This is a genomic window from Gordonia sp. YC-XJ4 (assembly GCF_059511865.1).
Window position 1 is genome coordinate 4771014 of record NZ_CM183447.1, and the last position, 230686, is coordinate 5001699.

208 protein-coding genes, 5 tRNA genes, 1 pseudogene and 1 riboswitch (2 of these 215 only partly in view) are annotated in these 230686 nt (G+C 67.0%); of the genes and pseudogenes, 94 read left to right on the forward strand and 120 right to left on the reverse strand.

Features of this window, described 5'->3' with window-relative positions; genetic code table 11:
- Window positions 1–423: the 5' portion of a TrmH family RNA methyltransferase gene (locus tag AC5ZH6_RS21135; RefSeq protein WP_265078064.1), read on the reverse strand. 429 nt of this gene lie to the left of the window's left edge; the window shows 423 of its 852 coding nt (coding positions 1–423); its start codon is at window positions 421–423; its stop codon lies beyond the left edge, outside the window.
- A gap of 182 nt (window positions 424–605) precedes the next feature.
- On the opposite strand from AC5ZH6_RS21135, the gene AC5ZH6_RS21140 reads away from it, so the two are divergent.
- A complete protein-coding gene (locus AC5ZH6_RS21140) occupies window positions 606–1847 on the forward strand; it encodes a GNAT family N-acetyltransferase (protein ID WP_006368210.1) in 1242 nt (413 codons plus the stop codon).
- Window positions 1848–1898: 51 nt separating this feature from the next.
- Here the strand turns inward: AC5ZH6_RS21140 and AC5ZH6_RS21145 are convergent, their stop codons facing one another.
- Both AC5ZH6_RS21145 and AC5ZH6_RS21150 read right to left on the reverse strand, forming a co-directional pair.
- Window positions 1899–2339 (reverse strand): MarR family winged helix-turn-helix transcriptional regulator, encoded by a 441-nt coding sequence (locus AC5ZH6_RS21145; protein WP_006368209.1) that lies wholly within the window; start codon window positions 2337–2339, stop codon window positions 1899–1901.
- Between the two features lie 263 nt (window positions 2340–2602).
- Window positions 2603–4150: an NCS2 family permease gene (locus tag AC5ZH6_RS21150; protein ID WP_006368208.1), complete on the reverse strand. Its 1548-nt coding sequence runs from the start codon at window positions 4148–4150 to the stop codon at window positions 2603–2605.
- A 23-nt stretch (window positions 4151–4173) separates the two neighbouring features.
- Between AC5ZH6_RS21150 and AC5ZH6_RS21155 the strand changes: the two genes are divergently transcribed.
- The 7 genes from AC5ZH6_RS21155 (at window position 4174) to AC5ZH6_RS21185 (ending at window position 11010) form a co-directional block, all read left to right on the forward strand.
- On the forward strand, window positions 4174–4422 hold the full coding sequence (locus AC5ZH6_RS21155) for a DUF2530 domain-containing protein (RefSeq protein ID WP_006368207.1): 249 nt from the start codon (window positions 4174–4176) through the stop codon (window positions 4420–4422).
- A 128-nt stretch (window positions 4423–4550) separates the two neighbouring features.
- Window positions 4551–5345, forward strand: a complete 795-nt coding sequence (locus AC5ZH6_RS21160) for an enoyl-CoA hydratase-related protein (protein WP_288337182.1) — start codon at window positions 4551–4553, stop codon at window positions 5343–5345.
- A gap of 62 nt (window positions 5346–5407) precedes the next feature.
- Entirely contained in the window at window positions 5408–6157 is a 750-nt protein-coding gene (locus tag AC5ZH6_RS21165; protein WP_288337183.1) for an SDR family NAD(P)-dependent oxidoreductase, read from the forward strand.
- A 29-nt stretch (window positions 6158–6186) separates the two neighbouring features.
- On the forward strand, window positions 6187–7902 hold the full coding sequence (locus AC5ZH6_RS21170; RefSeq protein ID WP_288337184.1) for a class I adenylate-forming enzyme family protein: 1716 nt from the start codon (window positions 6187–6189) through the stop codon (window positions 7900–7902).
- Window positions 7899–9107 (forward strand): acyl-CoA dehydrogenase family protein, encoded by a 1209-nt coding sequence (locus tag AC5ZH6_RS21175; protein ID WP_276114361.1) that lies wholly within the window; start codon window positions 7899–7901, stop codon window positions 9105–9107. Before AC5ZH6_RS21170 ends, AC5ZH6_RS21175 begins: the two co-directional genes overlap by 4 nt.
- 11 nt (window positions 9108–9118) lie before the next feature.
- Window positions 9119–10264 carry an acyl-CoA dehydrogenase family protein gene (locus AC5ZH6_RS21180; protein WP_288337185.1) on the forward strand — a complete coding sequence of 382 codons (1146 nt, stop codon included), beginning with the start codon at window positions 9119–9121 and terminating at the stop codon, window positions 10262–10264.
- Window positions 10265–10332: 68 nt separating this feature from the next.
- Window positions 10333–11010, forward strand: a complete 678-nt coding sequence (locus AC5ZH6_RS21185) for a TetR/AcrR family transcriptional regulator (protein ID WP_288337186.1) — start codon at window positions 10333–10335, stop codon at window positions 11008–11010.
- A 25-nt stretch (window positions 11011–11035) separates the two neighbouring features.
- Here the strand turns inward: AC5ZH6_RS21185 and AC5ZH6_RS21190 are convergent, their stop codons facing one another.
- From AC5ZH6_RS21190 to AC5ZH6_RS21215, 6 genes are all read right to left on the reverse strand, one after another.
- Window positions 11036–12109 (reverse strand): phosphotransferase family protein, encoded by a 1074-nt coding sequence (locus tag AC5ZH6_RS21190; protein WP_288337187.1) that lies wholly within the window; start codon window positions 12107–12109, stop codon window positions 11036–11038.
- 74 nt (window positions 12110–12183) lie between these two features.
- Complete coding sequence (locus AC5ZH6_RS21195; protein WP_288337188.1) at window positions 12184–12531, reverse strand: hypothetical protein; 348 nt, start codon at window positions 12529–12531, stop codon at window positions 12184–12186.
- A gap of 90 nt (window positions 12532–12621) precedes the next feature.
- Window positions 12622–12876, reverse strand: coding sequence for a hypothetical protein (locus tag AC5ZH6_RS21200; protein ID WP_288337189.1), 255 nt, complete (start codon window positions 12874–12876; stop codon window positions 12622–12624).
- An 81-nt stretch (window positions 12877–12957) separates the two neighbouring features.
- Complete coding sequence (locus tag AC5ZH6_RS21205; protein ID WP_288337190.1) at window positions 12958–14088, reverse strand: FAD-dependent monooxygenase; 1131 nt, start codon at window positions 14086–14088, stop codon at window positions 12958–12960.
- Between the two features lie 3 nt (window positions 14089–14091).
- Entirely contained in the window at window positions 14092–16611 is a 2520-nt protein-coding gene (locus AC5ZH6_RS21210; protein WP_288337191.1) for an outer membrane protein assembly factor BamB family protein, read from the reverse strand.
- Window positions 16612–16657: 46 nt separating this feature from the next.
- The gene (locus tag AC5ZH6_RS21215; protein ID WP_288337192.1) at window positions 16658–17236 is read right to left on the reverse strand and encodes a phosphatase PAP2 family protein; all 579 of its coding nucleotides are present in this window, start codon (window positions 17234–17236) and stop codon (window positions 16658–16660) included.
- A gap of 369 nt (window positions 17237–17605) precedes the next feature.
- Here AC5ZH6_RS21215 and AC5ZH6_RS21220 point away from each other — a divergent pair, with 369 nt between their 5' ends.
- A complete protein-coding gene (locus tag AC5ZH6_RS21220) occupies window positions 17606–18895 on the forward strand; it encodes an HNH endonuclease signature motif containing protein (RefSeq protein WP_288337193.1) in 1290 nt (429 codons plus the stop codon).
- 357 nt (window positions 18896–19252) lie between these two features.
- Here the strand turns inward: AC5ZH6_RS21220 and AC5ZH6_RS21225 are convergent, their stop codons facing one another.
- A complete protein-coding gene (locus tag AC5ZH6_RS21225; RefSeq protein WP_288337194.1) occupies window positions 19253–20395 on the reverse strand; it encodes an acyl-CoA dehydrogenase family protein in 1143 nt (380 codons plus the stop codon).
- A gap of 107 nt (window positions 20396–20502) precedes the next feature.
- Here AC5ZH6_RS21225 and AC5ZH6_RS21230 point away from each other — a divergent pair, with 107 nt between their 5' ends.
- Entirely contained in the window at window positions 20503–21111 is a 609-nt protein-coding gene (locus AC5ZH6_RS21230; protein WP_208792454.1) for a TetR/AcrR family transcriptional regulator, read from the forward strand.
- Between the two features lie 21 nt (window positions 21112–21132).
- On the opposite strand, the gene AC5ZH6_RS21235 is transcribed toward AC5ZH6_RS21230, so the two are convergent.
- A complete protein-coding gene (locus tag AC5ZH6_RS21235; RefSeq protein ID WP_288337195.1) occupies window positions 21133–23946 on the reverse strand; it encodes a sacsin N-terminal ATP-binding-like domain-containing protein in 2814 nt (937 codons plus the stop codon).
- Between the two features lie 26 nt (window positions 23947–23972).
- Window positions 23973–24821 carry a DUF3027 domain-containing protein gene (locus AC5ZH6_RS21240; RefSeq protein ID WP_288337200.1) on the reverse strand — a complete coding sequence of 283 codons (849 nt, stop codon included), beginning with the start codon at window positions 24819–24821 and terminating at the stop codon, window positions 23973–23975.
- Window positions 24822–24940: 119 nt separating this feature from the next.
- Here AC5ZH6_RS21240 and AC5ZH6_RS21245 point away from each other — a divergent pair, with 119 nt between their 5' ends.
- Together AC5ZH6_RS21245 and AC5ZH6_RS21250 are read left to right on the forward strand one after the other, a co-directional pair.
- The gene (locus AC5ZH6_RS21245; RefSeq protein WP_288438752.1) at window positions 24941–26935 is read left to right on the forward strand and encodes an MFS transporter; all 1995 of its coding nucleotides are present in this window, start codon (window positions 24941–24943) and stop codon (window positions 26933–26935) included.
- Window positions 26936–26938: 3 nt separating this feature from the next.
- Window positions 26939–27466 (forward strand): DUF2771 family protein, encoded by a 528-nt coding sequence (locus AC5ZH6_RS21250; RefSeq protein ID WP_288337197.1) that lies wholly within the window; start codon window positions 26939–26941, stop codon window positions 27464–27466.
- A gap of 12 nt (window positions 27467–27478) precedes the next feature.
- On the opposite strand, the gene AC5ZH6_RS21255 is transcribed toward AC5ZH6_RS21250, so the two are convergent.
- The gene (locus tag AC5ZH6_RS21255; RefSeq protein ID WP_006367768.1) at window positions 27479–27892 is read right to left on the reverse strand and encodes a cold-shock protein; all 414 of its coding nucleotides are present in this window, start codon (window positions 27890–27892) and stop codon (window positions 27479–27481) included.
- 349 nt (window positions 27893–28241) lie between these two features.
- On the opposite strand from AC5ZH6_RS21255, the gene AC5ZH6_RS21260 reads away from it, so the two are divergent.
- The 5 genes from AC5ZH6_RS21260 to AC5ZH6_RS21280 all read left to right on the forward strand — a co-directional run bounded on the left by AC5ZH6_RS21260 (window position 28242) and on the right by AC5ZH6_RS21280 (window position 31493).
- The gene (locus AC5ZH6_RS21260; RefSeq protein ID WP_035726884.1) at window positions 28242–28463 is read left to right on the forward strand and encodes a hypothetical protein; all 222 of its coding nucleotides are present in this window, start codon (window positions 28242–28244) and stop codon (window positions 28461–28463) included.
- 31 nt (window positions 28464–28494) lie between these two features.
- Window positions 28495–29073: a flavin reductase family protein gene (locus tag AC5ZH6_RS21265; RefSeq protein ID WP_288337198.1), complete on the forward strand. Its 579-nt coding sequence runs from the start codon at window positions 28495–28497 to the stop codon at window positions 29071–29073.
- Entirely contained in the window at window positions 29070–30185 is a 1116-nt protein-coding gene (gene moaA, locus AC5ZH6_RS21270; RefSeq protein ID WP_288337199.1) for a GTP 3',8-cyclase MoaA, read from the forward strand. The genes AC5ZH6_RS21265 and moaA overlap by 4 nt, the downstream gene beginning before the upstream one ends.
- A gap of 4 nt (window positions 30186–30189) precedes the next feature.
- Window positions 30190–30438 (forward strand): MoaD/ThiS family protein, encoded by a 249-nt coding sequence (locus tag AC5ZH6_RS21275; protein ID WP_020170210.1) that lies wholly within the window; start codon window positions 30190–30192, stop codon window positions 30436–30438.
- Window positions 30439–30699: 261 nt separating this feature from the next.
- Window positions 30700–30874: riboswitch (cyclic di-AMP (ydaO/yuaA leader) on the forward strand.
- Window positions 30875–30881: 7 nt separating this feature from the next.
- Window positions 30882–31493 (forward strand): transglycosylase family protein, encoded by a 612-nt coding sequence (locus AC5ZH6_RS21280; RefSeq protein ID WP_020170209.1) that lies wholly within the window; start codon window positions 30882–30884, stop codon window positions 31491–31493.
- A gap of 134 nt (window positions 31494–31627) precedes the next feature.
- Here the strand turns inward: AC5ZH6_RS21280 and AC5ZH6_RS21285 are convergent, their stop codons facing one another.
- From AC5ZH6_RS21285 to AC5ZH6_RS21300, 4 genes are read right to left on the reverse strand one after another with little or no spacing between them, the layout of a single operon-like run.
- Window positions 31628–32077, reverse strand: a complete 450-nt coding sequence (locus tag AC5ZH6_RS21285) for a molybdenum cofactor biosynthesis protein MoaE (RefSeq protein ID WP_020170208.1) — start codon at window positions 32075–32077, stop codon at window positions 31628–31630.
- A 51-nt stretch (window positions 32078–32128) separates the two neighbouring features.
- A complete protein-coding gene (locus tag AC5ZH6_RS21290; protein WP_014361280.1) occupies window positions 32129–32608 on the reverse strand; it encodes a MogA/MoaB family molybdenum cofactor biosynthesis protein in 480 nt (159 codons plus the stop codon).
- On the reverse strand, window positions 32605–33141 hold the full coding sequence (gene moaC, locus AC5ZH6_RS21295) for a cyclic pyranopterin monophosphate synthase MoaC (RefSeq protein ID WP_014361281.1): 537 nt from the start codon (window positions 33139–33141) through the stop codon (window positions 32605–32607). Before moaC ends, AC5ZH6_RS21290 begins: the two co-directional genes overlap by 4 nt.
- Window positions 33142–33154: 13 nt before the next feature.
- The gene (locus AC5ZH6_RS21300; RefSeq protein WP_014361282.1) at window positions 33155–33358 is read right to left on the reverse strand and encodes a hypothetical protein; all 204 of its coding nucleotides are present in this window, start codon (window positions 33356–33358) and stop codon (window positions 33155–33157) included.
- 181 nt (window positions 33359–33539) lie between these two features.
- Between AC5ZH6_RS21300 and AC5ZH6_RS21305 the strand changes: the two genes are divergently transcribed.
- A complete protein-coding gene (locus tag AC5ZH6_RS21305; protein WP_014361283.1) occupies window positions 33540–36038 on the forward strand; it encodes a protein kinase domain-containing protein in 2499 nt (832 codons plus the stop codon).
- Between the two features lie 37 nt (window positions 36039–36075).
- Window positions 36076–38403: a helicase-associated domain-containing protein gene (locus tag AC5ZH6_RS21310; protein ID WP_014361284.1), complete on the forward strand. Its 2328-nt coding sequence runs from the start codon at window positions 36076–36078 to the stop codon at window positions 38401–38403.
- A 22-nt stretch (window positions 38404–38425) separates the two neighbouring features.
- On the opposite strand, the gene AC5ZH6_RS21315 is transcribed toward AC5ZH6_RS21310, so the two are convergent.
- Entirely contained in the window at window positions 38426–39934 is a 1509-nt protein-coding gene (locus tag AC5ZH6_RS21315; RefSeq protein WP_014361285.1) for an MFS transporter, read from the reverse strand.
- 365 nt (window positions 39935–40299) lie between these two features.
- On the opposite strand from AC5ZH6_RS21315, the gene AC5ZH6_RS21320 reads away from it, so the two are divergent.
- The gene (locus AC5ZH6_RS21320; RefSeq protein ID WP_496167791.1) at window positions 40300–41967 is read left to right on the forward strand and encodes a DNA repair helicase XPB; all 1668 of its coding nucleotides are present in this window, start codon (window positions 40300–40302) and stop codon (window positions 41965–41967) included.
- A 3-nt stretch (window positions 41968–41970) separates the two neighbouring features.
- On the opposite strand, the gene AC5ZH6_RS21325 is transcribed toward AC5ZH6_RS21320, so the two are convergent.
- Both AC5ZH6_RS21325 and AC5ZH6_RS21330 read right to left on the reverse strand, forming a co-directional pair.
- The gene (locus AC5ZH6_RS21325) at window positions 41971–43767 is read right to left on the reverse strand and encodes a serine/threonine-protein kinase (RefSeq protein WP_014361287.1); all 1797 of its coding nucleotides are present in this window, start codon (window positions 43765–43767) and stop codon (window positions 41971–41973) included.
- Window positions 43768–43927: 160 nt separating this feature from the next.
- A complete protein-coding gene (locus AC5ZH6_RS21330) occupies window positions 43928–44497 on the reverse strand; it encodes a pyridine nucleotide-disulfide oxidoreductase (protein ID WP_094600983.1) in 570 nt (189 codons plus the stop codon).
- A 144-nt stretch (window positions 44498–44641) separates the two neighbouring features.
- On the opposite strand from AC5ZH6_RS21330, the gene AC5ZH6_RS21335 reads away from it, so the two are divergent.
- The gene (locus tag AC5ZH6_RS21335) at window positions 44642–45796 is read left to right on the forward strand and encodes a pyridoxal phosphate-dependent aminotransferase (protein ID WP_265076939.1); all 1155 of its coding nucleotides are present in this window, start codon (window positions 44642–44644) and stop codon (window positions 45794–45796) included.
- 13 nt (window positions 45797–45809) lie between these two features.
- Here the strand turns inward: AC5ZH6_RS21335 and AC5ZH6_RS21340 are convergent, their stop codons facing one another.
- On the reverse strand, window positions 45810–46838 hold the full coding sequence (locus AC5ZH6_RS21340) for a LacI family DNA-binding transcriptional regulator (protein WP_020170203.1): 1029 nt from the start codon (window positions 46836–46838) through the stop codon (window positions 45810–45812).
- Between the two features lie 245 nt (window positions 46839–47083).
- Between AC5ZH6_RS21340 and AC5ZH6_RS21345 the strand changes: the two genes are divergently transcribed.
- From AC5ZH6_RS21345 to AC5ZH6_RS21355, 3 genes are read left to right on the forward strand one after another with little or no spacing between them, the layout of a single operon-like run.
- Window positions 47084–48145, forward strand: a complete 1062-nt coding sequence (locus AC5ZH6_RS21345; RefSeq protein WP_265076940.1) for a substrate-binding domain-containing protein — start codon at window positions 47084–47086, stop codon at window positions 48143–48145.
- Window positions 48146–48198: 53 nt separating this feature from the next.
- The gene (locus tag AC5ZH6_RS21350) at window positions 48199–49245 is read left to right on the forward strand and encodes an ABC transporter permease (protein WP_265076941.1); all 1047 of its coding nucleotides are present in this window, start codon (window positions 48199–48201) and stop codon (window positions 49243–49245) included.
- Window positions 49242–50069, forward strand: coding sequence for an ATP-binding cassette domain-containing protein (locus tag AC5ZH6_RS21355; RefSeq protein WP_265076942.1), 828 nt, complete (start codon window positions 49242–49244; stop codon window positions 50067–50069). Before AC5ZH6_RS21350 ends, AC5ZH6_RS21355 begins: the two co-directional genes overlap by 4 nt.
- Window positions 50070–50163: 94 nt before the next feature.
- Here the strand turns inward: AC5ZH6_RS21355 and AC5ZH6_RS21360 are convergent, their stop codons facing one another.
- Together AC5ZH6_RS21360 and AC5ZH6_RS21365 are read right to left on the reverse strand one after the other, a co-directional pair.
- Complete coding sequence (locus tag AC5ZH6_RS21360) at window positions 50164–51177, reverse strand: NADP-dependent oxidoreductase (RefSeq protein ID WP_265076943.1); 1014 nt, start codon at window positions 51175–51177, stop codon at window positions 50164–50166.
- A 50-nt stretch (window positions 51178–51227) separates the two neighbouring features.
- On the reverse strand, window positions 51228–51611 hold the full coding sequence (locus AC5ZH6_RS21365) for a DUF1304 domain-containing protein (protein ID WP_079929043.1): 384 nt from the start codon (window positions 51609–51611) through the stop codon (window positions 51228–51230).
- Between the two features lie 93 nt (window positions 51612–51704).
- Here AC5ZH6_RS21365 and AC5ZH6_RS21370 point away from each other — a divergent pair, with 93 nt between their 5' ends.
- The gene (locus AC5ZH6_RS21370) at window positions 51705–52313 is read left to right on the forward strand and encodes a TetR/AcrR family transcriptional regulator (RefSeq protein ID WP_265076944.1); all 609 of its coding nucleotides are present in this window, start codon (window positions 51705–51707) and stop codon (window positions 52311–52313) included.
- Here the strand turns inward: AC5ZH6_RS21370 and AC5ZH6_RS21375 are convergent.
- From AC5ZH6_RS21375 to AC5ZH6_RS21385, 3 genes are read right to left on the reverse strand one after another with little or no spacing between them, the layout of a single operon-like run.
- Complete coding sequence (locus AC5ZH6_RS21375; RefSeq protein ID WP_014361292.1) at window positions 52307–53119, reverse strand: mycofactocin-coupled SDR family oxidoreductase; 813 nt, start codon at window positions 53117–53119, stop codon at window positions 52307–52309. The two genes, AC5ZH6_RS21370 and AC5ZH6_RS21375, sit on opposite strands and share 7 nt — an antisense overlap.
- Before the next feature lie 25 nt (window positions 53120–53144).
- On the reverse strand, window positions 53145–53744 hold the full coding sequence (locus AC5ZH6_RS21380) for a TetR family transcriptional regulator (protein WP_006367745.1): 600 nt from the start codon (window positions 53742–53744) through the stop codon (window positions 53145–53147).
- A gap of 28 nt (window positions 53745–53772) precedes the next feature.
- Window positions 53773–56001, reverse strand: a complete 2229-nt coding sequence (locus AC5ZH6_RS21385; protein WP_288336871.1) for an MMPL family transporter — start codon at window positions 55999–56001, stop codon at window positions 53773–53775.
- A 173-nt stretch (window positions 56002–56174) separates the two neighbouring features.
- Between AC5ZH6_RS21385 and AC5ZH6_RS21390 the strand changes: the two genes are divergently transcribed.
- Entirely contained in the window at window positions 56175–56813 is a 639-nt protein-coding gene (locus AC5ZH6_RS21390; RefSeq protein ID WP_014361295.1) for an alpha-ketoglutarate-dependent dioxygenase AlkB, read from the forward strand.
- 12 nt (window positions 56814–56825) lie between these two features.
- Here AC5ZH6_RS21390 and AC5ZH6_RS21395 read toward each other — a convergent pair whose 3' ends face one another.
- From AC5ZH6_RS21395 to AC5ZH6_RS21415, 5 genes are all read right to left on the reverse strand, one after another.
- Window positions 56826–57701 (reverse strand): oxidoreductase, encoded by an 876-nt coding sequence (locus AC5ZH6_RS21395; RefSeq protein ID WP_014361296.1) that lies wholly within the window; start codon window positions 57699–57701, stop codon window positions 56826–56828.
- A gap of 119 nt (window positions 57702–57820) precedes the next feature.
- Window positions 57821–59461 (reverse strand): adenylate/guanylate cyclase domain-containing protein, encoded by a 1641-nt coding sequence (locus AC5ZH6_RS21400; RefSeq protein ID WP_265078065.1) that lies wholly within the window; start codon window positions 59459–59461, stop codon window positions 57821–57823.
- 205 nt (window positions 59462–59666) lie between these two features.
- Window positions 59667–60995, reverse strand: coding sequence for a hypothetical protein (locus tag AC5ZH6_RS21405; protein ID WP_265076946.1), 1329 nt, complete (start codon window positions 60993–60995; stop codon window positions 59667–59669).
- Window positions 60992–62386: a lipase family protein gene (locus AC5ZH6_RS21410; RefSeq protein ID WP_288336869.1), complete on the reverse strand. Its 1395-nt coding sequence runs from the start codon at window positions 62384–62386 to the stop codon at window positions 60992–60994. Before AC5ZH6_RS21410 ends, AC5ZH6_RS21405 begins: the two co-directional genes overlap by 4 nt.
- Window positions 62387–62627: 241 nt before the next feature.
- Complete coding sequence (locus AC5ZH6_RS21415; RefSeq protein WP_288336867.1) at window positions 62628–63044, reverse strand: MerR family transcriptional regulator; 417 nt, start codon at window positions 63042–63044, stop codon at window positions 62628–62630.
- A gap of 51 nt (window positions 63045–63095) precedes the next feature.
- Here AC5ZH6_RS21415 and AC5ZH6_RS21420 point away from each other — a divergent pair, with 51 nt between their 5' ends.
- Complete coding sequence (locus AC5ZH6_RS21420) at window positions 63096–64088, forward strand: oxidoreductase (RefSeq protein WP_014361301.1); 993 nt, start codon at window positions 63096–63098, stop codon at window positions 64086–64088.
- 15 nt (window positions 64089–64103) lie between these two features.
- Here the strand turns inward: AC5ZH6_RS21420 and AC5ZH6_RS21425 are convergent.
- Window positions 64104–64176 (reverse strand) — tRNA-Lys (locus tag AC5ZH6_RS21425).
- 180 nt (window positions 64177–64356) lie between these two features.
- On the opposite strand from AC5ZH6_RS21425, the gene AC5ZH6_RS21430 reads away from it, so the two are divergent.
- From AC5ZH6_RS21430 to AC5ZH6_RS21440, 3 genes are all read left to right on the forward strand, one after another.
- A tRNA-Glu gene (locus AC5ZH6_RS21430) sits at window positions 64357–64429 on the forward strand.
- Window positions 64430–64463: 34 nt separating this feature from the next.
- Window positions 64464–64540: transfer RNA gene (locus AC5ZH6_RS21435), tRNA-Asp, on the forward strand.
- 29 nt (window positions 64541–64569) lie between these two features.
- Window positions 64570–64646: transfer RNA gene (locus AC5ZH6_RS21440), tRNA-Phe, on the forward strand.
- Between the two features lie 29 nt (window positions 64647–64675).
- On the opposite strand, the gene AC5ZH6_RS21445 is transcribed toward AC5ZH6_RS21440, so the two are convergent.
- The 9 genes from AC5ZH6_RS21445 to AC5ZH6_RS21485 all read right to left on the reverse strand — a co-directional run bounded on the left by AC5ZH6_RS21445 (window position 64676) and on the right by AC5ZH6_RS21485 (window position 73112).
- Window positions 64676–65830, reverse strand: a complete 1155-nt coding sequence (locus tag AC5ZH6_RS21445) for a tyrosine-type recombinase/integrase (protein ID WP_043456700.1) — start codon at window positions 65828–65830, stop codon at window positions 64676–64678.
- Window positions 65831–65843: 13 nt separating this feature from the next.
- The gene (locus tag AC5ZH6_RS21450; RefSeq protein WP_014361302.1) at window positions 65844–66086 is read right to left on the reverse strand and encodes a helix-turn-helix transcriptional regulator; all 243 of its coding nucleotides are present in this window, start codon (window positions 66084–66086) and stop codon (window positions 65844–65846) included.
- A 159-nt stretch (window positions 66087–66245) separates the two neighbouring features.
- Window positions 66246–67556 carry a hypothetical protein gene (locus AC5ZH6_RS21455; RefSeq protein ID WP_496167798.1) on the reverse strand — a complete coding sequence of 437 codons (1311 nt, stop codon included), beginning with the start codon at window positions 67554–67556 and terminating at the stop codon, window positions 66246–66248.
- On the reverse strand, window positions 67540–67857 hold the full coding sequence (locus tag AC5ZH6_RS21460; protein ID WP_148275507.1) for a hypothetical protein: 318 nt from the start codon (window positions 67855–67857) through the stop codon (window positions 67540–67542). Before AC5ZH6_RS21460 ends, AC5ZH6_RS21455 begins: the two co-directional genes overlap by 17 nt.
- A 756-nt stretch (window positions 67858–68613) precedes the next feature.
- Window positions 68614–69648, reverse strand: a complete 1035-nt coding sequence (locus tag AC5ZH6_RS21465) for a ThiF family adenylyltransferase (protein ID WP_043456707.1) — start codon at window positions 69646–69648, stop codon at window positions 68614–68616.
- Between the two features lie 115 nt (window positions 69649–69763).
- On the reverse strand, window positions 69764–70144 hold the full coding sequence (locus tag AC5ZH6_RS21470; protein ID WP_158512643.1) for a hypothetical protein: 381 nt from the start codon (window positions 70142–70144) through the stop codon (window positions 69764–69766).
- A gap of 416 nt (window positions 70145–70560) precedes the next feature.
- Window positions 70561–70842, reverse strand: coding sequence for a helix-turn-helix domain-containing protein (locus AC5ZH6_RS21475; RefSeq protein WP_014361305.1), 282 nt, complete (start codon window positions 70840–70842; stop codon window positions 70561–70563).
- Window positions 70843–71053: 211 nt separating this feature from the next.
- Window positions 71054–72316 (reverse strand): zinc ribbon domain-containing protein, encoded by a 1263-nt coding sequence (locus AC5ZH6_RS21480; protein ID WP_148275508.1) that lies wholly within the window; start codon window positions 72314–72316, stop codon window positions 71054–71056.
- A gap of 121 nt (window positions 72317–72437) precedes the next feature.
- Complete coding sequence (locus AC5ZH6_RS21485; RefSeq protein ID WP_014361307.1) at window positions 72438–73112, reverse strand: hypothetical protein; 675 nt, start codon at window positions 73110–73112, stop codon at window positions 72438–72440.
- A 200-nt stretch (window positions 73113–73312) separates the two neighbouring features.
- Here AC5ZH6_RS21485 and AC5ZH6_RS21490 point away from each other — a divergent pair, with 200 nt between their 5' ends.
- Entirely contained in the window at window positions 73313–73960 is a 648-nt protein-coding gene (locus AC5ZH6_RS21490; RefSeq protein WP_014361308.1) for an XRE family transcriptional regulator, read from the forward strand.
- Between the two features lie 132 nt (window positions 73961–74092).
- Here the strand turns inward: AC5ZH6_RS21490 and AC5ZH6_RS21495 are convergent, their stop codons facing one another.
- Window positions 74093–75361 carry a protein rep gene (locus tag AC5ZH6_RS21495; protein WP_238534755.1) on the reverse strand — a complete coding sequence of 423 codons (1269 nt, stop codon included), beginning with the start codon at window positions 75359–75361 and terminating at the stop codon, window positions 74093–74095.
- 87 nt (window positions 75362–75448) lie between these two features.
- Here AC5ZH6_RS21495 and AC5ZH6_RS21500 point away from each other — a divergent pair, with 87 nt between their 5' ends.
- The 4 genes from AC5ZH6_RS21500 (at window position 75449) to AC5ZH6_RS21515 (ending at window position 78667) form a co-directional block, all read left to right on the forward strand.
- Window positions 75449–75655 carry a hypothetical protein gene (locus AC5ZH6_RS21500; protein WP_148275510.1) on the forward strand — a complete coding sequence of 69 codons (207 nt, stop codon included), beginning with the start codon at window positions 75449–75451 and terminating at the stop codon, window positions 75653–75655.
- 163 nt (window positions 75656–75818) lie between these two features.
- Window positions 75819–75885: transfer RNA gene (locus tag AC5ZH6_RS21505), tRNA-Phe, on the forward strand.
- A 201-nt stretch (window positions 75886–76086) separates the two neighbouring features.
- Complete coding sequence (locus AC5ZH6_RS21510) at window positions 76087–76893, forward strand: chymotrypsin family serine protease (RefSeq protein ID WP_043456715.1); 807 nt, start codon at window positions 76087–76089, stop codon at window positions 76891–76893.
- Window positions 76894–77005: 112 nt separating this feature from the next.
- Window positions 77006–78667 carry an HNH endonuclease signature motif containing protein gene (locus tag AC5ZH6_RS21515; protein ID WP_026919894.1) on the forward strand — a complete coding sequence of 554 codons (1662 nt, stop codon included), beginning with the start codon at window positions 77006–77008 and terminating at the stop codon, window positions 78665–78667.
- Window positions 78668–78923: 256 nt separating this feature from the next.
- Here AC5ZH6_RS21515 and AC5ZH6_RS21520 read toward each other — a convergent pair whose 3' ends face one another.
- Window positions 78924–79859 (reverse strand): cytochrome c oxidase assembly protein, encoded by a 936-nt coding sequence (locus tag AC5ZH6_RS21520; protein WP_006368183.1) that lies wholly within the window; start codon window positions 79857–79859, stop codon window positions 78924–78926.
- Window positions 79860–79981: 122 nt separating this feature from the next.
- Here AC5ZH6_RS21520 and ppk2 point away from each other — a divergent pair, with 122 nt between their 5' ends.
- The 3 genes from ppk2 (at window position 79982) to AC5ZH6_RS21535 (ending at window position 82265) form a co-directional block, all read left to right on the forward strand.
- Window positions 79982–80833, forward strand: coding sequence for a polyphosphate kinase 2 (gene ppk2 / locus AC5ZH6_RS21525; RefSeq protein ID WP_006368182.1), 852 nt, complete (start codon window positions 79982–79984; stop codon window positions 80831–80833).
- Between the two features lie 57 nt (window positions 80834–80890).
- The gene (locus tag AC5ZH6_RS21530) at window positions 80891–81565 is read left to right on the forward strand and encodes an NUDIX hydrolase (protein ID WP_014361312.1); all 675 of its coding nucleotides are present in this window, start codon (window positions 80891–80893) and stop codon (window positions 81563–81565) included.
- 148 nt (window positions 81566–81713) lie between these two features.
- A complete protein-coding gene (locus AC5ZH6_RS21535) occupies window positions 81714–82265 on the forward strand; it encodes a YceI family protein (protein WP_006368180.1) in 552 nt (183 codons plus the stop codon).
- 507 nt (window positions 82266–82772) lie between these two features.
- Here AC5ZH6_RS21535 and AC5ZH6_RS21540 read toward each other — a convergent pair.
- Window positions 82773–83681 carry an alpha/beta fold hydrolase gene (locus AC5ZH6_RS21540; RefSeq protein ID WP_006368178.1) on the reverse strand — a complete coding sequence of 303 codons (909 nt, stop codon included), beginning with the start codon at window positions 83679–83681 and terminating at the stop codon, window positions 82773–82775.
- 73 nt (window positions 83682–83754) lie between these two features.
- A complete protein-coding gene (locus AC5ZH6_RS21545; RefSeq protein WP_006368177.1) occupies window positions 83755–85323 on the reverse strand; it encodes an MFS transporter in 1569 nt (522 codons plus the stop codon).
- Window positions 85324–85388: 65 nt separating this feature from the next.
- Here AC5ZH6_RS21545 and AC5ZH6_RS21550 point away from each other — a divergent pair, with 65 nt between their 5' ends.
- A complete protein-coding gene (locus tag AC5ZH6_RS21550) occupies window positions 85389–86336 on the forward strand; it encodes an alpha/beta fold hydrolase (protein WP_006368176.1) in 948 nt (315 codons plus the stop codon).
- Between the two features lie 9 nt (window positions 86337–86345).
- On the opposite strand, the gene AC5ZH6_RS21555 is transcribed toward AC5ZH6_RS21550, so the two are convergent.
- Window positions 86346–87557, reverse strand: a complete 1212-nt coding sequence (locus AC5ZH6_RS21555; protein ID WP_006368175.1) for a CaiB/BaiF CoA transferase family protein — start codon at window positions 87555–87557, stop codon at window positions 86346–86348.
- A 122-nt stretch (window positions 87558–87679) separates the two neighbouring features.
- On the opposite strand from AC5ZH6_RS21555, the gene AC5ZH6_RS21560 reads away from it, so the two are divergent.
- From AC5ZH6_RS21560 to AC5ZH6_RS21580, 5 genes are read left to right on the forward strand one after another with little or no spacing between them, the layout of a single operon-like run.
- Complete coding sequence (locus AC5ZH6_RS21560) at window positions 87680–88846, forward strand: MBL fold metallo-hydrolase (protein ID WP_006368174.1); 1167 nt, start codon at window positions 87680–87682, stop codon at window positions 88844–88846.
- Window positions 88843–89604 carry a crotonase/enoyl-CoA hydratase family protein gene (locus AC5ZH6_RS21565; RefSeq protein WP_006368173.1) on the forward strand — a complete coding sequence of 254 codons (762 nt, stop codon included), beginning with the start codon at window positions 88843–88845 and terminating at the stop codon, window positions 89602–89604. Before AC5ZH6_RS21560 ends, AC5ZH6_RS21565 begins: the two co-directional genes overlap by 4 nt.
- 8 nt (window positions 89605–89612) lie before the next feature.
- Window positions 89613–91031 (forward strand): family 1 glycosylhydrolase, encoded by a 1419-nt coding sequence (locus AC5ZH6_RS21570; RefSeq protein ID WP_006368172.1) that lies wholly within the window; start codon window positions 89613–89615, stop codon window positions 91029–91031.
- Window positions 91032–91053: 22 nt separating this feature from the next.
- Entirely contained in the window at window positions 91054–91998 is a 945-nt protein-coding gene (locus AC5ZH6_RS21575; RefSeq protein ID WP_006368171.1) for a LysR family transcriptional regulator, read from the forward strand.
- Window positions 91999–92003: 5 nt separating this feature from the next.
- Complete coding sequence (locus AC5ZH6_RS21580) at window positions 92004–92894, forward strand: LysR family transcriptional regulator (protein ID WP_288438820.1); 891 nt, start codon at window positions 92004–92006, stop codon at window positions 92892–92894.
- 21 nt (window positions 92895–92915) lie between these two features.
- Here the strand turns inward: AC5ZH6_RS21580 and AC5ZH6_RS21585 are convergent, their stop codons facing one another.
- From AC5ZH6_RS21585 to AC5ZH6_RS21615, 7 genes are all read right to left on the reverse strand, one after another.
- Window positions 92916–93413, reverse strand: coding sequence for a hypothetical protein (locus AC5ZH6_RS21585; protein WP_006368169.1), 498 nt, complete (start codon window positions 93411–93413; stop codon window positions 92916–92918).
- 17 nt (window positions 93414–93430) lie between these two features.
- Window positions 93431–93649 (reverse strand): helix-turn-helix transcriptional regulator, encoded by a 219-nt coding sequence (locus tag AC5ZH6_RS21590; RefSeq protein WP_006368168.1) that lies wholly within the window; start codon window positions 93647–93649, stop codon window positions 93431–93433.
- Window positions 93650–93706: 57 nt separating this feature from the next.
- On the reverse strand, window positions 93707–94936 hold the full coding sequence (locus AC5ZH6_RS21595) for an acetyl-CoA C-acetyltransferase (RefSeq protein ID WP_288336355.1): 1230 nt from the start codon (window positions 94934–94936) through the stop codon (window positions 93707–93709).
- A complete protein-coding gene (locus AC5ZH6_RS21600) occupies window positions 94929–96611 on the reverse strand; it encodes a class I adenylate-forming enzyme family protein (protein ID WP_006368166.1) in 1683 nt (560 codons plus the stop codon). The genes AC5ZH6_RS21595 and AC5ZH6_RS21600 overlap by 8 nt, the downstream gene beginning before the upstream one ends.
- Complete coding sequence (locus tag AC5ZH6_RS21605) at window positions 96608–97372, reverse strand: SDR family NAD(P)-dependent oxidoreductase (RefSeq protein WP_006368165.1); 765 nt, start codon at window positions 97370–97372, stop codon at window positions 96608–96610. The genes AC5ZH6_RS21600 and AC5ZH6_RS21605 overlap by 4 nt, the downstream gene beginning before the upstream one ends.
- A 19-nt stretch (window positions 97373–97391) precedes the next feature.
- A complete protein-coding gene (locus AC5ZH6_RS21610; RefSeq protein ID WP_006368164.1) occupies window positions 97392–98528 on the reverse strand; it encodes a thiolase family protein in 1137 nt (378 codons plus the stop codon).
- Between the two features lie 130 nt (window positions 98529–98658).
- A complete protein-coding gene (locus AC5ZH6_RS21615) occupies window positions 98659–99969 on the reverse strand; it encodes an MFS transporter (RefSeq protein ID WP_496169257.1) in 1311 nt (436 codons plus the stop codon).
- 308 nt (window positions 99970–100277) lie between these two features.
- Between AC5ZH6_RS21615 and AC5ZH6_RS21620 the strand changes: the two genes are divergently transcribed.
- The 3 genes from AC5ZH6_RS21620 to AC5ZH6_RS21630 all read left to right on the forward strand — a co-directional run bounded on the left by AC5ZH6_RS21620 (window position 100278) and on the right by AC5ZH6_RS21630 (window position 104215).
- Window positions 100278–101474 carry an acyl-CoA dehydrogenase family protein gene (locus tag AC5ZH6_RS21620; protein ID WP_496169259.1) on the forward strand — a complete coding sequence of 399 codons (1197 nt, stop codon included), beginning with the start codon at window positions 100278–100280 and terminating at the stop codon, window positions 101472–101474.
- A gap of 14 nt (window positions 101475–101488) precedes the next feature.
- A complete protein-coding gene (locus tag AC5ZH6_RS21625) occupies window positions 101489–102646 on the forward strand; it encodes an acyl-CoA dehydrogenase family protein (protein ID WP_496167806.1) in 1158 nt (385 codons plus the stop codon).
- A gap of 294 nt (window positions 102647–102940) precedes the next feature.
- Window positions 102941–104215 carry an HNH endonuclease gene (locus AC5ZH6_RS21630; RefSeq protein WP_020170189.1) on the forward strand — a complete coding sequence of 425 codons (1275 nt, stop codon included), beginning with the start codon at window positions 102941–102943 and terminating at the stop codon, window positions 104213–104215.
- 139 nt (window positions 104216–104354) lie between these two features.
- Here the strand turns inward: AC5ZH6_RS21630 and AC5ZH6_RS21635 are convergent, their stop codons facing one another.
- A complete protein-coding gene (locus tag AC5ZH6_RS21635; RefSeq protein ID WP_006368159.1) occupies window positions 104355–106382 on the reverse strand; it encodes an NAD(+) synthase in 2028 nt (675 codons plus the stop codon).
- A 40-nt stretch (window positions 106383–106422) separates the two neighbouring features.
- Window positions 106423–107826 carry a WS/DGAT/MGAT family O-acyltransferase gene (locus AC5ZH6_RS21640; protein WP_020170188.1) on the reverse strand — a complete coding sequence of 468 codons (1404 nt, stop codon included), beginning with the start codon at window positions 107824–107826 and terminating at the stop codon, window positions 106423–106425.
- A gap of 165 nt (window positions 107827–107991) precedes the next feature.
- On the opposite strand from AC5ZH6_RS21640, the gene AC5ZH6_RS21645 reads away from it, so the two are divergent.
- From AC5ZH6_RS21645 to AC5ZH6_RS21670, 6 genes are all read left to right on the forward strand, one after another.
- Window positions 107992–108522 carry a nuclear transport factor 2 family protein gene (locus AC5ZH6_RS21645; protein WP_020170187.1) on the forward strand — a complete coding sequence of 177 codons (531 nt, stop codon included), beginning with the start codon at window positions 107992–107994 and terminating at the stop codon, window positions 108520–108522.
- A gap of 286 nt (window positions 108523–108808) precedes the next feature.
- Window positions 108809–109801 carry an acyl-ACP desaturase gene (locus AC5ZH6_RS21650; RefSeq protein WP_020170186.1) on the forward strand — a complete coding sequence of 331 codons (993 nt, stop codon included), beginning with the start codon at window positions 108809–108811 and terminating at the stop codon, window positions 109799–109801.
- Window positions 109802–109905: 104 nt separating this feature from the next.
- On the forward strand, window positions 109906–111039 hold the full coding sequence (gene dusB, locus AC5ZH6_RS21655) for a tRNA dihydrouridine synthase DusB (RefSeq protein ID WP_269210512.1): 1134 nt from the start codon (window positions 109906–109908) through the stop codon (window positions 111037–111039).
- 185 nt (window positions 111040–111224) lie between these two features.
- Window positions 111225–113480, forward strand: coding sequence for an LCP family protein (locus AC5ZH6_RS21660; protein WP_020170184.1), 2256 nt, complete (start codon window positions 111225–111227; stop codon window positions 113478–113480).
- A gap of 117 nt (window positions 113481–113597) precedes the next feature.
- The gene (gene phoU, locus AC5ZH6_RS21665) at window positions 113598–114254 is read left to right on the forward strand and encodes a phosphate signaling complex protein PhoU (RefSeq protein ID WP_006368153.1); all 657 of its coding nucleotides are present in this window, start codon (window positions 113598–113600) and stop codon (window positions 114252–114254) included.
- A 133-nt stretch (window positions 114255–114387) separates the two neighbouring features.
- Window positions 114388–114540 carry a hypothetical protein gene (locus AC5ZH6_RS21670; protein WP_006368152.1) on the forward strand — a complete coding sequence of 51 codons (153 nt, stop codon included), beginning with the start codon at window positions 114388–114390 and terminating at the stop codon, window positions 114538–114540.
- 110 nt (window positions 114541–114650) lie between these two features.
- Here AC5ZH6_RS21670 and pstB read toward each other — a convergent pair whose 3' ends face one another.
- From pstB to pstS, 4 genes are all read right to left on the reverse strand, one after another.
- Window positions 114651–115427, reverse strand: coding sequence for a phosphate ABC transporter ATP-binding protein PstB (gene pstB, locus AC5ZH6_RS21675; protein ID WP_014361332.1), 777 nt, complete (start codon window positions 115425–115427; stop codon window positions 114651–114653).
- A gap of 71 nt (window positions 115428–115498) precedes the next feature.
- Window positions 115499–116428, reverse strand: coding sequence for a phosphate ABC transporter permease PstA (pstA, locus tag AC5ZH6_RS21680; RefSeq protein WP_006368150.1), 930 nt, complete (start codon window positions 116426–116428; stop codon window positions 115499–115501).
- Complete coding sequence (pstC, locus tag AC5ZH6_RS21685; RefSeq protein ID WP_006368149.1) at window positions 116425–117513, reverse strand: phosphate ABC transporter permease subunit PstC; 1089 nt, start codon at window positions 117511–117513, stop codon at window positions 116425–116427. Before pstC ends, pstA begins: the two co-directional genes overlap by 4 nt.
- A 57-nt stretch (window positions 117514–117570) precedes the next feature.
- Window positions 117571–118695, reverse strand: coding sequence for a phosphate ABC transporter substrate-binding protein PstS (gene pstS / locus AC5ZH6_RS21690; protein WP_014361334.1), 1125 nt, complete (start codon window positions 118693–118695; stop codon window positions 117571–117573).
- Window positions 118696–119268: 573 nt separating this feature from the next.
- On the opposite strand from pstS, the gene AC5ZH6_RS21695 reads away from it, so the two are divergent.
- Window positions 119269–120447, forward strand: a complete 1179-nt coding sequence (locus AC5ZH6_RS21695; RefSeq protein WP_238534756.1) for a hypothetical protein — start codon at window positions 119269–119271, stop codon at window positions 120445–120447.
- A gap of 58 nt (window positions 120448–120505) precedes the next feature.
- Complete coding sequence (locus AC5ZH6_RS21700) at window positions 120506–121690, forward strand: 4-hydroxybenzoate 3-monooxygenase (RefSeq protein WP_014361336.1); 1185 nt, start codon at window positions 120506–120508, stop codon at window positions 121688–121690.
- On the opposite strand, the gene AC5ZH6_RS21705 is transcribed toward AC5ZH6_RS21700, so the two are convergent.
- Window positions 121648–122472, reverse strand: a complete 825-nt coding sequence (locus AC5ZH6_RS21705) for an arylamine N-acetyltransferase family protein (RefSeq protein ID WP_014361337.1) — start codon at window positions 122470–122472, stop codon at window positions 121648–121650. The genes AC5ZH6_RS21700 and AC5ZH6_RS21705 overlap by 43 nt on opposite strands.
- A 29-nt stretch (window positions 122473–122501) precedes the next feature.
- Here AC5ZH6_RS21705 and AC5ZH6_RS21710 point away from each other — a divergent pair, with 29 nt between their 5' ends.
- A complete protein-coding gene (locus tag AC5ZH6_RS21710; RefSeq protein ID WP_211543879.1) occupies window positions 122502–123632 on the forward strand; it encodes an LLM class flavin-dependent oxidoreductase in 1131 nt (376 codons plus the stop codon).
- A gap of 7 nt (window positions 123633–123639) precedes the next feature.
- Here the strand turns inward: AC5ZH6_RS21710 and AC5ZH6_RS21715 are convergent, their stop codons facing one another.
- The 3 genes from AC5ZH6_RS21715 to AC5ZH6_RS21725 form a co-directional block, all read right to left on the reverse strand.
- On the reverse strand, window positions 123640–124587 hold the full coding sequence (locus AC5ZH6_RS21715) for an endonuclease/exonuclease/phosphatase family protein (protein WP_249154910.1): 948 nt from the start codon (window positions 124585–124587) through the stop codon (window positions 123640–123642).
- 100 nt (window positions 124588–124687) lie between these two features.
- Window positions 124688–125623: a mycothiol synthase gene (gene mshD / locus AC5ZH6_RS21720; protein ID WP_014361340.1), complete on the reverse strand. Its 936-nt coding sequence runs from the start codon at window positions 125621–125623 to the stop codon at window positions 124688–124690.
- Window positions 125613–126413, reverse strand: a complete 801-nt coding sequence (locus AC5ZH6_RS21725; RefSeq protein WP_014361341.1) for a winged helix-turn-helix transcriptional regulator — start codon at window positions 126411–126413, stop codon at window positions 125613–125615. The genes mshD and AC5ZH6_RS21725 overlap by 11 nt, the downstream gene beginning before the upstream one ends.
- 183 nt (window positions 126414–126596) lie before the next feature.
- On the opposite strand from AC5ZH6_RS21725, the gene AC5ZH6_RS21730 reads away from it, so the two are divergent.
- The 4 genes from AC5ZH6_RS21730 (at window position 126597) to AC5ZH6_RS21745 (ending at window position 130037) form a co-directional block, all read left to right on the forward strand.
- Window positions 126597–127565: an LmeA family phospholipid-binding protein gene (locus AC5ZH6_RS21730; protein WP_026919889.1), complete on the forward strand. Its 969-nt coding sequence runs from the start codon at window positions 126597–126599 to the stop codon at window positions 127563–127565.
- A gap of 396 nt (window positions 127566–127961) precedes the next feature.
- A complete protein-coding gene (locus AC5ZH6_RS21735; RefSeq protein WP_006368138.1) occupies window positions 127962–128801 on the forward strand; it encodes a sulfurtransferase in 840 nt (279 codons plus the stop codon).
- 2 nt (window positions 128802–128803) lie between these two features.
- Window positions 128804–129109, forward strand: a complete 306-nt coding sequence (locus AC5ZH6_RS21740) for a DUF1416 domain-containing protein (protein ID WP_006368137.1) — start codon at window positions 128804–128806, stop codon at window positions 129107–129109.
- Between the two features lie 256 nt (window positions 129110–129365).
- Window positions 129366–130037: a heme-binding beta-barrel domain-containing protein gene (locus AC5ZH6_RS21745; RefSeq protein WP_020170172.1), complete on the forward strand. Its 672-nt coding sequence runs from the start codon at window positions 129366–129368 to the stop codon at window positions 130035–130037.
- A 43-nt stretch (window positions 130038–130080) separates the two neighbouring features.
- Here the strand turns inward: AC5ZH6_RS21745 and AC5ZH6_RS21750 are convergent, their stop codons facing one another.
- The 7 genes from AC5ZH6_RS21750 to AC5ZH6_RS21780 form a co-directional block, all read right to left on the reverse strand.
- Window positions 130081–130788 carry a hypothetical protein gene (locus tag AC5ZH6_RS21750; protein WP_265076953.1) on the reverse strand — a complete coding sequence of 236 codons (708 nt, stop codon included), beginning with the start codon at window positions 130786–130788 and terminating at the stop codon, window positions 130081–130083.
- Window positions 130789–130910: 122 nt separating this feature from the next.
- Entirely contained in the window at window positions 130911–131732 is an 822-nt protein-coding gene (locus tag AC5ZH6_RS21755) for a hypothetical protein (protein WP_249154908.1), read from the reverse strand.
- Between the two features lie 387 nt (window positions 131733–132119).
- Window positions 132120–133844, reverse strand: a complete 1725-nt coding sequence (cydC, locus tag AC5ZH6_RS21760) for a thiol reductant ABC exporter subunit CydC (protein ID WP_288336268.1) — start codon at window positions 133842–133844, stop codon at window positions 132120–132122.
- A gap of 52 nt (window positions 133845–133896) precedes the next feature.
- Entirely contained in the window at window positions 133897–135609 is a 1713-nt protein-coding gene (gene cydD, locus AC5ZH6_RS21765; protein WP_006368132.1) for a thiol reductant ABC exporter subunit CydD, read from the reverse strand.
- Window positions 135600–136676, reverse strand: a complete 1077-nt coding sequence (cydB, locus tag AC5ZH6_RS21770) for a cytochrome d ubiquinol oxidase subunit II (RefSeq protein WP_288336247.1) — start codon at window positions 136674–136676, stop codon at window positions 135600–135602. Before cydB ends, cydD begins: the two co-directional genes overlap by 10 nt.
- A 12-nt stretch (window positions 136677–136688) precedes the next feature.
- The gene (locus AC5ZH6_RS21775) at window positions 136689–138254 is read right to left on the reverse strand and encodes a cytochrome ubiquinol oxidase subunit I (protein ID WP_026919887.1); all 1566 of its coding nucleotides are present in this window, start codon (window positions 138252–138254) and stop codon (window positions 136689–136691) included.
- 198 nt (window positions 138255–138452) lie between these two features.
- The gene (locus AC5ZH6_RS21780) at window positions 138453–139343 is read right to left on the reverse strand and encodes an aminodeoxychorismate lyase (RefSeq protein WP_026919886.1); all 891 of its coding nucleotides are present in this window, start codon (window positions 139341–139343) and stop codon (window positions 138453–138455) included.
- Window positions 139344–139410: 67 nt separating this feature from the next.
- Between AC5ZH6_RS21780 and ygfZ the strand changes: the two genes are divergently transcribed.
- From ygfZ to AC5ZH6_RS21795, 3 genes are all read left to right on the forward strand, one after another.
- Window positions 139411–140604, forward strand: coding sequence for a CAF17-like 4Fe-4S cluster assembly/insertion protein YgfZ (gene ygfZ / locus AC5ZH6_RS21785; RefSeq protein ID WP_288336244.1), 1194 nt, complete (start codon window positions 139411–139413; stop codon window positions 140602–140604).
- Entirely contained in the window at window positions 140601–141293 is a 693-nt protein-coding gene (locus tag AC5ZH6_RS21790) for an MOSC domain-containing protein (protein WP_288336242.1), read from the forward strand. Before ygfZ ends, AC5ZH6_RS21790 begins: the two co-directional genes overlap by 4 nt.
- A 192-nt stretch (window positions 141294–141485) precedes the next feature.
- Entirely contained in the window at window positions 141486–141662 is a 177-nt protein-coding gene (locus AC5ZH6_RS21795; protein WP_006368126.1) for a DUF3073 domain-containing protein, read from the forward strand.
- A 185-nt stretch (window positions 141663–141847) separates the two neighbouring features.
- Here AC5ZH6_RS21795 and purM read toward each other — a convergent pair whose 3' ends face one another.
- From purM to AC5ZH6_RS21810, 3 genes are all read right to left on the reverse strand, one after another.
- Window positions 141848–142969: a phosphoribosylformylglycinamidine cyclo-ligase gene (purM, locus tag AC5ZH6_RS21800; protein ID WP_496167814.1), complete on the reverse strand. Its 1122-nt coding sequence runs from the start codon at window positions 142967–142969 to the stop codon at window positions 141848–141850.
- Between the two features lie 23 nt (window positions 142970–142992).
- A complete protein-coding gene (gene purF, locus AC5ZH6_RS21805) occupies window positions 142993–144576 on the reverse strand; it encodes an amidophosphoribosyltransferase (RefSeq protein WP_006368124.1) in 1584 nt (527 codons plus the stop codon).
- Window positions 144577–144803: 227 nt separating this feature from the next.
- Complete coding sequence (locus tag AC5ZH6_RS21810) at window positions 144804–145214, reverse strand: sterol carrier family protein (protein WP_006368123.1); 411 nt, start codon at window positions 145212–145214, stop codon at window positions 144804–144806.
- A 169-nt stretch (window positions 145215–145383) separates the two neighbouring features.
- Here AC5ZH6_RS21810 and AC5ZH6_RS21815 point away from each other — a divergent pair, with 169 nt between their 5' ends.
- Both AC5ZH6_RS21815 and AC5ZH6_RS21820 read left to right on the forward strand, forming a co-directional pair.
- Window positions 145384–146277, forward strand: a complete 894-nt coding sequence (locus tag AC5ZH6_RS21815) for an SGNH/GDSL hydrolase family protein (protein WP_288336236.1) — start codon at window positions 145384–145386, stop codon at window positions 146275–146277.
- A gap of 53 nt (window positions 146278–146330) precedes the next feature.
- On the forward strand, window positions 146331–147839 hold the full coding sequence (locus AC5ZH6_RS21820) for a glutamate-cysteine ligase family protein (RefSeq protein WP_014361355.1): 1509 nt from the start codon (window positions 146331–146333) through the stop codon (window positions 147837–147839).
- Between the two features lie 291 nt (window positions 147840–148130).
- Here AC5ZH6_RS21820 and AC5ZH6_RS21825 read toward each other — a convergent pair.
- The 4 genes and pseudogenes from AC5ZH6_RS21825 to AC5ZH6_RS21840 form a co-directional block, all read right to left on the reverse strand.
- Window positions 148131–149791, reverse strand: a pseudogene (locus tag AC5ZH6_RS21825) (HNH endonuclease signature motif containing protein).
- Window positions 149792–149911: 120 nt separating this feature from the next.
- Window positions 149912–150289 (reverse strand): hypothetical protein, encoded by a 378-nt coding sequence (locus AC5ZH6_RS21830; protein ID WP_014361357.1) that lies wholly within the window; start codon window positions 150287–150289, stop codon window positions 149912–149914.
- Window positions 150286–151626 (reverse strand): PepSY-associated TM helix domain-containing protein, encoded by a 1341-nt coding sequence (locus tag AC5ZH6_RS21835; protein ID WP_238534759.1) that lies wholly within the window; start codon window positions 151624–151626, stop codon window positions 150286–150288. Before AC5ZH6_RS21835 ends, AC5ZH6_RS21830 begins: the two co-directional genes overlap by 4 nt.
- Before the next feature lie 122 nt (window positions 151627–151748).
- Window positions 151749–152825 carry an NAD(P)H-dependent amine dehydrogenase family protein gene (locus AC5ZH6_RS21840; protein ID WP_014361359.1) on the reverse strand — a complete coding sequence of 359 codons (1077 nt, stop codon included), beginning with the start codon at window positions 152823–152825 and terminating at the stop codon, window positions 151749–151751.
- Between the two features lie 73 nt (window positions 152826–152898).
- Here AC5ZH6_RS21840 and AC5ZH6_RS21845 point away from each other — a divergent pair, with 73 nt between their 5' ends.
- On the forward strand, window positions 152899–153771 hold the full coding sequence (locus tag AC5ZH6_RS21845) for a glycerophosphodiester phosphodiesterase (RefSeq protein WP_014361360.1): 873 nt from the start codon (window positions 152899–152901) through the stop codon (window positions 153769–153771).
- On the opposite strand, the gene AC5ZH6_RS21850 is transcribed toward AC5ZH6_RS21845, so the two are convergent.
- Both AC5ZH6_RS21850 and purL read right to left on the reverse strand, forming a co-directional pair.
- The gene (locus AC5ZH6_RS21850; protein WP_238534760.1) at window positions 153758–154585 is read right to left on the reverse strand and encodes a phage holin family protein; all 828 of its coding nucleotides are present in this window, start codon (window positions 154583–154585) and stop codon (window positions 153758–153760) included. The genes AC5ZH6_RS21845 and AC5ZH6_RS21850 overlap by 14 nt on opposite strands.
- A 57-nt stretch (window positions 154586–154642) precedes the next feature.
- Complete coding sequence (purL, locus tag AC5ZH6_RS21855; protein ID WP_014361362.1) at window positions 154643–156934, reverse strand: phosphoribosylformylglycinamidine synthase subunit PurL; 2292 nt, start codon at window positions 156932–156934, stop codon at window positions 154643–154645.
- A gap of 141 nt (window positions 156935–157075) precedes the next feature.
- Here purL and eccA point away from each other — a divergent pair, with 141 nt between their 5' ends.
- Both eccA and AC5ZH6_RS21865 read left to right on the forward strand, forming a co-directional pair.
- Entirely contained in the window at window positions 157076–158875 is a 1800-nt protein-coding gene (eccA, locus tag AC5ZH6_RS21860) for a type VII secretion AAA-ATPase EccA (protein ID WP_288337993.1), read from the forward strand.
- 14 nt (window positions 158876–158889) lie between these two features.
- A complete protein-coding gene (locus AC5ZH6_RS21865) occupies window positions 158890–159354 on the forward strand; it encodes a hypothetical protein (protein WP_288337994.1) in 465 nt (154 codons plus the stop codon).
- A gap of 25 nt (window positions 159355–159379) precedes the next feature.
- Here AC5ZH6_RS21865 and AC5ZH6_RS21870 read toward each other — a convergent pair whose 3' ends face one another.
- The 3 genes from AC5ZH6_RS21870 to cysD all read right to left on the reverse strand — a co-directional run bounded on the left by AC5ZH6_RS21870 (window position 159380) and on the right by cysD (window position 163068).
- On the reverse strand, window positions 159380–160141 hold the full coding sequence (locus tag AC5ZH6_RS21870) for a 3'(2'),5'-bisphosphate nucleotidase CysQ (RefSeq protein ID WP_006369834.1): 762 nt from the start codon (window positions 160139–160141) through the stop codon (window positions 159380–159382).
- A gap of 63 nt (window positions 160142–160204) precedes the next feature.
- Entirely contained in the window at window positions 160205–162067 is a 1863-nt protein-coding gene (gene cysC / locus AC5ZH6_RS21875) for an adenylyl-sulfate kinase (protein WP_288338014.1), read from the reverse strand.
- Window positions 162068–162111: 44 nt separating this feature from the next.
- Window positions 162112–163068 (reverse strand): sulfate adenylyltransferase subunit CysD, encoded by a 957-nt coding sequence (cysD, locus tag AC5ZH6_RS21880; protein ID WP_079928759.1) that lies wholly within the window; start codon window positions 163066–163068, stop codon window positions 162112–162114.
- Between the two features lie 30 nt (window positions 163069–163098).
- Here cysD and AC5ZH6_RS21885 point away from each other — a divergent pair, with 30 nt between their 5' ends.
- The 5 genes from AC5ZH6_RS21885 (at window position 163099) to AC5ZH6_RS21905 (ending at window position 168264) form a co-directional block, all read left to right on the forward strand.
- Window positions 163099–164034: an IclR family transcriptional regulator gene (locus AC5ZH6_RS21885; protein ID WP_240523992.1), complete on the forward strand. Its 936-nt coding sequence runs from the start codon at window positions 163099–163101 to the stop codon at window positions 164032–164034.
- Between the two features lie 77 nt (window positions 164035–164111).
- Window positions 164112–165023, forward strand: coding sequence for an enoyl-CoA hydratase (locus tag AC5ZH6_RS21890; protein WP_094601022.1), 912 nt, complete (start codon window positions 164112–164114; stop codon window positions 165021–165023).
- Between the two features lies 1 nt (window position 165024).
- Window positions 165025–166191 carry an acyl-CoA dehydrogenase family protein gene (locus tag AC5ZH6_RS21895; RefSeq protein WP_006369816.1) on the forward strand — a complete coding sequence of 389 codons (1167 nt, stop codon included), beginning with the start codon at window positions 165025–165027 and terminating at the stop codon, window positions 166189–166191.
- A 1-nt stretch (window position 166192) separates the two neighbouring features.
- Entirely contained in the window at window positions 166193–167164 is a 972-nt protein-coding gene (locus AC5ZH6_RS21900) for an acyl-CoA dehydrogenase family protein (RefSeq protein ID WP_288337995.1), read from the forward strand.
- Window positions 167161–168264, forward strand: a complete 1104-nt coding sequence (locus AC5ZH6_RS21905) for an acyl-CoA dehydrogenase family protein (protein ID WP_288337996.1) — start codon at window positions 167161–167163, stop codon at window positions 168262–168264. The genes AC5ZH6_RS21900 and AC5ZH6_RS21905 overlap by 4 nt, the downstream gene beginning before the upstream one ends.
- A 532-nt stretch (window positions 168265–168796) precedes the next feature.
- On the opposite strand, the gene AC5ZH6_RS21910 is transcribed toward AC5ZH6_RS21905, so the two are convergent.
- Window positions 168797–169603, reverse strand: coding sequence for a helix-turn-helix domain-containing protein (locus AC5ZH6_RS21910; protein WP_416361896.1), 807 nt, complete (start codon window positions 169601–169603; stop codon window positions 168797–168799).
- Window positions 169604–169670: 67 nt separating this feature from the next.
- Between AC5ZH6_RS21910 and AC5ZH6_RS21915 the strand changes: the two genes are divergently transcribed.
- Window positions 169671–169997, forward strand: a complete 327-nt coding sequence (locus tag AC5ZH6_RS21915) for a hypothetical protein (protein WP_014361374.1) — start codon at window positions 169671–169673, stop codon at window positions 169995–169997.
- A gap of 159 nt (window positions 169998–170156) precedes the next feature.
- Here the strand turns inward: AC5ZH6_RS21915 and AC5ZH6_RS21920 are convergent, their stop codons facing one another.
- Window positions 170157–170792: a TMEM175 family protein gene (locus tag AC5ZH6_RS21920; protein ID WP_006369809.1), complete on the reverse strand. Its 636-nt coding sequence runs from the start codon at window positions 170790–170792 to the stop codon at window positions 170157–170159.
- 91 nt (window positions 170793–170883) lie between these two features.
- Between AC5ZH6_RS21920 and AC5ZH6_RS21925 the strand changes: the two genes are divergently transcribed.
- Window positions 170884–172374, forward strand: coding sequence for a wax ester/triacylglycerol synthase domain-containing protein (locus tag AC5ZH6_RS21925; RefSeq protein ID WP_288337997.1), 1491 nt, complete (start codon window positions 170884–170886; stop codon window positions 172372–172374).
- On the opposite strand, the gene AC5ZH6_RS21930 is transcribed toward AC5ZH6_RS21925, so the two are convergent.
- From AC5ZH6_RS21930 to hsaA, 6 genes are all read right to left on the reverse strand, one after another.
- Entirely contained in the window at window positions 172329–173471 is a 1143-nt protein-coding gene (locus AC5ZH6_RS21930) for a sulfotransferase family protein (protein WP_288337998.1), read from the reverse strand. The genes AC5ZH6_RS21925 and AC5ZH6_RS21930 overlap by 46 nt on opposite strands.
- Window positions 173464–174240: an SDR family oxidoreductase gene (locus tag AC5ZH6_RS21935; protein ID WP_288337999.1), complete on the reverse strand. Its 777-nt coding sequence runs from the start codon at window positions 174238–174240 to the stop codon at window positions 173464–173466. The genes AC5ZH6_RS21930 and AC5ZH6_RS21935 overlap by 8 nt, the downstream gene beginning before the upstream one ends.
- Window positions 174237–175436: a hypothetical protein gene (locus AC5ZH6_RS21940; protein ID WP_288338000.1), complete on the reverse strand. Its 1200-nt coding sequence runs from the start codon at window positions 175434–175436 to the stop codon at window positions 174237–174239. The genes AC5ZH6_RS21935 and AC5ZH6_RS21940 overlap by 4 nt, the downstream gene beginning before the upstream one ends.
- A complete protein-coding gene (hsaB, locus tag AC5ZH6_RS21945) occupies window positions 175433–176008 on the reverse strand; it encodes a 3-hydroxy-9,10-secoandrosta-1,3,5(10)-triene-9,17-dione monooxygenase reductase subunit (RefSeq protein WP_288338001.1) in 576 nt (191 codons plus the stop codon). Before hsaB ends, AC5ZH6_RS21940 begins: the two co-directional genes overlap by 4 nt.
- A gap of 13 nt (window positions 176009–176021) precedes the next feature.
- A complete protein-coding gene (hsaC, locus tag AC5ZH6_RS21950) occupies window positions 176022–176933 on the reverse strand; it encodes an iron-dependent extradiol dioxygenase HsaC (protein ID WP_288338002.1) in 912 nt (303 codons plus the stop codon).
- 65 nt (window positions 176934–176998) lie between these two features.
- Window positions 176999–178210 (reverse strand): 3-hydroxy-9,10-secoandrosta-1,3,5(10)-triene-9,17-dione monooxygenase oxygenase subunit, encoded by a 1212-nt coding sequence (gene hsaA, locus AC5ZH6_RS21955; RefSeq protein WP_211543840.1) that lies wholly within the window; start codon window positions 178208–178210, stop codon window positions 176999–177001.
- Between the two features lie 235 nt (window positions 178211–178445).
- Between hsaA and AC5ZH6_RS21960 the strand changes: the two genes are divergently transcribed.
- Window positions 178446–179660 (forward strand): 3-ketosteroid-9-alpha-monooxygenase, oxygenase component, encoded by a 1215-nt coding sequence (locus AC5ZH6_RS21960; RefSeq protein ID WP_288338003.1) that lies wholly within the window; start codon window positions 178446–178448, stop codon window positions 179658–179660.
- Between the two features lie 4 nt (window positions 179661–179664).
- Window positions 179665–180027, forward strand: a complete 363-nt coding sequence (locus tag AC5ZH6_RS21965; RefSeq protein ID WP_288438270.1) for a hypothetical protein — start codon at window positions 179665–179667, stop codon at window positions 180025–180027.
- On the opposite strand, the gene AC5ZH6_RS21970 is transcribed toward AC5ZH6_RS21965, so the two are convergent.
- Both AC5ZH6_RS21970 and AC5ZH6_RS21975 read right to left on the reverse strand, forming a co-directional pair.
- A complete protein-coding gene (locus AC5ZH6_RS21970) occupies window positions 179981–180517 on the reverse strand; it encodes a hypothetical protein (protein WP_288338005.1) in 537 nt (178 codons plus the stop codon). The genes AC5ZH6_RS21965 and AC5ZH6_RS21970 overlap by 47 nt on opposite strands.
- Complete coding sequence (locus AC5ZH6_RS21975; RefSeq protein ID WP_288338006.1) at window positions 180514–181653, reverse strand: TDT family transporter; 1140 nt, start codon at window positions 181651–181653, stop codon at window positions 180514–180516. Before AC5ZH6_RS21975 ends, AC5ZH6_RS21970 begins: the two co-directional genes overlap by 4 nt.
- 99 nt (window positions 181654–181752) lie before the next feature.
- Here AC5ZH6_RS21975 and AC5ZH6_RS21980 point away from each other — a divergent pair, with 99 nt between their 5' ends.
- Together AC5ZH6_RS21980 and AC5ZH6_RS21985 are read left to right on the forward strand one after the other, a co-directional pair.
- Window positions 181753–182664 carry a LysR family transcriptional regulator gene (locus tag AC5ZH6_RS21980; protein WP_020170131.1) on the forward strand — a complete coding sequence of 304 codons (912 nt, stop codon included), beginning with the start codon at window positions 181753–181755 and terminating at the stop codon, window positions 182662–182664.
- A 71-nt stretch (window positions 182665–182735) separates the two neighbouring features.
- Window positions 182736–183539, forward strand: a complete 804-nt coding sequence (locus AC5ZH6_RS21985) for a VOC family protein (RefSeq protein WP_288338007.1) — start codon at window positions 182736–182738, stop codon at window positions 183537–183539.
- A gap of 6 nt (window positions 183540–183545) precedes the next feature.
- Here AC5ZH6_RS21985 and dmpG read toward each other — a convergent pair whose 3' ends face one another.
- The 3 genes from dmpG to AC5ZH6_RS22000 are packed head-to-tail and all read right to left on the reverse strand — an operon-like array spanning window position 183546 to window position 186353.
- Window positions 183546–184622 (reverse strand): 4-hydroxy-2-oxovalerate aldolase, encoded by a 1077-nt coding sequence (dmpG, locus tag AC5ZH6_RS21990; RefSeq protein WP_288338008.1) that lies wholly within the window; start codon window positions 184620–184622, stop codon window positions 183546–183548.
- Window positions 184619–185524: an acetaldehyde dehydrogenase (acetylating) gene (locus tag AC5ZH6_RS21995; protein ID WP_288338009.1), complete on the reverse strand. Its 906-nt coding sequence runs from the start codon at window positions 185522–185524 to the stop codon at window positions 184619–184621. Before AC5ZH6_RS21995 ends, dmpG begins: the two co-directional genes overlap by 4 nt.
- A 40-nt stretch (window positions 185525–185564) precedes the next feature.
- Window positions 185565–186353, reverse strand: coding sequence for a 2-keto-4-pentenoate hydratase (locus AC5ZH6_RS22000; protein WP_006369791.1), 789 nt, complete (start codon window positions 186351–186353; stop codon window positions 185565–185567).
- A gap of 98 nt (window positions 186354–186451) precedes the next feature.
- Here AC5ZH6_RS22000 and AC5ZH6_RS22005 point away from each other — a divergent pair, with 98 nt between their 5' ends.
- The 5 genes from AC5ZH6_RS22005 (at window position 186452) to AC5ZH6_RS22025 (ending at window position 192024) form a co-directional block, all read left to right on the forward strand.
- Window positions 186452–187588 (forward strand): acyl-CoA dehydrogenase family protein, encoded by a 1137-nt coding sequence (locus AC5ZH6_RS22005; protein WP_288338010.1) that lies wholly within the window; start codon window positions 186452–186454, stop codon window positions 187586–187588.
- Window positions 187585–188685, forward strand: a complete 1101-nt coding sequence (locus tag AC5ZH6_RS22010) for an acyl-CoA dehydrogenase family protein (RefSeq protein ID WP_288338011.1) — start codon at window positions 187585–187587, stop codon at window positions 188683–188685. The genes AC5ZH6_RS22005 and AC5ZH6_RS22010 overlap by 4 nt, the downstream gene beginning before the upstream one ends.
- A gap of 59 nt (window positions 188686–188744) precedes the next feature.
- Entirely contained in the window at window positions 188745–190526 is a 1782-nt protein-coding gene (gene kstD / locus AC5ZH6_RS22015; protein WP_288338012.1) for a 3-oxosteroid 1-dehydrogenase, read from the forward strand.
- Window positions 190527–190528: 2 nt separating this feature from the next.
- Entirely contained in the window at window positions 190529–191389 is an 861-nt protein-coding gene (gene chsH3 / locus AC5ZH6_RS22020; protein ID WP_288338013.1) for an enoyl-CoA hydratase ChsH3, read from the forward strand.
- Between the two features lie 206 nt (window positions 191390–191595).
- Window positions 191596–192024 (forward strand): DUF6918 family protein, encoded by a 429-nt coding sequence (locus AC5ZH6_RS22025; protein WP_020170109.1) that lies wholly within the window; start codon window positions 191596–191598, stop codon window positions 192022–192024.
- Between the two features lie 52 nt (window positions 192025–192076).
- On the opposite strand, the gene AC5ZH6_RS22030 is transcribed toward AC5ZH6_RS22025, so the two are convergent.
- Window positions 192077–192244 carry a hypothetical protein gene (locus AC5ZH6_RS22030; protein ID WP_231386592.1) on the reverse strand — a complete coding sequence of 56 codons (168 nt, stop codon included), beginning with the start codon at window positions 192242–192244 and terminating at the stop codon, window positions 192077–192079.
- Between the two features lie 150 nt (window positions 192245–192394).
- On the opposite strand from AC5ZH6_RS22030, the gene AC5ZH6_RS22035 reads away from it, so the two are divergent.
- Together AC5ZH6_RS22035 and AC5ZH6_RS22040 are read left to right on the forward strand one after the other, a co-directional pair.
- Entirely contained in the window at window positions 192395–193906 is a 1512-nt protein-coding gene (locus tag AC5ZH6_RS22035) for an MFS transporter (protein WP_020170107.1), read from the forward strand.
- A 9-nt stretch (window positions 193907–193915) separates the two neighbouring features.
- On the forward strand, window positions 193916–195193 hold the full coding sequence (locus AC5ZH6_RS22040; RefSeq protein WP_288337726.1) for an SLC13 family permease: 1278 nt from the start codon (window positions 193916–193918) through the stop codon (window positions 195191–195193).
- A 7-nt stretch (window positions 195194–195200) separates the two neighbouring features.
- On the opposite strand, the gene AC5ZH6_RS22045 is transcribed toward AC5ZH6_RS22040, so the two are convergent.
- Genes AC5ZH6_RS22045 through AC5ZH6_RS22075 form a run of 7 tightly spaced genes read right to left on the reverse strand, consistent with a single transcriptional unit; the run spans window position 195201 to window position 203987 of the window.
- Window positions 195201–196925, reverse strand: coding sequence for an AMP-binding protein (locus AC5ZH6_RS22045; RefSeq protein ID WP_288337727.1), 1725 nt, complete (start codon window positions 196923–196925; stop codon window positions 195201–195203).
- Between the two features lie 28 nt (window positions 196926–196953).
- Window positions 196954–198129: a lipid-transfer protein gene (locus tag AC5ZH6_RS22050; protein ID WP_020170104.1), complete on the reverse strand. Its 1176-nt coding sequence runs from the start codon at window positions 198127–198129 to the stop codon at window positions 196954–196956.
- Complete coding sequence (locus AC5ZH6_RS22055) at window positions 198126–198569, reverse strand: MaoC family dehydratase (RefSeq protein ID WP_014361409.1); 444 nt, start codon at window positions 198567–198569, stop codon at window positions 198126–198128. The genes AC5ZH6_RS22050 and AC5ZH6_RS22055 overlap by 4 nt, the downstream gene beginning before the upstream one ends.
- A complete protein-coding gene (locus tag AC5ZH6_RS22060) occupies window positions 198566–199576 on the reverse strand; it encodes a bifunctional MaoC family dehydratase N-terminal/OB-fold nucleic acid binding domain-containing protein (RefSeq protein ID WP_014361410.1) in 1011 nt (336 codons plus the stop codon). The genes AC5ZH6_RS22055 and AC5ZH6_RS22060 overlap by 4 nt, the downstream gene beginning before the upstream one ends.
- Window positions 199573–200736 carry an acyl-CoA dehydrogenase family protein gene (locus tag AC5ZH6_RS22065; RefSeq protein WP_014361411.1) on the reverse strand — a complete coding sequence of 388 codons (1164 nt, stop codon included), beginning with the start codon at window positions 200734–200736 and terminating at the stop codon, window positions 199573–199575. Before AC5ZH6_RS22065 ends, AC5ZH6_RS22060 begins: the two co-directional genes overlap by 4 nt.
- On the reverse strand, window positions 200726–201796 hold the full coding sequence (locus tag AC5ZH6_RS22070; RefSeq protein WP_014361412.1) for an acyl-CoA dehydrogenase family protein: 1071 nt from the start codon (window positions 201794–201796) through the stop codon (window positions 200726–200728). The genes AC5ZH6_RS22065 and AC5ZH6_RS22070 overlap by 11 nt, the downstream gene beginning before the upstream one ends.
- A 49-nt stretch (window positions 201797–201845) precedes the next feature.
- The gene (locus tag AC5ZH6_RS22075) at window positions 201846–203987 is read right to left on the reverse strand and encodes an acyl-CoA dehydrogenase family protein (protein ID WP_014361413.1); all 2142 of its coding nucleotides are present in this window, start codon (window positions 203985–203987) and stop codon (window positions 201846–201848) included.
- Between the two features lie 137 nt (window positions 203988–204124).
- On the opposite strand from AC5ZH6_RS22075, the gene kstR reads away from it, so the two are divergent.
- Together kstR and AC5ZH6_RS22085 are read left to right on the forward strand one after the other, a co-directional pair.
- The gene (kstR, locus tag AC5ZH6_RS22080) at window positions 204125–204769 is read left to right on the forward strand and encodes a cholesterol catabolism transcriptional regulator KstR (protein ID WP_014361414.1); all 645 of its coding nucleotides are present in this window, start codon (window positions 204125–204127) and stop codon (window positions 204767–204769) included.
- Complete coding sequence (locus AC5ZH6_RS22085) at window positions 204766–204912, forward strand: YuzB family protein (protein ID WP_006369769.1); 147 nt, start codon at window positions 204766–204768, stop codon at window positions 204910–204912. The genes kstR and AC5ZH6_RS22085 overlap by 4 nt, the downstream gene beginning before the upstream one ends.
- An 18-nt stretch (window positions 204913–204930) precedes the next feature.
- Here the strand turns inward: AC5ZH6_RS22085 and AC5ZH6_RS22090 are convergent, their stop codons facing one another.
- A complete protein-coding gene (locus tag AC5ZH6_RS22090) occupies window positions 204931–206046 on the reverse strand; it encodes an alpha/beta hydrolase (protein ID WP_043456731.1) in 1116 nt (371 codons plus the stop codon).
- A gap of 200 nt (window positions 206047–206246) precedes the next feature.
- Between AC5ZH6_RS22090 and styD the strand changes: the two genes are divergently transcribed.
- From styD to AC5ZH6_RS22105, 3 genes are all read left to right on the forward strand, one after another.
- Window positions 206247–207734: a phenylacetaldehyde dehydrogenase StyD gene (gene styD, locus AC5ZH6_RS22095; RefSeq protein WP_288337728.1), complete on the forward strand. Its 1488-nt coding sequence runs from the start codon at window positions 206247–206249 to the stop codon at window positions 207732–207734.
- A gap of 71 nt (window positions 207735–207805) precedes the next feature.
- Window positions 207806–208918: an NDMA-dependent alcohol dehydrogenase gene (locus AC5ZH6_RS22100; RefSeq protein ID WP_006369766.1), complete on the forward strand. Its 1113-nt coding sequence runs from the start codon at window positions 207806–207808 to the stop codon at window positions 208916–208918.
- A 380-nt stretch (window positions 208919–209298) separates the two neighbouring features.
- Window positions 209299–209763 (forward strand): hypothetical protein, encoded by a 465-nt coding sequence (locus tag AC5ZH6_RS22105; protein WP_496167826.1) that lies wholly within the window; start codon window positions 209299–209301, stop codon window positions 209761–209763.
- 1515 nt (window positions 209764–211278) lie between these two features.
- Here the strand turns inward: AC5ZH6_RS22105 and AC5ZH6_RS22110 are convergent.
- From AC5ZH6_RS22110 to AC5ZH6_RS22185, 16 genes are all read right to left on the reverse strand, one after another.
- A complete protein-coding gene (locus AC5ZH6_RS22110; protein WP_288337729.1) occupies window positions 211279–213015 on the reverse strand; it encodes a DUF222 domain-containing protein in 1737 nt (578 codons plus the stop codon).
- 153 nt (window positions 213016–213168) lie between these two features.
- Window positions 213169–214275 carry an IS110 family RNA-guided transposase gene (locus tag AC5ZH6_RS22115; RefSeq protein WP_211545477.1) on the reverse strand — a complete coding sequence of 369 codons (1107 nt, stop codon included), beginning with the start codon at window positions 214273–214275 and terminating at the stop codon, window positions 213169–213171.
- A 498-nt stretch (window positions 214276–214773) separates the two neighbouring features.
- Window positions 214774–215880 carry an IS110 family RNA-guided transposase gene (locus tag AC5ZH6_RS22120; protein WP_211545477.1) on the reverse strand — a complete coding sequence of 369 codons (1107 nt, stop codon included), beginning with the start codon at window positions 215878–215880 and terminating at the stop codon, window positions 214774–214776.
- A gap of 236 nt (window positions 215881–216116) precedes the next feature.
- Window positions 216117–217010, reverse strand: a complete 894-nt coding sequence (locus tag AC5ZH6_RS22125) for an IS3 family transposase (RefSeq protein WP_211542299.1) — start codon at window positions 217008–217010, stop codon at window positions 216117–216119.
- Complete coding sequence (locus tag AC5ZH6_RS22130; protein ID WP_211542297.1) at window positions 217007–217324, reverse strand: transposase; 318 nt, start codon at window positions 217322–217324, stop codon at window positions 217007–217009. Before AC5ZH6_RS22130 ends, AC5ZH6_RS22125 begins: the two co-directional genes overlap by 4 nt.
- A 254-nt stretch (window positions 217325–217578) precedes the next feature.
- Complete coding sequence (locus AC5ZH6_RS22135; RefSeq protein WP_211545477.1) at window positions 217579–218685, reverse strand: IS110 family RNA-guided transposase; 1107 nt, start codon at window positions 218683–218685, stop codon at window positions 217579–217581.
- Between the two features lie 415 nt (window positions 218686–219100).
- The gene (locus AC5ZH6_RS22140; RefSeq protein ID WP_288336405.1) at window positions 219101–220063 is read right to left on the reverse strand and encodes an AraC-like ligand-binding domain-containing protein; all 963 of its coding nucleotides are present in this window, start codon (window positions 220061–220063) and stop codon (window positions 219101–219103) included.
- 4 nt (window positions 220064–220067) lie between these two features.
- On the reverse strand, window positions 220068–221384 hold the full coding sequence (gene paaK / locus AC5ZH6_RS22145; RefSeq protein WP_288336403.1) for a phenylacetate--CoA ligase PaaK: 1317 nt from the start codon (window positions 221382–221384) through the stop codon (window positions 220068–220070).
- A 32-nt stretch (window positions 221385–221416) separates the two neighbouring features.
- Window positions 221417–222523 (reverse strand): 1,2-phenylacetyl-CoA epoxidase subunit PaaE, encoded by a 1107-nt coding sequence (gene paaE / locus AC5ZH6_RS22150; RefSeq protein WP_006369759.1) that lies wholly within the window; start codon window positions 222521–222523, stop codon window positions 221417–221419.
- A gap of 2 nt (window positions 222524–222525) precedes the next feature.
- The gene (paaD, locus tag AC5ZH6_RS22155) at window positions 222526–223035 is read right to left on the reverse strand and encodes a 1,2-phenylacetyl-CoA epoxidase subunit PaaD (protein WP_288336400.1); all 510 of its coding nucleotides are present in this window, start codon (window positions 223033–223035) and stop codon (window positions 222526–222528) included.
- 1 nt (window position 223036) lies between these two features.
- Window positions 223037–223954 (reverse strand): 1,2-phenylacetyl-CoA epoxidase subunit PaaC, encoded by a 918-nt coding sequence (gene paaC, locus AC5ZH6_RS22160; protein WP_288336398.1) that lies wholly within the window; start codon window positions 223952–223954, stop codon window positions 223037–223039.
- Window positions 223955–223966: 12 nt separating this feature from the next.
- Window positions 223967–224260: a 1,2-phenylacetyl-CoA epoxidase subunit PaaB gene (gene paaB, locus AC5ZH6_RS22165; RefSeq protein ID WP_006369755.1), complete on the reverse strand. Its 294-nt coding sequence runs from the start codon at window positions 224258–224260 to the stop codon at window positions 223967–223969.
- Window positions 224257–225207, reverse strand: coding sequence for a 1,2-phenylacetyl-CoA epoxidase subunit PaaA (gene paaA / locus AC5ZH6_RS22170; protein ID WP_288336395.1), 951 nt, complete (start codon window positions 225205–225207; stop codon window positions 224257–224259). Before paaA ends, paaB begins: the two co-directional genes overlap by 4 nt.
- Before the next feature lie 13 nt (window positions 225208–225220).
- The gene (locus tag AC5ZH6_RS22175; RefSeq protein WP_288336393.1) at window positions 225221–226000 is read right to left on the reverse strand and encodes an enoyl-CoA hydratase-related protein; all 780 of its coding nucleotides are present in this window, start codon (window positions 225998–226000) and stop codon (window positions 225221–225223) included.
- A complete protein-coding gene (locus AC5ZH6_RS22180; RefSeq protein WP_288336391.1) occupies window positions 225997–226875 on the reverse strand; it encodes a 3-hydroxyacyl-CoA dehydrogenase family protein in 879 nt (292 codons plus the stop codon). Before AC5ZH6_RS22180 ends, AC5ZH6_RS22175 begins: the two co-directional genes overlap by 4 nt.
- Complete coding sequence (locus AC5ZH6_RS22185; RefSeq protein WP_288336389.1) at window positions 226872–227633, reverse strand: enoyl-CoA hydratase/isomerase family protein; 762 nt, start codon at window positions 227631–227633, stop codon at window positions 226872–226874. Before AC5ZH6_RS22185 ends, AC5ZH6_RS22180 begins: the two co-directional genes overlap by 4 nt.
- A gap of 114 nt (window positions 227634–227747) precedes the next feature.
- On the opposite strand from AC5ZH6_RS22185, the gene AC5ZH6_RS22190 reads away from it, so the two are divergent.
- The 3 genes from AC5ZH6_RS22190 to AC5ZH6_RS22200 form a co-directional block, all read left to right on the forward strand.
- Window positions 227748–228362: a TetR/AcrR family transcriptional regulator gene (locus tag AC5ZH6_RS22190; protein WP_014361429.1), complete on the forward strand. Its 615-nt coding sequence runs from the start codon at window positions 227748–227750 to the stop codon at window positions 228360–228362.
- An 80-nt stretch (window positions 228363–228442) separates the two neighbouring features.
- Complete coding sequence (gene paaZ, locus AC5ZH6_RS22195) at window positions 228443–230482, forward strand: phenylacetic acid degradation bifunctional protein PaaZ (RefSeq protein WP_288336388.1); 2040 nt, start codon at window positions 228443–228445, stop codon at window positions 230480–230482.
- A gap of 5 nt (window positions 230483–230487) precedes the next feature.
- Window positions 230488–230686, forward strand: partial view of an EthD family reductase gene (locus AC5ZH6_RS22200; protein WP_288336387.1) — the 5' portion only. It continues 116 nt past the right edge of the window; the window shows 199 of its 315 coding nt (coding positions 1–199); its start codon is at window positions 230488–230490; its stop codon lies beyond the right edge, outside the window.

Sequence of the window (230686 nt, forward strand, 5' to 3'; positions counted from 1 at the left end):
GTCGTTGACGCCTTCGAGGATCGCCACCGTCCGCGCGCCGGCGAGCACCTCATCGACGTGGCGGACCGGTGGTCGGCGGGCCACCCCCAGGACCCCGCGATTGAGATGGAACCCGACGATCTCGGCCATCACCTCGGCAGTGGCCCGATAGAACGGGACGGCCGGGTCGGTGTTCTCCGGCCCGACCACCCGCACGTCGTCGGCGAGTTCGTCGAGTCGCCGCGAAACCCCGAGGAAGGCGTGCGGGGTGAAGCGGGAGGCGATCATCCGTTGGGCGACGAGGACGCCCTCGGCGATGACCAGACCCCGGCCACGCCGGCCGCCGGGCAGGGCGGGTAGATCCGGACGCCGGTCGACCGAATTGAGATCGCGGAAGTCGTCGACCCGCTCGTCGGCGGGATCGTCGATGTCGATCACCCGCACCGGCAGTCTCCCGGCCGGCACGGGACCCGAGTGGACCGGACTCGAGTGGACAGGGCTGGGGGGCACGGGAGGGGAAGGCGCGTCGGACACAACCAGTCAGTCTGCCAAAGCGGCGACCGGGGACACTCGCCGATCCGAACCCGACGGGCCCGGTGACGAGTCCGGTATGACAACGTGGAGTCGTGAACAGTGCCGATGCCACGATCGACCATCTGAGCCTGAACCGCGCCACCGACGACGACTGGGACGACATCATCGCCGCCGACGCCCGGGCGTTCGCGATGCGCAACCCGATCCCCGACGACGAACGAGATGACCTGCGCGCCAAGGTCTCCGATTCCGACGTCATCGTCGTCCGGGATACCGATGTGTCGTCGGTGCCGTTGGTCGGGGTGTCGATGTTCTACCGGATGTCGATGACCTTGCCCGGCGGAGCCGTCGCCGATGCAGCCGGACTGTCGTGGGTGTCGGTGGCCGCGACTCATCGTCGCCGCGGCATCCTGCGGCGGATGCTCACCGAGTTGACCCGCCAGTGGATCGACGAAGGGCAGACCTTTGCGATCCTCACCGCATCGGAGGGCACCATCTACGAGCGCTTCGGCTTCGGGCCGGCGTGCTTCGCGCATTCGATCCGCATCGGGTCATCGGCTCGGATGCGGGCCGAGCACCCGTCCCACGCGACGGTGCGCTTCGCCCACCCCGACGAGGTGGCGGCCGCCGTCGCCGACATCCATCACCGGTGGACCGCGACCCGACCGGGCGCCCTCGCCCGCACCGAGCAGTGGTGGGCGCCGATCCTGGCCGACCGCGACTCCGAACGCCCGCCGGCCGCGAGCGGGTTGCACTACCTGCTGCACGACGACGGGTACGCGAGCTACCGGGTGTTCAAGGGCGTCGCCGACGGCGAGGTACACGCCGAGATCGAGGAGGTCGTGGCGGTCACCGAGGACGCCCACACCGATCTGTGGCGGGTGTTGATCTCCCTCGACCTCATCCCGACCCTGCACGCGTCCATCCCGGTCGACGACCCCCTTCCGCGCAAGCTGCTGAACCTGCGCTCGGTCGAGGTGACCGGCCTGGTCGACAAGATGTGGTTACGCATCCTCGACGTGCCCGCCGCGCTCGGCGCGCGACGATACGACGCCGATCTCGACGTGGTCCTCGAGGTGGGCGATCGCTTCGCCGGGCGCGGCGGAACCTTTGCCCTCACCGTCCGCAACGGTGCCGCCGTCGTGGTGCACAGCGAGGCCCAACCGACCGTGCGACTGGACACCTCGGTGCTCTCCAGCCTCTACCTCGGCGGGATCTCCGCGCACGAGTTCGCCGCGGCGGGACGACTGTGGACCGATTCGCCGGCCACGCTCGACGCGCTGGACCGGGCGTTCGCGACGACCCGGGCACCGTTCGCCGGCACCTTCTTCTGACCCGACCTCCCGCGCCGACCCGACCCTCCTCTCGGCCCGACGGGTCGGAGGTCAGCTGTCGTCGGAGATGATCCGCTCGAGGATCGGCACGGCGGCGCTCAGCGTCGCGCGTTCCTCGTCGGAGAGCTCCTCGAGCCGGTCGTTGAGCCACGCCTTGCGGGCGGCCACCTCGTTCGCGATGACCCGCTCCCCGGCCGGCGCCAAGGTCACGATGGCCTGCCGACCGTCGGTGGGGTGCGCCTCACGCTTGATCATGCCGAGGTCGGCGAGCGAGGCGATGACCCGCGTCATCGACGGCGGTTTGACGCGTTCGGCCGCGGCGAGCGCACCCGGCGACATCGACCCCTCGTGATAGAGGGTGTTCAGCGCCGAGAGCTGCGTCAACGACACGAGTTCGTTGTCGCGACGCAGTCGCAGCCGCCGGGCCATACGTACGATCGCGAGCGACAGCGACCCGGCCAGCCGTTCGTCACCCTCAACAACAAGCTCCACGGCGCAAATATTATGTTCTTCTCAGGAATTCCGCAGCATCGCGGCGAGAATGTCGCTTCTACGGACCACAGATGTCCTCACATGTGCGCGAGTCCCGTCGCGACGGCCACGTGGTGCTTCCCCGACTCTTCCCCGAGCAATCCCTTCCTCCGCAAGAAATTTCGCGGGGAAGAACGAAGGAGTAGGGGAAGAACACTCTTCCCCTACTCTTCGTGGGTCGTACGAGCCGATCGGAGACGAGGCAGCGCGCACGAGTGCGGTCCTCAGCCGAGGAGATCGGAGATCGGCTGCCGCGCGAAGTAGGCGACGAAGACGATGGCCACCAGCCACATCAACGGATGCACCGTGCGCGCCTTGCCCGCCGCGGTCGCCATCACCACCCAGCTGATGAAACCGACGCCGATGCCGTTGGCGATCGAGTAGGTGAACGGCATGGTGACGATGGTCAGGAAGGTCGGCAGCGCGATCGCGAAGTTCGTGAAGTCGATGCTGCGCACCTGCGCGATCATCAGTCCGCCGACGATCACCAGTGCCGGCGCGACGGCCTCACTCGGGATGACCTCGTAGACCGGGGTGAAGAACATCGCCGCGAGGAACAGCACGCCGGTGACGATGTTGGCCAGACCGGTCCGCGCACCTTCGGCGATACCCGACGCCGATTCGACGAAGACGGTGTTCGACGACGACGACGCGACACCACCGGCGATCGCGCCGGTGCCCTCCACCACCAGTGCCCGTCCGATGCCCGGCAGATTGCCCTTGGCGTCGGTCAGCCCGGCCTCCTTGCCGAGGCCGGTCATCGTGCCCATCGCGTCGAAGAAGTTCGACAGCACCAGAGCGAACACGAGCACACATGCGGCGAGCACACCGACGCGGGTGAAGGCACCGAACAGGTCGACATCACCGACGAGGCTCAGATTCGGCAGTCCACCGAGTGAGTGCGGGATCTCGGGCACCGACAATCCCCACCCGCCGGGCTTGGTGGCACCCGATCCGAGGTGCAGCACCGACTCCAGGATGAGCGAGGCGACCGCGGTCACCGCAATACCGATGAGGAGTCCGCCGGGGACCCGTCGGACCACCAGCACGCCCATCAGCAGTACGCCGAGTACGAACACCAGCGTGGGGATGGTGGTGATCGAGTTGCCGCTGCCCAGTTGCACCGGCACCGTCGTCCCGGCGGCGTCGGGGATGCGCCGGACGAAGCCGGCGTCGACGAATCCGACGAACGCGATGAACGCGCCGATACCCGCGGCGATGGCCGCTTTCAGTTCGGCCGGAACGGCATTGAACACCGCGGTACGGAACCCGGTGACCGCGAGCAACACGATGATGATGCCGTCGATGACGACCAGACCCATCGCCTCGGGCCACGTCATCTGCGGCGCGATGGTCACCGCGAGCAGGCTGTTGATCCCGAGGCCGGTGGCGATCGCGAACGGATAGTTGGCGACGAGACCGAAGATGATCGACATGACGCCGGCGACGAGCGCGGTGACGGCGGCGACCTGGGCGATCGGCAACACGTGCCCGAGGACGTCGGCGTTGTGCGGCTCGCCGGGGATGCCGCCGATGATGATCGGATTGAGCACGACGATGTAGGCCATCGTGAAGAAGGTGACCAGGCCGCCGCGGAACTCCCGACCCAGCGTCGACCCGCGCTCGGAGATCTTGAAGAAACGGTCGAGCGCGCCCGTCGACCGGGCGCTCTCCTGCGTCGACTGGGCGCCCGATTCCGTCGACCGGGCGCTGGATTCCGTCGACTGGGCGGGAGTCGGTTTCGGGGGCTGACTCGAGGAATCGGTGGACACACCGGAAAGCTACCCTGAAGCCCATGTCCGACGCAGCAACCGTGCCCGAACTGCCCCGTGCCCTGCGCGCGCCCGAGCCGGTGATCATCGTCGGGATGCTGGCGTGGCTGATCGCCACGATCGTCGTCGGCGTGTCCGGATGGGGTGGGGGGCGAACGCTCGCGGTCTGCCTCACCGGCCTCGGCGTGGGCGTGCTGGGGACGCTGGTCTTCCTGATCCAGCGCAGGGCATCGCGACGCGGCGAGAAGACCGCACAGCGGGGACTCGACTGACCGCAAGACCCCTCCCGATCTCTTTTCGATGTGACCCTTGACACGTCCGTCTCGGTGAATGTACGTTCATTCACCATGAAGACGTGATCACCCGATCACCACCGACGATTCGACGAGGAGCAACCGACATGAGCTACGAGGACATCGAGTACACCGTCGAGGGGCCGGCCGCGATCATCACGATGAACCGACCCAAGCGCTACAACGCCTTTCGCGCCAAGACCGTGGAAGAGATGATCAACGCCTTCCGCCGCGCCTGGGCGGATTCCTCCGTGCAGGCCGTCATCCTCACCGGCGCGGGCGACAAGGCGTTCTGCACCGGTGGTGACGTCAAGCAGCGCGCCGAGACCGGCGACTACGGTCCGTCGGAGAGCGGGATGTTCGAGATCGGCAACCTGCACAAGACGATTCGTGACATCCCCAAGCCGGTCATCGCCGCCGTCAACGGCCTCGCCATCGGCGGCGGCCATGTGCTGCACGTGCTGTGCGACCTCACCATCGCCGCCGACACCGCCCGCTTCGGCCAGTCCGGCCCCAAGGTCGGGTCCTTCGACGCCGGCTTCGGCTCGGCCTTCCTCGCCCGGGTCGTCGGGGAGAAGCGCGCCCGCGAGATCTGGTACCTGTGCCGCCAGTACGACGCGCAGACCGCCGAACGCTGGGGACTGGTCAACTGGGTCGTCCCGGCCGCCGACCTCCTCGACGAGGCCAAGAAGATCGCCGGCGAGATCGCCGAGAAGTCACCCACCGCGATCCGGGTCCTCAAGCAGAGCTTCAACGCCGACACCGATCATCAGGCGGGACTGTCGAACATGGCGATGAGCGCCCTCGATCTGTTCACCCACCACACCGAAGAAGGCGCCGAGGGTGCCGCGGCATTCGCCGAGAAGCGCATGCCGCAATTCAACAAGTTCGCCGCCATCTGAGCTCACCACAGACCTCGCCCCGACATCCCCGCACTCGACTCCCCACGAAGGACCCACACCTCATGAGCAGCACCAACATCGCGGTCGTCACCGGCGCCGCCTCGGGTATCGGCAAGGCCATCGCACTGGCCTTCGCCGAACAGGGCACGACCGTCGTCGCCGCCGACCTCAATCTCGACGCCGCCAAACAGACCGCCGCGCAGAACCCCGCCATCGTGCCGATGAGTGTCGACGTCTCCGATCGCGCGCAGGTCGACGCTCTCCGTGAGGCAGTCAACGCCGAGGTCGGCGTCCCGGACATCCTCGTCAATGCCGCAGGGTGGGACCGCACCGATCAATTCCTCAATGCCACAACGGAATTCGCCGAGAAGGTGGTGGCCATCAACTATCTCGGACCGGTGCACATGGCCAGCGCCTTCCTCCCTGGCATGGTCGAGGCGTCGGCGTCGGACGACTGGGCGGGCGGGCGCGTGATCAATCTCGCGTCCGACGCCGGGCGCGTCGGCAGTTCCGGTGAATCCATCTACGCCGGCGCCAAGGGCGGCGTCATCGCGCTCAGCAAGTCACTCGCCCGCGAGATGGCCCGACATCGGATCACCGTCAACGCGGTCTGCCCCGGACCCACCGACACCCCACTGTTCCAGGCACAGGACGAGAAACTCAAAGCCGCACTGATCAAGGCGATTCCGTTCCGCAGGCTCGCGCGCCCCGACGAGGTCGCCGCACCCGTGCTGTTCTTCGCCTCCCCCGCAGCGTCGTTCATCACCGGTCAGGTGATCAGCGTCAGCGGCGGATTGACCATGGCCGGCTGAGGAATTCACCGAGCACCGAAAGATCTGACATGAGCACCAGCACCGCGCCCCGCGTCTACGACGCACATCAGTACCGTTCGTTCTTCGAGAACGAATTCACCTATCTGAACGGCTTCCGCCGCAACGTCTCCCGATATGCCGGCGCGGTCGCGATGATCGACCCCGTCACCGACTCGCAATGGACCTACGCACAACTCGGGGCGGCCGTCGACGCACTGGCCGCCGGGCTGGCGCACCGCGGCGTCGCCGACGGGGATGTGGTTGCCTACCAACTGTTCAACGGCCCGGAGTTCGCCCAGCTCTACCTCGCCACTCAAGCGGCAGGCGCCGTCGGCTCGCCGGTCAACTTCCGGCTCGCCGCCGGCGAGACCGCGGTCATCCTCGACGTCAGCACCCCGAAGGTGTATGTCTATGACACCGACCTGACGCCGATGGTCACCGAGGCGATCGCCCTGGCAGACCATACGCCGGAAATCCTGATCGGCGTGGGTACCGGCGCACTCGTCGACGGCCCGACGTCACTGCGCTTCGACGACCTCCCGCGCGAGTCGGCGCCACCACGGGTCACTCGCACCGTCTTCGACGAGACCACCCGGCTCTACACCTCGGGAACCACCGGCATGCCCAAGGCGGTGCCGATGAACAGCGCGATCGAGATCTTCTCCGCACATGACGTGATCATGCACTTCCCGCTGTCGCCGGAGGACCGCACGCTCAACATGTCACCGTGGTTCCATCGCGGCGGACTCTATTGCGCCGGCCCCAACCCGACGTTCTATCTGGGATCGTCGCTGGTACCGATGCGCGCATTCGACGCCGAGACGACCCTCGACTGGGTGGAACGGTACCGCCTGACCTTCCTCATCGGCGCTCCGACGAACCTCGCGATGCTGGCCACCGCGCAGCAGGCCCGCCCGCGTGACCTGTCGAGCCTGCGCGGGATCGTCACCATGGGAGCACCGCTGGAACGCGAAGCGGCCCTGCGGTATCAGGAGATCCTGACGCCGCGCGTGTTCAACGGATACGGCAGCACCGAGGGATTCTGGAACACCTTCCTGCGTCCCACCGATCTGCCCGCCCACGCCGGTACGGCCGGCCGCGCGTGCATCGACGACGACGTGCGCGTGGTCCGGGTCCACGACGACGGCCGACTCGCGAGCCCCGACGAGGTGGTCGCCCGCGACGGCGTCGAGGTCGGTGAGGTGATCATCCGCTCGCCCAAATGCGCTGCCGCCTACTTCGATTCCCCACAGCAGGAGAAGGCCAAGTACAACGGCAGCTGGCTGCACATCGGCGATCTGGCGACCTGGGATGCCGACGAGTTCGTCACGATCGTCGGCCGTAAGGACGACATGCTGATCTCCGGCGGCGAGAACGTGCACCCGGTGCAGGTCGAGGAGGCGCTCAACGGGCATCCGGCCGTTGCCGATTCGCTCGTCGTCGGAGTCCCCGACGATCGTTGGGGCCAACTCGTCGTCGCCTACGTCGTCCCCGCCGAGGGCGCCCACCCGACCGCCGACGAACTCGACGCCTACTGCCGTACCCACCCGATGCTCTCGCAGTTCAAACGGCCCCGCGCCTACCGGATCATCGACGCACTCCCGGTCTCGGCGACCGGGAAGAAGTTGCACTACAAGGCCACCACGTCGGCGGCATCGGAGATGGCCGCAGGAGAATTCGCCACCCCCGAACCCACACCCCACATCCGACAACCCCAGGCCCAAGAACAAGGAGCGACCCCGTGAGCGCCACCACCTCCACCCCGAAGTTCTCCGCGATCGACCCACTGAATCTCGACCTCGGCTACTCCGACGACGAACTGGCCGTGCGTGATTCGGTACGCGGGTTCCTCGCCGAGCACGTCACCCCGCATATCGCCGACTGGTTCGAGGCGGGCTCGATCCCGATCGCGCGGGATCTGTTCAAGCAGTTCGGTCAGCTCGGCGTGCTCGGCATGCACCTCGACGGATACGGTTGCGGCGGAGCATCATCGGTGCACTACGGCCTGGCCAGCCTCGAATTGGAGGCCTGCGACTCCGGCATCCGGTCGATGGTATCGGTGCAGGGCTCGCTGGCGATGTTCTCCATCTACAACAACGGCAGCGAGGAGCAGAAGAATCGGTGGCTGCCGTCGATGGCCGAGGGCACCACCGTCGGCTGCTTCGGGCTGACCGAACCCGACGCCGGCTCGGACCCGGCGTCGATGAAGACCAGGGCCCGACGCGACGGTGACGACTGGATTCTCGACGGCCGCAAGATGTGGATCACCAACTCCCCCATCGCCGATGTGGCGGTCGTGTGGGCCCGGACCGAGGAGGGCGTTCGCGGCTTCATCGTGCCCACCGACACCGCCGGGGTGTCCACCCCGGAGATCAAACACAAACTGTCACTACGGGCGTCGACGACCGGCGAGATCGTCCTGGACAACGTGCGTCTGCCGGCCGAGGCGCTGATGCCCGGCAACGACGATCTGCACAAGGGTCAGGGCATCAAGGCTCCGTTGTCGAGCCTCACCGAAGCGCGGTACGGCATCATCTGGGGGTCGATCGGCGCGGCCCGGACCGCGTGGCAGGCGGCCGTCGACTATGCCACGCAGCGAACGCAATTCGGCAAACCCATCGCGGGCTTCCAACTGACCCAGGCCAAGATCGCCGACATGGCCCTGGAACTGCAGAAGGGCCAACTGCTCGCGCAGCACCTGGGCCGGCTGAAGGACTCGGTGGGTCTGCGTCCCGACCAGGTCAGCTTCGGCAAGCTCAACAACACGCGCGAGGCCATCAAGATCTGCCGCACCGCGCGAACCATTCTGGGCGGCAACGGGATCTCACTGGAGTACCCGATCATCCGGCACATGGTGAACCTGGAGTCGGTGCTGACCTACGAGGGCACCCCCGAGATGCATCAGCTGGTCCTCGGTCAGGCCTTCACCGGCCAGAACGCCTTCCGCTGAGAGGAATCGACATGAGCGCACTGACCCACGACATCGAACACAGGCAATTCCGCGAGACCGTCACCAAGTTCGTCGCCGAGCAGATCACCCCACACCACGACGACTGGGAGCGTGCCGGGCTCTGGGATCGCACCCTGTTCACCGAGGCGGGCAAGAACGGACTACTCGGCTTCAGCGTGCCCGACGACTTCGGCGGCCCCGGCGTCGACGACTTCCGCTATCACGCCATCGTCATCGAGGAGACCGCCCGGACCGGCGCGGCGGCCGAGGCCATCGCCTTCTCCCTGCAGAACGACGTCGTGCTGCCGTACCTGACCGAGATGGCCGACGACGAGCAGAAGGCGCGCTGGCTGCCCGGCGTCGTCTCCGGGGAGACCGTCCTGGGCATCGCGATGACCGAACCCGGTGCGGGCAGCGACCTCACCGGCATCCGCACCACCGCGGTCCGCGACGGCGACCACTACGTCGTCAACGGGTCCAAGACCTTCATCTCCAACGGGCGCAACGGTGATCTGTTCGTCGTCGCGGTGCGCACCGGGCCCGAGAAGCACAAGGGACTCACCCTACTGGTGGTCGAGGCCGACACCGAAGGTTTCCAGCGGGGCCGCAAGCTCGACAAGATCGGCCTGCATGCGCAGGACACCAGCGAACTCTCGTTCGTCGACATGCGGGTTCCGGTGCGTAACCGCCTGGGTGCCGACGGCGCAGGCTTCTACCAGCTGGTGCACAACCTGCCGCAGGAGCGGCTCTCGCTCGCCGTCGGCGCGGTCGCCGCCGCGGAGGGGACCTTCGCGCGGACGATGGACTACGTCACCGACCGCACCGCGTTCGGCTCGCCGATCAGCTCCTTCCAGAACACGCAGTTCGTGCTCGCCGAGATCGCCACCGAACTCGACATCGCACGCACCTATCTCGACGACTGCCTTGCCGAACATGTCGCCGGTGAGCTGACGGCGGCCCGCGCGGCCAAGCTCAAGTGGTGGGCCACCGAGTTGCAGTTCCGCACGGCCAACCGGTGCCTGCAACTGCACGGCGGGTACGGCTACATGCGCGAATACTCGGTCTCGCAGGCCTTCCTCGACGCGCGCATCCAGTCGATCTACGGCGGCACCACCGAGATCATGAAGACGATCATCGCCAAGGACCTCGGCATCTGATCGACTACCCTACGGTGACGGCGTGGTGGTGAATTCCAGTTCACCACCTGTGAACGAGGAGGGTTGCGGTGGCCAAGACAGCGGCGGCACGGTCGGCGACCGACACCGCGGTGGAGGAGGCGGTCCGCGCGGTGCGGGTGTCCTCGCGTCGCCGGCAGCTGCTCGATGCCGCGGTGGCGGTGATGGAGCGCACCGGATTCCACCAGATGTCGATGCAGGCGCTCGCCGAGGAGGCCGGTGTCAGCGTCGGCCTGTTCTACAAGTACTTCGGCGGCAAGGAGGAGATCCTCCTCGCGGCCATCGTCGACATCCTCGAGAAGTTCCGCGATCAGCTCGCCCCCGCGATGGAACTCGCCGGCGACGACCCGGTCGAACAGTTGATGGCCGGCTTCCGGGAGTACGTCGCGATCGTCGACGCCAACCGCGACGCGGTGGTCCTGACCTACCGCGAGAGCCGCACCCTCGACGCCGACGGACGCGAGCGCATCAAACAGCTCGAGGTGCAGACCTCCGCGCCGATGCGCGGGGCCATCACCGCCGCGATCGCCGCCGGGTTGGTGTATGACGACGTCGACGCCGATCTCGTCGTGTTCGACCTGATGATGCTCGCGCACGGGTGGGCGCTCAAGCACTGGCATTTCGCACCCGCCTTCGACCTCGACGGATACGTCACCACCCAGCTGCGGATCACATTGCGCGCGTTGGTGACCCACGACCATCTCGATCGGTACCTGGCCGGACTGTGACCTCGGTGAGGCTCCGATCTCGCCGTCAGCCGCCGATCAGGGCATCGAGTCGCTTCTCGACCATTCCCACGGACTGACCGATCAGGGCGAACACCTCGTTGGTGGTCTGGCCGTGGTAGTAGCGGTAGTAGATCTGCTGGGCGATCGCCGCGAAGCGGAACAACCCGAACACCTCATACCACCGCCAGCGCTTCGGTGTCATCTCGAACCCCATTGCCGCGCAGTAGCGTTCGACGAACTCGGCGCGCGTGATCATCCCCGGCATCGTCGTCGGCACCCGACGCATCGCCTTGACCTGTTCGTCGTCGTCGGCCTGCACCCAGTAAGCCATCGACCCCGCGACGTCCATCAGCGGGTCCCCGAGGGTGGCCATCTCCCAGTCCAGGATGCCGATGACCCGGGTCGGGTCGTCGGTCGACAGCACGACGTTGTCGAGCTTGAAGTCGTTGTGGATCACGCAGTTCGCGACGTCGTCGGGCTGATTCTCCGCGAGCCACGCCATCGTCGACTCGTAGTCGGGAACGTCGGGCGTGCGGGCGTTGCGGAATCGTGCCGACCACCCATCGACCTGACGCTGCACATACCCGAATCCCTTGCCGAGATCGGTGAGTCCGGCAGCGCCCGGATCGACCGAATGCAGCTCGGCCAGTACGTCGATGAAGTTGTGGCACAACCGTCGTGCCGACTCCGGCGGCAGCGACACGTCCGACGGCCAGTCCCGGCCGGCGATGATCCCCTCCAGGCGGCCCATGACGTAGAACTCGGCGCCGATCAGGTCGGGGTCGTCGCAATGGGCCACCATCGGGGCGATATAGGGCAAGACCGGCGCGAGCCGCGACTGGATCCGGTACTCGCGGCCCATGTCGTGGGCACCCTTGGCCTTGGTGCCCGACGGCGCGCGACGCAGGATGAGGTCCCGGCCCGGATACGACAGTAGGTAGGTGAGATTGCTGGCACCGCCGGAGAACTGGCGGACCTGCGGCTCGGCGTCGAGCCCGGTCGTGTCCTGCGCGTGCCCCCGCAGCCATTGCGCAACCTTGCCGACGTCGAAGCTGTCCTCGGCACGCACCTCACCCGCACCCGCAACCTGCAGTCCCACTTGTTCGGCCCTCCTCGTCGTTCCCGTCTCGGTCGAGGGTAACCATCACAACCCGTCGGATGAGGGCGGTTCGATCAGCTCGGGACCGAGGCGCCGTCGGTGTGGCGCCCGTCCGGGCCCCCGGTGTCGCGCGGACGTCGAAACGGCTTGAGCCGCAGGATGTGCCGCAGTACGAACGCGAGCACCGGGCGGACCAGCGGTACGCCCCACCGCCACGGCAAGAAGGCCACCCATCGCGGCGATCCGGCGATCTCCCAGCGAACGGTCAGTGTGCGCGGTCGTGGGCCGTCCGAGATGGTGAATCGCTCCGCGAAGTCCTTGATGGCCAACGGAACCGAGACGCCGATGCCGGTCATGGTGATCCGCTCGCCGTCGATCACCTCCGTGGCGCGTTGGGCCACCGAGAGGAAGGTTCCCGACATCGTCCGCCCATCGCCGACCACCGGACCCGCCGGTGCGTTCCCCTCAGACGCACCGGCGTGGATCCAGATCGGCCCCCGAAGAAACGGGAGCTAGCTCAGATAGTGGGCATGGGCGAGCCGTTCCCACACCTCACGCCGCGACAACGGCGTCGTGTATTCGAGGCGGATGGCGAAGGCCGCCCGCGTCGCGATGTAGCGGTCGACGTCGCCGAGCGCCACCTCCCGCACCGCGAATCGGTCGGGTCGGGTGGCGAGACCGTAACCGACGATGAGCGCGATCGCACCGAGAAGGGTGGTGGCGAGAACCGCCCCGACCACGATTCCCGCCACCACGAGACCACTCACACCGACCCCCCGAACGGCTCACACGCAACATCAAATATGAAATATGAATCTAGACAAGTGACCTGCGTTACGTCAAGGGCGTCACGGTGTCGGCGGGGACCAGCTGGTGACCGCGCGGAGCCGGGAGTCCACCACACGGGCCGGAACCGACCGCATGGCCAGGTCACGCAGTGTCGCGGTGACCGGATGGCTCGCCTGCATCACCACCCCCAGTGCCTTGGCCTGGCGCGCGATGCGTTGTGTGCGCCGTCGGCGCAGGGCGTCGTAGCGGGCGAGGACGGCCGGCAACTCGTCGCCGTGCTTCGCGGCGACGAGCAGGGTGGCGAGGGTGGCCGCGTCCTCGATCGCCAGGTTCGCGCCCTGGCCCAGGTTGGGAGTCATCGCGTGCGCGGCATCCCCGATCAACACTCGCCGGCCCGACACGAACGAGGCCAGAGGCGCGGCCAGCTCCTCGATCGGCAGATATGACACCGACGCCGGGTCGGTGGCGTCGAGGATCTCCTCGATCGGCGGGTGCCAGTGACCGAAGCCGCGACGTACCTCCTCCATGCCTGCGTCGCCTGCCGGGTTCGACCCGGGGGGCGTCGACACGCACGCGAACCAGTACACGCGGCCGTCGGCGAGCGGGGCGATCCCGAACCGCGCACCGAGGCCGACAGTCTCTCCGGCATCGTCGAGCGCTACGGACCCGGTGGTCACGGCCCGCCATGCGCCGTACCCGCAGTCGCGGACTCCCGGGTCGTCGAACGCGTTGGTGCGCACCGCGCTCCGCAGGCCATCGGCGCCGACGATCACATCGGCACTGCGGCGCTCGCCGGTGTCGAGGACCACCGAGGTGTCACCGACCTCGACGACCCGCGCGCCCGTGCGTATCGATCCGGCCGGGACCGCGGCCAGCAGGATGCGATACAGGTCGGCGCGGTCGATCACCCGCACATCATGGGTCGACGCCATCCGCGTCAACCAGGAGCCGTCAGGCCTGCGTGTTCCGGATCGATGGACCACCACCGCCGGACCGGCGGCAGCGCGAACCTGGTCTCCGATCCCGAGCGCGTCGAGCGCCCGGAACCCGTTGCCGAACAACGACAATCCGGAACCGTGCGCACGCACCCGGTCGGCACGCTCCAGGAGTTGAACGTCGACGCCGGCCTGCCGAAGTCCCACCGCGATCGCGAGACCTCCGATGCCCGCACCCACCACGATGACCCGCATCGCTCAACGGTAGCGCGTGGACCCGTCCGGCGGCGCCGTGGTCGACACGAGTTTGGCGAAGCAGTGTTCGCCGTCGAATCCCTGTGCCGCACACCATGCGTTGGCCTGGTCCGGTCCGGGGAAGGTCGCCGCGGCCACCGTCACCCACCAGCCGGGCTGACTGAAGACGCTCCATTCGTCGGAGTACAGCAGCCGAACATCGTTGAACCGCAATCGCAGTGCCAGGAACTCGTCGAGGATGGCCTGGTTGTCCCAGGTCTTGCCGTCGGCGAACAGGCCGGGCCGTTTGGAGCTCAGCTGCGCCACCCACCGGTTGTTGAGAGTGGAGAGGATGAAGGTGCGATCCGAATTCGCCTGTCTACGAAGCGCATCACCGGTGGTCGAACCGAGGTCGACGCCCGGCGGCAGCGCCGGACCCGTGGAGACCTGGGGTGGCGCGGCCGAACCGCCTTCCGGTTTCGGCAACGAGGTGGTGGTTTGGGGGCCGGGGTCGCAGTCGACGGTGAACGTGCCCGCGACCGTACCGTTGGCCTGGCCGAGGGTGTCGGGTGTCCGATAGAAAGAGCCCGGCGGGTAGGTCAGTTCCATGGTGATGCCCTCACCGACGTCGCTCGGCGGGATGGCGGCGGGCGCCCGGGAGAAGTCGAACCGCCCGGAGGCAACGAGCGATCCCGAGTCCGCGATCGAGATGCGGGTTCCGGTGCCCGACATGACGTCTCCAGCGGCGCACGTGGCCACGACCTTCATCGTCGCGACCAGCCCGGCCGGGGTCGTGCGGAACTGCTGCGGCGTGAACGTCGGCGCCGTCGCACAATGGGTGACGGTGCCCTCGGCGGCTGTCCGCGTCTGGGCCGGCGCGATGCCCGGCGGACCCGCCGGGCCGCCGGTGGGTGCGAAGCCGGTGATCGTCGTGCCCGTCAAGGTCACCAGAGTCGATCCGACGGCGAAGGTTTGCACGGCCGGTGAGGAGTCCGTTGAGGCACCACCGAGGGTGGACACCGGCACCGACCAGGCGTTGCTGCCGTCGGCCAAGGACAGCGCCATGATCCCACCCGTGGCGTCGGCGGCGATCAACCGCTGTCCGTCGGTGACCGGGAAACCCGTTGACGCATAGGATGTTGCGGCTGGTTGCGTCCAGCGGGTCTGCCCGGTCGCGGTGTCGGCGACGGTGAGATTTCCACCCTGAGCGATGACCACCTCGCGATCGTCGGCGAGGACAGCGGTGGTGGACGGGGAGTCGGGTCCGCCGACCGCGGTCGTCCAGGTGCTGGACTTGTCGGCCACCGAGGTCCACTTGCCATCGACGAGAAGGTGACCTCGCTGACTCTGCGAGGCCACCGTGGGCACCGACACCGACGTGCCGGGGATCTCGACGGTGGTGCCGTCGGGTCGTACGACGACGACCGGACCCGGGGTGAACGCTCCCGCCGAACCCGAACCCGAACCCGAACCCGAGGCCGAGATGACGGCGATGGAACCATCGGCCAGCGGCTCGGTGGTGGCGTATCCGGCACGGTTGAGCAGTTCACGGCCGTCGGCGGCCGAGACGACGAGCACCGAGGTCTGACCGCTGGCCACCAGCGACTGCGTGGCGGTGAAGCTGGACGCATCCCCGCCGGGACCGCCGTCGGTGAGCGGGTAGGACTTGCTCCACACCGCGTGCACACTGTTGTCCACCTTCATGATGGACAGCCCATCGTCGGTGAACGATCGGAGGTACGCGCCGTCGGTGTTGAGTGCGATCTCGTAGGCCCCGGGCGAGGGGTTGTCGGCGGTGGCGACGACGGAGCCGGTCGAGGTGTCGAAGAAGGTGATGGTCGAGGTGTCATAGCAAGCGATCCGACCGTTGACGATCGTGTCCGAGCAGCCCTGCACGGTTCGCGATGAAGTCCAGTGCTTACCGGTCTCGGTGTCGATGCCGGCCAGCGTGCGGCCGGACGAGGACTGGCTGCTGACGAAGGTCACCAACGTGTGCTCGTCGTGGACCGCGCCGAGCGAGAGGTACTGGGCCTTGTTGGGGTCGGGCGAGACGAACTGCTCGCCACCGAGTTGCGAGGCACCGACCTGCCACTTCGCCGTCGGCGCGGTTGGGAACGTGCCGGTGAGTTGCCCGTCGAGCGGGGCGGCGTGGCTCGAGTCGTCGTGGCGGCTGGTCCACCAGACGAGTCCGCCGGCGACCAGCCCGGCGACGCAGACCAGCGCGACGGCGGTCAGAATCCACGGCAGCGCACGGCGTCGGCGAGGTGGCGTCGGGCCGGGCGGCTGGATCGGGAATCCTCCGCTCGGATATCCGGGCGGCATCCCGGAAGGCGGGCCCGGCGGGCCGAAGTATCCGGCGCCCGACGGCGGCATCGGTCGCGCCATGGTCGGCTGATACGCCGCCTGCGGCCCGGTGGTGGGCGGGGGTGGTGGTGGGGGTGGTGGTGGAGACTGAGGGCCCAGCGTCGTGGGCGGCGCAGGACGCGCGATGAACTCCGTCGCGTCCGAGGCGTTGTCACCGGCGAGTTCATCCGAGTCGGACATCGTTTCAGTTAAGCCGAGTTGGACCTCGGCGTTGCAGCGTCGACTGTCATCCGATCGGACCATTTCTGCGCGCCGTGACCCGCGTCGACGCCCATACGCACAGCAGTACCCACACGGCGCCGCACGCCCATCCGGCGAGCACATCGGTGGTCCAGTGCACGCCGAGGTACACCCGGGTCACGCCGATTGCGAACGACAGCGCAGGCGCGGCGAGCAACACCCACCGATGGCCCCGGACCCACGCGCTGAGCCGGTAGGCGACGACGGCGAGCAGACAGTAGACAACCATCGACATCATTGCGTGTCCACTCGGAAACGAGTAACTCTCGATGTGCAACAGCCGGTCGGTGACCGGCGGACGAGTCCGCGCGACAACGTGTTTGAACGTCACCATCACCGCCGCGCCCACCAATGACCCGACGGCCAGCAGCACCGCCTCGTCCACGTGGCGCCGAATCATCAGCCAGACAACGACCACCGTGCAGATGATCGTCATCGTCAGCGAGTTCCCGAAGAAGGTGACGACGTGCGCCAACCCGATCCACGGCTGCGACCGTCCCTCGACCATCCAGCTGGTGACATCGTCGTCGATCCGAAGCCGGTCGAAGGCAAGCGTGGCCGTCATGACGCCACCCTACTGATCGGCTGTCACATGACCAACGCGAGCCGAACTTGTAGACGCCCCCGCTGCACCAGCCGCGCCCGCACATTGGAGCCGCGTACGTATCACTCCCGATGGTCGAGAACCTTTCCCCGATGGTCGAGGTGCACGGCGCCCACGGCGCCGGGCCTCGAGACCCGGCGAGATAACAAGCTCCCCAACCACATCGGATACTCACGCAGCGAATTTGCACCGCTTACCACGTCCCACCGACAAAAATTAAGCGCCGAAACACGTTGTCCACAAGCAGAATTGATCGAAATACCACTTGCATCGAACACACTTTCCTGTAGACTGAACCCATCACACCGATCAGCCACCGGGGAGGGGCCCATGATCGAATCCACTGCAACTCTTGACGTCAAAGATGTTGACGCCGAAGCAGTCTTCGCCGACGTCGTCACCCAACTCAGCGACCTTCAATGGAATCCGGACATGACCGGACCCCAGGCCTTCGGTGCGATGAAACAAGTCTTGCTTCTTCGTAATCTGGTTGATCACCATGCCACCACCCTCACCGGTGAACTGGACCGACTGGGCGTCGCCGACCACAAGACCACCCGACTGCGAGAACTGTTGATCAGCATGGGTTTCGCACCCGCCGTCGCTTCACGGTATGTGCGGGTCGCCGCCACCACCGACATCGATCTGTTGTTGGCGCACGCTGCGGATGGGTCCATCTCGTCCGAACACACCGATGCCATCGTGCGTGGGTTGGCGCACATCGACACGCGTTGCCCCGAACCTTTGGACACCGTCGAACGCTGTGAGTTTCTGCGGAAACTGCTGTCGCACTACTTCTCCGGCTTCACTCCCGCCGAGATCAACACCTACGCGCGGCAACTCGGCAACGAGCTGGCGGCAGAGACTCCGGGCGGGTTACCGGCCTCAGAGGACAAGAACATCAACTCCTACACCGACCGCATCACCGACGACGGACGGCTGGAGATCTCGGCGAACCTCGACATCGTCGCCGGCGAGAAAACCCGCACCCTGATGGAAACCTTGTCGGCGCCCAAGCCTCAGCCGGATGGGTCACCCGATCCGCGGACACCCGAACAGATCTGTGCCGCCGCATTCGAAACGATCGTGGAGTTAGCGGCACAAGGACTAGCGGACACCACCTTCTCAGCCAAACCGACCAACGGCCTGTTGTGGACCTGGTCGGCGGACAACCCGGCGGTCGGCGGGGATTTGCAGAACATGGGCGCCATCACCGAAGCCACCGCCCGAATGCTGTCGTGCGACACCACCATCACCAAGATCATGCTCGATCCGAACGGTGTACCGCTGAGTGTTGGTGAAGCGAAACGCTTCTTCACCCCCGGCCAACGCAAAGCCTTACTGGTGCGTGATCGCGGGTGCATCAAATGCGGTGCACACGCCGGACGATGCCAAGGACACCACCTCGCGCATTGGGCCGACGGCGGTCCCACCGACCTCGACAACGGCTGCCTCCTCTGCACCGGTTGCCACGACGACGTCCACAATCACGGCTGGGACATCATCATGGGATTCGACCGGCACCCGTGGCTGGTCCCGCCCGCCAGCATCGACCCGCAACGACGACCGATACCGTCGTATCACCGACGCACCATGCGACTCGACGACACCGCAGCCTGACCTACCCTGCCCCACAATCTGATTCCCTGCACCCGGCCTGGCCGGGACCGCATCTGTTGTTTGACAACTCCATAGTGAAACCCCCATCCCGGTGGTCGAGGTATTCGAGTGCCCCGTGGCCCGGATACCCGTCGGCACAAGGGGTCTCGAGGCCCGGCGCCTGGGGCGCCGTGCACCTCGACCACCGGGCGGGAAGGACTGAAGCATTCCCGCGCGGGGTGGAACGGCAATCCAGGAGGGACCGGTCCTCCCCGCTGGTCGAGGTGCGAGCCGCGTGCGGCGAGCCTCGAGACCAACTGAGCCGGAGCTGAATTCGGACCACAGTGGCCGGATACCTCCCTGAGAAAGAGCGGGGCGTCAGCCCGCAGCGAGCGCGCGGCCGATCACGAGTCGCTGAATCTGGTTGGTACCCTCGAAGATCTGGGTGATCTTGGCTTCGCGCATGTAGCGCTCCACCCGGAAGTCGCGGGTGTAGCCGTTGCCACCGAGGACCTGTACCGCGTCGGTCGTGACCTTCATCGCAGCGTCGGTCGCGATGAGCTTGGCGGTGGCGGCAGCACGCGAATACGGTTGTTCGGCGTCTCGTCGGCGAGCGGCGTCGAGATAGGTCGCGCGTGCCGAGTCGACGGCGGCGGCCATGTCGGCGAGGAAGAAGCCCAAGCCCTGGTGGTCGATGATCTTGCGGCCGAAGGTGGTCCGTTCTTGTGCGTACTCGACCGCAGCGTCCAGGGCCGCCTGCGCCAATCCGGTGGCACAGGCCGCGATTCCCAATCGGCCCGAATCGAGTGCGGAGAAGGCAATCGGCAACCCTTGGCCCTCGGCGCCGATCAGGCGGTCCGTGCCGACGACAGCGTCGTCGTAGGTGGCGGCAGTCGTTGGGACGGCGTGCAGCCCCATCTTCTCCTCGGGCTTGCCGAAGGTGAGGCCGTCGGTCTCTCGCGCAACCAAGAAGCACGAGATCCCCTTCGACCCCTCGCCGGTGCGGGCGAACAAGTTGTAGACGTCGGCGATGCCGCCATGGGTGATCCACGCCTTGGTCCCGGTCACGTGATAACCGTCGTCGGCGGCCTTGGCGCGGCAGTTCAGTGCCGCCGCATCGGAGCCGGCCTGCGGCTCGGACAGGCTGTAGGCGCCGATGAGTTTGCCGTTCAACAAATCTGGGAGCCAACGCTGCTTCTGCTCGTCGGTCCCGAAATTGAAGAGCGGGTGACACGCCAGGCCGTGCACGCTGGTCGCCACAGCCACGGCCGCCCACCGCGCCGCGAGTTCCTCCAGCACCTGGAGGTAGACCTCGTACGGTTGGCCCCCGCCATCCCACTCCACCGGATACGGCAGCCCGAGGAGTCCCGCCTCACCGAGCTCGGCGAAGAGCCCGTCGGGATACGTCTCGGCCTTCTCGTGCGCGTCGGCGATCGGCGCCAGACGCTTGTCGGCGATATCGCGGGTCAGGGCGATCAGGTCGCGCGCCTCATCATTGGGGAGCAGACGATCAACAGCCATGTGGCGAGCCTTTCCGGGCTAGAGACAGTACTCAGGTACGCTTCACAGTACTATTCTCGACGTCGGAAGGCCATAGCGGTCCGGCAGCCCAGCAGTGAGGAGCGATCATGACCCGCGGGGTGAATGCGAGTGCGGGCGTCTCCGACTTCGGCACCCGGAGGCGCGCAGCGCTGTTCGACGACCTCCTTGCTCTGCTCCTCGACGAAGGTTTCGCACATCTTTCCGTCGCCGACCTCGCAGGCAGATTGCGCTGCTCCAAAACGACGATCTACACCCTCGCCGACAGCAAGGAGCAACTGGTCACCAAGACCGTGACGCATTTCTTCCGGGTCGCCACCGAGCATGTCGAGGCGCGGGTCGCGGCGGCGACGTCGGCACGCGAGGCGGTCATCGATTACCTCATCGCCGTCGGCGAGGAACTCTCCCCGGCCTCCGAGGTGTTCATGACCGACCTCCATGCGTTCGGCCCGACCCGCGACCTCTACGAACAGAACACTGCCGCAGCCGCCCGCCGGGTGCGGGAGCTGATCGACGCCGGAGTTCGCGACGGCGAGTTCCGAGATGTCAACGCCGCGTTCGCCGCCGACGTCGCCGCCACGATGATGAGCCGCATCCAGCGACGGGAGGTCTCGGCGACCACGGGCCTCGACGACGCCGCCGCCTATCGACAGCTCGCCGCGATCCTCACCACCGGCATCGACGCCCAACGACGCTGACGGTCGGCGTCGAGGCGGCCATCAACGCCGGCGGGACAGATGCGTGACGCCCCGGTCGTCGACCCACCACCGCACCCGAACCTCGTATGATGCGTCACTACCCTTGCGCAACAATGCAATCCGCAGATCATCGTGCACACGCCCCTCGCCGGTCACAGGCTTTCCGGTCTCGGCGGTGAACAACACCGCGGCAGTGCCATCGGTCGTGGTGTACTCCCCCTCGCCGACCGGTTCGGCGGTGAGTTCCTCCGACACCGGCGGGAGATCCAGGATATCGGCCAGAAGCGCTGCGCCCTCGGGGCTGTCGGGACCGATCACGAGTACCCCGGGATCGACGGCCTGCGCCCACCATCGGTCATCGAGGACGACCGGCGCGCGATGGTCATCGGTGGGCACGGCTGCACCCGAGGCGACCCGCACGGCGTCCGGTGCGTCGATCTCCGACCAGTCGATCCTCCCCGACCGGCAGACCTCGACCACCGCGGAGTAGATCCCGCGAGCGACACCGGGCGAGATCGATCTTGCCCGATCGCCCAGTCGGGCCAGCAACAACGATGCCTCCGTGGCGGATTCGGGCGGTAGCGCTGCGAGCGCAGGGGCCAGCGCGTCCGCGTGCGGATGCACCAGCGGATCGAGCACACCGAGGAGCGAGTGATCCGACGGCGCACGGTATTCACCGAGCAGTAAACCGTCGACCTCGGCGAAGTGGCGCAACCACCAGGCGGTGTAGCCCTCGCGATCGTCGAGCGCTCGTGCCGTCTCCTCGTCCCCGACGATCAGCGTCAGGGCCTGCGCCCACCGATCGGGGTCGACGAGGTCGAGATCGCGGACGGCGCATAGACATTCCGGGGCATCCGGCAAGGTCTCCCACCACTGCTCCTCGTCGGGAAGATCGTGATCCGGCCCCGTCGGCAGGTCGTCGGTGATCACTGCGAACGACCACCCCACCCCGAGCCGGCGAAGCACCTGCACACTGTGCCGCTCGGCGACGTCGGCGTCGAGCAGACCGAAGGGATGGTCCTCGATGAGCACCGCGGCCAACGGCGAATCGGCGAGCAGCAACTCGTCGGCAGTACGCAAGTCACCGTCGTCGGCGGGCAGCGGAAGCCGCGACAGCCATTCGGGCACATCGGCTTCGGTGCCAGCGCCGAGCAGCGTGAGTACCTCCTCGGCCAGACCGGTGGCGTCGACCTCCTCACCCGCACCGTCCTCGACAAGGTCGGCCGCCTCCTCGACGAGCATGCGCAATGCCGGATCGGCGAGTGCATCGGTGATCGAAAGCCGCTGCACGCCCAGTCGTTCCAGGAGGGGATGGTCAGCCTCGGCCGCGACGGTACGAATCCAGCGCAGGGGCGTCTGCACGGCGTGCGCGGTGAACAATCCGCGCGCACCGATGTTCATCCGACCATCCGAACGCGGGATGGGCAGCGCGGCAAGTTCTTCGGCATCGAGAGTCGTCGACACCAGCGGTGCGAGCGCCGCGTACAACCGCCCCCACCACGCAGGGTCGCGTTCCACACCGGTCAGCCGCTCCGCCAACGACGCCAAGCCGATTCGGGTCACACCGAGCGACTCGAGCACCGGGAGTTGATGTGCGAGAGACAGATCCGGATGGATGAGATCGGTGAGCAACTCGCCGAGCACCTCCGCGAGATCGGGATCGAGCCCGATCAGCACCGACGCGCGGTCAGGCACCAGCGGCGCCCCTGCGATGCCGGGGAGCCAGGCAGTACGACGCAGTTCGTGGAGCACCGCGTCGATCAACCGGGCATCGTCGCCGCCCCGCGCGCGATGCGCGCGGGGAACGAGCGCCACCCCGTCGACAGGCTCGGCAAGGCGCAGTACGTCCACGTAACCCGCTGCGGCTGCCGCGATGTCGGCATCGGGGTGCACATGGCGACGATCATGGGTCAGCGGGAGACGGGCGATGAGCCGACACGGCAACGACAGTTCGATGTCCGTCGGTGTCGGCGCCCAGAGCACATCGGCCGCCGACGCGTCCGCCCCGGCACTGACCGGCCGCCCATCGTCGGCGCGCAACCATCGTGACGGCCCGTGCTCGATCTCGGTGAATTCCCGACTCCGCCGATCACCCCGGCCCGCCACGGTCACCGTGAGCCGACGAGCTCGAGAACCGGAGGACAGTTCGTCGTCGGCGATTTCGGTCCGGTCGATCTCGAAAGCGTTGTCCTCCACGGTGATCAGCCGCAGCGCGGTCAGCGCCAGAAGCAGATCGGGGGCCTGCGCGGCGGCTGCGTCGAGGATCGCTTGCGGGTCGAGTCCCCCGACCAGGCCGAGTACGATCTCGGTCGTGAATCCGGCATGGGGGACGCCTTCGTCCGGCCAGGCCAGCCGCAGGAGCGGAACACGTGCTACGTCAACGATTCCCGCGGCGGCAACCGCGGCAGCGGCACGTGCACGATCGAAACGGATCGTTCCGGTCATCGAGCGGATCTCGACGGTGTGCGCGACGGCGGCGGTGGCACTGAATCCCACCCCGAACCGGCCGACGACGCCACCGGTGTCATCGGGCCGTTTGGCCGAGACGCGCAGCGCCAGCAGCGACCGCACTCCCGCTTCGGTCAGCGGCGCACCGGTATTGGCGATGTGCAGGCCCTCGGCATCCGACCAGATCGCGACCTCGCCGTCGACCCCTCCGAGCCGAGCGGCATCGGCAGCGTTGGTGACGAGTTCGACGAACAGGCGATCGCGGTAGCCGACACTGGCCAGATCATCTTCGGCGGCAACATCTTCGGCCAGACGTGTCGGTGAGTCCCGCCACGCCGACAGCGTCGCCGCAGCGAGGTCGGCGGTACCGAAGGGGTCAGTGTGCACCGGGAGGGGTCAGGCAACCTCGGGCGTCAAGCCCGAGCGTTCGACTCGCCGTCGGCGCCCGCAGCACCGGCACCTGCACCGACCGCAACGATTTCGAGAACGCCGTCGTCGAAGGCGTCGTACGCCGGTGATCCCTCACCGCTCGGGGCGACGACGTCGGAGTGCGCCCCGCATCCGTACTCGGCCGAAACCACCTGGCCGTCGGCGGAATACTCGTTGGCGCACGCGCCGAAAGCCACCCGCAACGCACCCGACAGCGGGATGTAGAAACCGCAGGTGCAGCACGGAAAAGGGGACGCCACCGCCATCTCTGCGCCGGGACCGTGCTCGCCGTCGTACCAGCGCTGCGCGGCCACGTCGCGGCCCTCCCGGCTGAGCAACCGCTTACGCCCGAGTCCGAGTACCCCGGCCACCTCGGCCAGGTCCTCGGGGTCGGGCGCCGAGGCCTCGACGTCATCGGCCGGATAGTCGTCGGCGACCTCCGGCACGGCAGTCGCGGAGAGCACGGCGCTCGTGGTGTCGACGTGGTTGGGAACGAGCCGCGGATCGTCGGAGTCGGCGGCGAGCATGTCGCCCGCCGTCAGATCGCCCGGCGCGACGCGCTCACTCCACGGCACCCATTCGGGCGCGAGCAGCGCACCTTCGCCCGGCAGGAGGACCACCTCACTGACGGTGACCGCGTCGGTCCCGGGCGCGCCGGCGACCACCACGCACCACTGCCAGCCGCGGTATCCGGTGAGATCGGCGTCGAAGTAGTGTGCTGCGGCCCACTCGCCTTCCGCGATCGCCTGACGGTGGGCACCCGGCTCATGCCCGTCCTCGACGAGCGCGGCACGGGCGACCTCGACGGCGTCGAGCAACCGCGGGCCGTCCATTACTCCAGTCACGCCCTCCAGTGTGCCTCACCCGGGGACCGCGGGTCACAGCGGCTGCGCGCGACACTTCCGAACGACACATACGGCGGCCCGGTCGGCCGATGAGGAACAATTGACGCGTGATCGGACGGAAGTCGAAGGACAGCGCCGCCGCGCCCGCGGGTACCACGGGCCCTGCGGCTGCCGCGCGTACCCGACGCGACCCTGTCGACCACCCCGGCGCCGCGAACTATCCGGCCGACGGCGCACGCCGCCGAGCCACCCCGACGCGGATCCCGTCGCACGGCAATCCGCCGGGCGGGAACCGTGGCGAGGCGTATCTGCCGCCGCGGACCCACAATCCGCACCTGCCGCCCCTCGACGACACGCCGACCGATCCCCATGACGCGACGGGACCGGGCGGCCATCGGACGCAGGCCCTGCCGACCGATCCGACGCCGGAGGCGCCGAAGAAGATCACAGTCGCGCGGGTGGCGGCGATGCGCAGCAGGCAGCTGACCGCGAAGGGGCTCGGCAAGATCCATCAGGCAGCCACCGCCGACGGCGCCGACCAGTCCGGGCTGACCGCGCTGACCTTGCCGGTGATCGTGAACTTCGCCGTCGACGCGGCGATGGCGGTCGCGTTGGCCAACACGTTGTTCTTCTCGGCTGCCACCGGACAGTCCAAGGTGTCGGTGGCGCTGTATCTCGCGCTCACCATCGCACCGTTCGCACTGATCGCACCGTTGATCGGGCCGTTGCTCGACCGACTGCAGCAGGGCCGTCGGATCGCGATGGCCACCACCTTCGGCGCTCGTGTGGTGCTCGCACTGCTGATCATGACCAACGTCAGCTGGGATCCGGTTGCCGATCAGCTCAACTACGACCCGTGGGTGCTCTATCCCTGCGCGCTGGGCCTGCTGGTGCTGTCCAAGTCGTTCGGTGTGCTCAAGTCGGCGGTCACCCCGCGGGTGGTCCCCCCGACGATCGACCTGCCGCGGGTGAACTCCCGGCTGACGATGTTCGGCCTGGTCGGCGGCACGATCATCGGTGGCGCGGTGGCCGGGCTCTTCGAGGTGTTGCTGGCCAAGGCGCTGCCGTGGCACCTGCCCGGCGCGATGCTCTGGCTGGCGGTCATCGCCGCATTCGGCGCGTACCTGTGCATGCGTATCCCGTCCTGGGTCGAGGTCACCGAGGGTGAGATCCCGGCGACGCTGACCTATCACGCCCCGCACGACGCAGCCGCGGCACCGGGACGGGCGGGCGTGCGCGGCGGGGCCAAGGCGCTGGCCGCGAAGATGCGTCAGCCCCTCGGACGCAAGGTGGTCGCTGCGCTCTGGGGTAACGGCACCATCCGCATCCTCACCGGCTTCCTGACGCTCTACATCGCCTTCTATGCCAAGTCCCAGCAGGGGGTGCACTCCGATTGGAAGCAGCTCGCGACCATCGGCGCGGTCGGCGCCGCGGCGGGTGTGGGCAACGCCATCGGCAACGGGGTCGGCACACGTCTGGAGCTGCGCAACCCGTCGAAGATCGTGCTGTATTCGACGGCCGCATGCTTCGTGATGGCCGTACTCGCGGCGGTATTCGGCAACATCGTGCTGGCGACGGCAACCGCACTGGTCGCCTCCGGCACCAGCGCGATCGGCAAGGTGTGCCTGGATTCATCGATCCAGGACGATCTGCCCGAGCAGTCTCGGGCATCGGCGTTCGGCCGATCGGAAACGGTCCTGCAGCTGTGCTGGGTCCTCGGTGCCGCTCTGGGTGTGCTGTTGCCGACGACGCTGTGGGTGGGGTTCACCGTCGTCTCGGTGTTGCTGGGGCTGGGACTCGCGCAGACGGTGCTGACCGATCGCGGACGCTCCCTGGTCCCCGGCCTCGGTGGTGAGCGTCCCGAGCATGCCGAGCCGACCATGTCGTTCGCCGATCTCGGTACGCCGGTCTACAGCCATCCGACGCAGCGACATGCGGCGGTCCGCCCGGATCGCCCGGACGGCCATCCGGCAGGCCACCCGGCGGATCCGTCGTCGGCGCCCACCCGACCGCACCGTCCGGCGGGCCCGGCGCGGGGTCCGTCGTCCCGCGACGCTTCCGGACCGGGTGCTCAGCCCACCAAGCGGATGGGATATCACTAGAGCGTGGTCAACCCCGGTGAGAAGAAGGCGATCGCGATCATCGCCGCAGTGGCCGTCGCGTTCGTGGTCGTCGTCGCGGCAGGTGTCGGCATCCTGGTGGCCGGCAACACCGGCGAGCACAAGGAGGACGCGTACATCCAGCTCGCCGTCGGCGGCGACCTCCACACGGTGCAGCCGGCCCGGTGGTGTGACGTGTTCGTGCGCGAGTGCACCCCGCCGCGGGATCAGCCTCAGCGCACGACGCCGCGGGTGCCGATCCCTCTGAACTCGACGGCGCTGCTGTCGGTCTCGGAGACGGTCGCCAAGGCTCCGTGGAATCTCACGACCCTCTACTGGACCCCACAGGGCCTGGTGGAGGAGGAATCACCACAGGCGTCGAACACCACCTACACCGTCGCCCTGCGGTCGCGCCCGGACCGTGTGCTGCTCGGCGTGACGATCACCGCGGCATCGGCGGTGGCGACCAACCCGGACGGGTCGACCGACATCGCGCGCGGACTGATCGCCGCCGACACGGCGCCGCCCAGATAGGGCCTGACCGGACTAGCTGTCGAGCTCGCGGGCGACGGCGCGCACGACCTCGGAAATGCGTTGTGCGGTCTTTCGATCCGGGTAACGGCCCTTGCGCAGATCCGGCTGCACCTTGCCCTCGAGAAGGGTGATGAGGTCGGCGACCATGCCGTGGAGTTCGTCGGGGCTGTGCCGCTTGACCTCTTTGCGCGCGGCTTCACGGGTGTTCTTGGTGACGCTGGGCGCGGGCTCGAGCACGGTGACCGTCAATGCCTGCGGGCCCCGACGCCCCGCGGCCATCCCGAACTCCACCCGCTGGCCGGGCTTGAGCGCCTCGACGCCGTCGGGCAACGCCGACGAACGCACGTACACGTCCTCGCCGCCCTCTTGTGCGAGAAAACCGAAGCCCTTCTCGGCGTCGTACCACTTCACCTTGCCGCTCGGCACTGTGCTCACCTTCACTCGAACGTCGTTGTCGTTGCATGCGGTCGCTCCACCACATGAAAGGGCGCCCTGACCCACGACAATGAGCAAGGCGCCTGGTGATGCCAGTCTAGCCAATGGGCAAAACGGTTTCTCGAGGCAGCGTGAGCCGCGCGCTGACCGGGCACGACACCGTCATCGTCACCCCGGGTGCTCTACCGTGGAAACCATGGAGAGGAAGCACGGCGCCGGCGCCGGGAGCGAAGCGAGCGGGCCGGGTGTGGCCGGTGCCGGGAGCGAAGCGAGCGGGCCGGGTGTGGTCGGCGCCGGGAGCGAAGCGAGCGGGCCGAAGGCACACGGCGATCGTCGCTCGCTGACGCCGGGAGCCGGCGAGTCGTCCCCGTCGCGACTGCTGCAGGTGGCCGGCGTGGTGTTCGTGATCGGGGTGCTCGCGATCATCGCGTTGTTCGTCACCCCGGTGGCCGATCACGGCGAGACCGCTCCGACCGCGGTGTATCTGTTGACGATGTGCGCCCCGCTGGGTTTCTTGCTGGGCGTCGTCTACGCGTTGCGGTCGGGCCGCGGGGCCCGGTGATCGTGTGTCGGCTTCTGTCGATCGACCCTCGGTGATCGCCACCCACGCCGCTCTCGCGCCGGCATCGGACGAGGGTGCGCTGAAGCGGGCGTACAGCTGTTTTCCGTCGGGCGTGGTCGCGGTCTGCTGCCATCGTGGCGCGCCCGAGTCCCCGGAGTCCTCCGAGCCCACAGACTCAGCCGGCCCGGAACTGGTCGGGATGGCCGCGAGTGCGTTCACGTCGGTGTCGCTGGATCCGCCGCTGGTGAGCGTGTGTGTGCAGAACACCTCGACGACGTGGCCCCGGTTGCGTGACGCCGGCACCGTCGGTGTCAGCGTGTTCGCCCACGACCAGGCACAGTTGTGCCGTCAGCTCGCCGGTCCGGCACCGCGACGGTTCGACGGTATCGAGCCTCTCGGTTCCGACGACGGAGCCCTGTTCATCCCGGGTGCGGCCGCTCACCTGTCGTGCACGATCGAGAGTGAGATCCCCGCCGGCGATCACCTGCTGGTGCTGCTGCGCATCCGGCGTCTCGACGCCGACCCGGAGGTCGAGCCACTCGTGTTCCACGCCAGCACTTTTCGTGCTCTGCAGGCACGGATTCCCGACGACGACCCCACGCGGCGATGACCATCGTCGACCTGGGCCTGCCGCTCCCGTCGGTGCTGCCACGCTCCACCGACGAGGCGCGGTCCGGGGCGTCGACCGCACCCACGTCCGGGCCGCTGCGCGACACCTTCGGCCGGGTGGCCACCGATCTGCGGGTGTCGGTGACCGACCGCTGCAATCTGCGCTGCGACTACTGCATGCCCGCCGAGGGCCTCGACTGGTTGCCGACCGAGTCGGTGATGACCACCGCCGAGTTCATCCGGGTGCTGCGGATAGCCGTCGCCGACCTCGGCATCCGCACCGTCCGGTTCACCGGAGGCGAGCCGCTGCTGCGCCGCGACCTCGAGGACATCATCGCTGCCGTCACCTCGCTGCCGCAGCGCCCGGAGATCGCGATGACGACCAACGGCCTCGGGTTGAGGCGCCGTGCCGCCGGTCTCGTCGAGGCCGGGCTGACGCGCATCAATGTCTCGCTGGACACCGTCGATCCCGCCCGGTTCGCCGAGATCACCCGACGTGATCGGCTGCCCGACGTCCTCGCCGGCCTCGACGCCGCCCGTCGCGCGGGGTTGTATCCGATCAAGGTGAACGCGGTCGTCCCCGATCGTCGGGACCTGGCCGGACTGGTCGACCTCACCCGGTTCTGCCTGGACGCCGGATATCAGCTGCGGATCATCGAGCAGATGCCGCTCGACGCCGGACATCGGTGGGATCGGTCGCGGATGGTCACCGCGACGGAAATCCTCGACGTGCTGTCGGCGCATCTCCGGTTGCGTCCCGACACCGTCCCGCGTGGAGGTGCGCCTGCGGAGACCTTCCTCGTCGATGGCCACACCGACGCCCGTGGAGTACCTGCCCGCGTCGGCGTGATCGCGTCGGTGACGCGCCCGTTCTGCGGTGACTGTGACCGGACCCGGCTGACCGCGGACGGGGCGCTGCGCAACTGCTTGTTCGCCGACGCCGAGACCTCGCTGATGCCCGTGCTGCGGGGCGGTGGTGACGACGAGCTCGACGTCGATCGTCGGATCGCGCAATTGTGGCGGGAGAACACCTGGGCCAAGCGCGCCGGGCACGCGGTCAACACCGCGGGATTCCGGCAGCCGGACCGTCCGATGTCGGCGATCGGGGGCTGAGCGGATGCGTGTGACGATCCGTTATTTCGCCGCCGCCTCCGCGGCCGCGAAGACCGAATCCGACGTGCGCGACATCGCCGAGGACATCACTCTCGGTGAGCTCGAACACATTCTGGCAGCCGATAATCCGGAGTTGGCGCGGGTGTTGGAGCGGTGTTCGTATCTGCGCGACGAGATCGCGCTGTGCGACCGCACGCGGCGCCTCGGTCCGACGCACACGATCGACGTTCTCCCCCCGTTCGCCGGGGGTTGACACACCCGGCTCACTTGTGAGCTTGATCACATAACGAGTCAATAACGAGATGGACACGAACCGGGCGTCACGCCCGTGAACTGCACGGACACCGAAACAGGGCCCAAAGACCCACCGGCACGCCGAAAATGGGTTGTCAGGACGGGGTGATTCCCGCTCTCAGACGTCGTACTGTACGAAGCGTCCTTCACAGAAGGTCACAGCACAGCAAACAACACACCAAGATTTCCACCGGTCGCGCCGAGCCTCGTTCCTCCGGTGGAATGACGAGCACACATCTTGGAACGAGGACGGGGGACCCACCCTTTTCCGCAAGGAAGAACGGACGTCGACAGACGCCCTTGGGGTTAAGTCCGGTCGCCGCACGGCGATCGTGACCGAGCACCTCTCGCTCGAACCCGACAGCTGACCTCGCAGGCGCGTGGAGAGAGGTTATTCGACTTATGTCCGGACGTCACCGCAAGCCGTCGACCACCACCGCAACCAAGACCTTCGCGAAGATCGCGCTGACCGGAGCCGTTCTCGGCGGCGGCGCGGCCCTGCTGGGCACCGGCTCGGCACATGCCGCCTCCGATTCCGAGTGGGATCAGGTCGCCCAGTGCGAGTCCGGTGGCAACTGGGCCATCAACACCGGCAACGGCTACCAGGGTGGACTCCAGTTCAGCCCGAGCACGTGGGCCGCCAACGGTGGCACCCAGTTCGCGCCGAGCGCCGACCAGGCCTCCAAGGAGCAGCAGATCACCGTCGCCGAGCGAGTCCTGGCCACCCAGGGCAAGGGCGCATGGCCGGTCTGCGGCACCGGGTTGTCGGGGGCCACCCCGCGGACCGCCCCCGCCGACACCCCGCGTCCGGATGCGCCCCAGGCGCCCGCCAAGGGTCTCGCGAACACCCCGAACGCCACCAGCACCGACCAGGCGATCGATCAGGTCAGCCAGGCCGGCGTCAGCCCCGAGGTGCAGAGCCTGCTCAAGGCCGCCAAGGACAGCGGCTACCAGCTCACCCCGGATCAGCTGCGCCTGTTCAACGAGAACAAGGGACTCGTCCCGCTCCCCTGAACCCGATCGGTTCAGCCCTGACGAAGGGCCCCGCACGTTGCTCGACGCCGTGCGGGGCCCTTTTCCAATTGTCGGGGGGCTGTGTCGGTTGTGGCCGGTGTCAGGTGGTGACCTGTATCAGGTGGTGCCCGTGATCAGGCCGACCCGACCCACTCGTCGGTTCCGTCGCCGAAGAACTGGTGTTTCCACACCGGTATGCGCGCCTTGACCTCGTCGACGAGTCGCGCGCACAACGCGAACGCCTCGGCGCGGTGATCGGCGGCCACGGCGACGACGAAGGCGACGTCGCCGACCGACAGGTCACCCACCCGATGGGAGACCGCGACCGCCCGGACGCCGTCGGCGGCCGCACAGATCTCGGTGACCACCTCGGTGAGCACGCGCGGGGCGTCCGGGTGCGCCGAATACGACAGACTCGTCACCGTGCGGCCGCCGTCGTGGTCGCGGACCGCGCCGACGAACCCCACGACCGCGCCGGCATGTCCATCGGCAGCCGCGACGACGCGGGCCTCGTGGTCGGCGAGTGCGATCGGGTCGACGCTCACCGCCGTGTGCACGACCACCACCGGGTTGCCGGCGGTCAACGGTGACAACCATTCAATCGGTGACAACCATTCATCAGTGATACGAGTTCATCAGTGGTCGCCGCCGCGGATTTGGTCGAGAGCGTGGTCGAGGACGGTGGCGAGGACCGAAAGGCCGTCGCGCACACCGCCGGTCGAGCCGGGCAGATTGACCACCAGCGTCGTGCCGGCGACCCCGGCGGTGCCACGGGAGAGGACCGCGGTCGGCACCTGCGGCAGACCCGCGGTGCGGATGGCGTCGGCGAGACCGGGGATCTCGATGTCGAGCAGCAGTCGCGTCTGTTCGGGGGTCCGGTCGGTCGGTGCGAGCCCGGTCCCGCCGGTGGTGAGGACGAGGTCGACGTCGGCGTAGATCGCGGCCCGGATCGCATCACCCACCGGTGGGCCGTCGGCGACGACGTCGAGCTCGTCGACGGTGAACCCGTGGTCGGTGAGCCACTCGGCGATGATCGGGCCCGTGCGATCGGGATAGGCACCACGGGAGGCCCGGGTGGAGGCCACGACGATCCGCGCGATGCGCTGCCTGCTCATGGTTGCATCCCGGGGTCCGCGTGTGGCCCGCGCTCGTCTCCTCGGTGCCAGTCACCGGACCGTCCGCCGGACTTCTCGAGGAGCCGGATTCCGTCCATGCGTGCGTGACGGTCGACGGCCTTGACCATGTCGTGCAGCGTGAGTCCGGCCACCGCCACCGCGGTCAGTGCTTCCATCTCCACGCCGGTCCGGCCCGCGGTGGTGACCGCAGCCGTCACGTCGATGTGATCGGTGCCGATCGTGAAGTCGACGTCGACCGACGACAGCGCCAGCTGATGGCAGAGAGGAATGAGCGAATCGGTGCGTTTGGCCGCCATGATCCCGGCGATCCGCGCGGTGGCGAGGACGTCACCCTTCGGCAATGACGACGAGGTCAGCAGGTCGATGACGGTGGTGCTGGTGCGAAATGTGCCGCCGGCAACGGCGCGGCGCTGGGTGACCGACTTGTCCCCCACATCGACCATGCGGGCCGTACCCGAGTCGTCGACGTGGGACAACCGGGCAGACGACTGCGGATCGGGCACCGCACTCACTCGGTCACCGCGCTCAGCGGTTGATGACCGTCTTGGGGTTGATGTAGTTGACCTCGTCGGCCGGCAGCGGGAACTCCACCTCGCCGAACGGCGACAACGCGCCGGGCAGCGCGGCCGCGAACTCCGAGACCGCGTGCTCGGGACCGTCGCCGTCGGAGGCCTTCGGCCAGCCGTTGTCAACGTAGTGCTTCTTCGAATTGCTCTCAGCCACGCGCATATTGTGCCACGGCGTGCTCCGCGGCACGCGGTGCGCTCACCGTTTGGTCCCCGACGCCCGCGTCGTCTCATCACCGACGTCCGCGTCGTGGGCCCATCGTTCGAATGATACGAAGGCCGATCTCAGAGCACGTTGGGTAAGGTCACAGGCCAGCGGTCCACCCCCGATCGAAGGAAGAATCGTGCCTCTGAGTCCAGGTTCGCAGGTCGCCGGCTACAAGGTGGTGTCCCTGCTGGGTTCGGGCGGGATGGGTGAGGTGTACCTCGTCGAGAACCCGCAGTTGCTGCGGCGGGAGGCCCTGAAGGTCATCTCGCTGGCCGGTGCGCACGACCCCGATTTCCAGCGGCGCTTCACCAACGAGGCGCGCACCACCGCGGCGCTCGATCACCCCAGCATCATCTCGATCCACCAGTACGGCATCAACACCGACGGCACCCCGTGGTTCACCATGAACTACCTCGAGGGCGCCGACCTCACCCACGGCGCGATCTCCCCGTCGGACGTGATCGAGGTGACCACCCGTGTCGCCGACGCCCTCGACTACGCCCACCGGCGCAACATCATCCACCGTGACGTCAAACCGGCCAACATCTTCGTCAGCCGGGACGAACACGGTCAGATCGCCCGGGTCACCGTGCTGGACTTCGGCATCGCCAAACTCGTCAACTCGACGTCACTGACCGCGACGAGTGCCTTCATCGGCACGCTGGCCTACTGTGCCCCCGAGGTGATCGAGGGTCACGACGCATCAGCCTCCTCGGATCAGTATTCGTTGGCGTGCACCGTCTTCCAGCTCCTGACCGGGCAGGCCCCGTTCACCACCACCACGCCTTCGGCACTGGTCATGGCGCATCTGACCAAACAGATCCCACCGATCAGCTCGCTACGCCCCGATCTCGGCGCCCTCGATCCGGTGATCGCGAAGGCACTGTCGAAGAATCCCGCCGACCGCTACCCCGACTGCCGGTCGTTCTCGACGGCGCTGCGTCAGGCATTCGAGGGCCGGGGTCAAGCATTCGAGGGGCGGGGCAACCCCACACCGCCATCGCACCAGTCGAACCCGGCGGCAGGACCTTTCGTCGGGGCGAACCGCCCGTACTCCCAGCCGACGGTGCCACCGTCGCAGCCGACGCCGCCGCCGTCCTATGCGACGCCGCCGCCGTCGCATCCGAATCCCTCGCATCCGAATCCCTCGCATCCAAACCCCTCGGTACCCAACCAGAATCCGTCCTACCCCGGCCAGATACCGTCCGCGATGCCCGGCGGCTACGCGCCGGCTGGCCCGACGGTCGCCAACAACCCACCCTCGCAACCGAATTCGCCGTATCAGTCGGCACCGTTCGGCGCGCCCGCAGCGGCCGGCGGCATACCCCCGACGTTTCCGCCGGGAACGCCGCCGCACCTCATCGGTGGCGGCTATCCGCTCTCCACACCGGCGGCCCCGAAGAAGAAGCGCACCGGCCTGATCGTCTCCCTGGCGGCCGCCGCCGTGGTCGTCCTGCTCGTCCTCGGACTCGGCATCGCCTTCGCCGCAGGCGCTTTCCGCGGTGATGACGATCAGCCAACGGCCAGTGGACATCCCACGGTGCTCGCCGTCTACGGCAACTCCAGCTGCGGCATCTCGGCCAAGCAGTTGTATTGCTGGGGAGCCAATTACGACAATCAGCTCGCCAACGGCGGCACCACCGCCTCGCCCACCCCGGTCAAGGTCAACCTCCCCACCGTGACCGCGGTCTCGTTGGGCGGGTACATCGACACCGACAAGGACTTCAAGACCAGCACCTGCGCGGTCTCGGGAGGTCAGGCCTTCTGCTGGGGCGACAACGGCTACGGCCAACTCGGCACCGGCACCACCTCCGACGCCCAGACGCCGACGCCGGTGACCGGGCTGTCCGGCACGGTGACGGCGATCGCCACCGGTTACGGCAGCACCTGCGCCATCGCGGGCGGCAAGCTGTACTGCTGGGGCAACAACGACGACGGGCAGGTCGGCGTGGACTCGGTCACCGACAAGACCTCAACCCCCACCGAGGTGACCGGACTGAGCGGCACCGTCACCGGCGTCGCCACCGCGCAGGGCACCACCTGCGCCATCGCCGACGCCGTCTACTGCTGGGGCAACAACGACAGCGGCCAGCTCGGCACCGGGGCCACCACGCGGGCCAACACCCCGCAGAAGGTCGCCGTCACCGACGCCGACTCCATCTCGGTCGGCACCTATGGCGTCACCGATGACCCGAACCAATACATCACCGTGTGCGCGTCGGCGTCGGGCAAGGCCTACTGCTGGGGCGACAACCGGTACGGCCAGATCGGCGACGGCACCAAGAACGCCCAGCACACCCCGACGCCGGTCGTCGGGCTGACCGGGGTCACCCAGATCAACACCGGTTGGGGTTCGACCTGCGCGGTGTCGCAGGGCAAGTTGTTCTGCTGGGGAGACAACGAGGGACAGCAACTCGGCATCGGCTCCGGGTCGGCGACCACCTCGCCGACCCAGATCACCGCCCTGTCGGGAACCGTCTCCGCCGTCGAGACCGTGCTGGGCACGACCTGCGCGGTCGTCAACGAGACCTCGATCTACTGTTGGGGCCGCAACTCCGCGGGCCAGGTCGGCAACGGCGACAGCGGCGACGACAAGGAAGTGTCGACCCCGGCGCTGCTGAACCTGCCCGCGTGAGAAGGGGTCGCGTGGCGCGCTCGGTAGAATCGGCCGAATGAGTTCCGATGATCGGGCCGACGGGCTTGCCGGCGACCTGATCTCGCGCACCGACGATCAATTGGCGGATCTGTTCGCACTGCGTCCCGACCTCGCCTCCCCGCCCCCGCAGGGCAGCCGCGTTCTCGCGCAACGTGCGCTCTCCGCGGCGTCGGTCGCGCTGGCGGGCGAGCGTCTCGACCTGCTCGACATCGCCGTGCTCGAGGTGATCATCTCCGCGGGCCCACCGGCTGCGGCGACGGTGTCGGCGTCGTCGGTGCTCGACGCGCTGTCCGATCGCGCCGGGCACGACGACATCCTCGAGCGCATCGCCCATCTGCGTCGGCTCGCCCTGATCTGGGGCCCCGACGACGCCCTGCACGTCGCCGGTAATGCGACTTCGGCGCTGCCGTGGCGCGGGCTGCACCTGACGGGCCCGCTCGCACACGTGACACCCGAGGACCTGCGGTCGCGTCTCGACGCCCTCGACGAGCGGCAGCGCGAACTACTCGCGGCGCTCTCCCGGGGCCCGGCGCTGGGTCGCAGCCGCGACGCGGCACCCGACGCCGACCCGCAATCGCCGGTCGCACGCCTGATCGCCGACGGTCTGCTCGCACGGATCGATCACCAGACCGTCGAGCTCCCTGCACAATCCGGGCAGTTGCTGCGGGGTGAACCGGCCCTGCGCACCGACACCCTCGCGCGTCCGGTACCCGACGACTCCTCGGCGCCGCGCCGGTTCTCGGCCCGCGACATCGACGCCGCAGGTGGTGGCGAGGCGCTGGAACTGATCCGGCACGCCACCACGGTGCTCCGCGCACTGGGGTCGGCGCCGGCGGCGATCCTGCGGTCGGGGGCCCTCGGCGTGCGGGAGTTACGCCGCCTGAGCAAGACCACCGGCCTCGATCAGCCCCGGCTCGCACTGATCGTCGAGCTCCTCGGTCACGCACGATTGATCGACTCCGGTTTTCCCGATCCCCCACCGGCCGGCGACACCGGCGAGCACGCCTTCGCCCCGACGACGACGTCGGACACCTGGCTGCACCAGCCTCCGGAACGCCAGTGGCACACCCTGCTCGAGGCCTGGCTGACGATGCCGCGCAACGCCTGGCAGGTCGGCGAGCCGGACCGCGACGGCACCACGATCCCGGCGCTCTCGGCCGAGATCTACGACTCCCACGCCCCGACCGTGCGTCGCACCATCCTCACCGCGCTGCGGCGGACGGCGCCGGCGACACCGGTGTCGGTCGCCGGGCTCGTGGCCACCCTCGGCTGGGATCACCCGCACCAGATGCGTCGTCTCACCTCGCGGGTGGTCGGTGCGACGCTCGACGAGGCGCGCGCGGTCGGCGTCGTCGGGCATCACGCGTTGACCACGGTCGGGCGGGCGGTGCTCGACGCCGATCCCGCCGACGACGATTCGGCGGTGCTCGCCGCCATGCGCAAGGCGCTGCCGGCGCCGGTCGATCATTTCCTCACCCAGGCCGATCTGACGATCACCGTGCCCGGACCGATGACCGCCGAACTCGCCGAACAGGTGGAGCTGGTGGCCGACCTCGAATCCGGCGGCGCCGCATCGGTGTACCGGATCAGCGAGGACAGTGTGCGCCGTGCGCTCGATGCCGGCCGGTCCAGCAGTGAACTGATCACCATGTTCACCACGCATTCCCGCACTCCGGTGCCGCAGTCGCTGACCTATCTGATCGAGGACGTGGCGCGCCGACACGGTGCGCTCCGGGTCGGGATCGCCTCGTCGTTCATCCGGTGCGAGGACGCCGCGACCCTGGCGGCGGTGTTGCGCAGTGATGCCACCGAACGTCTGGCGCTCCGCGCGCTGGCACCCACGGTTGCGGTGTCGCCCAGCGAGATCCGTGATGTGCTCGACGTTCTGCGCGCCGCCGGATTCGCCCCGGCCGGTGAGGATTCGGCGGGTGAGCTCGTCGACATGCGTGACCGCGGAAGCCGGGTCGCCACCAATCGCGCGCGGCGGCATCCGGCCGCGGCGCCACGTCGCGCGGCGCTCGGCCCCGATCAGATCGCCGCCGTCGTCGGCCGGGTGCGCTCGGGTGATCGTGCCGCGGTCGCCACCCCGGCAGCCGGGCCGGCCTCGGCGTCGGTGCGGGCCACCGGGGGTGGCGAGCCGACGACCGCGCTGATCCGATTGGCGTTGCGCGCCAACCGGAAACTGCGCGTCGGCTACGTCGACGCGCATGGCAGCGCGTCACGACACGTGGTGTCCCCGCAGACCCTCGGCGCCGGTCAGCTCATCGGGATCGAGGACGGCACCGACGACGAACAGCGGTTCTCGCTGCATCGCATCACCAGCGTCGAACTGCTCGACGGCTGACCGGCGCCGATCAGCGCCCGGGTCAGCCCGCGGCCACCGCGACCGGCTCGGACTCGTGTGCGTCGCCGATCGGCCGCCGGACGTTGATCAGGAGCCCGGCCACCAGCGCCACACCCGCGAGAATGGCTGCGGCGACATAGAATCCGATGCTCTGACCGTGAACCATGGCCTGTGCCTGCAATACCTTCGCGTCGGCCGGTCCGTGCACCGAGGCCATGTGGCCGGTGATGTAGGAGGCCGTCGCGGTGGCGGCGATCGTGTTCAGCAGGGCCGTACCGATGGCGCCGCCGACCTGCTGTGAGGTGTTGACCATCGCCGACGCCACACCGGCGTCGCGTGGCTCGACGCCGTAGGTGGCGAGATTCATCGAGGTCATGAACACCGTGCCCATCCCGCAGCCGAGCAGGAACAGAGCCGGGAAGATCACGCTCCAGTACCGGGTGGAGTCGGCCGAGATCTGGCTCAGCAGAAGCATTCCGCAGGCCGCGATGAGCGCGCCCGGTACCAGCAGGAACCGCGGCGGCACCCGGGTGATGAGCCGCGCGGCGATCTGGGTGGAGCCGACCAGCATGCCACCGACCATGGGCAAGAAGGCAACTCCGGCACTCAGCGGCGAATAATGGTGCACCACTTGCATGTAGAGCGTCAGGAAGAGGAAGGAGCCGAACATCGCGATCACCGACATCGCGACGCTCAGATACGCTCCACCGCGCGCACGGTCGGCGACAACCCGCAAGGGCAGCAACGGATGTCGGTAACGCGCCTGCCATCCCACGAACGCGGCGAGCAGTACCACCGCGGCAATCAGGCAGATGACGGTCCCGGTGTCGCCCCAGCCCTCCTCGGCCGCACGACTGAATCCGTACACGACCAGGGCCAGTCCCCCGCCGCCCAGGACGACGCCGAGGACGTCGAGGTGCGTGGCGTTGTCGTGGGCCCGCGGCGGCTCCTTGATCTCGACGATCGCACCGAACAGCGCGACGGCGGCGAAGACCACGTTGATGTACATCGTCCAGCGCCAGTCGAGGGTCTGGGTGAGCAGACCACCGAGCAGCAGGCCGACCGCGGCGCCACCACCGGCGATCGCACCGAAGACACCGAAGGCGCGGGCGCGTTCCTTGGGCGCGGTGAACATCACCGTCAGCAGCGACAACGCGGCCGGGGCGAGCAGCGCACCGAACGCACCCTGCAGTGCCCGCGCGCCGAACAGCATGCCCTGGTTGACCGCCGCCCCGCCCAGCGCGGAGGCGAAGGCGAATCCGACGAGACCGATCATCAGCGCGCGCCGACGGCCCCACAGGTCGGCGATGCGACCGCCGAACAGGAGCAGACCACCGAAGGCCAGCGCGTAGGCGGTGATGACCCACTGCTGGTTGGCGTCGCTGATACCGAGGTCGACCTTGGCGTCGGGCAGGGCGATCTGGACGACGGTGCCGTCGAGGACCACCATCAGCTGGGCCAGACAGATGAAGACGAGGGCCTTCCACCGCCGGGGATCGGGTTCGGCGGAGGGCGAAACAGGTGAGGACATTCGAGAACTCGCTCTTGTCGACGTGCGGTGGACGCGTCGGCGCGATGCACCGACCTGGTGTGGTGATCCACGGACCAATATCCGGAGGACCGTACTCCGGATAGCGTACGCCGTCCGCCACGACAGCGAAACTCCTTTTGATTCCGGACGTTTCGGAACTCACCCGATTTCGGGCATATCGGCCATGTCGGCGCCGACAGCACCCACTGTTACGCCCACGGCGCTCGCCACAGCGCCGACAGCGCTCAGCTCAGTCCCGACAGCGCTCGACGAGGCGCCGTCGGCGTGGTGAAGAGCGCCGTCGCGGGCGGGGAGGGCGCGATCGGGATTCGACGCGACGTGCAGACACCTGGACAATGGATCGGGTGACCGATGGACCCCTGATCGTGCAATCCGACAAGACGCTGCTGCTCGAGGTCGATCACCCCGACGCGGCGTCCGCTCGCGCAGCGATCGCCCCGTTTGCCGAGCTCGAACGCGCACCCGAACACGTGCACACCTACCGGGTGACCCCGCTGGCGCTGTGGAACGCGCGCGCGGCGGGCCACGACGCCGAGCAGGTGGTCGACGCGCTGGTCACCTACTCGCGCTACGCGGTGCCGCAGCCGCTGCTGATGGACATCGTCGACACCATGGGTCGGTTCGGCCGCCTCCAGCTGGTCAAGAGTCCCGTCCACGGACTGACGCTGGTGAGCCTCGACCGCGCGGTGCTCGAGGAGATCCTCCGCAACAAGAAGGTCGCCCCGATGCTCGGCGCCCGCATCGACGACGACACCGTCGTCGTGCACCCGTCCGAGCGAGGACGACTCAAGCAGATCCTGCTCAAGGTCGGCTGGCCGGCCGAGGACCTCGCGGGTTACGTCGACGGCGAGGCGCACTCGATCGGCCTCGACCAGGGCGACTGGCATCTGCGCGACTACCAGGAGATGGCCGCCGACTCGTTCTGGGCGGGCGGCTCGGGCGTCGTGGTGCTGCCGTGCGGTGCGGGCAAGACGATGGTCGGCGCGGCCGCGATGGCCAAGGCCGGTGCCACCACACTGATCCTGGTCACCAACACCGTGGCGGGCCGCCAGTGGAAGCGGGAACTGGTCGCCCGCACCACCCTGACCGAGGACGAGATCGGTGAATATTCGGGCGAGCGCAAGGAGATTCGCCCGGTCACCATCGCCACCTATCAGGTGATGACGCGAAAGTCCAAGGGCGAGTACAAGAACCTCGATCTCTTCGACTCCCGCGATTGGGGCCTGATCATCTACGACGAGGTGCACCTGCTCCCGGCGCCGGTCTTCCGGATGACCGCCGACCTGCAGTCCCGCCGACGACTCGGCCTCACCGCGACCCTGGTCCGCGAGGACGGCCGCGAGGGCGACGTGTTCTCCCTCATCGGCCCCAAGCGCTACGACGCGCCGTGGAAGGACATCGAGGCCCAGGGCTGGATCGCGCCCGCCGAGTGCATCGAGGTGCGGGTGACCCTTACCGACGAGGAACGACTGCAGTACGCCGTCGCCGAGAACGAGGCGAAATACAAGCTCTGCTCGACGGCGCACACCAAGGTCAACGTCGTGCGGTCGATTCTGGCGCGCCACAGGGATTCTCAGACTCTGGTCATCGGCGCCTACATCGACCAGCTCGAGGAACTCGGCCGCGAACTCGATGCCCCGGTGATCCAGGGATCGACCAAGAACAAGGAGCGTGAGGCCCTGTTCGACCGCTTCCGGTCCGGCGAGTTGCAGACCCTCGTGGTGTCCAAGGTCGCGAACTTCTCGATCGATCTGCCCGAGGCGTCGGTGGCCGTGCAGGTGTCGGGCACCTTCGGTTCCCGGCAGGAAGAAGCGCAGCGCCTCGGACGCCTACTGCGACCGAAATCCGATGGCGGACAAGCACACTTCTATTCGGTGGTCTCCCGCGACACCCTCGACGCCGACTACGCCGCCCACCGGCAGCGCTTCCTCGCCGAGCAGGGCTACGCCTACCGGATCACCGACGCCGACGACCTCCTCGGGCCCACCATCGGTGAAGAATCTGCGGGCTGACGCCTACACCTGCGCCAGACAGTAGCCCAGCGACTGGGGCTGCTCGAAGGCCCACCGCACCTCACCGCTCGCGCAGGTCAGCGCGCTCGTGGACCGGTTGGTGACGCGGAAGGCGACAGTGCCCGCCGCGGCGGCCGACCCGCACGCCAGCTCGTGATAGTCCGATAGCGAGCCGCCCGAACTCGGGATCTGATAGCACTCCTGCGGAACGAAATTCGGTGTGAGACAGAGTTTGTCGCCTGAGTCACCGAAGGTCAGGCTGGCGTTGTGGTCGTTGGGGCAGTCGGCGGAATCGGCGATGAAACCGGCCGCATAGAAGGTCATCGCCGCAGTGGCGCAGTCGACCTTCGACGTCGACACATTGCCCTGCGCATCGCGGTCTCGGCCGATCTGCACGCAGTTGCCCACGGTGATCTGACTCGCGCTGGTGACGGTGGTGGGTGCCTCGGTCACCGGCGGCCGGGTGTAGGGCGTCGTCGTCCCGGGCGCGGCACCGGTCGTCGACGCGCTGCCCGATGATCGCGCGGTCGTGTCGGAGGACGAGCCGGAGATCAGGTTGGCCACCACCACCCCGGCGATGATCACGACCACCAGAGCCACGAGCGAAACCAGAACGATCGTCACCGTTCCGCGCGAACGTCGCGCAGGCGGCATCGGATAGCCACCGGTGAAACCTGGGTGACTCGGCTGGCCGGGTTGACTCGGCTGGCCGGGCTGGTTCGGTTGGCCCGGGAATGCACCCGAGGGTGCGGACTGCGGAAAGTACTGCGGCGGCGGCGCATACGGGGGCACCGGCGGTTGGGGCACCGGCGGTTGGGGCACCGGCGGCGGGTACACCGGTGGTGTCGACGGTGCCACGGGTGGTGTCGACACCGTCGGGCGTGCGGTCCGGATCACCTCCGTCGGCCCCGGTACCGGGGTCCCGACCCGGGTGGGCGAGGCACGCAGGGCACGCCCGAGTTGTTCGGCGAGTTCGCCGCACGAGCCGAACCGGTCGGCCGGTGTCTTGGCCAACGCGCGGTGCATGACCTCGTCGAGGGCCGCAGAAGTGCCCGGCCGCAACGACGACACCGCGGGCGGGGCGCTGCTCAGGTGCGCGGCGATCACGTTGGCCTGACTCGTCCCCTCGAATGGCGGCCTGCCGCACAGGAATTGGAACAGGGTGGCCGCCAGCGAGTACTGGTCGGCCTGACCGTCGACCTCGGCACCCAGCAACTGTTCGGGTGCCACATAGGCCACCGTGCCGAGAAACATGTTGGCCGAGGTCAGATTGCTGACATCGCCGGTCGATTTGGCGATCCCGAAGTCGGCGAGCAGAACCCGCGGCGGCCTGGCGGTGTCACCGCCGTCGGCGGAATCGTTCTCGGCGATCAGGATGTTGGCGGGTTTGACGTCGCGGTGCAGTAGCCCGCGCGCATGTGCGGCGTCGAGGGCGGCCGCCACCGCGGTGGCGATCGCCGACACCAGCATGGGATTGAGCCCGCGGGGGCTGCGCCGCAACAACTCCCCGCCGTCGACACCGTCGATGTACTCCATGGCGAGCCACAGATGTCCCTCGTACTCGCCGGAGTTGTAGATGGTGACGATGTTCGGATGCACGATGCTCGACGCGAGTTCGGCCTCGCGCATGAATCGCTGCCGGAACATCGGGTCGCGGCTGAGATCGGACGGCAGGATCTTGACCGCCTCGTTGCGCGGCAGGCTGGGATGTCGGGCCAGGTAGACCTCGCCCATCCCGCCACGCCCGATCAGTCTCGTGATCGTGTAGCCGGCGAACGAGTCACCCGGTTGGTAGACCACCCTCGACAGCCCTCCTCGGCACGACGGAAGCGGATACGCGCCCTCCACACGGCTCGCGCCGGACGGTCAGCCCTGGTCACATTACCGGCTGCGCCACGCCGACGACGTCGGTGTCGGGTGTTCGGGTGTCCTCCGATCGGCTGCTCGACCGACCGCGCACTCACACCTCCCGTAGGCAGTACCCGATGGATTTCGGCGCGCGAAACGACCAGGTCGTGTCCTCGTCTGCGCAGGTGATCGTCTCGTCCCCGCGCTGCACGGCACGCGCGACAATGGTCCGGTCCTGCGCCGGTTCACCGCAATCGACCTCGCGATAATCGGCGAGGTCGCCGCCGATCGGTATCCGGTAGCACTTGCCGGTGGCAAAGTTCGGTGTCAGACAGAGACTCTCGCGGTCGGCACCGAAGGTGAGCGTCGAAGTGTTGGCGGCGTCGCACTCGGCGCCGGCAGCGACCTGCCGGGCCACGTAGAAGGTGAGACCGTCGGAGTCCTCGCACGACGCCGCCGATGCGGCGACCTTGCCGGGATCGTCGTCGGGGCCGAGCGCCAGACATTCGCCGACGCCGATGTCGTCGGGATCGTCGATCGCATCGGAGCCGAGGCTGACGTCGCACGCGGCGACCAGCGCGAATCCGAGACACCCGGCGACGACGGCGGCACGCCAGGCCAGACGTCGACCGGGCCGGGCGAGCGGCTCGATGACCGGCTGGTGATCGAATGTGGTGTTCATGGGGTGTCCTCTCGGAGGTCTGCGGTTGGTGCCGCAAGCATCGGGCGTCCCGCTTGCACCCTCCTTGGTGTCGGCATGGAAGCGGCGATCACCGAAGAAGTCGGTCCGGAGCGGTCACCGGAGCCGATGTGACAGCCTGAGACCATGGCCACCGTCACCCGCCTGCGCCCGTTCACCGCCACGATCTTCGCCGAGATGTCGGCCCTGGCCGTCACCCACGACGCGGTGAATCTAGGCCAGGGCTTCCCCGACACCGACGGCCCGGCCTCGATGCTGGCCGCCGCGTGCGCGGCGATCAATGGCGGCGCCAACCAGTACCCGCCGGGAATCGGCGTACCGCGACTGCGGCATGCCGTCGCCGAGCATCAGCGGGCGCATTACGGTCTCGACTACGACCCCGACACGGAGGTGCTGATCACCGTCGGCGCGACGGAGGCGATCGCGGGTGCGATCGTCGGGCTCACCGAGCCGGGCGCCGAGGTGATCATGGTGGAGCCCTACTACGACTCCTACGCCGCGACCGTCGCGATGGCCGGCGGGGTGCGGCGCACCGTGCCGCTGCGTCCCGACGGCGACGGCTTTCGCCTCGATCGCGACGCACTCGCCGCCGCGTTCGGCCCGCGGACCGCGTTGATCCTGGTGAACTCCCCGCACAATCCGACCGGCACCGTCCTGCACGACGACGACCTCGCCGAGATCGCGCGGCTGTGTCTCGAGCACGACGTCGTCGCGGTCACCGACGAGGTGTACGAGCATCTGGTGTTCGACGGACGCACGCACACGCCGCTGGCCACGCTGCCCGGCATGCGCGAGCGGACCCTCCGGATCTCCAGCGCCGCCAAGACCTTCAACTGCACCGGCTGGAAGGTCGGCTGGCTGTCCGGTCCGGCCGAACTCGTCGCCGCGGCCCGCGCGGCCAAGCAATTCATGACCTACGTCGGATCGGGCCCGTTCCAGCCCGCCGTCGCCCACGCACTGGAGTCGGAGATGGACTGGGTGACCCGCAGCGCGCACGCCCTGCAGGCCAAGCGAGACCTGTTGTCGGCGGCGCTGTCCGACGCCGGATTCGAGGTGCACCGCAGCGAGGCAACCTATTTCGTGTGCGCCGACCCGCGCCCGCTCGGGATCACCGACGGCGAGGCGTTCTGCCGGACCCTGCCGGAGCGGATCGGGGTGGCGGCGGTACCGGTCAGCGTCTTCGCCGACGACAAGGACCCGTGGCGACACATGGTGCGCTTCGCCTTCTCCAAGCGCGACGAGGTGATCGCCGAGGCGGCCCGGCGGCTGCGACGGCTGTGAGGACCGGGCCTGGTCAGGGTGCCGCGATCTCGCCCGATCCGCGTCGAATGAGGTTGGTGGGCACCAGATGTCGTCCCGGCAGCGTGGCGGGATCAGCGATCCGTGCGAGGAGGAGTTCGGCGGCGAGGGAGCCCATCGCCGTCGGTTGCTGGGCCACCACGGTGACGCCGGGTTCGAGGAGATCGGCGAGGGGGAAGTCGTCGAATCCGACGAGTGCCACCGAGTGGCTGAGATGCAGTCGCCGTAACGCGCGCAACGCACCGACGGTGATGAGGTTCTGCGCGGTGAACAGAGCGGTGGGCGGATGGTCTGCGGTGAGCAGCCGCATCGCGGCCATCTCGGACTGGTGCTCGTTGCGCGCGTCGCGGATCACCAGCGACGGATCGGCCGGGATACCGGCGTCGGCGAGCGCCATCCGGTAGCCGTCGAGGCGTTGTTCGGCGGTCATGATCGACGCGAGGTCGCCGATGAATCCGATGCGCCGATGGCCTCCCGAGATCAGATGTCGCACACCCTCACTCGCGCCGAGGGTGTTGGTGGACACGATTGTGTCCAGGGTCAACCCGCGCGGTTCCCGGTCGACGCAGACCACCGCGGTACCGGCGGCGATGTGCGGCAGCAGGTAGGACTGGTCGTCGCCGGTCGGGGCGATGACGAGGCCGTCGATACGACGGGCGGCGAACTCCCCCACGAAGTCCCGCTCACGCTCCGGGTCCTCGTCCACGCTCGCCGAGAACACCATGAAACCCTTTGGTACGGCCACGTTCTCGACCGCCCGCCCGATCATCGCCGAGAACGGATTGGCCACATCCTCGAGGATCAGCGCAATGGTCGCGGTGCGCCCGCCCGTCAGGCGGAGGCTGCGCGCGGCGGTGTCGGGTCGGTAATCGAGCTCGCGTACCGACTTCCGCACACGTTCCACCAGAACCGGACGCACCCCGGGTTCGTCGTTGACGACCCGCGACACGGTCTTGATGCTGACCCCGGCGTGCTGGGCGACGTCGCGCATCGTCGCGCGACGGTTCGATCCGTGGTTGGCCACTCCCCACCCGCTTCTTCTCTCGGAGGCCGCGCGCTCGCGCGGTGGGTCAATCCTTGCAAACACCGGACGGGTGACAACGTTGGCGGGAGCATTGACAACGTTATCTGCGTCAATTCTCCCTGATAGCGACAAGCCATTGCACTTCAAATGTGACCTGGGTTATAACTCTCTGACAACGTTATCAATATCTCTCGCGGATTCCGCGGGGAGGGGAGATCACTCACATGACGCCGAAGACACGGGCTGTGAGATCACTTCGACACGTCGGCCTGATGGCCGTCGCCCTCGGCCTCGGCGGCGCCTGCCTGGCCGGTTGTTCCAGCGACAGCAACGGTCAACCCGGCGTTGCGCTCATCACCAAGACCTCGACGAACCCGTATTTCGTCACGATGCAGAACGGCGCCGAGCAGGCAGCAAAGAAGGACGGGATCAACCTGACCGTCGCCTCGGGCAAGACCGACGGCGACGAGGCGTCGCAGATCACCGCGATCGAGAACGCCATCGCCCGCGGCGACAAGGGGATCCTGATCACCCCGAACGGCCCCGGCGTCAACGCGGCGATCAAGAAGGCCCGCGACGCCGGCCTCTACGTCATCGCCCTCGACACCGCACCGGATCCGGCGAACACGGTCGATATCACCTTTGCCACCAACAACTTCCGCGCCGGTGAGCTGATCGGTCAATGGGCGGCGAAGAAGCTGGCGGGCAAGCCCGCGGTGATCGCGCTGGTCGACCTCTACTCCGACAAGGTGGTCTCCGTCGACTACAACCGCGATCAGGGCTTCCTGCAGGGCATGGGGATTGCGTTGAACGACCCGAAGAAGAACGGCGACGAGGCTCCCACCGGGCGCTACAGCGGCGGCCAATACACCATTGTCTGCAACCAGCCCTCCCAGGGCGCCGAGGACGGCGGCCGCACCGCGATGGAGAACTGCCTGTCGAAGAACCCCGACATCAACCTCGTCTACACGATCAACGAACCCGCTGCGAGCGGCGCGTCCAACGCGCTGAACGCCGCGGGCAAACAGGCCACGATCGTCTCGGTCGACGGCGGCTGTGACCCCGGCATGAAGCTGGTGCAGTCCGGGGTCATCGGCGCCACCTCGCAGCAGTATCCGCTGAAGATGGCTTCTCTCGGCGTGGATGCGATCTCCGAGTACATCAAGAACGGCACCAAACACGCGGTGACGCCCGGCCTCGACTACTTCGACACCGGCGTCAACCTCGTCACCGATCAGCCCCAGGCCGGCGTCCCGAGCATCACCGCGGCCGAAGGCCTCAAGCAGTGCTGGGGTGGACAGAGTTGACCGGCATCATCGACGGTCCCACCGCAACGGGCCCGCATGCGACAGGAGGGGCGATGCCCACCGACCTCAGCGACACATCCGTGGCCGGACCGAGTACCGCGGCCGAGGAGTTCGAGCAGCGTAAACGCTCTCCCATCAACCGGATTCAGCACCTGCTGCTGGGATATCCGTGGCTCGGGCCGGCGGCGGTGCTCCTGCTGGCGATCATTGCCTTCGGCATCATCAACCCGAATTTCGTCGAACCGACCAACCTGTCGCTGGTCGTCCAGCAGGTCGCGGTCATCGCCACCCTCGGCCTGGGTCAGACCCTGATCATCCTCACCGCCGGTATCGACCTGTCGGTCGGCGCCGCGATGATCCTTGTGACGATGGTGATGGGCTCGCTGGCGAGCGCACACGGCGTACCCGGCCCACTGGCCCTGCTCATCGGGCTGGTGCTGGGATTCGGCTGCGGCGTCCTCAACGGCGTTCTCGTCACCACCATCAAGTTGCCCCCGTTCATCGTCACCCTCGGCACGTTGTCGGTGTTCACCGCGCTCTCCCTGATCCTCTCCGGCGGCCAGTCGATCGACGGCGATTCGCTGGGGTCACTGCTCAATTGGACCGGCACCGCCATTCCGGTGGGCCAGTTCCGGATCACCACCGGTGTGCTCGTCATGCTCGTGCTGTACGCGGTGGTGGCGTTCGCGCTCGGCCAGACCGCCTGGGGCAGACACGTATACGCGGTCGGCGACGATTCGCAGGCCGCACGCCTGTCGGGTATCCGGACCTCACGGGTGCTGTTCAGCGTGTATGCCACGGCCGGCGTCATCTTCGCCCTGGCCGCCTGGATTCTCATCGGGCGCACCGGATCGGCGAGTCCCAACGCCGCCGTCGACGCCAACCTCGACAGCATCACCGCCGTCGTGATCGGCGGCACCAGCCTCTTCGGCGGCCGCGGGGTGGTGGTGGGCACCCTGCTCGGTGCGCTGATCGTCGGGGTGTTCCGCAGCGGCCTGGCTCTGGCCGGGGTCAACGTGCAGTATCAGACGCTCGCGGTCGGAATCCTGGTGATCGCCGCGGTCGCCATCGATCGCTGGATTCGAGGGGTGAGCGCATGAGCGCCCAGACCGTGGAACCGACCGAGCTGGGCCGACTCTCGGCGACCGGGCAGGCACCGGTGTTGCAGGCCCGCGGGCTGGTCAAGACCTTCGGACGCGTGGTCGGCCTCGACGGCGTCGACCTCGAACTCTATCCGGGCGAGGTGCTCGCGATCATCGGCGACAACGGAGCGGGCAAGTCGACGCTCATCAAGGCGCTGACCGGAGCGTTGATTCCCGATGCCGGCGAGATCTACCTCGACGGGCAGCGTGTGCACTTCCGCATCCCGCAGGACGCCCGCGACGCGGGGATCGAGACGGTGTACCAGAATCTCGCTGTCGCACCGGCATTGGACATCGCGAGCAACATGTACCTCGGCCGCGAACAACGCCGCGCCGGGATACTGGGGTCGGTGTTGCGGATGCTCGACAAGCGGGGCATGCGTGAGCAGGCGCGCGAGAAGATCAGCGGCCTGGGGATCGCCACCGTGCAGAACATGTCCCAGTCGGTCGAGACCCTGTCCGGTGGCCAGCGTCAGGCGGTGGCCGTGGCCCGCGCCGCGGGGTTCGCAACGCGATTGGTGGTGCTCGACGAACCGACGGCGGCGCTCGGGGTCAAGGAGACCGGGCAGGTGCTGCGGGTGATCGAGGAGTTGCGGGCGACCGGTCTGCCGGTGATCCTGATCAGCCACAACATGGCCGACGTCTTCGAGGTCGCCGACCGCATTCACATTGCGCGACTGGGGCGTCGGGCGACCGTCGTGACCCCGAAGACGCACACCGCCGCCGAGGCGGTGGCGATCATGACCGGCGCGGTGCCGCCACCGCCCCGTTCGGACGTCTGAGGTACCTACGCCCCGGACTCCGAGGCCCCCAGACACCGCTCGGCTCAGTGCCACGCCCCGACCCCGCTGAGCCGAGCGGTTTCCACCTCTGGGATCAGATGCGCACCAACATCTTTCCGACATTCTCCCCGCGCATCATGCCGAGGAAGGCATCCACCGTGTGGTCGATGCCGTCGACGACGGTCTCGTCGTGGACGATTTTCCCGTCGGCCAGCCACGCCGCCATCTTCTCGTTGAACTCGCGTGCGAGGCCCATGTAGGAGGGCAGAGTGAAGCCGCGCAGGGTCAGTCCCCGGGTGATGATGTTGCTCATGTTGCGCGGTCCGGGCTGCGCCTGCGTCTCGTTGTAGGAGGAGATGGCACCGCACAACGCTGCACGTCCGCCGTTGTTGAAGACATCGAGCGCGGCCTCGAGATGATCGCCGCCGACGTTGTCGAAGTACACGTCGATCCCGTCTGATGCCATCTCCCGCAACTGCTTTCGCACCGGTGCCGCCTTGTAATCGAGGGCGGCGTCGAAGCCGTAGCGGGAGGTGAGCAGGTCCACCTTGGCCGGCCCACCCGCCGAGCCGATGACCGAGGCGGCACCGAGCAGATGTGCGATCTGTCCGGCCACACTGCCGACGGCGCCTGCGGCTCCCGAGATGAACACGATGTCACCGTCTTTCAGCCCCGCGACCGCGGTGAGTCCCACATAGGCCGTCATCCCGGTGAGGCCGAGAACGCCGAGGTACACCGATGTCGCTGTGCCGGTGGGCGGTTCGGGCACCGCGGTGAACTCGGCGGCCGGCGCCTGGGCGACGTCACGCCAACCGAGCTGATGCAGCACGAGGGTGCCGACGGGCAGATCGTCGGCCTTTGACGCGACGACCCGGCCGACCGCACCGCCGGTCATGGTTTCCCCCAGGGCGAATGGTGGGACGTAGCTGCGGGTGTCGATCATCCGCCCGCGCATGTACGGGTCGACGGAGACGAACTCGTTGGCGACGCGGACCTCCCCCGGAGCGAGGTCGGCAAGGTCCACGGCGACCGTGCGGAAGTCATCAGGGGTGGGCCAGCCCACCGGCCGGTTCACGAGTTGGATCTGGGTGCTGGTCGAGGTGGTCATCGAATTCTCCTTGAAGGTGTGGATGTCGGGGTGTGGAGTCCGAACGAGGCTCACAGCGCGAGTGTCACGCCGAGCAGCACGAGGGCGATCAGGGGAAACGCGAGCTGGGTGAGGGCGGCGCGGGCCTTGTCGGGCGAGGAGACGAGCAGCACCAGCCCCGCGGCCAGCATCGAGCCCGCACCGGCGCCGATCAGTGCAGCGCCGACAGCATGGTCGGCGAACCAGCAGGCCACGCCGATGACGACGATGATCGCCAGGAAGAGGTTGTAGAACCCCTGGTTGAACGCCATCTCGCGGGTGGCCTGCGCCTCCTGCGCGCTGGTGCCGAAAGTCGCGCGGGTGCGCGGGTGGGTCCAGAGAAGGGATTCGAGCACGAAGATGTAGACGTGCAACGCCGCGGCCAGGGCTGCGACGACGATCATGGCGACGGCCATCGGGCACTCCTCCAGAATTGTGCACTGTTCGTTCCAGAACTATACTAGAATGATCGTTGCACAATTTGTCAACCCTCGATCACCGGAGTTCACATGGGACGCCCCGCCGGATACGACCCCCAGCAGCTGATCCGCCAGGCACGCGATCTGTTCTGGCGGCGCGGCTTCGACGCCGTCTCGGTCGCCGACGTCGAACAGGCCACCGGTGTGGGCCGATCGAGTATCTACCACGCCCACGGCAACATGCGGGGCCTCTTCGATGCCGCCGTCGAGGACTACCTCGACACCGTGGTCCGTCCGCGCCTGCAGCCGCTCACCACCGACCCGGTGGCACCCGAGGCGATCCTGGACTTCCTGACCGCACTGAGCGCCGCGATCGGCACACTGGCGTCGAATCCCGATGCACCGCAAGGCTGTCTACTACTCGTCAGCGCCGCGGCTCCGATCGGCTCGGATACCGCGGTGCACGAGGTGATCGCCGGTTATCACCGCGAGCTCACCGACGCGATCGGCCGCGGGGTCGACGCCCTGCTCCCCCGGGCCGACGCGAGGGTGCGGCGGCAACTGACCCGGCTCACCCTCGCCGCCGACATCGCCGCATTGTCGTTGAGCCGGATCGATCCCGACGCCGCGCGGGCGACCCTCGACGCCGCCGCCGAGGCGCTGCGGGCGCAGGCGCGCAGCGAGCGCACAGCTCAGTAGTGCTGCGCACCACCGTCGATCGAGATGTGCTCGGCGGTGATGAACGCCGACTCGTCGGAGGCGAGGAAGGCGACCACGTTGGCGATCTCGTCGGCCTCGGCGACGTACTGGTTGAGAAACACCATGCCCATCCCGGCGAGCCGCGGGTTGGCCTCATTGGTCTGTTCGATGCGTTCACGCATGCTGCCCGACCCCATCGGGGTGTTCACCGCACCGGGGTGCACGGAGTTCACGCGGATGTTGTGGGCGCCGAGCTCGGCGGCGAGACCACGGGTCATCCCGACCAGGGCGTGCTTACTGGTGGTGTAGTGGATCATGAAGGGCTGCACCTTCTTCCCCGCATACGAGCTGGTGATGATCACCGATCCACCGCCACGCGCGATCAGCGGATCCACGGTGGCCCGGACCGTGTTCCAGACCCCGATCACGTTGATGTCGATGGTGTCGCGGAAGCTCTCCGCGGTGATCTCGTCGTAGGTCTGGGGAATACAGATCCCGGCATTGGCCACCACGATGTCGAGGCCGCCGAACCTCTCGACGCCGGCCGCGACCGCCGCGGTCAGCCCATCGGCGTCACGCACATCGCATTGGGTGAGAACGGCTGTGCCGCCCTGTTCCTCGACAAGTCGCGCGGTCTCGGCGAGGTCGTCGGGGGTCGCGGAATCGTAGGGCACGCCGGGCAGCGGTCCCGCGAGGTCGACGCCGATGATCCCGGCGCCCTCACGTGCCAGGCGCACGGCGTGGGCGCGGCCCTGTCCGCGCGCCACACCGGTGATGAAGGCGACCTTGCCCTCGAGTCGTGTCATGTCGTTCTCTCCTTCTCCCGGGCCGTCACATCGGCAGCCCTTGCTCCATCAGATCGATCGCCTCGAGCAGTGAGGCGAGCACGCGATCGTCGCGCGGATCGTCGACCTGCTCGGCGATGTGGAACATCACCCCGGCGGTCGCCGCAATGAAGACGTGCAGATGCGTGTCGTCCTGCGGCACACCGAGATAGTCGGCGAAGTACTCGCGGGCACGGATGATCGCGGCGTCGGCCTCGATCTGATTGGCCATCCGCAGGGCCGGCTCGGACTGGATCAGGCGCATCCGCTCCGCACTCGACGCCCACGGATCGGCGGTCGCGATGCGGTACTGCGCACGGACCATCGTGCGCAGCAGATCGAAATGCCCGAGACCCGGCGGGATCTCGTTCATCGCCGCGACGCGCGCGTCCTCGAGATCGTCGCCGATGACCACCTGCTCCTTGGACGCGAAGTACCGGAAGAAGGTGGTGTGGGAGACCTCCGCCTCGCGTGCGATCTGCTCGACGGTGGTCTGCGCGTAGCCATGTCGGGCGAACAGCCGCATCGCGGCCTCCCGGATGGCCGACCGGGTGCGCACCTTGTTCTGTTCACGCAGCCCGGCCGGACGATGCGACACACCCGTCATCGAGCTTTTTTCATTGTGGGATGCACCGTCAGCTCGGCGCCGACGCGACGACGGCTTCCTTCTCGCCCGGCAGTCCGCGGTCACGGACCGCGCCGCCCTCGATGTCGAAATCGAAGACCAGCTTGTCGAGCCAGCGCGGCAGCCCCCACGCCCGATCACCCAGCATTGCGATCACCGCGGGCACCACCGTCATGCGAATGATGAAGGCGTCGAAGAAGACCGCGATGGCCAGGGCGAACCCGAGCATCTTGGACGTGGTGTCGGGCGCGAGCATGAACGAGGCGAAGACGCTGATCATGATGACCGCGGCCGAACTCACCACGCGCGCACCGTGCCGGTAGCCGGCGATGATGGCGTCCTTGGCACTCATGCCGTGGATGTACTCCTCGCGCATTCGGGTCACCAGGAACACTTGATAGTCCATCGCGAGACCGAAGACCACGCCGATCAGGAAGATCGGCAGGAACGACAGGGTGGGCCGGGTGTCGGTGATGATCCCGAGGTACCCCTCCTGGAAGATCGCCACGGTCACACCGAAGGTCGCGAGCACCGAGAAGATGAAGCCGATCGTCCCGACCAACGGAACCCAGATCGAACGGAAGACGCCGATCATGATGAGGAACGCGAGTCCGACCACGACCACCAGATACGGGATGAGTGCCTTGTCGAGCTTCGCCGACAGGTCCGACATGATCGCGGTCTGACCGCCGACGTGCATCTCGACGCCGCCCTTGGTGATGGTCGGACCCCAGTCGCGGATCTTCTCCATCAGGTCGTGGGTGGCCTGTGCCGACGGTGCGCTCTCCGGGGTCACCATGATCAGTGCGGTCGAGGCGCCGGTGTTCGGGTTCGCCCCGGTGCCGTTGCCGGTCCAGATCAGCGTCGCGGGGTTGGCGACGTCGGACAAGGTCTTGATGTGTGCGACGGCCTGCTCGGCGGCCGGTGCGACGTTGCCGTCGGCGTCGTGCACGATCACCAACAGCTGGCCGTTGACTCCCTCGCCGAATCCCTTCTGCAGCAACGCCGATGCGCGTGCCTCGTCGGAGTTCGACAGGTCCATGCCGAGTTCCAGCTTGCCGACCGGGATCGCGGCCAGGACGAGGATCGCCAGGCCGACGATGATGAACGGCAGCGGCCGTTTGACCACCGTCCGACCGAAGCGAACGCCGTTGGTGTCGGCGGTCTCGGACTCCTCGGCGTGACGGATGCCGGGGATACGCGGGGTGAAGACGAAGCGGCCGACCGCCCCGAGCAACGCCGGGATCAGGGTGAGCGCCGCGATCACCGCGATGACCACGGCCACTGCTGCGCCCGCGCCCATCTGGGTGATCAGCGGGATACCCACGACGGTCAGCGCCACCACCGCGATGACCACCGTCAGGCCCGCGAAGACCACCGCGGTTCCGGCGGTGCCAACCGCGCGACCGGCGGCGTCGGCGCGACTACCGCCACGTTTCACCTCGCTGCGATAGCGCGACACGATGAACAGCGCGTAGTCGATCGACACGGCGATACCGAGCATCGTGACGATGCCCGTCGCGGTCTGGTTCACCGTCATGAACTTGGCGCTCAGGGTCACCAGCATCATCGTCAGCGCGACACCGACGATGCCGGTGACCAGCGGGATGAAGGCCGCGATCAGCGCACCGAACGCGACGATCATCACCACGAACGCGACCGCGAAACCGATCAACTCGGCCTTGCCGCCCTGTTCCATGACCTGGACGAGCGAACCGGTGGCCTCGACCTGTAGTCCGTCGCCGCGGTGTTTGGCGAGAACGTCGAGGAGTTGCTGTTTCTGATCGACCGACAGGTCCTGCACATTCGTGGTGACCCCGACGCTGATCAGACCGACATGGCCGTTGTCGCCCCTGACCTTCGCGGCCACCGCCGGTTGCGCCTTGGCGGCGACGAGCGGGCTGACGACGGTCTTGGCGTCGGCGACGTCGGGCAGCTTCTGCAGGTCGGCGGCGAGTGCGTTGAGCTGCTCGGCGTGCGCCTCGAGCCCGTTGTCGGCGTACACCACCACCGTCGCCGAACCGCGGGACTGCTGCTCCATGACCTTCGGGAAGTACTGCTGCAACTGGCTGGTCGCGGTACCCGAGTCGGTGCCGGGCAGATCGAAGTCCTGCGCGAACTTGGGTTTGAGCGCGCCGACGAGGCCGGCCACGACGACGAGGGCAAGTAGCCAGGTCGCGATCACCCACCATTTGTGCCGGAACGAGAACCGGCCGAGCCGGAAGAGCAGTGAGGCCATGGCAATCCCCTGGACGTCGATGCGGACGGGTCGTCGGTACAGCGGCGCGTCACCCAAAAGTGTGAGTGACTAACACTTGATACTGTGTACTCCGCTTTTTCGGGCTGCGCCACCAGCCTGCGCTGTGTTCCGGAACACTAGAACATGTATTCGATGCGCGCTAGTGTGGGCTCATGACCGTCGGCATGCAGGGTTCGCTCTTCGACCTCACGGGGACCGCCGGAGCCGCGCCGAGCCTCGGCGCGCTGGGGACCTCGGTGACCCGCCGCGAATTGTCCGACGGCGCCTGGGTCGATCTGCGGCCGGGTTGGATCGCCGATTCCCCCGCCCTCTTCGACGCCCTGTACGACCGTGCGGCCTGGCGTGCGGAGCGACGGCGCATGTACGACCGTGTCGTCGACGTCCCGCGACTGATCGCCACCTATCAGGCACACCATCGCCTGCCCGATCCCCTTCTGGCGCAAGCACGTTCGGACTTGAGTGCACACTACCGCGAGGAATTGCCCGAGGGCTTCGCCACGGCGGGCCTGTGTCTGTATCGCGACGGTTCCGACTCGGTGGCCTGGCACGGCGACCGATTCGGTCGCGGCGCCACCCACGACACCATGGTGGCGATCCTGTCACTCGGAGCTCCGCGACCGCTGGCGTTGCGCCCCAGGGGCGGTGGTCCGTCGCTGCGGTTCGTCCTGGGCTCGGGCGACCTACTCGTGATGGGTGGCAGTTGTCAGCGGACGTGGGAACACGCCGTGCCGAAATGCCCCGGCGTCGGAGCCCGCATCAGTGTGCAATTCCGTCCGCCGGGTGTGTGGTGAGGCTCGCCGACCCTAGATCGGGTAGGAGACGCCGGTGAGCTTCTCCGACTCCGCCCACAGCCCGTCACGGATCGCTCGGTCGTTGGCGCGGCCGCTGAAGGCCGAGACCCCGGGCGCGCCGCGCATGCCGAAGAAGTGGCTCGGCCCGTAGAAGGTGCCGTTGACGACGTCCGGTGCGGTCGCGGCGTACAGCGTGGGCAGCGCGCCGTCGGCGGCCGATTGCGCGAACAGGTTGCCGATCTTCATCGCCGAATCCATCAGCGACTCGGTGTGGCCCTGCAGTTCGGTGGCCGCGTACCCGGGGTGGGCGATCAGCGAGAGCCGACCGTCGCCGTCCGCGGCGTCGAAGCGGTCGGCGAGGTCCATGCCGAACATCAGGTTGGCCATCTTCGAGTCACCGTAGGCCCGCCAGCGCCGGTAGCGGCGGTTGCGCCAATCGAGGTCGGCGAGATCGATGCGGCCGAGTTGGTGCAACCCCGACGACAACGTCACCACGCGGTCACCGATCTTGGGCAGGAGCAGACCGGTGAGCGCGAAGTGGCCCAGATGGTTGGTGCCCATCTGCATCTCGAAGCCGTCGGCGGTGCGCCGCAACGGCAGCGCCATCACGCCGGCGTTGTTGATGAGGACGTCGATGCTGCCGACCCCGTCGGCGAAGGCCCGGACCGACGCGAGGTCGGCGAGGTCGAGCGCGGCCACCCGCGCCCGGTCGCCGAGGCCGCGGGCCACGTCGTCGGCCTTGGCGGTGTTGCGGCAGGCCATGATGACCTCCGCGCCCGCACCGACCAGCGCCTTGGTGGTCTCGGCACCGAGTCCGGAGTTGGCCCCGGTCACGATGAAGGTCCGGCCCGTTTGATCCGGGATGTCGTGCGTCGACCAACCACTCATGGAATGCCCCTTTGTCGCTGCGGTGTGCTCCCTCTCACCCTGCCACGACATCGCCGAGAGGCGGAGGAGAGCGGGCCGAGAGGCGGAGAAGAGCAGTGTGTCACCGCGGGCGTTTGCCGCTACCGCAGGCGCATCAGTCCGGCCGACCCCAGCCATTTCACCGGGCGCAGCAGTCCGGAGATCACGTCGCCCACCGTGGGGGCGCTCTCGGGAACGAGATCGATTGGGCCGTAGATCTCGGTGGCCTCGGTGCGTCCGCGCACGACGCGTTTACCCAGCATCGTCCAGTGTTGCGCCTCGGCGTCGTCGGCGCCGGCGATGGCCGCCCCGCTCCCGAGCACCGGCACCCGACTGGTCTTGGCCATCTCCGACAGGCGTGCGCATTCGTTGACCGGGTCGCCGATCACCGTGTACTCGTATCGCCGTTCGGCGCCGATGTTCCCGGCGAAGGCGGTGCCGAAGGAGACCCCGATCCCCCAGCGGACGTCGAGGGCCTCGCTCAGGCCGCGCGCGAGGTCCCGGGCCGCGGCCAACGCCGCACCGGCGGGATCGTCGATCGCCACCGGCGCCCCGAACACCGCGAGCGCGGCATCGCCCTCGAATTTGTTCACGAATCCCCGGTGGTCGTCGACGACCTGCGCGACGATCTCGAAGAATTCGTTGAGCAGCGCCGCGGTGTCCTGTGGGCGGCGTTCCTGCGCGATGGTGGTGGAGCCGACGATGTCGACGAGCAACACCCCGACCTCGGCGTTGGTGCCGTGCAGACCCATCCCTCTCTCGATTGCGAGTTCGGCGACGGTGTCGCCGACGTGGCGGGCGAACAGTTCCCGCATGCGTTCGCGCTCGTCGAGGCCGGTGACCATCTCGTTGAATCCCTGCTGCAGCACCCCTAGTTCGGAGGAGTCGTACACGTCGACGTGGGCGTCGAGGTCGCCGGCATGGACCTTCTCCACCGCGTCGCGTAGTTCGGTGAGCGGATCGATCAGGGACTGGCCGACGAGGACGATGATGCGGGCGCCGGCAGCGAGTCCGACGAGCGCGAGAACCACACTCGCCCAGTCGATGTCGGCGGCCACCGGTGGCAGCATGTGCAGCCTGCGCCCGACGTTGAGGATGATCAGACCGACCATCGGCACAGCCGAACTGACCGCCCACACCGCGAACATCCGGCCCCGCACACCGTGCACGACGCGCGAGGTCGGGTCGGAGGCGAGCGCCACCATCATAAGTGGCCGCGAGGCGCGTTCGGCGAACAGATACGTCAGACACGCGCTCGACATGCCGGCCAGCGCGAACGCCACCGCCACGCCGAACACCGTTTCGACGGTGAGGGTTTCGGCGGACATGGCGATGTAGCTGAGCACCGACGCCGCCCACGCGATCGACGTGCTGAGCACCTGGAATGCCGGAATTCGTTGCACCGCAACACGACGCGCATGATCAGCGGGGTCGCCGGAGATGAACCAGCGGAATTGCGGGCGCAGCGTGAGAACCCCGAGGACCAGATTGACGACGATGCACACCACGATGGCGGTGACGATGCCGGGAAAGTTGGGCGCGCGCAGGGTCTCGTCGACCGTCAGCAGTCCCCCGTTGTACGACAGCTGCACCAAGAGGAAGGTCTCGAAACCGATGAGCGCGTTGCTGCCGACGATGGCGGTCGAGGAAATGGTGAGGGCGCGTGTCGCCAACCGGCGACGCCCGGCGGTACCGAGTTGCGCCCATTCGGTTGCCCCCGGCTCACCGACCGCGCCCCACACGAGGAGGGCGTAACGTCGCCGCGCCCGGCTCCATCGGGTCGCGGTGCCTCGGCGTGGGGGCCGGCCTTGCGCCGATGACGCTCCCACCCCGGAACTCGGTGATGAGGTCATGGGCCTTCCCTGAAGTCGATGTCACCTCAGAGATTACCCAATGGCGTGGGTCACATCCGCGTGGTCGGCGCCATCGGCCGGGCTTGCGCGCGTCTCAGCGAACGGTCACCACTGTGTGCGCCGCCGCATCGGAAAGGATCTTGTAGATGTTGAAGATCGGCCGGTGGCTTTCGAATTGGGTGTCGTACGGGACACGCATCGTCGCGACGAGGTCGGCGAAACGGTGGTCCACCAGGTCGCGATAGCGCGGCAGCAGTTCGGTGGTCACGTAGCGCCAGCGTTGATCGAACACCGACCAGTCCCAGTTCGCGATCGGTGTCGTGATGGTCAGCGTCGTCCCGTTGGCGAGGCGGGTGGTGTGGACGAACGGAATGAAGTCGCGCAGCGCGGGTACGCCGGCCACCGACGGAGACCCGACCAGGGTCATCGCGTAGGTCAGTGCAGCGCCGACCCCGTCGGCCTTGCGGTAGTTGCGTACGTCGTCGAATTGCCAACCGACGACGTCGAACTGCTCACGATGCAGCAGGGTCGCATTGCCCGCGGCCACCCGGTCGGGATCCCCGGAGGCGATGCCCTGCCACGCGGTGGCGACGGCGTCGTCGATGATCCCGGCTCGGCGGAATTCGTCGATGCCACGCAGTCCGTCGCGGACGAAGGCGACGTGCTGGGGCATGAGGTCGGTGAAGATGGCCTTCTGCATCACCAGCACCCGCTCGGCGAACCAGGTCAGGTCGGCGGGGGTGATCTTGTCGGCGTGATAGGCCAAGGTCTGTAAACCCTTGGGGAACACACTGATCAATCCCGTGCCGGCGACCGAGGTCGCCGTCTCGATGATCCGCGCGGCGAGTGGTTGCAGGCCGCGGATCGCGTAGATGTCGCCGGCGAGCACGACATCGGCGATACCGCCGCCGAAGTCGGCGCCGACCAGTCCGGCCATACCGGCCCATTGCAGGTTCCGGTGGGCGATCTGGAAGTTCTCGTAGTAGCGATAGGACTTGATCATGTCGGCGCGGGTGGCCGCGAATCCCTTGGCGGGATCCCATCCGGCCAAGTCGATTCCGGCCTCGGTGGTCGCCTGTACCAAGCGATACTGGAACAGCAGAGCCGCATAGCGGTGGGCATCGAGACCGGACGCACGGGCCTCGGTGACCAACTCGGAGAGCCTGCCGAGATCGGTGGGCAGCGCGCGGTTGACACCTCCGCCGTAGTGGTCGGCGTACCGATTGGTCAGTGGCAGATCGAGATACGGGTCGAGGTCGGCGGCGCGGGCAGGTCCGGCCACCACCGCGGACCCGACCAGCGCGCAGGCCAGTGCCAGGAGCAGGATCAGCCGACGCAGCGGGAATCCAGCCCCCTTCGGGTGCCCGACCCTTTGCATGCAGTCGATCTCCGTGGGTTCGGCGTTCGTGGGTTCGGCGTTCATGAGTTCAATTCCGTGGCCAGCCAGTCGACGGTGTGCATGCCGAACAGCTCGGTACCCCACTTGTAGATGTTGGTGACGAAAACGTCCATGCCGCAGTTCATTCCGTAGTACTGGGCGTCGGCGCCCTGCCGTGCGTAGCGGGTCACCAGGTTCTTGGAGTCGGCGGCGGGGATCAGGGACATGAATGAGTTGTCGGCGTTGCAGGCCGAGACCAGCACCTTGCCGCGCGGGCGATCCCCGTGGCCGAGGGTGTTGTCGCGGTAGACATGCGCGAACTCGGGGATGTCGGCGGGAGCTTGTCCGCTGGTGAACAGGGTCTTCAGCGGGACCAGCGGCGGCATACCGAAATATGCCATCTGACAAGACTTCCGGTAGACATCGGCAAGTGCGCGGCCGGCCGGGTTCAGTTTCGCGTCCAACGCCATCTCGGGGTACTGCGCCTCCAGACCGAGCAGCGTGGCGAAGACGAATCCGGTGCCGAGCCGACCGTCGGCGAATCTGATGAAGTTCTTCTGGTCGACCGCCATACCCTCGAGCATCGTTGCCTTGAGATTGATCTCGGGTGCGTAGCGCGCGACGTTCTCGGCGGCGAAGCCGGCGCCGACCCCGCCTCCGGCGACGCCGAAGATCCCCACCGGATTGCGCGGATTCAGCGCGGCCGGGCCGACCCGGTACGCCGCACGGACACCGTCGAGTAGCGCGTGGCCTGCGAACTTTCCGGCGAAGACGCCGTGCGGTGACGGGTCGGCGTCATTGCCGATATCGGAGATCACCACGGCAAGTCCGCGCTGGAACATCAGTGCCAACGGCCCGAGCGCCGACCACGCCGACGCCTCGCCGAGCGCGCCACCGCTCCACTGGGTCGACGGATGGCATTTCGCACCGACCGAATCGTTGGCCTCCTGGTAGGCGACCACCGAACGCGAACCGTTGGGCTTGCCGTCCTCGGGGATCATGACGACGCCGGTCGAGATCACCTTGCGTCCCCGAACGTTCTCGGTGACATACATGATCTTGTAGGCGGCCACGTGCGCAGGCTTGACCCCGGCGAACAACACGTCGAAACGCTTGGCCTTCAACAAGGTTCCGGGCTTGACGTCCTGCGAGATCGACGGCTCGACATAGAAGGGATCGTCGGCGGCCAGACCTTCGAAGTCTTCCTGCCCGGTCGCGAGGCGTCCGTCGCGGAAGGTGCCGAGCACATAGCCGCCGAAGATCGTCCCCAGTCCCGGCGGGGTCAGCGGCACCGCACCCGAGTACGTCGGCGGCTCGTCCGCCGCGGCAGCGCCCGGCAGCTGGACCCACGCCACGAGCACCAGGACCACGAGACCGACGATGACGCCCGCTCGTCCCCTACTGCCACTTCTCGCCACCCCGGCACGTGACCGCATGCGGGCCCACCCTTCTCGCTCACCGAATCACCCGCGTCACCGCGGGTGTGACCCGCCGCCAAAGCGGTGGCGCGAACTTACCTGAGAGTAATCTGAGGTGCAATCGGCGCCGGCTTGCCGATTCGCTGCAAATAGCCAGTTCAGGGTGATTTCTTGTCAGATTTGCTCATACTCGGAGACGTCGAACGTGATGAGACGCACACTTGTATTCGTCTCAACGAACTCTTCTCGGGCACCCCGCTCAAGCGGTGGGGTCCCAGAGACCGACTGCGTCTCCGGTGCGCAGGTGCTCCCGGTACACGTCGGCCTTCCAGTCGATGATGTCGCGGGCATCCCGTAGGGCGCGGATCTGCCGGTCGACCCGGCGTCGCTGTCCCTCGAGAATCTCCAGCCGTTCGGCTTCGTTGCCCGAACCTTCGCGCACGAGCGCGGCGAAGCGCCGGAGATCTGCCAGGGGCATGCCGGACTCACGCAGGCGGGTGCAGATGCGTAGCCAGTCGATGTCGACCTCGCGGTAGCGGCGCCGTCCACCGGATGTTCGCTCGATCGGACCGATGAGCAGATCCTCGCGCTCGTAGAACCGGAGTGCGTGGACGCTCATGCCGACCGCGTCGGCAACCTCGCCGATCGAATATGACGCCTCCGCATCGTCGACCATCGCGCCTCCAGCTCTTGACCTAGAGAGAACTCTAGCTTCTAGGTTCGGGTCATGAGCATCGTCCACCAGTACCCTCTCTCGACCGGATTCAATACTGCGAGCACCACATCGGAGGTGATGAGCGGCATCGATCTGGAGGGACGAACCGCACTCGTCACCGGCGGCTACTCCGGACTCGGCTTGGAGACCACCAACGCATTGGCCGCTGCGGGCGCCCACGTCATCGTCCCGGCGCGACGGGGACGAATCGCACGCTCGATGCTCGACCACCTCCCACGCGTCACAGTCCTCGACGACGTCGACCTCGGAGATCTGCACCGGGTTTCCCAAGCGGCAGACCACCTTCTCGCCGAGCTGGACTCGATCGACCTCGTTTTCGCCTGTGCGGGCGTGATGGCGACGCCGCGTCGGCCGGTTGGCCCGGGGTGGGATTATCAGTTGGCGGTCAACCACTTCGGACACTTCATGATGCTGACCCGCCTCTACCCACTACTCGCCAGGCGTGGTGCACGGGTGGTCGCCTACTCCTCGGCAGGCCACCATCTGTCCGACATCCGTTGGCACGACCTACATCTGCGCGCCGGCTACGACAAGTGGGTCTCGTACGGCCAATCCAAAACAGCCAACGTACTTTTCGCTGTTGCTCTTGACGAGATCGGCCGCGGCGAGGGCGTCCGCGCCTTTGCCGTGCACCCGGGCAAGATCATCACCGGTTTGCAGCGCGAGTTGTCCTCTGCCGAACAAACAACACTGGGCTGGACCGACGCGTCCGGCAACGTCGTGGGCCACGACTTCAAGACACCCTCCCAGGGAGCCGCGACCGGATTGTGGGCGGCCACCTCCGCCGCACTCGACGATCGCGGCGGACTGTATCTCGAGGATTGCACGGTGGCCGCACCCGCCGAACCCGACGGCGAGATGGACGACGGAGGGGTCCAGCCCTATGCCGTCGATCCCGTCGCTGCCGAGCGGTTGTGGACACTGACCGCGGCGATCACCGCATGCGATGTCAACCCACTCCGGAGACAACAAAACCGCCCGTGACCAGGCGGTTTGCGGTGCCCCCAGTAGGGCTCGAACCTACGACCTGCGGATTAAAAGTCCGTAGCTCTACCAACTGAGCTATAGGGGCGTTACCCTCGGCGCCGAGGGCGGAAGCGAGTTTACCTCGCGCCGAACGGGTCGCGGACAGGCGGTGTCCGCTTCGCGTGTCGAACCCAAGAAAACACCTTTGACGTGGCGATTTGTGTTTTCCGCGCGCGGTGTCCTAATCTGAGTCGGCTCCCAACGGAGCCCTCCCGAACGGAAACCGGCCCCCTTCGTCTAGCGGCCTAGGACGCCGCCCTTTCAAGGCGGTAGCGCGGGTTCGAATCCCGTAGGGGGTACGCTGTTCGCCTCGGTGAACAGATAACTGAACAAGGCCCTGTGGCGCAGTTGGTTAGCGCGCCGCCCTGTCACGGCGGAGGTCGCGGGTTCGAGTCCCGTCAGGGTCGCCAAAGGTCTCGGTGTTCGTACCGAACCTTCCGGCCAGGTAGCTCAGTTGGTACGAGCGTCCGCCTGAAAAGCGGAAGGTCGCCGGTTCGATCCCGGCCCTGGCCACCATTGCCTGTTCACACAGGTCAGAGGCTGTATTACATGCTGTCGTCTGACTCAGTTTTCTTAGTTCTTATGTCGTCGGGGTGGGCCACTGGTGGGCCATCCCCGTTGTACTTGCTCGCTATCTGGCCCAGACGGGCGTTCAGCGCGTCAGCTACTTGATCGAGTTCGTCATCGTACAAATCGGCGTATGTGTGTGCCGTGACCGTGATGCTTGCGTGGCCCATCGCCACTTGCAGTAGTCGAAGATCGGCGCCCGCGGCGCGGGCTAGGCTCGCGTATGTGTGCCGCAAATCGTGCACTCGTAGGTCCGGATACCCCAGCTGGGTGACCTGCTCTCGCCATCGTACCGCGCGCACCCAATTTTCCCGGCTCAGTCGCGCCCCTTGCGGCGAGGTTACGGCGGGCGCGTGGCGAGGGCGGCCGCTGATGCGGTCCCGGAGCGTCGAAATCAAAGTTTCGGGGATCGGTACGGTTCGGGTGCCCGCGCGGCTCTTCGTTTTGCCGTCTACGAGTTTCCCGCCGACTTGGGTCATGGATCGACGCACGTTGATACGACGTCGAGCGAGGTTGACGTCGGCGATGTTGAGCCCGGTGAGTTCGCCCCACCGCAAGCCGGTGTAGGCCAGGATTCGCACAATGTCCCCCTGAGTGCCGCACAGCTGGGCAAGCACCTCGACCTCTTCGTGAGTGAGATACAGGTGGTCGGCCTGGTCCAGGGGTGGGAACCTCGTCAGCTCAGCGGGGTTCTTCATAATCCAGCCCTCCGTTCGGGCATGAGCCAGGGTCATTCGCAGCAGCGAGTGACGCCAGCGTTTTGTGCGGGGCGAGCATCCCATCTCATTGATCCACTGCTGAATCGAGTCGCGATCGACTTTGGTGACCGGCCAGCCACCAAATCTCGGCTCGACATGCAGGCGCCAGTTGTCCTCGTACCCGCGTTTCACCTTCGCTGTGACATCTTGGCGAGTCGCCAGCCAGGACCGGTAGGCGTGGCCCACGGTGATGGACGCGCCGAGCCGTGGATCGTAGATGAGGCCGCGAGATCGAGCGCTGATCACTTCCGCCTCAAATGTTTTCGCTTCACGCTCGGTCTGGAATGTTCTGCGACGTTTGCGGCGGTCCGGTAGTCGCCACTCGACCATCCACCGGGTTTCGCCGGTACTGGTTGTCCGTTTCTCGATGCTCATCGGCGCGGCGATCCTATGCCCGTTTCCGGTCGCTCGGATTGACCACCCGGCAGGACTCCAGCCAGGCGATGACGTCGGATCGGAGCCAGCGGCGAGCGCCGGGGCCGAGTTGCACGTGTGGTGGGCCTGGTGCGTCCAGTCCGGCGTCACGACGTTTCGCCCACTCATGCAGGGTGTTGGCGCTGATGGTTGCCAACTGTGACGTCTGGCGGGCCGTCAGCAGCTCGGACTGCTCGAATTCTTCCATGTCGATCACTTCTCCTGGTTTGAAACTGTTTGTGTGCGTTGCTTTCCGAATCCCGATGGCGGATCGTGTGCCGGGACCGTGGGCCGGATTTGTCAAGGGCGCTCCGCGTCGCTGCGCGATGGCCTGCGGCCACCCTGGACAAGGCCCCCACTCCCGGCGGGCGGGCTGCTATCGGGATGCGGGCAGATGTGGATACGGGTCAACTCCGGGATTCGGCTCGGGGAGAGGACGGCGCAGTGGGGCGGTAGCCATCCCTAGCCGAACAAGGTCGGCCGGATCGGCGTACCAGGAGCGAGCGATCTGCAGCGGTCCTGTTTCGGGGGCCAGAATTACCATGCCGGGGCGCTGCGGCAGCTTCTGCGGATCCGGTTCCCCTGGCTCGGGCATCCGGCCCAGAGCCGCCCGCACCGCTTCAGCAGTACTCAGCCGCCCCACCAGCCGCATGGCCGCCTTGTCACGGATCACTGACGGCAGGCTGTCCGTCGTCGGCTTTTGGGTGGCCGTGACCGTGATCAACCCTGCAGACCTGCCCCTGTTGTAGAGGTCGGCGATCAGGGCGGTCAGCTCGGACTCGGCCGCTTTGTCTTCCTTGGTTTTCGCGCCCGTCAAAAAAACTTGCGCCTCGTCGATCACGAGCACCAGGAGGGGGGTATCAGCGGTCGGCGGGGTGTGCCAGAAGCTGGTCGGCGGAGCCTGCCCGCACGCTCCTTCTGCTCGCCAATCATTCAGCGCCGCTCGATATTTGGCGGTCCTCCGGTTCAGCTCATCCCGATAGGGTGTCAGGGCTTCCAGCGCGGCCAGGCGGTCCGTGGTCGGCAGATAGACTTGGGCGCGCGGCTCCAACCAGACATAATCGGCCCCAGCTTTTCCGTCAATGACGACCAACTGGACGGCGGGGTGCTGAGCCCATCCGGCGAGCATCGCGTTGATGGTGTAAGTCTTTCCGCCACCCGATTCCGCACCGAAGACGATCCCGTTGCGGTCTTTCAGCGGAAGAATTGCGGCTGTCCCGTCCTCGTTGCGGCCCAGCAGGATTCTTGTCAGATCCTCGGGAGCGATCGGTGGTATCCCGCCTCCCACCGTGTCCGCGAGCGGGTCTGTCGTGACGATGACGAGCCACATGACTCCTGCGAGTCGGTCTGATTCGTTGTGCCGCAGTCGCACTGCCGGGACGCGCAGGCGCGCTGCGAGCAGATCGAGGTGTGGTTCGAGGTTCGCTGGACCCCACGCGGCGTCGATCGCCACGGCCACTCCCTGCGGCGCGGGCTGCAGAGCCAGAATCGCGGGCGTCTCGGTGGTGGGTACTGCTGAGGATGCCACCGCCCCCAGGATGGCGCCGGTGCGGCCGCCGAGGATCAGCCGCGGGCCCAGACCTGCAGCAGCCGAGAATATTCCCGCGGCCGGTGTGTTGCGGACGAGCCCAATTTCCTGTGCGAAGCACGTCCACACCGCGGTCAGTTGTTCAGAATCGAAGGTCATTGTCCGCTCCGCCCGGCTCCACCGCTGGTGGACCCTGGTGACGATCACGCCACATCGTCCGAGCCGCATCGCTGGCCTGGGCTCCGCGGTAAATCGCTGCCGTCAGCAGCCACACCGGGATAAACCCGACCGCCGCCATGAAGAGGGTTCCGAGCCAGGCGGCGATGCCGAAGCTGATGCTGTCGCCGATCAGGAAGACCACTCCGATAATTGCGGCAGCAAGAAGGGCGACAGCCCAGTACGACCAGCGGATGAGGGATACTGTTCGGCGGCGTCGCGCCCATACGTCCGCGTTGGTCACTACAGGCGGGCGAGGCGTTGCGGTTTCATAGTTGAGGCGTGGCCCTCGATAGACGTACTGCGGGGGCGCGCTATTCGGCGCCGCAGCACTAGGGTCGTGCTCTTTTGTGTGGTGGGGATCGGATTGCGCTTCGTGTGGGTCATTCATGGCAGCTGTCCTGTCGTAGTGTGTTGCTCCACTGCGGGTTTACGCCGAGCGCCACGAGTCGCTCTCTAATCCACGCATGGGGAGCAGCCTGTTCGATGGCCAGCTGTAGGAGTCGATGGTCCATACGGCGTGGCAGACCATCTGCCTCCCATGCCAGCCGGATGGTCGAGTAATCCGGGGTCGGATACGGCTGCGATACCACCGGCTCAATAGGGCGGGCGCCGGACCGGGTCCACAGACCCGTCGAGTGGTCGGCGGACGTGCACACCATCCGCCGAGCTCCTGTGAACGCCAAGGCCACAATCGAATTCGCCGCCAGGAGTTCGGATGCTCGAACATCTCGCTGCTCTGTCGAGCTTGCCCAGGCCAGAGTGGCCTCGATCAAAGAGCCGCGCACGCCGTCGAGGAGCCGGACGGCAAACCCGGCGCACAGCTCATGCGAGGGGTCGGTGATGAGAAGTGCAGCGTACGGAGGAGACTCCGGGCTGGCGGCTGATCCGCAGCCCCGAGCCTGGTAGGCGGTGTGCGCCGCTGACACCAAAGCCGCGGTGTCAGTCGGGTCCGTCGACCAGCGTGCGCGGTATCCGGCGACCGGCGAGTCGATGTGCATCACCTCACCCCTTCTGATTCCGGGACCGGCAGACCCAGGTCATAGACGTATCGTCCCGAGGGAACAGCGCGGCCGATGATGATGTCCCGGACAGTTCGTGCGGTCACTCCGGAGGCGACAGCCATGGTCGAGCCGAGTTGCGGGAATGAGGAGCCGATCCGGAGGGCAGCCCACAGGTCCTTCGAGCAATGCCGGCGAAACAGTTTCGTGAGGACTTCCCCCTCAGTCTGAGCGTCGTCGACGAGGCCGTGAAATGGGAATTTTGCGTCTTGGTCGAATCTTTCCACGTCGAGCAGCACGCGTTCATCCCCGAGGTCTGTGGCCATCACCACCGGCACACCGAGGCGGCGAGCCGTCCAACGCATCATCCACTTGGTCGCGATGCAGTCAACCTCGTCCACGACAACACTTGCCTGACAGAAGACTTCGACGTTCAGGCCGTCAGTGGCGTCGCGGACATCGACGGTTACCTCAGGATTGAACGCCCCAAGATATTGGGCCATGACCGTCGTTTTCGGTTGTCCAACATCGCTATTGACGGCAACGGGGTGCCGATTCAGGTTAGTGAGGGCGATGTCATCGCCATCCGAGATGCGCAGGGTCCCCACCCCGACCATCGCCAGTTGCTGCGCGATCGAGGCACCCACACCCATGCCTGCGATCGACACCACCGCGCCCGCGAGGCGCTGCTGCTCCGCTGGGGTGATCAGCGCCCGTTGCCGGTCATAACGCGAGGGTGAGCGGTCCATCTCGACTGCCACTACGATCGCCTGCACGTTCACCCATTCACGGGTCTCAGCGACAGTGAGATGCCGCTCCGCGGCGATGTGCGCCAACGCTTCCCCAGCCGTCCACCCCAACACGCCCAGGACCTGCTCCGCCGACTGGCCGAGGTCGGCTTCATCGTCGCTTGCCGCATCGACAACGAGTGCGGTGACGAGTTGCTCCCCAGTGGACCAGGCGAAGAACCCAGATCGATCCCACCCATGGGTGAGCACAAGCACGGCACGGTGCTGAATGTCCTTCTCCCTCATAGTGTTCCTCCGTTCCACTGTGCGAGTTGAGCGATCACGGCGGCTGGCAGGTCGGTTGAGTACAGGTACTGCACCCACGCGAGATGCGCTGCATGAATCATCTGGAGGAACGTCATCACGCACCCGCCTTGTCAGTGGCCTTGGCAGGACCTCGCGTTGCCGAAACGATGCCCGGCACTTCGAACCACAAACCGGCGCCACCATTCGCCGTGCTCCATACGTTGGCGATCACTGGACCGGTGACCCTCAACGGTTCAAAGTCCTCGAAGTTTGAGACAGGACCGTACACCGTGAATTTCGCCGTCGACTTATCTTCCGAGCCAGCAACTTTCACAATGACGTCGACCTCTACACCGGCGACACCATCGCGGACCTTCGGCGTCTCCCGCCGTTCCCCATTGACATTCTCGCGACGCATAGCGGGGCGCTGAGACCCAAAGAATAGCTCCATGCGCGACATATCCACGGGTACAGACTCCAGCTTGCTGATAGCCACTGCTACCTCCCTATCTGTGGTATCGACCGGACTGGCCGACATACCTAGAGTGACACATCGGTCTGACATGCCGTGCGTGAAACTTGTTGTCGCACTTGACATACACACCGAACTGGGTGGTAGCCTGCCTATAATTACCTGCAGCGATAGCACGTCCCCATGCAGAAAGAACCGATCATTGTGTGACGGATATCACATAGAGTGGGTGTGGGGTAACCGTTCCGCGCACGCGAAGTCGCTCAGCCGAACCCACGCGCCGAAGGGCGGGTTTCAAATTCGGCCGGACCCACAATTCTGTCAACGGCGCAGCAGACGAGTACGGGGCAGGACCCACAGACACAGCTAGACCCCCTTATCCACAGGTGTGGGGGGGTCTGCGTTGATGACTTTACGGACGGCGCCACGCCGATGCAAGATCAATCACGACATCGGTGACCGCAGGCGCGGGCGAGTCCTTCGATGAGGTCGCCGGTTGGGGCGCGGGCGCCCGACTCGATCGCGGCGATGACCGACTGTGTCGTGCCCATGCGGCGGGCAAGTTCGGTTTGGGTGAGTCCCGCTGTTTCCCGGGCGCGGTAGACGGTTTCGGCAAGTTCCATCGCGAGACCGGCCGCGGCGTGGGCCTCGTCAAACACCGCCCGCTCGTCGGGACTCAGGTCAGCCACAATCTTGGCGCGGCGCTGCTGGTAGTCACTCATGAGCGCTCTCCTTTGGTGTCGTCGGAGAACGTTGCGTGCTCGCTAAGCGTCTCGACGTTCATTGTTGCGACGCGGATGTCGACGGGGAGATGCAGCCGAGTGGACACCTCAGAGCTATCTTCAGGTCTCACAAGAAAAGCCCCGCCAATCCCTACACGGGGACAGCGGGGGGCTATGAAGCCCAATATATCAGACGTTTCCACACGGAGTCTCAACTGTTGACTCGGACGCTAGTCCGAGGAGCCCGACTCCCTGGGCGTAATTGTCGCTCGCGCAGTCGGCCAGGATCAGCAGTCCACTGGTGACAAAAATCCTGGTCAAGCTCTGCGAGAACCGCACTTTTCGACATCAATAAACCCCCACTGGCCACCGAACGTCGCTGGCGTATCGTGCGGGCTGCGTTGATGTCAGCGTGCAAGATCTTTCCGCAAAAAAGGCACTTGAATCTGTTCTGCTGCAGTCGGTTACGTGCGTCAACGTATCCGCAGCCGCTGCATTGGCGGGACGTATAGGCGGAGTTCACGTGGGTGACTGCGATCCCGGTATCAGCAGGCAGTGATCTTAGCTTCGAAGCCCAGGCACCGCGGCCCGCGCGGCTCAGAAGCCGATTCATCTGACGCGACAGGCCTGGTGATCGGAAATCCAGGTCTTCGACGGCGATTTCGGTCAGATCAGGGTCAGATGCGAGGACGTTGATGACCCGGCCGACCTCATTCCGGACGTAGCCACGGATTCGACTCAGTAGGCGGCGATAGCGACGGGAGTCACGTGGCCGCAGGCCCTGACGGCGAAGGGCGGCACCAAGCTCGGTCAGCTCGCGGTCACGCACAGCCAGCCAGTCATAAAACTTTCGCCCCAGCAGCCGCCCATCGCTCGTCGCCGCCAATGTGCGGAGCCCCCAATCCACTCCCAAGGTGTACCCGCTGTCGGAGTCCCGTGGGGGTGTGGCGGGACGATGCTTCACCACACGAAATAGGACGGACCCGGCGTCAGGCACGGTGATCTGCATGAAGTTCGCGCGAGCCCCTGATGCTGCCGCTTCATATCGGTTGCCGCCCAAGGGGATAGGTATCGGAGTGCCCTGGCCTGGGGGGCGGCTGATGCGCGCCCACAGTGCGTGCGGGGAGTCGGGGGCTGCGTCCTCCACTACGACGCTGGTGCCCAGCAGCATGGTCGAGCACCGCGAGAAATTTGGCAGCGGCAGCGTCGACCGCATGAGCGTTCTCACGATCGGGGCGAGGACGTCGTCGTTCCACCACTCATGCGCGAGGTTTGCGCGGTACAGGGCGCGACGAGTCTCGTCCGAGAGTCCGGGGAGGGATGAGATCATCGGCTTGACAGCCGCGGTCATCTGCTCCTGCCAGGCCCGCAGGGTCGAATTGACCTGATTGACAACATCTTTCCACTGACGTTGGGACAAATAGCCCGGCATCGACTTGGTGTCGATGTACCCCAGACGCTCACCAGCGCGCATCCGCCGGACCTGAATCAGCTGCGTGTGGACGAGGCCGCGCCGCCACCACGGTAGGACCTGTCGAATTGCCTCGATCTTGCCCGAATTCGCATGTGAGGGAAGCACATACGATCGTGTGCACTTACCCACGGATGATCCGCTGCACGGTCGACGGCGAGAGGTTTGTCATCTCAGCGATGCTGTAGCTCGACTCGAAGGCTGCGACCTCTGTGATGAGCTCGTCGCGGCGAACCGAAGCGGAGCTGTGATCCTCCGAGGCCTCTATCAGCTCGGTCCGCAGATCGTCACGCAGGGCCTCTCGATGCTCGGCGAGGGCCTCGTGCGCCCCTTCCCACCACACGGCGGTCGTGGCGAGCAGATCGGCATGGGTAGCCTCAGCAATCTCGCGTAGCTCCTCGTCAGTGGTTGCAGCCTCGACCAGCCCATCGACGGGCATATCGGCATCCGACCACAGGGCCACGTCACCATCAAAACTGTCTGCAGCACGGCCAATTTCGAACACCGCGGCCTGCGCCTCAGAGGTGAGATGACGCTCATCCTCATCATCCCACGACACACCATCGACAATCACCTGCAGGTCGCGGGCGATGCTTGAAAGAAAACTGTGCACCGTTGAGGTAGTTGCAGACGAGAGGCGCCACGAATAACCCTCGAACGCCGGGTCTTTGGCTGGATCATCGAAGTAGACATCCACATCATCCTCTTCGAGGTCCAGCGCCACATAGATGGGCGCCAATCCGTCGTGACGCACCACGATGTACGCATCAGCCGAAGTCGGCACTTCCGGCAAGACCATTGTCGTATCCATAGGCCGAACTTAGCGCATCACTCTGACGCATCGCAAGGAGTGGATCTATGAAATCGACTGTGCCACAACCTTACACACAGTGTGCAAAGTTGCGGTGCGGCTAGATGAGAGCACATTGCCCCTGTCCGAGCCGGTGCCTACAGTTATTACAGATATCCGCTAAAGACCTATCGGAGACGAACGAACTGATGAGTGTTTGGGACGACATCATGGACACCCCGGCCGACGCCGCGAACATGCGCATACGGGCCGCACTGCTGCGTGCCGTCCGCGAACACATCGACACCTTCGGCTGGTCACAAACCACCGCCGCCACAACCCTCGGCATCACACAACCACGAGTCGCCGAACTCATGAACGGACACATCTCCAAATTCAGCCTCGACACCCTCGTCACCCTCGCCGACCAAGTCGGCGTGCATGTCACGGTCGAGGCTGACGCGCTGGCTGGCGATGCGGCAATGTCACCCAGCGAAGCCGCCAAGCTCCTCAAGATGAGCCGCCCACACCTACTGACATTCATGAACCGCGGACTACTCCCCTACACCCTCCGAGGGACAGAGCGCCGCATCCGAGTGTCAGACCTCCTGACCTTCATGGATGGCCGCGAGAAGGGTGCCGCGCTCGTCGCCGACGCCCTCGGTGACGACCGACCCGCAGATAACGCACGAGAGGTCCCTACGAGCCTGCGGGCGACCGAGGACGGACTCGGACTGACTGACATCCTCAGCGAGATACGAGAGGAACGCGCGCTCATCGACGCCAACCGAGCAAAACTAGACCCCCACGCCGACGCGCAGCTCCCATGGCACACCGAGCAGCGGCCTGATCAATAAAGGAACCCCCTCACGGCGAAGCCGGTGTACGGGTGGCCAACGTGAGGGGGAATACGGAAGCCAGGCTACCCCACAGGACGCGCATTCGATCGGTCATCTCGGATAACCTGCACCATCGCCCCCTACTCACCATCACGTCCGTAGCAACGACTCCTCATACTCCCATAACCCGATCGAGGCCTCGTCCAGTCGCAGCTCGACCCCCAGCGACATACACTGCTGCACAACCTGATCCAGACCGTCCTGCTCGACAGAGGCCGCCAAATGCTCCGTGGTGACCCCGCGTCGCGCCAGAGTCCGCACATCCCGAGCGGTCACGACCGCTACCACCACAGCCTGCTCAGGCTCAGACTCCGCGAGCGCGTCATCCTCGACGTCCGCTACCTCCAGCTTGAGCAGGCGACTCAAACCAACCCGGCCGGTACGTGGGTCGCTCCGAGACATGGTGACCTGACGTCGCCCCGAGGAGAACTTCTCCCACTCCCGCCAGCGCGCCACAGTCCACGCCAGCGACTGTCGCAGCACCTCACTGCTCTCGATTCCGAGTGTGGCATCGGCGTCAGCCGCGCTTTGGAGCTCCCCGATCGCCCCCAGCAGACCGAAAGGTGTGTATCCACCCTGTGACCCTTTGCCCGTGTGGGCGAGTGCCTCGAGGGCCAATCGGCGGCCGTCTGTCAGTTGGGCAGCGCTGCGTGCGCCGCTCTTAGTCAGATACTCTGCGAGAGAAGGATTCTCGCGCATCGCGCGTTCGATATCGCCATCCAACGCTGCAACGTTGTCAATGCGCATCGCCCGGATATCGACCCCGTGCTCCCATCCCGCGTCGAAGCCGTCACGCCGGAGGCCCGCTGTCCACCGCTCGAACAGCCGCGACTTCAACCCTGCCAATCGTGATGCAGACGGCGCGGCCCCATCAATGAAGTACAGGACGTGATAGTGGGGATGCCACCCATTTTCCCAGGTCAACGTGCACTCGGTGGTGCGGTGGTAACCGCGGATACGGTACTCGGCTTGATCGGATTGCCATGCTCGCCCGGACACTACACGGCGCTGCGCGGTCTGCAGCGCCCCCCACACGTCGGCCAGGGCGTCGGATCGCTGATGGCTGACCGTGAACGTCGCCAGTATCACCGAGTTACCGGCGGCGACCCATCGCGCGATCCCACGTCCGAGGTCCATCGCTCGCTGGACCGCGATGCGATGGGCGCACACCGGGCACACCCACACCGAACCACAGGTGGACACACCCGCGACCGAGCACGATCCACTCGGTGCCTGCCTAATCGCGACACCGTGGGGGAACGGGCGGCCACACTGGCGGACCCGATCCAGACGCGTCACCGAACGGGCGACCTCGCGTGCGGTCCCCCGCTCTCGTCGGGCGTCAGCACGTGCCGCCACCCGGCGTCTCTCTGCGCCTGAGTCGCGCTGACGTTTGCGCTGGTCACGCGTGCTGCGGAAACGTTGTCCGCGTGTATTACCCAGGCCGTGGTCACCAGGCGGCGGGGCCTGGCCGGCGGCGGCTTCGCCGCCCCCTACGCTGCGCGCGCCTCGTCCCTCGCCGTGCTCGCTGCGGGGCTGCGCGCCGGCCTGACCGGCCCCACCGCCCTGCGACTCGTCGAGGTCCGGCCACAGGGCAGTTTGCCCTCGACGGGACCTGCGGTCCGCGGATACACTCGTGGACAGAGTTGTTGATGGCATTGCGACTCCCACGCCCCCGGCCAGCGCGAACTGGTGCGGGGGCTTCTTTTCGGGAGTCAGACGACAACGAGGTGGGCCTCTAGTGGGCCAAAGGTCTGGTCACAGCGAACGCAACACGCTCGATGTGCTCAGTGTGGCCGAGCCGACCAGCGAAAACAGTGGAAACAGTGGAACCTAACCGCCTGAAAAGCGGAAGGTCGCCGGTTCGATCCCGGCCCTGGCCACCTGGAAAACCACCTCTCGAAGGTGGTTTTCTTTGTTTTCGGGTGCAGAGCGAGCATGAACTCCATGCGATCTCCGACGTGTCCGACAGTGTCCGCCACGACGAATCATGTTGTGCCGAAATCACTTTTCGTCCGAGGTTGCCGGTGGCACCCGATCGCGTCGGCAGGAAACACACAGCCAGGATCGCTACTCTGCCGCGTATGACCCGGCTGCGGTGGGCGATTCCGGCGGCGGTGCTGCCCTTCTTGTTCGTCGCCGCATGCGGTGGGGCGGCAGCCACATCCGACCCACGGCCGGTCACCACCCGCTTCGTCACGTTGCCCGACAGCGACGGCGGACATCCGGTCCCCTTTACCCCGACGACCGACCACACGTATCGGCCGGGCGTCACGATCGTCGACGCGACGGCATCCGGTCCAGCGTCGCAATGCACCCTCGGCTGGCCGGTCACCTCGTCGACGGGCAGCCGCGGCGACCTGACGGCCGGGCATTGCGTAAGCGGCCTGGGTCAACCCACGTGGCTGTACACCGATTCGTCCGAAACGGGCCGCCTGCCCCTCAGCCCCTACGAACTACACGAGGACGACAGCCTGGCCGACGGCACCATGCTCGACGCCGCGGCCGCATTCCTACCGCCGACTGCGACTGCAGCACAATGGGTCACCCCCATCGACGGTCACCCGATCGCCGGCGTCATGACACCCCGGGAAGCGGCCACACTGCCTCGGGGAACACCGGTCTGCATGGCCGGCGCACGCGCGGGCCTGACGTGCGGTCCGCTCCTCGACGCCAACACGCGAAGCCTCCACTGGGGTGGGTATGCCGTCGTCGGCGACTCGGGATCAGCGGTGTTCGTCGTGAACCCCGACCAGAGCGTGTGCGCGGTCGGCATCCTGCACGACGGCCCCGCTGACCGCGACAACACGATCGCCTACGTCGAGCCCGCACTCCAGAAATGGAATCTGACGATTCCGGTCACCGCGCCACACCGATTGTCGCCGTGCTGAATTCCATCCGAAAAAACTTTCGACAACCTCTTGCCAACCCGACAAACCCGGCATACACTCGAACACAACGACACACAAACAGGTGTTCGCTATCCCGGGGGGGCGAGAAATGATGGTCGACACCGCGTTACCCGACGTGTCTGGTTTGTCGACCACCCAGAAACTCGCCCTCGCCCACCGCTTGGTTGATTCGCTGGCGTCGGATGATTTGACCGGCCTGTCCAACGACGACCTGGTCGCGGTCGCTCAATCCACCGAGCAGTTGATCACCCGGGTCACCGTTCAGGGGGATCGGCAGATCGTCGAATTCTCCGACCGCCATCTGGCCCGCGAGTACGGGTTCGGGTCGATCACCGACGCCATGATCGGCTTACTCCGTGTGTCGGAACCGTGGCGGCGGTGGAAACAACTGAAAGCGACCGCCACCTTCCACACCTTCACCGGTGAGGTCGCCGCCCCCAAATATCCAGCACTGGCCGAAGCGATGGCGTCCGGGGCGGCCGGCTCCTCCCACGCCGCGGTGGTGATCGACGTGCTCGACCGTATCCCGGCGGCAGTGCCGTTCGACGAGAAAATGTCGGCCGACGCCACGATGGCCCGCTACGCGCGCACCCACACCCCCTCCGATCTCCGGATTTTGGGGGCACGGGTGTTGGCGCACCTCGACCCCGACGGCCAACTAACCGACGATGCGGATCGGCAACGCCACCGCCAGATCCGCATCGGCCGTCAAGACGCCCAAAAAATGAGTGGCCTGTCCGGGCAGATGACCCCGACTCTCACCGCGCACCTCGAAGCGGTGTTGGCGATGTGGGCGGCCCCAGGAATGAACAATCCCGGAGATCCGGAGTCCCCGACCGGGAGTCGTGAGGATGCTGATCCCGATGCGTTGGCGGCTGCTGCGGCCCGCGATCACCGTGATCAAGTGCAACGCAACCATGACGCCCTGGAAGCAGTCCTGCGCGCCGGACTGGATGTCGGTCTCGGCCCCCAATCCCATCGCGGCCTACCGCCGCATCTGATCATCAAAGCCACCCTGTCGGAGTTGATTGCGCAGACCGGGATGGGAGTCACGGCGACCGGCACCCTGCTCCCGATCACCGATGTCATCGCACTCGCCGCTCAGTGCCAGCCGTGGTTGGCGGTGTTCGACGACCACACCAGTCTGCCCCTGTATTTGGGGCGGGCGCGGTTGGCGAGTCAAGGCCAGCGGATCGCGTTGTTCGCCAAAGACGGTGGTGAATACTGCTCGTTTCCCGGCTGTACTCAGCCCGCCGCCCATGTCGAAATCCATCACGCCACCAAAGACCATGCGAAAGGTGGGCTCACCAACATCGGTGACCTCGCCCCCGCCTGCGGCAAACACAACCGGATGGTCGGCGACGGCCCCGGACAGTACACGACCGGGATTTATCGGGACGGGCCGTGGGCTGGACGGTGCTGGTGGCGCAAGAACACCCCGGTCGGGGCAGCCGAACCGAACCCGAAACGCACCAACGCGCTCCCCGACGTCGGGGTCACTTTTCGCGCCACCCTCGACAAAGTACGCGCCGACCTGCACCCACCACCCGACCCACTACAGCGTGATGCCGATACCGATCTCGCCGAGCGCGACGACCGGGGATCGATGCTGCCCACCGACCGAATCCGCCGCAGCCGAGTCCCTATCGGGCACGGGTACTACGACCTCGTTGAGATCTTCACCCCCGACCCTGGCCCGGACTCGCCGATCGAAACCCGACTCGCCCACCTACTCGGTGACCGCGGACTCTAGACCCGGGGCGTGCACCCGGTCCGGGTCGGAACCAGCAGCGGCGCAACAGGTCTCGAGGCTCGTCGCTAACGCTCCTCGACACCTCGACCACCGAAAGAACGGCTCGTCGCTAACGCGTCGCTAACGCGTCGCTAACGCTCCTCGGCACCTCGACCATCGGGAGAAGGGGAACGCCACTAACGCTCCTCGACACCTCGACCACCGGGACGAAAGATCCGCCGGGCTGCTCGACCACCGGAAATTGGCGCCCAACGGCTCAGCGGAAGCGCTCGCGTAACTCCGGGTTGTTCTCCCACCACAGTCCTGACGGTTGGTCGGACTCGGTCTCCGCTGCCGTCGATCGGGTGGACTCGCGTTCGGCCGCATCGAGTTCGGCGTCGGCGATCTCGGCCCGCCGACTCTCATCGGTGCGGAATCGGTCGAAGAGCACGAGGAGGAACGGCAGACCGATGACGTCGCCGAGCACCCAGAACACACCGGCCCCGATAGTTTGATCGGTCCGCAGCGACGGCCCCCACGTGCGGTGCAGCGCTTCGTAATACGAGGCGGCGAGGAGTCCGCCCTGCCACATCACCACGCCCAGGATGCCGTCGCCGAGTGTCTCGCCCAGGGTGACGAGCAGCGACAGGGATTGCGGATAGCGCCGAGGCACCGGGTCGATCTGCAGCCGCGCGTAGAAGTATCCGAAGCCGCAGAGCACGAGCAACACTCGGGTCACGGTGTCGACGGTGTCGGATCGCAACATCGCCGGATACCACCCGGTGAGATAGATCAGCCACGGCGTCACGATGACGCCGGCCGAGGTCACCGCCGGTGACGCGATCACCCGCGCCGCCCGCGTTCCCAGCCAACGATCGATCACGCTGCGTGCCGCGGGCCACGACTCGCGGGCAACCGTCACCGGCATCCCGAGCGCGAGGCAGAACGGCACCACCATCAGCACCAGCACAACCTGCAGCGCTCGCACCCAGAACAACGTGTCGGAGTACACGCCGACAAACCCGCACGCGCTGATCAGCCACACCGCCACGCCGACCAGAAACGGAACCGCCCGCCGCCATGGCAGCGTCGACCTGCGCATGGCCACCACATACGCCACCGCGATCAACACCACGACGACAGATGTGGGCACATCGACTCGCCACGACGACACCACGGTGTGCAGCGTCAAGGGAGCGAGGGCATCGGCCACAACCCGCGAGTATGCACCCGCGACAAATCGTTAATCGACTCGTAAAGGCCATTCGGACACCGCAGTCACCTAGTCTGGGCAGATCAGTGCCCTCCGGGCGGGCACCGTCGAGGAGGCCGAGCATGGGCAAGAAGAAGCACAAGAAGCACTCCTCGAACCACGACGGTCACGACGAGCACGTGACGACCGAACCCATGACGACCGAGCCCATGAAGAACAAGGAATTCCGCAAGCTCGTCAAACCCCTGCACGTCGAGCTCGTGGCCATGCAGGAATGGGTGCGCACCACCGGAGCCAAGGTGTGCATCGTCTTCGAGGGCCGCGACACCGCAGGCAAGGGCGGCGTGATCAAGTCGATCACCGAGCGGGTCAGCCCCCGGGTCTTCCGGGTCGTCGCACTGCCCGCACCCACCGAGCGCGAGAAATCGCAGATGTACATCCAGCGCTACGTCCCGCACCTACCTGCCGCGGGCGAGGTCGTCATCTTCGATCGCAGCTGGTACAACCGCGCCGGGGTCGAGCGGGTCATGGGCTTCTGCACCGAGGAGCAGACAAAGCAGTTCCTCACCGAGGCCCCCGAGTACGAGCGGTCGATCGTCGCCTCCGGGGTCATCCTGCTCAAGTACTGGCTCGAGGTCAGCGAGGGTCAGCAGACACTGCGACTCCAGAGCCGTATCGACGATCCACGCAAGTATTGGAAGCTGTCGCCGATGGACCTCAAGTCGTACACGCGCTGGGACGACTACACCCGTGCGCGCGACGACATGTTCCGCTTCACCGACACCGGCTGGGCACCGTGGTACGTCGCGAACACCGACGACAAGAAACGCGGTCGTCTCAACGTCATCCGCCACATCCTCGACCAGATTCCCTACACCCCGCTCGACCGCCCCGACGTGGAACTCCCCAAGCGGAAGGCGACCGGTTACGAGGGACCCGACCTGCCGCTCCGGCGCATCCCCACGCTGTATTGACCTCTCGTCATGACGCCGCTGGTCGTCACCGACCCCCACGCGTGGTCAACTGGGAGGATGACGTGGGTCGAGCGCGAGGTCCTGAGTAATCGGCTGTCAGCCTTCGACCGGCGAGCCGCCACCACGCCCGGCAAGGCCGCGGCCGTGGCGATCGTCGTCGTCGACCGCAATAGCAGCAACACCGACGACGCCGACACCAACGAACGCGAGCAGGGCATCTGGCTCCTGCGCCGACCGATGAGTATGCGCCGCCACGCCGCCCAGTTCGCACTGCCCGGCGGCCGACTCGATCCCGGCGAGGATCAGACCACCGCGGCGCTGCGTGAGCTGCACGAGGAGATGGGCGTGGCCCTGTCCCCCGACGACGTCATCGGCATGCTCGACGACTATCCGACCAGATCCGGGTACGTGATCACACCCGTCGTGTGCTGGGCGCCGCACGCCCCCGAACCGTCACCCAACCCCGACGAGGTCTCGGTCTGGTTCTTCATCCCGCTCGACGACCTCCTCGTCACACCTCGGTTCATCACCATCCCGGAGTCGGCGCGACCGGTCATCCAGATGCCGATTCCGGGACTGCATCGCGATCCCGACGACCACTCACCGAGTGGACGGACAGCGCTGGTGCACGCGCCCACCGCCGCGGTGCTCTATCAGTTCGCCGAGGTCGCGCTGCGTGGCCGTGACACCCGTGTCGACGAGTACGAGCAGCCGGTTTTCGCCTGGTCATAGAAGCTCGCGAAAAAACTTCGGCATTCGGGAATGAAATCGGACCGTGGTCCGGTTATGCTCGGTAATGGGCCGGAACGACCCAGCGACCTCACCGGTCATCGATACGACAGTCATCGACCCCCGGACACCCCGGAACAAGGAGCATCCCATGAGCACCCCCACCGTCACCGCGCCGATCGCCGCAGGCACCTGGACCATCGATCCCGTCCACTCGACCGTCGGCTTCTCCGTCAAGCACCTCATGGTGAGCAAGGTTCGCGGCAAGTTCGACACCTTCAGCGGCACCATCACCGTCGCCGAGGACGGAACGCCGTCGGTGCAGGCCGAGATCGACGTCACCTCGATCACCACCGGCAACGAGCAGCGCGACGGCCACATCAAGTCCGCCGACTTCTTCGACGCCGAGACCTACCCGAAGGCCACCTTCACCTCGACCGCGGTGCGCCCCGCCGGCGACGACTACGTACTCACCGGCGACTTCACCCTGCACGGCGTGACCAAGTCGGTCGATCTCAAGCTCGAGTTCAACGGCGTCAACCCGGGTATGGGTAACGGCCCGGTGGCCGGCTTCGAGGCCACCACCGTGTTGAACCGCAAGGACTTCGGCATCGATATCGAGATGCCGCTCGAGGGTGGCGGCGTCGTCGTCGGCGACAAGGTCACCATCACCCTGGAGATCGAGGCCGGCCAGGGCGCCTGACCCCCCCCTTCTCACAGGGATCACGCTGACCCGATCGATCGACGGGTCAGCGCAGACCGGGACCGATACCGCAAACCCCGTGTGCGGTATCGGTCCCGTTGTCGTAGTGCCGAATAGGCGATGCGCCGGGCGGCGTGATGTCGCCACGTGCGATGGGCGGGCGTCAGCGCTCGCGGTAGCGCCCCGACGAACCCAGTTCTCGGGCATAGAAATTCAGGCCGGGCCGGTTGCACAGCATGCCGAGGGCAACCAGCGCGAGCAGGACTACGACGAGTGCGATCATGATCGGCCTCCACAGGGAAATGACGGACCGTCTGCAGTTCTCGACGGATTTCGGTGTACACATGTTCTCTCAGATAGGTGGAGAACGGAAGACCTGCGACGGCGAGATCACGTATCCGATTGGGGCGTGGCCCTGTTCACACCGGTACCGCGTGCACCGCCACAGCACATCTGTGCAATGACAGCCTCTCAACCCCACCGCGCCGCGTGCGAGAAGGCGCTACGTCAGGGCACGACGATGCGCGGGGAGTCCGGGTCCCCCGCACGAACCACCGCGTCGACGGCGTCGAGGAACTCCGGCACGAACTTGTCCGCGCCGAGCACACAGCACGCGTGCCCGCCGTCGACGTCGAAACGTCGGGCTCCCGGGATACCGTCGACCAGCAACTGCTGACGTTCGGGTTCGACGACCTTGTCCCGGACCGAGACCACCACCGACGTCGGCACGTCGATCTCGGCAAGCCAGTCCCGAGAGTCGAAGCGCCCCAGTCCTTCCCCGAAGTCACCGGTGTGCGACAACGGAGTCGAGAGGAACTGACGCATACCCCACAGGGCGGTGTGCGAGGTGGGCTTGTCCAACGTCGCGTCCGACGGCCGGGGGATGATGCGATAGACGGGCTTGAGCAGTCGCCCGGTCTTGTTGGCCTGCTCGCGCAAGTGCGGATCACGGGTGCTGAAATACGGCCCGGTCGAGCACAGGACCAACCCCGCGACCCGATCGTGATGGCGACGCCACACGAGTTGCGAGATGCCACCGCCCATCGAGAAACCCGCGGTCACGAACCGACCGACCCCGAGGACGTCGGCGAGCGCGACGACGTCATCGGCGCAGTCGAGCAGGTCGAAGGTGCCCGACCGGATGCCGCGGCCATGCCAACGATGATCGAGGGTGATGACCCGATAGCGCTGATTGAGTTCGGGGATCACCGGATACCAGCACAGCAGTCCGGTGGTCATCACCGAATGCTGCAGGATGATCGCCGGCGCGTCGGCCGGGCCGGAGTCGGTGACGAAAGTGCTACCGCGCCCGGGCAATTCCACCATCGTCCCGCTCGGCAGGTCACGCACCGGCAGATAGGACGGGCCGGGAAGCGACAGACCTCGGGAGATCCGATCCAGAACTGCAGCACTCACCGCTACGACGTTACGCGAGATTCCTCCGATTCGGCTGTGCGTCGACGGCCGCAACCGGGTACCCGCCACACACTCAGCGCAGGGTGAACAGGTGCTCCTGGCGGGAGCGTCCGTCGACGGTCAGGGCCAGCGCGTCCGACACCCGCTGGTGGTCGTATTCGGTCCAGCGCTCGGTGCGCTGGCGCTGATACTCCGACCACGAGCCGACGACGAACTGCTCGACGTAGTCGTCGGAATCCTCGCCGTTGCGATACAGATGCCAGTTTCGTGCACCCGTGCGGCGCCGGGACAGTGCCACACCCGCCATCGCGTCGACGAACTCGTCGTGGTGTTCGGCGTCGACCCGGTAGGTGGCGACCACCCGCACCGGACCGTCGTCGGGGGCCGGCTCGAAAACCAGCATGGGCTCCGGCCAGGCGGTCGACAACGTCCGATCGAGGGTGCCGGTCTCGGCGTGAATCGGCAGCACCGCCACGGCCAGCGCCGCCAGGATCAACGCGAGCGCCGCGATGAGCAGCGCCCACCGCACCGTCAGCAGCCCGCCGAGCGCACCCCACACCAGCGATCCGATTCCCTGTGACCCCATGAACACCAGGAGGTAGGCGGCCATCCCCCGGGCACGGACCCAGGCGGGCAGGGTCAATTGCATCTCGGCGTTCAGCGTCGACAGCGTGGCGATCCACGCAACCCCGGCCGGGACGAACACGATCAACGCGACCACCGTGGACCCGAGCGCGGCCGCAACGGTACCGACCGCGAAGACAACAGCGGACGAGGCAAGGATCACGTTGGGCGACAAATGATCACGCATCCAGGGCAGTCCGAGGACACCGAGGATCGCACCGCAGCCGAGGACACCGAGGACCACACCGTAGCCGGTGGAACCGAAATGGAAGGAGTTGCTGACGACCAGCGGGAGCAACGCCCACAGCGCCGACGCCGGGAACGCGAACAACGCCGAGCGCACGAGGATCCGACGCACGATCGGTGCAGCGGCGACGTAACGCAACCCGACAACCATCGACGTACCGAGATGCTCGGGCTCCATCGTCGAGGTATCGCCCGGCCGCCGCCATCTCAGCAGCGCGACGACAACGGCCAGGTAGGAGACCGCGTTGATCGCGAAGACCACCCCGGCGCCGCCGACGGTGAACAGCACGCCGGCCAGAGCCGGTCCGACGGCCCGCGCGACATTGATCGACATGCTGCCCAGGGATGCGGCGTCGGCGATCTGCTCGCGCGGCACGATCTCCGGATTGACCGCCTGAAACGCCGGCGCCGACAACGCCGAACCCGCACCCAGCAAGAACGTCAGGACCAACAGCATGCCCGGGTCGAGCAGGTCGACGGCGGCCAGGACGGCCATGACCCCGGCGACGACGGTCGCGTACGCGCTCATCACCACCAGCAACCACTTGCGGTTCAGCACGTCGGCGAGCACCCCGGCGACCAGCGACAACAGCAGGGTCGGGAGGAGACTCGCGGTCTGGACGAGCGAGATCACCGTCGGCCCGGCGTGCTGGTCGACGAGGAACCACTGAGCGCCGACGGTCTGCATCCACAGCCCGATGTTGGACACCATCTGGGCGATGAACAGATTGCGGAACACCCGATTCCGCAACGGCGCCATACCCGAGGCCATCGCCACCCCCGCTCTGTCGCCGACCCGACGCCCACCGTACCGACTCACAGTGCGATCCTGGTCACATGATGGGGATCGACCGACCGAAGATCGAGGGCTCGGTGGCGGTGGAGGGGGGACGACGCCGGATCGGGTTCGCCGAGTTCGGGTCGGCGACCGGCCGCGCCGTCATCTGGTTGCACGGCACGCCCGGCGCACGCCGCCAGATTCCGACCGAGGCCCGCGCCTACGCCGCCGAGCACGACATCCGGCTCATCGGGCTCGACCGCCCCGGCGTCGGCAGTTCCACCGCCCACCGGTACCGATGTGTGGCGGAATTCCCCGGCGACCTCGAGCCGGTTCTGGAGGCTCTCGGCATCGACCGGTTCGCGGTGATCGGCATGTCCGGCGGCGGACCGTACGCATTGGCGACCGCACACGCGCTGCCCGATCGCGTCATGGTGGCCGGGATCGTCGGCGGAGTCGCACCCACCGTGGGCCCCGACGCCATCGGCGGCGGCGCGATGGCCCTGGGTTCGCTGCTGGCCCCGGCCGTCCGGGTCGCCGGTGCACCCCTGGGCAAGATCCTCAGTTCGGCGCTCGGGGTGGCCGCGCCCATCGCGAATCCGGCGATCCGCCTCTACGGCCGGTTCTCGCCTCGCGCCGACCGAGAGTTGCTCGCCCGCCCCGAGTTCCGGGCGATGTTCCTCGACGACCTGCTGCACGGCGGCAGCCGTCGCATGGAGGCACCGTTCGCCGACGTCGTTGCCTTCGCCCAGGATTGGGGATTCCGCGTCGGCGACGTCACCACGCCGGTGCGCTGGTGGCATGGCGACCACGACCACATCATCCCGTATTCCCATGGCATACACATGGTCTCGCTGCTACCCGACGCCAAGCTCTTCGAGTTGCCCGGCGAAAGCCACCTCAGCGCACTGGGGATGTCGACGCAGATCCTCGCCGAGCTGCTCTCGGTGTGGGACGACGCCGAACGCACCCCGATGATGCCCGCCGGACCACTGATCGAGCCCTGATCCGCCGGCTCACCCGGTGGTCGACTCGCCCAACTCCGCGAGGATCGCCTCGGTGTGCTCGCCGAGCGCGGGCACCGGGCCCATCCGCATCTCGACGTCGTCGAAGGTGAAGGGCGGCAACAACGCCCGGATCGGGCCGATCTCGGTGTCGACCATGCGCCACCGCTCACGTGCCGAGAGCTGCGGATGGTCCACCACGCCGGCGACGTCGCGGATCTGCGCGGCCGGAATCCCGGCCGCCGCAAGGCGTTCGTCGAGTTCGGCGGTGTCGAAGGTCGCGGTCCGGGCCGCGACGAGGTCGTCGACTTCGGCACGGCGAGCGACTCTTTCGATGTTGGTGGCGTAGCGCGGGTCGTCGCCGAGTTCCGGTCGGCCCAGCACCCGGGCGAGTGCACGCCACCCGCGGTCGTTCTGGACGCCGATGAGGATCTCGCCGTCACGCGTCGGATACGCGTCGTAGGGGACGATGGCCGCGTGTCCGACGCCGCATCGCGGAATCTGCCGCCCCGCGTGCATCGCGATGTACATCGGATGGCCCATCCATTCGACGGTCGCATCGAACATCGACACCTCGATCGTGGCGCCCGCACCGGTGATACCGCGACGCACCAGGGCCGACAGGATCGAGGTGAGTGCGTACATGCCCGCGGCGATGTCGGAGGTGGGGACCCCGGTCTTGGCGGGGTGCTCGGCGGTGCCGGTGACCGAGATCAGGCCGGCCTCGGCCTGCACGAGCATGTCGTAGGCCTTGCGGTCACGCATCGGCCCGGCGGGGCCGTAGCCGCTCATGTTCACCACGATCAGCTCGCGGTGCTCGGCACGCAGGCGCTGCGCGTCGAATCCCAGCCGGGCGGCGGCCCCGGGGGCGAGGTTCTGCAGAAACACATCGGCGCGGTCGATGAGCGCGCGCACCTGCGCTGCGCCGCGCTCCTGCTTGAGGTCGACCGCGAAGGACTCCTTGCCCCGGTTGAGCCACACGAAATGCGAGGCGAGTCCCTCGACCTCGGCGTCGTAGTGTCGGGCGAAGTCGCCCTCACCGACCCGCTCGATCTTGATCACCCGCGCCCCGAGGTCGGCGAGATGCCGCGTGGCCAGCGGCGCGGCGACGGCCTGCTCGAGGGCCACCACGGTCAGGCCGGCCAGGGGAAGCGAGTCGTCTGGTGTGTCGGGCACGGGGTCGACGGAGTCGTCGGGGGTCTGTGCAAAGGCCACGTCGGCCACCCTTGCCCGCCGCGGTCACCGTGTCAATGCCGCGAGCGAATCTGGGACACATAGGGTTTACCTCACGATGCGTGAGCCGAGAGGTGTTTGCCCGGCCGCGTCCCGCGTGATCGTATGGACTGATGAGCACTCGATCGGCGGGCCCACCGACCACGGATACGGCCGCCTCGGGTGCGGTCGGACCGGGGGCCGTCACCACCGACGAGGTCGTCACGAGCACCGGCGTGGTGGTCACCGGACACCGGCAGCGGCAGGCGTGGGCCGAGAAGGTGTTGCCGCCGGTCGAAGAGGTTCGGCCCGGCGTGTTCTCGATCCCGGTACCGATGCCCGGCAATCCGTTGCGCTACATCCTGGTGTACGCACTGGTCACCTCCGCCGGCGGTCTCGCCCTGATCGACACCGGCTGGAACACCGACGAATCGTGGGACACGCTGGTCGCCGGCATCCATGCCACGGGCCATGACCTGTCCGACATCACCGACGTGTTCATCACCCACCTGCACCCCGACCATTTCGGTCTCGTCCCCCGGGTCCTCGAGCACGCCGACCCGCGATTGGGCATGCACCGCAACGACGCCCGGTTCCTGTATCACCGCGACGAGGCGCAACTCGCGCAGGAGCTCGCCGACGCACAGGTCGATCTGCGTGAGCTCGGTGCCCCGACCGACGTCATCGACGCCGGAATCCGTGAGATCGTGCGGCTACCACAGGGCCGCACGATGGACGTCGAACTCGTCGGCGATGCGCCCCTGGACATCCCGGGATGGAATCTGCGCGCAATCTGGACGCCGGGACACACGGCGGGACACCTGTGCTTCGCCGACGACGACGCCGGGATCATCTTCACCGGTGATCATCTGCTGCCCCGGATCAGTCCGAACGTGTCCACCAATTCCTTCCAGAACGCCAGTCCGCTCGCCGATTACCTGACCTCGCTGGCCAACACCGAGCACCTCGGCGACCTCGAGGCGCTGCCGTCGCACGAGTACCGGTTCCGCGGTCTCGCCGGCCGCGTCACCCATCTGCTCTCCCACCACGAGGAACGACTCACCGAGATCACCGAGGCCATCGCCGATGTGCCCGGGTCGACCGCGTGGGACATCACCCGATCGGTCACCTGGTCCCGGCCGTTCGAGCAGCTGTCCCTGCCGCTGAGCCGAATGGCCCTGCGCGAGACCAACGCCCACCTTCTGGTTCTGGAAGAACGCGGGATCATCGCCCGGTCGGGCACCGAACCCGTGCACTGGTATGTCACCACCCCCACCGATCGAGAGGACACCGGCAGATGAGCCCGGTCACCACCGAATTCGCCGACGGCGTCGCCGTCATCACCATCGACCGCCCGGAGGCCCGTAACGCGGTCAACGCCGAGGTCGCGACCCTCATCGCGGCGGCGATCGACGAGTTCGAGACCCGGGACGACATCACCGTCGGCATCCTCACCGGTGCCGGCGGAACTTTCTGCGCCGGAATGGATCTCAAGGCGTTCACCCGCGGTGAGGTACCGAGTGTGCCCGGTCGCGGATTCGGTGGGGTCACCGAGAAGCCGCCGAGCAAGCCGCTGATCGCCGCGGTCGAGGGCTGGGCGCTCGCCGGCGGCTGCGAACTGGCCCTGTCGGCCGATCTGATCGTCGCCGCCGAGGACGCGAAATTCGGTCTGCCCGAGGTGAAGCGGGGCCTCGCCGCCGCAGCCGGCGGACTGCTGCGCCTGCCCAAGATCCTCCCCTACCAACTCGCGATGGAGATCGCGCTGACCGGCGACCCCATCACCGCCCAGCGTGCCCACGAGTTCGGTCTCGTCAACGTCCTCACCCCGACCGGCGGCGCGCTCGACGGTGCGCGGGAACTCGGCGCCCGGATCGCCGCGAACGGGCCGCTCGCGGTCCGCGCCACCAAACAGGTTGTGGGCATGGCGATCCGCTACACCGACCCCGATCTCATCACCGCCCAACGCGAGGTGCTCGACCCGATCTTCGCCTCCGACGACGCCCAAGAAGGTGCTCGCGCGTTCGCCGAGAAGCGGGCGCCCCTCTGGACCGGCCGCTGACCCTCGGTATGAGCCGACCTCCCCACCCCGAGGCCCACGCCGCGCAACCGTCGGCGATCTCCCGACGCGGTCTGCTCGGCGCCACCACCGCGGTCGCAGCGGGAGTCGGGCTGGGTGCGTCGGGCCTGCGTGCTGCGTCGGCCTCCGCCGCGCCGGGTACCGCACCATTCGTGCACGCCCCACGCGTGCCCGGCTGGACCGACGGCTTCCATTTCGGGGCGGCCACCTCGGGTTTCCAGGCCGAGGGCTTCAGCCCGGACTCGAATTGGCGGCGCTACACCGACCGTGCGGCGCGGACCGGACGGGTCGACCCGGTACGCAACTCCGTCGACTTCCGGCACCGCTACCGGTCCGATCTGCACCTCGCCGCGGGCATGGGACTCAACACCTTTCGCTTCGGCATCGAGTGGGCGCGGGTCGAACCGCAACGCGGCCGGTTCAGCGCGGCGGCACTGGCCTACTACGACGACCTCGTCGCCGGGATACGGTCGCTGGGCATGAGCCCGATGATCACCCTGGTGCACTACGTGTATCCGGGGTGGGTGGCCGATCAGGGCGGCTTCCTCGGCCCCCGAACACTCGGCGACTTCGAGCGGTATGCGCGCATGATCACCGCTCGCTACGCCGAGCAGTGTTCGATGTGGATCAGCATCAACGAGCCCTTGGTCTTCTACGGCCATGAGAAGGAGATCGGCGCCCTCACCGACGCCGACATGCCGCGGTTTCTCGACCGCGTCGCACAGGCCCACCGGATCGCCCACGCGGCCGCACATGATGCGAATCCGCAAGCGCGCGTTGCGGTCAACGAGGCCTTCCTGCCCGCGGTCACGCCGGTCACCGATGCGTTGTTCATGAATCGGGTCCTCGACACCCTCGACTTCGTCGGCATCGATTACTACTACGGTGCAGCGCTGAACAATCTCACCACGATCGCTGCGGCGGGTGGCGATTTCGCGGCGGTCCGCCCGCAGCCCGACGACATCTACCAGGCGTGCCATCACTACGCGCAGGCCTTCCCCGGCACACCGCTCTACATCGTCGAGAACGGCATGCCGCTGTCCGACGGAACACCCCGCGCCGACGGGTACACCCGGGCGGATTTCCTGCGCGACAGTCTCTTCTGGCTCCAACGAGCGCGCGGCGACGGATTGCCGATCGTCGGCTACAACCACTGGTCGATCACCGACAATTACGAATGGGGCAGCTACACACCGAGATTCGGTCTGTACCGGGTCGACGTACTGCGCGATCCGGGCCTCACGCGTCATCCGACGAGCGGAGTGGACGCCTACCGTGAGCTGACCGCGGGTGCGGGGCCCGCGGCCAACTACCGACCGGTGATGGCCCCGGCGGTCGGCTCGTTCGCCCGCATCCCCCAATCGTGGACCATGCCCTCCCGCGTCGACGGGCCGCGGGCACAGCTCTGAACGCCGCGGCTAGGCTGTGGCAGTGGACCTGCATCTCGCCACCTACTTCGTCGCGGTCATCGACCACGGCGGGATCACCAAGGCGGCGCATGCCCTCTACATTTCCCAGCCCTCGCTCTCCCAGGCCATCCGCACGCTCGAACGCCGTCTCGGTGTCACCCTGTTCGATCGCAGTGGTCGACGGCTCGAACTCACCGACGCAGGTCGGCGCGTCGAGGTCGCCGCACGCCGTATCCTCGCCGACGTCGAGCGCGCGAAACTGAAGGTGGCCGCCGTCCGCGAACTGCGCTCGGGACGCGTCGACATCGTCACCGATGCCGCCTTCGCCATCGACCCGCTCGTCACGATGGTGCGGGCGTTCCGGGAGCGACACGACGCCGTGGTCGTGCGCGTCCACGCCGCCGACGGCCCGTCCGGGGTGCTCGCCGCGTTGCGGCGCGGTGACGCCGAGATCGGGATGATCGATTCCGATGCCGACCACGCGTCTCTCGTATCGATCCCCCTCGGCGCACAGGAACTCGTGCTGGCCGCGCCACCGGGACTCCTCGGCGACGGTGTGGTCACCGAGTCGGGCACGGTGCCCCGCGCGGCGGTGCGCGATCTACCGCTGCTGGTCAACCTGTCCGATCAGGCGACCGCGGCCCTGCTTGCCGACGTCATCGCCGACGACGCCCGCAACGTGGTGGTCGATTGCGCCCATTCGTCGGCCATCTGGGATCTCGTCGATCGCGGCGTCGGCGTGAGCGTGGTCCCGCGTCCGGTCGCCGCCGAGCAGTTCAGCGGCGCCGAGGTCGTCGGTGTGGCGCCCCCACTGCTGCGCAATTACGGACTGGTGATGCGGTCGGGGCAACCGTCGCCGGCCGCGGTCGCCTTCGTCGCGGTGGCGCGGCGGATCAGCGGGACGCCCGCGCCACCGGCCGACGTCGTACCCGACGATGCCACCATTCCCCACGACGGAGCGTGGTGAGTTCGATGGAACTGCGCCAGCTCGAGTACTTCCTCGCCGTCGTCGAACACGGCGGCATCGGCGGCGCCTCGGCATCATTGGGGGTCACCCAACCGACTGTGTCCCAGGCGCTTCGGGCGTTGGAACGAGAAGTCGGGGTGCAGTTGTTCCACCGGATCGGACGCGGCATGGTGCCGAGTTCGGCGGGACGAGCGCTCGTCGGCTCGACCCGGCAGATCATGCGTGATGTGGCTGCCGTCGACGACGCCCTCTCCGCGGCCGGTGACGAACCGACCGGCCGCGTCGACGTCCTCGCCTCCCCATTCATCGACGGCGGCGCAGTGATCGACCTCGTCGCCGGCTTCCGGGCCCGCCATCCGGGGGTCACCGTACGCCTCGGCGACCTGCGGGTCGAGGCACAGGCATCGGCGATGATCGAGGAGGGGCGCTGCGAGTTCGTCATCACCCACTTGCCCACGGTCGGTGACGATCTCGACATGATCGTGCTCGGTGAACAGGAATTCTGGCTGGTGTGCCCACCCGGGACCGAGGTACCCGACGGGCCGATCCCGATCGCCGATCTCCCCCGCATTCCGATGGTCTTTGTTCCGCGGGGCGGGTCGGTCGCCGAAGAGATCGAGAGCGCGATCCGCGAATCCGGTGTCCGACTGCCGATCGCCGTGCTCTCCGACCATCGGGAGCAGCGACTTCCCATGGTGCTGGCCGGGATCGGGGCCACCCTGCTCGAACGTCGCATCGCCGAATCGGTGGCCGATCGTGCGGTGGTGCGGCCTGTGTCACCGCGGTTCGCACGGACTTTCGCGATGATCTTCGATCCGGGCGGCCTCTCGGTCGCCGGTCAGGCGTTCGCCGACGTCGCGCGGTCGATGGCCGCGCAGCGAGCGGTCCAGGAGTGAGGTGCGCGAGGTGCGCACGACTCAGTCGTCGAGATCACCTGCGGCTTGCGCCTTCTCGGACTTGATCGCATGTCGCCGGGCCAGCAGGAATGCCGCACCGCCACCGACGATACCGCCGACGACTGCCCCCACGATCGTCGTCGCCTCACCGTCCGGTCCGAGCCCGAGGATCACCGCGAGTGCCATCGACAGCGAGCAGGCACCGGTGTACAGGCTGGTGACGATGATGCGGCGCCGGGATCCGCGGGCGTAGACCAGCGTCTGGGGATCGACGCGGCGAGCCGTGCAGAATCGCCGCCATTCCATCGCGGGCGCGATCAACGCAACCCACCACAGGACGGTCACCCAGGCGGGCACGAACCACGCCGCGACGGCGCCGATCGCCCACAGCAGCAGCGTCGAGAGGGTGTAGATGTAGGCGTAGCCCTCCAGCAGTACCGCGCGCTCGCGTTCATCGCCCCACGATGCATCGTCGGGGCCGAGCAACAGATCGGGGAATGTGGTTCGTCCGGAACTCATCTCAGCTCTCCTGGGTCTCAGTTCTCCGGGGGCAACGGGAACAGTTCTTCGACGCCGGCACCGAGCGCCCGCGCGACCCGGATGGCCAGATAGACCGACGGTGCGTAGTCGCCACGCTCGAGCGACACGATCGTCTGCCTGCTCACCCCGACCGCCTTCGCCAGGTCGGCCTGCCGTAGGGCCGCCCGGGTCCGCGCGGCCCGGATCGGCGATGAGACAGCGGCCAGGTCGGGCATGCCACGAGTAAAGCCGCCTTGACATCAGATGTCAAGGCGGCTTGTCACGAGAATCGGTTATCCGCTGACCCGTTCGAATACTGCGGCCAGCCCCTGCCCGCCGCCGATGCACATCGTCTCCAGGCCATAGCGTGCCTCGCGCCGGTGCAGTTCCCGCGCCAGCGATGCCAGCATCCGCCCGCCGGTCGCGCCGACCGGGTGCCCCAGCGAGATTCCCGATCCGTGGACGTTGGTGCGCGCGAAATCGGGACTGTCGGTGGCGAATCGGCCGAATCCCCACTCCCGGGTGACGGCGAGCGCCTGCGCGGCGAAGGCCTCGTTGAGTTCGATGACGTCGATGTCGGCGAGCGTCAATCCCGCCTTGTCGAGCGCCTTGGCGGTGGCCGGCACCGGGCCGATGCCCATGGTCGCCGGCGGCACACCGGCCAGACCCCAGGACACCAGGCGCACCAACGGCGTCAGACCGTGCTGTGCGGCGACCTCGGCGGTGGTCACCAGGCACATCGAGGCCGCGTCGTTCTGTCCGCTGGCGTTGCCCGCGGTCACCGTGGCGTCGGGGTCGGTGGCGCCCATGATGGGTCGCAGTCCGGCGAGCGACTCTCGCGAGACGTCGGCGCGCGGATGTTCGTCGGTGTCGATCAGCTTCTCGGACTTACGATCTCGCACGGTGACCGGGATGATCTCCTCGCCGAGGATGCCGTCCTTCTGTGCACGAACCGCGCGCATGTGTGATTCGACGGCGAGATCGTCCTGCTCCTCGCGGGAGATCCCGTACTCCTTGCGGAGGTTCTCGGCGGTTTCGATCATGCCACCGGGTACCGGCCAGTTCTTGCCGCCGGCGGTCGAGCGAGCCCGAACCAGGCTGTCATGCATGGCGATTCCGGTGCGCGCACCACCCCAACGCATGTCCACCGAATAGAACGACGCGTTGCTCATCGACTCCGTACCGCCTGCGACGACGAGATCGTTGTCGCCGCAACCCACCTGGTAGGCGGCCTGGATGACCGCCTGCAACCCCGATCCGCAGCGTCGGTCGATGTGCATGCCGGGTACGGTGGTCGGCAGTCCGGCGTCGAGTGCGACGACACGGCCGATCGCCGGTGCCTCACTGTTGCCGTTGCAGTGACCGAGGATCACGTCGTCGACGGCGTCGTCGGGGACACCGGTCCGCTCGAGAAGTCCGCGCAGGGCGGCCACCCCGAGGTCGACGGCGGTCAGCGACCGGAACATGCCCCCGTAGCGCCCGATCGGGGTGCGCACGGGCTCGCAGATGACGACATCACGCATGAAGTCGGTCCTTTCCGTTGTGCTCGGCCGCGGCGAGTTGGGCTCGCAACGCAACTTTCTGGATCTTGCCCGCGGCGGAGGTGGGCAGCTCGTCGACGACGATCACCTCGCGGATCTTCTTGTAGGGCAACACCTGTTCGGCGACGAAGCCCTGCACCGCGTCGGCGTCGACCCGGTGGCCCGGCCGGGCGACGACGAAGGCCACCGGCTCCTGCCCGACCGGCCCGGCCTCCCGGGCGACCACCGCGGCACCGGCGATGTCGGGGTGGGTCACCAGAATCTCCTCGAGCTCACGCGGATACACGTTGTAGCCCTTGTAGATCAGCATGTCCTTGGCACGGTCGCAGATGTAGAGGTAGCCGTCGTCGTCGACGTAGGCGATGTCGCCGGTGTCGAGCCATCCGTCGACGTACTGTTCTGCGGTGATCTCGGGGTGGTGCAGGTACCCGGCGGTCACCTGGGGGCCGCGGACCCACAGCCCACCGCGTTCGCCGGCGTCGAGTTCGGTGGTGCGATCGTCGAGCGAACGGATCGACACCTCGGTGTCGAATGTCGGCAATCCGACACTGCCGAAACGGTATTCACCGGTGCCATTGCCGGTGGCCGCCAGCGGCGCCGACGAGACCAGGCACGTCGCCTCGGTCAGCCCGTAGCCCTCCACGACCGCACCCGACGGGAAAGCCGCGGCGAGCCGCTCGAGCGTGACGTGATCGATCGGCGCGGCCCCCGACGACACCACCCGCACCGACGAGAGATCGCGTGTGGCCACATCGGGATGTGCGGCCAGCGCATGCCACATCGTCGGGCTGCCGGTGATGTAGGTGGCGCGGTGACCTTCGATGAGATCGAGCATCCGGGCCGGATCGAATCGGCCGGCCAGCACATGGGTGGCGCCGCACATCAGGAGGAAGGACATGTTGATCAGGGCGTGCGCGTGATAGAGCGGGGACACCACGATGGTGGCGGCCTGCCCGGGTACGACGCCGCGTCCGGCGCCGTCGCGCGGGGTGAGGCGAAATGACCCGTCGTCGTTCTCGGTCACCGCATGTCCGGCGCGCCAGGCGATCATCTGGGTGACGTTGGCGATGACGTTGCGGTGCAACACCTGCACGCCCTTGGAGACGCCGGTGGTGCCACCGGTGAAGGCGAGGTGGGCCACATCCGCACCGGTGATCCCGACCCGTGGTGCGGGGCCTGCGTCGGCGGTCAGTTCGGCCAGGGTGATCAAACTCGCTGGGGTGGTGTCGGTCTCGGACCCGATGTCGTCGCCGACGAGGATCGCGGCCCGCAGATCGAGTCCCTCGATCGCCGACGCCAGTGTCTGCGACTGCGGCTCCTCGGTGACGACCGCGACGGCGTCGGTCTCGACGAGTTGGGCGCGCAACCCGGCGACCGGCTGCGCCGGGTTGATCAATGTCACCGTCGCGCCGGCGCGCAACGCCCCGTAGTAGGCCAGCACGAAGTCGGCACTGTTGGTCAGGTGCAGCGCAACGACGTCGCGTTGCACCACCCCGATCGCGGCGAGCCCGGCGGCCACCGCGGCCGTGCGCACGTCGAGATCGTCGAAGGTGAGCACCCGCTCGCCGTCGATGACGGCCGCGCGGTTCGCATACAGCCGGGCCATACCTGCTGGCAGCGTGGCGAGAGTAATTGCCGGATAGTGTAATTCGGTCATCGCGGGGCCATCCGAATGGCGCCGTCGAGGCGGATGGTCTCCCCGTTGAGGTACGGATTCTCCACGATCGAGACCGCCAACCGGCCGAATTCGTCGGGCTTGCCGAGCCGCGAGGGGTTCGGGATGCTCGCGGCCAGCGACTCGCGGACGTCGTCACGCAACCGCGCCAGCAACGGGGTGTCCATGGTGCCGGGGGCGATGGTGTTGACGCGGATGTGCTTGCTCGCCAGATCTCGTGCGGCCACCAGCGTCATCCCGACGATGCCCGCCTTGGAGGCGCTGTAGTTGATCTGGCCGATCTGCCCCTCGAACGCGGCGACCGACGCGGTCATCACGATCACGCCCCGCTCGCCGTCGATCTCGGGCAGTCGGGCCATCCGCTCGGCGCCCAGCGAGAGGGCGTGGAAGGAGCCGATGAGGTTGAGCCGGATGACGAACTCGAAGTCGTCGGCCGATCCGGCGCGGCCCTGCGCGTCGAGGATGCGCATCCGGCGACCCGCACCGGCGCAGTGCACGAGAGCGCGTAGACCGCCGCGTTCGTCGGCCACGTCGAGCGCGGCGGCGAACTGCTCGCGATCGGTGATGTCGGCGGGCGCGAATCTCGCTGCGGCACCGAGCTGTTCGGCCACCTCGACGCCGTCGGAGGTCGGCAGGTCGATGAGGGTCACCTGTCCCCCGGCATCGACGATGCGCCGGGCGGTGGCCAGGCCGAGGCCGGAGGCTCCGCCGGTGATGGCGGTGGAGAGGTCCTTGAGTTCCATACATCTGCTCCTGAGGTGGTCAGCCGATGAGTTCGAAGATGGTGGCGTTGGCCATGCCACCCGCCTCGCACATCGTCTGTAGTCCGTAACGGATGGTGTTGTCGCGCATGTGATGCGCCAGCCGGGTGGCGAGGATGGCGCCGGAGCCGCCGAGCGGGTGCCCGACCGCGATGGCGCCGCCGAGCGGATTGAGCGCCTTCTCCGCCGCACCCGTCTCGATCTGCCACGCCAGCGGGACCGGCGCAAACGCCTCGTTCACCTCGAACGCCCCGATCTCGTCGATCGAGAGCCCGGACCGGGCAAGGGCTTTGGCGGTGGCCGGGATGGGCCCGGTGAGCATCACGACCGGATCGTCGCCGGCCACCACGGTGGTGTGGATGCGTACCAGCGGGGTCCAGCCGTGTGCGGCGGCGGTCTCCGACGAGCACACCAGCAGCGCGCCCGCACCGTCGGAGATCTGAGAGGCGTTGCCCGCGTGGATGACCCCGTTCTCGTCGAACACTGTCTTGAGTTTGGCCAGTGACTCCAGCGATCCGCCGCGCCGGATGCCCTCGTCACCCTCGAGGACGCCGGGCACCGGGGCGAGTTGACCGTCGAACGCCCCGGCATCGCTGGCTGCAGCTGCGAGTTCATGGGAGCGCAACGAGTACTCGTCGAGTCGGGTGCGACTCAGATCCCAACGCCGGGCCACCATCTCGGCGCCGACGCCCTGACTGAACCGGTCGACGCCGTAGCGGTCGAGCACGGTCGGGGGCTGATGCTCTCCGTTCGGGGCCGCGCTGCCCATCGGCACGCGGCTCATCGACTCGACCCCACCGGCGACGACGATGTCGAGCTGACCGCTGATGACCGCGGCGGCGGCCATCGCCAGCGACTGCTGGCTCGATCCGCAGGCCCGTGTGATCGTGGTCCCCGGAACACTTTCCGGCCAACCGGCGGCCAGGATCGCGGTGCGCGCGATGTTGCCCGCCTGTTCGGCGTGCTGGCTGACGCACCCCCACATGACGTCGTCGACGTCGGCGGGATCGACGCCGGTGCGCTCCACGAGTGCCTCGAGGACGTGGGCGGACAAGTCGGCCGGATGGATACCCGACAACGCCCCGCCCCGGCGTCCGATCGGGGTACGGACCGCATCGACGATCACCGCATCTGTCATGAGGAGTTCCTTTCTCGAAACCACTACCAACGAATCGACCCCTACCTACGAATCGACCCCTATGAACGAATCGACCATGACGGGCGCTCGATCACAAGGTGATTCACGCTCATGGGGTCATAGCCGCGACCTATGTCGCGCTCGGCACACCGGCATCACCGCGGATCGCGGCCTTGTCGCGACCGGGGTCGACGAAGATCAACGCGAGGACGGCGGCCACGGCCGAGACCACACCGAGGATCTGAAAAGCGGTGGCGTACCCGGCGGCCGGCGACGACGCGGCGTCGACGATGAGCCCGGTCGCATAGGGCGCGATCAAACCACCGACGGCCATGACGGCCAGGAATGCGCCCAGGGTGCCCGCCATCTGCCGCGGTGGGCAGATCTCCGAGATCGCGGCGTTGAGCAGCGGGAACACGGTCGCAGCGAATCCGTAGCCGACGGACACCACCAGGACCGCGATGATCGGCGTGCCGATCGACGGCAGGGCGACGAGCATGGCGCCACAGATCAGCACGCCGACCGAGGGCACCACGACGCGCACACTGCGTGCCGACGAACCCGCGGAGATCATCCGGTCACCGACGATCGAGGACACCAGCATCAGCACCAGCCCGACGATCGACGGCAGCGCGAACATCGACCCGGCCTGCACGCGGCTGTAGCCGAGCCCGACCTCGAAGTACGACGGCAACCAGGTCAGCACGACCGTGACCAGCGCATACACGCTCATCACCAGCAGGGCGCCGAAGACGAAACTCCGGGAGGTCAGGATGCGTCGCCACGGCACGGACGGTTCGTCGGCACTCGGCGCCTCTGCACTTGCTTCGCGCGCGGCACCGGTTGTCGTGTACGGCCCCTCCCGCCACACGGCCAGCCAGATGACACACCAGAGCAGGCCCGCCGCGGCGAGGCAGACCAGTGCCGCTCGCCAGCCGAGGCTGACGGTGACCACCGCGAACGCAGGTGCGATGGCGATCTTCGCGATCGACGCGGCGCCGGCGAGCAGGGCCGACGGCAGCCCACGCTTGGCGGGCGGATGCCACGAGTAGGCCGCGGTGTGCAGCAACGCCGAACTGGGCCCCTCGGCCAGCCCGAGGAACAACCGGCTCACCACCAGCACGGCGAAGGCGGCCACGGCGACCAGTGGCAGCATCGCGACGGCCCAGCACAACGCCAACACCACCAGTGCCCAGCGCAGAGTCATCCACCGGTTGAGCACGCCGGCGAAGAAGCCACCGACGGTGAAGGTCAGGAAGAAGAGGCTGCCGACCAAACCGATTTGCGCCGAACGCAATCCGAGCTCCTCGGTCAGCGGTTGGGCAATGATGCCCAGGACGGCCTTGTCGGCGTAGTTGATCACGTAGAGGGCGACGAGCAGCCCGGTCAGTCCCCACGCGGTGCGGCGGGAGTCGCGAGGGCGGGCGGCAGTCGAGGGCATCGATGCCGGCGTCACCGACGAATCGGCGGCCGGTTCGGGGGCCAGGTGGGCCATGGCGGGATCCTGTTCGGGTCGGGGGGGGTTGGGGGTGGCGCCGGGGGTGCGCCAGATCACATCAGACCCCAGCAAACCGTTCGCCGGAAATGCCGACAATGCCCGGATCGACGATCGGTGCCCAAAGTGTTGCCTATACGTGCTGGTCAGCGGCCCGCAGTCGCTTCTTGCACGCGTGGCATTGTCTCGTCCTATCGGAGCCTTAGCCGAAGACCGCATTACCGGGCGGTCCCGTCACGGGCATGCTGAAGACCATGGCCCGCCTTGCCCAGACCCTCGGTCTCACCGATATCCAGACCGACATCGTCGCCAACGTGCGGCGCTTCGTCGACACCCAGATCATCCCCAACGCGCAAGAACTCGAGCATGCCGACGCCTACCCCGAGGAGATCGTCGCCGGCATGCGGGAGATGGGACTGTTCGGGCTGATGATCCCGGAGGAGTACGGCGGGCTCGGCGAATCGTTGCTGACCTATGCACTGTGCGTCGAGGAACTCGCGCGCGGCTGGATGAGTGTGTCGGGCGTGATCAACACCCACTTCATCGTCGCCTACATGCTGCGACAGCACGGAACCGAGGAGCAGAAGCAGCGGCTGCTGCCGCGGATGGCGACCGGCGAGGTGCGTGGCGCCTTCTCGATGAGCGAACCGGACCTCGGCTCCGACGTCGCGGCCATCACGACGTCGGCCAAACGCTCCGACGACGGAACCTACACGATCAACGGCGCGAAGATGTGGCTCACCAACGGCGCCTCGTCGACCCTGGTCGCGGCGCTCGTGCGCACCGACGAGGGAGCCGAGAAGCCGCACCACAACCTCACCACCTTCCTCATCGAGAAGCCGGCCGGGTTCGGCGAAGTGGTTGCCGGACTGACGATTCCCGGCAAGATCGACAAGATGGGCTACAAGGGGATCGACACCACCGAGTTGATCTTCGACGGCTATCGCACCGATGCCGAGCACATCCTCGGCGGCACACCGGGCCGCGGATTCGCACAGATGATGGACGGCGTCGAGGTCGGCCGGGTCAACGTATCGGCGCGCGCCTGCGGGATCGTCCAGCGCGCCTTCGAACTCGCCATCACCTACGCCCAACAGCGACGCACCTTCGGCAAGCCGATCGCCGAGCATCAGGCCATCGCCTTCTCGCTGGCCGAGATGGCCACCAAAACCGAAGCGGCGCACCTGATGATGGTGAACGCAGCCCGGCTCAAGGACTCCGGCGAACGCAACGACGTCGCGGCCGGGATGGCCAAATACTTGTGCAGCGAGTACTGCGCAGAGGTCACCCAGGCCAGTTTTCGTATCCACGGCGGCTACGGCTATTCCAAGGAATTCGAGATCGAACGGCTGATGCGGGAGGCTCCCTTCCTGCTGATCGGCGAGGGCACCAGCGAAATCCAGAAACAGATCATCTCCAAGGGTCTGCTCCGCGAGTACCGAACCAACTAGAGAGGCCAGAATCCATGCAGCGCACCGTGTTCAACGACGACCACCAGGCCTTCCGCAAGACCATTCGCGACTTCATCGCCAAGGAGGTCGTGCCCGTCCACCACGACTGGGAGAAGCAGGGGCATCCGCCGCGCGAGTTCTACAACAAGCTCGGTGAGCTCGGAGTGCTCGGCATCGAGGCGCCCGAGGAATACGGCGGTGGCGGCGAGCACGACTTCACCTACTCGATGGTCATCGCCGAGGAATGCGCGCTGGCCGGGGTGACGTTCGGCAGCTATTCGGTGCATGCCAACCTCATCCTGCCCTACCTGATGGAGTACGCGACCGACGAGCAGAAGCAGCGGTGGCTACCCGGATTCTGTTCCGGCGAGCTGATGTTCGCGATCGCTATGACCGAGCCCGGCACCGGGTCGGATCTGGCCAACATCTCCACCACCGCCAGACTCAGCGAGGACGGCGACCACTACATCCTCGACGGTGCCAAGACTTTCATCACCGGCGGCGCCCTGGCCGACCGCATCCTGGTGGTCTGCCGCACGTCGGACTTCGACCCCGACAACCGCCGCGGCGGCCTGTCGATCCTGGTGGTCGACACCTCCTCCGAGGGCTTCGCCGTGGGCCGCAAGCTGGAGAAGATCGGGCTCAAGGCCTCCGACACCGCCGAACTGTCGTTCAGCTCGGTGCGCGTGCCGGTGACCGACCGTCTGGGCGACGAGGGCGCCGGATTCCGGTACCTCACACACAATCTGGCGCAGGAGCGGCTCACCATCGCGATCGGCTCGGCGGCCACCGCCGCCGCTGCCCTGCAGCATGCACTTGCCTACACCCGCGAGCGTGACGTCTTCGGGCGGCCGGTCGCCTCCTTCCAGAACACCAAGTTCGTGCTCGCCGAATGCTCTGCGGAGGTCGAGGCGATCCAGCAGTTCGTCGATCACGCTCTGACGCTGCACAACTCGGGTGAGCTGTCGGTTCCCGACGCCGCCCGCGCCAAACTGTTCGCCACCGACACCGCGGGCCGGGTCATCGACAAATGCCTGCAGCTACACGGCGGCTACGGCTACATCACCGAGTTCCCCATCGCCCGCCTCTACGCCGACACCCGCGTATCGCGGATCTACGGCGGGACCAACGAGGTGATGAAGACGATCATCGCCAAGGATCTGGGGCTGTAGCGGCCTCCTGCGACGCGCACCCCGCCCCCTTCCCTCCGATGGTCGAGGTGCGAGCCGCGTGCGGCGAGCCTCGAGACCCGGCGAGACAACAAGCCTCCCAACCACATCGAGCATCGACAGCGAAACCCGCACCCCTACCACACCCCACCGACAGAAAACCGCCACCAGCCCACCACCGAAACCCGTTGTCCACAAGCACCTTTGCCTCCCCAGAACCATCGAACACCCTTGCCTTGATCCCTATGTTCGAGTAGGATGGAGTCATCTCACCGATCAGCCACTGGGGAGGGGCCCATGATCGACACCACCGCAGCTCTAGATGCCGAGGCAGTTTTCGCCGGGATAGTCACCCAACTCAGTGACCTGCAATGGAATCCGGAGATGACCGGGCCACAAGCCTTCGGTGCGATGAAACAAGTACTGCTGCTTCGTAATCTGGTTGATCACCATGCCACCACCCTCACCGGTGAGATGGATCGCCTGGGAGTGGCCGATCACAAGACCACCCGGCTACGAGAGTTGTTGATCAGCATGGGTTGCGCGCCTGCCGTCGCAGGTCGGTACGTGCGGATCTCGGCCACCACCGACATCGATCTGTTGTTGGCGCATGCCGCTGACGGGTCCATCTCGTCCGAACACACCGACGCCATCATCCGCGGATTGACCCACATCGACACCCGGTCCCCCGAACCCCTCGACACCGTGCAACGCTGCGAATACCTCCGGAAACTGCTGTCGCACTACTTCGCCGGCTTCACCCCCGCCGAGATCAACCTCTACGCGCGGCAGTTGGGGAACGAGTTGGCGGCCGAAACGCCTGGCGGGTTGCCGGCCGCCGAGGACAAGTCGATCAACTCCTACACCGACCGCATCACCGACGACGGACGGTTGGAGATCTCGGCGAACCTCGACATCGTCGCCGGCGAGAAAACACGCACGCTGATGGAAACCTTGTCGGCGCCCAAGCCTCAACCCGACGGGTCCCCGGATCCGCGGACACCCGAACAGATCTGCGCGGCCGCGTTCGAAACGATCGTGGAGTTGGCGGCACAAGGTTTGGCGGACACCACCTTCTCGGCGAAACCGACCAACGGCCTGTTGTGGACCTGGTCGGCGGACAACCCGGCACTCGGTGGGGATTTGCAGAACATGGGTGCGATCACCGAAGCCACCGCCCGGTTGTTGTCGTGTGACACCACCATCACCAGAATCATTCTCAACCCCGACGGCGTACCCCTCGACGTCGGACTCAAAGAGCGCTTGTTCACCCCCGGCCAACGCAAAGCACTACTCGTCCGTGACCGCGGGTGCATCAAATGCGGAACACACGCCGGACGCTGCCAAGCACACCATGTGCACCACTGGAGCGATGGTGGTCCCACCGACCTCGACAACGGATGCCTCCTGTGCACCAGCTGCCATGACGATGTCCACCACCACGGCTGGGACATCATCATGGGATTCGACCGGCACCCCTGGCTGGTTCCACCCGCCAGCATCGATCCGAAACGACGACCGATACCGTCCTATCACCGACGGACCATGCGACTCGACGACGCAGCAGCCTGACCCACGCTGCCCCACAACCTGATTCCCCGCACCCGGCCCCGCCGGGACCGCATCTGTTGTTTGAGAACTCAATAGCGAACCGCCCCACGGTGGTCGAGATGATCACCGTGGGGCCCGGCCGCATCTCACTGCCCGCGTCTCACTCCCCGCGGAGCTCCTGTAACCACGCACGTGCGGAGGCGTCCGACGGTGAACGCCAGTCACCGCGTGGCGACAGCGAACCGCCGGAACCGATCTTGGGTCCGTTGGGCATGGCTGTGCGCTTGAACTGGTTGGCCATGAACCGCTGGCAGAAAACCGTGAGCCACTTGTCGATCGTCGCCGCGTCGTAGACGTTGCGGTCGTCGAGCGGCTCGGTATCCCACGGCGTTCGGTCGAGATCGCCCCATGCTTGACGGGCGAGGTACGCGACTTTGCTGGGACGGTAGCCGAACCGGGTGAGGTAGTAGAGGAAGAAGTCGTGCAATTCGTACGGCCCGACGGTGTCTTCGGTGGATTGGATCGCACCGTCCTCGCCTGGCGGTACCAATTCGGGCGAGATCACGTCGGCAAGGATCTCGGCGAGTACCGCACTGGTCTCGTCGGAGAACTCACCGGAGGTAATCATCCACCGGATGAGATGGCGGACAAGCGTTTTGGGAACCGACCCGTTGACGTTGTAGTGCGACATCTGATCACCGACGCCGTAGGTGCACCATCCGAGGGCGAGCTCGGAGAGATCTCCCGTGCCGAGGACGATGGCGCCGTGGTGGTTGGCCAGGCGGAACAGGTGTGAGGTCCGTTCCCCGGCCTGCACGTTCTCGAACGTCACATCGAAGACCTTCTCGCCACGCGAGTACGGGTGGTCGAGGTCGGCGAGCATCTGCTCGCACGACGGGCGGATGTCGAGTTCGGTCCCACTCACGCCCAGCGAGTCCATCAGAGTGTGCGCCCGCCGCAGGGTTGCGCCTCCGGTGGCGAAGCCTGGCATGGTGTAAGCCAGAATATTGGTGCGCGGCAAGTCGAGTCGATCGAAGGTGTCCACCGCGACCAACAATGCAAGGGTCGAATCGAGTCCACCGGATACGCCGATGACGACCTTCTCGAGTCCCGTCGCACGCAAGCGCGCCGCGAGTCCCTGCACTTGGATGTTGCCGACTTCCCGACAACGTTCATCGAGGTCGCTGGTGCCGCTGGGCACGAACGGGAACCGCGCGATGGCACGTCGCAGCACCTCGACGTCATCGGTTCCGGGCTGCACACCGAAGCTGAAACCGATGCGCCGCAACCTTTTCAGGTCCTCGGCGTGGTCGCCGACCTGATCGCGCACACTGGTCATACGCATGCGCTCCTGGCGCAGACGGTCGAGATCGATGTCGGCACTGATGGATTGGGCACCCATCTCGAATTGCTTACTGCGTGTGAGCAGGGTCCCGTTCTCGGTGATCAACGCGTCGCCGTCCCACGCGAGATCGGTCGTGGATTCGCCGAAACCGGCCGCCACGTACAGGTGCGCGGCGATGCAGCGCGCGGAATGGCTGGTACTCAACAACTTCCGGTACGACTCTTTGCCGACGGTTACCGGGCTACCCGACAGATTCGCCAGGACGGTCGCGCCGGCCAGCGAGGCCCACACGCTCGGCGGGATGGGCACCCAGCCGTCCTCGCAGATCTCCACGTGCAGGCAGAAGCCCGGGACGTCCTCGGCGTCGAAGAGGAGATCCGCACCGAACGGGACGTCGGAGCCGAAGAGCCGCACCGTATCCTGCGGCGCATCGCGCGCGGCACTGTAGTAGCGCTTGTCGTAGAACTCTCGATAGTTGGCCAGATACGACTTGGGGACCACGCCCAGCACTGCGCCGTCACGGATCACCGCAGCACAGTTGTACAGCCCGTCGCCGACCACCAGCGGTAACCCCACCACCACGAGCGGCATCAACCCTGCACTGGCGTCGACGATCGACTTCAATGCATCGCGACAGCCGTCGAGAATCGCATCCTGCTGGACGAGATCGTCGATGCTGTAGCCACACAAACCCATCTCGGGGAAGACGACGAGCAGCGAGCCCTCTGCGGCACCCTGCCGCATCGACTCGACGGTCGCCTCGGCATTGGCCTTCGGATCGGCGATGCGGACGACCGGGATTGCCCCGGTGACCCGCGCGAAACCATGGTCGTGAACAGACACGGTCTCAGCCTAACTGCGGGGCCGTTGGCGGCGTCGACCCTCAGTCGTCACACGCCTCGATCAGCGCCTTGAGTTGGTGATCGAAGGCCTCGGCGATCACCTCGACGTCGGGCACCTCGTCGGGGCAGGTCAGGATGCCGACGTTGAGGTGCCCGTCGACGGAGAAGACGGTGATGTTGAGGGCCAGGCCGTGAAAGATCGGACCGAGCGGATAGATGGCGGCGACCTTCGCCCCGCAGAAGTACATCGGAAAGTCGGGGCCGGCGACGTTGGAGACCGTGACGTTGTAGATGGGCGGATGATTCATCGACAGCTTGCGGTCACCGTAGAACTTCATCAGCGTCGACAGCGTGGTGCCGGGGGCGAACTGTGCCCACGCACGCAGGATGTTCGCGTCGATGTCGGCGTGATGTTCCTTGGCGCGGCGGGCGAGTTCCCCGGCACGTTCGAGCCGTTCGACCGGATCGGCGACGTCCGACGGCAATTCGGTGAACATGCCGGTGACCTTGTTGGTGCCGTTGACCACCAGATCGCGCTCGTCGGCATCGTGGACCGACACCGGGACCATCGCCACCAACGGCGAGCCCGGTAGGTCCCCGTGCTGGGAGAGATATTCGCGCAGCGCACCGCCGACCATCGCGAGCACCACGTCGTTGACCTTCACCCCGAAGCGGTTCTTCACCCGCTTGACGTCGTCGAGGGAGAGTTGGGTGGTCGCGATGCTGCGGTGCGGCGAGATCGGCCCGTTGAACACGGTGCGGGGCGCGGCGAAGGGGGCGGGCATCCCGGTACGCGACCGCGACCGGCGAAACCACTCGATCGGTACGCCGGCGGTTTGCGGAAGCAGTTTGGCCATCGCGATCGGTCGCTGCACGAAGTAGTTGAGGGCGCCGGAGATCACCATGCCGGTGCGGTTGGGTCCACCGGCGGTCTCGGCGACCTTGTCCGGGTCGACGTCGGGTTCGTCGGGGGTCAGGCTGCAGAGCTGGCCGAGCACCTCGGCGGTGGTGACCCCGTCGACGCTGGCGTGATGCATCCGCAGGAACGCGCAGATCTTGCCGTCGGCGCTGCCCTCGATGATCCACAGCTCCCACAGCGGTTTGCCCCGGTCGAGGGCCTGCCCGGCCAGATGTCCGCAGAGCTCGTTGAGTTCCTTCTTGCCCGCGGGCGAGGGCAACGCGACGCGGTGCACGTGCCGGTCGATGTCGAAGTGGTCGTCCTCGACCCACACCGGGTGGTCGATGTTGAGCGCGGAGTTCTCCAGTTTGCGTCGCAACATGGGCATCGCGGCGACCCGCGCGCTGAGCTGGGTACGCATTCGGGTGAAGCTGTAACCACCGGGAATGGTGCTCGCATCGAGTTCCATGATCCCCACGACATGCATCAACTGCGAGCGCGTCTCCAGATACAGGAACGACGCGTCCAAACCACTCAACCGCTGCACTGCGGACCTCCACTTGTCTTGGCCGGAGCACCCGTGGGCGCTTCGGCGACGCGGCCCTCTCTCGGCCCCCGAAACCATTCTGCTCCCCGTCGGCGGTCATCCCCACGCATTGCGCGAGAATGCGAAATTCGACCGATTCGGTTCGGGTCACCGTAGGGTGGACACGTGTCCAACGCAGCCTCCGCACCGACCTTCGACGCCGCCGAACTCGACGCGGCCTTTGCCGACTTCCAGCGGACCGTCGCCGAGATCGGGGTCAGCCGGGACTGGGACCGCTTCGCCGACCTGTTCACCACCGACGCCGACTACGTGGAGCACGCCCTGGGCGTCATGCGTGGTCGCGAGGAGATCCGGGCGTGGATCTGGAAGACGATGACGGCATTCCCGGGCAGCCACATGACGGGATTCCCGGCACTGTGGCACGTCGCCGACCCGTCGACCGCACGGGTGATCTGCGAGGTGGACAACCCGATGCGCGATCCCGGCGACGGCAGCCTCATCACAGCGACCAACATCACCATCCTCACCTACGCCGGCGACGGGCTGTGGTCGCGCGAGGAGGACGTCTACAACCCGCTCGAGTTCGGTGCCGCCGCCATGCAGTGGTGCGAAAAGGCATCCGACCTCGGTACTCTCGACGACAGCGCGGCCGAATGGATGCGCCGGATCGGGCCGGCGTTCGCCGCGCGCCGCTGATCTGTTGATCGCCTGTGAGTACGCGTCCGGGTCTGGACCCGGGCAAAGCCGACCCCGCAGGATGGTGAGCCGGGGTAACACCATGCGCGCCCACAGCGACATCCGAAAGACAGCGACATCCGAAAGACAGCGACATCACCCCATAGCAACATGACCGAGAGGTCGGGTTACGACACCGTAGGTAGTGACTTGGGTTCGGCCTGCTATGTGCCGTAGCCTGTAATGCTGACCCAACCGTGTGCGCACCGACCCCACACGTATGCGACCACCGTTCGGAGGAATCTCTATGGCACGTGCACTGACTCAACTGGAGCTCTTGCAGGAACTCGCTCCGGTTGCCGAAGAGAACGTGAACCGACACCTCAAGATCGCCCGCGACTGGAACCCGCACGACTACATCCCGTGGGATGAGGGCAAGAACTACCCGGCGCTGGGCGGTCCGGACTACGACCCCGAGCAGTCGCAGCTCAGCGAGGTCGCCAAGGCCGCGATGATCACCAACCTGCTGACCGAGGACAACCTGCCCTCGTATCACCGCGTGATCGCCGACAACTTCTCCATGGATTCGGCGTGGGGCCACTGGGTGGGTCGGTGGACCGCCGAGGAGAACCGTCACGGCATCGTGATGCGCGACTACCTCGTGGTGACCCGCGGTGTCGATCCCGCCGCTCTCGAGGCCGACCGCATGGTCCACATGACCAACGGCTACGACCCGATGCTCGCCGCCGCCGGACGCACCGACGAGCTCGAGGAGCACGTCGACGAGCTCGGCATCCTGCACTCCGTCGCCTACGTGACCTTCCAGGAGTTGGCCACCCGGGTGAGCCACCGCAACACCGGCAAGGCATGCAACGACCCGATCGCCGACAAGATGCTGCAGCGCATCGCCGCCGACGAGAACCTGCACATGATCTTCTACCGCAACATCTGTGGCGCCGGGATGGATCTCGCCCCCGACCAGACGCTGCGCGCGGTCACCGACATCGTCACCAACTTCCAGATGCCCGGCGCCGGCATGCCCAACTTCCGCCGCCACGGCGTGTTGATGGCCAAGCACGGCATCTACGACCTGCGCCAGCACCTCGAAGAGGTCGTGCAGCCCGTCCTGCGGAAGTGGAACGTGTTCGACCGCGACGACCTCTCCGCCGAGGGCGAGAAGACCCGCGAGGAGCTCGCCAGCTTCCTCGAGCAGCTCGAGAAGGACACCCTCAAGTTCGAGGAGATGCGCGACCGCGCCCTCGCCCGCGAGGCCAAGAAGCGGGAGCGTCAGGCATCCTGAGCACCGCACCGACCCTGACCGCACCGGCGTCCTCGATCACCGAGGGCGCCGGTTCGGCGTCGGTCCCGACCACCACGCCCGACCCGACGTCCCGAGCATCCGGGCTGCGCATCGGACCGTTCGAGTTGTCGAGCCCGGTGGTCCTCGCACCGATGGCCGGGGTCACCAACGTCGCCTTCCGCACCCTGTGCCGCGAACTCGAACTCGCCCGCACCGGGACGGTGTCGGGGCTCTACGTGTGCGAAATGGTCACCGCGCGAGCGCTTGTCGAGCGCCATCCGGTCACGATGCACATGACCACCTTCGGCCCGGACGAGAATCCGCGGTCGATGCAGCTGTACACCGTCGACCCGCGCTACACCTACGAGGCCGCGAAGATGATCGTCGAGGAGAACCTCGCCGATCACATCGACATGAACTTCGGTTGCCCGGTCCCCAAGGTGACCCGCAAGGGTGGCGGATCGGCGATCCCCTACAAGCGCACCCTGTTCCGCAAGATCGTCGCCGCCGCGGTGCGCGCCACCGAGGGCACCGACGTCCCGGTCACCGTGAAATTCCGCATCGGCATCGACGACGAGCACCACACCCACCTCGACGCCGGGCGCATCGCCGCCGAAGAGGGCGCGAAAGCCGTTGCGCTGCACGCCCGTACCGCGTCGCAGCGGTATTCCGGGCTCGCCGACTGGGATGAGATCGCACGTCTCAAGGAGCACGTCACCGATGTCCCGGTGCTCGGTAACGGCGACATCTTCGAGCCCGCCGACGCGGTGGCGATGATGCAGCGCACCGGGTGTGACGGCGTCGTCATCGGCCGCGGCTGCCTCGGCCGGCCGTGGCTGTTCGCCGAGCTCGCCGCCGAGCTGAATGGCCTGCCCGCACCCGCCGCACCCACCCTCGGCGAGGTCGCGGCCATCATCGTGCGCCACGGCGAGCTGCTCGCCGACCACCACGGCGAGGACAAGGGCATGCGCGAGATCCGCAAGCACGTCGCCTGGTACCTCCGCGGTTTCCCTGCCGGATCGGATCTGCGCCAACGACTTTCACTGGTCACCACGCTTCCGGAGCTGCGCGATCTGGTGGCGACGCTGCCCGCCGGGGCCCCGTTCCCCGACGACGGACACGGTCCTCGCGGGCGTCAGGGATCGCCCGCCAAGGTGGCTCTCCCGGACGGCTGGCTCGATGATCCGGACGAGGACGTGGTGCCGACCGGCGCCGAGGTGATGCACTCCGGAGGGTGAGCCGAGTCCATGCGACTCGCGCACTCGCCACCGGGATCGGCGACCGGCGGAAGTGCTTCTCAGCAGAGACTAAGTAAGATGTCGCAAGGTCCTGCTGCGGCAGGTTCGTGATCGGAGCGTGCCGCACGCGTTGAACCCCGACGACGCGGTCCACGAAAGCCTGCCGGGGGAAGAGGAACTGTCAGTTGAGTCGTTCGACGCCGAACAAGGGCGCCCAGCAGGGTGACGGCGACGACCCCGACGCTCGCCGTACCGGCGACGACCGTGGGTCGGGCTTCGCCGCGTCCGGCGAGAACCCACCCGCCGATCGGCTCCGCGAGCCCCGCTCCGCGGATCGGTTCGTCCGGGGGCGCAATCGGCTGACCGTGCGGCAGCTGATGGAACAGATGAATGCCGACGATGCGTCGGCCGGAGCATCCGACGACACCCCGACCCAGGCCATCCCGCCGACCCGCCCGAGACTCCGACGACCACGGTCGAGCCCGCCTGCTGCGCCTGCTCCTCCGCGCGCGGATCCGCCGACCGAGTCGATTCCCCCGGTGTCAGTTCCCCCGGTCGCGCACTACGCACCGGCCGACGTCACCCAGAAGCTTCCCCCGGTCACCGACGCACAGACCGGCGTGGATCTCTCCGATCAGGCAACCGCGCGCCGCGCCAGCGAGGAGTCGCGCGCACAGGGCTCCCACGCCGCACCGGTCGCACCCGAGGAGTTCGAACCCGTCACACGGGTCGCGCCGGCCGGCGACACCGAGGACGCACCCACCCCCGACGCCGCCGACACCGATACTCCTGCCGCCACCCCCGAGACCGTGCGCGCAGCCTCCGCCGAGGCCACCGAACCGACCGGACCCCCGCTGCAGCGCACACCGGATCTGGCGGCGATGGCGCGCTCGCGTCCCCGTCGGGTGCGGGCTCGCACGCGCAAGCAGGTGATGCGACGCAACGCCACGGTGACCGGTCGCATCCTGGTCGCGGTGGCCTGCGTGATGGCGCTGGTCGGCACCGGCTTTGTCTGGGGTTATCTGAACTCCAAGAACGGCGCCTGGCGCAACATCATGGCCGTGAACCCCGACGACACCAACATCCGCAACAAGAACGCCCAGTACGGCGACGAGAACTACCTCATCGTCGGCACCGATACCCGTAGCGGGCAGAACGGCGACGTCGGCGCGGGTACCACCGCCGACGTGGAGGGCGCCCGCTCCGACACCGTCATCCTCGTCAACATCCCCGCCGACCGCAGCCGGGTCGTTGCCGTGTCCTTCCCGCGTGATCTGCAGGTCGACCGGCCCGAATGCGAGCAGTGGGACAACGACAAGGGCTCCTACGGCGCGCCGCTGGGCGCCGAGACGCAGGTGAAACTCAACAGCGTCTACGCCGACGGTGGTCCGCAGTGCCTGGTGCGGGTCATCACCGAGATGAGCGGTCTGAACATCAACCACTTCATCGCGATGGACTTCGAGGGCTTCGAGAAGGTCGTCAACGCGGTCGGCGGTGTGGAGGTCTGTTCGACCCAACCGATCTACGACTACGAACTCGGTCAGATCCTGCGCAAACCGGGCAAGCAGAAGCTGACCGGCCGTCGTGCCCTGAACTATGTCCGCGCCCGCATGGTCTCCACCGAGGGCAACGGCGACTACGGCCGCATCAAACGGCAGCAGCTGTTCATGTCGTCGCTGCTGCGGTCGAGTCTGTCGAGCAACGTCCTGACCAATCCGGCGAAGCTGAACTCGATCGTCAACACCTTCATCAACTACAGCTTCGTCGACAACGTCAACACCGACTCCTTGTTGAAGCTCGCCGAATCGATGCAGGGCATCGAGGCCGGCCGGGTCACCTTCATCACCCTGCCCACCAGCGGCACCGCCACCGACGGCAGCAACAACGAGTTGCCCAACACCGACGCGATCAACGCGATCTTCAACGCCATCATCGATGATCAGGCGCTGCCCGGCGAGCAGGCCGAGAAGACCGGCACCAGTTCGAGTGCCCGACCGTCGACGACCACGCCGGCTGCTCCGACCAAGGTGGCGGCGACCGCCCAGAACCCCGGCAACGTCTCGCTGCGCGTCCTCAACGGCAGTGGGCGCAGCGGTGTCGCCAGCGAGGTCTCCGACCAGATGTCGGCGCAGGGATTCGACGTCCAGGGCGTCGCCGACGCGTCGGAGAACCGCACCGACACCGTCATCCGGTACGGCACCGGTTCGGAGGACTCGGCGGCCACGGTGGCCGAGATGTTCCCGGGCGCCTCGATCCAACTCGACCGCACGGTGCGCGACGGAGTGGAGGTCATCCTGGGGTCGGCCTTCGACGGGTCGGTGGGGACGGCCCCCGCGGTCGGCACGACGCTCTCGGCGTCGTCGTTGCCGCCGGCCGCCAACACCTCGAATCTGCCCAACGACCTGGCCATCACCAACGCCGGTGACACCACCTGTTCGTGACCTGCACCACGCCGTTCGGCGGGTATGACGGCCCTCGTCGAACCGCCGATCACCGTTCACGGTGTGTTCACCCGGCGGGTGACGGTGAGCGCTCGACACAGGCAGTAGCCTTGATACATGCGGACCGCCTACCAGGAACAACTCCACTCACTCAACAGCATCCTGGGTGAGATGTGCGACCTCGCGGGCTCGGCGATGGAGCGCGCGACCCGCTCGCTGCTCCAAGCCGATCTCGCGATCGCCGAAGAGGTCATCAGTGAGAACGACCGGATGAACGAACTCGCCACCCGCGCCGAGGAGCAGGCCTTCGGGCTGCTGGCCCTGCAGGCCCCGGTGGCCGGTGATCTGCGCGGCATCGTCAGCGCGCTGCAGATCGTCGCCGACGCCGACCGCATGGGTGCGCTTGCCCTGCACGTCGCCAAGGTCGCACGCCGTCGGCACCCCGCCAAGGCGCTGCCCGAGGAGGTCGCAGGCTACTTCGCGGAGATGGGCCGGCTGGCCGTGCATCTCGCGCGCAACGCCCGCGAGGCCCTCGATTCGCAGGACCCGCAGGCCGCCGTCCGTCTCGAGGAGGACGACGACGCCATGGACGACCTGCACCGTCACCTGTTCACCGTGCTGATGGACCGGGAATGGCAGCACGGGGTGGCCTCCGCGGTCGACATCACCCTGCTCGGCCGCTACTACGAGCGTTTCGCCGATCACGCCGTCATGATCGGCCGCCGAGTGGTGTTCCAGGCGACCGGCAAGACCCTCGCCGACCTCGACGTCTAGCCTGACCGACCCGCGTGCGTGGTGCAGTTCGCTCCTGTGCGCTGCACCACGTTTCGTGTCTGCGTGTGATACCCGATCCGAGGTCACCGATCGGTGTGCATCGGGGCCCGGCGACCGGCTAGCGTTGCTCGTCATGAGCCTGCACTCTCCCGCCGACCAGGATGTCAACGCCGCCGGGGATCAGGGCGACGTCGGTGCCGGGGTGTGTGCCCGGCAGCTGCTCACCTACGCCGGGGTGATCGCGTCGCTGCTGGTGCTGCTGGTACTGCTCTACCTCAACATGTGACAAGACATGACCTGTGACAAGAGCGCGACATACGACAAGTCCCCGGCCGCCGATGGCTTCGTGACACTGCCAGGCGATCCGGGGACTTCGGTCGTTGCGTGCTCCCGGCGTCAGCCGAAGCGTCCCGAGATGTAGTCCTCGGTCTCCCGCTTGGTCGGGTTGGAGAAGATCGTCTCGGTGTCGTTGATCTCGACGAGCTGGCCGGGCTGACCGACCCCTTCGAGGTTGAAGAACGCCGTCTGATCGCTCACCCGCGCGGCCTGCTGCATGTTGTGGGTGACGATGACGATCGTGTAGTCCTTCTTGAGCTCCCCCATCAGGTCCTCGATGGCCAGCGTCGAGATGGGGTCGAGCGCCGAGCATGGCTCGTCCATCAGCAACACATCCGGGGAGACCGCGATCGCGCGGGCGATGCACAGACGCTGCTGCTGACCGCCCGAGAGCCCGCCACCGGGCTTGTCGAGCCGGTCCTTGACCTCTTCCCACAGGTTCGCGCCGCGCAGGCTGCGTTCGCACACCTCGTTGAGCTGCGACTTGCCCCGCACACCCTGCAGTTTGAGCCCGGCGACCACGTTGTCGCGGATCGACATCGTCGGGAACGGGTTGGGGCGCTGGAACACCATGCCGATGGTCGTGCGGACGCTGGTGGGGTTCACGCCCTTGCCGTAGATGTCCTCACCGTCGAGCAGCACGCTGCCCACCGCGTAGGCGCCCGGGATCTCCTCGTGCATCCGGTTGAGCGTGCGTAGCACGGTCGACTTGCCGCAGCCCGACGGGCCGATGAACGCGGTGATGCTGCGCGGCGGGACCGAGAGCGTCACGTCCTTCACGGCGTGGAACTTGCCGTAGTAGATGTTCAGGTCTTTGATGTCGAGGCGCTTGGCCATGGAACTACTTTCTTTACGGCGATGGATGAGCCTGGCACACAGCCCCTTTCGACTGCGTGCGCGGCTCGGACTTACTTGGTCTTGGGGGCCAGCAGCTTCGAGAGCACGGCTGCGAACAGGTTGAGGACGGCGACGATGATGATCAGGGTGAGCGCGGCACCCCAGTAGTAGAACGACGACGCGGGCTGACTCGCCGCCCACATGTCCTTGATGAACAGCGGCAACGAGTTCATACCGCCCTCGAACGGGTTGGTCTTGACCATCGTGCTCGCCGGTCCGGCGAGGATCAGCACCGGCGCGGTCTCACCCATGATGCGGGCGATGGCCAGGAAGATGCCCGACAGCATGCCCGACAGCGCGGTCGGGATGACGATGCGCATGATGGTCTTCCACTTGGGGATGCCCAGCGCATAGGAGGCTTCGCGGAGCTCGTCGGGAACGAGTTTGAGCATCTCCTCGGTGGAGCGCACGACGATCGGGATCATCAGCAGGATCAGTGCGAGGCTCACCATGAAGCCGCTCTGCCCCATCGACAACCCGATGACGAAGACGGTGAAGATGAACAGCGTGGCCACGATCGACGGCACTCCGGCGAGGATGTCGACCATGAAGCTGACCGGTTTCACCAGCCGCGACGTCGGATACTCCACGAGCATGACCGCGGTCAGCACGGCGATCGGCACCGAGATGATCGCGGCGACGAGCGCCTGGATGATCGAACCGATGATGGCCGGCGCGACGCCCGCCCCGAACTGGGTGGTGGTGTCGATGCCATAGGCGTCGCCGAACCACCAGTTCGGGTCGGTGATGGCGCCGACGCCCTTGGAGATGACCGTCCACAGCAGCCACACCAGCGGAATGACACCGATGACGAAGCATCCGATGAAGATGCCCTTCGCCGAATTGTTGCGCAGTTTCCGGCTCAGCGAGACCTCGCGAAAGGCCGTGCCGGAGGCCTTGATCGGGCCGCCCCCGGGTGTCTTGTCCATCGTGACGGTCATCCGTTCACCTTTCCACCGGCGACCGAACGGGCGATCGCATTGACCACGAATGTGAGGATGAACAGCACCAGACCTGCTGCGATGTACGCACTCTGGGTGTCGCGGCTGCCGACGAACTCGCCGACGTCGCGGGCGATCTTGGAGGCGAAGGTGTCACCGCCCTCGAACAGCGACCACTTGAGACGGCCGACGGCCGAACTCAGGATGATCATCACCGCGATGGTCTCGCCGAGTGCGCGTCCGAGGGCGAGCATCGACGCGGCGATCATGCCGGAGCGTCCGTAGGGGAAGGAGGTCATCCGGATGACCTCCCACTTGGTGGCGCCGAGCGCGAGCGCGGCCTCCTTCTGACCGCTCGGCGTCTGGCGCAGCACCTCGCGGGTGATGGAGGTGATGATCGGCAGCATCATGATCGCGAGCACGATGCCCGCGGTGAAGACGGTGCCACCGCCGGCGACCGACGTGCTGCCCGAGGAGAACAGGAAGAACCAGCCCAGCGAGCTGTTCAACCATTCCGCGAACGGCGCGATGAACGGCGCGAGGATGTAGATGCCCCAGAGGCCGAAGATGATCGAGGGCACCGCGGCGAGCAGGTCGATGACCGCACCGAGCGGCCGGGAGATCTGCCGCGGTGCGTATTCGACGAGGAAGACCGCGATGCCGATGGCGATCGGCGTCGCCAGCGCCAGGGCGAACACCGACGACAATGCGGTGGCCCGGAACAACTCCCACACACCGAAGCGCACGGAGTTGCCGTCGAAGTTCGACTGGCTGACCTGCCACTCCGAGGAGAACAGGAAGTTCGCGTTGTTCGCCGCGATCGCCGGTACGGCATCGACGATCAGTGAGATACCGATACCGGCGATCAGGGCGATGACGAAGAACCCGGTACCCCGGGCGAGATAGGAGAAGACGCGGTCACCGGTGGCACCTCGGTGGCTACGCAGGCCCGGGTGGAGTTGCTCGTCGAGTTCTCGCTCTTCTTCGGGCGGTAACTGGGTGGGCGTTTCGGGCGGCTGCGCGCCGGGGTCGTACGGATTATCCGTATGACCCCGGCCCGTACCGGTGGTGTCATCCACTGACATAACTCTTATCGCCTAGGGTTCGGGTACTTCGAGGTGTTTCGTTGACGTTCGCGCCGGTTACTGAATGGCGTTGATCGAGGCCTGCAGCTTCTGCTGGAAGTCACTCGGGAGTGGGATGTAACCCGCGTTGATCAGTTCCTGCCCTTGATTCTGCGGCGCCGAGGCGACCGAGAGGAAGGACTTGACGCCCTGCCCGACCGCGGTGTCGGAGTACTTCGAGCAGACAATCGAATATGTTGCCAGAACGATCGGGTAGGCACCGGCCGTGGTGGGCTTGTAGAACGACGAGGTGTCGATCACCATGTTGTGGTTGTCCGGGCCGTTCTTCAAGGTGGCCGACTCGATGGTCTTGCCGCCCGACTCCGCCGTCAACGCCACACCGCTGCGATCCTGATCGGTGATGATCTTGGCCATCGACAGGTTGTTGGACTGCGCGTAGGCCCACTCGACGTAGGCGATCGAGCCCGGGGTCGGCTTCACGGCCGAACCCACACCGGGGTTGCCCTGCTTGCCCTCGCCGACACCACCGTTGAAGGTCTTGCCGTCACCCTTGGTCCAGCCACCGGCGGCGGTCAGGTACTTCTGGAAGTTGTCGGTCGTACCCGACTGATCGGCGCGGTAGATGACGCTGATCGGGGTCGCCGGCAGGGTCTTGCCCGGGTTGTCGGCGGTGATCACCGGATCGTTCCAGGTCTTGACCTCGCCACTGAAGATCTTGGCCAGCGTCGGGCCGGACAGTGCGAGGTCGCTGACCCCGTCGACGTTGTAGGCGACCGCGATCGGACCGAAGACCAACGGCAGCTGCCAGGCCTCGGAGCCGGTGCAGCGCGCGGCGGCCTTGCTGATCTCGTCACCCTTGAGCGGGGAGTCGGAGCCACCGAAGTCGGTGAGGCCCTGGGTGAAGTCGGAGACACCCTGGCCCGAGCCACCGCCACCGTAGGCGAGCTCGAACCCCGGGCAGGTCTTGGCGAACGACGTGGAGAAGATCTTCATCGCGTTGGCCTGGGCGGTCGAGCCGCTGGCCTTGAGCGACTGCTTGCCCTCGCACTTGACATTGGCGACGGCCGACGCGGGTGCCGCGCTGGTGGTCCCCTTGTCCGCGTTACTGCTACACGCGCCGAGAATGAGGGCCGAGCTGGCCGCCATGGCGGCGACAACAGCACCTGTACGACTCAATTTCACTTCTGGTTCCTCCAGCATCAAAACACGGCAGTCCGGCCATGCGACCCTGCCCGGTCGAGCTGACTTTATGGGGCAGTGATGGACGGTCCCCCGACGAAAGGTGAACGGAAGATGAATTGGACGACTCGGACATGTCGATTCCGGCCACCTTGCGTTCCGACCGGATGCGCAGATCGGACAATCACCCCTCGGAGCTGGACCGATACGTCCCATTTCGGATCGCTGTGGCGCTCGACACGCCCACACTGCGTGCCACGTGCCACGCGTGGCCCGCGGCCCGCGGCCGCCACCCGGGTGAGCACGCGGTGAATGCCGGGTTGCCGTCCGGTGCGCACCAGCGCAAAGCCCATCCCGGCGCACTCAATTTAGGTAAGGCTTGGTAAAGTTGTCACGATTCTCATGGCGACGCAGCGAACCCCCGATCCCGCACTCCCGACATCTCGGGTCGCGATGCCACGCGGGCCCGTCCGTCGAGGGACCATCACCCAGGGATCCATTCGCACTGCGGCCCTCGACCGCCACCACAGCCGCCGGCGCTCGGCGTTGGTCGTGGGACCCGTCGAGGTCCCGTCCGTGGCTCAGGTTCGCGAGCGAGTGCGTGCGATGGCCGCGGCCGGCCCGTTCACGCGGGTGGGCCTGCACCCCTCTCCGACACGTGCACGCTGGACCCACGATCCCCGCGCCGGTGGTTGCGAGGTGCGAGCGAGCGGCGGCGACGACGAGCCGCTGCGCCTGCTCGACGAGGTCCGCAGCAGCTCGGATCGGCCCCTGCGCGTCGTCCTGGGCCACGAGTACATCGCCATCGACTTCGATCACGGTCTCGGGGACGCCACCCTGCTCAACGTCGTCGTCTCGGTGATCCTCGGGTCCACCGATCCACACGATCGCCGGACGTGGCGCCGATTCGGCCACCGCACACCGCCGCTGGCGCTGGCCTCGGCCGCGGTCTGCGCCGACCCACGCCGCGTGGTCGCGCTGGCGCGGCTGCTACGTCGGGCGCCGACCGAGCCCGGAGGAGTCCGGACCACCGGCGAAGCGGCGTCGGTACCCGGTCCTTCCGGCACCGTCGGCGGTGTCGACGCCGCAACCGGCCGCCGTCCACGCGCCACCCTCGCCCACGTCCCCGCGGCCACGGTCGCCGAGGTCCGCGCCGCCCGGGACCGTGACTGTCCCGGGGTGGGGATGTACGCACTGACCACCGTCGCGCTCGTCGATGCGCTCACCGAGGCCGGTGTCGATCTACATCCGACGATCACCGCCCCCTTCGACGCCCGCGTGTACCTCCCCCGCGCACGGAACACGCTCGCGAATTTCTCTGCCGGACTGGCATTTGCGGTTCCGCCCGGCAGCGATCCGGTCGAGCTCCAGCGCGCCCTGACGGCGTCGGCACGGATGGGGCGGCCCATCGCCAACCTGGCGATCACCTCGGTCAAGACGCTCGCGTCCTCCCGGCGCACAGCCGACCCACCGCCCGCGGTACTCACCGATGTGCCGGTGCCGCTGCTGCATTCGAGTGTGGGTACCGTGCCGGGCCGCGATCACCGCTGGACGTGGCTGGCCGACGAGCGGGCGCGGGTGTTCTCGGTCGCCGATCCCCCGACGCCGCAGGGCCTCACCGTGACGACCGCACTCGTCGGAGGCGGGATGTCGGTGGCCGCAGCCTATTTCGACGGCGCGGTGCCCTCGGCCGCGGTCGCCGACGCACTCGCCGCCCTGCCCGATCGTCTCCGTGCCCTGGTCGCGCTCACCTGAGCGCGTGCCGGCCGGGCACCCACACCCCAGGAGTCCCCTCATGCCCAGGAGTCCCCTCATGCGTTGTCAGGTCGCGATCATCGGCGCCGGCCCGGCGGGTTTGTCGCTGGCGATGATGTTGCATCGTCAGGGTATCGACGCCGTCGTCCTCGAGGCGCGCGACGAGGCGCACGTGCGTGCCCGGGTTCGCGCCGGGGTGATCGAACAGACCACCGTCGACACCCTGACCGAACTCGGCGTCGCCGACCGGCTGCACGCGCAAGCGCTGCGCCACAACGGTTTCTACCTCCGGTTCGATCGCCACACCCACCACCTCGACTTCCACCGGCTGACCGGGCGCAACGCATTCGTCTACGGGCAGGCCGAGATCGTCGCCGACCTCATCGACGCGCGCACGGCGGCCGGGTTGCCGCTGGTGTTCGACGCCGCCGACGTCGAGATCGGCCCGACGGACGGACCCACCACCGAGGTCACCTACACCGTCGAGGGCCGCACCCATCGCCTCACCGCCGACTTCGTCGCCGGCTGCGACGGCTTCCACGGGGTCGGCCGAACCCGGCTGCCGTCCTCGGTACGCACCATCGAACGCGTGTATCCCTTTGCGTGGCTGGGCATCCTGGCTCGCACGACTCCGGTGACCGAGGAGGGCATGTACTGCGCCCACCCCGACGGGTTGTCGGTCCACAGCATGCGCGGCACACACATCACGCGCCAGTACCTCCAGGTGCCGGCCGACACCGATCTCGCCGACTGGCCCGACGAACGCATCTGGGCCGAATTACGCAGGCGCAGTGCCTCCGACGATCATCCGGAACTGCAGACCGGAGAGATCTTCGACCGCAGCCTCGCCCCGCTGCGCAGCGTGGTCACCGAACGCATGCAGCATGGTTCACTGTTCCTGCTCGGCGACGCCGCCCACATCGTGCCACCCACCGGCGCCAAGGGGCTCAACCTCGCGGTGTCGGACGCGAGCGTGCTGTCCCATGCCCTCGGCGTCTTCTACCGCGACGGCGACCGCACGCTCCTCGAGAACTACACCGACACCGCGCTGCCGCGGATCTGGCAGGCGCAGAACTTCTCCTGGACGCTGACCTCGGTGCTGCACCGCTTCACCGACGACCCGTTCGACTGGGGGCTGCGGCGCGCGAAGCTGAATCGGTGGGTCGCCTCCCGCGCCGAGCAGGAGGCGCTCGGCGAGGTCTACCTCGGGTTGCCGTTTCCCACCCCGTGGCGCCCGGAGTGAGAGCGGTCGCGCACGGAACCGAGTGGCAGCGAGGGTAACTCGTCGATGTCGAGGCGCAGGACCCGGCGGCACACGTCGAGCGCCGCACGGTGATCGAGGTCGGATTCGGTGCGCGTTCCCCGCGCGTCGGTGACGATCAGCCGATAGTCATCGGCGCCGCCGGTGATGCTCACGCGGCCGCCGTCGACGGGCAGGGTGGCGATGAGCGAGCCGGTGAATCGGGACCGCGGCGAGGTGCTGTGCCACCACGCCATCGCCTCGAACTCGGCGAGTTCCCGCGTGCACGGCTCCAGAAGGTAGGCCGCCGAATCGAATTCGATCCGACGCTCGGCGACCGAGTCGAGGTCGATGGGCCGGCAGACCATCTCACCACCGAATCCGACGTCGACGAGCCACTGCTCTGCGCCGACCTGCGCCAGCACGGCCATGTGCCCGAGCGGCGGGCCGAGGCCGGCCGCGTTCTCCACCTTCGCGCCGACGGCGTGTGCGTCGATGCCCAGTGCGCGCAACGCGAGCAGCAACAGTCCGTTGAGTTCGTAGCAGATCCCGCCCCGACGGCCGTCGACGAGCCTGTCGACGATGACGCGCGGGTCCACCTCGACGGGTGTCCCGAGATGAATACCCAGATTCTCGAACGGGATTCGTCGATGTTGCGCGGTGGCGATCGCGACGACGAGGTCCGCCGGGTCGGCGGCAACCTCGGTCACGCCGATCCTCGACAGATACGCGGCCGGCCGAAGCGGCGCCCCCGCGCTGATCGGCGAGGTGTCGGTTGCGTCCACGAAAACAGGATAGGCTAACCTCATCTTCCATGGCGCCCGAGGTCTTCTGGTACATCAATCCGACCGACGGTGACGTCCCGTGGGAACCGTCGCTGCGGACCGAACCCACCTTCGAGGTGATCCGGCATCAGGCCCGCACCCTCGACCGGCTCGGCTACGGCGGGGCACTGACCACCGCGCGCGAACCGATCGCGCTCGTCCCCGAGACCGAGAATCTGCGCTTTCTGATCCCGGTGTACCCGGGCGTGAAGCCACCGGCGATGCTCGCCGAGGAGGCGCAGGTCTTCGACCAGTACTCGGGCGGGCGCCTGATCTTCAATCAGGTCAACGGTGCCGACGCCGTCCTCGCCCGGTACGGCCAGTACGCCTCGAAGGCGCAGCGGTACCGGCTCTCGGCCGAATACTGGACCCAGGTCAAACGTCTCTACGCCGACGCCACCGACGCCTACGACGGCGAATTCTTCTCCTACGGACCGCGATACAAGCCCGCGATCCCCGGCCCCCGACAGCCCGGCGGCATCGAGGTCTGGGGAACCGGCGCATCACCGGAGGGCATTGCCCACGCGGCCGAGGTCCTCGACGTGTATCTGTCGTTCATGTCGGCACCTGCGGATCTGTCGACACTGTTCACCCGGGTCCGTGACGCCGCCGCAGGCCGCGGCCGGTCGCTGCGCTTCGGCGTGCTCGCCAGCGTCATCGTGCGCGAGACCGACGAGCAGGCGTGGGAGCGGTTCTCCGATCAGCTGTCCCGCACACGCCCGGAGACGGTGCTCGCGACGGCCGACCGCAACCTGCGCAGCTTCGGCTTCCCCGGGCTCGACGAGATCACCAGTCCCGACCCGCAGGTGCAGGGCCGTATCGACGCCCTGCGTGCCGGGCGCATCCCCGGGCGCGACCTACTCGAGTTCGCCCCGAGCATGGCCGCCGGGCTGACCACCTGGACCGCCGCCGAACCTCCCTTCGACATCGCCGGCAAGGGCACCGGAACGTACTTCGTCGGCAGCGCCGAGAACGTGGCCCGCGCGATGAACACCGTTGCCGCACAGGCCGGTATCGACATCTGGATTCTGTCGGGCTGGCCGCTGGCCGCGGAGGCCGAGATCGCCGCCGATCTCCTGCTGCCGCTGCTCGGTGCGCCCGCCACCCCCGCGGTGGCCTGACGGCCCGCTATCGGCGCAGACGCACCGTGGCCACCACGCCGCGGTGATCGGATCCCGGTAGGTCCACCGTACGCAGCGACGTCGGTACCGGCCCGCCGCGGGTCATGACGTGATCGATCCCCAGCATCGGTGGTATCCGACGGTTCGCGGGGTACGTGGCGGCGGCGGCCGCGCCGGTGAGTTCGGCGGCGTCGAGCAGGCCCGGTGATCCGTCGGGACCGTGGCCGCGCAACAACTCTCGGAACTGCCGATGATCCCAGGTGGAGTTCATGTCGGCGCCGACGATCGTCGGGAGTGTCTCCGCGCGCAAGATCGAGGAAAGTCGGGAGAGTTCGGACTGCCAGCGCCAGGCCGGCTCCGGCCACGGCGGCAACGGATGCAGTGCGTAGACGGCGTGGCGGCCGTGGCCGTCGATGTCGGCCACCGCGCGCACGTTCCCCAGGCGGAAATGCTCCAGCACCATACCCTCGACGAGGGGGAACCGGGAGAAGATGCCGATCCCCCGGCCGTCGGGCAGGGCGTGGGTGAACGAATACCCCAGCGTCGCAGCCAGAGTCGAGGTGCGTAGGCGCGTCAGCGCCGCGTCGGTGAGTTCGACGACGGTCAGAATGTCGACCTTCTCGGCACGCACCGTGGCGGCCAGCGCGTCGGTGTCGGCGGTGCCGAGGTAGATGTTGGCCTGCATGACCACGAGATCATCGGCCCGCGCCGACGCCGAGCCGACGTAGAGCGGTACCTGGGTCGCCACGCCGGCCGCCACCACGACGGTCGCGAGCACCGCACCGAGCCGGCGCCGTGCGGCGAGCAGCGCGGCCAACCCGACGATCGAGGCCAACACCAGCAATGGCGTGAACGCGGCGATCCGGCTGGCCGTCGAGCTGGTCAGCGGCGAATGATGGGCGGCCACCCCGGCGGCGCCCGCACCGACCAGCACCACGCCGACAATCGTTGTCACCCAACGGATCACACTCCACCGGATCACACCCCGCCGAATCACACCGAAGCGGGTCACCCGGGTAGAGCTCGAACGACGACCACCTGTTGCCGGGGCCGGCTCACCCATAGGCGACGTCGATGGCGTAGCGGGTAAAGCCCAATCGCTCATAGGTGTGCAGCGCCGCGGTGTTGTCACCCTCCACGTACAGCAGCACCTCGTCGACACCCCGCTCGGCAAAGTAGTGCAGACCCGCCAGCGTCAGCAGCCGCCCGAGACCGCGACCCTGCGCGGCCGGATCGACACCGACGACGTAGACTTCGCCGAGCCCCGGCCCCTGCGTCTTGGTCCAGTGAAAACCCAAGAGCGGTCGGCGATCTGATTCGCCGGCACCGGCCGCGGCGTCGAACGCCAGGAACAACCCGGCCGGGTCGAACCAGTCCGATGCCACGCGCTCGGTGATCTGCTCGGGGGCCCACCCACCCTGCTCGGGGTGCCAGGCGAAGGCGGCGTTGTTGACGCGAAGGATCTCCGCGTCATCCGAAGGCCCTGCGTAGGTGCGCAATTCGATGTCGGCGGGGACGTCGAGGGCGGGTAGGCCATCGGCTCCACCGGTTCGCCGCAACTGCAACAACTCTCGCCGACGCTGCAGCCCGAGCGATGCGGCCAACGCCTGCGCGGCCGGGAGATCGCCGTGCGCCCAGGCCCGCACGGCGTCCGAGGTGGGGGCGGCGCCGGCACGTTCGCGCGCCGCCGTGAAGGCGGTTTCGAGGAGTGCCCGGCCGTGCCCCCTGCGACGCTGTTCAGGATCGACGACGGCCTCGATCATCGCCGGCTCGTCGTCACGGCCGGCAACGATGTTGGCGTAGCCGGCCGCGCTGATGACGTGTCGAACGCCCACGCCGGCACCGTCGATGGCGAGGACGGCCTGTTCCGACAGTGGCGCCACCCCGTCGGCCGCGGTCGCTGCCGCGACGAGACGGTGTGCGTGGGCGGCCATCTCGGGCGTCAGGGACTCGATGACGTCAACCTCGGGGACCTCGACCTCAGGGGGCACTGAACTCCTCGTCGAAGGGATCGATCCGGGTGTCGCCGATGTCGCCGAGGTCCTCGCCGGGGAGTTCGTCTCCCGCGTCCGCGGTCTCGTCGTCGGCGGTCTCCGCCGAGGCGGAGCGGCCGCGCGTCGGGCGCACGGCCTTGTAGCCCACGTTACGGACCGTGCCGATCAGCGACTCGTGGTCGCTGCCGAGTTTCGCGCGCAGGCGCCGCACGTGGACGTCGACGGTGCGGGTGCCACCGAAGAAGTCGTATCCCCAGACCTCCTGCAGCAGCTGCGCCCGGGTGAAGACACGACCGGCGTTCTGCGCCAGATACTTCAGGAGCTCGAACTCCTTGTAGGTCAGATCCAGCGGGCGCCCGCGCAGGCGGGCGGTGTAGGTGCCCTCATCGATCACCAGCTCACCGAGAGTGACCTTTCCGGAGGCCTCCTCGGCGCTGACGCCGCGGGTGCGCACGACGAGCAGGCGCAGGCGGGCGTCGAGTTCCGCGGGGCCGGTTGCGGGCAGCAGGAACTCGTCGAGTCCCCAATCCGCATTCACCGCGACCAATCCACCCTCGGTGAGCACCGCGGCCACCGGCACCGCCGATCCCGTGCTGCCGAGCAGCCGGCACAGTCCGCGGGCCGCGGCCAGGTCGGTGCGGGCGTCGACGATCGCGACGTCGGCGTTACCCGCCTCCATCAGCGACGACACCTCCGTCGGCGCCACCCGCACGGTGTGCGCGAGCAGCGATAGGGACGGCAATACCGACTCCGGGTTGGGATCGGCGGTCAACAACAGGAGATCCACGTCCTTCTCCGATCTTCCTCGTCGCGCCTCGCGCACCTTACGTCCCGAGGCAGGGGGCCTCGGGGATGGTCGTACCCCGTCTCCCGGCCACCTCGACGTTGAGGCGATCCACCGATCGCGCCTGAAAGAGCATGTTTACTCTGCCTTACCAACATGTGCGCGACAGATGACAGAATAACCGCAATGTCACGCTCGGCTGTTAACAAGGCAGACTCGGAGGCCGTGACCTCGGACGCAGCGACCCCCGCACCCTCGCGACATCGGCTCCGACGCACGCTTCTGGTGGCGCTCGCGCTCGTCGTCGTCCTCGGTGCCGCCGCGGTGATCGTCGACACCGTCGCGGCAAGTCGCGTCGAACATCGCCTCTCGATGTCACTCGCGAGTGCGCCGGGTATCACCTACCGGCCCGAGGTGACGCTCGGCGGCTTCCCGTTCCTGACCCACGCCTCCTCGGGCGAGTTCACCGGCGCCACGATCACCGCCCGCGGGGTGCCGATCCCGCAGGGCTGCTCGTATCCGGCGGCCGGCCCCTGCTTCGCCGAACTCGGGGCGACACTCGGGGCGCTGCGGGTCCCCGACGGCTTCGACATCGGGCCCGCCGACACCCTGCACACCGACTCGATCGCCGCCTACTCACGGCTGGACTCGGTGAATCTGGGCCGCATGCTGGGCATCCTGGACCTCACCGTCAACACCCCCGCCGGCCCCGACCGTGTCGGCGGCGGCGGACCCCAATTCGGCAACCTCGAACGCACCTCGGGGATCGTGCTGACCGGATCGGTGGCCCTGCCGCCGACCTCGGCTCCGCCGACCGGTGCGACGCCGAGCCCGCAGCGCGCACCGTCGGCCTCGGAGTACCCGGGCCCACGGACCAGGGTCAGTGTCACCGTCGAGGTATCGGTGCGCGACGGCCGGCTGCACCTGCAGGCGACGGGCTTCTACACCGGCCCCGAAAAGCACGTCGACGCACCGGAACTCGTCGGCGCCGACCAGGCCGCCCGGCGCGCGGCCGTGCTCGGGCGTTTCACCGCAACACTGCCGCTGCTGCCCATGCCATGGGACCTGCCGGCGACCGGAGCACACAGCTCGGGCAGCGACATCCTGCTCACCGCCGGGTCCGGGCCACGCGACCTGCTGCCCGCGCGCTTCTGACCTCGACGATCGCAACCACGGCCGGGCCGGGGACACGCTTGTGGCGGACACCGCTCGCTGTTGTACCCTCGTGGACATGCAACAGCGCCGTGAGTTCATGCTCACCCGCCGCCGGGCGATCGACTTCTGTCGAGTCGCCGACTGTTGCTGTCGCATCACTATGTGATCGTCTCGCTCGCGCCGGCCCCGTCCCGCCCGAGTCGCACGGTCACTCGATGTCGGCCGGTCCAGGCGCGTTTCCCATGACGACGCCGTCCACCGAGATCCCGGGCTCTCCGCCGATCACGCCGTCATCATCCGCCGAAGTTCGTCGGCGTCCGACGCCGATCGCCTTCATCGCTGTTTCACGATCATCTCCACCACACCCGATACCCACATCTACGGGAGGAAACACCCATGGCACGTTCCGACGTCCTGGTCAGCGCCGATTGGGCTGAGCAGAACCTGCACACCGACAAGGTCGTGTTCGTCGAGGTCGACGAGGACACCAGCGCCTACGACGGCGGCCACATCGAGGGCGCGGTCAAGCTCGACTGGAAGACCGACCTGCAGGATCCGGTTCGTCGTGACTTCGTCGATCGCGAGCAGTTCTCCAAGCTGCTCTCCGAGCGCGGTATCGCCAACGACGACACCGTCGTGCTCTACGGCGGCAACAACAACTGGTTCGCGGCGTACGCCTACTGGTACTTCAAGCTCTACGGCCACCAGGACGTGAAGCTGCTCGACGGCGGCCGCAAGAAGTGGGAGCTCGACGGCCGTCCGCTGTCCACCGATGCCGTGAGCCGTCCGGCCACCGAGTACAAGGCCGCCGATCCGGACAACTCGATCCGCGCCTTCCGCGACGAGGTCGTCGACGCCATCGGCGCCAAGAACCTCGTCGACGTGCGCAGCCCCGACGAGTTCTCCGGCAAGATCCTCGCCCCTGCCCACCTGCCGCAGGAGCAGAGCCAGCGTCCGGGCCACATCCCCGGTGCCATCAACGTGCCGTGGAGCAAGGCCGCCAACGAGGACGGCACCTTCCGCAGCGACGACGAACTCGCCGAGCTCTACAAGGACGCCGGACTCGACGGTGAGAAGGAAACCATCGCCTACTGCCGCATCGGCGAGCGTTCCAGCCACACCTGGTTCGTTCTGCAGGAGCTGCTGGGCCACAAGAACGTCAAGAACTACGACGGCAGCTGGACCGAATACGGCTCGCTCGTCGGCGTTCCGGTTGAACTGGGAGAAGGTAAGTGATCATGTGTGCTGCACCCAAGCAGGGACAGAAGCTGCCCGCGGGCGTCGATGTCGAGAAGGAGACCGTCCTGACCGGACAGGTCACCGACAACTCCGGGAGCCCCGTCGCGGGTGCGTTCGTGCGGCTGCTCGACGAGACCGGTGAGTTCACCGCCGAGGTCGTCGCCAGCCCCACCGGCGACTTCCGCTTCTTCGCCGCGCCCGGCAAGTGGACGCTGCGTGCGCTGAGCTCGGTCGGCAACGGTGACGTCACCGTCAGCCCGGACGGACCCGGCGTGCACACGCACGACATCACCGTCAGCAAGTAGGTCCACGCGGACTCCCGACGGCCCGGTCACCCTCGCGGTGGCCGGGCCGTCGGCGTTCTCACCTGTTCTTCCTCGGGCCTTCCCAGGGCGGCCCGTGATTCATCTTTCACTCGGCCGGACCGACGACGTCCGCGCACACCCCGAGAGGTAAACTCCCACCCGTGGTCCTCTTCTTCGAAATCCTGCTGGGTCTGGCAACGCTGCTGATCATCTGGTTCACGCTGTACGTGATCTACCGCCTGGTCAACGACGAATCGTGACCCTGCCGTCCGACGGACAACCCGACCCCGACGGGGCCGATGCCCCACGTCGGTCGGGTGACGAGGCGATCAACCAGGCCGAGGTCCGTGCCGCCGAATCCGGCAGCCGCGAACGCAACACACCATCGTGGGACGATCTGCCGTTGCCCGCCGACACCGCCAATCTGCGGATCGGCGCCGACCTGCATCCGGGCCTGCTCGCCCTCCTGCCGATGGTCGGAGTCTGGCGCGGCGAGGGTGAGGGCCACGACCCGGTCAGCGGCAACGACTACCACTTCGCCCAGCAGATCGTGGCCAGCCACGACGGACAGAACTTCCTCAACTGGGAGGCCCGTTCGTGGGTGATCGACGAGGACGGGAACTTCGTCCGCCCCGATCTGCGTGAGGCCGGCTTCTGGCGGATCGGCGAGGACGACAGCATCGAACTCCTCCTCACCCACGCCGAGGGCTCCATCGAGCTGTACTACGGCCGCCCGCTCAACCAGACGTCGTGGAATCTGACCACCGACGTCGTCATCCGCTCCGAGTCGGGCAAGCACACCGGCGGCGCCAAGCGTCTCTACGGCATCGTGCCCGACGGCGATCTCGCCTACGTCGAGGAACGCGTCGACGCCGAGGGCGACCTCACCCCGCGCCTGTCGGCCAAGCTGCGGCGTCACGTCGGCTGAACTGCGTCGGCTGAACTGCTGCGTCGGCTGAACTGCTGCGTCGTCACACCGGCGGCGGTGCATAGACAGGCGCCGGCGCGGGCGCCTTGCCACCCCAGATGATTCCGCCGATTCCCAGCAGCACCACCACGACGCCGAGCACCACATTCAGGATCGCCGAGGGTCCGGCCGAGAACGTGTAGTGGGCGTCGACATACTGCGACGAGTCGTTGCCGAAGGTGCCGACCACTGCCGAGGGATCGACGACGGCGACCGTCGCCACACCCGCACCGATGACCCCGAACACCACGTTCACCGCGGCGAATCCGCGCCGGGCGACGTTGCACAGGATGAGGATCGACGACAGCAGCGTCGGGAACAAGATCAGGAGGGGCAGCAGAACTCCCGGGAAGACGACCGCATGCGATCCGCCCATCAGCGGCAGTCCCTCACCCTGCGAGGTCCAGTGAGCCCATCCGTTGAACGTCGAGTCGCCGCCGTCGTTTGCGGTCACCGTCGCGAAGGTGAGAAACCCGAAAACACCGATCAGCAACCACGCGAGCATCGTGCACGCAGCGAACGTCCGCGTCAGCGCGACGTGGCGCAGCGGCGGCTTCGGCGGTGGTGTGAACGGTGCTGCCCCATACGCACCGGGATACGCACCGGGCACCCCGTAGCCGCCCGGGTACTGGCCGCCACCCCACTGCCGGGTCTGTGGGTACTGCGGCTGCTGCGGGTACGGATTCGAATAAGGGCTCCCCGGTTCATTCACCGCGCATACGCTACCGCCAATCCCCCCATGTCACCCGGAAGGTCGATCAGTATGACGATTTGCCCGGTTTCCGCCGGAAACGTCATACACACGAACGTCATACGCATCAGGCGCCATACACTTCAGGGGCGCACATGGATGACGTCGACGACGACCGGCCGCCCGGAATCCCGCGCCGCATGCACATAGTGGATGCCGGGGCCCGGTGGGATCGGGATCGATTCCCCGGGGAGCGCGACGACGAGGTCGAAGGCCCCGCCGAGCCCGGTCATCAGCACCGCGATCCGTCGCGGCCCCCGATTGTGGACCACGGCCATCCCCGCGACACTCTCGCAGCACACCCCGGCGTCCGTGGCGTCGTGAAAGCCTGTGGCGCTGTGCGGTTCGGCGGCGCTGCGGGACGCCCCACCCGACTGACCGGGCCCGGCCGACGGTGCCGGCGAGTACGGCGTCCAGAACTCGTCCGCACCCGGCATCCGCAGCCAGTCGACCTCGTCGGGCCGTGGTGGGTGGATGAGGAAGGCGGGCTCGCCGTCGTCGACGATCTGACCGACGATGACCGGCCGCCCGCCGCGGCGTTCGGCCTGCAGGACGTGGAACTCGTTGTCCGGCAACGTCGCCGATGAACCTGCGCTCAGTGGCGTGAGCCGGGCACCCGACATCGCGGTGAAGCCGGGAATCGAGAGTACGGCGAGATCGGTGCGGCCGCGGTTGTGCAGGGTCAGACGCGAGTCCACGGAATCGGCAGTCAACGTGTACGTGAGCCCGCCGGCGTACCCCGCGATCCAGGTACCCGCGCCGTCGTCGTTCCAGTCGCGATCGCCCGGGGTGAGAAAGCGCGACAACCCGCCGGTGGGTACCGAGAACTCCCGCGTCGATGCGGTCGCAATGCCGACGGTTGCCGATGAGGCAGTTGCTGACGAATCCAGGATCCCGGTGTTCATGACGTCTCCCGCGTTGGTGAGCTGATCTGTGTGCCAGTCCACACCGGCCGAAGAGCCCGAACACGAGTAGTGCACTACCCGAAAACCCGGGGGTTCACCCCGACGGACCCCGCACATGGAACGACCCCCGCACCGCCCGGGAATTCGGGCCGAGCGACCGGACCAGGTCGGGTGCGGGGGTCGGGTGACCACCTGGTATTCGCCGATGCGAGGGATCGATCGAGGGATATCAGATGGATCTCCGCGTCAGCGGATGGTCACCTCACTTGTCCGTTTGCCAATCAACTTCGGACCACCTCCTTCCATGTGTACCGACGAAACTACGCCGCAACCTCAAGCCCGGCAACAGGTTTTCGTTCCGGGGGGTTTCACAGGGGAGATGTCACGTCAGTGCGCAACCGGGCTGAGGTCGACCACCCGAACCGACTCGGCACGCCCGGGATGCAGCGCCGTCGCCGGCAGCTGATGCGTCACCACCACCACGGTGCGATCCGGGGCGAACATGCCCGACGACGGGTCGAGAATCCGTGCCAGCAGGCGCTCGGCGTCGGCGGCGTCGAGATGCTCGATCGGCTCGTCGAGTAGCACGATCGGCGCACGGTGCAGCAACGCCCGGGCAAGCAGCAGTCGCCGGCGCTGGCCACCGCTGAGCGATTCGGCGCCGCCGGTCAGTTCGGTGCCGAGCCCGTCGGGCAGTTCGGCCACCCAGTCGGCCAATCCCACCTCGGCGAGCGCCGCGTGCATCTCCTCGACGGTCACATCCCCGCGGGCGACGCGGAGGTTCTCCTCGAGCGACGTGGAGAAGATGTGCGCCTCCTCGGCGAAATAACATGTCGCCGAACGGATTGTCAGCTGCTGCCCGGCTTCGTCGGCGGCCGTTACCAACCCACCGCGGGCATCGAGCAGACCGGCCATCGTCAACAGCAGCGTCGATTTGCCGATACCACTGGGTCCGACGACGGCCATCCGTGCACCCGGCGTCAGCGTTGCGGTCACACCCGCCTCGGGGCCGAGCACGGCCGCATCCGACCACCCCCAGCGCAGAGCGTCGAGGCGCAGCGTCGCGGGCGCGGCGTGCACGGCGACGTCGTCGATCGCCGCATCCCCGACCGCCGAGTCCTCGCCGATCCGGCGTGCCCCGTCGACGAGTGCCATCACCCGTGCGGCGCTCTGCCGACTGCGCTCGAGTTGGATTCCCGCCTCGGTCAGCGGCGCCGTGGACTCGAAGGACGACAGCGGCAACAGGATCAACACGCCGAGCACCATCGGCGTCAGCAGGCCGGTGGTACTCGACACGCCGGCCAGCGAGCCGGAAACCCCCGAGGCGAGGCCGATCCCGATGAGGCAGGCCGCGATCAGCGACGCCCCCAACGAGAGTGGGGTCGCCGCGGCGGCCAGGGCTTCGATGCGTTCGCCCCGGTCGGCAGCCCGGATCGCCTCGGCGTCGGCCTGCCGGGCGGTCGCCAGCACGCTGCGCCGCCGCCGGGAGACGACCAGCTCGGGCGCATGCCACAGGGCGGTGGTGGTCGCCTCGGCGACCGCGGTGTTCGCGCGGGCGGCGTCACCGAGCGCACGATCGGAGCCGCGGGCCGCCAGCCAGGGCGCGATCACCCCGGAGACGATCAGGGCGATCGCGAGGACCAGTGCCGCCCAGCCGGACACCAACGCCATGATCGCCACCGCGGCCGCCGAGGTCGTCAACCCGACGCCGATCGGAATGAACGCCCGGATGAGCGCATTGCCGATCTCGTCGACGTCATCTCCGGTGCGGGTCAACAGATCTCCGCGGCGCAGGGTCACCGAGTAGGCCGGCGATCCCGACGCCAACGCCACGTACAGCCGTTCGCGTGCGGTCGCCATCGCGCCGAGTGCGAGGTCATGGGTGGCCAGCCGCTCCAGGTACCGGAACAGTCCCCGCGAGATGCCCAGCGCGCGAACGGCGGTGATCGCGACCGACAGGTACAGCACCGGCGGCATCTGCCAGGCTCGGGTGATCAGCCACGCAGAGAGCGCAGCGAGCCCCAGCGCCGAGAGGGCACCGGCCACGCCGAGCATCAGCGACCACAGCACCGGCCGGGTGCGCAGACCGAGGAATCCCAACGCGCGGAGCAACGGATCGCGATGCCGCCCAGTGCTTGTTGAGACACCAGAGGTCTCAGCGAGATCAGCGGACACCGAGCACCTCCGGGAGTTCGACGACGTGGTCGGCGTTGGCGCGGGCCACATCGCGATGCGCGACGACGAGCACGGTGTCACCGGCGCGCGCCCGCGCGGCCAGCGCGGCGAGCACCGACTCCTCGCTCGCGGCGTCGAGGTGTGCGGTGGGCTCGTCGAGCAGCAGCAGCGGCGACGGTGAGGCCAGCACCCGGGTCAGCGCGAGTCGCTGCCGCTGTCCCGCGGACAGCCCGACGCCCCCGGTACCGAGCACGGTGTCGGCGCCGTCCGGCAACGAGGCCAGAACCTCGTCGAAACCCGTTGCGGCGCAGGCTCGGTGGAGCTGCGCCGGATCGAGTGCGCCGAAGAGGGCGAGGTTGTCGGCGACTGTGCCGGGCACCACAACCGGCTGCTGGGGCAGCCACGCGACCTGCTCGTGATAGGCGTCGGGTTCGAGTTCGGCCACCGGGATCGACCCGACGAGCACCGACCCCTCGTCGGGGGCGAGCAGTCCGAGGATGGCGGCGAACATCGTCGACTTGCCCGACCCGTTGGGTCCGGTGAACACCGTCAGCTCACCGGGATTCGCGGTCGCCGTGAGCTCGTAGGGCGCCCAGCCGTCCCGGCCGTGCACACCGACGTCGAGCAACCGGATCGGTTCTCCGGCAACGGTGCACGAGCGCGTCCGGCCGACACCCGCACCCGCGGAACCGGAGTCGATGAGATCGAGCACCTCGCCGGCAGCGGTCACCCCGTCGACCGAGTTGTGGAACTGCGCACCGACCTGCCGCAACGGCAGGTAGGCCTCGGGCGCCAGGATGAGTGCGAGAACACCTGCGTACAAGGTCATCTCGCCCGACACCAGACGCAAGCCGATACCGACGGCGACCAACGCCACACTGATGGTCGCGAGGAACTCCAGGACCCCGCCGGAGAGAAACGCCACCCGCAACGACGACATCGAACTGCGCCGGTGCGCCTGTCCGAGGTCGGCAACCTGCCGGGCAGGCGCGCGAGCGCGATTGAGTGCGCGCAGCGTCGGCAAACCGGTGACCAGGTCGAGCAGTTGAGCGCTGAGCCGGCTCATCGTCGCGAGCTTGCGCTCGGTGCGATCACGTGTCATCAGTCCGATGAGGATCATGAACAGCGGGATCAGCGGCAGCGTGATCACGATGATCACCGCCGACGGCCAGTCGGCGACGGCGATGACGGCCAGCACCGTCGGCGTGACCAGAACCGTCACGATCAGCGCCGGCACATATCCCGACAGATACGGGCCCAGCGCGCCCAGTCCCCGTAGCAACACCGTCGTCGCGTGTTCGCGGCGCTGCACCAGCTCTCGCGGCGGCGTGCGGTCCGGGTCGGTCAACACATCCAGGGCGCGGGCGCGCAGCTCGGCGATCGCGGTCGCCGAGGCCCGATGCGCGTACCGATCGTGGCCGAACGAGGTGAGCACGCGGACGACGACCGCCGCCGCCAGCACCCACAGGTGCACCGACTGCGCGGTCAGGGAACGGCGTGCCGGCTCGGTCACCAACTCCGCGAGGATCGACGCAGTCATCACCGCGGTGACGATCACCGCGACCGTGGTGATCGCCGCCAGCAAGGCGGTCACCAGCACATAGCGCCGGGTGGCGGGCGAATACCGGAGCAGGCGGGGATCGAGCGGCGGGCGGGCCCGCCGTGCGCGTCGAGAACCCCCGTCCGCGTCCGCTATTGCCATGCCTTCAACGACAGACCGGTGGGTGCCGGGATCTGGCCGACGCTGATGCGCTTGCGGAACACCCAGTAGGTCCACCCCTGATAGGCGATGACGATGGGCGTCATGATCAGCGCGGCGATCGTCATCACGGTCAGCGTGTAATGACTCGACGCGGTGTTGGCGACGGTCAGGTTGTAGGCCGAATCAGTGGTCGACGGAAGCACATTCGGGAACAGCACCGAGAACAGCGTCGCCACGGTCCCGGCGATGGCGATCGAGGTCGCCAGGAAGGCGATGCCCTCGCGCTGCACCTGGGTCGCCGCCACCATCACCAGCGCGGCGACAGCGGCGATGAGCACCGGGATCCACGTCCAGCCGTTGCCGTAGGCGAACTGCGTCCACAGCAGGAACGCCGCGGCCACGACCAACGTCGGAATGGCCAGCAGCTTGGCGTATCTCATCGCGTCCTGCTGCAGCACGCCGCTGGTCTTGAGTCCGAGGAAGACCGCACCGTGGGTCAGGAACACGAGCAGCGTGGTGACACCGCCGAGTAGCGCATAGGGATTGAGCAGGTTGAAGAATCCGCCGGTGTACTGGTGCGCGGCGTCGATCGGCAGACCGCGGACGACGTTGGCGAAGGCCACGCCCCACAGCAGTGCGGGAATCCACGATCCCAGGCCGATGCCGACATCGCACCACATCCGCCAGCGCGGGTCGTTGATCTTGCCGCGCCACTCGATGGCCACAACCCGGGTGATCAGTCCGATCAGGATCAGGAACAGCGGCAGGTAGAACGCGGTGAACATCGTTGCGTACCAACCACCGAAGGCCGCGAACAGCGCGCCACCGGCGGTCAGCAGCCACACCTCGTTGCCGTCCCACACCGGGCCGATGGTGTTGAGCAGTGCTCGCCTGCGCTTGTCCGGGTCGGCGGCGTCGTCGTCGGCCGCGACCTTCTCGTCGCCACCGGTGTGACTCGCACCGAGGAACGGCATCAGCATGCCGACACCGAAGTCGAAGCCCTCGAGGACGAAGTAGCCGATGAACAGGACCGCGACGACGATGAACCAGAAGTTTTCGAGTGACATCTGTCCCGCTCCTCAGTACGCGAACGAAAGCTGTTTGGGCTCATCGGAATCGGAGTCGTCGGACTCCACCTCCGGAGCGATGTGGTCATATGCCGCGGGACCCTCGATGGCGTAACGCCGTTGCAGGAGGAACCACACCACACCCAGCCCGCCGTAGAGCAGCGTGAAGCCGATCATGGTGACCCACAGGATCGGTGGCGTGTGGTTGGAGACGCCGTCCTGCACGAGCATGTGTATGCGCAACGGGTCGAGGTTGTTCTCCCAGTTCGGGGCGACGACCCATGGCTGGCGGCCCATCTCGGTGAAGATCCAGCCGGATGCGTTGGCCAGGAACGGGGTCGGGATCATCCAGAGGGCCAACAGGCCCAGGCGTCTGGATTCGACCACCTTCTTTCGTCGGGTGAACCACAGTCCACCGAAGGCCACCACGACCGATCCGAGCGCCCAGGTGATCATCGCGCGGAAACCCCAGTAGGTGACGAACAGATTGGGGGCGAAGTTCTGACCCGGCATGTTCAGCGCTTCCTGATATTGCGCCTGCAACTGATTCACGCCCTGCAATGTTTCACCGAAGCGATGCGTGGCCAGGAAGGACAGCATGCCCGGGATCTCGACGACGTGGTCGATGTCGGCGCAATTGTTCTGTCGCCCGATCGAGAGCACCGAGAACCCGGCATTCTCCTGGGTATTGCACAACGATTCCGCCGATGCCATCTTCATCGGTTGTTGTTTGAACATGATCTGCGCCTGGAAGTCACCGGTGATGAACAACAGCACGCCGGCGACGATCGCCACCCAGCACGCGAACCGGGTCACCGGACGCCACAGGCGATGGGCGTCGCGCTCGAGATCCTCTGGGGTGGCATCGATCTGGCTCGGCGAGGTGGTCTTGGGCATCCCACTCGTGTCGCCGGTGTCGATGGCCACGCGCAACTTCTTGGCGCGCCACATGTTTCGCGACATCCACCAGATACCGATGCCGCCGACGAAGGTGGCCGCGGTCAGCCACGCACCGGCGATCACGTGCGGGAACGCCGCGAGGGTCGTGTTGTTGGTGATGACCGCCCAGAAGTTGTTCATGGCCGGGCGGTTACGCGTGTCATCCCAGGCAACGCCCACCGGGTGCTGCATCCACGAGTTCGCGGCGATGATGAAGTACGCCGACGCGGTCACGCCGATCGCGACCAGCCAGATGGTGGCCAGATGCACCCGACGCGGTAGACGCGACCAGCCGAAGATCCAGAGGCCGAGAAATGTCGACTCGAGGAAGAAGGCAATCAATCCCTCGAGGGCCAGCGGCGCGCCGAACACATCGGCGACGTACCGGCTGTATTCGCTCCAGTTCATTCCGAATTGGAACTCCTGAACGATACCGGTGGCCACACCGAGGGCGAAATTGATCAGGAACAGCTTCCCGAAGAATTTCGTGGCTCGTAACCACTGCTCGTTTCCGGTCTTGTGCCAGACCGTCTGCATGATCGCCACCATCGGCGCGAGACCGATGGTCAACGGGACGAACAAGAAGTGATAAACGGTCGTGATACCGAATTGCCATCGTGACAAATCCAGAGCGTTCAACGTCGCCTCGAATCGCATGGTCGCGTCTCGGGCTGCGAGACGCGGGACGAAAGTTGGCTACTACACCACGTAGTAACCATACCGGTGACGCTACGCCTGGCCACTCACGCGAACAAGCGCCAAAAGTCCCGTCACCTGGGTTCATTTGTGGGCTGGATCTCGCTGGTGTCCGCGGGGAGAGCCCGCAGACACCGACCATTATCGGTCAGCAGAAATCGCGCGGTCGACCAAATCGATAAAATCCTGGCAAACTTCCGTCACAGGAAGGGGGTGACCGTTGAGCGCGGTCACCCGCGCGGCGAGGGTGACGCTGCTGATCAGCCACACCGAATCGGCCTCGAGCAGATCGGCCGGACGCAGCACGCGGGTCTCGGTCTGCCAGCCTTCTTCGGCCGCCAACGCGAACGTCGCCACCTGCGTGGTGCCGGGCAGGATGCCGATTTCGGCCGGCGGCGTGACGAGTGTCTTCCCCATCACAGCGACCACCGTCGAGCGCGGACCCTCCAGAATCGCACCCTCGCTGCTGAGGTAGATCACATCGTCGTAGCCGTTGTCGGCGGCATGACGCAGCGCAGCCATGTTGGTCGCGTAGCTGAGCGTCTTGGCACCGAGCAACTGCCACGGGGCGGCGTCGGCGACATCGATCGAATAGCCGCGGTCCAGGGTGATCACCGAGACCCCGTTCGCCCGGACCGCGACGACCCGCTCGGCGACCGGACCGACCGTGAGATACGCCGTCGGCGCCCCGGACTCGGCACCCGCGCCTGCCGGATGAGCTTCCCGCCCACGCGAATAGACAAGGCGTAGAAGACCTTCGGCGAACTCACCGTTGCGGTCGACCCACGTGCGCGTCGCCACCTCGATCGCCGAACGCCACTTCTCGGCATCCGGCTCGGGCAGATCGAGCATCTCCGCGGAGCGGGCCAGACGCTGCAGATGAAGGGTGACGCACCGCGCCCATCCGTCGCGGATCAGCAGCGTCTCGAAGATCCCGTCGCCCCGCACCGCGGCCAGATCGTCGGCATGCAGGAACGGGACCTCGGGATCGAGGACGGTTCCATCGAGGGACACCAGGATGGACTGCGACACTGCGGGCTGGGACTTGTCGGGCTGGGACATGCCGCCACCCTATCGACCCGCCGCGTAGACTCGAGCCGTGAGCCGCTCACCCATCCTGACCAGGTATTCCAGCCAGGGCGCGGTCGCCGCTCCCGAGACTCCCACCACTCCGCAGGGCACTGGAGTCGCCTGGCATTACGGCGATCCCCTCGGTGAGCAGCGGGCGGCGGTCCGCGGCGCGGCCATCGTCGACCGCACCGACCGTGCGGTCCTCGAACTCCCCGGCCCCGAACGCCTCACCTGGCTGAACACGATCTGCTCGCAGCAGGTGAGCGACCTCGGTGACCGGTCGAGTGCCGAGGCGCTGTCCCTCGACGCCAACGGCCGAGTCGAGGACCATTTCGTGCTCACCGACGTCGACGAGGTCATCTGGATCGACACCGAGGCCGCACGCGGCGAGGCCCTGCTGACGTTCCTCACCAGGATGGTCTTCTGGGCCAAGGTGCAACCCGCGGCGCGTGCCGACGTCAAGGTCCTCACCCTCATCGGCCCCGACGCGGTGCGCGGACCGATCGCCGATCTCCTCGAGATCGACCCCGACGCCGCGCCCTACCAGGCCGGCGACCTGCCCGAATCCCATCACGAGGACGAGCCGCTCGGCTTCTGGCGGATGATGCCGCCCCTGTCGGAGGGACCGCACGCCGACACCTCGCTGCCGATGGTCGACCTCGTCGTACCGGAGTTCCTGCTGCTGCGCTGGTGGGAGCAGCTCACCGAGGCCGGCGCACGGATGGCCGGCAGCTGGGCCTTCGACGCCCTGCGTGTCGCCGCCCGGCGTCCCCGCCTCGGCGTCGACACCGACGAACGCACCATCCCCCACGAGGCGGGATGGATCGGCGGTCCGGAGCGTTTCGGCGCCGTCCACCTCGACAAGGGCTGTTACCGCGGTCAGGAGACCGTCGCTCGCGTGCACAATCTCGGTAAGCCGCCGCGGCAACTCGTGCTGCTGCATCTCGACGGCAGTTCCGATCACCGTCCGCCGCCCGGAACCCCGATCACCGCGGGAGGGCGCACCGTCGGCCGCCTCGGCACCGCCGTCGACCACTTCGACCTCGGCCCCATCGCCCTCGGACTGCTCAAGCGCGGCATCGGCCCCGACGTCGAGTTGCTCGTGAATGGCGACGCCGACGAACCCCCGATGGCCGCCCGCGTCGATCCCGACTCCGTGGACGCCGACGACCGGGTCCAGGCGGGTCGGGCGGCCGTCGAACGCCTCCGCGGACGGGCATGACGGTGACCCCGCCCGAGCCGGCACACCAGGGTCAGCCGGACGGTCGCGTCCTGGCGGTCTGCGCGGTCCACGCCGACGTCGACCTCGGCCGGGCGGGCATCAGCGCCATCGACAAGCGCCCCCACGACGGGCGGGTGCAGGTCGGCGAGCTCGGCCTGTTGAACGACCACGTCCGTGACACGAAACACCATGGGGGCCACGACCAGGCCGTCTACGCCTACGACGACCGCGAGGCGCGCCGCTGGGCCGACGAGCTCGGTCGCGACCTGCCCTACGGCTGGTTCGGGGAGAACCTGCGCGTCGTCGGCCTGTCCGTCACCGATGCGCTCGTCGGCGAACGCTGGTGGGTCGGGCCACCGGAGGATCCCTCGACCGGCGTCCTGCTGGAGACCACCATCCCCCGGACCCCGTGCCGGACCTTCGCCGCGTGGGCGGGCGAGCCCCGGTGGGTCAAACGGTTCATGCAGCAGGGTGACGTCGGCACCTACCTGCGGGTTCTCACGCCCGGAAGCATCGGGGCCGGCGACGAGATCCGCGTCGTCGCCCGCCCGGACCACGGAGTCACCGTCCGCGATCTGCTGACCGGCACCGACGCCGAACCCCTACAGACCCTGCTGGCCGCCGACGACCTACCCGCGAAGGTTCGTCGCGAGGCGAGCCGACATCTCGCCCGCGTCGCGAAGGTCTGACGGCCACCGGCCCGAGCACACCCGGGAAGGCCCCGGGCAACACCCCATCGCAGCTGGTCGGCGTGCCATTGCCGGGGCAATCCGCGTAATCGCGAAACGCGCGCTAAACTGGTGCCCACGAGATACTCAACTACCGAGAGAACGGGGCCGCCACCAGTTTGGCCGCCCCGTCATTGTGCGAGGGGGTCCCATATGGGCCGCGGCCGGGCTAAAGCAAAGCAGACGAAGGTTGCTCGTCAGCTGAAGTACTCCACTCCCCACACCGACTTCGACAGCTTGCAGCGCGAGTTGTCGGGTTCGGCGGATTCGGCAGACCGCCCGGATCCGGTGGACGAGTGGCTTGAAGAGGACGAGTGGCGTCGCGCCTGAGCGCGACCGCCCTCATTTCGCTCACCCCTTGACGCCGACCGCCCCGGCGTCGTCGTCACGGTAGCGCCACCACAGGCGATCACCGGTTCGTTCATCGAACGCAAGTCTCGAGTGCGTTCGGCGAACGGACCGGTGATCGTTGGTTTCTCAGCGTCTCCCCGGGCGGTTACTTGTAGTAACGCTTGTCAGAAGCGTGGGTGATCGCCGACGAGGTTCACGCGCCCCGATCCACCCTTGGCCTCGGGATTGCGCTTGATGGTGCCGAGCACCCAGTTGTCGACGTGGCGCGCGGTCAGGACGGCCTGGGCACGATCGGTGTCCTCGGGCGCCACCACGGCCACCATGCCGACACCCATGTTGAAGGTGCGTTCCATCTCGGACTGCTCGACACGACCGCGTTGGGCGATCATGGCGAAAATCGGTGCGGGAGTCCAGGTATTGCGTTCGAGTTCGGCCACAAGCCCCGATGGGATGACTCGGGCCAGGTTCTCGGCGAGCCCCCCACCGGTGATGTGGGCGAACGTCCGAACGTCGGCCTCGGCCGCCAGCGCGAGGCAATCGCGTGCGTAGATGCGTGTCGGTTCGAGGAGTTCCTCACCGAGGGTGCGACCGAATTCCTCGACATCGCCTCCGAGATCCATGTGGCCCCAGTCGAGAAGGACCTTGCGCGCCAGCGAATATCCGTTGGAGTGCAGGCCCGAGGAACCCAGTGCGATCACCGAGTCGCCGGCGCGGACCCGATCCGGCGAGAGCACCTGGTCGGCCTCGACGACGCCCACCGCGGTCGCCGAGAGGTCGTAGTGGTCGTCACGCATGAGACCGGGATGTTCGGCGGTCTCGCCACCGAGCAGTGCGCAGCCGGCGATCACGCAGCCGTCGGCGATGCCGGCGACGATCTCGGCGACCGTCTCCGGGACCACCTTGCCGATGGCGATGTAGTCCTGCAGGAACAGCGGTTCGGCGCCGCACACCACGAGGTCGTCGACGCACATGGCCACCAAGTCCTGGCCGACGGTGTCGTGTTTGCCGATCGCTTGTGCGACGGCGAGTTTGGTGCCGACGCCGTCGCTCGCCGCGGCGAGTACCGGCTCGCGGTAGTTGCCCTTGAGGGCGAAGAGTCCGGAGAATCCGCCGAGTCCGCCGAGGACCTCCGGGCGTGTGGCGCGTTTGGCATGCGGACCGATCAGCTCGACAGCGCGATCACCGGCGTCGATGTCGACCCCGGCCCCCGCGTACGACAGGCCGCCAGAAGGAAGATCCGCGGAAGGTGAAGTGGACTTCTCGTCAGCCGCATCCTGTTCGCTCACGGGAGACACGCTACCCGAGTGCTTCAGGGCCGCATCACGGCGCTGACGTTGTCATTGGGAGCGGTCAATGGGTCGATCCGGGCGTCGTCGGCGGCGTTGGCGAGCATCTGCTCGAGCACCGCCTTGCCCAGCGACGACTCCTTGGGCAGCTCGATCGGATAGTTGCCGTCGAAGCATGCCGCACACAGCGCCGACGGCTCCTGATGCGTCGCCGCGATCATCTCCTCGGTACTGATGTAGCCGAGCGAATCGGCGCCGATCGCCTGCCGGACGCCCTCGACCATGTGCTCCTCGGACTCCATGCCGTTGGCGATCAGTTCCGCGGGCGAGGCGAAATCGATGCCGTAGAAACAGGGCCAGCGCACCGGGCTCGACGCGATACGGACATGCACCTCGGCCGCGCCCGCCTCCCGCAGCATCCGGATCAGTGCGCGTTGGGTGTTGCCGCGCACAATCGAATCATCAACGACGACAAGACGTTTGCCGCGGATGACCTCTTTGAGCGGGTTCAGCTTGAGACGGATACCGAGCTGACGAATTGTTTGCGACGGCTGGATGAAGGTACGGCCGACGTAGGCGTTCTTCATCAGCCCCTGCCCGTAGGGAATCCCCGACTCCTGGGCGAACCCGACGGCCGCAGGCGTACCCGACTCGGGTACCGGGATCACCAGGTCGCCGACCGCCGGGAACTCGCGGGCCAGCCGCCGCCCGATGTCGACACGCGTGGAATGCACCGAACGGCCGTGGATGACGCTGTCCGGGCGGGCGAGATAGACGTACTCGAAGACGCAGCCGCGTGGCGTCGGCTCGGCGAAACGGGAACTGCGCACGCCGTCGGCGTCGATGGCGAGCAGCTCACCGGGTTCGATGTCACGCACGAACGACGCACCGACGATGTCGAGGGCCGCGGTCTCCGAGGCGACGACCCACCCCCGGTCGAGACGGCCCAGGCACAGCGGGCGGACACCGTGCGGGTCGCGCGCCGCGTACAAGGTGTGCTCATCCATGAAGGTCAGGCAGAACGCACCGCGCAGGGTGGGGAGCAACTCCATGGCCGCCTGCTCGATGCTGCTGTCGGCGGCACCATGGGCCAGCAGCGCGCCGACGACGTCGGAATCCGAGGTCGCCGCGGTGCTCTTGATGCCGACCTCACGCGCGCGCGCCGCGAGCTCCGCGGTGTTGACCAGATTGCCGTTGTGGCCCAGCGCAACCCCCGTCCCGGCGTCGGTGGTGCGGAAGATCGGCTGGGAGTTCTCCCAGGTGGTCGATCCGGTCGTCGAGTAGCGGCAATGGCCGATCGCGACGTGGCCGACCATCGATGCCAGCGTCTGCTCGTCGAACACCTGGCTGACGAGTCCGAGATCTTTGAAGACCAGCACCTGCGAGCCGTCGCCGACCGCGATCCCGGCGGCCTCCTGACCACGGTGCTGCAGGGCGTAGAGGCCGTAGTACGAGAGCTTCGCGACGTCCTCACCCGGAGCCCAGACACCAAAAACGCCGCACTCCTCGCGCGGCTCGTTCTCGGGTTCGTCGATCGGTCGGCTCGAGGGACATGCCCGCGACGTGGGGGCCAGGAGGTTCCGGCCGGCTATCGACTCTTCGGTCATCGACGATCTCCCTGGGGCTGGGCTCTGGTCTGCACATCCGGACGCGGACACCACGGCCGGATGAGATGTCGGGTCACGATGGTGATCCGATCACGGGCGAGACCGGCCGTGCGGAAGCCAACGCGGCAATGGGCTGGAGACCCTCCGGAGTCTACCGATCGGTACTGCCCCGATGCCAACCGTGCAGCGACGACGCGCCCGACGATATTCCTCCGGGGTGAGCAGGGTCATAGGTCGGGGCGGGGCACCGGCACCAGGGGCAGCCACTGCGCGACCTCGCCCGCGCGGGATCCCGACGCCGTGACCGCACCGGACTCGACGGCATCGGCGAATCGCGCATCCCCCACGACCAGGCTCAACCAGGTGCGCGGGTCGGTCTCCACGACGTTCGGCGGAGTCCCCCGCGTGTGCCGCGGACCCTCGATGCATTGGACGGCCACGTACGGTGGCACTCGGACCTCGACGGAGTTCCCCGGTGCGATGTCCTCCAGCGTGCGCGCGGTCAGCCGGACCGCGGCCGCGAGCGTGGGCCGTGCAGGCGCGGGCAGTTGCTCATCGCGCAACCACTCGACGACAGCGAGAACCGCTGCGCGGGTGTCGGTGGGATCGATGGGTTTTCGGGCGGGCACGCCGCCCATGATGCCTCGCCGTCGATTCACGCCGCCTCGCGGCGGGATCGTTCGGGCACGCGGCCGGGCAGTCAGGACCCATTCCGGTAACGCTCCGGACGAACCCGACGACATCATCAGTACCATTTGTCACACTAACAACGTCAGTAACACGAGCACCACGATCTGGAGTCACCGAATGCCATTGCCGTACGGCCGCAGCCCCTACCGACGCCTCGGCATCCGAACCGTGCTGACTGCGGCGGCCACCGCCGTCGCCCTTCTCGGCGGACTCGCTCAGGCCGGCGGGGCGCAGGCGGCCGACGGATATCCCTACGTGAACCTCGGTGACAGCTACAGCGCAGGCGCATCGGTGTTCCCCCAGGCCACGAGTGCGGCCACCTTCTGCTCGAACTCGAGCGTCAACTACTCCCACCTCGTCGCCAAGCGACGTGGGATGAATGTCGCCGACGTCAGCTGCGCCGGCGCGACGACCGCCGACCTGACCCAGTCGCAGTACCGGTGGCAGGGACCGCAGATCAACGCGTTGGGACCGGCGACCCACTTGATCACCCTGACGATCGGCGCGAACAACAACGGGCTGTTCAGCGACTCGACGTCGGCCTGCCAGCAGGCCTGGCTGTCCGCGCCGTTGTCGGCCGCCCCGTGCCGCGATGCATTCGGCACCTCGTTGGTCGACAAGATCAACACCTCGACCTACCCCGACCTGGTGAATGCGTTGCGCCACATCGACCGCGCCGCCCCGAACGCCCGTGTCGTGCTCGTCGGATATCCGCAGATCTTCCCGGCCGTGGGATCCCCGGTCTGCTCGGCTGCGCTGCTCACCACGCCCGCCGACACCGAATACCTGCACCAGGCCTTCGCCGCCCTCAACGACGCCTTGCGCCGTGCCGCGGCGACGACGCATGCGACCTTCGTCGACATGACGAAGGCGTCCGCAGGCCACGACGCCTGCGCGGGTGATCGGCGCTGGGTCGAGCCGACGCTGGGTGCGGTCAACTTCCCGTCCATGCACGCCAACGCGCGCGGCCAGCAGGCGATGGCCGATCAGGTCGTGGCCGCCCTGCGTTGAGTGCCCTGCGCTGATCGCGCCCGCAACCCGGACGGACCGGGCAGGATTGAGCAATGGGCACCGACGTCAGCACCCAGCAGTTCTCCGGCGCCGACCGGGTGCGTTTTCGCAAGCAGGTCAGCCGGGGCACCGAGGCGATCGCCCGGATGCTCGCCGACGGCTTGTTCACCGACCACGGCGCTCCGCCCGAGCCGTTGCTCGGCATGGAGGTCGAGCTCAATCTCGTCGACGACGAGATGAACCCGGCCATGGCCAACGCCGAGGTACTCGACGCCATCGCCGACCCCGACTATCAGACCGAACTCGGCCAGTTCAACATCGAGATCAACGTCTCGCCGCGGCCTTTCGTCGACAACGACACGATGTCTCTCGAACAACGGCTGCGCACCTCGCTCAATCGCGCCGAGCAACAGGCCACCCGCGTCGGTACGCACCTCGTCATGATCGGCACGCTGCCCACCCTGCGGACCGAGCACTTCGCACATCAATGGATCTCGGCGAATCCGCGTTACGACCTGCTGAACCAACAGATCTTTGCCGCCCGCGGTGAGGACATCGAGATCGACATCGCCGGGGTCCCGCTCGGCGAGCATCACGTCAGCGAAAGACTGCACACCTCAACCGATTCCATCCTGCCCGAGGCCGCGTGTACGTCCCTGCAACTCCATCTTCGGGTGGCACCGGAGGATTTCGCCGCGCATTGGAATGCCGCGCAGGCGATCGCCGGGGTGCAGGTCGCGCTGGCCGGCAACGCCCCGTTCCTGGCAGGGACCGCGCTGTGGCACGAGAGTCGCATCCCCGTCTTCGAGCAGGCGACCGACACCCGGCCGCTGGAACTGAAGAACCAGGGCGTGCGACCGCGAGTGTGGTTCGGGGAGCGATGGATCAACACGATCTTCGACCTGTTCGAGGAGAACACCCGCTATTTTCCTGCGCTGCTACCGGTGTCGACGGACGTCGATCCGCTCGCCGAACTCGACGCGGGGCGCATCCCTGCGCTCGAGGAACTGCGTCTGCACAACGGCACCGTGTACCGCTGGAACCGGCCGGTCTACGACGTCGTCGACGGGCAGGCCCATTTGCGGGTCGAGAACCGTGTGCTGCCCGCCGGGCCGACCGTCGTCGACACCATGGCCAACGCCGCGTTCTACTACGGGGTGGTCCGCGGTCTCGTGGAGGCCGACCGGCCGCTGTGGTCGCAGATGTCGTTCAATGCCGCTGCCGAGAATCTGCATGCCGGCGCCCGCGGAGGCCTTGAGTCGCAACTGTATTGGCCCGACGTGGGCTGGGTGCGCCCCGACGAGCTCACCCTCCGTCGACTACTCCCCCTCGCCGACGACGGCCTCCGCGCATTCGGAGTCTCGTCCAAAGCGCGTGCCCGCTACCTGTCGGTCATCGAAGGCCGCTGCGTCACAAGACAAACCGGCTCGGTATGGCAGCGTCGGGCAGTCGCCGCACGCGAGCAGGCCGGCGAGGACCGCACCACCGCCCTCCGCGGAATGCTGGCCGACTACGTCACCCACATGCACGAGGGCGAGCCGGTGCACTCCTGGACCCTATGAGCGTCGGCTGACCGGGTCTCGAGGCCGTTCTTTTCGGTGGTCGAGCAGCCCGTCGGATCTTTCGTCCCGGTGGTCGATCAGCCCGTCGGATCTTTCGTCCCGGTGGTCGAGGTTGGTCGAGGTGCCGAGGAGCGTTAGTGGCGTTCCCTTTCTCCCGATGGTCGAGGTGCCGAGGAGCGTTAGTGGCGTTCCCTTTCTTCCGGTGGTCGAGGTGCCGAGGAGCGTTAGCGACGAGCCTCGAGACCTGTTGCGCCGCTGCTGGTTCCAACCCCGGACCGAATACGTGACGGTCTAGAACCCGCGGTCACCGAGCAGTTGGGCGAGTTGGGTTTCGATCGGCGAGTCCGGGCTGGGGTCGGGGGTGAGGATTTCGACGAGGTCGTAGTAGCCGTGCCCGATGGGGATTCGGCTGCGGCGGATTCGGTCGGTGGGCAGCATCGAGTCCCGGTCGTCGCTTGTGGCGAGATCGGTATCGGCACCACTTGGTGGTGGGTCGGGTGGTGGATGCAACTCCGCCCGGACGCGGGCCAACGCCGCAGCGTAGGTGGTGCCGACGTCGGGGAGCGCGTTGGTGCGTTTCGGGTTCGGTTCGGCTGCCCCGACGGGGGTGTTTTTGCGCCACCAGCAGCGTCCAGCCCACGGCCCGTCCCGATAAATCCCGGTCGTGAATTGTCCGGGTTTGTCGCCGACCATGCGGTTGTGTTTGCCGCAGGCGGGGGCGAGGTCACCGATGTTGGTGAGCCCACCTTTCGCGTGGTCTTTGGTGGCGTGATGGATTTCGACGTGCGCGGCGGGTTGAGGGCATCCGGGAAACGAGCAGTATTCGCCGCCGTCTTTGGCGAACAACGCGATCCGCTGTCCTTGACTCGCCAGGCGTGCCCGCCCCAAATACAGGGGAAGATTCGTGTGGTCGTCGAACACCGCCAGCCACGGCTGGCACTGAGCGGCGAGTGCGATGACATCGGTGATCGGGAGCAGGGTGCCGGTCGCCGTGACTCCCATTCCGGTCTGCGCAATCAGGTCGGACAGGGTGGCTTTGATGATCAGGTGTGGTGGTAGGCCGCGATGGGATTGGGGGCCGAGGCCGGCATCCAGTCCGGCGCGTAGGACTGCTTCCAGGGCGTCGTGGTTGCGTTGGACTTGGTCGCGGTGATCGCGGGCTGCGGCGGCCGTCAACGCGTCGGGGTCGGCGTCTTCGCGACTGCCGGTGGGGGAGTCGGGGTCGGCGGGGTTGTTCATTCCTGGGGCTGCCCACGCGGCGAGTACTGCTTCGAGGTGTGCGGTGAGGGTGGGGGTCATCTGCCCGGACAGGCCGCTCATTTTTTGGGCGTCTTGGCGGCCGATGCGGATCTGGCGGTGGCGTTGCCGGTCGGTGTCGTCGGTCAGGTGGCCGTCAGGGTCGAGGTGCGCCAACACCCGTGCCCCCAAGATCCGGAGGTCGGAGGGGGTGTGGGTGCGGGCGTAGCGGGCCATCGTGGCGTCGGCCGACATTTTCTCGTCGAACGGCACTGCCGCGGGGATGCGGTCCAGCACGTCGATCACCACCGCCGCGTGCGAGGAGCCGGCCGCCCCGGACGCCATCGCTTCGGCGAGTGCTGGATATTTGGGGGCGGCGACCTCACCGGTGAAGGTGTGGAAGGTGGCGGTCGCTTTCAGTTGTTTCCACCGCCGCCACGGTTCCGACACACGCAGTAAGCCGATCATGGCGTCGGTGATCGACCCGAATCCGTATTCGCGGGCCAAATGCCGGTCGGAGAATTCCACGATCTGCCGATCGCCTTGGACGGTGACGCGGGTGATCAACTGTTCGGTGGATTGAGCGACGGTGACCAGGTCGTCGTTGGACAGGCCGGTCAAATCATCGGTGGCCAGCGAATCAACCACACGGTGGGCGAGGCGATTTTCTGGGTGGTCGACAACCCCGACACGTCGGGTAACGCGGTGTCGACCATGATTGTCACCCCCCGGCGCTAGCGAACATGTGTTTGTGTGTTGTTGTGTTCGAGTGTATGCCGGGTTTGTCGGGTTGGCAAGAGGTTCTCGAAAGTTCTTTCGCACAAGTTCCGGTGCGGTCAGCCATGCATTCCGGGCACGCCGATCAGCCAGACGGATTCGGCTCGCCAGCACACGAAAGCCAAGAGAGCCAGGACGAGCGCCCGGGCGACGGCGGCTCCACGCCGACCGAGGGTCGTCGTTGCTGGTATGCCGAATGCCGCGAGACCCACCGCCGAGGCCGCGTAGCCGAGGAACACCCCGGGTCGCGCAGGGGCATCGACGCCGATCATCCACGCCACCAGACCGCCTGCGGTCCAGGCGATCACAGCGACCGCGACGATCACGGTGACTCGCGTCGGCCAGGCCGGCGACGGCACGGAGGTCAGTCCCAGGAGCGACCACAGCGCCGCCCCTACGCACGCGACGCAGAGCAGTAATGCCACAGATGGATTCATTCGACGTCGGCCGCGGCTGCGACGCCCGTCGAGTCGGTCGAGGTGTCGGGCGTAGCGGCCGCACGGTCACGGGCGCGACGACGTCTGCGCCGCGCGTTGCGGTTTCGGATCTGCCAGGTACTCAGCCCGGTGATCATCAGTAGCAGCGGCGTCATCCCGAAGATGAACCACAGGGCCCGCCACCAGCCGTTGACCGACACCCCGTAGTGCAGGGTCGGCTGTGCCCAGTCGTCGGCAATAGTGTTGGAGACCGTCGCCGGCGCCCCGGAGAACTCCTTGATCACCGACGGGTCATGGCCGTCGATTCCGAGCTCTCGGTTGCCGTGGTAGGTCGCGCTCCCCGACCACAGATCCGGCCCTCCGACAAGCAGATCCACCGAGTAGTACTCCGAGCCCTCCGACGGCATCCCCACCCAGGTGGCATGCGATCCGGGGTAGTGCGCCTGAGCGGCGGCAATTGCCTGGTCGAGGGAGATGAGAGGTCCGGTCGACTCCGAGGTCGGCATCGTGTACGCGTCATCGGCCGGCGCGACACCTCCGGTGGCGGCGTACCACACCTTGCCGACGCCCGGGATCTCGAAGTTCATCCCGGTCAGCCCCCAGATGAGCAGCGGGATCGCGGCCACGATGCCGATCACGTTGTGCAGGTCGGTGTCCCGCGCGAATCGCCCCTTGCCGATGCGCACCCGAAAACCGTTGCGCCAGCGTCGCAGCCCTGGGTACCAGATGACGATGCCGGAGATGGCCAGAAAGACCAGCAACAGTCCACTGATCCCGAGAAGAAGTGCACCCCAGGTCATATCGGCGGTGAACCAACCCCAACCGGCGACCACCGACGGCTTGGCCAACCACGAGATGTACCCCGGATAGCCCTCACAGGTCAGGCCACAGTCATGCAGGTTGACCAGGAAACCCAGAAATCCGCCGTCAATATCGCTGTGGCCGTTGACCTTTCCGGTCCCGGCATCGACGGCCCAGGTGCCCGCGGCCGTATCGGCGGAACTGATGAAGTACACACCGTCCTTGAGTGACAGATACTGGGCATCGAAATCCGGGTCGGCAGCGTGGACGGCCGACACCGCGTCGGCAAAACTCGCCTGGCGCCCGGTGTTGGTGGTGGTGAACAGCGAGGAGTTGGTGGCGCGCACCAGTTCTGGCTCATACACCAGTATCGCGCCGCTGGTGCAGACGACCACCAGAAGCAGACCGAGAACGATCGAACTCCACCGGTGCGTCACGATCAGAGCACGTCGCACCGGCTTCTTCGACGTTCGCCGACGGGTTGCCGATGCCCTGGCGCGTGCGACCGGTGGGTTGGCGACCTGCTCCGTGACCATGGCGGCCAAGGTTAGCATAACCAAACACTGCTGATTCGATCTGTCCGACTTGTCCAATTAGACCGAAATATGCTGCAGTGCAGGGATTCCTGCAAAAGCACCCGAACCCCGGAGGATGCCTCCTACCTCGAGACCAGCCCGGCACCGGTGATGAGCGGCAGGTCGAGGGCCGTTACCAGACCCGGTCGTGCATCAACCACCGCGGCAACCGAATTCACCAATCGCATTGCCGTCACGATCATCCCCGACACGTTGTGATCGCCGTTCTCACCGTGATGGGCGAACTCCACCGACATCTGCGGCTCACCGGAGATGGTGATGCGGTAGCAGCCGTCACCGTCGACGGGGCTCGGCCACTGCGGACACTGTTCGGGGTGTGTGCGGGTGTAATGCTCGAGCACGATGCGGTCGACTCCGGCGACCTGGCCGACCACCTCGAAATGCAGTGCGGCCATGGTTCCCTCGGGAATCTCCACCGACACGGTCGAGTAGTCACGGTCGGCCGCGACGCGCTCATGTCGTTCGATCAGCGGCTCGTCGAGTGCGAGTCCGAGCCCGGCGGCGAGCTGGCGGACGACACTGCCCCACCCCATCGCGAGCACACCCGGCAACAGGAGCAGCGGAGTCGCGTCCATCGGCTGCCCGAAACCGAAGATGTCACGCATGACCACCGGTTGGTAGTACGTCGAGTAGTCGGCGATCTCGAGGCACCGTACCTCGTCGATCCGTTGCGAGAGACTCGTCATCGACAGCGCCAGAACATCATTCGCAAACCCTGGATCGATACCGTTGACGTGCAGGCTGGCCCCACCCGCCGCGCCTGCGGCCGCGATGCGATCGAGGAGCTTCTGATCGAGGATGCCCAGGGGGAACTGCAGCACGACCGGCCCGCTCGAGACCACGTTGACGCCCGCCTCGACGAAGGAGATGAGATCGTCGATCGCCTCGAAGATGCGGTCGTCGGTCATCGCGGTGTGCACGATGGCATCGGGGGCCAGCGCGAGAAGTGCGGCCCGGTCGTCGGTCGCGAGTACACCGAGGTCCCGGCCGAGACCCGCGAGTTCGCCCGCGTCCTTGCCCACCTTCGCCGGGTCCGAGACCCACACCCCGACCAGTTCGAGGTCGGGATGGGCGTCGATCCCGGCAATCGCATGTCGGCCGACGGTTCCGGTCGACCACTCCACCACTCGTAACGTCATCAGCCAAAACTAGAACACGTTTCACTTAATCGGACACGTTTTGGCCAACTGCCGACGGTAGAGTGCGCCGACGATGAGTACCGCTGAACCGATCGCCGTGACATCCGACGGCCACCGAACCCGACTGAAATGGCATCGCGCACGCAAACGCGCCGACGACCCGCCCTTCACGCGCAGCAGAATCGTCGAGGGGATGACAGTCGGGGCGAGCGTGGAGGTCGACCTCGCCATCCACGGGCCGGGCTCGTCCGCGTCATGCGGCTTCGCGATCCTGCACGACCGCGATCTGGCCGGGGCGACGACCGGCTCCGGCGACGTCGACGCAGCCCCAGCCGACTACCTTCGATCGTTGTCCCTGCGCGACAACGACGGTCATCGGATCGACGAACCGGTGACGCTGCTCGGTGACCTGGGCGGTCTGCTCACCGACATTCACCCGAATGCGCTGCTGCAGTTGGATCTCAAGCAGTCCGCCGACGACCTCGACGAGCCGACCGTGCGGGCGTTCGTCGAGGCGGTGGCACCGTTCGCAGAGCATGCGATTCTCTCGTGCGGCGATGCCGAGGCGGTACGCATCCTCACCGATGCGGTACCGCGACTGCGTGTGGGGTACGACCCCTGCCATTACGGCGCGGTCGACCGGGTGCTGAGGTGGCGCACCTATCGGCGTTTCGTCGACCATGCGGTCGCCGCTTCCCCTCGGGCCGAGGTGATCTACCTCGACCGGCGGCTGGTGCTGACCGTCGCCGATCGGGGCACCGACCTCGTCGCAGCGTTCCACGCCACCGGACGCGAGATCGACATCTACACCTTCGGCCGGGCCGACGACCCCGACATCGACCGCGCTCTCGAGTTGCACGCCGACCAGATCACCACCGACGACCCACAGGGCGTGGCCCGACGGTTCGGTTCGGCGACAGAAGGTTCGGGCGTCAGCCGGCCTTGATCCACTCCGCGGTGGACGGCAGCATCACGAGGATCGCCGTGGCGATCGGGAAGATGAGACCGACGAAGCTGAAAACGCCGCTTCCGAAACCATTGCTGACGCCGTTGTGACTCAACGCCGACTCGACGGCCAGGCCCGCGATCGCCCCGACGATGCCGAACACGATCGACACGCCACACCCCGAGGCGACGAGAATTCGGCCGATCATCTTGTGCCGCAACACCGAGACGCCACCCCAGATCAACAGCACGGCGAGCACCACATCGACGATCATCTGCATCACGAGGACGGCGTTGTACCACCCCGGAATCCGATCCACCTCGGTCGCCAGAGCCGAGATCGCGACCAGCACGCCGATCGAAACGATGAGCCCGACGATCGCCGAGACGCCTCCGAGGAAGCTGAGAACTGTCGCGGTGATAGCGGTGCCACCCGAGGGCTTCGGCGTGTACGGATCGCCGTACGGGTTCTGGGGATAGGGAACATTGGCTCCTGCGGGTTGTCCCCACACCGGTTGCTGGCCATATGCGGGTTGCTGGCCATATGCGGGTTGCCCATAGATCGGCTGCTGCCCATAGGTCGGCTGCTGCCCATAACCGGGCTGGCCATACTCGGCACCAGGCTGACCGTACGCGGGCGATCCGGCCGCAGGCGACTGACCGGCGCCGCCGTACACCGTCTTCTGGTCCCACGGAGACGGTCCCGGCGTCGCCCCCGGGTTGGACTGTTGGCCATACGGCTGCGACTGTTGGCCATACGGCTGCGACTGTTGGCCATACGGCTGCGATCCCGAGCCATCCTGCGGAGTGGTCATCACCCGAGCATACGGTGATACTTCGGCCTGCTCCCGGATATTTCGGCCCGCTCCCGCTCAGCCGAACAACGCCGGCAGTGTTCCCTCGTAGGCGGTGCGCAGTTCCTCGAGGGTGACCTCGAACTGGTCCTGCACACTCACCGAATCGCTGCCCTGATCGACGACGCCGATGCGGGTCCACGGCATGCCGCGGGCGTCGAGCATCGCAACGAATCGCGACTCCTCGGTGCGCGGCACCGCCACCAACACCCGACCGGTCGATTCGGAGAACAGCCAGACGAACGGGTCGGCACCCTCGGGCAGCAACACCCGGCAGCCGGTCTCACCGGCGAGCGCCGACTCGACGACGGTCTGGATCAGCCCACCCTCGGAGAGGTCATGGGCGGCAGAGACCAGGCCGTCGCGCGATGCGGCGGTGAGGATGTCGCCGAGCAGCTTCTCGTGGTCGAGATCGACCTCCGGTGCCACGCCGCCGAGGTGATCGTGGGCGACCTGCGCCCAGATCGAGCCGTCGAACTCGTCACGCGTCTGCCCGAGCAGGATGAGCGTCTCGCCGGGCTCGGTGCCGAATCCGGTGGGGATGCGGCGCCGGACGTCATCGATCACGCCGAGTACACCGACCACCGGTGTCGGCAGGATCGCCGTCGCGCCGGTCTGGTTGTAGAAGCTGACGTTGCCACCGGTCACCGGGATACCGAGCTGCGCGCACCCGTCGGCCAGACCGCGAACCGCCTGCTGGAACTGCCACATCACCGCCGGGTCCTCAGGTGACCCGAAGTTGAGGCAGTTGGTGACGGCCTTCGGTGTGGCACCGGATGCGGCGACGTTGCGATAGGCCTCGGCGAGGGCGAGTTGCGCTCCGCGGTACGGGTCGAGATAGGTGTAGCGGCCCGACGCGTCGGTGGCCAGCGCGATCCCGCGGCCGGTGCGTTCGTCGATGCGGATCATTCCGGAGTCGGCGTTCTCGGCGAGCACCGTGTTGCCGCGCACGTACCGGTCGTACTGCTCGGTGATGAACTTGCGGCTGCACAGCGCCGGCGAGGCCAGCATCGTCAACAACGTCGAGCGCAGTTCGCCGGACGTCGAGGGCCGCGCCAGCGACGCCGTGCTCGAGGCGATGACCTCGTCCTGCCACTCCGGTCGGGCGAGGGGCCGCTCGTAGACCGGCCCCTCGTGGGCCACCGTGCGCGGCGGTACGTCGACGACGGTCTCACCGTTCCAGGTGATCTCCAGATGATCGCCGTCGGTGACCTCCCCGATGACCGTGGCCAGCACGTCCCACTTGCGGCACACCGCCAGGAATGCCTCCACGTTCTCCGGCGTGACCACCGCGCACATGCGTTCCTGGGATTCGCTCGAGAGCACCTCGGCCGGTGTCATACCGACCGCACGCATGGGTACCTTCTCCAGCTCGATCCGCATGCCGCCGTCACCGGCGGCAGCCAATTCCGAGGTGGCACACGACAATCCGGCGCCGCCGAGATCCTGGATACCCACCACCAGTCCCGCGTGGTAGAGCTCGAGGCAGCATTCGATGAGCACCTTCTCGGTGAACGGGTCACCGACCTGGACGCTCGGGAGCTTCTTGCGGTTCGGACCGGCCTCCCCCGAATCGTCGAAGGTCTCCGACGCCAGCACCGACACACCGCCGATGCCGTCGAGCCCGGTCCGCGCTCCGAACAGGATGATCTTGTTGCCCGCGCCGCTGGCGAACGCCAGGTGCAGATCCTCGGTGCGCAGCACACCCGCACACAGCGCGTTGACGAGCGGGTTGCCGGCGTAGCTGGGATCGAAGACGGTCTCGCCGCCGACGTTAGGCAGGCCCAACGAATTGCCGTAGCCACCGACCCCGCGCACCACGCCGTCGACAACGCGCCGGGTGTCGGGGGCGTCGGCAGGACCGAAGCGCAGTTGATCCATCACCGCGATCGGCCGCGCACCCATGGCCATGATGTCGCGCACGATGCCACCGACGCCGGTCGCCGCACCCTGGTACGGCTCGACGTAACTCGGGTGATTGTGCGATTCGACCTTGAAGGTCACCGCCCAGCCGTCGCCGACGTCGACGACGCCGGCGTTCTCACCGATCCCGGCGAGCATCCCCGCCCGCATCTCGTCGGTGGTGGTCTCCCCGAAGTACCGCAGATGCACCTTCGAGGACTTGTACGAGCAGTGCTCGGACCACATCACCGAGTACATCGCCAGCTCGGCATCGGTGGGTCGGCGTCCGAGGATCTCGCGGATGCGGTCGTACTCGTCGTCCTTGAGACCGAGTTCACGGTAGGGCTGGGGATGATCGGGGGACTGGGCGGCTGCGGAGACGGTGTCCACATGAGTCTGATCGCTCACCCGGCCATGATAGACGTGGCCACCGGAGCCTCGTGAGTCCACACAATCCACAGCGCACGTGGGTATCGGTGCACATCATCTCCCCGTGACGCGCGCCACCGATTAGGCTCCTCGCAGGGTCCGAAACGGGGGGAGTTCTCGATGGTCGACGTCGGCAGGGCACGACAACTGTTCGAACTCGGCGTGCTGTCGATGGGTATTGCGGTCGAGGGCACCGATCCGGTGGACAATCCGCAGCAGGCGGCTCTCGCCTTCACCCGCGCCAGCGAGTGGGACCCGGGCATGGCCGACGCCTGGATCGGCCGGCTCGCGTGCGGACCGGCGGCCGTCGGTACGGGCGACGCGGTCAACGAGGCGCTGCTCGCGGTGTATCGCCACCGCGATGCGATCGGTCGCGAACAGCGTCGGCTCGGGCTGCCGCCGGGACTGCTCGTCGGCCGCTGGTACACCGGGATGTTCATCGACTATCCACTCGTCGATGCCGACCACGCCGTCGCCGCGTACGCCGCCACCCTCATCCGTGGACACGATCTCGCCGGGGCCGCCGAGGTCCTGTCACAGATCACCGGCGACGCACCGATCGCCGAGTTCATGACGGGCGTGCTGCACTTCTCGGCGCAGCGCTGGCCCGATGTCCTGACCGCACTGGGGCGAACCGAGTCCTGGGCCGACGAGTATCTGGGCAGCGCCGCCGACTACATGTGCGGCAGCGCGTGCGTGCAACTGGGCATGTTCACCGAGGGGCTGCGCCGGCTACAGCGGGCCATCGACGGCCCGATCCCCTCCTGCGCGACCCGGGCGCTGTTCGCTCTCGGGCTCGCCTTGCGGGAAACCGGTCAGGAGGATCAGGCCCGCGCGGCATTCGAGCAGGCATTCTCCCGGGATCCGGCGTTCACCGCGGCCGCCGACGCGATGCGCAGCCAGACTCTGCGGCTGACCGTGACGAGCGCCGAGGAGATCGCGGCACGGGCCGACATGTGGGACCCGGCGTCGACACCCGGCACCGACGCCGCGGACCCGGCCTCGGTCGACGGCGACGACCTCGTCGCCCGGGCGCAACGGGATCTCGACGCACAGATAGGTCTGGAGTCGGTCAAAGAGCAAGTGGCCAAACTGAAGTCGGCGGCGACACTGGCACGGATCCGGGCCGATCGCGGGCTGTCGACGTCGGCGCGCAGTCTGCATCTGGCCTTCACCGGACCACCCGGTACCGGTAAGACGACGATCGCCCGGGTGATCGCCACGCTGTACTGCGGACTCGGATTCATCAAGTCCGACAAGGTGATCGAGGCGACCCGACGAGATCTGGTCGGCGAGCACCTCGGCTCCACCGCGATCAAGACATCAACGCTGATCGACTCCGCGATGGACGGGGTGCTGTTCATCGACGAGGCGTACACGCTGATCCAGCAAGGCCTTTCCGGGGGCGACGCCTTCGGTCGGGAAGCCGTCGACACCCTGCTCGCGCGAATGGAGGACGACCGCGACCGGTTGGTGGTCATCATCGCCGGCTACGACGCCGAGATCGACCGCTTCCTCGCCGCCAACGAAGGGCTGGGTTCGCGCTTCGCCCGCCGCGTCCGCTTCGAGTCCTACACGCCGGGCGAGCTTGCCCGCATCGGCGAGTTCCTGGCCGCGCAACGGGATTCGATCCTCACGGCAGAGGCGATGGCCGAACTCGAGCAGGCATGCACACCGCTGTATCACGATGTGCGCCAAGGCCCCGGTGGAACCCAGCGAGCCACCGACCTCGCCGGCAACGGCCGGTTCATCCGCAACACCATCGAGGCCGCCGAAGAGGAACGCGAGGTGCGCCTGTCGGCGGGCGGTGATCTGGAGAGCCTCACCCACGACGAACTGATGCGCATCGAGGTCGCCGACCTGCGTGCCGCGCTGAACTCGGTGCTGTCGGGCCTGGCACCGGCAAGAACTCTCGCATGAACACGGAGTCACCCATGCGTACCGAATCACCCACGAGCACACGCCGAATCCGGGTGGCGATGGTCGCGCTCGCAGTGGTGGTGGTCGCGGCGGTGCCCGCGTGCACCGTCAGCGGCGACCCGGTGGCCGACCCGGCGGCCGCCTCGATCTCCACGACGACCACCGACCCGGACACCACCACCGACTCCCCAGCTCCCGACTCCCCAGCTCCCGATGCGACAGAGCCCGATTCGACCGAACCCGATTCGAGCACCGACGCACCGATCAGCGACGTGCCCGCGCCACCGAACGCGACGACGATGACGTGCAGCCAGTTCGTGACACTCGATCGCTCGACGCAGGCGGCGGTATTGCGCGCCAACGGCGCCACCGCCGACAACACCCGGCTCGGGGTGGTCATCGACATCTACACCACCGTGTGCCCCGGCTACCCCGATGCACTCATCGCCGACCTCGTCGCCGGACGCCTACCGAACTGACCCGAGGCTCAACCCACGGGGGTCCTCAACTCGCAGACGTCACCGCGATGATCCGTTCGGTGAGCTCCGGTCGGCAGATCACCAAGTCGGGCAAGTATGTGTCGTCGCGGTTGTAGACCAGCGGCGAGCCGTCGATCCGGCCGCACCACAAGCCTTTTGCCTGTGCCACAGCGACCGGCGCCGCCGAATCCCACTCGTACTGGCCACCGGCGTGCACGTAGGCATCGGCCTCACCGCGCACCACGGCCATCGCCTTGGCGCCTGCCGATCCCATCGACAACACCTCGCCGCCGATCGCGTCGGCCACCGACTGCGAGAACGCCGGGGGCCGTGAACCACTCACCACCACCCGCGGCAGCTCGCCCTTCGGGGTACTCGCCAGCCCTTCGGTGGGCGTGATCGGGAGGTCGTCGTCGACGTAGGTGACCGCCAACGCAGGCAGTGCCACGGCACCCGCGATCAGTGTGCCGCCACCGTCGGCCGACCACAGCGCCACATGCACCGCCCAATCGGTGTGTCCGTCCATGCCGTATTCGCGTGTACCGTCGACCGGGTCGACGATCCACACGCGCTGCGCGCCCAATCGTGACTTGTCGTCGGCGGACTCCTCCGAGAGCACCGCATCATCCGGCCGTTCCTCGGCGAGGCGGCGCATCAGCAGGTCGTTGGAGCGCAGGTCCCCCTCCTTGCCGAGGTCTTTGCCCGTCAAGCCACTGGTTGCACGGATGTCCAGCAGCAGATGTCCTGCGGCCGTGGCCAACTCACCGGCGAGTGCGCGATCGTCCATCCTCGTCTCCCATGCTCGATTCCCCGATCGGCCCGCGACTTCCGCAGGCCACGCCTCGGGGCACTACAGGCCCAGATTACGCAGGACCGCGTCGGCGGCCTCCGACGGGGAACCGTCGGCGGGGGTCACGACGAGGTCGGCGTGCTCGGGGCGTTCGTACGGCGAGTCGATGCCGGTGAATTGGCTGATCTCACCACGTCGGGCCTTGGCGTACAACCCTTTCGGATCACGCCGCTCGCATTCGTCGAGGGGGGTGTCGACGAAGATCTCGAAGAACGGCAGCCCGCGTTCGGCATGGATCTCCCGCGCTCGGGTGCGCTCGTCACCGAACGGCGAGATGAGCGAGACGATCGCGATGGATCCGGAGTCGGCGAACAGTGCCGCGACCTCGGCGGTGCGCCGGATGTTCTCGCGGCGGTCGTCGTCGCCGAATCCGAGGTCGGAGTTCAGTCCGTGCCGCAGGTTGTCGCCGTCCATCAGGTAGGCGGGCCGCCCCTCGGCGACAAATCTTCTCTCGAGTTCCATTGCCAGTGACGACTTTCCGGACCCCGACAGCCCGGTCAGCCAGACCGTCGCGCCGGCGTAGGGCCGATGCTCACGACCGACCTTGGTGGTCTGCCAGACGATGTGGCTGTCGTGGCTGACCGGGGCGGTGATCATGCCGGCACCGACCGTCTTGTTGGTGGCCTCGTCGATGAGGATGAAGCTCCCGGTTTCCCGGTTGCGCCGATACGAATCGAACATGACGGGCTGCTGCGTGCGTAGTGTCACGCGTGCGATCTCGTTGAGGCGCAACGACGTCGCCGCCTCGTCCCGGTGCAGGGTGTTGACGTCGAGACGATAGGCGAGGCCGGTGATCTCGGTGCGGGTGGATCGTGTTCCGGCCATCAGCGCGAACCTGCTGTGCGCGGTCAGCGTCGAGTCCTCCGAGAACCAGCACACCATCGCGTCGATGTCGCGGCCCACGTAGGGCCGGTTGTTCGGTCGGGCGAGCATGTCACCGCGGACGATGTCGATCTCGTCGGCGAGTTCGATCGAGCACGCCATGGAGGCGAACGCCTCGTCGACCTTGGTCCCGCCGGGTCCCCAGATCTCGGTGATGGTGGTGGTGAAACCGCTGGGCAGCAGCACGATCTCATCGCCACGGGCGAAGACCCCGCCGGCCACCGTGCCGGCGTAGGCGCGATGATCCGCGCCGTCGCTGCGCTGCGGCCGGATCACGTACTGCACCGGCATCCGCGCGTCGATGAGGTTGCGGTCGGAGGCGATGTGCACATTCTCCAGATGGCTCAACAACGTTCGGCCCTGATACCAGTCCATCGCTTCCGAGGCGTCGACGACGTTGTCGCCGCGCAGCGCCGAGATCGGGATGAAGGTGATCTCACCGACGTTGAGCTTCGCCGCGAAATCGGCGAATTCCGAACAGATCTCGTCGAAACGCGCTCGGGACCAGTCGACGAGGTCCATCTTGTTGACGCAGACCGTCAGGTGCGGGATGCCGAGCAGCGACGACAGGAAGGCGTGCCGCCGGGTCTGTTCGAGAACTCCTTTGCGCGCGTCGATGAGGATGATCGCGAGGTTCGCGGTCGACGCGCCGGTGACCATGTTACGGGTGTACTGCACATGCCCCGGAGTGTCGGCGATGATGAATTTTCTTCTCGGCGTGGAGAAGTAGCGGTAGGCGACGTCGATGGTGATGCCCTGTTCGCGTTCGGCGCGCAATCCGTCGGTGAGCAACGCCAGATTCGCGTACTCGTCGCCGCGCTCAGCGCTGGTCCGTTCGATCGACTCGAGCTGGTCGGCGAAGATCGATTTCGCATCGTAGAGCAGACGACCGATCAGCGTCGATTTCCCGTCGTCGACCGACCCCGCTGTCGCGATGCGTAGGAGTTCTCCTGTGGCGCCGGGCATCTCGATCTGAGCCATCGGAATCTGGGGCGTCGGAATCTGCGGCGTCGGAATATGCGGCATCAGAAGTAGCCTTCCTTCTTGCGGTCTTCCATACCCGCTTCGGAGATGCGGTCGTCGGCACGGGTGGCGCCCCTCTCGGTGACCCGCGTCGCCGCCACCTCCGCGATGACCTTGTCGACGGTGTCGGCGTCGCTGAGTACGCAGCCCGTGCAGGTCGCGTCGCCCACCGTCCGGAATCGCACGCGCTCGGTGTGAGGTTGCTCCCCCGGCAGTCGTTCGAGGAACCGTGTGTCCGCCAACAGCATTCCGTCGCGCGGTATCACCTGACGCTCGTGTGCGTAGTAGATCGACGGCAACTCGATGTGCTGTTCGGCAATGTACTGCCAGATATCGAGTTCGGTCCAGTTGCTCAGCGGGAACACCCGAATGTGCTCACCCTTGTGGTGGCGGCCGTTGTAGAGGTGCCACAGCTCGGGCCGCTGGGCACGAGGGTCCCACGTGCCGAACTCATCCCGGAAACTGAAGACGCGCTCCTTGGCCCGAGCCTTCTCCTCGTCGCGGCGCGCCCCACCGAACACCGCATCGAAACCGTTCTCGGTGATACCGCGCAGCAGGGCTGTGGTCTGCAGCCGATTGCGACTCGCGCCCGGGCCGGTCTGCTCGACGACACGACCGGCGTCGATGTCGTCCTGCACCGAACTCACCACGAGCCGGACACCGGTCGCGGCGACCACCCGGTCGCGGTAGTCGATGACCTCGTCGAAGTTGTGCCCGGTGTCGACGTGCATGAGCGGGAACGGGATCGGGGCCGGCCAGAACGCCCGGCGGGCGAGGTGGAACATCACCACCGAGTCCTTACCGCCGGAGAACAGCAATACCGGCCGCTCGAAGGTCGCCGCGACCTCGCGGAAGATGTGTACCGACTCGGCCTCGAGCGCGTCGAGATGACTCAGCTCGTAGTGCCCGCGTACGGGCGTGCTCGCGGATGACGCTGTCACTCTGCGCTCCCTTGACATGTCGAATATTCGACACTCAGTATTGACTATGTGACGGACACGCTAGGCGCTGCAGACGGGCCAGGTCAACAACCACCCAACTCCTCGGCGACACGGCCGCCGTCGCCGCCGACTGCACGCGTCGTGGAGATCGTCGAGATCCTCGGGACCGCCGATGGCCCGTTGTCCCTCGCCGACATTGTCCGCCGAACCGGGCACTCCCGCGCCACGGCACACGCGATCCTCGGCGAATTGACAGCTCGCGGATGGGCCATGCGCCTTCCCGACGGCAACTATTCGACGGGTGGTCGCCTCGTCGGCCTCGCCGTCGCGATCTCCCGTGCCGATCACCTCACTCGCCGAGCCGGTCCGCTCCTCGACGCCCTTGCCGAACAGCTGGGCCTGCACTGCTTCCTGGCACGGCGGGTCGGTGACGAGATCACCATCGCGGTGGGATCGGCGCCACCCGGCCACGGCCCAGGCTCGGCGGCGTGGCTGACCAGCGACGCCCGGATGCCGTTGCGGCCGCCGGTCTGCCGCGAGTTCCTCGCCTGGGCGCCACCGGCCGAGCGTGCGTCGTGGATCGCCACGGCTCCGGCGTCGCTGCGCACCCGTCTCACACTCGTCCTCGACGCGGTCCGCGAACGAGGCGCCTCGATCGAGCGGATGACCGACGACCACGTCGCCCTGATGGCCACGCTGGACTCGTTGAAGGTGCCCGCGGGTGTTCGGGTGCGTGTCGACGAACTCCTCGAACAGATCAGCACCATCGACTATCTGCCCGACGAGCTCGGCGACGACACGATCGCCGCGGTCACCATCGGCGCACCGGTCTTCGACGCCGGCGGTGGCGTCCACGCCTCGGTCGTCGTCTGCCCGGGCGGTCGCGTCGATCGCACCGAACTCGATCACCTCGTCGACGCGGCGCGTGGATGCGCTGCGGAACTCTCCGAGGGCGGTTGCGGCGATCTCACCGTCACGCCGTAGGGCGGACGATCCGGGGAGTCGCGGTCTGCCATGTCCGCCCCTACCAACCAAGCACTTGCTAGGTTACGCTCGGTGGCATGAGCGACGCCGTCATCCCACCACCCCTGGGCCCCGACGATCTCGGACCCGACACCTCGCCGGTCGCCTACGAGGTCGGCGGTCCGGCAGACGCGGTCGCCTACGTGACCCTCAACCGACCCGAGTACCGCAATGCGCAGAATTCGGTGATGACCTATTCGCTCGACGCCGCGTTCCGTAAGGCCGTCGACGACGCGTCGGTGAAGGTCATCGTGTTGCGGGCCAACGGTAAGCACTTCTCGGCGGGCCACGACATCGGTACTCCGGAGCGCGATTTCGACACCCATTACGAGAATGCTGCTGTCCTGCATTGGGATCACACCGACAAGTCGGGTGCCGATCAGCGACTGGCCCGTGAGATGGAGGTCTACATGGGGATGTGTCGCCGGTGGCGGGACATCCCCAAGCCGATGATCGCGGCGGTGCACGGGGCTTGTATCGCCGGCGGGCTCATGCTGGCGTGGGTCTGCGACTTCATCGTCGCCTCCGACGACGCATTCTTCTCCGACCCGGTCGCCCGCATGGGCATTCCCGGCGTCGAGTACTTCGCCCATGCCTACGTCCTCGGGCCCCGCCGGGCCAAGGAGATCCTGTTCACCGGCGAACGCTTCACTGCGACCCAGGCCGCCGAGTGGGGCATGGTCAATCATGTCGTCGAACGAGATGGACTCGCGGGCAAGGTGAACGGCATCGCGGAGAAGATCGTCGAGATGCCGATGCAGGGCCTGTTCCTGTCGAAGAAGGCGGTCAACATCTGCGAGGACCAGATGGGCATGCGCAACGCGATGGACTCGGTCTTCGGTTGGCACCACTTCGCGCATTCGGCCAATGCCGAATCCTCCGGCGGGGATTCGCTGGGCGGGATGGATGCGAAGTCGATGAAGAGCGCCGCCGCCGGGTCGGGGTCCTGACGTGGACTATCTGTTGGACGATGCGGCACAAGCATTTCGGGCGGAGATCCGCAGCTGGCTCGCCGACCATGTTCCCGCGGAGCCGTTGCCGTCGATGGACACCGCCGAGGGCTTCGAGGCACATCGCGAGTGGGAACGAACGATGGCGGCCGACCGGATGTCGGTGGTCAGCTGGCCCGAGGAGTACGGCGGTCGTGACGAGCCGCTGCTGCACTGGCTGATCTTCGAAGAAGAGTACTACCGCTCCGGCGCACCCGGAAGGGTCAGCCAGAACGGCATCTTCCTGTTGGCGCCCACCCTGTTCGAGCACGCGACACCCGAACAGCTGTCCCGGATCATGCCGCGAATGGCACGCGCCGACGACATCTGGGGTCAGGCGTGGAGCGAACCCGACGCCGGCAGTGACCTGGCATCATTGCGCTCGAGCGCCACCCGCACCGACGGCGGTTGGCTGCTCAACGGCCAGAAGACGTGGAGTTCCCGATCGTCCTTCGCCGATCGCGCATTCGGCTTGTTCCGGACCGACAAGTCCGCGCAACGCCATAAGGGCTTGACCTACTTCATGTTCGACCTGCGTACTGCCGGGGTGACGGTGCGTCCGATCGCCCAGCTCGACGGCGAACCCGGCTTCGCCGAACTGTTCCTCGAAGACGTTTTCGTCCCCGATGACCCGGCCGATCCCGCGGCATCGGGGGTGATCGGCGAGGTCGATAACGGGTGGCGGGTGGCGATGAGCACCGCAGCCAACGAGCGCGGACTGTCGCTGCGCTCGCCCGGACGGTTCCTCGCCACCACCGACCGGCTCGTCGAACTGTGGAAGGCATGTGGCGACAGTGTTCCGCCGACCGCGGCGACCGACAAGGGCGTCGCGGACGCCTGGATCGGTTCCCGCGCTTATGAATTGTCGACGTATCAGACCGTGAGCCGGCTCGCCGCCGGCGGTCAGCTCGGCCTGGAGTCGTCGATCAACAAGGTGTTCTGGAGTCAGTGGGACATCGCAGCACACGAGACCGCCCTGGACCTACAGGGCGCCGACGCCGAGCTCGACGACGCGTGGCTCGACGGTTACCTGTTCTCCCTGTCGGGACCGATCTATGCCGGCACCAACGAGATTCAACGCAATGTGATCGCCGAGCGACTCCTCGGCCTACCGCGGGGGGATCGCTGACATGGACTTCCTGCTCGCCGATTTCCACAACGATCTCGCCTCCAGCGTGGATGCGCTGCTGACCAAGGCCGACAGTCCCGCCGTCGCCCGCGCGTGGGCCGCCGGTGACCGGGCGCCGGCCGCCAACGTCTTCGGCCAACTCGCCGACACCGGCGTCTTCGGGCTGCTCATCGACGACGAACACGGCGGTGCCGGCGCGGGGGCTGTGGAGATGGCCGTGGTCGCCGAGGTCTTGGGCCGGCACGGCGTCCCCGGCCCGCTGGCCGAAACAGTGGCCGTCGCACCGACTCTGCTCGCCGGCACCGATGCCGCCGACGACCTCGGCGCCATTGCCGGTGGTCGGCTGGCGTCGGTGGCGGCGGCGCCATGGGCGCCACGCGCCGCCGACGCCGACGCCGCGTCACAGGTGTACCTCCTCGCCGACGGCACCTTGTCCACGGCGCAGATCACCGCCACCCACCGCACGGTGGACCCGGCCCGCACGGTCTCCGAAGTCAGCGCGTCCGACCCGGTCGACACCGAGGTGAACGGTACTGCCGCAGCCGATCTCGGCGCGCTGGCCACCGCCGCCCAGTTGCTCGGTCTGGGTGATCGGATGCTGTCGATCGCGTCGGAGTACGCGGTGGCACGCAAGCAGTTCAGTCGCGCCATCGGCTCCTTCCAGGCCGTCAAGCACCATCTGGCCGATGTCGCCATCGCGTTGGAGATGGCACGGCCGCTGATTCACGGGGCGGCCGTCGGCGTCGACGGCGGAGCCCCGGAGGGCACCGACGTGGGCCGCGACATCTCCGCGGCGAAGGTGGCCGCCGCCGATGCGGCGTACCTGGCGTCGCGTCATGCTCTGCAGGTGCTCGGGGCGATCGGGTACACCGCCGAGCACGATCTCTCCCTGTATCTGACCAAGACCCGCGCCCTGATCGGCGCGTGGGGTACCCCCGCCGCGCATCGGACGCGAATCCTGGAGACGCTGTGACCACCGAACCCACTGTGCGCGAATCCATCTCCACCGAGGAGCGAGAGGCCCTGCGGGAGTCGATCGCCGCGTTGCTCAAGCAGCGGGGTGGTTCCGCCGCCCTGCGTACGTCTATGTCGGAAACACCACGCATCGACCGAGGGTTGTGGCAGACGCTGTCGACCGAGATCGGTGTCGCGGCACTGCCGATTCCCGAGGAGTTCGGTGGTGCCGGGGCGAGCTTCGTCGAGACCGCAGTGGTGCTCGAGGAACTCGGGGGCGCACTGTCGGTGGTGCCGGTGTTCTCTGCGGCGCTCGCGAGCGCCGCGCTGCTGGCCGCCGGAGATGATGCGGCCTCGGCGCGGTTGCTGCCCGCGATCGCCGCGGGGACGTCGATCGTCGCGCTGTGTTGGGCGGCACCGTCGGGGTGGTCGTCGTCCGGTGTCCGCGCGGAGGCCGGACTGCTCTCGGGCACAGCCCATTACGTTCTCGACGCGGAATCTGCCGATCACTTGCTGGTCGTCGCCGGCACCGACGCCGGACTCACCGTCCACGACGTCGATGCCCGTGCCGAAGGTGTGACGATCACTCCGCAACCACTACTCGACCCGACACGCCCGCTCGCGTCGGTCACTTTCGACGACGTGCCCGCCGAGACGATCACCGCCCGCGCCGGGACCGTCGACACGATCCGGACCGCGGCCTGGGCCCTGATGTCTGCGGAGCAGGTCGGTGGCGCCGCCCGTGCTCTGGACCTGACCGTCGGATACAGCAAGGAGCGCAACCAGTTCGGCCGCGCCATCGGATCGTTCCAGGCACTCAAACACCGGATGGCCGACATGTACGCGCTCGTGGCGACGTCGCGGGCGATATCCCACGCCGCGGTCGAGGCACTCGCCGCCGGTTCGGCCGACGCCGCGGAACTCGCGGCGGCCGCCCGCGTCCACTGCTCGGAGGCCTACGCGAGCGTCGCCGGCGACGCCATCCAGATCCACGGGGGCATCGGCATCACCTGGGAACACGACATCCAGCTGTACTTCAAACGTGCTCAATCGAGTTCCCAACTGTTCGGCCAACCGCATGAGGTCGTTGCCGACATGGTGGACCGGTTGCGCGGCTGAACTCTCGGTGGCCTCCAACTGAGGATCGCACAGCATCCAGCAACCGATCGTCGAACCGCCCAGGAGACAAACTTGCCGATCACGGTTCCGAGCGATGGAAGGACCGTCCTCTTACGTGTCGACTTTCCACGCCGGACGCGGACTGGAAGAAGCTCTGCTCGGACGCGCAAAAGGACGTCTTACTGCCGGGAAGTGATGGACAATAACGCTGTCCCTGAACTGCATCAGCGACCAAGAACGCTATGACCGCACTGCCGCTGGCGACTTCAGGGACATTGAATGGGACGGTCCACCACGCCCTTTCGTGCTGCTTGCCGACACAGCTTCCTTCTCCCGGGATCGTCCGACGACGCTTACAGTAGTCGACACGCTGCAGGAGCCGGCAGGAGTTTCCGCGTGGAGCCAGATGATCTTTGGGTCGTGGAGACCGGACTGACGCTGGGCACCTGCTGGTTCAGCGAGCTACTCGGCTCCACCGTCAACGGCGTGCTGCGATCGACACCGATGTGAGTACCGGGGGTTCTGCGGCAAATCATCGACTGCCGTAGAGAAATTCTCGGGTCCGACCGTCGGCCGGCGCGAACAGCTCGACGGTGTACTCGTCGATCGTGACGTCGCGGGCCGAGGTCAAGGCGGCGGCCATGGTGAAGAAACTCAGTTCGCCGTCGGGATGTCTCAGCCGCAGAGGCACCACGACCGAGTCGTCCACGGATTCGGACTCCTCATCGGAATCGCTTGGGTACGCAGATAGTTCGCGGGCGAGATCGGCAAGGACGCGATCCCCTGTCCACTCCGCACGCCGACGCACCTGACCGATCAGATGGTTCCGTATCGTCGCGAGGTTGGCGATCCGCGGGGCCACACCGTCGGGATGCAGGGTCAGCCGTAGGACGTTGGCGGGCGGTTCGAGCAGGTGCGGCGCACATCCGTCGAGCAGCACTGCGATCGTCCCGTTGGCTTCGACCAGCCCCCAATGGCGGTCGCAGATGACCGCGGGCACCGGCTCGACAGCGGCGATCATCTGCGACAGCTCACTGCGCACCACCGCGAGCTCGGGGTCGTCGGGCCGATGATGGGAGTAGACCGGAGCATGACCGGCCGCCAGGAGTATCCGATTGCGTTCGCGCAGAGGTATTTCCAGATACTCTCCGAGATGAACGATCAGCTCGGTGCTGGGCACCGAGCGCCCGGTCTCGACGAAACTCAGATGCCGAGCGCTGATCCCGACCTGCAAGGAGAGCGCGAGCTGTGAGAGCCCCTTGCGAAGCCGCCAGTCCCGCAGCATCTTTCCGGCACGATCTGATTCGCTCGTCCGTACCGGCTCGGTGGTGGCAAACATGACCTCCAAGGTAATTGACCACGCAACCCCGCGAACAGTGGAATGGAACCGACGAGAGGAGCTCGATATGACCACGACCGCCGACACCGACACCTCGCCCGACATCGACGTCCCACGGTGGCTGCGGATGATCATGCGCAGCGACCGCTTCGGCTCGTCGTCCTACATCGTGGTGAGCCTCTTGTTCGCGCCGATTCTTCTTCTGCTCGACGGGTGGCCGGTGTTGCACACCATCGCGCTCGTGGCGCTCGCACTCGGCGGCCTGTGGCTGGGGCTTCTGGGTATCGCCATGGCCACCGGCCTGGCGATCGTTCTCCGCCGCGGCGTCGAGCTTCCGGAGCAGTACTGGAAGACCGTGTTCGACGACTACCCGGTGAATGATCCGGGTCGGTGACCCGATTGAGAACCAGCACCACCGCACCGCGTCTCGAGGCTCCTCGCCTAGCGGCTCGTCACACCTCGACGACCGGGAATGCGCACCGCGTCTCGCGGCTCCTCGCCAAGCGGCTCGTCACACCTCGACGACCGGGAAGACCTCGACGACCGGTGCAGCTCAGGCGGGTTTTCCCCGGCCGACCCACCGTTCGATCACGGCGTTGACGGGGCCGACGGCGAACAACAGGAGTAGTGAGTACAGCCCCGAGCCCGGCACCACCAGCGTGATCACGATCGCGACGGTCAGCAGGATCGGGGTGCCGAAGTCGGGCAGCCGGGCAAGCCAGGCGTCGACGTCGTCGCCGGAGTGGAGCAGTTCGCGGTGCCGACGGCCCCACATCGACATCACCACCACCGACGCGATCGACAGCCACAGCACCGCCATATAGACGACGTTGGCTCCCTTGAGTGTGTTTCCACTGATCAGCGCGGTGACGAAGGGCAGCACCACGATGGTCAGCAGCCACGGCAGATGAAGGTTGAAGATCATCCGGTCGTAGGTCTTGAAGTACTCGAAGGTGCCGTGGTGGTTGCGCCACAGCACCCAGATCACGACGAAACTGATCAGGAAGCCGATGATCTCGTCGGAATGCTCGTCGAATACCTGCCCCACCGTCGAGTCCTGGGCGACGTCGTGGATGATGTCGACGAGCGGCAGGACGAGCAACGTCAACGCGATCGCAACAACGGCGTCGGTGAAGGCGATCAGTCGGCGGAACCCGTCGTCGGTACGGCGTTCGTACTTCTCGGACATGTGATCAACCCTAGGTGTCATCCCCCGCCGATGATCGCCGACCTCGCGCAAACCGTGGCACCGGCGAGGATGCCTGTCGCACAATACGCACATGGTTGGCCTCGATCCCAGGATGGGCGCATTCGACGCGGTGATGTTCGGCATCGAGGACGACCCGCTGTTGCGGTCGTCGATCACGCTGGTCGCGATGCTCGACCGCGCACCTGATCTCGCGCTGGTGACCGACCGCACCGAACGACTGACCCGATTGCAGCCGCGCCTACGTCAGCGGGCCGTCGGTAATCCGATGTCGCTGGCTCCGCCACGCTGGGAGGTCGACCCGCATTTCGACGCCGGATTCCACCTGCGGTGGCGACGCGCACCAGGCGAACGCGAGGCGCTCGCCGAGGTCCTCGACTTCGCAGAGCGAATGAGCGAGGCCGACTTCGATCGTGCGCGCCCGCTGTGGGAGGCCGCGATCATCACCGGCCTCGTCGACGATCAGGCCGCGCTGATCGTGAAGATCCACCACTGCATCACCGACGGCATCGGTGGTCTGGCAATGGCTGCCTCGCTGTTCGACCTCTCCCGCGATGCCCCGGAACCCGGAGACATGCCGACGGTGCCGGCCGCCGAACCGTCGAGCCTGATCCATCGGGTCGAGCAGGCCGTGGGGTTCGAGGTCCGCGCCGCCGCCTACGACGCCGCCCGGGTCGCACGACTGGCGTTCTCGACCGGCAGGACCGCCGTCACCAACCCCGTCGGTGTGACCCGACAGGCCGTCGACACCGCGGCGTCGACGATTCGGATGCTCGCACCCCAGGGCCGTCCGCTGTCCACCTTGATGTCGGATCGCTCACTGTCGGTGGACTTCTCGGTGGTGGAGGTGCCTCTCGATGCCCTCAAGTCCGCCGCACGCCGGCATGACACCACGCTCAACACCTGTTTCCTGGCGGTGGTGACCGCAGCGCTGCGCGACTATCACGTCGCGTTGGGCGAGCAATTGCGCCGAGTCCGGGTCAACATGCCGGTCAGTGTGCGGACCGACTCCGACGAGGCAGCCGGGAATCATTGGGTACCCGCACGTTTCGTGATGCCGGCCGAGCCGGCCGACGTCAGTGGTCTGCTCCGACGGATCGAGCCCGTGGTGCGGCGGGCCCAACACGATCCGGCACTGCGCGCCTCGACGATCGTCTACCAGTTGCTCGCCTCATTGCCGGCCCCACTGACCACCTCGATCGCGGGTTCGTTGATGAAGGGGGTCGACGTCGCCGCGACCAACGTCCCCGGCCCACCGATGTCGGTCTTCACCGCGGGCGCCAAGGTCACCAAGCTCATCCCGTTCGCACCCAAGTCGGGGGCCGCGGTCAACGTGGGACTGATGTCCTACGCCAGCGGCGTCTTCCTCGGCGTGAATTGCGATCCCGCGGCCGTCACCGACAGCCGGTTGTTCACCGAATGCGTGCGGACAGCACTCGCCGATCTGCTGCACCCCCGCGGACCCCAACCACCCGACCGGCGCCTGACGGCGGTGATCGATCACTCTGATACGAGCGATCAGGAAGCGAAAGCGGTTGTCACGGTGTCCTCGTCGAGACCGTAGTCGGCCAGCCGGTAGGTGTGGCGGGGTGCTCGCGCCCCCGAACGGCTCTCCTCGTCGAGCACCCGCATCGCCGCTCGAGCCGCGTCGGACACCGATGCCCCCAATGCCGCGTACACGCGGTCGACGACGCCGAACGGGTCTGCTCGCAATTCGTCGAACTCGACGTCGACGAACTGTGTGGGGTCGTATCGCTGTCGGGCACTCGAGAATTCGCGCAGACCACGCGACCACAGTTCGAGCTGTGAGGCACCAATCCGCTCGCCGACGAAGGTCGTCGACCACCCCGGAGTGGCATGTTCGGCGAGGCTGCACATGGAGGCGATGATCGTTTCCGGCGCCCGATGTGTCTGGATCACCAGAGCATCGGGATAGGTGGCCATCAGCGCATCCAAGGCGAACAGGTGGCTGGGATTCTTGAGTACCCAGCGCTTTTCGGGATCGTTGGAGCCGATGAGCTGCAGGTTGCGTTTGTGTCGGGCGTACGCGGGCGTCCAGTCCTGGCCGGCGAGCCAGCGCGAATAAGTGGGCAGGTACGCCAGTGACTCGTAGGAGATCGACATCATGCTCTGCCGCAACAACTGCCAGCATTCCTCGACTTCGGCCGCATGCATGTAGTGCAGTCCCAGGAACTCCGGGTTCTCCACGTGGTGTTGGGCGAAGCCCGCGTTGATCTGTGTGAACACCGGGTTGTCCGACCACGTCTCGCGCGGCGGACGCGGCTGCGGGACGTCGCACAACCACATCTCGAGGCCCTGATGGGCGGGGTCGGCGGTGAGCAGCCGATGCAGTGCGGTGGTCCCGGTACGCGGCAGCCCGGTGACGAAGATCGGCCGGGTGATCGGCACGTCGACGTAGCCGGGGTTGGCCTTCCACGACGCCTCGCTCAGCAGCCGCGCCACCAGCGCCCCCTTGAGGAAGTACCGGAACATCTTGCTGCCGAGTTCGGTGAGCCCGGCCTCTTCCGCGTACGAGGTGAGCAGGATTGCCAGCGCCTCGCGGTACCCGTCATCGCCGAAATCATCCAGACCGGTTGCTCGCATGGCTGATTCGTGGAGGTCGTCGACGGTCCCCACGGTCGTCAGCGTCGATCTAGTCATGGTATTCACCGCAATTCACGTCGAGGGTGTGACCGGTGATGGCACGCGCCATCGGCGAGGCGAGGAAGACCACCGCGTCGGCGATCTCATCCGGCTCGGGTAGACGATGGAGATCGGAGCGGCCCGCCGTCTGCTCGTACACCTGCTCGGGGGTGATGCCGTACTTCTTGGCGACCTCCCCGAAGTACCACTTCAGTTGGTCGTCCCAGATGTAGCCGGGCGCCACCGAGTTGATCCGAATCCCCTTGTCCCCCAGCTCGGTGGCCAGTGTCTGCGACATCGCGAGCATCGCCGACTTGGCCAGCTTGTAACTGCCGTAGCGGGGCTCGGAATGGCGGATCACCATCGAGTTGATGTTGACGATCGACCCGCCCCTCTCGGCGAGCGAATCGGTGAACGCCTTGATCACCCGCAGGGTGCCGAGCACCGTCAGGTCCAGACTCGCGGTGATCTGGTCGAAGTCGGTGCGGGCCAACGGTTTCATCGACGGCAATGCGAACGCGTTGTTCACCAGCACGTCGACGCCGCCGAACTCGCCGACGGCGGCGCTCACCAGTGCGTCGACGGCGTCGTCGTCGGTGATGTTGGTCGGTACGACGAGCGTGGGCGTGTCGAGTTCGGCGGCCACCTCCTTGAGTCTGGATTCGGTCCGAGCCGCGAGCACCACACTCGCTCCGGCGGCCGCGGCCCGAACACAGATCGAGCGTCCGAGCCCTGGCCCGACACCCGACACGACGACGACCTTGTCGGCCAGTAGTCCTTCACTCATGCGAGCATCCTCTCGGCAAAGCCTCGCTGCCGCTGTGCTATTCGCTGCGCCCAGCCGTCCGCGTCGACCCGGTTGTGCGCGAGATACGGTAGATGCGCCGCCACGTCGCCGACGTCGATGACCTGTGCCGTCGGGCCCTGCTCCGGGGTGATCGGTCGCTCGGTCCGCTGCCAGCGAAACTGCATGATCCCGCGTTCGCGCCCGGTGGTCTCGATCCAGTTGGCGATGTGCGGATCGGTATGCGAGATCACCATGCGGATCATCCCGTCGGGATCAACTTGTGCCTGAGCAGAATTCAGGCTCGTCTGGTGGTGCACGTAGTCCAGTGAGATGTACCACAGGCTGCCGAGCTGGAATCCCTGGTAGGGCGCGTCGGATTTCGGAACCGTGACGAGGATCGCCTCGTCGGGGGCGAGACGATAGTGGCCGACCGACGAGAACTGGGTGGCCAGCCCACCGGGTGTCAGCCGCGGCGGGGTGAAGGTGTTCACCGGCTCGTCGAGATAGAACCACTTGGGAAAGTTGAACCAGGTGTTGATCCGCGCGGTCAACATCTTGGCCGCGGTCCGGTAGCGACGGGTCACCCGTTCGAGATCCGGTTCGGTGGGCGCGGTTCCGCTCGTGTCGACGCGTTCGATGGCGATGGCGCCCTTGCGCTGGGCCCAGTCGGAGTAGACCTCGCGCACCGACAGTGTGGTGGCGCCGTCGGGGAGGACGAACTCGTCCGCGCAGCCCGGTCCGCTGCCCGCGGGGCGGAAGACGATCTCGAAGGAGCCGTCGTCGGCAATGGTGATGCGCCGGTCGTCGAAGGCGTCGTCACCGCCCGGGACCGCGTCGGGGGTGTAATCCCCGCGCAGCACTTGGAAACTCAGGTCGGCGGTGGTGCCCCGCCGCCCCCAGACCCGGTAGGTGCCTGCGGGGTCGATGTCGGCGTGGTAGTAGAGGGTGTCGGGGTTGTCCAGGCCCATCTTGGTGTACGGTCCGGTCGATGCGACGAACACTGGGTGGGTGAGGTTGCGGGTACGAACCAGGTGACCGATCGCCGAGATACTGCCGGCGAGATAGTCGAGCCCCTCGGCCAGATCTTGTTCGCTACTCACGAATTCCGCTGAGCGGATCAGCTTCTCGGCCTCGGCGATGGCATCGGTGAACGGCTTGGTGGCCTGTTCGGCGATCGTGATGCTCGGTGCACTCATAGCCAGGTGTCCCCTCCGGTCCAGGTCAGGAAGTTCTCGAGTTCGGCCTGTGCGGGTGTCACGCGCGGGTGTTCGGTGGAGAGGTATCCGCCGCGGTAGAACAGCAACGGCTTGTCCTGCAACACCTCTCCCAGCGTCTGGGCGCGGCCGATGACGATATGGTGATCACCACCGTCGGCAACCTGCTCGATGGTGCACTCCGCCCAGGTCAGGCAGTGTCGGATGACCGGCAGCCCCGCGGGCGAGGGGTCCCACACCACGCCGGAGAACTTGTCCTCGCGCGGCGCACCGAAATTCGCGCTCACGTCCTGCTGACGATTCGAGAGCACGTTGACGCAGAAGCCGCCCCGCTGCTCGATCACCGACCACGTACGTGAGGTCTTCTGCGGGCAGAACAGCACCAGCGGCGGGTCGAGGGACAGCGCCGCGAACGACTGGCATGCGAATCCGGCCGGCTGGTCGTCGGCGGTGAGCGTGGTGATCACGGTGACGCCGGTGCAGAACTGGCCCATCGCGGTACGGAACTGTCGGGAGTCGAAATCGGCGGAGCCGTAGGGGGTATGGGCGCTCATGGCCGACTCGTCGCTACTGGGAGAATCCGACGGTGAAGTCATGGCCCCACAGGCTGACCGCGGTGCTCTCCCGGGCGATCCAGTCGTCGTCGGCGACGGTTCTTCCCTCACAACCGAATTCGACGTCGAATCCGCCGGGTGTCTTCATGTAGAAGGAGAGCATGAGGTCGTTGACGTGCCGACCGAGGGTGGCCGACATCTTCACCTTGCGGCGCAGCGCCCGGTCGAGGCACAGACCCACGTCGTCTGAGTTCTCGACCTCGACCATGAGATGCACGATGCCCGTCGAATTGGGGATCGGCAGGAACGCCAGCGAGTGATGTCGTGGATTGCAGCCGAGGAAGCGCAGCCACGGCACCTCATCGCCCTCTTCGCGGCCGACGGCCTGCGGTGGCAGTCGCATCGAATCGCGGAGCGAGAAGCCGAGGACGTCGCGGTAGAACTCCAGCGCAGCCTTGTCGTCGGAGCAGGTGAGCACCACATGCCCGAGGCCCTGCTCACCGGTGACGAAGCGGTGGCCGTACGGGCTGACGATTCGTCGATGCTGCAGTGCCACACCGTGAAACGCCTCGATGGTGTTGCCGGCCGGGTCGGTGAACACGATCATCTCGACGACCTGACGCTCGAGGAGTTCGGTGTCCTTGGCCTCGCGATAGACGACGCCGGCCGCCGACAAGCGATCTCGGACGTCTTGGAGCGCCGACGCATTGGCGCATTCCCAGCCGGAGGACGCGAGCCGGTCGTGGTCGCCCGGCACGATCACCAAGCGAGCCGGGAAGTCGTCCATCCGCAGGTAGAGTGCGCCGTCGACGGTACCGGTGCCCTCGACCATGCCGAGCACCTTCAGGCCGTATTCGCGCCAGGCTTCGACGTCGGTCGCCTCGATGCGCATGTACCCCAGGGAACGGATCGGACTGTCGGTCATGTGCTGGGTGCTCCTGTCCTCGCGTGTGCTGTCCACCGGATCGGCGTGAATCAGATCGGCGTGGCTCAGACCATGGTGTCGCCGACGGGAATCCCGAACTCCCCGTTGCCGAATGCGACGTAGGCACGCTCGGGGTCATTGGCGGCGTGGACGCGTCCGGCGTGTGCATCGCGCCAGAACCGCTGGATCGGCGAATCCACGTTCAGCGCACCGGCACCCGAGTTCTCGAAGAGACTGTCGATCGACTCGATCGCGCGGCCGGTGGCGCGCACCTGATCGCGCCGGGCGGCCAGCCGCAACTCCATCGGGATCTCCTCGCCGGCGAGGATGAGGTCGTATTCGGCCTGCAGGTTGCCCGACACCTGACGCCAGGCCGCGTCGATGTCGCTGGCGGCGCCGGCGATCCGGACCTTGGCGAACGGATCGTCCTTGGACTTCTCGCCCGCGTAGGCGGCGCGAACGCGCTTGCCCTGATGTTCGACGTGCGAATGGTAGGCGCCGTAGGCCATTCCGATGATCGGCGTCGAGATGACGCTGGGATGAATGGTGCCCCACGGCATCTTGTAGACCGGCGCGGTGTTCCGCTCGAGGCCGGGACTGCGGTATTCGGCCATGGTGCGCATCGAGAGTACGCGGTGGGTCGGGACGAAGGCATCCTTGACCTCGAGGGTGTTGGAGCCGGTGCCCTTGAGCCCGACCACATTCCACACATCCTTGATCGTGTAGTCCGAGCGGGGCAGCAAGAAGCTGACGAAGTCGACGGGCTTGCCGCGCTTGATGACCGGTCCGCCGACGAAGGTCCAGTCGGCGATCTCACATCCCGATGAGAACGCCCAGTTGCCGTTCACCTTGTATCCGCCGTCGACGACCTCGCCCATCCCCATCGGCGCGTACGACGAGGAGATGCGGACGGTGGTGTCGTTGCCCCACACGTCCTCTTGCGCCTGCTGGTCGAAGAGTGCGAGATGCCAGTTGTGGATACCGATGATCCCCGACACCCAGCCGGTGGACCCGCACGCCGTCGACAATCGCCGAACGGCCTCGTAGAAGGTCACCGGGTCAACCTGATAGCCGCCCCACTGCTCGGGCTGCATGAGTCGGAAGAAGCCCGCGCTCTCGAGGCTGGAAACCGTCTCGTCGGGAATCCGACGCAGATCCTCGGTCTGCTGCGCACGCTGCTCGAGTTCGGGCAGCAGCGCATTGATCTTCTCCAGGACCTGCGCGCCGGCCTCGCTGCGCTGACTCGGATCGCTCTCTCGTGCTGGCATCTCACCCATCCCTGTTCTCTTCACTGTGTGTCTTCTCGTGTGCTCGTCCCCCAACCAGCACCGGCGTGACGCGTACCGATTCCAAGACTAGAACACGTTCTCATTTATGTCGAGTACTGGGACTTTGTGCCCATTTCCTGCCCGTATCCGGGTTCGTCGGCCGCGGTCCACTGCTATTTTTGTAACATGTTCTAGTATCGGCTGTACGCGATTCGCATGCAGCGCCACGATGGGAGAGATCCGAATGGCTGTGAGCACAGGCACCCCGACCGCAACCTCGGCCGCCGACGCGGCCGATTCGGGCGTGCGGGAGATCGACACCGGCACCCCACCGACCCGCTTCGCCCGCGGATGGCACTGCCTGGGCCTGGTGGGCGAGTTCGCCGACGGCAAGCCGCACTCGGTGCAGATCTTCGGCACCAAGCTCGTCGTCTGGACCGACACGTCGGGACAGATCCAGGTGCTCGACGCCTACTGCCGACACATGGGTGGCGATCTGTCACAGGGCAGCGTCAAGGGCGACAACGTCGCCTGCCCGTTCCACGGCTGGCTGTGGAAGGGCAACGGACGCTGCGCCGGTGTTCCCTACGCCAAGCGCAACCCGAAGCTCGCCAAGACCCGGGCGTGGCCGACCATGGTTCGCAACGGGCAGGTGTTCGTCTACAACGACCCGGAAGGCAATCCTCCCCCAAAGGAAATCATCATCCCGGAGCTGTCGGAGGTCGACAGTGACGAGTGGACCGCGTGGACGTGGAATCGGATCGTCATCGAGGGTTCCAACTGCCGCGAGATCATCGACAACGTCGTCGACATGGCGCACTTCTTCTACGTGCACTTCGCACTCCCCGACTACTTCAAGAACGTCTTCGAGGGTGAGACCGCCGCGCAATACATGAATTCCCATGGGCGCCCAGACATCTCGTTGGGCACCGCCTACGGCGACACCCGCCTGGAGTCGATCGCAGCCTATTACGGGCCCTCGTACATGCTGAATCCGATGGTGCAGTACTACGGCGGCTACGCCATCGAGACCATCCTCACCAACTGCCACTACCCCATCGACGCCAATTCGTTCGTCCTCATGTACGGCGTGATGGCCAAGATCCCCGAGGGCCTCTCACCCGAACAGGCCGACAAGATGGCCCAGAAGATCACCGCGGGCATCGAGGTCGGATTCCTGCAGGACGTCGAGATCTGGAAGCACAAGACACGCATCGACAATCCACTCCTCGTCGAGGAGGACGGCCCGGTCTATCAGCTGCGTCGCTGGTATGAGCAGTTCTACGTCGACAAGGCCGAGGTCACCGACGAGATGACCCAGCGCTTCGAGTACGAGATCGACACCACCAAGGCCGTCGAGAGCTGGAACATCGAGGTGCAGGAGAACATTCGGCTCCGAGAGGAACACGAGGCGCAGCAGGCCGACTCGTCCACCGCGACGACCGAGTCACGGGTCTGACCCGATGACCCGCGCGGGCTGGGCAAAGGCTCCCGACCACACCGACGACCCGCAACTCCTCGCCCGGGTTCACGAGGCCACCGACCGCGACCGTGACCACTACCTGCGCGGCGGTATGACCGAGATCGAATGCCGGTCCTGCCACGCCTGTGTGATGGTCAAGAAGACCAGTCCGCACCACACCAGCGTGCAGTGGAACCCCAGCGCCCGGGCGCGCTGCGACGAACTCGAGGAGATCCGTCGGATCGGCGGCAACCCGGCGATGATGCGGACATGTCCGCGACTCTCGGCGAGTATCGATCACGGTGTCGCCGAGGGGATCATCCCGGCGCAGTCTCCCGAATCCGACCCCGACGGATACTGGTGAGCGGTGCGAGCACCACGCTCAGCACCGCAAGGATCAGGGTGGCGATCACGCCCCACGCCGGCGACAACAGCGGGCCCGGCGCGTCGATGGCATCGTTGACCGCGGCGTCGAAGAGGCGCCCCGCCGGGTCGGCGATCACCATCGCGGCCACGACGATCGTCGCCACCCCCGCCGCCACGATCACCGCCGACACGGCGAGGACACCGATGGGGTTGCGGCGAAACGGCTTCCACCAACCCAGCAGCGCCGCCAGGGCGATGACGACGCCGAACACAAGAGTGAGCAACGCCGGCCGTTCGGTGTGGGCGGAGAAGGCCGCCTCGACGTCGGCGGTCGCGGCCGCTCGGGCGCTGACCCCACCGAGCCCGCTCACCTGAAGTTGGGCCCCCTGATCGGAGGCACCCCAGCTCGCTTGCGCGCAGCCCACGATCGCCAGACCCACGACCACCAACGCCGGCCACAGAAACGGCCGAATCCTTTCGAGGCTCACCGTCCCAGCGTGCCACGCGCTCCTGCGGGGGCGATGAGCAAGGCACCGTCGATGATCCCGGCGACGGTACGGGTCGCGACGATCCCCCAGGCCAGGAGCAAGGCGACGAACCCGACACCTGCGACCACCGCGAACATCGTGTGCCCGGTGGTCGCCGCCAATGCCGACGACCCGGTCACGAAGGTGCCCAGCGGAAAGGTGAACGACCACCAGGTCAGACCGAACGGCAGTCCGCGGCGTACCGACCGCGCGGTGATGGCGGTGGCGACGACGATCCAGATCACCGCCGCGGCCCACACCGTGAGCGCGTAGTCGTGGGCGAGGACGCCGAGGACGCCGGCGGTGGCCGCTCCGGTCACCCCGGTGGCAACGTGGGCGAGCAGGCACGCCGCGGTCACCGATTGTCCGAGCGGTCCGAGGACGATCCACCACGTCGGTGCCAGTCCGGCGGGGCCCGTTCCGTGCGTCATCAGGGAACCGATCACCGAGACCGCGATCGGCACGGCGAGAACCAACGAGAACACGAAGGCCGCGACTCCGATGACCAGCAGAGCGCGGCGTGCACTCGGTTCGTCGAACGCCCCGGCGAGCACCGCGGCCGCCGATGCCGACACCATCGGCGGGACCACCGACATCAGCCAACCCCCGAAGGGTTCTGTCCGGTTCGGTTCCGGCCGGTCGGGTCCTCCGGCGTCGCCCGCTCGGCCGAGGAGGTGACGGGCGGGGATCAGCAGTGCCGTCGCGACTCCGCCGATAGTGCCGAGGGTGAAGCACACGATGTCGACGGCGAGCGCGGCGCTCGGCCCGATCACGTGGACGCCGGCCACCAGGGTCGACGTGCCGACGGTCAGCGTCGCCATCGGCACGGCACCGTAAAAGTGCGCGATCACCGGGTGCCGCAGGTGGGCGCGTGCGGCGTCGCGGTGGCGACGCCAGTGCATGACGGTCGCGGCGATCACCCCGATGTAGACGAGGCACGCGAGCAGCCAGAACACGATCGACAGCGCGGTCAGCAGCGTGCCGTGGCCGAGCCCGTGCGCTGCGATCGCCAGAATGCCGGTGCCCATCACCGTCGCGAACCAATTCGGCGGCACGTGGGCGAAGTGGGTCCGGACCGGTGGTTCGCGCAACGTCATGCACCTACGGTCGCCGATCGACGTCTTGGCAGGTAGACGGCAATTCCCTGCAAGAGTTACAACGGATGGTTGTAACCTGGGAGGGTGTTGAGCCCGCGCATGCCCGACCTGCCCTCGCTGGAGACACTGCTCGCGGTGGTCACCACCGGCAGCCTCAATGCCGCCGCGGGTGAGTTGGGGATCACCCAGCAGGCCGTATCGGCGCGGATGCGGGCGTTGGAGGCCACGCTCGGGATCTCGCTGCTGACCCGCTCCCCCACCGGCACCGCACCCACCGAGGCCGGAATCCTGGTGTCGGAGTGGGCCGATCGGCTTCTCGGCCTGGCCTCGGAGTTCGACGCCGGGCTCGCCGCACTACGTCGCGAACGACGCGACGAGCTGCGACTGGCCGCCAGTCTGACGGTCGCCGAACATCTCCTTCCGCAATGGTTGGTGTCGTTCGGGCAGAGCGTCGAGCACGCACCCAAGGTGTCGTTCACCGCGACGAACTCCGAGCACGCCTGCGAATTGGTCCGGGCCGGCGACGTCGAACTCGGCTTCGTCGAGGGCCCGCAGGTGGCCCCCGGGGTACGCAGTCGCGTCGTCGCCCACGACACCCTGCTGCTCGTCGTACCGCCCGAGCATCCGTGGGCGCGTCGGCGCACGGCGGTGAGCTCCGACGAGTTGGCCCGCACCCCGCTGGTGACCCGCGAATCCGGTTCCGGGACAAGACTCTTCCTGGACACCATGCTGGCCGGGGCCCACGAGCCCGACGTGGCCCGCGCGCAACCGGTGCTCGAGTTGTCGACGACCGCGGCGGTGCGCTCGGCGGTCATCGCCGGCGCCGGACCGGCGGTCGTGTCCGATCTGTCGGTACGCGACGATCTCGGTCGTCGGCTGATCGCCGTGCCGGTGTCCGGGCTCGATCTGCGACGCGCCCTGCGGGCGGTGTGGATCGGCGGCGACGAACCGCGGGCCGGTGCGGCACGCGACTTCCTCACGCACGTCACGAGATCCGCAGGTCGGCCGTGACACCGATGAGTTTCGACGAGGATGGAGGTCTCACCCTTGTCACCAACCGTCATCGGAAACAGGAGTTCACCATGACCGCATATTCCGCCCCCGTGGGCGCACCGATCTGGTTCGACCTGATGAGCAGCGAGCCGGCGAAGGCCGCCGAGTTCTATCAGGGCCTGTTCGGCTGGGAGGTCGAGGGCCCACCGCGCGAGGAGTTCGGCGGCTATCAGAACTTCACCCTGCACGGCAAACGCGTCGCCGGCCTGAGTCCGTACATGGCCGAAGGTGGTGGCCCGTCCGACATCTGGTCGCTCTACCTGCGTACCGATGACCCGGAGACCACCGTCAAGAACGTCGAAGCCGCGGGAGGTTCGATCATGGTGCCGCCCATGGCAGTCGGCGAGGAGGGCAACATGATGGTCACCGTCGACAACGCCGGAGCCGCCATCGGGTTCTGGAAGCCCAACCAGCATCATGGTTTCACCGAGTGGGGTGTGCACGGAGCGCCCTACTGGTTCGAACTCGCCACCCGCGACTACCCTGCCTCACTCGCGTTCTACACCGAGACCGTCGGCGCCCGCGCCGACACCGTCATCGACAACACCGGTCAGGAGGTCGCCCCCGGCGGGCCGCTGCGCTACTCGCAGCTGTTCTTCGGGGAGACCGCGTACGCCGGCGTCATGGACGCCACCGGACTGTTCGGCGACGCCCCGTCGTTCTGGCAGATCTACATCTGCGTCGACGACGTCGCCGCGACCGTCGCACAGGCCGCCGGTCTCGGCGGTGAGATCGTCATGCCCGGCGAGGACACCCCGTACGGCACCCTCGCCGTCATCAAGGACCCGTTCGGCGCGATGATCTGCCTCGGCCATCCGCCGGCCGGGATGTAGGCGGCGCTACACACCGGCGTTGGCGTCGGCCTTCTTCTTGAGTTCGAGCGCGATGTCGATGAGCTGGTCTTCCTGGCCGCCGACGAGTTTGCGGTTGCCGGCCTCGATGAGGATCTCCGCGGCGGAGACGCCGTAGCGTTCGGCATGGCCCTCGGCATGTTTGAGGAATGAGCTGTAGCAACCCGCGTAGCCCATCATCATCGCCGATCGGTCGACCAGGCACTCCGAGGGCATCGCCGGGCGCACCACGTCTTGCGCCGCGTCGGCGATCTTCATGAAGTCCACGCCGGTGGTGATGCCGAGTTTGTCGCACACCCCGACGAATGCCTCGGTGGGCGTGTTACCGGCGCCCGCGCCGAAGCGCCGGATGGACCCATCGATCTGCTGGGCGCCAGCGCGGATCGCGTTGATCGAATTGGCCACGGCGATATCCAGATTCTCGTGCCCGTGGAAACCGACCTGCGCGTCGTCGCCGAGTTCGGCGACGAGCGCCTGCACCCGGACGGTGACGTCCTCGAGCACCAGCGCGCCCGCCGAGTCGACGACGTAGACGCACTGACAGCCCGCGTCGGCCATGATCCGCGCCTGGGCGGCAAGCACTTCCGGTGGCTGACTGTGACTCATCATCAGGAAGCCGACGGTCTCGAGCCCGAGTTCGCGGGCCAGTCCGAAGTGCTGGATCGACACGTCGGCTTCGGTGCAGTGCGTGGCGATGCGGCAGATCTGGCCACCGTTGTCCTGCGCGGCCCGGATGTCGTCCTTGGTACCGAGACCCGGCAACATCAGGAACGCGATCTTCGCCCGCTTGGCCGTCTCGGCTGCCGCGGAGATCAGCTGCTGTTCAGGTGTTTTGGAGAAGCCGTAGTTGAACGACGATCCGCCGAGACCGTCACCGTGGGTGACCTCGATGACCGGCACTCCCGCGTCGTCGAGGGCACCGACGATCGCCCGTACCTCGTCGGTGGTGAACTGGTGACGCTTGTGATGACTTCCGTCGCGCAATGAGGAATCGGTGATGCGGATGTCGAGATCCGCGGAGTACTTGCGGGCGTTGGCCATCAGGTCCGTCGTCGGTGTGCTCATGCCGAAACTCCCAACTTCTGCTTCGCGATTTCCTCGCCGACCTTGGTGGCGGCGGCGGTCATGATGTCGAGGTTGCCGGCGTACGGCGGCAAGAAGTCCCCGGCGCCCTCGACCTCGACGAAGATCGAGACACGGGCGTGGCCGCCGTTGAGCACACTCGGCGGATCGAACTGCGGGTCCTGCAGCAGTCGATAGCCGGGCACGTAGGCCTGGATCTCTTTTTCCCGCTTGTGGATCGACGCGGCGATGGCATCGGTGTCGGCGTCGTCGGGGATGGCGCAGAAGATGGTGTCGCGCATGATCATCGGCGGATCGGCCGGATTGAGGATGATGATCGCCTTGCCGCGCGCGGCACCGCCGATCGTCTCGATACCCTTCGACGTGGTCCGGGTGAACTCGTCGATGTTGGCCCGCGTCCCCGGACCTGCCGACACCGAAGCGACCGATGCGACGATCTCGGCGTAGGGCACCGGCACCACCGACGACACCGCGTGGACCATCGGGATCGTCGCCTGCCCACCACAGGTGATCATGTTGGTGTTCGGTGCGTCGAGATGCTCGCGCAGATTGGCCGGCGGCACCACTGCCGGGCCCACGGCGGCCGGCGTCAGGTCGACCGCGGTGATACCCGCCTGCTCATATCGCGGCGCATACTCGCGGTGCACATAGGCCGACGTCGCCTCGAAGATCAGGTCCGGTTTCTCCGACGACGCGAGCAACTCGTCGGCGCCGCCACTCATCGTGATGAGCCCGTGGTCGGCGGCCCGCTTCATGCCCTCCGAGTCGGCATCGATCCCGACCATCCATCGGGGAGCGATCACCTCGGATCGTTCCAGCTTGTACATCAAATCGGTACCGATGTTGCCCGACCCGATGATCGCCGCGGTCAGCTTGGCTGCCACCTGCGCCTCCTCTGAGAGTGTTGTCGAAAACTGTTGTTGGTCAGGTGAAATCGAGGGTGACGCTGCCGAGTCCGGCGAACTCGGCGACGACGTGATCACCCGGCCCGACGTCGAACGCCCGTGTCGCGGTGCCCGGCAGGATCACATCCCCCTTGCGTAGTCGCACCCCGAAAGACTCCACCTTGCGCGCCAGCCAGCTCACCGCGTTCAACGGATGGCCCAGCACCGCAGACGAATTGCCCTTCGCGACGACCTCGCCGTTGCGGTGCAACACCGCGTCGATGTCACCGGTGTCGATGTCGGTGATCGCCACTCGCTCGGTGCCGAGAATCCACCCGCACGACGACGCGTTGTCGGCGATGGTGTCGCACAACGTGATCTGCCAATCGGTGATCCGCGAATCGATCAACTCGATCGACGGCACCACCCACTCGACGGCATCGATCACGTCGTCGTTGGTGCATCCCGCACCGGGCAGATCCTTGCCCAGGATGAACCCCACCTCCACCTCCACCCGCGGGAAACACAGCGTCGCGGTGTCGATCGGGGTGGCTTCGTGGTACTGCATCTCGTCGAGCAGATGCCCGTAGTCGGGCTCGTCGACGTTCATCATCTTCTGCATGGCCTCCGATGCCAGCCCGACCTTGTGCCCGGCGACCTTCGCACCGGCGTCGAGGCGCTTGCGGATGTTGATCAGCTGGATCTCGTAGGCGTCGACGACATCGAGTTCCGGGTGGGCATCGGTGGGTCGGCCGATCGCCGTCGCGGTCCGCTCCGCGGTCCACAGATCAGCGGCGATCCGCTCGCGGATTGCCTGGTCAACCGCCATGAGAGCCTCACTTCCGTGGAATGAACGTGTTCTAGTTTAGAACATGTTCCAGGTTTCCGGGAGGACTCCTCGGTCCGGCCCGGTGCTACCGTTCGACCGTGGGCACCGACCAGGCGGGTATCGACACGCTGCGCCACGAGGTGCGTGAGTTCCTGGCCGCCGAAATCGATGCCGGCGCCTTCGTCCCGGCCTGCGACAGCTGGATGAGCGGATTCGACCCGGCGTTCAGTGCACGCCTCGGCCGGCACGGCTGGCTGGGCATGACGATGCCCGAGCGGTACGGTGGCCGCGGCCGCAGCGCGGTCGAACGATTCGTCATCACCGAAGAACTCCTCGCCGCCGGGGCTCCGGTCGCGGCGCACTGGATCGCCGACCGGCAGATGGCGCCGGGCATCCTCGCCCACGGCACCGAACGCCAGCGGCAACGCTATCTTCCCGGAATATGCTCGGGTACAACTTATTTCGCGATCGGCATGAGTGAGCCCGACGCAGGCTCCGACCTCGCCTCGGTACGGACCCGCGCGGTGCGCACCGACGACGGGTCGTGGCGGATCAGCGGCACCAAGGTGTGGACCACCGGCGCCCACGTCGCGCACGCGATGGTGTTGTTGGCCCGCACCGACGGCACACCCGCCGACCGCCAGTCCGGACTGTCCCAGCTGATCGTCGATCTTCCCCACCCCGACATCGAGATCCGCCCCTTGCGCAGCATCGACGGCGGCGCCCACTTCAACGAGGTGATCTTCCACGACGCGAACGTCGGCACCGGGGCACTACTCGGCGAACGCGGCGCGGGATGGAAACAAGTGATGAGCGAGTTGGCTTTTGAACGCTCCGGCCCGGAACGATACCTGTCGACGATGCCGCTGCTGCGGGCGTGGGCCGACGAGTTGCGCAGAGTCGGAGCGTCCGACGAGCAGCGGATCACCCTGGGAACGCTGACCGCCCGTGCGTGGGCGTTGCGCCGGATGTCGTTGCAGGTGGCCGCCGAACTCGCCGAGGGCGGCGCACCCGATGTGCTGGCCGCGATGGTCAAGGACATCGGCTCGCAGTTCGAGGGTGACGTCGTCGAGGCCATCCGATCCTCCTCGGACACCGTGGCGCGGGTCAGCGATGCGAACCCCTTCGCCACCCTGCTGGCGACCGCGATGCGCCACACTCCCGCCTTCACACTTCGCGGCGGTACCAACGAGATCCTGCGTGGAATCGTGGCCAGAGGAATGGGATTGCGGTGATCGGGGACGCCGAGCTGCATGCGGCGGTGACCGCGGTGATCGAGCGCGTCGGCCCAGACACCACGACGCCGGCCACCACGACACCGGCTACCACGACACCGGCCACCACGATCGACACCGGGGTCTGGGCGGCGCTGACCGATGCGGGGTTCACAGGCGTCGGTATCGACGAGGATCTCGGGGGCACCGGTGGCGAGTTCACCGATGCACTGACCGTGGTGTCGGCGGCAGCGGCGAGTGGCGCACTCACCCCACTCATCGAGCACACCGTCCTCGCCGCCTGGTTGGCCGCACGCTCGGGGCTCGACCTCGGCGGGCGCACCGCGACACTCGCCCTGGGCGGAGAGGGCGCCACCGTGCGCTCCACCGACGAGGGATGGGTGCTCGACGGGTTGCTGCCCGGCGTCGTACACGCCTGCGACGCCGACGTCCTCGTGGTTCACTTCGCGTCCTCGGTGGCGCTGGTCTCCCGAACCGCACCCGGCCTGACGCTCTACCACGGCACCGATCTGCTCGGGGCGTCCGTCGACGACGTGGCTCTCGACGCCGTGGTCGTCGAACAGCTCACGGACTCTCCGGTCGACTCGGCGGAACTGCGCCTGCGTGGCGCGCTGGCCTATGCGGTGGCCATGTCCGCCTGCGCGGACACCATCGTCGAGACCACGGTGCGCCACGCGTCGCAACGCACCCAGTTCGGTCGACCGCTGTCCAAGTTCCAGGCCATCCAGCAACGTCTGGCGTCGATGGCGGCGCTGACCGCACAAACCCGTGCCGCGGTGGAGCACGCCGTCGAGATGGCCGAGAACCCCGATCACGGCGGCACGATCGCCGCGGCCAAGGTCGTCGCCTCGTCGACCGCGCGGGAGGTGGCCGCCGGGGCGCATCAGATCCACGGCGCGATCGGATTCACCTCCGAACATCATCTCGGCCGATTCACCATGGCGCTGCTGGCGTGGCGGGACCGACACGGCGACGAGAAGTACTGGTCACGGGTGCTTGCCGGACGTGCGTTGGACGACGGGATCGACCCGTGGGATCTCGTCGTCGACGCCGATCACGCCCCGCCGAGTGCGACCCCTGGCGCCGCGAATCTGTAACGTGTTCTACTTTTAGATGAGAACACGTTCCACCCGCGGCGCACGAAGGGACCCGATTCATGGCCGGCGCGACCGAACCAGCAGGACAGCAGGCATCCTCTCCCCCGGCAGGCCGTCCGGAGGCGGACGAGACCTACGACGTCGTCGTCGTCGGCGCCGGTGCCGCGGGCTTGAGCGCCGCCATCACCGCGGCCGCGCAGGGCTTGCGGACGGTGATCATCGAGAAGTCGGCGTACTGGGGTGGCTCCACGTCGCGCTCCGGCGGCGGCGTCTGGATTCCGGGCAATCCGGTGCTGAAGCGCGACGGGGTGCGTGACGACCAGGAGACGGCCCGGCAGTACGTCCACGCGATCATCGGTGAGCACGCGCCCGCGGAGAAAATCGATGCCTACATCGATCGCGGACCCGAGGCGTTGGAATTCCTGATGGCCCACGCTCCCCTCGATCTCGAGTGGGTGAAGAACTACTCCGACTACTACCCCGAGGCCCCCGGCGGGCGCCTCGGCGGACGCAGCGTCGAACCGCGGCCCTTCGACGCGCGGGCGCTCGGCGATGACCTGTCGACCCTGCATCCGCAGTACACCAAGGCGCCGCTCAACATGGTTGTGCTGCAATCGGATTACCGCTGGCTCAACACGGGTCTGCGGCACTGGCGCGGGCCGGTGCGAATGGGCAAGGTCGGCGCCCGTTTCTTCTGGGCCCGCAGCCGGGGCAAGAAGCTCATCGCGATGGGCGCCGCGCTGGCCGCCGAGCTGCTACTCGGGGTCCGCAGAGCCGGTGTGCCGCTGCGCCTGTCGACGGGTCTGGTCGACCTGATCACCGAGAATGATCGGGTGGTCGGGGTGATCGCCGAGCACGAGGGCACGCGTATCCGGCTGCACGCGCAGCGCGGTGTCGTCCTCGCGTGCGGCGGCTTCGAGCACAACGCCGAGATGCGCAAGAAGTACCAGCGCGAACCCATCGGGTCGGAGTGGACGACCGGCGCACCGACCAACACCGGCGACGGTATCAACGCGGGCCTCAAGATCGGCGCCGCGGTGTCGCTGATGGACGACGCGTGGTGGGGTCCGACCATCCCGTTGCCGCGCGGGCCGTGGTTCGCGCTGTCCGAGCGCGCCGTTCCCGGCACCTTCATGATCAACGAACGCGGACAACGCTTCATGAACGAGTCGCTGCCGTATGTCGAAGCGGTGCACCAGATGTACGGCGGCGACTTCGGACAGGGCGAGGGCCCCGGCGAGAACGTCCCGTCGTGGCTCATCTTCGACCAACGCTGCCGCAACCGCTACCTGTTCGCCGGCATCAATGCGCGCCGGCCGCTTCCGAAGAAGTGGTTCGAGTCCGGAGTGGTCGTCAAGGCCGACTCCGTCGAGGCCCTGGCCGAGAAGATCGGGGTTCCCGCGGAGGCGTTGCGCGCCACCACCGATCGGTTCAACGGCTTCGCGCGCAGCGGCACCGACGAGGACTTCGGGCGCGGGCGCAGCGGCTACGACCACTACTACGGCGACATCACCAACAAGCCCAATCCGAGTCTCGGAGTGGTCGACAAGGCGCCGTTCTACGCGGTGAAGATGGTGCCCGGTGATCTCGGCACCAAGGGCGGCATCGACACCGACGCGCACGCCCGGGCGTTGCGCGCCGACGGATCGGTCATCGAGGGGCTCTACGCGGCCGGTAACACCTCGGCGCCGGTGATGGGCCACACCTACGCCGGACCGGGCGCCACCATCGGACCCGCGATGGTCTTCGGCTACCTGGCCGCGCTCGACTGCGCCGAACACCCCGGGGTCCGAATCCCGGATACCACAACGACATCGGCGTCCGCCGGCGAGGAGAACTGACCATGCCGATCGACCTGTCCGTGGCACTGGGCGCCGAGCTACCCGAGGTCGGCTTCGAATGGTCGGCCTCCGACGTCGCGCTCTATCACCTGGCCGTCGGTGCGGCCGCCGACCCGATGGACCGCGCGGGTCTGACCTACGTCGACGACGTCGCCCCGAAGGTGTTGCCCTCCTTCGCGACCGTCGCGGCGTCCTTCCATGCCACCGAGGCACCGGAGGTCTCGTTCCCCGGTATCGACATCGACCTGGCCAAGGTGGTCCATGGCAGCCAGCAGGTCACCGCGCACCGGCCGATCCCCGCGTCGGGCAAGGCCACTACCCGGACCACGATCGCCGAGATCCATGACAAGGGATCGGCCGCGGTGATCATCCAGGAATCGGTCACCGTCGACGAAGTCGGCACACCGCTGTGGACGGCGCGCTCGTCCATCTTCGCCAAGGGTGAGGGCGGTTTCGGCGGCGACCGCGGCAACTCTGCCAAGCTCGGCTACCCCGATCGCGCACCCGACCAACGCCTGTCGGTGCCGACGCTGCCCAACCAGGCGCTGCTCTATCGGCTGTGCGGTGATCGCAACCCGCTGCACTCCGATCCCAAATTCGCCTCTCACGCAGGATTTCCCCGCCCGATCCTGCACGGGCGCTGCACGTACGGGACAGTGTGTCGAGCCGTCGTCGACGCACTCCTCGACGGCGACGTGACCGCTGTGGCCGACTACTCGGCCACCTTCGCCGGCGTGGTGTTCCCGGGCGAGACCATCGACATCGACGTGTGGGACGAAGGCCGGTCGCTGCTGATCGCGGCGAGCGTCGCCGACCGCGACGGCGCACCCGCGCTGAAGAACGTGGTCATCGAGAAGCGCTGACGGGCACCGAGGTCGGCAGAACCGCGGCCTGGACAAATATGTGTCGACTTGGGGGATGCGTGTCCTGCAGGGCACACATCCCCCAAGTCGACACATGTTCGCGGCCCCGGCCCAGAACTGACCGATCCGTCTATTCTGCTCAGGGGGCGCCGGTCGCGCCGGCCGCGCCCGTCCTTCGTCGAAACCGTCCCTTGAGGAGAATCTTGATGAGCGATTCGCTGCAGTCCCTGCTCGGTCCCACCCGTCCGGCCGTCGTCGACGATCTGGTGGGGGTGATCGACTCGCAGGTCGCAGCCCAGAAGGGGCTCGGCGGTGCGACCGTCAAGGCTGCATACGGTGCCGTCGGCAAGGTCAAGCCCGACATCGTGAAGAAGGCGACCAACCTGATGCTGCCCGATTTCGTCGCCGCCCTGCAGCCGTTCTGGGACTCCAAGCCCGCGGGCACATCGTTCGGTGCGCATCTGGCCAGTGACCCCGACACCGCGTCGGAGGCCCTGCTCGCGGTGACCGACGCCCAGGTGGAATCCGCCAAGGCGCCGCTGGCCAAGGCCTACGGCACGCTGCGCGGTAAGGCCAAGGGCTATGTGTCCGAGGCACTTCCCGCCGTCGGCGACGTGATCGAGAAGCACGCGTGACCCGCGGCCGCGGCTCGCTCACCCGGTCGCATCCGGGTGGGCGTCGCGGCCCTCAGGCTGCGCTGGTGACGACGAGTACCAGCGCGCACACGACGGCGATGAGCGCCGCCAGCATCACCAGCACCCGCCAGACGTGCAGGCGTGCGGTCGGCGTATCGGTGGATCGTGAAGAGGCGACCGGTGCGGCCATGATCTCCCACTTTCGGTTGTCCGAGGCCACGACCACAGTGGCGATCTGCAACCCCGGGTTTGTTACTCCAGTGATCAATGTGTCACAGGTTGCCTGTGGTGTCGCGATTTGCGCACCGCGTGTCGCCTGGATCACACTTTTGTGTCCGTTTGCTGCAGCAATTCGGGGAGGGAGGGCCGGATGAATCGGCTCAGGGCGCTCGATCTGCGCTCGGTGTGGCTGATCTCGATCGCCTGCGCGGCGGTCAGCATGGTGGTGGCCGCCATGGCCGCGTTGAACACCGCGCTCGCCGACATCGCCATCGACCTCGGCGCCGACACCGGCCAGATGACCTGGATCGCCGACGGCTACACCCTCGCCCTCGCCGCACTGCTTCTACCCGCCGGCGCGATCGGCGACCGCTTCGGCCGCCGCGAGATGTTGATCGTCGGTCTGGCCATCTTCGCGGTCGGCTCGCTGACCGCGATCTGGGCCACCGATCCGACCCAGCTGATCATCACCCGTTGTGTCGCCGGCGTGGGCGCGGCATTCATCATGCCGACGACGTTGTCGCTCATCACCTCCGGCGTGCCGGCCGACAAGCGCAGCATCGGCATCAGCATCTGGGCCGCGGTCGCCGGCGCGGGCGCCATCGCCGGATTCTTCGTCTCCGGCGTCCTGCTGGAATTCTTCTCGTGGCATTCGATTTTCATCACCTTCGCCGCGTCGGCAGTGCTGACGGCACTGGTGTGCCTGACGATCGGCACCTCCAAGAACTCCCATCCGCAACCCTTCGACTACGCCGGATCGGCCGTGTCGATCCTCGCGGTCACCGGCATCGTGTTCGGGCTCCTCGAGGCCCCACACCGCGGCTGGGACGATGCGCTGGTCCTTCTCACCCTGATCGGCGGCGTACTCCTCGTCGCCGTGTTCTGCGTGATCGAATTGCGCGGCACCCGGCAACTCCTCGACGTCCGGCTGTTCACCAACCGCGCGTTCGGAGCCGGTGCGTTGTCGGTGGCGCTGCAGTTCTTCGCCTCCTTCGGCGCCTTCTACCTTCTGCTGCAACGCCTGCAGCTGGTGTTCGACTTCTCGCCGCTGCGCTCGGCCTTCGCCCTCATGCCGATGGTCCTGGGTGTGAGCATCTTTGCACTGCTGGGCAATTGGCTCGCGGTACGCTTTCACTCCCTGCGCTTCGTGCTGGGCAGTGGACTGCTCATCGCCGGCATCGGGCTGATCCTGTTGGGGGTCATCGACTACGACGCCTACTGGATGATGGCGTGGATGCTCGCGATCTGCGCGATCGGTATCGGTCTGGCGACCGCCCCGTCGACGACCGCGATCATGTCCAACACGCCGCTGGAGAATCAGGGGGTCGGCTCCGCGGTCAACGACACGGCACGCGAGATCGGCGCCGCCGTCGGCATCGCCCTGGCCGGCAGTCTGCTCGCCGCCGGATACGCACACCGCATCGGCCCGACCGCCGACCTCGTCCGTGCCGAGCCCGCTGCCGCCGACCACATCACCCGCTCACTGGCCGAGGCACGGGAGGTCGCGGCGCTGATCCCCGGTGACCTCGGCGCCCGCGTCCTGCACGGCGCACAGGATGCCTTCGTCGTCCCGATGAACCAGGGGTGTCTGGTGCTGGGCATCGTGCTCGTGGTCGGGTCCGCGGTGACCACGATCCTCGCACCGCGACGGGTGGTTGCGTAGGCTCTCGACGTGCTCGACGTCCACAGCCCACTGGGCACCGCCGTGGCCGTGATCGCCCTGATCGCCGTCATCGGGATCGCGGTGTCCGCACAACGCCTTTCACCGGCGATCGTCGCGGTTCCGGCCGCGGTGCTGGTGACCCTACTCGGTATCGTGTCGTGGTCGCAGGTGCGCGACGAACTCGAGTTCATCGGGCCGACAATCGGTTTCCTCGCCGCCATGCTGGTCGTCGCCGAGGTGTGCGCACGCACCGGGGTCTTCGCCTGGGTGGGTCAATTGCTCGCGGACTGGAGTCGCGGATCCCCCACGCACCTCCTCGGCCTGGTGTTCGTCGCCGCGGCGCTCACCACGGCGGTCCTGTCGATCGACACCACGATCGTGCTGCTGACCCCGGTCGCGGTGGCCACCGCGCGGCGGATCGGCGCCCGGGTGACCCCGGTCGGTACGGCGACCGCACATCTGGCCAACAGTGCCTCGACGCTGTTGCCGGTCTCGAATCTGACCAATCTGCTGGCCTTTTCGGCGACCGGGCTCGGCTTCCTCTCCTTCGCCGGACTGATGGCGGCGCCATGGGTGGTCGCGATCGTCGTCGAATACGTCATCTTCCGGATCTTCTTCGCCGGCGAACTGCAGACCACCCATAAGCCGGCGGAGCCGCCCAGCGGCACACCGGAGAGCGCCACCCGACGCCCGGCGCCGGTCGTCACCCTGATCCTGCTGGGTCTGCTGCTGTGCGGCTTCATCGTCGCCGAGCCGTTGGGAATTCCCTTGGCCGCGATCGCCGGCGTCGGGGCGGCGGTGATGCTCATCGTTCCGATGCGCAAGGCGCCCGTGGTCACCGCGGTTCGTGCGCTGCGCGCGGTGAACATCCCGTTCCTCGCGTTCGTCGCCGCGCTGGGCATCATCATCCTGCCCATCCGGCTCGGACCGATCGGCGAGGCGATCACCCATCTCATCCCGGGCGGCAACTCGCTGTGGGCACTCCTGGCGGTCGCCGCACTCGCGGCGGTCGCGGCCAACGTGCTCAACAACCTCCCGGCGACACTGCTCCTGCTGCCGATGGTCGCCCATGATCACGGCTTGGCGTTGGCCATGCTGCTCGGCGTCAACATCGGCCCCAACCTCGCCTACTTCGGTTCGCTGGCAAACCTGTTGTGGCGCGACGTGATGCGCCGCCACACCATCGCGCCGCCGACGCGACGCTACGTGCTGCTGGGCACGCTCACCGTTCCGCCGACTCTCATCGCCGCGGTCGTCGCGCTCTGGGTCGGCCTGCAGGTGATGTGATCCGCACTCAGGCTGTCACAGCCTGCTGATCGGAGGCCGCCGCGGCGTTCTTGGCCCAGCGGTAGTCCGCCTTGCCCGCCGGGGTGCGCTTGACCTCGTCGACGAACACGATGGTCCGCGGAACCTTGTATCCGGCCAGCGATTCGCGGCAGTACTCCTGGATCTCGGCGAGGGTGGGCTCCGCCTCGCCGTCGGCGACGCGGGCGACCGCGGCCACCCGCTGACCGTAGCGTTCGTCGGGCACCGGGACCACGAGTGCATCGCCGATCGCGGGATGGGCGTGCAACACCGCCTCGACCTCCTCGGCGTACACCTTCTCCCCACCGGTGTTGATGCACTGCGAACCCCGGCCGAGGAAGACGATCGACCCGTCGGCCTCCACGGTGCCCATGTCACCGAGAATCGAGATGCGACGGCCGTCGGGCAGGGTCGGGAAGGTCCGGGCGCTCTTCTCCTCGTCCTTGTAGTACCCGAGCGGTACATTGCCGATGCGTGCGATGTAACCGACGTCGCCCGAGCCGGGCTCGATCTGGTTGAGCCGCTCGTCGACGACCATCATCTTGTCGGTCGGCGGTACCCGCAGATTACCGTTGTCGTCCATCATGATCTCACCGTCGTTGCCCGACTCCGACGCGCCGAAGTTGTCGCGCAGGATGAGTTCGGGTTTGATCGCCGCGAATCGGTCGCGGTTGTGGTGCGACCAGATCGCGCCGCCGGAGGTCACCGAGAACAGCGATGACAGGTCGACGTCGTCCTTGCGGCGTTCCATCTCCTCGACGAGCGGCATCCCCATCGCATCACCGACGATGAGGATGATCTGGATCTTCTCGTCCTCGATGCCCGCCACGATCGCGGCCGGATCGAAGTCGCGCATCAGCACCAACCGCCCGCCGAGGGTCAGGAAGGTGAACAAGGAGTACGACGCGGCGCCGTGCATGAGTGGAGCCGCGATGTTGAAGGCGATGGAGCCGAATTCCTTGACCGCGCTGCCCACCTCGGCGAGATCCTTGCGGGCGTCGCCGTACGGGTTGCCCCCGGAGATGGGCTTGCGGAAGAAGTCGTCGTGACGCCACATCACGCCCTTGGGGTATCCGGTGGTGCCGCCGGTGTAGAGCAGGTACAGCTCGTCACCGGTGCGGGCCTCGAAGTCACGCTCCTCCGACGCCGCGGCCTCGTCGGCGAATGGCACGATCGAGACCGTCCGTCCTTCGGGTAACGACGCTGCGGCCGTGGTCAATTCGTCGACGACGTCGCCGACGACGAACACCGTGCGAACCAGCGGCAATTCGGGAAGCAGTGCGGCAACACTGCGTTGATGCTCGGGGAGTTCGACAATGATGCCCCGTGAGTCGGAGTTGTCGAAGATGTAGCGCAGCTCGGAGTTGGTGTACCGATAGTTGACGTTCACCGGGACCGCGCGGATCTTCAGCAGCCCGAGCAGGCTGGTGACGTGCTCGACACTGTTCTTCAGGAACAGCGAGACATGATCTGCCGTACCGATACCGTTGTCGCGCAACAGGTGTGCCACCCGGTTGGCGAGTCTGTCGAGCTCGGCGTAGCTGATCTGGCGGCCCTCGTAACTCAGGGCGATCCGCTCGGGCACCGAGTCCGCGACGGTCTCGAACACGTCGGCCAGATTGAACTTGACGGGGGTCTGCGAAACGGGGGTCTGAGCGTCTGGGGTCTGGGCGTCTGGGATCTGGGCGTCTGGGATCTGGGCGTCTGGGGTCATGATTGACGAACTCCTTTGGGGTGTGAGGTCATGCGGTCAGGACCAGACCGCTGGTGGGGACGCCGGTGCCTGCGGTCACGACGACCCTCGTCGCATCGTCGACCTGGTTGACCGACGTACCGCGCAGTTGCCGTACACCTTCGGCGATGCCGTTCATGCCGTGGATGTAGGCCTCACCGAGCTGGCCGCCGTGGGTGTTGAGCGGCAACCGCCCACCCACTTCCAGGGCGCCGGGCTCGGCGACGAAATCCTTGGCCTCGCCCCGGCCGCAGAAGCCCAGCTCTTCGAGCTGGAGCAGCGTGTACGGGGTGAAGTGGTCGTAGAGGATCGCCAGATCCATGTCGTCGGGGCCCAACCCCGACTGCTCCCACAGCTGCCGACCGACGAGGCCCATCTCGGGGAGCGCCGCCAACTCGTCGCGGTAGTAGCTGGTCATGATGAACTGGTCGGCCGCACTTCCCGCGGCAGCGGCGGCGATCACCGCAGGCGTATGCGGCAGGTCCTTGGCACGCTCGACCGACGTGATCACCAGCGCCACACCACCATCGGACTCCTGGCAGCAGTCCAGCAGATGCAACGGTTCGGCGATGTAGCGCGAGGCCTGGTGGTCGTCGAGGGTGATTGGTTTGCCGTAGAAGAACGCATTCGGGTTCACCGCCGCGTGTTTGCGGTCGACGACGGCGATCCGACCGAAGTCGGCACTGGTGGCGCCGAAGTCGTGCATGTAACGCTGCGCGACCATCGCGACGAATGCCGCCGGGGTCGACAAGCCGTGCGGGTAGGAGAACGCATTGTCGGTACCCGACGAGTTCTCCTGATTGGCGACGGCCGAATTCACCTGTCCGAAGCGCAATCCCGACCGCTCGTTGAAGGCACGGTAGGCCACGACGACGTCGGCGACACCGGTCGCGACCGCCATCGCGGCCTGTTGCACGGTCGCACACGCCGCCCCGCCGCCGTAATGGATGCGCGAGAAGTAGGTCATCTCGTCGATGCCGACGGCGCGGGCGACGGCGATCTCGGCATTGGTGTCCATGGTGAAGGTGACCAGGCCGTCGACGTCGGCGGGGGTCAGTCCGGCGTCGGCGATCGCCGCACTTACCGCCTCCGCGGCCAGCCGGAGCTCACTGCGCCCGGAATCCTTGGAGAACTCGGTGGCACCGATGCCGACGATGGCGGCCTGTCCGCCCAGTCTGCCCGTCACTTCAGTGTTCCCGTCACTTCGCTGTTCCCATCACTTGCGTGCAACGTCAGTGAGACCGTCGAGATGACGTGTTTGCCAAGGGAGTTGGTACCCACCACCGACACGGTGGCCGTGTCCTGATCGCATGCGGTCACCTCGCCGGTGAACGTCACCGAATCGTAGGCGTACCAGGGCACCCCCAACTTGAGGGTGATCTTGGTGATGCGGGCCGACGGGCCGGCCCAGTCGGTGACGAACCGCTCGACCAGTCCGGTGTCGGTGAGGATGTTGACGAAGATGTCCTTGGAGCCCTTGGCGTGCGCGAGATCCCGGTCGTGGTGCACGTCCTGGAAGTCGCGGGTGGCCAGCGCGGTGGCCACGACGAAGGTCGGGGTGGCCTCGATCGTCAACTCCGGCAACCGCGTTCCCAACTCCACTGCCGGTGTCGCCTCGATGGTCATGACCGCCCTCCGTTCTCACGCGGGGTGAAGGCGTAGAGCGTCCACGCCGGCGCACCGGTGTCGGGGTCGGCGGGGAAGTCGAGATAGGTTGTGGTGACCGGCATCCCGATTTGCACCGCATCGGGGTCGACGTCGCGCAGTTCGCCGAGCATGCGGACACCCTCGTCGAGTTCGACGAGTGCGACGACGAAGGGCAGGCCGCGTCCGGGGACCTTCGGCGCGCGGTGCACCACGTAGCTGTACACGGTTCCGAATCCGGTGGAGACCACATAGTCGGTGTCCGGGACGGTTCCGTCGGCTGCGCGGGGTTTCCAGGTCGCCGGGATCGGCGGATGCCGCAACGAGCCGTCGGCGACCTGCTGGATGCGCAGTTCGTGTGCCGCCACACCGTCCCAGAAGAACGCGGTGTCCCGGGACGCACTGGGCCGCAACATCTTCGCGGGGTCCAGATCCTCCGGGACCGTCGTCGTCTCCGGAACGGCTGGGCCGGCCGGCGGACGGAATTTGAGGATGCGGAAGTCCATCTCGGCGACCACCTCGTCGCCGACCGACCAGGTGTTGCGGGTGGTGAAGAACCAGCCCTCGCCGAGCGCGGTGGTCTTGGGGCCGACGACGTCGACGAGTTCGGCCGACAGGCTCACCTCTTCACCGACCTCGACGTAACGGTGATAGGTGGTGTCGCAGTTGGTGGCGACGACCGAGGTGTAGCCGGCCTCGTCGAACAGTTCGCTGGCGCGCCCGAGCGGATCGTCGGCGCTGCGCACCCCGCGCAGTCCGCGCATCGTCCACACCTGCGCCATCGCCGGTGGTGCAACAATCCCCCGGTGGCCTGCGGCACGAGCCGCGTCCGCGTCGACGTAGATGGGGTTGTCGTCACCCATTGCCTCCACCCAGTTGCGGATCATGGGCAGGTTCACCGGATCCCGGCCGGCGACCGGTGCGCTCGGTCCGGCCGCCTTGATCTGTTCGGTGGCCTCGAGGATGGCCTCGCTCGTCTGGGCGGTCATCGCTTGGCCCTCGGCAATCCGAGTCCGGCGGTGGCGATCATGTCGCGCATCACCTCGTTGACGCCGCCACCGAAGGTGATGACCACGTTGCGTTTGGCCTGCACGTCGAGCCATCGCACGAGCTCGTCGGTGTCGGGGTCGGTGAGATCACCATGGCGGGTGAGGATCTCGTCGATCATGCGGTGGATGCCCTGCAGTCGTTCGGTCGCGAAGACCTTGGTGGCCGCGGCGTCGGCCATCGAGATGGCCTCACCGGTGGAGGCCACCTGCCAGTTGAGTAGTTCGTTGATCCGGGCGTAGGCGTCGATCCGGGCGAGCGTGCGACGGACGTCGGGGTACTCGGCGATCGGTGTGCCGTCGGCACCCGGACGCTGTGCCCAGCGCCGCACGCGCGCGGCCAGTCCCTCGACGCGTCCGGCGGGGCCGAGCATCACCCGCTCGTGGTTGAGCTGGGTGGTGATCAGCCGCCAGCCGCCGCCCTCCTCGCCGACACGCATCGAGACCGGCACCCGCACGTCGTTGTAGTACGTGGCGTTGACGTGATGCGCGCCGTCGGCGGTGATGATGGGCGTCCACGAGTAGCCGGGATCGGTGGTGTCGACGATGAGAATCGAGATGCCCTTGTGCTTGGGGGCATTCTTGTCGGTGCGTACCGCGAGCCAGATGTAGTCGGCGTCGTGGCCACCGGTGGTGAAGATCTTCTGCCCGTTGACGACGTAGTGGTCGCCGTCGAGCACGGCGGTGGTGGTCAACGACGCCAGGTCGGTGCCGGCCTCGGGCTCGGTGTAGCCGATCGCGAAATGCACGTCGCCGGAGAGGATCTTGGGTAGGAACAGGTCTTTCTGCCCCTCGGTGCCGTGTTCCTGCAGGGTCGGGCCGACGGTCTGCAGGGTCACCGCGGGCAGCGGGACGTCGGCACGGACCGCCTCGTTGGTGAAGATCTGTTGTTCGATCTCACCGAAACCCTTGCCGCCATACTCTTTGGGCCATCCGACGCCGAGCCACCCGTCGGTACCCATCTGCTTGATCACCTTGCGGTAGGTCTTGCCGTGCCGCTCGGTGAGCATGGTGTGCGCGTCGTCGGGGCTGATCAGGTCGGAGAAGTATTCGCGCAGTTGCATTTTGAGCGCCCGTTGATCGGGCGTCAGGTCAATGAACATCGGTGGTCTCCTCGGCGTGCAGGCCCGCGAGCTCGTCGATCCGCGCCGACGGCCCCCCGACCAATCGGGCGAGGTCCTTGGCGATCGAGAAATACCGGTGCAACGGATAGGTGACGTCGACGCCGAGTCCGCCGTGCAGGTGGATCATCGTGCGCAGGGTCGGGGGCAGCTCGTCGGCCATCCAGTAGGTGCCGATGGCCAGATCTTGTTGCGCATCAAGATCTTCCGACATCCGCCACGCCGCGGCGGTGGTCGCGAGGTTCATCGAGCGGCCGACGACGTAGACGTCGGCGAGTTGCTGGCTGACCGCCTGGAACAGTGCGATCGGCTTGTCGAACTGGTGACGATTGGTGACGTGGTCGGCGGTCAGTCGGGTGGCGCCGGCGATCAGGCCGTCGGCGTAGGCGCACAACGCGATCCGGTAGGCGTCACGCAACACCGCGAGGTCGGCGGTGAGCAGGTCGGCGGCGTCGACGGAGACGTCGTCGAAACGCACCGTGTACTCACCCCAGCCGCTCGAGGACGGGGTGCGCACCAGCGCCACGCCGGGTGCCTCCGTGCGTACCGCGACGACACCGGCGTCGGCGCCGACGAGCAGCACCGTCGAGCCCTCCGCGTGCAGGACTCCGGTCTTGACCCCGTTCAGCCGGCCATCGCGCAGCGTGGTCGACGGGGCGTCGGTGAGTGCACCGCCGAGCTCGCCGAGTGCGACGGCGTGCCAGGCGCCCTCGGCGAGCGTGCCCGCCCATCGCTGCCGCGAGTCGAGGGTGCGCAGCACCAGCGCCGAGGCCAGTGATCCGATCGCGGGCACCACGGCCGCCGACTCCCCCAGCCGACGCAACAGCGGCGTCAGCGCGAGGATGCCGAGATCGTCACCACCCAGCGACTCCGGAAGCGCCAGATGTCCGAGTCCGGCAGCGGTCATCTCGTCCCAGAGCGCGGTGTCGAAGCCGCCGACGGTGTCGGCGAACTTCGACTCCCAGACCGTGTCGTGTCGTGTGAGCACCTCGGCGGCGACGTCCCCGACGGCGATCGCCTCGGTATCGACGGCAAAGTCCACCCCGGCACCTCCTATCGCAAGAATTAGAACCTGTTCTAGTTGTATCAGATCAGGCGCGCGGGAGTCCGAGGATTCGCTCCGCCGCGGCCGTCTTGAGGATCTGGGTGGTGCCGCCCGCGATCGACAGGCACCGATTCTGCAACGCGAGATCCGAAGCGCCACCGGCTATCACCGCGTCGAGTCCCAGGAAATCGAGCGCGGCCTCGGGGACCGACTGCCGGTGGGCGACGCCGATCAGTTTGCGCACATTCGACAGCGCCCCGGGATCATGTCCGGCCAGGCGCCGGGTGACCGCACGTGCGTCGAGGACCCGGCCGATGTGGGCGTCGGCGACGAGTCGGCCCAATCGTGCCTGCTCGGCGCGTTCGAGCGGCCGGGACATCCCGGAGATCTGGTGCAGCAGCGACTCCATCTCCTTGCCGAGCCCGGAACCGCCCATCGCCACCCGCTCGTTGGCCAGGGTCGTGCGCGCCAGTCGCCACCCGCCGCCGACCTCACCGACCACGCAGTCGTCGGGGACGAACACCTCGTCGAGGAAGACCTCGTTGAAGTTCGCGCGACCGGTCAGCTCGCGCAGCGGCCGGATGTCGATGCCCGGCGAGGCCATGTCGACCAGGAAGTAGGTGATGCCCTTATGCTTGGGGGTGTCACCATCGCCGTTGCGCGCCAAGCAGATTCCCCACTGCGCGTTGTGCGCCTGTGAGGTCCAGATCTTCTGTCCGGTCAGCATCCAGCCGCCGTCGGTCCGGGTGGCACGGGTGCGCAGCGAGGCGAGATCCGAGCCCGCCTCGGGTTCGCTGAACAGCTGACACCAGATGATGTCGCCGGCCAGCGTGGGCGCCACGAAACGGTCGCGTTGGGCGTCGGTACCGTGCTCGAGGATCGTCGGGATGGCCCAGGCCCCGATGACGAGGTCCGGCCGGACGACACCGGCGCGGTCGAACTCGGCGTCGATGAGCAGTTGGAGTGCGGGGTCGGCGCCGAGCCCGTGCGGCGGCGGCCAGTGCGGTGCCAGATAGCCGCTCTCGGCGAGAAGCCGACGTTGCTCCGATTCCGGTGCGGCGCGCACCTTTTCGGCCATCGCGCGGACCTCTGCTCGTTGGCTCTCGACGGCCGACAGGTCGATCTCGAACTCCCGCCGCCCGCCGTCGAGTCCACGCTGAGACAGCGAGATCCGCGCGGGAACACCGGCGTCGAGACGGGCGCGCGCGGTCATCGCCGACCGCAGATACAGATGCGCATCGTGCTCGAAGGTGAAGCCGATGCCGCCGAGGACCTGCACGCAGTCCTTGGTGACGGCGCCGGGGAGGTCGGCGACCAGGATGTCGGCGACGTCGACGCTCAGCGACAACTGTTCGTCGGCGTCGGCAGCGGCGGAGTCGAGGGCGTTCGCGAGATCCCAGGCCGCGGCCTCGACCTGCTCGGTGCGGCACAGCATGTCGGCACAGATGTGTTTGATCGCCTGGAAGGAGCCGATCGCGACCCCGAACTGGGTGCGGACCTTGGCGTAGCCGACGGCGGTGTCGAGCGCCCAGCGGCACACCCCACTCGCGAAAGCGTTGCGCGCCAACGCCAGTACACCGTCGACGAGGGGCGAATCGGCGCACACGATCGGCGCATCCGGCTCGAGGCCCTCGATCGTGACGCGGGTGACCGGCGTGGCCCCGTCGACCGGGGTCTCGACGGTCCGCTCGCGCATCCCATACGCGGGCGCGAGAATCCGCCATCCGTCGACGGTGGGCAGGAGCAGTACCGCTGCGTCGACGTATCCGGGGACCACCAGCTCGACCCGATCCCCGATGGACGGCAGCGGACCGTCGAAGACCGGGACGACTCCGGGAGCCTCACCTGCGACCACCGCGGCCAGCAGTTCCTCGGCCCGCGGGTCGTCGGTCATGGTGAGCGCGAGTGCGGTCGCCGCGGTCTCCCCGATCGGGCCGGGTACGAGGTCGCGGCCGCATTGCTCGAGCATGGCGGCGAGGTCGGTGAAGCCCGCGCCCAGACCACCCTTCGATTCGGGTAACACCGCGGCGAACAGCCCGAACTCGGCGAGTTGGTGGAACAATCCCAACCAGTCCTCGCCCGGTTTGTCGATCTGGGCGCGGGCGATGTCGGTGGTACCGACCCGTGCCGACCAGGCCGCGATGGCCTCGCAGACCGCGAGCTGTTCGGAGGACGTGGCGAGAGTCACGGGATTCCTTCGGTGTCGAAAGGTGACCAAGAACTAGAACCTGTTCTAATATGCCATGAGGGACGCGCGTTCGCCTACCCACCCGCTCGACCGCACGACCCACCACGACCCGACGACGTGAGGATGTCCGAGAGCACATGGCTGCATCTGACAACGCCGCAACCGCGACCGAAGCGGTCGCCGAGACCGGCACAGGCGAATACGGGTCCGCGGCGCAGCGCGACCGACGGCGTCGAATCCTCGACGCCACCCTGACGTTGGCGTCCAAGGGCGGCTACGACGCCGTCCAGATGCGGACCGTCGCCGAGAAAGCCGACGTCGCGGTGGGCACGCTCTACCGTTACTTCCCGTCGAAGGTGCACCTGCTGGTGACCTCGCTGGCGCGCGAACTCGCCCGCGTCGAGTCCCGGGTCGACCGGTCACAACTGCGCGGCGACAACGCGATCGAACGTCTGCGCCACGTCCTGGACATGATCACCTTCGCGATGCAGCGCGACCCACTTCTCACCGAGGCGATGACCCGGGCGTTCATGTTCGCCGACGCGTCGGCGACCGCCGAGGTCGATCAGGTCGCCGGCATCATCGACCGACTACTCGCCGGCGCGATCGTCGACGAGGGAGAACCGGGCGAGGAGGATCTCGCCATCGCCCGCGTGCTCGCAGACGTGTGGATGTCGAACCTGGTGCAGTGGCTCACGCGCCGCGCGTCGGCGACCGATGTCACCAATCGCCTCGAACTGACCGTCCGACTACTACTGAAGGATCGGGTGCCCCACTCATGAAGACCCGACTGACCTGCCCGTGCGGCGAGATGCTGCGCGGCACCACCGAAGACGAACTCGTCGACAACGTCCGCAAGCACCTGGCCGAGAATCATCCGGACCACGAGTACTCGCGCAATGAGATCCTGTTCATGGCCTATTAGGCGTCCGCCGGCCCGAACCTAGTTGCCGGCCGGCCGCTTCGCGAGGTCGGCGGCGATCATCGGCCAGGTGTCGTGCAGGTCCTGCTCCCAGTAGGCCCACGAGTGGGTTCCGGTGGGGCGCAACAGGACCTTGTTCTCGACGCCGAGCTCGTTCATCCGCTGGGCCATCTGCTCGGTGCACTGGTTCACCGCGGCCTCGATCACGCCGCCGAGGAGGATCTGGTTGCCCAGGGTGACCGGATCTCCGTCGATGAGCGGCGCATTGAGCTGATCGTTGGGGCCTGGCAGACCGCTGCCGCTGGTCATGTACACCTTGGTGCCCTTGAGTTTTCCGGCGTTGACGTAGGGGTCGTTGGCCACCCATCCGGGGCCGCCGGGCACGCCCCACATGTTGACGATGTTGCCGTGGCCGCGATCGCCGACGACCATTCGGATGTAGGCCAGACCCAACGGGTCACTGGTGCGGGCGCACCCGCTGTAGGCGGCGACCGACTTGTACAGCCCCGGGGCGGCGATCGCGAGATTGAGCACCGAGGTGCCGGCCATCGAGATGCCGGCGATGGCGTTCTCGCCCGTCGTGTCGAACTCCTTGTTGATCAGCGGCGGAAGCTCTTTGGTGAGGAAGGTCGTCCACTTGTTGCGCCCGAGTACCGGATCGTCCTTCTGCCAGTCGGTGTAATAGGAGAAGGCGCCGCCGATCGGCGTCACCACGTACACGTTCTTGTCGGCGAAGTACTGCATGTAACTGGTCTTGGCGGCCCAGGTGGCCGAGTCCTCGCCGCCACCCGCACCGTTGAGCAGGTACAGCGTCGGCGCGGGCTTGCTCTTGTCCTTGGGCAACAGGACCGTCACCGGGATCAGCTTGTCCATCGACGCCGAGTACACGATCGCGGTGACCTGCTGGGGCGAGTCGTGGACGAGGGTCTGGATCTTCGACGCATTCATCGGTGCCGGATTGGCGGGATTGGCCGGCTGGTCGGCGGTCGAGGTGGTCGACGTGGTCGTGGTGTTGGTCGAGGAATTGGGCGGCGCCGGATCGGTGTCGGCGATGCCGACGCCCGTGCCGGTGAGCGCGCCGACGGTCACGGCGGTCGACACCGCCGCCAGAACCCGCACCAAGCTCTTATGCACCATCAGCCCCTTCAATCACAACAGTCACAGTTTTCTCAGCTTAACGCCCCGAATCGGCGTCCCGGAAATCGCGGGAGCGGTCGTTAGCCAGTTGTGATGGTTCGCGTTCGGTCAACAATCCATGCGCGCACGTGCAAGTAATGCCGGCCGCCGATTTCGAGAATTGTGGCAGCAGTCACAACGACCGAGAGAGCGGAGACGCAATGACGGCAGTGGACATCGACGGCGAGGCCACCCACCTACCCGCGGGCACCGAGACGAGGCTTTTCATCGGAGGTGCCTGGCGCGCGGCCGCCGACGGTGAGACCTTCACCGACCTGAACCCGGCGACCGGTCGGCCCCTGGTCGACGTCGCCGCGGGCTCGGCCACCGACATCGATGACGCGGTCCGGGCGGCCCGTGCCGCACTGTCGGGCAGTTGGGCCGCCACCCCCGGCGCGGCTCGCGGCGCACTGCTCAACCGGGTGGCCGACCTCATCGAGCGTGATGCCGACATCCTGGCCCGCCTCGAGTCGCTCGACATCGGCAAGCCGATCGGGCAACCGGCCATGCTCGACGTCCCCAATGCGGCGGCCACGTTCCGTCACTTCGCGGGCTGGGCCGACAAGATCACCGGTCAATCGATCCCCACCGCCGGCTACTTCGGTCGGCCGACGCACTCCTACACCGTGCGCGAGCCGGTCGGTGTGATCGGCGCGATCATCCCGTGGAACACCCCGCTGATGATCGCCGCATGGAAGCTCGCACCAGCCCTGGCGGCCGGGAACACCGTCGTGGTGAAGCCCCCGGAGGATGCGCCACTGTCGATCCTGCATCTGGCATCGCTGCTCGCCGAGGCCGGACTGCCCGACGGTGTCGTCGGCGTCGTCCCCGGACTGGGCCAGGTGGCGGGTGATGCGTTGACCGCGCATCCCGACGTCGACAAGATCAGCTTCACCGGAAGTCCGCGGGTGGGTCGCCACATCCTCAAGGTGGCTGCCGACACCTTCAAGCGCACCACGCTCGAACTCGGTGGTAAGTCACCGCAGATCATCCTCGCCGACGCCGACGTCGAGGCCGCGATCAACGGCACCGCCATGGGGCTGTTCTTCAACCAGGGCGAGGTGTGCGCCGCCGGAACCCGTGTGCTGGTGCATCGTTCGCACTACGACGCGGTGGTCGAGGGACTCGCCGGCGCCGCGGCCGCGCAGGTCCTCGGCGACCCGTTGGATCCGGCCACCACCATGGGCGCGTTGGTCAACGCGAAACAGCAGGCCACCGTGCTGGACTACATCGCGTCCGGCCGGTCCGAGGGGGCACGACTCGTCGCGGGCGGCGAGCGTGGCGGGGAGTCCGGATTCTTCGTGCAGCCCACCATCTTTGCCGACGCCACCAACGACATGCGGATCGCCCGCGAGGAGATCTTCGGGCCGGTTGGCACGGTGATCGCGTTCGACGAGCCGGACGAGGCGATCGCACAGGCCAACGACACCGATTACGGTCTCGCCGCGAGCATCTGGACATCGGATGTGGCCCAGGCGCATTCGCTGGCGGCGCAGGTACGGGCCGGAGCGGTCTGGGTCAACGGGTGGGCGGCGATCGACCCGGCGTTGCCCTGGGGCGGCATGAAGACCAGCGGTGTCGGCCGTGAGCTCGGGTGGGCGGGCATCGTCGCGAACACCGAGGAGAAGGTCGTCACCGTCGTTCTCTGAACAGACAGACCTGTGACGACCGCCCGAACATCGGACCACCGAAGTAATTTCACCGAAGACAAGGATCGATCATGAAGACACAAGCAGCAGTTCTGTGGGAGCCCGGTCAGGATTGGCAGATCGAGGAACTCGAGCTCGACGCGCCGAAGTACGGCGAGGTGAAGGTCGAGCTGGCGGCGTCGGGGATGTGCCATTCCGACGAGCACGTCCGCGACGGCAGCGTGCCCGTGGGGATGTATCCGTACATCGGCGGCCACGAGGGCGCCGGTGTGGTGACCGAGATCGGCCCGGGTGTGAAGTCCGTCGAGGTCGGCGACCACGTGGCCCTCGGTTTCATCCCGGCCTGCGGGCGGTGCCCGTCGTGCGCCAAGGGGATGTCGAGCATCTGTGATCTCGGCGCCAATCTGCTTGCCGGCGTGCAGCTCTCCGACGGAACTTCCCGCCATCACGTCAACGGCCAGGATGCGGGTCTGATGTGCCTGCTCGGCACCTTCGCACCGGTGACCGTGGTCAACGAGGCGTCGTGCGTCAAACTCACCAAGGACATCCCGCTTGACAAGGCCGCGCTCGTCGGGTGCGGTGTGACCACCGGTTGGGGCTCGTCGGTCTACGCGGCCGGCGTTTCCGCCGGTGAGACCGTCGTCGTGTTGGGTATGGGCGGTGTCGGCTGCGGTGCGGTGCAGGGTGCCGCGCTGGCGGGTGCTCGGCACGTCGTGCTCGTCGATCCGTCGCCGTTCAAGCGGGATCAGGCCAAGATCTTCGGCGCCACGCACGCGGTCGCGAGCATCGAGGAGGCACAGGAACTCCTACAGGAGATCACTTGGGGTCAGCTGGCCGACAAGGTGCTCATCACCGTCGACGTCGCACAGGGCGCCCTGGTGGCACCGGCGATGAGCCTGGTCGCCAAGGGTGGTGTGTGCGTGCAGGTCTCGGTAGGTGACCTGACCGCCACAGATGTCACGATGAGCCTGTTCGACCTCACCGCGATGCGCAAGACGTTCAAGGGCGCATGGTTCGGCAACGCCAACATCCGCTTCGACATCCCCCACCTGCTACGTCTGTACATGGAGGGGCGCCTCAAGCTCGACGAGATGATCACGCGCACATACACTCTCGACCAGGTCAACGACGGCTACGCCGCGATGCGCCGCGCCGAGAACGTGCGCGGGGTGATCATGTACTGACGTTGCGAACGCTGCCCGAGTTGGCAGACGCGGTGGGTGTACCACCCGCGTTTGCCAACTCGGGCAGCGGTTTTCATGGGACAGGGCACGGTCGACTCGAGACTACCGCCACCCTGTACGCCTGACGGAACGTTGATGGCCGCCTGAACATACTTGTGTGGCTCGACCGTCAGTGCTGCTGGCGACAGCCTCGTCGAGATTCGTCCGAACAGTCCAAATCCCCCAAATTGGTCCGAATAGATGATGGTCGCTCAGGCCCTCAGACCTACAGTCGTGACTAGTCAAATCGGGACGAAATGGACAACGGAAGGTACGAGATGACACTGCCCAAGCACATAGGACTGACTGCCATTGGCGTGGGAGTATTGGGTGCAGTAGCGGTGGGACCAGCAGCGGCCGCAACTCCGGCGCCCGGTACCGAGGCGACCTTTGTCAGCGTGTCCACGACCGCCGAGACCGCGACGATCACGTTGACCGCGCCACCGCTGATGGCATGCACGGGACCGCTGATCGCTCACGGTACGCCCGCTGACATCACAAGCACCGCGTGGACTGGCCCCAGGGATCTACTGTCCTACAGCACAACGCTCGCCGATACGGACCGGTTCCGCGGGGTGGCGCAGCAGCAGCCGGAGATCTTCGGAACCAGAACCAAGACCGTTGACCTCGACGCCGGGCCATACGTCCTGTTGATTCAATGCACCCCGTATACCGCAGACGGCGACTTCGCCGGAGATGATACGAACTACCACAAGGCATTCGTGGTTGGCGGCCCATCGAACCCCACGAACCCCACGGGTCCGGGCTCTGGAGCATGGGGAAGTCTCGAGAACGTCCTCCCCTGACGTGAGCCAGGTACGCCGGTCACATCTTTCACTACGGACCGTACTGCCACGAGGTGATCGTCCCGTCGGACACACACATGATCGCCTTACCGTCCGGAGTCTCGGAGACGGGTGGACCGCTCGAATCGCACGGATCACCAACGTTGTGAATCTCGCCATCGGTCTGCGCGTGTCGAACCCACTGATAGCCACCGCCGGCGCCCAGGTAGGTGCACACCAAGCTGGTTCCGTCGGCGGCTGTACCGAACGTCGAGGCTTCAGATTCCAGGCACGATCCACCCAGGACCACCGCTGACCCCGTCGGCTGTGCCGTCGTCGTCTCGGTAACGGGGGGGCACGGGGATCGGTTGAGTGACAGTCGGAGACGGAGCAGGGGTTGATATCGGAGGTCTGGTCGATGGCGTGACGGTGACCGTCGACGTGACAGCGCGATCCGCGTCAGCTTTCGGATCGTGCTTGGCAACCATGTATGCGATCGCGACACATAGGACAGCGACGAGTACGAACGCCAGCACCGAGAGCGCCCACAGAAGTCCGTTGCGACGACCGGACGGTGACTTCTCGTGGAATGCCATATGCCGCGATCCTCAACTCGGACACTGATATTGGTCTGGGAAGCGAACACACAACGGCGGTAACGGTTGGTTGGGTCCGTACCCGTCGCCGGAGTTCGGGTCATAAGTCGGCTGCACACTGACCCATTGACCCCCTTGGCAGGTCGAGTAACTTCCGTTACCACCGGGAATGACGGCTCCGTCGTTACACTGCGGCGCAGGGGTATCGGTCGTCTGGGCCGGCGTTGGCTCGGTGACCTCGGTGGTCGGGACAGTCGTGGGAGTCGCCTGGTCGGTCTGCGACGACGGGCCGGCAAGCTTCGTGAAGTCCCCGCGCCAGACAGCCGTCCCGATCACGACCGTAGCGTTCGTCAATTGGTCCACTCTCACCGAGAAACCTTCCCGCACGGTTTGGGTGGCGCCGGGCGCCACTACTCCCCCATTGAGCTCCTGGCCGATCGAGTCATCTCCCTGCCCTGCATAGGGCATAGCTGTCGGCGCTGGAACCCCTTCTGCCCCATAAGTCAGGGCCGGCGTTGCCCACTGCGAAACGACATCGGCACCGGTGTTCTTCACGTGAAAGGTGAACACGGCGCCTGGAACCGCAGCCCCATTGCCGACGCTAGGGGCGAGTAGTTCCTCGTCGACACCGGTGATGGCGATCTCCAACGCGCCATAGTGGGCCGTCTGGCTCGGTGCGGCCACAGAGTCGCTCGATCGTACTGCACTACTGCGCGAGGACGATTCGGTGGCCGAATGCTCTGTGGCTGCACAACCGACAAGAAGGATCGCACATCCGATCAGGCACATGGCCGCTGCAGGACGACGTTTCATCGGCACTCCTGACTATGCGTTCACGTGATCGGGAGAGATTCGACCACCTCAGAATTTTGCCTCGCGAACAATCACTGCGGGCCCGAATCGCTGTCGTCTGTCCGAGGGAAATCGTCCTTTCGCCCTACTACTGGTCCAGTCCGTGGATGCGTGCGTGGATGTCGGAGGTGCCGTTCTCGCGGCGGCGACGGTTGCGTTCCCGCTCGGCACGGCGACGGGCATGTTTGGCCGCCACCCGCGTCATCGAACGACGGGGTGCTTGCAGTATCCGCGGGCCCGGTTTCTCCGGATCACCCTCGTCCTCACCACCGGCCGGCCTCTGCCGCGCCCGCGGCGGTGTGAACCGCACCTGCCGCAACCCGGGGAACAAGACTTCCAGATTCTCCGGTTTCCCCGGCACCACCAAACCCTCCGGGATCACGAACTCGGTCCGCAACCGGCCCGCACCATCGCGATACTGCATATCGAGCCATCCGGTACCAAACGTCTTGAGTAGATGGAAGAACCGCGACTTGATGTTCAGATTGTCCGGGCTGGTCTGCCCACCAGCCGCAGGATTGTCGTGATCGAACTCCTCGACATGCTCGACGTCAGCAGCAAACGACGGCGTCGCATCCCCCGGATTCACCCCGACACCATCACGCACCCGCACAAACGTGTCCAACGCCGACGACGGACGATGCGGATCAGACGGCTGATACGCCGGCACCGTGAACGAGCCATCCCCGTTCTCCACGGTCCCCGCGGGCACGACCGGCCGCACCACCGTCCCGGGGCGGGTCACGATCTCGGCAACCTGGGTATCGGCAATCACCCCATGCCCGATCAGGAACCCCGCCGACACGCGTCCTTCGTCAGGGGTCGCGACCTCATCAGCAGGCGTGGCCGTCGCCGCGGCGACCGTCGAAGCGTCCGCGATCACATGCACGATCGCCGCACCGGTCATCGGCGGCACCGTACCCGGCTCCGGGATCACCGCCGTGCACTCCGCACTTCCACAACGACATTCGAACACCGTCCCCGACAACAACGCGAAACACGCATCCGAACACCGCAGCGCGACCGTCCGCCCATCCCCTGGACACACCGCATCAGCAAGCCGCCGCACCCCCGCCACCGCGACCGCCATGTCCTCGGCCGACATCGTCACCGACAACCGGCCCATCCCGTCACGCGTCGGACGAGCAGTCATCTCCCGACCATCAGTGGCCCGACGCCGACGCTCCCGCACCGCATCCCGATCGTGACGGAACACAATCCGATCCACCATCGTCGCCACCGACCACCGCGACCACGCACCACGATGCACCCCGAGTTCGACGGCGATCTCCGCATCGACATCAGCAGCGATCTCGCGGCCATCCACCAACTCGGTATGCGAGATGACCACCTTCACCAGATCCGCCGAGATCTGCCCGTCACGCAACGAGAACAACACCTTCGGTAACCGGGTATGCAACGCGATCGCGTGCGACAACAACTCCTCGGCAGCCCGCTGCGACAACGACAGACAATGCGCAAACCGCGCCGCGACCTGCGCATGCTCGTCACACAACAACCACGAATGATCGGTGCCCGACGACTCAACACGCCGCACACTCTGCGCAACCCGCCACGCCTGCCCATACATCTCATACGCCAGATACGACTTGCCGCGCTCCAAATCGATCATCGCGCACAACGACTCGTTGACAGCTTCGTCGCGGGCACCATCGGCAAGGGGTACGTCGGCCGTGACAGGGATATCGGAACTGTTGGGTATATCGGAACTGTCAGGGATGCCGGCGAGGATCGGCTCCAACAACACCGGCCACACTGACGGCGACGACCACAACCCCGCCGTCGACACACGCTCTCCGGTCATCACCACCCCCTCCCGCCGCACGATGCCATGAACACGAACTCGCCGATCATTACCACTACCCACACCCTAACGATGACCACCGACAAAACACGCCGGCTCAGGAACCAGCACCGGCACAATCGGACGCTCCTATGTCTTGTCAAGAGCGGGTATTTATGCTGCGTGAGCTGGGGTTTCACCCCCGTTCGAGGGAGTGTTGTCGCCGTATTCGAGGAGACCGTAAAGCTCACGTGCGACGTAGGTTTTCAAGCAACGCCGAATCTCGCGCTTACTCTTCTTCTTCCGCCCGTTCGACTCCGACTGCCATTTCTGCACATACCTTTTCGTCCGAGGATCATGCTGCATCCGCACCAACACGATGTGATGCAACGCCCAATTCAACCGACGATCCCCCGACCTGTTGAGCCGATACCGCGTGACCTCACCACTACTGGCCGGGATCGGAGCAGCCCCAGCCAACATCGCAAACGCCCCACGACTACGAATCCGACCCGGATGCGACCACGCACACAACACCGTCGCCGCCACAATCGGACCCACCCCGTGCACATCCAACAACGCCGGCTTCCACGACTTCACCACCGCCTTGATCTGCTTCTCCAACTCCGCAGCCTCGGCCTCCAACGACTGGACCCGCTTGGCCAACCTGCGCAACACCCGCGCCATCGCCGCCGTATCCGCATCCCAGGACTTACTGATCCGCAACACCGCCGCCCGATCAACCATCGCCGCCGTCGACGACTCGACCCGCACCCGATCCCGCAACACCTGCGGCGCCGACACCGTCAACCCAAACAACTGCCGAGCCCCATCAGCAGCACCCTGCACCGCCGACGCCCGCACCGCCAACAACGCCGCCAGCCGATCCCGCCGCGCCCCACTACGCGGCACCCCCAACTGCGGGCGCGCCAACGCCTCCCGCGCCGCCCGCACCGCATCAATCTCATCACTCTTAGCACCATGACGACGCTTCATCCGCTCCGGCCGATCAAGCTCAATCACGTTCTCCACCAAATCATCACCCAGCAAATACCGACACAACCCCGCCCCGTGCGACGAGGTCCCCTCCACCGCCCAAAACCGCGCCGGAGAATACCTATCGGCAAACACCACCAACCGCGCGAACCCATGAACATCCGCGCTCACCCGCACCTGACCCAACACCGCACCCGTACGCGCATCCACCGCCGCAGCAGCATGCTCATGCACATGAGTGTCAACGCCGATCACCACCTCGACCAGCTCCCGCAAATCCGTCACACTAGTCACGTGTTCTCTCCATTCCAGTAGGGAACCAACAGTGGTTCCGGCCCGGGAGAGCGGCAGGCACGACTATTGACGGGACACAGATGACGCGGCTACGTCATCAGGTCAAGCTCCTATCAAGCAACCCGCACACCCGGGCCGGGACCGATGAACCAGAGCGGACAAGTCCCGTTCAGGACACGAAGTCAGTCTCGAGGAGGGCCACACCCCGGTCCATCACCCACAACCTAATACGGCTGCACCCCTAATTCTCATAGTCTCGAGGCTCCTCGCTGCGCTCGTCGCACCTCGACCACCGGGCAAGGGGACACCGAGTTCCTATCGTCACCGCGACCAGCGGGATCAGAGGACACCGAGTTCGTATCGTCACCGCGACCAGCAGGATCAGGGACACCTCGCCACACCCTAACGACAGCCACCGACAAAACACGCCGGGTCAGGAACCAGCACCAGCACAAGGGGACGCTCCTATGTCTTGTCAAGAGCGGGTATTTATGCTGCGTGAGCTGGGGTTTCACCCCCGTTCGAGGGAGTGTTGTCGCCGTATTCGAGGAGACCGTAAAGCTCACGTGCGACGTAGGTTTTCAAGCAACGCCGAATCTCGCGCTTACTCTTCTTCTTCCGCCCGTTCGACTCCGACTGCCATTTCTGCACATACCTTTTCGTCCGAGGATCATGCTGCATCCGCACCAACACGATGTGATGCAACGCCCAATTCAACCGACGATCCCCCGACCTGTTGAGCCGATACCGCGTGACCTCACCACTACTGGCCGGGATCGGAGCAGCCCCAGCCAACATCGCAAACGCCCCACGACTACGAATCCGACCCGGATGCGACCACGCACACAACACCGTCGCCGCCACAATCGGACCCACCCCGTGCACATCCAACAACGCCGGCTTCCACGACTTCACCACCGCCTTGATCTGCTTCTCCAACTCCGCAGCCTCGGCCTCCAACGACTGGACCCGCTTGGCCAACCTGCGCAACACCCGCGCCATCGCCGCCGTATCCGCATCCCAGGACTTACTGATCCGCAACACCGCCGCCCGATCAACCATCGCCGCCGTCGACGACTCGACCCGCACCCGATCCCGCAACACCTGCGGCGCCGACACCGTCAACCCAAACAACTGCCGAGCCCCATCAGCAGCACCCTGCACCGCCGACGCCCGCACCGCCAACAACGCCGCCAGCCGATCCCGCCGCGCCCCACTACGCGGCACCCCCAACTGCGGGCGCGCCAACGCCTCCCGCGCCGCCCGCACCGCATCAATCTCATCACTCTTAGCACCATGACGACGCTTCATCCGCTCCGGCCGATCAAGCTCAATCACGTTCTCCACCAAATCATCACCCAGCAAATACCGACACAACCCCGCCCCGTGCGACGAGGTCCCCTCCACCGCCCAAAACCGCGCCGGAGAATACCTATCGGCAAACACCACCAACCGCGCGAACCCATGAACATCCGCGCTCACCCGCACCTGACCCAACACCGCACCCGTACGCGCATCCACCGCCGCAGCAGCATGCTCATGCACATGAGTGTCAACGCCGATCACCACCTCGACCAGCTCCCGCAAATCCGTCACACTAGTCACGTGTTCTCTCCATTCCAGTAGGGAACCAACAGTGGTTCCGGCCCGGGAGAGCGGCAGGCACGACTATTGACGGGACACAGATGACGCGGCTACGTCATCAGGTCAAGCTCCTATCAAGCAACCCGCACACCCGGGCCGGGACCGATGAACCAGAGCGGACAAGTCCCGTTCAGGACACGAAGTCAGTCTCGAGGAGGGCTGGGGCTCCCCCGAAAAAGTGGACACGGTTAGCTTGATCGCTGACTTGTCAGTGACGTGATCTCGAAGTCGATAGGCGAGATCATCCCCAACGAGCTGTGCCTCCTGTCATGATTGTAGAATCTGATGTAATTGTCAAGTCCTGCAGTGAGATTCGCGTACGTGGTGAACGCGTGCCGCTTGTAGTATTCGTGCTTGACGGTCGACCACAGTGATTCGGCGCCGGCGTTGTCCCAGCAGATCCCTGTCGCGCCCATCGAGCGCCGCAAGCCATGCTTGCCGCATGCGGCGGCCATGTCGCGGCTGGTGTACTGACTGCCCCTGTCGCTGTGCAGGATGGTGCCGGCCACCGACCCGCCACGGGTGAACACAGCAGCGTCCACGGCCGCCTCGACCAGCTCGGTGCGCATGTGATCGGCCAGCGACCAGCCCAGCACCCGACGCGAGTGCTCGTCGCGGATCGCACAAAGGTATGCCTCGCCCTCACCGCAGGTCAGGTAGGTGATATCAGAGGTCCAGACCAGGTCGATGCCACCCTGGTCGAACGCTCGCCCGACCCGGTCCGGTGGGAAGGTCGCCGTCGGATCGACCTCGGTGGTCTTGACCTTGAAGGTGCGTGGGCTGATGCCCTCGATACCCATCTCGGCCATGATCTTGGCGACGGTGTTCTCCGAGACCGCGACGCCCTCGGCATGCAGATCGGCGGTGATCCGCGGCGAACCGTAGGTACGCGTGGATGCCTGCCAATGGGCGAGGATCTTCACCTCCAGATCCCGGCGGCGCTGCTGGCGAGGTGTCAGCTCCCTACGTCGTTGCCGATCCACCCACGAGTAGAATCCGGATCGTGAAACACCCAGCAGTTCCGTGAGTTTCGTGATGTCGTGGTCGGCGCACTCCGCGGCAATGAGCTCGAACTTGCTCACCGATGTTGCTGCGCCGCAAAGTACGCCGATACTTTTTTCAGGAACGCCAGATCGCGATCCTTCTCGGCGAGCTCCGCACGTAACCGAGTCAACTCCGCGCGCTCACCAGCTGACAAGTCCCGATCCGGTGGGGCGTTGCGCACCTCGTCGGCGACACCATCGCGCATCCGTTCAGCGCGCACCCATTTGCCCAACAAGTTCTCATGCACGTTGAGTTCACGCGCGACCTCGGTGACCGGCCGGCCCCCGTCAATCACCCGACGAGCAGCCTCCGCCTTGAACTCAGGCGTAAACGACCGACGCGTCCTGGACATGTAGACATCCTTCCAGCAGGACCCTTCGTCCCGCTATCTCAGGTGTCCACTCAAACTGGGGAGGTTCAGGCCACACCCCGGTCCATCACCCACAACCTAATACGGCTGCACCCCTAATTCTCATAGTCTCGAGGCTCCTCGCTGCGCTCGTCACACCTCGACCACCGGGCAAAGGGACACCGACAAAAACACGCCGGGTCAGGAACCAGCAGCAGCACAAGGGGACGCTCCTATGTCTTGTCAAGAGCGGGTATTTATGCTGCGTGAGCTGGGGTTTCACCCCCGTTCGAGGGAGTGTTGTCGCCGTATTCGAGGAGACCGTAAAGCTCACGTGCGACGTAGGTTTTCAAGCAACGCCGAATCTCGCGCTTACTCTTCTTCTTCCGCCCGTTCGACTCCGACTGCCATTTCTGCACATACCTTTTCGTCCGAGGATCATGCTGCATCCGCACCAACACGATGTGATGCAACGCCCAATTCAACCGACGATCCCCCGACCTGTTGAGCCGATACCGCGTGACCTCACCACTACTGGCCGGGATCGGAGCAGCCCCAGCCAACATCGCAAACGCCCCACGACTACGAATCCGACCCGGATGCGACCACGCACACAACACCGTCGCCGCCACAATCGGACCCACCCCGTGCACATCCAACAACGCCGGCTTCCACGACTTCACCACCGCCTTGATCTGCTTCTCCAACTCCGCAGCCTCGGCCTCCAACGACTGGACCCGCTTGGCCAACCTGCGCAACACCCGCGCCATCGCCGCCGTATCCGCATCCCAGGACTTACTGATCCGCAACACCGCCGCCCGATCAACCATCGCCGCCGTCGACGACTCGACCCGCACCCGATCCCGCAACACCTGCGGCGCCGACACCGTCAACCCAAACAACTGCCGAGCCCCATCAGCAGCACCCTGCACCGCCGACGCCCGCACCGCCAACAACGCCGCCAGCCGATCCCGCCGCGCCCCACTACGCGGCACCCCCAACTGCGGGCGCGCCAACGCCTCCCGCGCCGCCCGCACCGCATCAATCTCATCACTCTTAGCACCATGACGACGCTTCATCCGCTCCGGCCGATCAAGCTCAATCACGTTCTCCACCAAATCATCACCCAGCAAATACCGACACAACCCCGCCCCGTGCGACGAGGTCCCCTCCACCGCCCAAAACCGCGCCGGAGAATACCTATCGGCAAACACCACCAACCGCGCGAACCCATGAACATCCGCGCTCACCCGCACCTGACCCAACACCGCACCCGTACGCGCATCCACCGCCGCAGCAGCATGCTCATGCACATGAGTGTCAACGCCGATCACCACCTCGACCAGCTCCCGCAAATCCGTCACACTAGTCACGTGTTCTCTCCATTCCAGTAGGGAACCAACAGTGGTTCCGGCCCGGGAGAGCGGCAGGCACGACTATTGACGGGACACAGATGACGCGGCTACGTCATCAGGTCAAGCTCCTATCAAGCAACCCGCACACCCGGGCCGGGACCGATGAACCAGAGCGGACAAGTCCCGTTCAGGACACGAAGTCAGTCTCGAGGAGGGCCACACCCCGGTCCATCACCCACAACCTAATACGGCTGCACCCCTAATTCTCATAGTCTCGAGGCTCCTCGCTGCGCTCGTCGCACCTCGACCACCGGGCAAAGGGACGCCGAGTTCCTATCGTCACCGCGACCAGCGGGATCAGAGGACGCCGAGTTCCTCTCGTCACCGCGACCAGCGGGATCAGGGACTCCGGCGGGGTACGGGATCAGCCGGCGGCGGGCAGGTGGGAGTCGCGATATTGACGCGGGCTCATGCCGTAGGCGCTCTTGAAGATCCGGGAGAAGTGGGCGGCCTCGACGAGACCGTTGGCGGCACAGATCGCTCCGACGCTGCGGTGGATCTGCAACGGGTCGGCCAGGTCGCGGCGGCATCGCTCCAGTCGCAGCCGGCGGATGAATCCGGCGACGGTGTCGTCGTCCTGCGCGAAGAGCTTCTGCAGATAGCGCAACGACACATGATGACGAGCCGCAACGGCTGCCGGTGTCAGGAACGGGTCACCGAGGTGCCCTTCGATGTACGTCCGCGCCGACATCAGCACAGTGTCCCCGGCACCGATGCCGGTGTCGGGCACCGCGGCGCGCAGGCAGGCGCTGACGAGGTCGGCCACGGCATCGGTCACGAGGGACTGTGCGCGCATTCCCTGAGGCGCCATCGACTCCTCGCCCAGCGATTGTTCCCGCAGCGCGCAGAGCATCGGACGTAGCAGAGCGCCCACACCGGTGCATGAGGTAATGGTGCGCGCCACACCGTCGTCGAGTTCGGAGTCATTGATACGCAACGTCTCCCGCGGGATGACGGCGACCAGGATGTCGAACGAGTCGGCCAAGGCCAGCTCGTAACGTCGGCTCGTGTCGTAGACGGCCAGGTCCCCGGGTCCGAGTTCGGCCTCCCGCCCGGCCTGTGACACCGTCGAATGCCCCGACACCTGCAGCGCCACCTTGATCACGCCGGGGTCGGCCCGCCGGATCGTCGACGCGGTCCGGCGCACCCACGCCGACTCCCCGAGTACCTCCGACAGTTGGAGGTCCCCGAGTTCCCGGCTGGCGAGGCCACCGCTGAATGCCGTGGGCGCGCCGACGAGCGGCGCGGCGTCCAACGGCACGAAGGCACTCGAGATCGCCTCCCGCCACACGTCGAACTCCAGATCGTGTGAGGCGGCGGTGCTCATGACATCAATCCTTGGGGCGGTTGTCGACCAATCGTTTCGCCTTGCCGGTCGATCGTTGCAGGGTCCCGGGCTCGGCGATCTCGACGTCCACGGTAACCCCGATCCGATTCTTGATGGCCTTTCTCAGCGAATCGGCAGCAGGCTGCCAGTCCGAACCCGGTGCGTCGGGACGGTATTCGACGCGCACGGTCAGATTGTCCATGCGGCCGGGACGTTCGAGGACGCACTGGAATTGAGGCGCGAGTGCCGGCACGCTGAGGATCAGTTCCTCGATCTGCGTCGGGAACAGATTGACCCCGCGCAGGATGATCATGTCGTCGCATCGTCCGGTCACCTTCTGCATTCGTCGCACCGAACGCGCGGTGCCCGGCAGCAGTCGCGTCAGATCGCGGGTGCGGTACCGGATGATCGGCATCGCCTCCTTGGTCAGAGAGGTGAAGACGAGTTCCCCCTCCTCCCCGTCCGGCAGTACCTCACCGGTCATCGGGTCGACGATCTCGGGATAGAAGTGGTCCTCCCAGATGTGCAGTCCGTCTTTGGTTTCCACGCACTCCTGCGCGACACCGGGTCCCATCACCTCGGACAGTCCGTAGATGTCGACGGCATCCATCCTCACCTGGGTCTCGAGTTCACGCCGCATCTGCTCGGTCCACGGCTCGGCACCGAAGACACCGACGCGCAACGAGGTCGACGACGGATCGATCCCCTTGGCGATCATCGCATCGACGATGGTCAGCATGTACGACGGCGTGACCATGATGGCGTCGGGGGCGAAGTCCTCGATCAGCTGGATCTGGCGATCGGTCATGCCGCCGGACATCGGGATCACCGTGCAGCCCAGACGCTCTGCGCCGTAGTGTGCGCCCAGCCCACCGGTGAACAGACCGTAGCCGTAGGCGACGTGGACCTTGTCCGACGACCGAACCCCGGCCGCCCGCAGGCTGCGGGCCACCAGATCGGCCCAGTTGTTCAGATCGTTCGCGGTGTAACCGACGACGGTGGGACGGCCCGTCGTTCCCGACGAGGCGTGAATCCGCGACACCTGCTCCTGCGGTACCGCGAACATCCCGAACGGATAGTTGTCGCGCAGATCGGCTTTCGCCGTGAACGGGAACAACGACAGATCCGACAGTTCCTTCAGATCGCTCGGATGAACCCCCTTCTCGTCGAAGGCCTTCCGGTAATGCGCGACGTTGTCGTAGGCGTGGTGCAACGACCACTTGAGACGCGAGAGCTGCAGATCGGCGATCCGGTCGCGACTCGCGTATTCGATGTCGACGGTCTCCGAGCCGCCGGCGGCGCTGGGGAGGGTGCTGGTCATGGTGGACTCCAGGCGTGAGAGGGAGGACGGTGTCAGGCGTCGAAATCGACGGTCACGGACTCGGTTACGGGATAGGACTGACAGGTGAGGACGAATCCGGCGGCCACCTCGGACTCCTCGAGGGCATAGTTGCGTCGCATGTCGACCTCCCCACAGGTGATCTTGGCGCGGCAGGTTCCGCACACCCCGCCCTTGCAGGCGAACGGCAGGTCCGAGCGCAGGTTCTCCCCCGCGTCGAGGATGCTCTCGTCCCGAGAGAGCGAACCGGCAACCGAACGTCCGTCGAGGACGATGGTCACCTCGCTGGTGGGCCCCGAGATCCCCGGCTCCCGATGCCGATCCGGTGGCGGCGGCGTTGCCTCGACGTAGAAGAGTTCGTGGTGGATACGGTCCCTGGCGATGTCACGGGCCAGGAGCACCTCCTCGGCCGCCTCGACCATGCCGAGCGGGCCGCACAACCAGAAGTGGTCCATGTCGCCGGTCGGTACGACGGTGGTGAGGATCTCCTCGAGACGATCACGATCGAGTCGCCCGCTGAACAATTCGGCCTCGCGCGGCTCGCGGGAGAGCACGTGGATCACGTCGAACCGCGGACCGTGGGCGTCCTTGAGATCGGCGATGTCCTCGGCGAACATCACCGACCGGGTCTTGCGGTTGGCGTAGATCAGCGTCACCTCGGCGTCGGGAGTCGCCAGCATCGACGCAGCGATCGACAGCATCGGGGTGATGCCCGAGCCGGCCGCGATCAACAGGTGCCGCCCGCCCGAATCCGGGTTCGCCTGAAACGATCCCGATGGCGGCTGCACCTCGATGCGATCGCCGGGACGCACCTGATGGACGAGCCAGCTCGAGAACAGTCCCCCATTGACCTCACGAACACCCACCCGCGGCGCAGCGCCCGCGGGCGCGCAGATCGAGTAGGTGCGCCGGTGTTCGGTCCCGTCGACCGTTCGCCGCAACGTGAGGGACTGTCCGGGCCGAAAGGTGAAGGTGTCCCGCAGATCCGGCGGAACGTCGAACCGGACGGCGACGGCGTCGTCACACAGGGATTCGACGTCGGCAACGGTCAGGCGGTGGAAGTCGCGGTTGCGCGACGGACCGGTGACCGGAACGGCGGTGGTCTCGACGGTTGAGGTCACGGTCAGATCTCCTTGACGTGATCGAACGGCTCGGCACACGCCAGACACTGGTAGTGGGCTTTGCACAGGGTGGCACCGAACTCCGAGATCAGTTGCGTACGAGTCGAACCACACTGGGGGCACGCCACCTCGCGCGGGCGTGCGGTCAACGTCAGCGGGATCGGCCCGGACCGCCGCAGCGGTGCCGCACCCGGTGGCGAGTACCCGGCCTCGACGAGCTTGGCGCGACCCCTGTCGGTGATCCAGTCGGTGCTCCACGCCGGAGTGAGGCTGGTTCGGATCGTGACGTCGGCGAATCCGTGACGCTGCAACGCGGCGGTGATGTCGTCGCGAATCGTGGCCATCGCCGGGCAGCCCGAGTAGGTCGGGGTGATCGTGACGGTCACCGCGCCGGGATCGTCGAGCCGGACCTCGCGGATGATCCCGAGGTCGGCGAGGGTGACCATCGGCATCTCCGGGTCGAGAATCGATTCCACGATCTCACGCGCGGATCGGGTTGCGAGTGTCCGCATCTCACCACACCCCTTCGGGGTGGCGACGGGCCACGCTCTGCATCTCGGCGAGCAGCAATCCCATGTGCTCGGTGTGCAGACCGTCACGTCCGGCGCGGCCCCCGACCCGCCCGATGTGCGGTCCGTCGAGGATCTCGACCTCGGCAGCGTGACACACCTGGCCCACGATGTCGTCGAATTCGTCTCGCACGCAAGCGGGATCGACCGCCACACCGACGGCGGCGAGTGCGAGCTCCTCGGCTGTCGGGACGAACAGCTCGTCGACGTAGGGCCACACCCGCGACAGCGCGTCGAGCAGGCGGCGTCGTGACTCCGCGGTGCCGCACCCGAGGGTGACCACCCAGCGGGCCGCGTAATCACGGTGATAGGTCAGCTCTTTGACGCCCTTGTCGGCGACCGCGGCCAGCACCGGATCCCGTGAGGTGCGCAGTCTGTCGAACAGGGCCAGTCGCCAGGTCGAGAACACCAGCAGCCGGACGAGCGAGACCGCGAAGTCGCCGTTGGCGATCTCGACGAGATGCACGTTGCGGAACGACGACTCGTCCCGGAAGAAGGCCAGTGCGTCTTCGGCGGGCACCGGCGTGGTCTCGGAGATGTGGGGTACCACAGCCGGATCGGCGGCCGCGGCGCGGGCGAGCAGGAGCCGCGCCGCACCGAGGAGGTCGAGTCCGATGTTCGCCAGCGCCACCTCTTCCTCGAGTTCGGGTGCGTGGGTGCACCATTGGGCGAGTCGCTGGGCACTGATCAGCGCATCGTCGCCGAGCATCAGGCAGTAGGCGGCCAGCGCGGCGTGGTCGACGTCGTCGGGGACGGTGGTGTCGACGCCGGCGAGCGGATCGTCGAAGCTGGTGCCGAAGGCCCACTGGCCGTGCGAATCCTCGTCGACGAGGCCCTCGTAGGCGTTGTCATGATCGGTCATGTCGTCGTCCTCTCACATGTGGGGGACGTTGTCGGGGATGTCGTAGAACGTGGGATGCCGGTACACCTTGTCGCCGCTCGGGGCGAAGAAGGGGTCCTTCTCCGACGGACTGGTGGCGACGATGTCGGCCGAGCGCACCACCCAGATACTGACGCCCTCGTTGCGGCGGGTGTACACGTCGCGCGCATGCCGCAAGGCCATCTGGTCGTCGGCGGCGTGCAGCGACCCGACGTGCACGTGGTTCAGCCCACGCTTGCCGCGCACGAACACCTCGTACAGCGGCCATTCCGCCTTGATGTCACTCATCGGTGGTTCTCCTGTTCCCGTGCGGCGAAAGCCGTTGCCGCGTCCCGCACCCAGGCGCCGTCCTCGTGTGCGGCGCGGCGGACGGCGATCCGTTCGACGTTCATCGCACCGTTGCCCTTGACGACCTCGGTGAATTCACTCCAGTCGGGTTCGCCGAAGTCGTAGTGTCCGCGTTCGGCATTCCACGCCAGATCCGGGTCGGGGAAGCTCACGCCGAGGGCCTCGGCCTGCGGGACGCTCATGTCGACGAACTTCTGGCGCAGCTCGTCGTTGCTGTGCCGCTTGATACCCCACGCCATCGACTGCTCGCTGTTGGGCGAACGGTCATCGGGCGGACCGAACATCATCAGCGCCGGCCACCAGAACCGGTCGACGGATTCCTGGACCATCGCGCGCTGCTCGTCGGTGCCACCCATCATTGAGGTGAGCAGCTCATAACCCTGCCGCTGATGGAAGGACTCCTCCTTGCACACGCGGATCATCGCCCGGGCGTACGGTCCGAAAGAGCTGCGGCACAACGGTACCTGGTTGCAGATGGCCGCGCCGTCGACCAGCCACCCGATGGTCCCGACGTCGGCGTAGGTCAGCGTCGGGTAGTTGAAGATCGAGGAGTACTTCTGCCGCCCGGAGATGAGTTTGTCGGTGAGGTCGGCGCGATCGGCGCCCAGTGTCTCGGCGGCCGAGTACAGGTAGAGGCCGTGGCCGGCCTCGTCCTGCACCTTGGCCATCAATATCGCCTTGCGCCGCAACGACGGAGCCCTGGTCAGCCAGTTTCCCTCGGGCTGCATGCCGATGATCTCCGAATGCGCGTGCTGGGCGATCTGCCGGATCAGCGTCTTGCGGTAGCCCTCGGGCATCCAGTCACGCGGTTCGATGCGCGCCTCGGCGGCGATGGTCGCGTCGAACGACTGCTGAAGCTCGAATTGCTGTAGTTGCGTGTCGGTCATCGTTCCTGCTCTCTCAGCGACCGCTGAACTCGGGCGTGCGCTTGTCGAGGAATGCCTCGACGGCGGCGGCGTGGTCGGCGGTCGCCCCGAGGTGACGTTGTGCGTCGTACTCACGGTCCAGCGCTGCGCTCAGGCCGTCGGCGCCGGCCCCGACGAGGCCCTTGATCCGGCGGAACGCCTCGGTGGGTCCGTCGGCGAGGCGCCGAGCCAGATCCACTGCGGCGGAATCCATATCGGCATCGTCGGCGACGCGATGCACCAGACCCCAGTCGAGGGCCTGCGCGGCGTCGATGCGATCGCCGAGCATCAGCAGTCCGGTGGCGCGGCTACTGCCGAGCATGGAGACCAGATGATGCGAGAGGCCGGAGTCACTCGCCAGACCGATGCCCGCGAATGCGGTGGCGAACGTGGCGTTCTGCGAGGCGATCCGGATGTCGGCGGTCAGCGCGATCCCGAGCCCCGCACCGACGCAGGCACCGCGGACGGCCGCGATCACCGGCACCTCGATGCCCGCGAGCGCCCGGATGACCGGGTTGTAGTGGTCGGCGACGGTGTCCATCGCATGCTCGGGCGACTTCCTCAGTTCGGCGACGTGATCGCCGAGATCCTGTCCGACGCAGAAGTTCTTGCCCTCGGCCGCCAGCAGGACCGCACGCACCGTGCGATCACCCGCGACCTTCTCGATCGCCTGGCGCAGTGCCGTCTTGGTCTCGACGTCGAGCGCGTTGTGGGCGCGCGGGCGCGCCAGCGTGATGGTGGCGAGTCCGTCGGTGATCTCCAGTGTCACTGTCATCTGTCAGCCTTCCAATCGTAGAAGCCACGGCCGGACTTGCGACCGAGTTCACCGCGGGCAACCTTGTCGCGCAGCAGTTGTGGCGGTTCGAACCTCACCCCGAGGGTCGCGGCGAGGTGGTCGGCGACGGCCAACCGCACGTCGAGCCCGACGAGATCGGTCGACCGGAGCGGACCCATCGGGTGCCGATAGCCCAATTCCATGGCGCGGTCGATGGATTCGGCGTCGGCAACGCCTTCTTCGACCATCCGGATGGCTTCGAGACCCAGGTGGACCCCGAGCCGGCTCGTGGCGAATCCCGGGGAGTCGTTGACGACGATCGCCGTCTTGCCGAGGGCGTCGACCCACCCGCGGACGGCGTCGACGGTGCTCTGGGCGGTGGTGCCGGCCCGCACGATCTCGACGAGTTCGGAGACCGGCACCGGATTGAAGAAGTGCATGCCGACGAATCGTGACGGGTCGGGCAGTGCCGCACCGAGTTCGGAGATCGACAGGGAACTCGTATTGGAGGCGATGACGGTGGTGGCGGCAACCGTCTCGGCGACCTGCGCGAGAACATCGAGTTTGAGCGAGACGTTCTCGGGAACCGCCTCCACGACAAGGCCGAGATCCGTCGGCAACGCGCGGGGTTCACCGACGGTGTGCACCCGTGTCAGAACCTCGTCGGGTGCCCGTCCCCCCAATTGGCCGCGGTCCGCGGCGCGTTGCAGACCGGTCGCGACACGACTGCGGGCTCCCTCCTGGTCGAGCGAGTCCGCGATGGTCACCGTGACACCGCGCTCGGCGAAGACCTGCGCGATGCCCGCGCCCATCCGTCCGCCACCGACGACGCCGACGGTTGCCGGGAGATCGCCGCCAGAAGTGCTGCTGTTCATGACTTCTTCTCCAGGAATGCGGCCATGCGGTCGGTCTTGTCGGGTCCTTCGAAGAGCACGGCCTGTGCGATGTCGTCGGCCCACGGGTGATGCCCGGGGGCGTCGATGACGGTCTTCGACAGGCGCAGCGCCAGCGCCGACTGCGCGACGATGCGATCGATGACGGTCTCGGCCGCGGCGAACGGGTCGTCGGCGACCTCCATGACCAGGCCGTGCCGGAATGCCTGCTCGGCGTCGAGTCGCGCGCCGGCGAGCAGGATCTGTTTGGCGACCGAGATGCCGACGAGTTGCGGGAGGCGGTAGCTCGCGCCGGCCGCGGCGAGGATGCCCAGAGCGGGCTCCGGGTTGCCGAACACCGCATCCGGTGCGGCGATGCGGATGTCGCAGGCATAGGCGAGTTCGGCACCACCACCGAGCGCGTAACCCTCGACGACGGCGACAGTGGGAAGCGCGAGCGCCGCGATCCGGTCGAACAGGGTGCGATTGATCCCGGCCAGGGCATCGTCGCGGGTACGTCGGGCGAGCTGGGCGATGTCGGCGCCGCCCGCGAAGTTGCGTCCGGCCCCGCACAGCAGCACCGGTTTGGGCGCCCGCTCGACGATCGCACACACCCGGTGCAGTTCGGCGATCATCTCGCCGGTGATCGCGTTGCGACGCTCCGGACGGTTCAGCGTGACCCGGTAGCGATCACCGTCGTCGGAGATCACCACGTGGTCGAGATCGACGGGTGGCGTGTCGGTGGTCACCGCACCGGCCATGATTGGCCCTCCTCACACTGTGGACCCTTCCATTAATAACCGACCTTTTGGTCGGTTGCAACCCCTTGCCCACCCCGGACGCCACTCCGCGGACTCTTTGCCATCATGAGATCCATGACCACAGCGAAACCGGCCAAGCGCACCGGCCGCCCGGGGCGCCCCGGTTACGACCTCGACTCGCTGCTCGCGGTCGCGGTCAAGGTGTTCAACGAGAAGGGGTACGACGGCACCAGCATGGATGTGCTCGCCGACCGGCTCGGGATCAGCAAGTCGTCGATCTATCACCACGTCTCGGGCAAGCAGGAACTCCTCGAGCTGGCTCTCGGGCGTGCACTCGGAGCACTCTTTGCCGCCACCACCGAGGCCGGCACGACCGAGGGCCGGCACATCGATCGGCTGGAATACCTGGTCAGACGGAGTGTGGAGATCCTGGCCGCCGAACTCCCCTACGTCACGCTGCTGCTGCGGGTACGTGGCAACTCGGTCGTCGAGCGCCGGGCACTGGCCCGTCGACGCGAGTTCGACGAGTTCGTCGGCAACCTCGTCATCGGCGCCGCCGAGGAGGGCGATGTCTCGCCGGAGGTCGACCCGGCGCTGGTGGCGCGGCTGCTGTTCGGCACGGTCAACTCGCTCATCGAGTGGTACCGACCACGTGTCGGGGTCAGCGTCGACGAACTCGCCGACGCCGTGGTCGCGATGACGTTCGACGGACTGCGCCGCCGGCGCTGACCACCGCCACCCCTTGACACGGGACCAACGTCCCGGCGATGGTAATTACCGACCGAATGGACGGTAGAGGGAGCTGGGCTGTGAGCCGATTGTTGGAAAGCTGGACACAAGGACGCTGGTACGCCGCGCCCGACGAGGGCACGCCGTTGCTCGACGCCGTCGACGGATCGGAGGTGGCGCGGATCTCGGCGACCGGTGTCGATCGCGCCGCGATGGTCGAATATGCACGCACCGTCGGCGGAGAGGCGCTGGCCTCGCTGACCTTCCACGAGCGGGCCGGGTTGCTCAAACAACTGGGCCTCACCCTCATGGCAGGCAAGGACGAGTTCTATGAACTCTCCCGCAAGACCGGCGCCACCGACCGCGACAGCGCCGTCGACATCGACGGCGGATTCGGGACCGTCCTGAGTTACGCGAGCAAGGCACGACGGGAATTGCCCAACGACACCGTCTATCTCGACGGCCCGGTCGAGCCGCTCGGCAAGAAGGGCACCTTCCTCGGCCAGCACCTCTACACCTCGCGACGCGGGGTTGCGGTGCAGATCAATGCCTTCAACTTCCCGGTGTGGGGTTTCCTGGAGAAGCTGGCCCCGGCGTTCATCGCCGGCGTGCCCACGATCGTCAAACCCGCCAGTGCCACTGCCTATCTCACCGAACTCGTGGTCCGCCGCATCGTCGAGAGCGGCATCCTGCCCGAGGGATCGGTGCAACTACTGTGCGGAAGCGCGGGCGATCTGCTCGACCATCTCGACGGACAGGATTCGGTGGCGTTCACCGGCGCGGCCGACACCGCTGCCGTGCTGCGCGCCCATCCGACGGTGGTGGCATCCGGGTTGCACTTCACCGCCGAGGCGGACTCACTCAACGCATCGATCCTCGGTGCCGACATCGGTGTCGACGATCCCGAATTCGAGCTGTACGTAAGGCAACTCGTCACCGAGATGACCGTCAAGGCCGGGCAGAAATGCACCGCGATCCGGCGCGCTTTGGTCCCCGAGCCGCTCGTCGACGCCGTCGTCGAGGCCGCGTCGACGAGACTGGCCGCGATCCGCGTCGGCAATCCCGCCGCCCCCGACGTCCGGATGGGCGCCCTCGCGAGCATCGACCAGCGCGACGAGGTCCTGAAATCACTTCGCGGACTGACCAAGTCGGCCGACATCGTCTTCGGCGACCCCGACCACGTCGAGCTCGTCGACGCCGAGCGGTCAAAAGGCGCATTTCTCTCGCCGATCCTGTTGCGCGCCAACGACAGCTGGGCGCCGGAGATCCACGACATCGAGGCCTTCGGTCCGGTGTCGACGGTCATCGGCTACCGCGACACCGACGACGCCATCGCCCTCGCCGCCCGCGGCCGTGGATCGCTGGTCGCCTCATTGGTGACTGCCGATACCGATGTCGCGGCGACCGTCGTGCGCGGCATCGCCGCCTACCACGGTCGCATTCTGGTGCTCAACGCCGAGGATGCCGCCGAATCCACCGGCCACGGCTCACCGCTGCCGGTCCTGGTGCACGGCGGCCCCGGCCGCGCGGGTGGCGGGGAGGAACTCGGCGGCATCCGCGGCGTGCTCCACCACATGCAGCGCACCGCGGTGCAGGGCACACCGAACATCCTCACCGCGATCGGACGGCGTTGGGTCAGCGGCGCCGACCGCGTGCACACCGACGTGCACCCGTTCCGGAAGAATCTGTCGCAGTTGCAGATCGGTGACACCATCGTCGGTGGGCCGCGTCAGGTGACGCGCGCCGACATCGACCATTTCGCCGAATTCACCGGCGACACCTTCTATGCACACACCGACCCGGAGGCTGCCGCGGCCAACCCCCTCTTCGGCGGCATCGTCGCCCACGGATACCTGGTGGTGTCGCTGGCCGCGGGCCTGTTCGTCGATCCGGCACCGGGTCCGGTGCTGGCCAACTTCGGTGTCGACGGATTGCGATTCCTCACCCCGGTCAAAGCCGAGGACAGCCTCACCGTCACGTTGACGGCCAAACAGATCACGCCGCGCCAGAGCGCCGATTACGGTGAGGTGCGCTGGGATGCCGTCGTCACCAATCAGAACGACGACCCGGTCGCTACCTACGACGTGCTCACCCTCGTCGCCAAAGCCGAAAAGGAGTAATCGACATGACCGTTCGCGTTGCCGTCTGCTACGGACAACCCACCGACCCCGCCGCGTTCGACGACTACTACGAGCGGGTGCACATCCCGCTCGCGAATGCGATCCCGGGCCTGACCGAGTACACCTATGCCAAGGTGTCGACGCTGGACGGCTCCGCGCCGCCGTATTATTCCGTGGCGAGCCTGTACTTCGCCGACGAGGACT

What these genes read in the sequence shown, in the direction of transcription:
- AC5ZH6_RS21535 (WP_006368180.1), top strand. Translation starts at nt 81,714, where the DNA reads ATGAGCACCCCCACCGTCACCGCGCCGATCGCCGCAGGCACCTGGACC.
- paaC (WP_288336398.1), bottom strand. Translation starts at nt 223,954, where the DNA reads ATGACCGATCATGACAACGCCTACGAGGGCCTCGTCGACGAGGATTCG.
- AC5ZH6_RS21980 (WP_020170131.1), top strand. Translation starts at nt 181,753, where the DNA reads ATGCCCGACCTGCCCTCGCTGGAGACACTGCTCGCGGTGGTCACCACC.
- AC5ZH6_RS21985 (WP_288338007.1), top strand. Translation starts at nt 182,736, where the DNA reads ATGACCGCATATTCCGCCCCCGTGGGCGCACCGATCTGGTTCGACCTG.
- AC5ZH6_RS21370 (WP_265076944.1), top strand. Translation starts at nt 51,705, where the DNA reads ATGGGACGCCCCGCCGGATACGACCCCCAGCAGCTGATCCGCCAGGCA.
- paaD (WP_288336400.1), bottom strand. Translation starts at nt 223,035, where the DNA reads ATGCGGACACTCGCAACCCGATCCGCGCGTGAGATCGTGGAATCGATT.
- AC5ZH6_RS22110 (WP_288337729.1), bottom strand. Translation starts at nt 213,015, where the DNA reads ATGACCGGAGAGCGTGTGTCGACGGCGGGGTTGTGGTCGTCGCCGTCA.
- AC5ZH6_RS22055 (WP_014361409.1), bottom strand. Translation starts at nt 198,569, where the DNA reads ATGACCATCGAGGCGACACCGGCAGTGGAGTTGGGAACGCGGTTGCCG.
- pstC (WP_006368149.1), bottom strand. Translation starts at nt 117,513, where the DNA reads ATGTCAGTGGATGACACCACCGGTACGGGCCGGGGTCATACGGATAAT.
- AC5ZH6_RS21350 (WP_265076941.1), top strand. Translation starts at nt 48,199, where the DNA reads ATGCCCACCGACCTCAGCGACACATCCGTGGCCGGACCGAGTACCGCG.
- AC5ZH6_RS21290 (WP_014361280.1), bottom strand. Translation starts at nt 32,608, where the DNA reads ATGAGCAGGCAGCGCATCGCGCGGATCGTCGTGGCCTCCACCCGGGCC.
- AC5ZH6_RS21225 (WP_288337194.1), bottom strand. Translation starts at nt 20,395, where the DNA reads ATGGCTGTTGATCGTCTGCTCCCCAATGATGAGGCGCGCGACCTGATC.
- AC5ZH6_RS22000 (WP_006369791.1), bottom strand. Translation starts at nt 186,353, where the DNA reads ATGGCGGTTGACCAGGCAATCCGCGAGCGGATCGCCGCTGATCTGTGG.
- AC5ZH6_RS21810 (WP_006368123.1), bottom strand. Translation starts at nt 145,214, where the DNA reads ATGGGCGGCGTGCCCGCCCGAAAACCCATCGATCCCACCGACACCCGC.
- AC5ZH6_RS21630 (WP_020170189.1), top strand. Translation starts at nt 102,941, where the DNA reads ATGATCGACACCACCGCAGCTCTAGATGCCGAGGCAGTTTTCGCCGGG.
- cydD (WP_006368132.1), bottom strand. Translation starts at nt 135,609, where the DNA reads ATGGCAATAGCGGACGCGGACGGGGGTTCTCGACGCGCACGGCGGGCC.
- cydB (WP_288336247.1), bottom strand. Translation starts at nt 136,676, where the DNA reads ATGTCACTCGAAAACTTCTGGTTCATCGTCGTCGCGGTCCTGTTCATC.
- AC5ZH6_RS21935 (WP_288337999.1), bottom strand. Translation starts at nt 174,240, where the DNA reads ATGAGTGAAGGACTACTGGCCGACAAGGTCGTCGTCGTGTCGGGTGTC.
- AC5ZH6_RS21900 (WP_288337995.1), top strand. Translation starts at nt 166,193, where the DNA reads ATGGACTTCCTGCTCGCCGATTTCCACAACGATCTCGCCTCCAGCGTG.
- AC5ZH6_RS21820 (WP_014361355.1), top strand. Translation starts at nt 146,331, where the DNA reads ATGGGCACCGACGTCAGCACCCAGCAGTTCTCCGGCGCCGACCGGGTG.
- AC5ZH6_RS21335 (WP_265076939.1), top strand. Translation starts at nt 44,642, where the DNA reads ATGGCCACCGTCACCCGCCTGCGCCCGTTCACCGCCACGATCTTCGCC.
- AC5ZH6_RS21530 (WP_014361312.1), top strand. Translation starts at nt 80,891, where the DNA reads ATGACGTGGGTCGAGCGCGAGGTCCTGAGTAATCGGCTGTCAGCCTTC.
- AC5ZH6_RS21930 (WP_288337998.1), bottom strand. Translation starts at nt 173,471, where the DNA reads ATGACTAGATCGACGCTGACGACCGTGGGGACCGTCGACGACCTCCAC.
- AC5ZH6_RS21280 (WP_020170209.1), top strand. Translation starts at nt 30,882, where the DNA reads ATGTCCGGACGTCACCGCAAGCCGTCGACCACCACCGCAACCAAGACC.
- AC5ZH6_RS21180 (WP_288337185.1), top strand. Translation starts at nt 9,119, where the DNA reads ATGAGCGCACTGACCCACGACATCGAACACAGGCAATTCCGCGAGACC.
- AC5ZH6_RS21205 (WP_288337190.1), bottom strand. Translation starts at nt 14,088, where the DNA reads ATGCGGGTCATCGTGGTGGGTGCGGGCATCGGAGGTCTCGCGATCGCG.
- AC5ZH6_RS21170 (WP_288337184.1), top strand. Translation starts at nt 6,187, where the DNA reads ATGAGCACCAGCACCGCGCCCCGCGTCTACGACGCACATCAGTACCGT.
- moaA (WP_288337199.1), top strand. Translation starts at nt 29,070, where the DNA reads ATGACCATCGTCGACCTGGGCCTGCCGCTCCCGTCGGTGCTGCCACGC.
- AC5ZH6_RS21275 (WP_020170210.1), top strand. Translation starts at nt 30,190, where the DNA reads ATGCGTGTGACGATCCGTTATTTCGCCGCCGCCTCCGCGGCCGCGAAG.
- AC5ZH6_RS22180 (WP_288336391.1), bottom strand. Translation starts at nt 226,875, where the DNA reads ATGAACAGCAGCACTTCTGGCGGCGATCTCCCGGCAACCGTCGGCGTC.
- AC5ZH6_RS21960 (WP_288338003.1), top strand. Translation starts at nt 178,446, where the DNA reads ATGGCTGTGAGCACAGGCACCCCGACCGCAACCTCGGCCGCCGACGCG.
- AC5ZH6_RS21940 (WP_288338000.1), bottom strand. Translation starts at nt 175,436, where the DNA reads ATGAGTGCACCGAGCATCACGATCGCCGAACAGGCCACCAAGCCGTTC.
- AC5ZH6_RS21410 (WP_288336869.1), bottom strand. Translation starts at nt 62,386, where the DNA reads ATGCGGTCACGTGCCGGGGTGGCGAGAAGTGGCAGTAGGGGACGAGCG.
- AC5ZH6_RS21570 (WP_006368172.1), top strand. Translation starts at nt 89,613, where the DNA reads ATGAGCCGACCTCCCCACCCCGAGGCCCACGCCGCGCAACCGTCGGCG.
- AC5ZH6_RS21465 (WP_043456707.1), bottom strand. Translation starts at nt 69,648, where the DNA reads ATGAGGGAGAAGGACATTCAGCACCGTGCCGTGCTTGTGCTCACCCAT.
- AC5ZH6_RS21375 (WP_014361292.1), bottom strand. Translation starts at nt 53,119, where the DNA reads ATGACACGACTCGAGGGCAAGGTCGCCTTCATCACCGGTGTGGCGCGC.
- kstR (WP_014361414.1), top strand. Translation starts at nt 204,125, where the DNA reads ATGGCTGCATCTGACAACGCCGCAACCGCGACCGAAGCGGTCGCCGAG.
- AC5ZH6_RS21735 (WP_006368138.1), top strand. Translation starts at nt 127,962, where the DNA reads ATGGCACGTTCCGACGTCCTGGTCAGCGCCGATTGGGCTGAGCAGAAC.
- AC5ZH6_RS21330 (WP_094600983.1), bottom strand. Translation starts at nt 44,497, where the DNA reads ATGAACACCACATTCGATCACCAGCCGGTCATCGAGCCGCTCGCCCGG.
- AC5ZH6_RS21605 (WP_006368165.1), bottom strand. Translation starts at nt 97,372, where the DNA reads ATGGAACTCAAGGACCTCTCCACCGCCATCACCGGCGGAGCCTCCGGC.
- AC5ZH6_RS21215 (WP_288337192.1), bottom strand. Translation starts at nt 17,236, where the DNA reads ATGACGGCCACGCTTGCCTTCGACCGGCTTCGGATCGACGACGATGTC.
- AC5ZH6_RS22185 (WP_288336389.1), bottom strand. Translation starts at nt 227,633, where the DNA reads ATGGCCGGTGCGGTGACCACCGACACGCCACCCGTCGATCTCGACCAC.
- AC5ZH6_RS21395 (WP_014361296.1), bottom strand. Translation starts at nt 57,701, where the DNA reads ATGAGTGGTTGGTCGACGCACGACATCCCGGATCAAACGGGCCGGACC.
- cysC (WP_288338014.1), bottom strand. Translation starts at nt 162,067, where the DNA reads ATGGCTCAGATCGAGATGCCCGGCGCCACAGGAGAACTCCTACGCATC.
- AC5ZH6_RS21230 (WP_208792454.1), top strand. Translation starts at nt 20,503, where the DNA reads ATGACCCGCGGGGTGAATGCGAGTGCGGGCGTCTCCGACTTCGGCACC.
- AC5ZH6_RS21965 (WP_288438270.1), top strand. Translation starts at nt 179,665, where the DNA reads ATGACCCGCGCGGGCTGGGCAAAGGCTCCCGACCACACCGACGACCCG.
- AC5ZH6_RS21195 (WP_288337188.1), bottom strand. Translation starts at nt 12,531, where the DNA reads ATGTCGGGAACCTTCCTCTCGGTGGCCCAACGCGCCACGGAGGTGATC.
- AC5ZH6_RS21355 (WP_265076942.1), top strand. Translation starts at nt 49,242, where the DNA reads ATGAGCGCCCAGACCGTGGAACCGACCGAGCTGGGCCGACTCTCGGCG.
- AC5ZH6_RS21740 (WP_006368137.1), top strand. Translation starts at nt 128,804, where the DNA reads ATGTGTGCTGCACCCAAGCAGGGACAGAAGCTGCCCGCGGGCGTCGAT.
- AC5ZH6_RS21550 (WP_006368176.1), top strand. Translation starts at nt 85,389, where the DNA reads ATGATGGGGATCGACCGACCGAAGATCGAGGGCTCGGTGGCGGTGGAG.
- AC5ZH6_RS22065 (WP_014361411.1), bottom strand. Translation starts at nt 200,736, where the DNA reads ATGTTCATTGACCTGACGCCCGATCAACGGGCGCTCAAAATGCAACTG.
- AC5ZH6_RS21620 (WP_496169259.1), top strand. Translation starts at nt 100,278, where the DNA reads ATGGCCCGCCTTGCCCAGACCCTCGGTCTCACCGATATCCAGACCGAC.
- paaA (WP_288336395.1), bottom strand. Translation starts at nt 225,207, where the DNA reads ATGACCGACACGCAACTACAGCAATTCGAGCTTCAGCAGTCGTTCGAC.
- AC5ZH6_RS21220 (WP_288337193.1), top strand. Translation starts at nt 17,606, where the DNA reads ATGATCGAATCCACTGCAACTCTTGACGTCAAAGATGTTGACGCCGAA.
- pstA (WP_006368150.1), bottom strand. Translation starts at nt 116,428, where the DNA reads ATGACCGTCACGATGGACAAGACACCCGGGGGCGGCCCGATCAAGGCC.
- AC5ZH6_RS22025 (WP_020170109.1), top strand. Translation starts at nt 191,596, where the DNA reads ATGAGCGATTCGCTGCAGTCCCTGCTCGGTCCCACCCGTCCGGCCGTC.
- eccA (WP_288337993.1), top strand. Translation starts at nt 157,076, where the DNA reads ATGGTCGACGTCGGCAGGGCACGACAACTGTTCGAACTCGGCGTGCTG.
- AC5ZH6_RS21595 (WP_288336355.1), bottom strand. Translation starts at nt 94,936, where the DNA reads ATGCGTGATGTCGTCATCTGCGAGCCCGTGCGCACCCCGATCGGGCGC.
- cysD (WP_079928759.1), bottom strand. Translation starts at nt 163,068, where the DNA reads ATGTCAAGGGAGCGCAGAGTGACAGCGTCATCCGCGAGCACGCCCGTA.
- purF (WP_006368124.1), bottom strand. Translation starts at nt 144,576, where the DNA reads ATGACCGAAGAGTCGATAGCCGGCCGGAACCTCCTGGCCCCCACGTCG.
- AC5ZH6_RS21545 (WP_006368177.1), bottom strand. Translation starts at nt 85,323, where the DNA reads ATGGCCTCGGGTATGGCGCCGTTGCGGAATCGGGTGTTCCGCAATCTG.
- AC5ZH6_RS21560 (WP_006368174.1), top strand. Translation starts at nt 87,680, where the DNA reads ATGAGCACTCGATCGGCGGGCCCACCGACCACGGATACGGCCGCCTCG.
- AC5ZH6_RS21755 (WP_249154908.1), bottom strand. Translation starts at nt 131,732, where the DNA reads ATGAACACCGGGATCCTGGATTCGTCAGCAACTGCCTCATCGGCAACC.
- phoU (WP_006368153.1), top strand. Translation starts at nt 113,598, where the DNA reads ATGCGGACCGCCTACCAGGAACAACTCCACTCACTCAACAGCATCCTG.
- AC5ZH6_RS21365 (WP_079929043.1), bottom strand. Translation starts at nt 51,611, where the DNA reads ATGGCCGTCGCCATGATCGTCGTCGCAGCCCTGGCCGCGGCGTTGCAC.
- AC5ZH6_RS21485 (WP_014361307.1), bottom strand. Translation starts at nt 73,112, where the DNA reads ATGGTCTTGCCGGAAGTGCCGACTTCGGCTGATGCGTACATCGTGGTG.
- AC5ZH6_RS21315 (WP_014361285.1), bottom strand. Translation starts at nt 39,934, where the DNA reads ATGTCCTCACCTGTTTCGCCCTCCGCCGAACCCGATCCCCGGCGGTGG.
- AC5ZH6_RS21840 (WP_014361359.1), bottom strand. Translation starts at nt 152,825, where the DNA reads ATGACGTTACGAGTGGTGGAGTGGTCGACCGGAACCGTCGGCCGACAT.
- AC5ZH6_RS21615 (WP_496169257.1), bottom strand. Translation starts at nt 99,969, where the DNA reads ATGCCCTCGACTGCCGCCCGCCCTCGCGACTCCCGCCGCACCGCGTGG.
- ppk2 (WP_006368182.1), top strand. Translation starts at nt 79,982, where the DNA reads ATGGGCAAGAAGAAGCACAAGAAGCACTCCTCGAACCACGACGGTCAC.
- AC5ZH6_RS21415 (WP_288336867.1), bottom strand. Translation starts at nt 63,044, where the DNA reads ATGGTCGACGATGCGGAGGCGTCATATTCGATCGGCGAGGTTGCCGAC.
- chsH3 (WP_288338013.1), top strand. Translation starts at nt 190,529, where the DNA reads ATGCCGATCGACCTGTCCGTGGCACTGGGCGCCGAGCTACCCGAGGTC.
- AC5ZH6_RS21590 (WP_006368168.1), bottom strand. Translation starts at nt 93,649, where the DNA reads ATGCCCGACCTGGCCGCTGTCTCATCGCCGATCCGGGCCGCGCGGACC.
- AC5ZH6_RS22085 (WP_006369769.1), top strand. Translation starts at nt 204,766, where the DNA reads ATGAAGACCCGACTGACCTGCCCGTGCGGCGAGATGCTGCGCGGCACC.
- paaK (WP_288336403.1), bottom strand. Translation starts at nt 221,384, where the DNA reads ATGACCAGCACCCTCCCCAGCGCCGCCGGCGGCTCGGAGACCGTCGAC.
- AC5ZH6_RS21380 (WP_006367745.1), bottom strand. Translation starts at nt 53,744, where the DNA reads ATGACGGGTGTGTCGCATCGTCCGGCCGGGCTGCGTGAACAGAACAAG.
- AC5ZH6_RS22035 (WP_020170107.1), top strand. Translation starts at nt 192,395, where the DNA reads ATGAATCGGCTCAGGGCGCTCGATCTGCGCTCGGTGTGGCTGATCTCG.
- AC5ZH6_RS21445 (WP_043456700.1), bottom strand. Translation starts at nt 65,830, where the DNA reads ATGAGCATCGAGAAACGGACAACCAGTACCGGCGAAACCCGGTGGATG.
- AC5ZH6_RS21710 (WP_211543879.1), top strand. Translation starts at nt 122,502, where the DNA reads ATGGCGCCCGAGGTCTTCTGGTACATCAATCCGACCGACGGTGACGTC.
- AC5ZH6_RS21795 (WP_006368126.1), top strand. Translation starts at nt 141,486, where the DNA reads ATGGGCCGCGGCCGGGCTAAAGCAAAGCAGACGAAGGTTGCTCGTCAG.
- AC5ZH6_RS22045 (WP_288337727.1), bottom strand. Translation starts at nt 196,925, where the DNA reads ATGACCCCAGACGCCCAGATCCCAGACGCCCAGATCCCAGACGCCCAG.
- AC5ZH6_RS21165 (WP_288337183.1), top strand. Translation starts at nt 5,408, where the DNA reads ATGAGCAGCACCAACATCGCGGTCGTCACCGGCGCCGCCTCGGGTATC.
- AC5ZH6_RS21625 (WP_496167806.1), top strand. Translation starts at nt 101,489, where the DNA reads ATGCAGCGCACCGTGTTCAACGACGACCACCAGGCCTTCCGCAAGACC.
- AC5ZH6_RS21240 (WP_288337200.1), bottom strand. Translation starts at nt 24,821, where the DNA reads ATGGACGGCCCGCGGTTGCTCGACGCCGTCGAGGTCGCCCGTGCCGCG.
- hsaB (WP_288338001.1), bottom strand. Translation starts at nt 176,008, where the DNA reads ATGAGCGCCCATACCCCCTACGGCTCCGCCGATTTCGACTCCCGACAG.
- AC5ZH6_RS21915 (WP_014361374.1), top strand. Translation starts at nt 169,671, where the DNA reads ATGACCACGACCGCCGACACCGACACCTCGCCCGACATCGACGTCCCA.
- AC5ZH6_RS21565 (WP_006368173.1), top strand. Translation starts at nt 88,843, where the DNA reads ATGAGCCCGGTCACCACCGAATTCGCCGACGGCGTCGCCGTCATCACC.
- paaB (WP_006369755.1), bottom strand. Translation starts at nt 224,260, where the DNA reads ATGAGTGACATCAAGGCGGAATGGCCGCTGTACGAGGTGTTCGTGCGC.
- AC5ZH6_RS21480 (WP_148275508.1), bottom strand. Translation starts at nt 72,316, where the DNA reads ATGCGCGCTGGTGAGCGTCTGGGGTACATCGACACCAAGTCGATGCCG.
- AC5ZH6_RS21360 (WP_265076943.1), bottom strand. Translation starts at nt 51,177, where the DNA reads ATGACCACCTCGACCAGCACCCAGATCCAACTCGTGAACCGGCCGGTG.
- hsaC (WP_288338002.1), bottom strand. Translation starts at nt 176,933, where the DNA reads ATGACCGACAGTCCGATCCGTTCCCTGGGGTACATGCGCATCGAGGCG.
- AC5ZH6_RS21510 (WP_043456715.1), top strand. Translation starts at nt 76,087, where the DNA reads ATGACCCGGCTGCGGTGGGCGATTCCGGCGGCGGTGCTGCCCTTCTTG.
- AC5ZH6_RS21155 (WP_006368207.1), top strand. Translation starts at nt 4,174, where the DNA reads ATGTCCGACGCAGCAACCGTGCCCGAACTGCCCCGTGCCCTGCGCGCG.
- AC5ZH6_RS21870 (WP_006369834.1), bottom strand. Translation starts at nt 160,141, where the DNA reads ATGGACGATCGCGCACTCGCCGGTGAGTTGGCCACGGCCGCAGGACAT.
- AC5ZH6_RS21310 (WP_014361284.1), top strand. Translation starts at nt 36,076, where the DNA reads ATGAGTTCCGATGATCGGGCCGACGGGCTTGCCGGCGACCTGATCTCG.
- styD (WP_288337728.1), top strand. Translation starts at nt 206,247, where the DNA reads ATGACGGCAGTGGACATCGACGGCGAGGCCACCCACCTACCCGCGGGC.
- AC5ZH6_RS21580 (WP_288438820.1), top strand. Translation starts at nt 92,004, where the DNA reads ATGGAACTGCGCCAGCTCGAGTACTTCCTCGCCGTCGTCGAACACGGC.
- AC5ZH6_RS22060 (WP_014361410.1), bottom strand. Translation starts at nt 199,576, where the DNA reads ATGACCGCCCAGACGAGCGAGGCCATCCTCGAGGCCACCGAACAGATC.
- dmpG (WP_288338008.1), bottom strand. Translation starts at nt 184,622, where the DNA reads ATGAGCACACCGACGACGGACCTGATGGCCAACGCCCGCAAGTACTCC.
- AC5ZH6_RS21420 (WP_014361301.1), top strand. Translation starts at nt 63,096, where the DNA reads ATGAGCATCGTCCACCAGTACCCTCTCTCGACCGGATTCAATACTGCG.
- AC5ZH6_RS21610 (WP_006368164.1), bottom strand. Translation starts at nt 98,528, where the DNA reads ATGACAGATGCGGTGATCGTCGATGCGGTCCGTACCCCGATCGGACGC.
- AC5ZH6_RS21670 (WP_006368152.1), top strand. Translation starts at nt 114,388, where the DNA reads ATGAGCCTGCACTCTCCCGCCGACCAGGATGTCAACGCCGCCGGGGAT.
- AC5ZH6_RS21585 (WP_006368169.1), bottom strand. Translation starts at nt 93,413, where the DNA reads ATGAGTTCCGGACGAACCACATTCCCCGATCTGTTGCTCGGCCCCGAC.
- AC5ZH6_RS21815 (WP_288336236.1), top strand. Translation starts at nt 145,384, where the DNA reads ATGCCATTGCCGTACGGCCGCAGCCCCTACCGACGCCTCGGCATCCGA.
- AC5ZH6_RS21925 (WP_288337997.1), top strand. Translation starts at nt 170,884, where the DNA reads ATGGTTGGCCTCGATCCCAGGATGGGCGCATTCGACGCGGTGATGTTC.
- AC5ZH6_RS21730 (WP_026919889.1), top strand. Translation starts at nt 126,597, where the DNA reads ATGTCACGCTCGGCTGTTAACAAGGCAGACTCGGAGGCCGTGACCTCG.
- AC5ZH6_RS21835 (WP_238534759.1), bottom strand. Translation starts at nt 151,626, where the DNA reads ATGGTCACGGAGCAGGTCGCCAACCCACCGGTCGCACGCGCCAGGGCA.
- AC5ZH6_RS21490 (WP_014361308.1), top strand. Translation starts at nt 73,313, where the DNA reads ATGAGTGTTTGGGACGACATCATGGACACCCCGGCCGACGCCGCGAAC.
- AC5ZH6_RS21790 (WP_288336242.1), top strand. Translation starts at nt 140,601, where the DNA reads ATGACGGTGACCCCGCCCGAGCCGGCACACCAGGGTCAGCCGGACGGT.
- AC5ZH6_RS21650 (WP_020170186.1), top strand. Translation starts at nt 108,809, where the DNA reads ATGGCACGTGCACTGACTCAACTGGAGCTCTTGCAGGAACTCGCTCCG.
- AC5ZH6_RS22100 (WP_006369766.1), top strand. Translation starts at nt 207,806, where the DNA reads ATGAAGACACAAGCAGCAGTTCTGTGGGAGCCCGGTCAGGATTGGCAG.
- AC5ZH6_RS22090 (WP_043456731.1), bottom strand. Translation starts at nt 206,046, where the DNA reads ATGGTGCATAAGAGCTTGGTGCGGGTTCTGGCGGCGGTGTCGACCGCC.
- AC5ZH6_RS21850 (WP_238534760.1), bottom strand. Translation starts at nt 154,585, where the DNA reads ATGACCACTCCGCAGGATGGCTCGGGATCGCAGCCGTATGGCCAACAG.
- AC5ZH6_RS21920 (WP_006369809.1), bottom strand. Translation starts at nt 170,792, where the DNA reads ATGTCCGAGAAGTACGAACGCCGTACCGACGACGGGTTCCGCCGACTG.
- AC5ZH6_RS21300 (WP_014361282.1), bottom strand. Translation starts at nt 33,358, where the DNA reads ATGCGCGTGGCTGAGAGCAATTCGAAGAAGCACTACGTTGACAACGGC.
- AC5ZH6_RS22175 (WP_288336393.1), bottom strand. Translation starts at nt 226,000, where the DNA reads ATGACAGTGACACTGGAGATCACCGACGGACTCGCCACCATCACGCTG.
- AC5ZH6_RS22130 (WP_211542297.1), bottom strand. Translation starts at nt 217,324, where the DNA reads ATGTCCAGGACGCGTCGGTCGTTTACGCCTGAGTTCAAGGCGGAGGCT.
- pstB (WP_014361332.1), bottom strand. Translation starts at nt 115,427, where the DNA reads ATGGCCAAGCGCCTCGACATCAAAGACCTGAACATCTACTACGGCAAG.
- AC5ZH6_RS21385 (WP_288336871.1), bottom strand. Translation starts at nt 56,001, where the DNA reads ATGGCCTCACTGCTCTTCCGGCTCGGCCGGTTCTCGTTCCGGCACAAA.
- AC5ZH6_RS21830 (WP_014361357.1), bottom strand. Translation starts at nt 150,289, where the DNA reads ATGAATCCATCTGTGGCATTACTGCTCTGCGTCGCGTGCGTAGGGGCG.
- AC5ZH6_RS21700 (WP_014361336.1), top strand. Translation starts at nt 120,506, where the DNA reads ATGCGTTGTCAGGTCGCGATCATCGGCGCCGGCCCGGCGGGTTTGTCG.
- AC5ZH6_RS21210 (WP_288337191.1), bottom strand. Translation starts at nt 16,611, where the DNA reads ATGTCCGACTCGGATGAACTCGCCGGTGACAACGCCTCGGACGCGACG.
- AC5ZH6_RS21475 (WP_014361305.1), bottom strand. Translation starts at nt 70,842, where the DNA reads ATGAGTGACTACCAGCAGCGCCGCGCCAAGATTGTGGCTGACCTGAGT.
- AC5ZH6_RS21910 (WP_416361896.1), bottom strand. Translation starts at nt 169,603, where the DNA reads ATGTTTGCCACCACCGAGCCGGTACGGACGAGCGAATCAGATCGTGCC.
- AC5ZH6_RS21845 (WP_014361360.1), top strand. Translation starts at nt 152,899, where the DNA reads ATGAGTACCGCTGAACCGATCGCCGTGACATCCGACGGCCACCGAACC.
- AC5ZH6_RS21865 (WP_288337994.1), top strand. Translation starts at nt 158,890, where the DNA reads ATGCGTACCGAATCACCCACGAGCACACGCCGAATCCGGGTGGCGATG.
- AC5ZH6_RS21890 (WP_094601022.1), top strand. Translation starts at nt 164,112, where the DNA reads ATGAGCGACGCCGTCATCCCACCACCCCTGGGCCCCGACGATCTCGGA.
- kstD (WP_288338012.1), top strand. Translation starts at nt 188,745, where the DNA reads ATGGCCGGCGCGACCGAACCAGCAGGACAGCAGGCATCCTCTCCCCCG.
- AC5ZH6_RS22140 (WP_288336405.1), bottom strand. Translation starts at nt 220,063, where the DNA reads ATGAGCACCGCCGCCTCACACGATCTGGAGTTCGACGTGTGGCGGGAG.
- AC5ZH6_RS21600 (WP_006368166.1), bottom strand. Translation starts at nt 96,611, where the DNA reads ATGACCGAATTACACTATCCGGCAATTACTCTCGCCACGCTGCCAGCA.
- AC5ZH6_RS22190 (WP_014361429.1), top strand. Translation starts at nt 227,748, where the DNA reads ATGACCACAGCGAAACCGGCCAAGCGCACCGGCCGCCCGGGGCGCCCC.
- AC5ZH6_RS21390 (WP_014361295.1), top strand. Translation starts at nt 56,175, where the DNA reads ATGACCGTCGGCATGCAGGGTTCGCTCTTCGACCTCACGGGGACCGCC.
- AC5ZH6_RS21160 (WP_288337182.1), top strand. Translation starts at nt 4,551, where the DNA reads ATGAGCTACGAGGACATCGAGTACACCGTCGAGGGGCCGGCCGCGATC.
- AC5ZH6_RS21975 (WP_288338006.1), bottom strand. Translation starts at nt 181,653, where the DNA reads ATGACGTTGCGCGAACCACCGGTCCGGACCCACTTCGCCCACGTGCCG.
- AC5ZH6_RS21515 (WP_026919894.1), top strand. Translation starts at nt 77,006, where the DNA reads ATGGTCGACACCGCGTTACCCGACGTGTCTGGTTTGTCGACCACCCAG.
- hsaA (WP_211543840.1), bottom strand. Translation starts at nt 178,210, where the DNA reads ATGGGTGAGATGCCAGCACGAGAGAGCGATCCGAGTCAGCGCAGCGAG.
- AC5ZH6_RS21455 (WP_496167798.1), bottom strand. Translation starts at nt 67,556, where the DNA reads ATGACCTTCGATTCTGAACAACTGACCGCGGTGTGGACGTGCTTCGCA.
- AC5ZH6_RS21405 (WP_265076946.1), bottom strand. Translation starts at nt 60,995, where the DNA reads ATGAACGCCGAACCCACGAACGCCGAACCCACGGAGATCGACTGCATG.